Below are 230,686 nucleotides of genomic sequence, written 5' to 3'. Positions count from 1 at the left end.
TATTTCGAAAGAATGGATGCCCAAAAGCAGGATCTCTATCTTAAGAATTTTAAGAAACTCCTCACCGGGCCTCTTGATGCTAAAGTTTTTGAGCTGGAATTTACCGATAACAAATTGGGGCAAAATCCCAACCAAAGGGCGCTCATCGAAACCTTACAACCCCATCATTTCGCTGAGGGAACTGAAGAAATCGCTCATAGAATTATTGAAAACTGCCATTATGAAGGGGATTATATGCTGACCTTTTTACGGGGTGAGGTCTATAAGCCCTCGAAAAGAAGCTCTGCCGGGGATGATTCAGGGCTGGATGACGTGGTGTTTTCCTTTGAATTTTTCATGGGGAGTATTAATCCCGTCATGCTTCCCAAGACCGCTCTTAAATTCGATTTTGAGGACAGGGTGTTCAAAGCCGATATCCCCATGGATGTAACCATCAATCTATCGGCTCCTTTGGATGGGTTTATGTTCCCGGCCTGGCATGATGATGCGGCGGATGTGAATAAAGTGGTTTATTATTCCAGCAAAGCCAATGCCCCCAACCCGGAGTTTCTCTCCCAAGTGTTGGGATGCGATTTTCAGAGGACGGCACAAACGGAAAAGGAGCAATTCCTGGAGATCGTTCAGGAAGTGGCGGGAAAAGAAATCGAAGCGGAGAAGATCGCTGATATCTATGAAAATCTCAACACCCTGATCACCAGGAATGAAGAAGAGGAAAACCCTGAAGCAGCCAGTGTTGGGGTAAAGGATATGGAAAAAATTCTTCAGGCCAGCGGGGTGGGCAACACCCAGGGACTGGAAACCGCTTTCCTGAAGGTTACGGGTACGGAGAAATACGAATTTAAGGCGGCCAATATCGCACCTAACTTTAAGGGAAAATCCCTGAAAATCGAGAACAACACCGTGAGTATTTCTGTAAACCCTCAGGATTTACGCTATATCAAACAGGTCAAGCGGGACGGCAAACGGTATTTGCTGATTGAAATTGATGAGACCGTCAATCTTGAGGGCTTTGAATTAAGCACCGAAACATTTTAAACTGAAAATTTGCTTTATGTAAATTATAAACCGGCCAAAATCTAAGGAGTTGTCAGGCAACAACATCTGCCCGGTTAACGCAAAAAAAGAGAGGGTGGCTTAGCATCCACACTCCTGATTAAAGAAATATTTCTACAGCAAAACAGCCTGGCCGGTTTTGGTTAGGCTGTTTTGCTGTCTGTTACATTCATGGGGTTCTTATTCTTGGCAATGATACTATGTTTTTTTCAGTTATGCCTTTACAAAAGAGGAGATTTCAATCAAATTTCCATCCGGGTCAGCAACATAACTGGTCCTTTGCCCCCACGGTTCATCCGTAGGAGGAAATACCGGCGTAGCCCCGGCGTTTACGATTCTTGCATACTCAGTATCGACTTCGGCAAAATCAGCAACATCAAAGGCCAATTCTACCGTACCGTTTAATCCAGTGGGATAGGTATAGCTTTTTGATGTCATTTCCTCAAAGTCTTTTCTGCTGAACATGATTAACCGGAATTCGCCGGAATACAACTCAGCATTGGCTTCTCCCGCCCAATCTGTTTTCATGCCCATCACATCCCGATAGAAAGAAACCATTGTTTCCATATCCTTTACAAATAGGCCGATTGCATCTAGTTTAAGCATTTTTCATCCCTCCTTCTAAACACAATATAACAGCAGTAACCGGACAGCAGTATGTCTTGTTAGTCATCTTGCCTCAGCATATTTTTGGCATGTTCCTGGATGTTTGCCTTTAATTCGGGGGGCTCGATCACTCTCACCCTATCTCCGAAACTCAAGAGCCATTGCAGCAAATACTCTGGATTAGAAAACGATCGTTGAAACAACAGTTTATCAGGTTCGGAAACAGTAAAACATTCCGGTCCATATTCTTCTATCAATCGGTATTTCGCTCTTGCGTCAAACAGGGCTGTCAGTCTGATTTCTTCTGTTTGAAAATACCGCTCAAATTCCAATTTTCCTTCCGGAATATTTCGTGGGATATAAGTAAGGTTGGTGTTTTTTAGTTTCCATAAACGATTTAATTTAAAAAGCCGATATTCGTTTTTCGTAAGGCAATAACCATAGACATACCAGGCCGCCCATTTGAAGAGGATAAGATAGGGTTCGATCAAACGTTCACTTTCACCTTTATCTGAATAGTACACGAAAAATACCTTTTCCCGATTAAAGATCGCCTGTCTAAGTTGTTCTATTTTATCTGAGAGGCTGTCCTGATACCATGATGCCAAATCAATTAAAATCATGTCCTGTTCAGCTAAAACGGCCGCTTTTCCGTTGGCGAATTTCTCGATAAGGGTTTGTCCATATGTGGTTTTGGAAATGCTGTCAATGCTCCTGATACCTGTTAAGATCGCTTGCAATTCTTTTTTGGTAAGGACGGTTTTATCAAGTTTATAGCCATCCGCGATGGAAAGCCCCCCGCCATATCCTTGCCTGGATACAATAGGAATACCGGCTTGACCTATAGCATCAATATCACGCTGGATAGTCCTGCATGAAACCTCAAATCGCTCCGCCAGCTGTGGAATCGTTGCTCTTTCTTTTTGCAAAAGGATTGTAATGATTCCGATCAGACGGTCTATTTTCATATGCCCACCTCTTTGCCATTATGGCCAAAGCCGCCAAGCCCTTCCTATTCGAACAGTTTGCTTTCCTCTTTTAATCTGCCGACTAATGAAGCATAGCTTATCGCCGGGATAATAAACAAAACGCCAAGGCCGGTCAGGAGCATTCTGAACACCCATGTCATAGTACCAGACATTGACGATACATTGGGGATAAAGGTTATGGCAACCAGCCCAAGCAGCAAAAGAACAGTCCAAGCATAAGCGTACACAACATTCTTGTAAGTATGCAATGTATCACTCACATCGGTATGCAACTCAAAGGGTTGGCCATCCCTCTTTTTTTCCAAAATCAAAAGCTCTTTGTTGTACCCTCCAGGCGCTGTGGCAATCTGCCCCATGCCCTTCCCATAGGGCCGCCACCTTACTTTCCCTAATGAATAATTGAGATTGATGTTTTTGGTAAAGGTACGAAAACCCATGCTTTCAAGATATTCACGATAAGCTTTGGCTTTGGTATAGGCTTTCTCCCCGACAAACTCAACGGCATATTCATATTCATTTGGTTGGCACTGGTCGAAAGTATAGGCTATCCTGCCGCATTTCTTTAACCGGTAGCCGCGCCCGGCCATGCTGTTCAACCATTTCTCCTGTCCGTCTAAAAAATCAAAAAAGTAACGAAAGAAGGTTTTGCTCATTGATCCTCATCCTCCCTTATTATTGTGGATGCCAACCGCAGGACTTCGTCCATACGTCTCAACTCTTCTGCCACTTTCTGTTTTCCGGTGTTGGTGATGATATACGCCTTTTTCTTGCCGTCCGCTTCATCACCATAAGGTGCGATCCATTGCTTCTTTACCAAAGCATTGATAGCGCCATATAAGGTGCCTGCACCCAGAGTGACCCGCCCTTTGGTCGCAGTTTCAATAAACCGCATAATACCGTATCCGTGGTTGGGTTGATAGACAGCCAGTAAGACAAGAAATGTTGTTTCTGTCAGCGCACCGCCTTTGATATTGTCTCTGATAGAAATCGCTCCCCGTCCTTATTACGTTTACTGTAATATGAATTATATCACTAAACGTAATAAAATCAATAGCTAACATATATTTGTAGGAAAAACACCTTAATGAGCTCATACTAAGATGTCCCAAAACACGACAACGTTGTCGCGCTCTGGGACATGCAGCGGGGACTATGGAGTATTTGTTTTTAGAGTAAGATTTGACTACTCTCCTGAATTATTTTGTTTTTCCGATTGCTTGGCATTCTTTTTGGTTTTCTTACTTTTGTCGCTCATCCTAAATCCCTCCCTTTTCAAATTCATCATCAGTATTCCTAAATTCGTTCATTCAACCCTCCAGATTGAGCAAATAAATAACCCTCCCCATGTCTAATTAGATAGAATGGAAAAGGTTTTAAGAAGAGCACGCAATGATCTACCTTGCACCAAGTGAGATAACTTATTACCCAAACATAATCTTGCGACTATGGCTAAGCAGAATCGCCACCCCAAATGATGGTTCGTTCGACCATACTGGATATCTACCCAGCCTGCTTTAACCTTACGGCTAAAGTAGACCGAAAAATTTACATATAGCAATGCACCTTTGGAGTGTATCTCTATATATAAAAAATCTTCCAAAACCCAGCACAATCTTAGCTCGACCCAAGCAGATAAGTTGGAACCCCTAGATAATCAAGGTTAATCGACTAGCTAAAAGCTTTTCCCTACCCACAAGAATCTTCTCTCCGACAATTTATAAACGGACGCCTATAAATCATCTTTGACCGACTCATATATACCCCGATTATGAAGCACATATAAATCTTGGCTCAACCATTACGTACCCTTCGACATTATAATGTGCTTTTAGCGGATGAAATATTCAAGTCCACTTAGCCAATAAAAACCATAATTGGCAAACCTCCATGTCATTGAATGCGTCTTGCATCACGCAGCTTAAGTATTTATTCCTGGTTTTTGTCATCATATCTCTCTTCATTAAAAAATCATAGGATATTTACAAGAAAATCAAATTATTAAGATAAAATTCCATTGTATTTCCTATTATTTTGATCGGAGGAATTAGTTTTGAAGAAAAAAAAGATTCTGATTGGAGGGATAAGCTTAGTGCTGTTGTTTCCATTTGCCTCTGTAGCCATAGCTGATGAAGTGACTTCTGCGGCAAGTCAAAGCACAGTACAAATTGTCGCGCAAACAGCAGCACAAGCTCAATCCCCGACTGAAGCAAATGGCCATATTACCGTGGGAATGGCCGGTATGAAAGGCGGTTCAATGGATAGCAATTCAACGGAGATAGACTTAAATGAAACCTCACATGACATGGATATGGATAAGCCGGATGTGCAGGAAGGCGGGCAAAAAGCTGAGGAAGACGGACATGGCCAGTCGGAAAAGACTCAAGGCAAGGAACACGGTGAAGAGGAGCCGGCAGGGGTTAATTGGCCTGTGGTTTGGGGCTTTTTAGGCATTAACTCACTTGTTATTGTCAGCGCGGGAATTCTCAAGTTTATGAAATAGGTGATAAATTTTCTCGGTAAAGGAGTAAAATTGATGGCAGTCATTAAAAAAGCAGATCCAGTCAGACATCCGGATTCACCCAAAAAGAATTTGCTTGATAATAGGGTGATCAAAGCTATGCTTAAGAGCCGGTGGTTTCCAGGAATCATTCAGTGGCCGGTTTTATTCGTTTTTGCACTTATTGTTTTTGAGCTCATGGCCGGACCAGGTTCAGCCCATGATAATTTCGGCACGGCAGGAACCTGGGTACTCTGGTGGCCGCTGATTCCGATTATTTTCTTGCTTCTGGGACGTTTTTGGTGTGCAATTTGCCCCTTCGCCACTGTAAGCGACTGGATACAAAAGTTTGTCGGCAATAACCGTCCTGTTCCTAAATTTTTAAAGAAATATGGCATATGGCTGATTGATATTTTCTTTATACTAATCACATGGGCGGACCATACCTTTGGGGTCGTTGAGAGCCCCAGGGGTTCGGGTGTACTGTTACTGATCATCACAACGGGTGTGATAATCAGCGGAGCGTTCTTCGAACGCCGTACCTGGTGCAGATATCTGTGTTTTCTCGGGGGCTTATCGGGTAACTATGCGCGGTCGGGTTCCCTTGAGCTTCATGCTACTCCTGAAAAGTGTGCACAATGTACGACTCAATCCTGTTACAAGGGAAATGGCAAAGTTGCCGGCTGCCCCATGTTTGAATTTCCCCGTACCATGGATAGCATGGCAAGATGCAATCTCTGTGCCAATTGTATTAAAACCTGTCCCAATGATTCGATTCAATTAAGTACCCGTGTCCCGACCAAAGGATTATGGTTTATTAAAAAACCCAAATTTGAAGAATCTTTCTTAGCCATTATCATTATGGGAATTGTTTTTGTACAGAATATTACCATGCTGGAAGTCTGGGAAAAGATGCTTGCTTCCCTGGAGAACTTTGTTGGAACAGATAATTACTTTGTAACCTTTACCATCACCTTTATTATTGCTATGGCCATTCCGGTATTTGCATTATTTGCCAGCAGCTACTTTGCTAAACTCTCCAACAAGAAAAGCACTATCCAAAACTTTGCTATCTTTGGCTATTCTCTGATACCATTGGATCTGGCCGGGCACATTGCCCACAATCTGTTTCATCTTCTGGCTGAAGGCAAGTCGATCCTCTTCACCTTCCTGGCCTTATTCGGAGTTGAAACTCACGGTGCTTCAGCTGCTATCTTCAGTAATTCAACCATTCAAATACTTCAGTTTGGTTTAATTGGACTGGGTACCCTGGGATCAATCTATACAGCTTACCGAATCTCGAAATACAATTTTGCAGCAGAAGGAAAAACTTTTGCCAGCTTTATGCCTTTCGCGGTACTAAGTGTTATTCTGGGGATTGTCAATGTCGGTCTGTTTATCCTCCCCATGGCTATGCGCATGTAAATGAAGCTAAGGGGCCAACGACGGACGAAGCACAAGCGAACCGGGGTAAACGAAAGCCCCAGGGATAATGACCCTGGGGCTTTGCGGTGAGCATATTATATTGATATGGAGATATGGAAGTTTGTTTTATAACTTCTTTGTCGGCAAAAGGTACTAAATAAGCTTTACAGTGCAGCCAGCACTGCATCGCCCATCTCTATCGTTCCCACAACCTTATCCCCTGCCTGGGCCAGATCCCCAGTCCGATACCCTTGCTCCAGGACCTTTTCCACAGCGCTCTCAATGCGTAATGCTTCGGCCTCCATACCAAAAGAATAGCGAAGCATCAAAGCTGCGGAAAGAATAGTGGCCAGAGGATTAGCCAGGTTCTTACCGGCGATATCGGGGGCAGAACCATGAGCCGGTTCATACATCCCCTGGGTGCCGCTCAAGCTTGCTGAGGAGAGCATACCGATGGAGCCGCCCAACATGGAGGCCAGATCGGTGAGAATATCCCCGAACATGTTCTCCGTGACGATGACATCGAATTGCTTGGGGTTGCGGACCAATTGCATGGCCGCATTATCCACATACATATGCGTGAGCTCCACTTCAGGATACTCTTTAGCTAATTCATTGGCTATCTCTCTCCAAAGGCGGGAGGTTTCCAGAACATTGGCCTTATCCACGGAGCAAAGCTTTTTGCTGCGGAGCATAGCTGTCTCAAAGCCTTGGATCAGGATGCGCCGAATCTCTTCTTCTGAATAGGTCATCTTATCGTATGCTGAACGAGGGTTATCTGAACGGCCTTTTTCCCCGAAATAAACCCCTCCGGTCAATTCCCGGATAACCACCATATCCACCCCGTCCAGCACGTTCTCTTTAAGGGTAGAAGTGGCCAACAGGCTGGGAATCATGCGCACAGGGCGGATATTGGCATAGAAGTTCAGCCCTTTGCGCAGGCCTAAAAGAGCCGCTGTTTCCGGACGTTCCGAGGCAGGGAGATGATCCCATTGATGTCCCCCTACGGCACCTAACAGAACCGCGTCAGCTTCCCGGCAACCCTGCAAGGTCTCATCCGGCAAGGCTTTCCCCACCAATTCGATGGCCGCTCCCCCTATGGGATAGTCCTGAAACTCAAATTCAGCATCCGTTTCAGCCAAGACTGCTTTCAGCACCCGTACGGCCTGGGGAATAATTTCCTGCCCGATGCCATCGCCGGGCAATACTGCAATTTTAGGCATGTTCTTGTCTCCCCTTCACATATGGAATAAGTCCCCCTGCTTTGATCAGATCCTGCATAAAGGGTGGGAAAGGCCGGGCTTCAAACTCAGTATTTCTGGTCAGATTGACGATCTTTCCGGTCTCCAAATCCACAGAGACCTCATCCCCTGCTTCAATTCCTTGAACTGCCTCGGGGCATTCCAGAATAGGCATACCAATGTTCAGGGAGTTCCGGTAAAAAATCCGGGCATAAGAATCGGCGATGACTGCCTTCACCCCCGCTGCCTTAATGGCTACCGGAGCATGCTCCCGGGAAGAACCGCAGCCAAAGTTTTTGCCGCCGATGATCACATCGCCGGACTTTACTTCTTTAGCAAAATTGGCGTCGGCATCTTCCATGCAATGAGCCGCTAAATGCTCGGGAGTGTTTTGATTTAGATAGCGTGCCGGTATAATGACATCGGTGTCGATATCATCTCCGAATTTCCAGGCTTTGGCCATTATAATACCTCCTCTGGATGTGAGATTTCCCCGGTTACTGCCGATGCTGCCGCCACAGCCGGTCCGGACAGGTAGACCTCACTTTCCGGATGTCCCATCCGTCCGACAAAGTTCCGGTTGGTGGTGGAAAGCGCCCGCTCCCCTTTGGCCAGAATTCCCATATATCCGCCCAAGCAAGGTCCGCAGGTAGGAGTGCTGACCACAGCCCCCGCATCGATAAAGATATCGATCAGTCCTTCCTGCATGGCTTGCTTATAAATATCCTGAGTTCCAGGTATGACAATTAAGCGTACATCCCCATGGACTTTTTGGCCCTTGAGGATCTGTGCCGCCACTTGCATATCTTCCAGACGGCCATTAGTACAGGAACCGATGACCACTTGATCGATTTTAATTCCTTTCCCTTCACTGACGGGTTTGGCGTTCTCCGGCAGATGAGGAAAAGCCACTTGCAAAGGAATATCTGCCACATCCCATTCATAGACTTCCACATACTGAGCATCGGGATCGCTGTGATAGACTTTATAGGGGCGTTTGGCCCGTTCATTCACATAAGCCAGGGTCTTTTCATCGGGCGGGATAATCCCGTTCTTGGCTCCCGCTTCCACAGCCATATTGCACATGGTTAAACGGCCGTCCATGGACAAGGCGGCGATACCTTCCCCAGTGAATTCCATAGACCGATAGCGGGCGCCGTCCACCCCGATTTTGCCGATGGTGTAAAGAATCAAATCTTTACCGCTGACCCAGGGCTGGAAGTTCGTTCCTTTAAATATGAATTTTATGGATTCCGGAATTCTGAACCAGGCTTCCCCGGTAGCCATGCCGGCGGCTAAATCTGTGCTGCCCACTCCTGTTGCAAAAGCACCCAAAGCGCCGTAGGTGCAGGTATGGGAATCGGCACCGATGATCACATCACCGGGCAGGGTCACGCCTTGCTCAGGAAGAAGACAGTGCTCAACACCCACTCTTCCCTGCTCCCAATAATGAACAATCCCTTGTTTTTTTGCAAATTCTCTTAAAGCTTTGCTTAATTCTGCAGAAGCGATGTCTTTGTTGGGGGTAAAGTGGTCGGGAACCAAGGCGACCTTGGTCTTATCCCAAACGGTTTCCACACCGAACTTCTCAAATTCCCGGATGGAGACCGGGCCGGTTATATCATTGGCCAAGGCCAGATCCAGCTGGGCAGTAATCAATTGACCGGGTACCACCTTATCCAGACCGGCATGCTCGGCAAGAATTTTCTCAGTGATGGTCATTGCCATATCTCTCATTTCCTTTCCTCTTATATAGAACCATGCGCTTTGTCATTACAAACAAAGCGCATGTCATTATCTGATAAACAAGTTTGATGCAATGAGCAAATAAATTTCGTAACGCTCCGTGGGTCGGGTCAAACTCTTTCCGGGAGAAAGGTGAGCTGTGGTGGTTGGGGTGGGAGACGGCTAAAGGTCCGGGTCGCTGAAGGAGACTTTCCCCCGAACGAGATTCATGTAGGATTATTCACCGGGCTTCTTAATAAAGGGCATCATGGCACGAAGCTCAGCTCCCACTTTTTCGATAGGATGCTCGGCGTCTTTACGCTCGATAGCATTGAAGGAGGGGCGGTTGATTTGGTTCTCTAAGAGCCAGTTCTTGGCAAAGGTGCCATCCTGGATTTCCGCCAGGACTTTTTTCATTTCTTTGCGGGTTTCATCGGTGATGATGCGTTTACCGATCATCATATCCCCATACTCAGCGGTGTCGGAGATGGAATAACGCATCCGGCTGATGCCGCCTTCATAGATGAGGTCGACAATCAGCTTCAATTCATGCAAGCACTCAAAATAAGCGCTCTCCGGCTGGTAGCCGGCTTCCACTAAGGTATCAAAGCCTGCTCGGATCAATTCGGATACCCCGCCGCAAAGTACGGCCTGCTCACCAAAGAGGTCGGTTTCCGTTTCTTCCTTGAAGGTGGTCTCCAGAACTCCGGCCCGGGTACAGCCGATTCCTTTGGCATAAGCCAAGGCCAGATCATAAGCACGGCCGCTGGCATCCTGGTGAACGGCTATCAATCCGGGTACGCCGGCTCCTTCTTCATAGGTTCTACGCACCAGATGTCCGGGGCTTTTGGGAGCGACCATGAAAACATCCACATCAGCGGGAGGTACAATCTGACCAAAATGAATATTAAAGCCGTGGGAGAACACCAAGCATTTGCCTGCTGTAAGATGGGGTTTGATTTCTTTCTCATAGACGGAGGCCTGGCGCTCATCAGGGAGAAGGATCTGAATCAGATCGGCCTGAGCTGCAGCTTCAGCCACAGTTGCAACTTTCAAACCGGCTGCTTCAGCTTGTTTCCAGCGGCGGGAATCGGCACGAAGACCGATGACCACATTGAGACCGGAATCTTTTAAGTTCTGAGCCTGAGCATGACCTTGGCTCCCATAACCCATCACTGCAATGGTTTTGCCTTGGAGTAATTCCAAGCTTGCATCAGAATCATAATACATTTTTGCCATGATAAAACGCTCCTTTTTGAATCCCCTGAAGATTACCTTTTAACCTGAGGATTACCTTATTAATATAATGTTTTGCCAGCCTAAGCCGCATTTCTAAAATAGTGAAATGTACGGATGTGATGTACTATCTCATGATAGCACAAAGAATCCTGTTGTACAACAGAAAACGGCAACTTAGGCGGTTTTATAACAACTCTGTATATTAGAAATATTTAGATAAAGACAGTCTGATTAGCTTTCCAAACGGGTTATAGCAATCTTCCCAGTCCTCACCAGTTCCATCAGCCCAAAGGGGCGTATGGTTTTCACGAAGGCATCGATTTTTTCTTCGTCCCCGGTGAGTTCTACGGTCAGGTTGCTTCGTCCCATATCCACTACCCGGCCCCGGAAAACGTCCACGATTTGCAGGACTTCCAGGCGGGTATCCGCTTTCACCTTGATGCGGATTAAAGCCAGCTCCCGATCCACCACCGTCTCGTTGGTCAGGTCTGTCACTTTATGGACCACCACCAGCTTATGTAGCTGTTTGGAAACCTGCTCAATCACTGTATCATCCCCATCGACGACGATGGTCATCCGGGAAATGCCGGGATGCTCCGTCTGACACACTGAGAGACTGTTGATATTGTAGGCCCGTCGGGCGAACAATCCGGCCACTCTGGTCAATACACCAGGGTTATTTTCGACAAGAACCGCTAAAGTATGCAGCATTTTCCTCACCACCCCAACATTTCTGTGAGTCCCTTCCCTGGGGGAACCATCGGGGAGACCACTTCATCTTCGGATATAATGAAATCCATGAGAACCGGACCGGGATGATTAATAGCTTCCAAGAGAGCGTTGCGGACTTCGGAAGTCTCCGTAACGCGAATTCCGCGAATGCCGTAAGCTTCGGCAATCTTGATAAAATCAGGGTTGGCGGTAAGCTGAATCTGACTATAACGCTCATCGCAAAAGACCATCTGCAGCTGGCGCACCATACCTAAAACCCCGTTATTCATGAGGATAATCTTTACCGGAAGCTGGTATTGTACTGCGGTAGCCAGCTCCTGAATGCTCATCTGGAAGGAGCCGTCCCCTGTAACCAGAAAAACGGTGCTTTCAGGAGCAGCGACTTGAGCTCCGAGGGCTGCCGGCAATCCAAAACCCATGGTGCCCAGACCGCCGCTGGTGATAAAATGCCGGGGAGCTGGAACCGGATAGCCTTGGGCAGCCCACATCTGATGCTGGCCCACATCGGTGGTGACGATGGTTTCTTCTCCGGCAATTTCGCCCAGGGTCTCAATAATCACCTGAGGATTAAGATTGGGATTATCGGTCTTGAGTTTTTCTTCCTGCCACAAGCGGATTTGCTCCCACCAAGGAGAAATTTCCGGTTTGCTGACTTTAGAGAGAAGCTCTTCCAAAACCAATTTGGCATTGCCGACAATGGGGACCTTGGTTCTTGCAACTTTGCCGATTTCGGCGGGATCAATGTCGATATGAATGATTTTGGCTTTCGTGGCAAAACGATGGCCTAAACCGCTGGTGACCCGGTCGTCGAAGCGGACCCCTATAGCAATCAGCAGATCACAATCATCTACTGCATAATTTGCCGTCACGGTTCCGTGCATCCCTACCATCCCCAAAACATTGGGGTGGTTTGTGGGCAGGCTTCCTATCCCCATCAGGGTAGTGACCACCGGAAGGTTGGCCCTTTCCACGACTTGCTGAAGGATTTCACTGGCTCCGGCCGTGATCACTCCTCCCCCGGCATAGAGAACCGGCCGCTGGGATTGGGCGATGACCCGGGCTGCTTCTTCGATCTGCCCGGCATTCCCCTTGGTAAAGTATTTATAGCTTTTCAGATTCAATTCCGCCGGGGCCGGGCGGACATCCGTTGCGGCCAGAACGTTTTTGGGCAAGTCGATTAAGACGGGGCCGGGACGTCCTGTGCTGGCAATATAAAAAGCTTCCTTGACAATCCGCGGGATCTGCCGCGGGTCCTTGACAAGATAAGAATGTTTGGTGATGGGAAGGGTAATCCCTGTGATATCCACCTCTTGGAAGGAATCCGTCCCCAAAAGGCTGGTGGGGACTTGCCCGGTTAAGATCACAACGGGTATGGAATCCATATAGGCATTGGCAATCCCTGTGACTAAATTCGTTGCTCCCGGCCCGGAAGTGGCCAGGCAAACCCCTACTTTGCCGCTGACCCGGGCAAAGGCGTCGGCGGCATGAATGGCAGTCTGCTCATGCCGGGGCAGCAGATGCCGGATCGGGCTGTTGATCAGGGCATCATAGATGGGCAAAACAGCTCCGCCGGGATACCCAAACATGACCTCTACTCCTTCCTGGACCAAAGAATCCAGCAAAAGAGCCGCCCCTGTGGCATAGGTAGTACTCTCCTTCTCATTCCCCAAATGTTATCACTCCTTTACTCGTCGTAAGGCCGCTCCTTTAGAAGCAGATTGTACGAAATAGGCGTACCGTCCCAGGTAGCCTTGGCGTAGTTCAGGCTTGAGATGATCGGGCTTAACTGCCATGGCTGCAAATTCTTGTCGGCGCTGTTCTCTTTCTTCTTCAGATACGATCCACTCAAGACGGCCTTTACCAATATCAATGCGAATTTTATCCCCATCCTTTAAGAGAGCGATGTCCCCTCCCAAGGCGGCTTCCGGTGAGACATGACCGATGGATAGACCGCGGCTGGCGCCTGAGAATCGTCCGTCTGTAAGCAAAGCCACATCGGAATCCAGGCCCATACCTGCTAAGGTCGCTGTCGGTCCCAGCATCTCCCGCATACCCGGCCCGCCTTTTGGCCCTTCATAGCGAATGACCACTACGTCGCCGGCTTTGATCTCCAGGTTGCGGATAGCCTCGGCAGCGGGAACCTCTCCATTGAAGACCTTGGCTGATCCTTCAAAGACAAAGTCCTGGCTGCTTAAAGCACCTTGTTTAATGACCGCTCCTTCCGGAGCCAGGTTGCCGAAGAGGATGCGCAATCCCCCTCTTTGGGAGAAGGGGTTGGATTGGGGGCGGATAATTTCTGTGTCCACAACTTTGGCATCCTTTAAGCGTTCAGCCATAGTCACGCCGGACACGGTCATGGTCGATCCGTCAATCAATCCGGCATCCAAAAGCTGTTTGAGAACCGCACTGACCCCGCCTGCTTCATGGAGTGCAGCCAAAGGAGTTTCAGAAGCCGGGGCGAGTTTACAGATTTGGGGGGTTTTTTCACTGACTTCATTAACCTTGCCCAGATCCCAGTCGATATCCCCTTCGTTGGCGATGGCAGGTAAGTGAAGGATAGTATTGGTGGAACAGCCTAAGGCCATATCCACGGCCACGCCATTTTTCAGTGTGCTTTGGGTGACAATATCTCTGGGTTTAAGGTCTTGACGATAAAGCTCCATGACCTGATAGCCGGTTTCTTTAGCAAGTACTAAACGCTCGGAATAGACTGCGGGAATGGTACCATTGCCCGGTAAAGCCATGCCGAGAGCCTCGGTCAGACAGTTCATGGAATTGGCGGTAAACATCCCGGCACAAGAACCGCAGGTCGGACAGGCTTTAGCTTCCAGTTCATGAAGCCAGGCTTCGTCCTTTTTGCCGGCGTGGACCTGCCCCACCCCTTCAAAAACTGTACTCAGGGTTACAGGATTGCCTTCGAACCGGCCAGGCAGCATGGGGCCGCCGCTGACCACAATGGCCGGGATATTTAAGCGCATGGCCGCCATCAGCATCCCGGGGACTACTTTGTCACAGCTGGGGATTAAGACCAAAGCATCCAATTGATGTCCCTTCGCCATGACCTCAATGGCATCGGCCACAATTTCACGGCTGGCCAGAGAATAATGCATCCCCTCATGGCCCATGGCAATGCCGTCACAGACCGCTATGGTAGAAAACTCAAAAGGGGTTCCCCCGTTTTCCCGGATCCCTGCTTTCACCGCTTCTGTGACTTGCCGTAGGTGCATATGACCGGGCACCAGCTCAGTAAAGGAATTGACGACCCCGATAAATGGTTTGCTGAGTTCACGATCCGTCAGCCCCAAAGCTTTTAAAAGGGAGCGGTGGGGTGCCCGATCAATTCCTGTTTTTATAGTATTACTGTTCATAGTTTTTTCCTCCACTATTTGCCTGATAAAATTATCCATGTCTATAGTATTTGCTTTTTTTCAAAATTGTCCTTCTTAATCTGTCGTTTGTTCGAAACCTCTCGCCGGTTAATTATGCTTTATTAATCGGCACCCCGTCCACTAAGGTCAAAGCCCGGAAATCCTTCAGGAGATCTTTAAAAATTTCACCAGGCTGGCCCTCTGCGATCACGCGGCCGTCGGCTTTAACCACAGGAATTAATTCGGCTGCCGTACCGGTTAAGAAGCATTCCTCTGCGTTATAGACATCATGGCGGTTAAACAGCTCTTCCCGGACTTCAAGCCCTCTCTTTTTGGCCAGTTCGATGACGGCGTTGCGGGTAACACCCTCTAAACATCCTGATGACAGAGGGGGGGTGAGCAATGCTCCCCGGCGGAGGATGAAAATGTTATCGGCGGTGCCTTCCACCACATAGCCTTCTTGGGTCAGCATAATGGCTTCCACTACACCGGCTTGGGTGGATTCGATTTTGGCCATAATATTATTGAGGTAATTCAAGGATTTCACCCGGGGGCTAAGGGAATCCGGGTTGGTCCGGCGTACGGCCACGGTTTTGACGTCCAATCCCTGCTCATACATTTCCTGGGGGTAGATTTTAATTTGGTCCGCTATACAGATAATGCTGGCGCCGACACAGTTATTGGGGTCGAGCCCCAAGTCCCCCACTCCCCGGCTCACAACCAGACGGATATAGCCGTTATCCAGGTTATTTTTGCGCAGGGTGCTGCACAGGACCTCTTCCATCTCCCCTTTGGAAATGCCGATATTCAGCATGATAGTCTTAGCTGATTCATATAAACGGTCAAGATGTTCTTTACATTTAAATATGCGGCCATGATAGGCCCGAATACCCTCAAAAATGCCATCCCCATATAAAAAACCATGATCAAATACCGAAATTTTGGCCTCAGCTTGGGTTACAAATTCACCATTAAGATAAATCAGTTTTTCCATACAAAATCTCTCCTTTAAATATCTTAAAACTGTTTATAATAGAAGATTCTCTGAATATTATAAAGAAAACCCGGCTTCACCGAGCTTTAAAGCATGCCCGCAAACGAGGCGAAGTCGCTGGTTGCACTTATGCTTAGAAAGTATACAGCGCAAGCTTATACTTTCTGACAGTGTAGAAAACCGAGCGGTGTTCCTACCCTCTCGAGGAACTTTCCGCTCGGGTATTTTCTGCCCACGGTGTAAATCCATGCTCTGGATCTTGTACCGCTCGGACCAGACGGAGCAGCTCCCGGAACCCTAGGTACACTTCCTACTGTTATAATACATTCTTTCATTTATAACTAAGTTTATAATACACAGTTGGCAGTGTCAACCCATTTTGAAAAAGTCTTGTCAAAGAAAAAAAACCATATTATAATGTCCACAACGCAAACACATTTGTTTTCACAAAATGGATTGGAGGAGAATTGATGCAGGTCGTTAAGATTGGACTGCTGGGTCTCGGAACCGTCGGCAGTGGCGTAATTCAGATCCTTGAGCAAAATGCTAATGATATACAGAACCGTTCCCTAAGTCAGATTAAAGTCTCCAAGGTCCTGGTGCGGAACCTTAAGGCTCCCCGCTCAATCGCAGGGGATTTTACTCTAACCGATCAAGCCGCCGATGTTCTCACCGACCCCGACATCAGTATTGTCGTCGAAGTGATGGGCGGCATTGAACCGGCCAAAACCTATATATTAGAAGCTTTTAAACAAGGGAAGAATGTGGTGACCGCCAATAAGGACCTTTTGGCCCTTCATGGGCAAGAGCTTTTGGATGCGGCTAAAGAAGCTGGCAAAGATCTTTATTTTGAAGCCAGTGTAGCCGGCGGCATTCCTATTATCGCCGCCCTGAAGCAGTCTCTGGCCGGGAATAGAATCTCTGAAGTCCTGGGGATTATTAACGGCACCACCAACTATATCCTGACCGCTATGACCGAGCAGGGCCGGGATTATCAGGAAGTCCTGAAGGAAGCTCAAGAGTTAGGTTATGCGGAAGCCGACCCGACCGCAGATGTGGACGGACTGGATGCCGCCCGCAAGCTGGCCATCCTCGCCTCCATCGCCTTTAACTCCCGGGTCACCGTCAATGATGTCTATGTGGAAGGGATCGCCAAGATCACTTCCGAAGACATCGCCTATGCCCGTGAACTCAATTCCACCATCAAACTTCTGGCTGTGGCTAAAGCTCAGGCCGACGGCATCGAGGTTCGTGTCCACCCTGCCTTTGTGCCCGACAACCATCCCCTGGCTGCTGTCAGCGGAGTTTTTAATGCTATCTATGTGGTGGGAGACGCCGTTGGCGAAACCATGTTCTATGGCCGGGGTGCCGGGTCCCTGCCCACTGGAAGTGCCGTTGTCTCCGATATCATTCAAGTGGTCCGGAATATCAATGCGGATTCTACGGCTAACATTAATTGCACTTGTTACAATGAATTAGCCATCAAAAGCGAACAGGATTTTAAAAGCGCTTTCTATATCCGGCTGCGGGTCAAGGATGAACCCCGGGTTCTGGCTACCCTAGCCCTGCTTTTCGCCGAAGCCGGGGTGAGCTTTGCTTCCATCATTCAAAAACAGAAAAAACGCCAGGAAGCGGAAATCGTCCTGGTCACCCACCCCACTCAGGAATCCTGCTTGCGTGAAGCTCTGGATTCGGTCCGGGCCTACAGCAAAGTGCTCTCCATCCACAATGTGATTCGTTTTGAATCAGGTGAGCATTACGACTAGGCTCCAGGAGGAAGTCAATAAGAATTAAGGAGGATCATCATGGTTCGTGTCAGAATACCGGCCACCTCTGCTAACTTAGGGCCAGGCTTTGATTGTCTTGGTATGGCCCTTTCTTTATACAATGTTGTCCAAATAGAAGCTGCTGACTCTTTTCAGATCGCTTTAAAAGGGGATTATACTGCAGGCATCCCTGGGGATGAGACCAATCTCGTTTGGCAAAGTATGTGCAACCTATGGGAGGCCATTGGCTTTGAGATACCAACGGTTTCCTTGGAATTGGAAAACAACATCCCCCCCACCCGCGGCATGGGAAGCAGCTCCGCAGCCATCGTCGGCGGCTTGGTAGCAGCCAATGAATATGCGGGAGGAGTCTTGAGCAAGCAGCAAATCCTTCAGATCGCCAATCGGATCGAAGGGCATCCCGATAATGTGGCTCCGGCACTTTTAGGGGGAGTTACCCTGGCCGTCACCGCAGAGGCCTCCGTCATTGCCAGGACAGTGCATTCCCAGCCTCAATTCATGGCCTTAGCCATCGTTCCGGACTTCTATCTGTCCACCGAAAAAAGCCGCAATGTGCTGCCTGCCTCCATTTCCCGGGCAGATGCCGTCTATAATCTCTCCCGGACAGCCCTGCTGGTGGAAGCCTTGATCCATGAGAACTACGAGCTCCTTAAGGAAGGTATGCAGGATCGGCTGCACCAAAACCAGCGGGCCAGCCTGGTCCCCGGCCTTGGGGAAACCTTGCAGGTGGCACTGGATTCCGGGGCCTACGGTTCCGCTCTCAGCGGTTCCGGCCCTACCATCCTGGCTTTGGTCTCTTCCCACAGGGCTGAGCAGGTTTCCCAAGCCATGGTAGACTCCTTGGCAGCTCATGGCTTGACAGCCAAGGCCTACCTCCTCTCCGTCGACTCGGAGGGGGCGGCGGTTATTTAAAGGGTTATCATCTTTATAGAACAGTTAAAAGGCGTCCTGATTTTGACCAGTGCCTGAGAAGAAAGGCAGTTGCCAGTGAACTTTAAAGTTTCTTGGCAACTGCCTTTTCTTATTGGGCAAATTACCAATCGGTTGGTAATTTAAATTTATTTCGAATATAAGCTTGACGAGGATACTCCTCCGTCAACGGGAAAAGCACCGCCTGTTATATACCCGGCCTCCCCGCTCACAAGAAAAGCCACCATGTTGGCAATATCCTCCGGTTCCCCAATCCGCTTTAAAGGCACACGCTCCGCGCAGCGGGCAGCGGTTGCTTCATCGGGAAAACTCTTTTGAAGGAGAGGGGTATTGATTGGCCCCGGCAATATGCAATTAACCCGCACTCCGCAATCTGCATATTGCTGGGCAAGGCATTTTGTCAACATAATAAGTCCCGCTTTTGTGGTGCAGTACAGAGGAGATGTTAATTCGGGCACAAGTCCCAAACACGAAGCGATGATAATGACCGAGCCTTGTCTTTCTTTGATTTTAGCAAGAGCATTGCGTGTCATCAGATACGTTCCTTTAATATTGATATCCACCATGTTGTCTATTTCTTCATTAGTGGTATCCTCCAAATATCTCTCAAAATAGATCCCGGCATTATTCACTAAAATATCCAGTTGAGAGATATGGGATAGTGCTGACTTAATCTGGCCATCATCACGAATATCAACATGATAGAAGGGAAACTCCTCCGGCGGCTTTTGAATATCAAAGATAATGACCTCTATCCCCGCCTCTTTCAGCCTCCTGGCAATGGCCAATCCCATTCCGGAACTGCCGCCTGTGACAATCGCTACTTTTTCACCTTCCATAACCATCACCTATCATCAAAAAATTTCCTGACTGTGAAGATATATCGGAGCACGTGTTCATCCCCATTTTTACTGCCCTTAGTCAAGGGCCATTCCGGGTTGTTCCGGACAGCATTATTGCCATACTATTTATTGCAGTATGTCTTTAAGCTGCAGCAAATCTGAAATAATATAATCAATCTCAACATCAGAATCCGTGTTCCTATGCTTGGGATTATACCAGCAAGAGTCCATCTTGCTGGTTTGGGCCCCGACCATATCCGCTTCAAGGCTATCGCCGATGAGCAGCACCTCGCTGGGCTTCAACCTGCTTCTTTGCAAGCACTCCTCAAAAAACCGGACACTGGGCTTTTCATGGCCGATATGGTCAGAGACAAATACATCTGTAAAATACGGCAATAAGCCGGCTAACTCCAGACGCTTCAACTGGGTTTTCAAAATACCGTTGGAGGTCACAAAGAGTTGGTAGCGAGCGCTTAAATAGCCCAGGGATTCTGCCGCATGGGGTTCAGTGAAAAACTCTTCCGCCAATCTCTCCTGGAACATCGTCTGCAAAGGGATATGAGAACACCCAAGCTGGAGCTGTTTAAATAATTCTTGAAATCTAAGATTGATGACATCCTGAACGGTAAGTTCGCCTTGCTTTTGCTGAAGCCATAATCGCTGGTCTATGCTGCGGAACAGCTCGTAAACGGTGTCATCGTAGTCCATACTGAAATGACGGAATGTCTTGCCCAGTGCTTCCCTGCTACACTGTTCGAAATTCAGCAGGGTATCATCCACATCAAAGAATAAAGCTTTATACACTGAGCTATCCCCCCTGAGTTATCTATTTTAGCCAATAGCCCCAAGGGCCCTATATTTCATCTTCAGTATAACAGGTATAACCTCTCGGACGAAGCGCTTTTGATCTTCAGTTTTTGGAGCTAAGCACGTTTCCTGACAAGGTAAAAAACAACAGATTTATAGCTAAAAGGCCGCCCCTAATACGAAGGTTTATTCATATTGGGGCGGGCCTTTACTTATGAGAGAGATATTTCGCTCCCGGTCTATCCTTTTTTCATCTCATCCAGATATTTAATGGCACTAAGAGCCGCCGTTCCTCCTTCCCCTACCGCTTTGTTCAGCTGATAGGGTTGTCCGGAGCAGTCTCCGGCGGCGAAGAGTCCCGGAATACCGGTCTCCAGCTCCCGGTTCACCTTGATGGCGCCTTTGTCCATTTCCAAGCCCGGAACGATCTGCTCCGCCGGCAGGCTTTCCCGGAGCACGAAGACACCGTCTACTGAGATCTCTTCGTTATCCAAGACCAGCTTTTCTACCTTTTGAGTGCCGGAAATCTCCTTAACCCTGGCTTTTTTTTGAATGATTCTGGAATCAAGCTGCCCTACCTCTTTGTAGAAAGGCAGATAATAGACTTCAGCGCAGATCTCAGCCATGAAATTGGCTTCGGCTTCTCCTTCGTGGCTGTAGGAAACAATGGCCACCTTTTTCCCTTTGTACAAAGGTCCGTCGCAAGTGGCACAATAGCCCACTCCCCTGCCCAGAAGCTCTGTCTCCCCGGGAAGAAGCTTGGTAGGCGATACCCCTGTGGCCAAAATCACCGCATCGGCTTCAAAGGATTCATTATTGCCCACCAGGGTGAAAGGCGGTCCGGGATAAATATTGAGAACTTTCCAAGGTACAACCTCAATGCCCATGGCTTTTACGTGGTTTAGGAAATTCTGCCGCAAGTCCTCCCCTTTGATTTCATGAAAACCCAGGTAATTATCAATCTGGGGAGCTTTAGCTAATTTGGGACTGCAAAAGTCACTTCCCAAAAGAATAAAGTCTTTATTTCGAATTTTGGCATTTAAGGCGGCAGACATCCCGGCGGGACCGCACCCGACAATAGCCAGTTGATAACGAGATTTTAATTGAAATCCTTCACTCATCTTCTATAACCTCCTTTGTTATCCTTTCATATTCTCCAGAAACTATCGGAATCCCTTTTCTCTCAGCAAGACCAATTTTAAGATTATTTAAAACCAACCTTTGACAATAGTTAGTATCGGCAAAGACGATAAGCACCAACCATAAAAATTTTAATTGTATCGGATTAATCTTTTATGATAAAATTTGTTTTACTGTATTTAACCATTGAAGCTATCACTAAACTTGAGAAAAGGGAGAAACACCATGATTTCTTTTATTCTGACCTTAAAACGATTACTATCCGCTGTTTATCGCATAATGAAGGAAAAAGCCTTTAAATCTTTACTGGTATCCTTGGCATTGATTTTGCTTTCCGGTACTCTTTTCTATAAACAAGTCGAAGGATGGTCCTTGCTGGATTCTTTTTATTTTGCTTTTGTCAGTCTCATTCCCACCAGTGTCTCTACAGGTTTTGTTCCCCAAGCTGATCTGAGCAAGTGGTTCACGATGATTTATCTTGTTGTCGGTGTCGGGGTTATGCTGATGATATTAATCATGATCGGCTTTGCCGTTGTCAATTTTGAAAAATCGGAGCAGGAAGAACTTAAGCAGAAAATAATTGATAAGGTGGATTAGGACTTCTCATCCAGCAAAAAACCACGCTTCATTTGAGGCGTGGTTTTTCACCATAAAGATCCTGATACTTTTCGTAGTTATCCATAACCCGCTGCACATATTCCCTGGTCTCCCGGAAAGGAATATCCTCCGTATTCAAGTCATCCACCTTGAGCTGCTCTGTGCGGATCCACTCATTAACATGACCTCTTCCCCCATTATAGGCGGCCAGGACCAGCTCGATATCCTGGAATTCCTTCTGCAGGCTGGCTATGTACCAGGTTCCGTACTGAATATTCTTTTCCGGCTCTCTCAGCTCGCTTTGGTCGAAGGCTCCATCCCCTAAGGTCTCGGCAATCCAGTCGGCTGTATCCGGCATCAGCTGCATAAGCCCCAGGGCGCCCTTATGGGATTGGGAATAGGGCAGGAATTTACTCTCAGCGCGAATGACCGAGATAACCAGCAAAGGGTCCACATGATATTGCTCCGCATAATGCTCGATAAGAGATTTATACGGATAAGGATAGATTACTTTCTTAATGGGGGGAGACGAGAACAAGAATGTAAAAGCAATCACACATAAGACCAGGGTAAACAAAAAGCCTGATCTTTTTTTCTTGCGCCGCACTGTGAACCCTTTCTTTTTCATGGGTACTCCTTGATTTCATCAGTATTTAAGTCTTAAAGCATTCTAAGGTTTGAACAAGGCTTCAGTCCATGGCTGGACTTAACATAGGACATATTATACTTTGAGAGGCTCATATTACGGAATAGAACGATAGACCTAAGTTAGACCTATTGCAAGACCTATTCTGACCCATTGCTTCATTCTATAGTCCTTGCTCCCTATTTATTCTTTCCATTTCTTTCCTTAATTGTACTACTGTTTCTTCCCATTTTCCAGAATTATCTATAACTACATCTGCTTTATTGCGTTTCTCGCCCAATGAATATTGGGCTTGGATGCGCAATGCCACTTCTTCTGCATTTAAGGCATCCCGTTCCATGACCCGTTGTTTTTGAATATCCAGCGGTACCCAAACCACCCATAACTCGTCCATCTGTGACCCATACCCTGCCTCGAAAAGCAAGGGAACATCCCAGACACAGATCCTCTCCCCTGCCTGTTCCAGTGCCTTTTGTTGTTTTTCCATGGCAACTCTGACCCGGGGGTGAAGAATCTTTTCCAATTGTTTACGGGCTTGATCATCGGCAAAAACAATTCTGCCTAAGGCTTTGCGATCGATTTCTTCTGTATCCGTCAGGATATCCTGACCAAAGGCAGCCGTAATGGCTGCCATCGTCTCCGGTTCATGATAAAGCCCATGAACCGTACGATCCGCATCAATAATCGGAACACCTTGTTGGGAGAGCCACCGGGAGACTGTGGATTTTCCGCTCCCGATCCCCCCGGTTAATCCGATAACCCACATAGTATGACACCTCGAATTCATTATTGTAATCAAATCAGCTTTCCCAAAGCGATGAGAATAAGCATGGTTCCCGGCAAAAGGCCCAATTTCCCTAAATACTCTTCGGGAAGTCTGCCTGCTAAAGCCTGACCACATTTGATCATAAAAATTTGCATCAAGGCCACCCAGGCAATAACCGACAAAGAGTTAAAGATTCCCACAGCAAGACCCAATACCAGACCGGAAGCAAAGGCATCCAGGGATAAGGCCGTGCCCAGCAGCACACTTTCCTTGGCACTGATCACACCGGAGCCATCAAGATCGGCCTGTTCCGGAGTTTTGAGAACCTGCACCACAACGCCCAGGATTTTGAATTCCAGCTTAAGGACCGGCTCCCGAACAGCTATTGTGCTGGCAGGCTCAGCCTTTGGCGTCTCTTTTTTAAACAAGTGGGGAATAGCCTTGATCAGCTGATAGCCCCCTAAGGTGAGTAAAATTCCCGCTGCGATAAGATTAGGCGAGACAACTGTAATAACCCCTATGAGGACATCGCCAAAGAACAGTGCTGTTCCCATGGCTACTACTGTACAAAGAGTTATGATCAACATCGAAAGAAGGGGTATGCGGATTCTCCGTATTCCATAAGATACCCCTACGCCAAATCCGTCAAAACTTAAGGCTATAGCGAAGAGTATTGCAGCTCCCATAATCATCCTCCTGTAAGTACCTTTACTTTGCAGGATAATATATGGGTAAACCCTTCTTATGGTGCCCTTATTCTTCTGTTATTTCTAACCACTCCATCATTGTACTATCCAGTAAAACCTTTTTTTCCTCAAAGAGTTTATGGAGCTCCAGAGCTTTTTCATAATTGGAAGTCACTGCAGCCATCTGCTCTTCTAAGGACTGGATTTCTTCCTCCAGTTCAGCTATCTGTGCCTCTAATTGCTGGGCCTTTCTCTGGCGCCGTCTTGCTTCCCGTTCCGTCTCCTTGGATTGTTCATGAGGGCGGGTTCCGACAGCTGTACCGGAGGAGGCGCTCCCGCCCGTGGAAGCGGCTTCTTCTTCCTGGACTTGCGCCTTATACATGCTGTAATCCCCCTCGTAGATTTTAAGCCCCTCAGGAGTCAAACGGGCGATTTTGTTCACGACCCGATCCAGGAAATACCGATCATGGGAGACAACCAAAAGGGTTCCATCATAATCCTGAAGTGCTTCCTCCAAGACATCCCGCATACGGGTATCCAAGTGATTGGTGGGTTCGTCCAGGAGGAGCAGATTTCCCTGAGAGAGGAAGAGCTTAGCCAGGGCCAGCCGGCTTTTTTCTCCCCCGCTTAATACGGAAACCGGCTTAAAGACCTCCTCACCCACAAACCCGAAACGGGCCAGCAGGCTGCGAATTTCCGGATCAAGCAAATCTGTGTCGCCCCGGATTTCATCCATGATGCTGCCCTTGCCGTGCAATTCCTCATGTTCCTGGGAATAATACCCCAGCTTGACATTGGCCCCCAGGCGAATCTCCCCTTGATAGGGCAGCGAACCTTTGATGGCTTTGAGCAGACTGGTTTTGCCGATTCCATTTTCTCCGAGCAGGGCCACCCGGTCCCCCCGGCGCAATTCCACATCAACTCCATGGAACAACCGGCGCCCGGGAAACTCTACAGAGACATCTTCCAGCATAAGGGTTCGATCCCCGCTGCGCCGTCCTGTGGCCAGGGAAATATGCAAAGACTTGGGGGTTTTATTCACCTCAACAGGCTTAATCTTCTGGAGCTGGGATTCCCGGCCCCGGGCTTGCTTGGATTTGATACCGGCTTTATAACGCCGGATATATTCCTCCAGACGGGCAATTTTTTTGCTTACCCGCTCCGCTTCCCTGACCAAGGTGGTTTCTTCCACCGCCCGTTGTAATTCATACTCGGAATAATTTCCCGGATAGCTCTTCAGTCCCCCTTTTTCCAGATGCAGGACTTTCTGAACCACATGATCAAGGAAGTAGCGATCATGGGAAACCACTAAAATCGCGCCGTCATAGCCTTTCAAAAACCCCTCCAGCCACTCTAAGGCATCCATATCCAAGTGGTTGGTCGGCTCATCCAGAATCAAAAATTCCGGAGAACGGAGCAGGAGTTTGCTCAAAGCCAGCCTGGTTTTTTGACCCCCGCTCAAATGTTGAATAGGGTGCTCAGTTTCTTTAGTGAGTCCAAGACCGGAGAGGATCTTGCGTACCTGGGCTTCCAGGGCATACCCGCCCATGGTCTCAAAGCGCTCCGTGAGAGCACTGTATTGAGCAAAAACCTTCTCGTCCGCGGTATGAGCCATCCGTTCTTCAAGAACATGAAGCTGCTCTTTCATTTCGATGAGATCGGCCCGTTCCGCCAGCATGCTCTCCCAGACGGTTCCCTGATCTTCGACTAAAGGATTCTGGGGAAGGTATCCCCAGGTGCCGGTAAGAAATACCTCGCCGCTTTCCAGAGGGTGCTCCCCTAAGCAGGCCCGCAGCAAGGTCGTCTTCCCCGCCCCATTGGGACCTACCAGTCCCACCTTCTCCCCTTTCTCCACAGCAAAAGTTACTTGTCGGAAAAGGGCTTCTCCGGAAACGTCCACGCCGCAGCTCCGACAGTAAAGAATACTCATATCATAATAACTCCTTTGTAACAACTCTAAGTCGTTTGCTTGGGTCGTTTAGCGTTATGCATGATGAACCTTCGGGTCGCGTAGCTTTACGCACAACGCGTACTCCATAGCTCCAGGGCTGGTCCACTCGCTTTCTTAACAGCTCTGCCAAACCTCCGGGTAATACCTGATGTGAACCGTGGCTCCGCTACGTTAAGAAAGCCTCGTTGACCTGACCGCCCCTCGCTAAATCCGTCCGCTTTTGTACGTAAAGCTACTGCTTACGGGTATCTTCAAGTTCTTCTCTGGAGCCCCGAGGACCTGATGCTCTTTGTGAGGCGTTGTGAGTATTTCTGAGGCCAGCCCAGCCCTTCTTCAAAGCCCTTCTGAGGTCACCGACTTTGCCGCCTCAAGCGGCGTCGGTAAAGACGGAAAAAGCTGCTTGGATAAGATTGCTTGCCTCACAGCTCCCACAACGCCCTGCTTACTCAGACCTGAAAAGCAGCCCAAGGATTTTGATTTACACAAGGGAAGCGACTTTAAGCGAGCGGAAACAAAACTTCGCGAAAAGCACTCTGCGGAGAAAGGTTGGAAACAGGACGTTTCCAACCCGCTATGAGGCAGGAGCCGATTTAGCGGGGAACCTTTCGGAGCAGCGGGCTTTTCGCGTTAGTTTTGTCCGCGCAGCTTATGGAGCGACCGGTGTAAATCAAAATCCTGGAGACCCCGCTTTCAAATCCTTCTCAGAGCAGCGGAATTCAATCTTACACCTGACAGCAAGGGCAAAACACCGTAGACCTGCCGGCCAGACGAATTCTCACCAGAGTATGGCCGCACTCTTTGCAGGGTTCTCCCCCACGTCCATAGACCTTCAATTCCTTCTGAAAGTCCCCTCTTTCCCCATTGGCATCCTGGTAATCCCGGAAAGAAGTGCCATTGGCGGCGATACCCTCCTCAAGAACCTGACAGATGGCAGGGTAAAGCTTCTCAATCTCCTCTTTCGTCAAGGAATTGGCGCACCGCTCCGGGGCAATTCCCGCTCTGAATAAGGCTTCATCCGCATAGATATTGCCGATTCCCGCCACAAGGGTCTGATCCAACAGAGCTGCTTTAATGGCCAGTTTGCGGGGAGCCAGACGCCGTCCCAGTTCTGCGGCGGAAAAACCTTCCTCCAAAGGTTCCGGACCCAGGCGGGCTAAGGAGGGTTGCTGGAGGCGTTCTTCTGTTCTCACCAACTGCAGCCGGCCGAATTTGCGTGTATCGGTAAAGTGAATCTCCCCGGAAGATAGCTTAAGCACCACATGGGTATGCTTCTCCGGTTCCTGGCTTTGAGCATGGTAAACCATGCGCCCTGTCATGCGCATATGGGCGATGAAGGACCAGCCTTCTTCTAAAGTAAACAAAAGATATTTCCCACGTCTTTCGATACTTTGAAACTTCAGCCCTCTGACAGCATCGGCAAAGGTTTTCTCCTCATATCCTTCCACAGCACCTGGCCAGCGAATTAAGATCTCCTCAATCCTTCGCTCAAGAATATGCTGACTCAGGCTTCTGCGTATGGTTTCTACTTCTGGTAGTTCCGGCATAATTACACCTTCATATATAAGAATTAATGGAATGCTCTATTGACTGTACGACAATTGATGGTACTGCTTTACTAATAGCACTGCTCTTCTGATGGTACTACTCCAAGGAATAAGACTCCATATCATACCAATTCGGCCCGGTCTTACAATCTGCGATCAAGGGCACGGAGAGGGGGAAAGCGCTTTCCATTTCTTCACGGACGACTTTCGCCACTTCTTCCAGGTCCTCCGGAGCTACTTCGATCACCAATTCATCGTGGACCTGCAAAAGGAGGTTGGCCCGATAAGGTTTCAACGCTTCAGCCACTCCCAACATAGCCAGCTTCATAATATCCGCCGCCGTTCCTTGGATGGGGGTATTCATGGCAATCCGCTCTCCGAATTGACGCTGCACCCGGTTAGGATGACGCAATTCGGGAATCCGGCGCAAGCGGTTGAGCAATGTGCGGACCTGTCCTTCTTCTTTAGCCTTGACCACAATCTCTTCCAGATAACGTTTGACCCCTTCATAACGATGGAAGTATGTCTCGATATAGGTTTTGGCTTCCTTGCGGGGTACGCCCAAATCCCTGCCCAAACCAAAATCCGTCAACCCATAGATCAACCCGAAGTTAACCGCCTTAGCCTTGCGGCGCATATCCTTCGTGACTTCTGCCATAGGAATTCCAAACACTTCCGAAGCGGTACGGGTATGCACATCCTGATTCAGAGAGAAGGATTCACACAGCACTTCATCCTGAGAATAATGGGCTAAAATCCGCAGCTCAATTTGGGAATAATCCGCTGATAAAAGCACCCAGCCTTCCTGAGTCGGGGTAAAGACTTTCCGCAGTAAGCGCCCCAGTTCAAGACGGATGGGGATATTCTGCAGATTAGGCTCGGTACTGGAGAGACGACCGGTGGCGGTTACCGTCTGCTGGAAGGTTGTATGGACTCTTCCCTCATGAATCTGAGCCAGCAGGCCGTTGACATACGTAGACATGAGTTTGCTTAACTGGCGATAGTCCAGCACCCGCTCTACGATGGAATGCTGATCCCTCAACTCTTCCAAAGTATCGGCATCCGTGGAATAACCGGTCTTGGTTTTTTTCATGGGGGGAAGCCCCAGCTTTTCAAAGAGGATATGACCCAATTGCTGAGGAGAGTTAATATTGAAGGTTTCCCCCGCGTCGGCGTAGATCTCCTGCTCTAAACGCTGAAGTTCCACGGTCAGCTCCCGGCCAAATTCCTGCAGCCTTTGAACATCTACCGCAATTCCCTGCTTCTCCATCTCTGCCAGGATAGGGCTTAAGGGTTCCTCCATTTCATGGAGAAGAGCACTCAGACCAAGCTCTTCAAGGGTTTCCTTATAGGAATCTGCCACCTGAGCCAGAGCAGAAGCCTCTTCAGCCAAATTTGCGAATTCCCCTGCACCGGGGATGTATTCCTTAACCAGCTCCAGGGGCTCAAATTTGTTGCGGGTGGGGTTAATCAAATAAGCCGCCAGTCCGATATCCAAGCTGACTCCCCGCAGAATGATCTCTTCATTGAGGAGCAGGCTGTACAGCACTTTGCTGTCGGCAACCTGCTTAGGCACCTCAGAATCTTCCAGCAATTGGCTGAAAGCCAGCCGCACCTCCGGAGCTGCGTCGGTCCAATTCAGGATAAAGGACTCCCCACCGACAGCTATTCCCCAAGCGGTGATCCTCGCCCAATGGGGATTCCCTCCGGTATTAGCGCAAGTTAAAACAAGGGTTCCTTGATCAGCCTGCCATTGGGGGAACCGCGCCAACCACTCTTCGCCAGTCAGTTCACGAAGGGGCCAGGGCTTGAGGACTTCTTCCCGAGGGGTATCCTTGCCCTCTTCTCCTGCCCCATGATGTTCATGCCAGATCCGGGCCACACTTTTGAGGACATACTTATCCAAGGCCGCGGTAAAGGTCTTCTCATCCGGGCGGCGATAAACTAATCGATCCAGATCAATCTCCAGAGGTATGTCATAAAGCATGGTGGCCAGCTTCTTGCTTAAGAGGGCCTTATCCGTGTTATTGCGCAAATTCTCCTGGAGCTTCTTGCCGGAAATTTTGTCGATATTATCAAGGACATTCTCCACACTGCCGTATTCCCACAAGAGCTTCAGGGCTGTTTTTTCCCCTACTCCGGGTACACCGGGAATATTATCGGAGGCATCTCCCATCAGTCCTTTAAGATCGATGATCTGGGCAGGCCGGAGCTGATACTTTTCGTAGAGAGCTCCTTCGTCATAAGCATCCACCTCAGTGATTCCTTTACGGGTCAGATAGACCGTAGTGCGGGGAGAAATCAGCTGCAGGGCATCCCTGTCCCCGGTATAAATCTGGGTCTCCCATTCCCGTTGCTCGGCCAGGGACGTAACCGTGGCAATAATGTCGTCGGCTTCATAGCCCGGACATTCCAGAATAGGCATGGCAAAAGCAGTCAACAGTTCTTTGAGGAAATCAAACTGGGGTTTCAGCGCATCGGGAGTCTCTTTGCGCTGGGCTTTGTAATCTGCATATTGCTCTATTCTTACCGTAGCCTTGGTCTTATCAAAAGCCACCACCCAATAATCCGGTTTTTGTTCAAGCAGCAATCGCAAGAGCATGGTCATAAAGCCATGGAGAACATTGGTAGGCTTGCCATCGGCGGTCGTCATCATCGGTAAAGCATAAAAGGTCCGGTTGGCCAAACTGTTCCCATCTAATATAAGGATTTTTGACATATAAAAAAACCCCTCACTTTCCGACTTTACTATACCATACCGAAGGATACCCTGCCAAACCCTTTACCGCTTTTTCCGCCGGTCCCCTCAATTCCGTGAGGCAACAGATTATTGCTGACTGAAACTTCTTTGCTTTCTCATGGAGCTTCTATATAATTTTAAAGGACATTGTAACAAAACCCTGTTCATTTGACACTAAGCTTATGAGAGGGGGAAATCTATGGCTGATTCAGTCATGCAAAAGGTCTACGAACAGCATAAAGATGCCGTCTATGCTTATTTGTTAAGCCTTACCCATAGCAAAACCCTTTCAGAGGATTTGACCTCGGAGGTTTTTATCAGCGCCATCAAATCCCTGCCCGGGTTTAAGGGGAATTCCGATCTTAAAACCTGGCTGTTCTCTATAGCCCGCTATACATGGTATGGGCATTTAAGAAAAAGCAAAAAAGAGCTTACCCCGGAAGATTTGCTGGAAGTCTATTTTTCCGATCCGGCCGGTCTGGAATCAACACTCCTCACCCAGGAGCTGCTGGACAGGATTCATGATTTGCTGAACCGGGAGCCTGACAAAAACAGAGACATCGTTTTGATGCGGATTGAAGGCTACTCCTTTTATGAGATAGCCCGGAAGCATCAGATTTCCGAAAGCTCGGCAAGAGTCCTTGATTTTCGCACCAAGCATAAAATCAGAACGATCCTGCTCAAGGAGGGATATAGCTATGAGTAAGATTTCCTGCTCTGTCTGCCTGGACTTAATGCCTCTGGTCAAGGATGGCGTCGCCAGCGAAGACAGCCGCCTGCTGGTGCAGGAGCACCTTGCAGGCTGTGAACACTGTAACCATAGTTGGGGAGAAAAAACAGGGGCGGAGATAGAAGCAACTACTGCAATGGATGACATTGTGGTGTTAGGCAAAATCAAAAAACAAATAATCGTCTTTCTGCTCTGCATTATGTTAGCCGGAACGCTGCTGGGAATGGTCATCTCCAATGGCATGCTTATGTTTTACAATGGGCTGATCATGCCTGCCATCGGCGGCTTTGGCTATATACTGTTCAAAAGGAAAGCCTATTTTGTTCCTCTGGGCCTGTTCGCCTTTTCCTTTATCTGGGTATCCCTACGTGGACTCATCGACGGAATCCTGACTTACACCGGCATCATTGAATTGATTTCCATGTCCGCCTGGTGGTCCGCCATTCTTTCCGCTTTCAGTGCAGTTGGCGTTCTGATCGCCTGGCTTTTGCATTACGCATTTAAGAAAGAGGTGTAGAATACTATGAACATCAAGAAAATATTAGCCGGTATAACCGGCATCGGCTTAATCGTGCTGCTGTTGCTTTTTGTCAACGCCTGGGTGGGCAACCCTGTCTCCAATCTATTGGCCAAGCAAGCCGCTCAGAAATATATTGACGTCAACTACAGCAACTTAGATTTAGAAATCCAGAGCTCCAACTATAACTTCAAATTTGACGCCTACCTGGTATTTGTGCAATCGTCCCTGAGCGAAGATACCGCTTTCAGCATCTATACCGACAGCTATGGCAAGGTACTGCGTGATGACTATGAATACGAAGTGGCCAATAACTTCACCACCTACAGGCGGCTGGATGCCGAGATGCGGGAGATAGCCAAAAAGTTGATCGGCAGCAGGCTGGATTATGATTTTGACTATATTTCTTTCCAGTTTACCAAAGAGGACCATGATCTCATGAAGCTGGAACGTGACATGAAGCTGGATATCAGCCATCCTCCCCTGCCCCTCGTCGCGGACGTTGTCCTCTACAGTGAGGACCTTTCCTACAGCAAAGTCGCCGAAGTAGCAAAAGCTTTGGAAGCGATTCTAAAAGAAGAGAGCATTCCGGTCAGCCAGTACAGCGTCCGCCTCCTCCCTCTTGCCAATAAGCCTGCCAAGGAAGATCAAGCGGCCCCTTGGGTCAACTCTCTTTCCCTTTCCGATTTCCCCGCGGAGCACATGGCTGAAGACAATCTGCCCCAGGTGATGGAACAGTTTGAAGCGGACCGGGTGGCGGAGCTTAACGCCAAAGATAAAAAGTAAAAAACAAAGTGAGACACTCTGCCCATCCATTCCCTGGAGGAAGCAAAGTGTCTCCTTATTCTTAACTCTCTAAATTCAATTCCCCCATAACCTCTTTGAGCCGGGCCAAATGATAGGGTTTGCTGATTTCATCACCATGAAAATAGCAGTCCAGGACATCCGCATCCTTCACGATTTCGTCTAAAGGACTGCCCACCTTGTCCTTTTCGGAGTGGCGGATTACCGCTTGAACGACGGCTTTTTTATCCTCTTCCTTCAAAGAGGAACTCTCTAAAAAGCGCCGTACCGGCTCTTCTCCCCGGAGGGCGTGATCCCCCTGCAGTCCGGTATACCAGCGGCCAATATCATGAAGAGAACAGGCTAAGGCTGCCAGCTCCAGATCGACACCACGCTTTTGCGCCAGCAACCTGCCCACTTGAGCACAGCTCGCGGCATGGGTCCGCTCCCAGGCTATGGGATAATCCCGCTTCATTTCCTCCTGCTCTAAATTCCCCAGAAGTTCATTGATTCTCTCCATATGATTGATGAATGCCCATTTCATCTTGATCCCTCTCTTCCTTTGCCTTCCGTTGTCTTCAATATACCATACCGGGAATAACCTGCCAAACCAATCTCAGCAAGAAAAATATCGCCATGACGGATAGACAGACGGATAGATAAGACGGATACATAATAACGGGACCATTAGGTACAATAAAATCAGAAACTCCCACTAAAAGTTACAACAGGAGGTCAGCCATGTCTCTTAAGGTTTTAAACACTGAGAAAGCACCAGGGGCCATAGGGCCCTACTCCCAAGGAATTCAAGCCGGTAACCTGATCTTTACTTCCGGCCAATTGCCCTTGAATCCGACTACCGGAGAACTGACAAGCGACATTCGTTCAGCCACCAAACAATCTCTGGAGAATGTCAAAAACATCCTGGAAAGTGCCGGTTCTTCTATGGACAAGATCGTTAAGACCCTTATTTTCCTCAAGGATATGAACGATTTTGCCGAGATGAATGAAGTTTACGGCTCCTACTTCCCCACGAACCCTCCGGCCCGTTCTGCCGTACAAGTGGCGCGTCTTCCTAAAGATGCTATCATTGAAATCGAAGCGATTGCTTTAGTTTAGGTTTATGAGGTGTAAACGTTCATACAATGAAAGCTGGATAATGTACTTCGTATGACAAATAGGGATTCAGACTGTAGACAAATAGGGTATCAGAACTTAAGAATAGGTTCTGATACCCTATTTAATTGAACCCTATAATTGAGCACTATAACCCAGGAGCTATACTTTTAAGAAAACAACGAGTTTACATATTTGCCTGAGGCCTTTTATGCAAAACCGGTATTGCCGCTGCAATAAGGAGCATCCCCATAAAAGCGGGTGCGGCATGGCCCAGGGATACATAGATTTGCCCGCCAATGAGCGGCCCCATCATTCTTGCTAAGGACTGAATAGACTGGCTGCCTCCTTGAATCCTGCCTTGTTCACCGGAGGGGACAGATTTGGAGAGCATTCCATTGAAGGAAGGCCCAAAGATCGAATCGCCAAAGCCAAAGATAAACATTCCGGCAATTAGAAGAGGATAGAATACGAACAAAGCCGATGCGGCAATAAAGCTGTAGCCGATAATCTCCGCCGCCATGCCCAGCATGGCGATCTGTTGATCACTAAATTTCAGCAAAAGCTTTGGCATGATGAAACCTTGGGCAATGATGTCTTGGAGGCCCATAATGGAAAACATAAGTCCGATAAGGGCGGGCTGCCAATGGAACGTATCCAGTGTAAATTGTGAAAAAACCGCTTGCAACGATCCGTTGGGCAGCCAAAGCAAGAAGGCTGAGACGAGCAACCTGGTTAAGCTTTTCATAGAAAGAATGTTGGCAAGCTGGATGAATGGATTCAGTCTTATCAAGGAGATCTCTTGCAGCCGTTTATTCTTATCAAGACTTTCAGGCATATAGAAAAGTCCATAGACAACATTCAATAAAGTGATGACTGTTCCAAAATACATGGGTACAGAATACCCGAACTTTGCCAGCAATCCCCCCAGAGTTGGACCAATGACGGTGCCTACACCTACAACCGCACTCACCCAGCCAAAATATTTGGTTCGCTGTTGCGGAGGGATGATATCGGCAAAATAGGCGAAGATCGTGCCGATGCTTCCGCCTGTTATACCTTCGATGATGCGCCCGGCAAAAAGTACCCAAAGAGCTCCGCCGATGCCAAAAACCAAGTACCCGATTGCGGAACCCAACAGGCAGATTAAGAGCAAGGGACGGCGGCCATATCTATCGCTCAAAGCTCCCAGCACGGGGGCGGCCAAAAACACGCAGGCTGCATAAACAGAGGTCAGCAGCGTAACCGCGATCGCTTGCTCTTCCGGATTGCTGATATAAGGCTGCACTAAGAACGGGACGACAGGCGTTATGATACTGAAGCCTATTCCGCAAAGAAACACCGACATAAGGCCGAACAGCAGAGCCTTTTTATCTATAGTTTGCTCTGTATTCTGTTCATGATCTGATCCATTTTTGAACATTTATCTTCTCCCCTCAGAAGTTCCATGTTTAGAAGTTTCTTTTTTGAGTCCTAGGAAACATTGTTATAATATCACTGTTTTGTTTCCTCGTCAACAAAATAATCGCAATAAAAGGCAGCCCTCCTCGCTTGAGTTGGGCTGCCTGTGGCTTTTCCCTATGGAATTTACTCCGACTTCATATCTATCTCCAGTTTCTTTATCTCTGTATCCAAATGCCTGCTATACTTTTCCACGAAGCTCAGCATATTGTCAAATTGTTCCTCGGTCACCTGCTCGAATACGGCTTTATCCCGCTCTTGAAACTCTTTGTGCAGGTGCTCATGGGTTTTATAAACCGCTTTCCCTTGGGAAGTCAAGCGAAAATAGATTTCTTTCTTGTTATCCGGTTTCTGGTAGCTTTCGATCAAGTCTTTTTCCATAAGCTTTTTGGTTATTTTACTAATGGCACTTCTCGTCATATAAAAAGATTCCGCAAGTTTTGTCACGTTGGAATCGGCATGTCTGCCAATATATTCGATACAATGTACTTCCGAAGGCTTATAATCCTTAAGACTTGCTTCCATCTTGACTTTATTAAGCCAAACCAGCTTGTTAAATAAGTCCCTGAAGCTCATTATGACCTGTTCTTCTTTATTCATGCCGTCCCTCCTCCCCTTGGTGCATTAACCATAGTATATTAAACTTTTGTTTCCATTTCAACTATACTAAACATGATTATTGGCAGAATACCTGATAGTCAAACGAACAGATTCATATTGAATTTGACGGAGAATAGACGCAAAGGGGGTTTTGAAACGAAATAATTCATTCCAAAACCCCCTTTGGCCGACAAGACAAGGTTTATATATAGTGAGGTATGCTTGATTTCTAAGGCACCATCGGATTGACATCTTCTCCCGCTTTGGGGTCGAGGCCAATGGGTTTGAGCTTGCAGAGGAAATGGCGTAGGACCTTGGGTTCATAAACAAAATCAAGACCTTTAATCTGCTCACGGCGCTCCGCGATTTTAGCCAATCCATCCACAATAACATCCATATGCCGATCCGTATATACCCTTCTGGGGATGGTCAGGCGCATGAACTCAGCACCGGCAACTTTTTGTTTTCCGGTTTCCGGATCCCGGCCCAAAAGAAGCGAGCCAACTTCAACGGCACGAACGCCGGTTTCGATATAAAGCTCGTTGGTTAAAGCCTGGGCCGGGAATTGGTCACCCGGGATATGGGGTAAAAATTTCTTGGCATCGACGAATACGGCATGGCCGCCCACAGGCCATTGAATGGGGATACCGCGTTTCCGCAGTTCTTCGCCTAAGTATTCTACCTGGCCGATGCGGCTTTCCAGGTATTCTTCATCCAGACCTTCATAAAGCCCCACCGCTAAGGCTTCCATATCCCGGCCTGATAAGCCGCCGTAGGTCACAAAGCCTTCCATAGGCACGCAGGTGGCACTGGCCGCTTGGTAGAGTTCGGTATTGTTTTTAATACCGATAATACCGCCCATGTTGACGATCGCGTCCTTTTTGGCGCTCATGGTGAAGGCATCTCCGTAAGAGTACATTTCGGTGACGATATCCTTAATGCCGGCCCTCTCAAAGCCCTTTTCACGCTGTTTGATAAAGTAGGCGTTTTCGGCAAAACGGGCGGAGTCTATATCAACAAAGATACCGTATTTATCCGCAATCTGCTTCACAGCCCGAATATTCTCCATCGAAACCGGCTGCCCGCCGGCGGAGTTGCAGGTAATGGTGATGATGATAAAAGCAATCTCTTCTTTGCCTTTTTCTTGAATGAACTTCTCCAGCTTTTCCAGGTCGAAATTGCCTTTGAAAGGATGCTCTTTTTGGGTATCAAAGGCATCGTCGATAACCAGGTTAATGGGAACCGCACCGTTGAGCTCGATATGGGCCATGGTCGTATCGAAATGCATATTCCCCAGAACATATTGGCCTTTATGTTTAATCAGGTGAGGAAAAAGAACCTGCTCTGCCCCCCGGCCCTGGTGGGTGGGAATCGTGTATTCATATTTAAAAATATCCGCTACGGCATCTTTAACTTTGTAGAAGGATTTACTTCCGGCATAAGCCTCGTCCCCAAGCAGCATCGCCGACCATTGGCGGTCGCTCATAGCTCCTGTTCCGCTGTCCGTGAGCAAATCAATATAGACATCTTCGGCTTTCAGGGCGAAGGGATTATACCCCGCTTCCTGCAATGCCCTCTCACGCTCTTCTCTGGATATCATGCGCATGGTTTCCACCATTTTTATGCGATAAGGTTCTGCTTTTCTCACCATAACGATCCTCCTTCAGTAGTATTGGAAATTCAAAGTTATCTTCCCCTTGGCTTTCCTATTTATGACCGTCAGTTATTTCCACCCCATAGCCCAGCGGTTACTCTCTGTGGGGCGGCTTTGTTTCAGGATTACGTCTCAGAAACTTATACCCGATGTAGAGAATAATAATCCAAATGGGTCCAATATACAGGGAATAAACCATATCCGGAATATAAGCCATCAGCACCACGACCATAGCCAGAAACGCCAGCGCAATATAGTTGGAAATGGGGTAGAGAGGCATCTTGAATTGCAATTGATCCTCCCGCCCTTTTTCTGCTTCGACTTTTCTGAACCTAAGCTGGGTTACCAGGATCATGGCCCAGTTAAAGATCCCGGCAATGGTGGCGATAGAAATTAAATAGAGGAAAACCTTCCCGGGAACAAGGAAATTAAGGATAACCGCGATTAGGGTGACTGCAGAAGAGGCAAAAACCCCATTAATCGGTATGCCATTGCGGCTTACTTTGGTTAAAAACTTGGGAGCGTTTCCTTGCAGGGCTAACCCGTGCAGCATACGTCCATTACTGTAAATCCCGCTGTTATAAACAGAAAGAGCCGCTGTTAAAACAACAAAGTTTAAGATATGAGCCGCGGCGGGGATTCCGATGGCGGAGAAGATCTCCACGAAAGGGCTTCCTGAGGTTCCGATTTGATCCCAGGGATAAAGAATCATGAGGATGGTCAAGGCACCGATATAGAAGATGAGAATCCGCCAGACGACCTGGTTGATGGCTTTCGGAATGGAGCGCTTAGGATCGTCTGCTTCTGCTGCCGTAATCCCGATCAATTCAACTCCACCAAAGGAAAACATCACAATTACCAGGGATAGGAGCAGCCCCCATACACCATTAGGCAAAAAGCCTCCATGGGTCCAAAGGTTGCTGAATCCTACAGCCCCTTGTTCCCCTAAGCCAAAGAAAATCATGACCAAGCCAAAGGCAATCATCGCCAGAATCGCGACAACCTTAATCAAAGCAAACCAGAATTCGAATTCTCCGAAGGCTTCAACATTGATAAGATTGATTAAGGTGATGATCACCAGGAAAGCCAAGGCCGTTACCCACTGGGGCACATTAGGATACCAAAAGTTGATATACACTCCCACAACGGTTAACTCAGCCATACTGACGGCTATGTAGTTAAACCAATAGTTCCACCCGGAAAAGAATCCGGGGAAGTCACCCAGATATTTATAGGCAAAGTATGAAAAAGCGCCGGCAACGGGCTGATCGACACACATCTCTCCTAATGCCCTGACAATAAAAAAAATGGCCGTGCCGCCCAGGAGGTAGGACACGATAATCGCCGGACCGACCAACTGAATCGTCGTCGCCGAACCATAAAACAATCCGGTTCCAATCGCACCACCGAGGGCGATCATCTGAATATGCCTGTTCTTGAGACCGCGGTGCAGTTCCACATGATGATCTTTTTCTGAACTCATTTTACATCCCCTTTCTTAAACACAGAGTCGAATCCAAACTTATATTAACCTTTATCTTGTTTTTAAATACACCTGAAGCGTTGCCTGCCATTGTTTAGAAATTAAAAAATCACCCCCATGATGAAGATGAGGATGACTTCATTTTTAGATCATTTTTATAATCGCAATCCGGCCTAAATACCGAATTCCTTGGCATAGGTTACAGCGCCTTTGATCGGCTTGGCATTTTCCTGCAATTTAATGGCCATAAAATTCTCATCAGGCATTCCGACAGGAACCTCAATCCCTAATCCTCTGGCAGGACGATAACCTGAACGCGGGTAATATTGCTCACTCCCCAAAACAAGTGAATACTGGTATCCTAATGCTTGGGCGGCCTTGTGACCTTCTGCAATAAGGGCGGTGCCAATTCCTTGTTGCTGATACTCAGGCAATACGGATAAAGGCGCTAAAATAAGCACTGTATCCTGACCAACTTTCCCTTCTGTAAACATGATATGCCCGGCAATTCTGCCATCAATCTCCGCGACTAATGATAAACCCGGTACAAATGCCCCACTGTTTCTTAAAGCGGTCACTAAATTTTGCTCGTTCCCGTCGCTGTGTTCTATTGTTGAAAAAGCTGTTTTTACAAGGTCATATATCTGAGCATAGTCTTCCTTTGTTTCTTGTCTGATTAGCATTAACTTGCCTCCTTATTCTTGCAGGACACCACTCATCCCAACATACAATTCTACCGCCTATAACTATACCAGAAAACATGCATAAAGCCAGCTGCTTTCAATAATGCTATGAGGGTCGTTACCCGGCCATCACTTGAAAACCTGGCTGCTCCCGAAGGCTGTGACTCTGTTTTTCCCTGCGTTCTTTGAAGCGTATAGGTTTTCATCTGCTTCAGCAATAATAGCATCGATAGTCATTCCGGCCATTTTTTTAGTTGAAAACTCTGCGACTCCCACGCTGAATGTAGGTGAAAAGCCGAGTTCGTTCATACAGGCAGTGCGAAATGAGGTTGAAATTCGCTGCAGAGCTTTGATTACAAGCCGGGAAACCATATCAGGAAAGATCAGCATAAACTCTTCACCGCCAAACCTTCCTACAATGTCCTGTTTGCGTGTGTTTGTGAAGGCCACGGAGCAGAACAGGTTGAGAACCCTGTCCCCTGTCAAGTGACCATACCGATCATTTACTAATTTAAAATCGTCAATGTCGATCATGGCCACTGTCAGACCTTCCTTTCCGGTGGTGAGATTCTTTAGTGAGTTAATAAGAGCATATTTATTCATTGCTCCTGTCGCAGCATCCAGCGAAAGCAGGTTTTTGAGCAATTCCTCATATTCCATTTGGGTTGTGATATCTACGAAAGACAGTATGCCAAGCACTTCATCATCTGTTTCAACACGTGATGCGCTTACCTTAAACCACTTCTTCCGATTGGTCCCATCAATTATGAAATCGTGTTCGACAACCGTTTCCAGGATGTTGGCGCCTTCCAGCATGGCCGTACTGAGAACTTTGCGCAGGCCGCAATCATGGCAATGGCCGCCCTCGCCACAGCTTTTCCCGGTCAAATATATATCAGAACATTGGAATGCGTTACCGAGCATGCGCTCATGAAAGTCCTGGGGGTCAATATTGAAGGTTGCAAGCATATAGTTATTAATCCTTTTTAAAGATGTATCTTCGTTCACAACAACCAGCCCGATCGGACTGTTCTCAAACACCACCCGAAACAAATGGGGTGAAATATTACCATTTAACATTTTATGGTTCACTCCTTTTTGAGCTCAAGCTTTCCGATGGTGCTTCCATAATGGCATCCCTTCTATTCAAAAGGAACCGGCGGTGGGATTTTCTGCTTCCCGCCGCCGGTTCCTTTTCGGATTATTTCCGGATTCTCTCTCTGGAGTTTTGCTTACGCAGGAGGAAATCGGCGGTGAAGAGAGCTGCAAATACTACGGAGAAATAGAGTAATCATGATGCTCTGATTTCCATTAACTATATCAGAGCTTGCTGAACATATTCTGAACATGTAATCATAGAGGGGTTTGCTTTCTAGTAAGAAGCAAACCCCTCTATTAGATTACTCAAGAAAGCGCCGGAATGGGTATGATAATTTCCATACGCTGTTGGACAATTCCTGAATAGATGTGACGAGCACCAGAATTATCTTTCCCTTCTTTTTTGCGTATGGGGAGCGTCCACGATTTGCTATCTTTCATAGACTCCATACTTCAGGATATCCACATACTTCGCAAACAGCTCGGCATAGCGTACGATATTCTTATTGATCTCATCCTTGATGATGGTGTTCAGATCCTTGCCCTTCAAATCATTGGTGATTAACTGGCCCACATAATAGGAAACCATATGCAGCAGATCGTCCACCAAGTGAATATCGATGCCCGGCCGGAAACCCTCGTTGTTCATATGCCGGAACAGACTGTCGTGAGCCTGGTTATGCCTGGCGTCGATCTCTTCTTTGAGCTCCGCCGGCGTATTGACAAAGGCCTGCAGCATAAATAAAAAGAGCTCTGGTTTTTTCTGCATCAATTCTTTATAGTACTCACCCAGATTATCGAAGACATTGATATTGATAACCGGGCCGCCCGCGTATTCCTCAAAATAATCCTGTATAAAAAACTCCATGATATACTCGACAAGATAAAGATAGAGATTCTTTTTATTTTTAAAGTAAAGGAACAATACGCCTTTGGAAATTCCCAGCCGTTTGACAATGGTATTGGTGGAAGCGTTTTGATAGCCGTTTTCAATAAATTCTTCGATACAAACCTGGATAATTTGCTCCTTTTTACCGTCCGGCAGCTTCTCGAAGGTTTCATACATGAGGTTCAGCTTTCCTTTCTGTCAGCGATTCATTTCGTCCATTTTATCATAATTTGTGCTTATTGTAATGGACTCAGGATCCGCGTTCCTTCTTCGATGCTGTTATCAGGGGCGGACAATACCGTCTCCCCCTCCTGCAGTCCCTCTGTGATTTCGCACAAGGACTCATTTTGAATTCCCCTTTGCACCGCCCGCAGGGCAGCCTTTCCCTCTTCGACGGTGAAGACGCAGCTTTGGCCCCGGTAGTCGAATACGGCGCCGGCGGGCACGATAACCACGCCGCTCTTTGTTTCGGTAATGACCCTGACATCCACCTCAGACCCCGGCAGCAAAGCAACCTGGGCATCGAGAGGCTTGATGGTTACGGTGACCTTCTTCTGCTTGACGCCAAGAGAGGATACTTCATCCTCAGCAGTGGGTGCGATCTTGACCACAGTTCCCGCCAGCGTCTGCTGCTCTTTCGTGCGGACGGTAAGGGTAGCTTTGTTCCCGACTTGGATGCTGGCGGCATCTTCGGCCAGGATTTTGGCTTGGATCTCCAGGTTTTCCGTATCGCCGATGACAAAGGCCACTGTTCCAGGCACGCCGAAGGCATTGACTTCGACCCTTTTTTGCAGAATGGTGCCCTTGAGCGGCGCCAGAACCTGCTGCTTGCTCAGGGCCAGGGAGCTGGTGGCCACGCTCAGTTCAGCCTGTTCCAGCGCCGCCTGATTGCCGGACCGGACTGCTTCGGCACTCTTTAAGGCAGCTTCCTTCTGGGTTAGTTCCCACTCACTGGCTGCTCCTGCCTCGGCCAGGGACCTGGTGTTGTCATAATCCTTCAGCGCCATGGTATAGGCTTCCTCTCCGGCAGCAGATTGGGCTTTGGCTTGATTCAGCAGTTCTGCCGCATTTTTCAGGGAAATTTCCAACTGCTCCCGATCCATGCTCAGAAGCAGATCTCCTTTTTGGACCTGCTGACCTGTTTCGACGGCAATGCGCTTGATCAGCCCGCTTCCTTCCAGATAAACCGTCGCGGAGTCGCTGCACTTCACTTCGCCGGTCTCTTCTACATATTTTTGGATATCGCCGAGCTTGGCGGGTGCTGTTTCCGCCGGCGTGCCCCGATTGGAGAGGGTCCAGCCCAGGCCTGCCGCCAGCACGAGCAGGATACCGATGACCCAGAGCAGCTTTTTAGTCAATCTCATGTTCCGTTTATCGTTCTTCACTTTCTGCAAATCCGTTGGAATGTTCATCTTTTTCAACCTCCTTACCTCGTTGGCACCTTCATTCGGCGCTTTTCAGGGATTCGACCATATCGATGGCGGTTATTTTGTTTCTGAGCAGCCAATTGGCGATTGCCGTGAAGGCAATAATCAGGGCGGCAGCGAGCAGGTAATTGGCCGGCTCCATCACCATCGGCAGCTGCATGGTCTCCGTGGCCTGGGTATCGATGGCCACCTCGGCAATAAACCTGCCCAGAGGGGCACCGATCAGTATCCCGAAGGCGCTGATAAAGAAATTTTCGTTGAATACCAGGCTCTTCAGTTCTGCGGAAGTGAAGCCGAGTACGGAAAGTGTGGCAATCTCTCTCCGGCGTTCAAAGATATTGATATTCGTAATGTTGTAGATCACGGCGATGGTTAATATACTAGCCCCGAACAGCATGAAAAAGATGATACTGTTCATGGATTGGAGCTGCTTGTTGGTATTGGCGACCACTTCCGCTTTGGACTGGATCGTATTGATCGTCAAAATATCTTCCAGTTTTGCCGTCACTTCTTTTTCATATTGCCCGTCGTCCAGCTTAATATGGGCCCCATTGACCACCGCGCCTTCATCCAACAGATAATCGATATAATCCATACTGCAAACCGCGCTCTGTCCGATAAACTGCGACGTTTCACCCTTCACGACCACCGTTTTTTTATCCCTGTCCGTGTTCTTGCCCGGATAATAAGAGCGAAGTGTCACCCGGTCGCCCGTCTGCAGGCCCAGAGTTTCCATGAGCCGGGCGGGCAGGAGGACCCCGTCCGACGGCAGAATCGCCGCTTTCCCCTTCCGATCATAGACACCGTATAATTGGGCTTCCCGGTCCAGCGCCAGGACGCCAATATCTTTCTTCTTCCAGCCATAGGTAAGTTCCATTCCGGTCTCCAGCACCGGTTCGACAGACTTTACGTGAGCCAGGTTTCTGATAGTGCTGAGCTCATCGACCGCCAGCATTTGCGTAAAATTGATTTTCAGATCAAACTTCTGAATTTCTTCATACTGCATGGCCATCAGGTTGCCCATGGAGCTCCGGAAGGCCAGGGCGATGAGCAATAAGGCCATGGAAAAGATGACCCCGACGGAGGCCAGGGCTGAGCGCCGCTTATACCTGAACAGGTTGCGGAAGATGATCTTCCAGCTGAAATTAAGGCGCTGCCAAAAGAAGCCGAGGTTTTCCAGCAGCGTCTTTCTGCCGGAAGCGGGCGGTTTCGGCCGCATGGACTCCGCCGGTACCAGGCGCAGCTCCTTGCGGCAGGCATTATATCCGGCGAATACGCAGAAGAACAAGGCTGTAAGCGAAGCCGGCACCACCATGGCCAGCTGGACGGACGAATTCTCCGTCGGCAGATTGTAAAAGCTGTTGAATATGCCGAGCAGAGCTTCGCCGATGAAGAATAACCCGATCAGGGAGCCCAGAATGCTCCCCAGGATCCCCACCAGCAGCGGATAGGTCTGGTAATGCAGCATAATGTCCCAATCGCTGTAACCCAGCGCCTTGAATACGCCCATCAATGTCCGCTGGTTTTCAATCATGCGGGTCATAGTAATATAGATGATGACCGCAGAGGCGATAAAGAACAGCATAGGGAAAATCGCCGCCATGGATTGCAGTCCCGTTTCATCCGAGTGAAACATACTGTAGCTGATCTGATCTTTTTTCTCGACGGTGCTTACCAGGCCGTAAGGAGCCAGCATCTTTTCCAGCTCAGCCTTGACCTTTTTGCTGTCGCCGTCTTTGGTCAGGAGAACGCTGATATCGTTTACCGAGCCTTTGTAATCGAGGATGGTCTGCAAATAGGAGGCTTGAACATAAATAACACCGAACTTTTCATGATCGGGGAACACCTCCGTGGCATCGCGGATTTCATACATGTATTCAGGACCTTTAACCGTTCCCACAATGGAAAGCTTTACCCGTTCCCCGTTCACAATGGGCTCGATGGTCTGGCCGATCACCAGGTGATTGGCCTTGAAGAAATCCTCGGATACAAGGCATTGGTTGGCCGCATCGGCCGAAAAATAGCTGCCTGCTTTGAGCATGATGTCGTTGACAACAGCCCGTTTTTGGTCGGGAAGGGAAATCAGTCTGACCACAGCGTTCCTGTCTTCCATAAAAATCCGGACATCCTGCAAGACCCTTCCCTCCGCCATTTTGACTCCGGGAATCGCCCTTACCCGCTCGACTACCCCTTCCGGCGCCCGGTAAACCGTACTCGACAAATCGGCCAGTCTATATTCCGTGAAGTACTTCTGCCCCGCTCCGGAAAAGATGTCCAGTGCCGAATACAGGCCCGTATAGAACATGACTCCGATGATCACCACCGCCAGGACCGATATAAACTGCCCTTTGGCCTCCTTCAGATCCCGCAAGGATTTTTTCAGGAAGATCACCATTACCATTCAATCCTTTCAATGGGCAGAGGATTCCGGTTGATTTCAACGGCTTCCACTCTGCCGTTTTTTATTTTGATCACCTTATCCGCCATCTGGGCAATGGAACTGTTGTGGGTAATGATCATCACCGTTTTCTGAAAGTTGCGGCTCACATCGTGGAGCAGTTTGAGAATCGCTTTGCCGGTGACATAGTCCAACGCGCCCGTCGGTTCGTCGCATAAAAGCAAGGTGGGATTTTTGGCCACCGCTCTGGCGATGGAGACGCGTTGCTGCTCTCCGCCGGAAAGCTGGGCCGGGAAATTTTGCATCCGATCCCCGAGACCGACGCTTTCCAGAATCGCGGCCGCTTGCAGCGGCTCGTCGCTGATCTGTGCCGCGATCTCGACGTTTTCCAGAGCAGTGAGATTGGGCATTAGATTATAGAATTGAAAAATAAAGCCAATGCACTTTCTCCGGTATAAGGTAAGCTCGTTGCGGTTGAACTGCGTAATATCCTGGCCGTTGACCACCACCTCGCCGGAGGTGGCGCTGTCCATACCGCCTAAAATATTGAGCACAGTGCTTTTGCCTGCGCCGCTGGGCCCGAGAACCACCACCAGTTCGCCCTGCCCGACCTCAAAAGAAATTCCGTCTGCAGCCCTGATCCTGATTTCACCCATGATATATTCTTTTACTACTTCCGTAAGCCTGATCATCGGTTCCATTTCCCGCCCTCCTCTATGGAAACATCCTGTTCGGCTGGATTCAGTCCAGCAGGCAAAAGTTAGTTTGTTCGAACTTCCGACCCTATGATTTATTGTAAGAGATCTTTTTCCACTTGTAAATGACCATATGGTCATTATTTAATTATTTTTTAACTGTATATGTTATGGCGCACTTCGGGGCACACCCGGCCGCCGGATCTCCCAACCGATGATCAGGGCTGATCGCGGTAACGGTTTGAGCGTCTTAGCGGCAAACAAAAAAACGGCCTGAACGAAGATCCATCGTTCAAACCGTTGCGATGATTAAACTGATTAGCTTTTGCTTTGACTCCTTCTTCTTGCTTTAAGCGCTGATTCTATGGGCCCGACAACACATATGCAACCATATTTTCTATAATACCAGGTGCAGGCTTTTCGCCGTCAACAATAATTGCGTTAATATATTGCAGCACCTCTTTATGCGATGATGTCTGATAGTGTTATTGTTACCGTAGTTCCTCCTCCTTCTGTGCTCTGTATATCAAGCTGTGCGTCTTGCCAACTTTTTACACGCCTGCTTACATTGAAAAAGCCGACTCCTTCCTTTGACGATTCGCTGTTCTTTAATTTATTGAGCTGCTCCGCCCCCATTCCTATCCCTGTGTCACTGATCTTTATGATAATAGTCCCTTCGCTCTTTTGCGCTGATATAAGGACGGTTCCACCGGCAGCTTTTTTGCACAGCCCGTGCTTTATCGCGTTTTCCACCAAAGGCTGAAGGCAAAACGAAGGTATTTCCATGCTTAGCAGCTCCGGTTCAATCGTATATTCAATACTGATTTGCCCGCCGAAACGGGCTTTTTCTATTGCAACATAAGCCTTAATCAATTCGATTTCTCTCTCTAAGGATACCAGCATTGATTTATGGTCGACGTCAAAAACAAGCCTTAAATATTTACTGAAATTGATAAGCAGACTCGCTGCCCTTTCGCTGTCCGTGTGGCAAAACGATACCATCGTGTTGATAGCGTTATACAAAAAATGAGGCTTGATCTGCGCCTGCAGAAAAGCGAGCTCATTTTTAGCCGCTTCTTCATGGGAACTGGTAATCGCCGCGAAATTATCGTGATAGTGCTGTATCAGCATTTTCGCCATTAAATATGAGCCAACGAACATTAAGCAGGTAATGAATATCTGCATAACCATACGGCTGTCCATGTTCCCGGTGACATACATTTTAACGCCAAACAGCATAAGTGAAAGCATACTCGCCAGAAAAACCCAACGGGTTATCTTTACTTTTGAAAAAATTGCCGAAATAAATATGGAAAGCATGAAGGTGCATAGTAAAACCACTGCAATCTCATGAGCCATAATCAGGTAGAAGGAATAGATTACTAGGATAAAGCTGCACAAATACTCTTTGGCCTGAATCGGAACCCGAGCAGAGCGAACCAATAAATCGGCTAGTAAATTCAGGGCACAAGTACCTATCGTGGGCGCAATGATAAAGTATTTCAAATAAATGTCGGGAGGATTGACAAGGTAATCTCTTGCCCCAAAGTACCAGGCGACATGGGCGAAGGCCATTAGAGCAACGCAAATGTACCCGATATTTACGATATAGCGGCACCATTTAATTGAATCCATGGGTGTTTTGATTTTATATGCGGCGTCTCTGTGCATAACTGCCCTTTTTAACATAGAACATCTCGCCCCTCAAACCTTATTCCTTTGCTCGTCAGAAATAATCTCCAGGATATCGCTAATATTACATTTTAAGATAGTACATAGTTTCCTGTACAAAAAAGATATAACTCCCCTTTGCCGGAAAATTATACCTTTCTGGAAAAATAGTGAACAAAGATTTTTGAGATTAATCCGAGTCCAAGCTATGCAACCATCCAACAGATACTTTGGAAATTTTTGCATTTCCCATGTCGTTACTTAGATCTTTCCCATGCATTTGTTTGGCTGCTTTTTTGCAGCTTCAACTTGTATTCATCATTTCCACTGTAAAAATATATTTCATCGCAATATGGGGATAACTCAACTTGAAATTCATTTTTAGCGCCTATATTACTGTTCAATCCGTATGTTGAATAAAAGGTAATGCGTTTTTTATTGCCGTCTTCACTGGTTTTAAGCGTTCTTACATACCCCATACTACTTGCTACCCCCACTTTTAGGGTTATCATCTTGCCATCTTCGGATAGTGAGTAATCAACCAGCATAACACTTGCCATTTTTCCCCCAGTAGATAAAAACAGCAATCCGATTACTATGATTATTGTAAGTACAGCAATAACTCCTAGTTTCTTTTTCATAGAAACTTCTCCTTAGATTTATCTCGTGAAAATCATATCAAACCCGCGTTTGCGATTCCTGTTCTAAGCATGGGAGCAATAATTTATAATTATTTTAACACTTAGGGAAACAAAAAGAAACCGATAAATTTCCTGCCGAAATTATCGGTTTCTTTGGCATCATGATGAAAAAAGTTTTTAACGATCGTTTGATCTTTAAATTGAATTTATATGTAAATAAGTCATTATCCTAAATTACATCAAGTATCATCTGAATATGAGGAATTCCATCCTCAAGGAATTCTTCCGAAACCTGCTTAAATCCTTGCTGTTCATAGAACTCTTTGGCATATGTCTGTGCTTCTATTTTTATAGCAGCTGCCCCTAACCTATTCTTGGCAAACTTTATTCCTTCTGAGAGGATTCTGCTGCCTATGCCACACCGTCTTTTCACAGCGATCACTCTGCCGATTGATACCTCATTAAAGGAGACGCCCTTATCAACAACTCGTAAATATGCCTGGATTCCGCAATCATCCTTCAGATATATGTGAAATGATTGTTTGTCTTTACCGTCGATCTCCTGATAAGGACAATTCTGTTCAACAACAAACACTGCAACTCTTATTTTAAGAATCTCATACAATTCCTCGGCCGTCAGCTCTTCAAATCTTTTTACTATAAGTTCCATTATTACCCTATCTTTCGTCTTTAAATTCTTGTTTGAATGATTATTTTACTGCATAAAATCATTATTTTTAACACGGTTCAAATAGGTTGCCATGTTCTTGTCGTCCTGCCAGTTGTAGGTGTAACCAAAATAATCGGCAACCTCGGGGGCTATGCTGCGGAAAAGTTCACAAGCTATAAAGATTGCTGCCCAAAAATTTTCATAGCTGCTGTCGGAATAGGTTTGGGCATACATCGTATAAAGCTCCTGCGTTAGGAACTTTTTAAAATGTTTCCCCATTTTACCTACTGAAACTGAAAAGCCAGTGTTAATGCCGATATACCAAGAGATCATGTCCTTGAGGTCATTTCTTACCACACAATTATACATTTCCATTGCATACGGCAGTTCATCCCGTGCTATCCCTTTTGCGACATTGTTCAAGCACCATAAAAAATTGTTACAGCAAGCGCGATACTGAGCTTCATTTGGCTTTTTTAAATGATAGTCCTCATCTGTTGGTCGAGGAATTTCGGGTAAAAACCCGTCTTTGTCAAGTAAAAGAATTGTCAGCTTATCCCCAATAAAATTCTTTTGAGCCTCTTCCTTTATTTCAATTACCAAATCCAGGCGGTTACCGTCCTCAAGCAATATTAGCCAAGCATAGCGACGGGAAAAATCATGCTGTTCCCCCCATGCATTGTCATTTAAATCCGGCTCCTGAACGATTAACGGTTTTCCGAAGCCCCCTATCCAATCTTTATCCGCTAAAAACGAGTCTGTTTCTGTTACGACAAATACAATATCATAATCCTGATAAATATCTTTTGGTACATTGGGATTTGTACGGGAGCCGTTCATATACACTGCCCGTATACGTTCATCTTTTTTAGCTGTACTCAAAATTATTTCCATCATCTCTTTTTCCGAACGCATATAAACACCTCTCCAATATAAGCAGTCCGCAGTTCAAATTGGAATTCTTCGACTTCCCATTATCCACAAAATATATCACATATGCTCATTAATCAGTACCATGTGAACATGATCTTCCCATATATCGTTTATTTTAAGATATTTTTTCGACATTCCTTCATTTACAAAGCCGCATTTTTCCAGAACGCGTAGCGAAGCTTGATTCCTTGGCATAATATTCCCTTCTATTCTGTGCAAATGCAGATCGCTAAACGCAAAATCTGCAACGGCACAAACCGCTTGGGTCATATATCCTTTGTTTATATGCTGACCGTCCAATTTATAACCTAAAAAGCATGATAAGAAGCTTCCCCAAACTATATTATTTAATCCGATGCACCCAATTATTTTTTTGTCGTCATTTTTTTTAAATATATAAAAATGGAAAGAAACTTTTTGATCTGCATCTACTACTTCTTTCTCTAACTGATTATATTGACCTTCATACGTAAAGAACGAGGGGTCCCGTTTGGGTTCAAATTCCTCCAAAAAAGCCTTATTCCTTAAATAATACTCAAGCAGACTTTCTGTTAAATTAACGTCCGAAGACTTAAGCAATAAATCTTTCGTTCCAAGTAAAAATTTCATTTTGCAGCTCCTTGTAATAGTCATAGTCCGCAGTTCAAACCGTCCGACAAATCAAATTTTATTGACATAGTACATTGCCATCGCATCCATAATATCTCATCATTCTACATAAGAAAAGACATACCTTCCCCTTAGCGAAGAAAGCATGTCTTTCTGAAATAATAGCGGAAAAAGATCTTTACCGTTGAGAAATCGCTTTATTTTTTGTTGTTACTATCTAAAACAGAACCAACTACGATACCAATAAGCATTCCCAATCCGGCTCCTAAAGGTATACAGAATATAAAGTTACCCCCATTCATGACTATGCCTATAATAATTCCTATACAAGCGCCAAAGCATAATCCAAGTGGTATACCCATTGCTAAGTATTTATTTTTATCTTCTTTCATATCGTACACCAACTTCCTGTTTATCTGCCTGATATACTTTTGAGTCACATCTTAATAAAAAACGGCTTGAACGAAGAATTCAAATCGTTCAAACCGTCGTTATAATTATACTTGTGAAAACCGTGGAAAAAAAATTTCTCGAACCCCCCGTAAAAATGGCGATCCGTTAAAAAATCAAGCAGCAGTTTTACCTCTGAGGATAAAACTGTAGACCCCAATAAAGACTTTTAATATTATATCAGGAAGATTTAATATAAGCAACTCACGGCCTTATCCAACATTATTGGTAGTTGTTCAGCAGTTATGCCGAAGGAGAACCTGTTGACATTTGTTTGCAAACTATATATGCTTGTGGTGTCGAATGCAGAGAGGCGCTTTGTATTCGGTGAGCCTCGATCCTGGCTCTGCGGATTATGATAATGTGCAAAGACACAAGTTGTTCTGGCACAAAACTGCCCTCGTCAATTCGGCGGGGGTATTTTGTTTTATTGCGCTTATAAAAAGCTCCCGGAGATTTTCCATTTGAGGTCGCACGCTGGGTGGAAGGTTTTGCGGTGGCGGTGGCTTCATCTTGTCGGTTCTAAACCTGAGAGGCGGAGGATATGGCAGCGGCTGATTGAGGACACCGAGCGGAGGCGGATCGTCATCTGCTTTGCGTTTGGCCTGCCGGTTGCTCTCTCTCCATGCGGAGGCCGCGGTAGATAACCTCCCCGCTCTGCTGGGCATATCACCCCCTTGGCGGAGCGGTTCACACGCTGGCACAAACGGCGCACACGCCGTTTCAACGGTTGCTGTAGTGTCTACGCCCGTATTGGACGATATATCGCTTACAGGGGCAATATCGGGTTCAGTGTTTTCAGCAGGACTTTCTTCATTACATAAAATATCAAAGGCATTTTCCTGAATGGCTTTCATGAGGGCCAGCTTGGAAAGGTTCTGTGCTGCCGCAAGTCTGATATAAAAAGAGCGCTGCTCATCGCTTTCGCAGCACTCCAGTATAACGGCGTTTTGCGTCCAGCTCAGAGACTGCGCTTTTTCCATGAGAGCGGGGGCGTTTGCGTAGGTGCGGTAAAAGTCACGCATCCTGCGGAGATTGCGAAGGGAGAAGCCTTTCAGCAATGGGAACCGGATGGCGAGGGTTTCGGCCAAGTGAGCGACAAAGGCTTTTTCCCCCTGGCGGCAGATGCATCGGCCGATCAGGGTATAAAGCTCCATCAGAGATTGGTTGGATGGCTTGTCATTGCTTTCGTAGCAATCGGTTATGGCAGATGCGATCTGCTCCATATAGAGGGAGCTTTCATTTTTCAGTGCTTTCATGGGCTTCTCCTTTCCGGCTCGTTGTGAACCTGTTTTTATGTACCCGGCAGAGTCAGCTCTGCCGGTGATATTTTAAGAGGGTATCAGTAGCTTTGCTCCATTTCAAAGCCGCAGTCCTGCTCCTGGGCATCTTCGACAGAGGTGATGTTGACATATTCTCCGATGATGCAGAGTGCGTTGTCATAGCTGCCGCTGGCGGTGATCCGCTCCCGCATTTCTTTTGCCTGATCCCCAAGTCCGTTTTCCTTCAATGTTCGGGCGGCGATGCCCATCAGATTGAAAATATTGCCGTCCTGCCCGATGAGGGCGCAATCGGGTTTTTCCTTTTGAACAGGCGGCCCGTTCATATCGACACCCAGCCGGTTGGGGAGATAATCACTCAGCCAGGTGCCGCCAAAGGTTGCATGGCTCTGCAGCCGCCACATGGCGAGCTTTCCTATGTCCAGATCCATATTTTCCATTGAAAACAGCAGATTGGTACAGCCGTTATGCTCAAAGACCGAAACATCTTTGAACGTATCGCCGTTTTGCAGGATGCCCTCCTGCGTCAGCAGTTCATTGATGCCGTCTACCCATTCCGAGAGGTCACCGCCACAGCCCTGGATAACAAGCCCCTCACGGTCTGTCATGGTACGGAGTTCATCTGTTGTAATATGCTTCATATCGTTCCTCCATTCGTTTCCTTGCAGTTTGAAAAGTCATAAGTGGGAATAATACGGGGCTAATTCATAGCCGGACCGTTTTGCTGATTTGAATTGGGATCATCCGCCTGCTGGCCGTCCTTTTCCATTTCCGGCTGTTCCGGAGAGCAATGGTTCAGAAGATCCTGCACCCTCCACGGGACATTGTCGAAATCCACATGAATATCCCCCTCGACAGGGACGGTGTACCAGTATTCGTAAGGAATATATACGGTTGACAGGTACTTGGACTCAGCGGCCGTGATATGTTCGCCTCCTTGTTCAATGACGCCCTTGGGCGTCAGAAAGAAGGTTCCCCAATGCTCGCCGGAGGACTCCAGATCAAGGGTTACGATGCCCAGCCCGATATGGCCGGTGTTGCGGCCTCGAATGACGGCGGGAAGATCAACGATTTCATAGGTGTAGTCGTCGAAATAGTCCGTGCCGTATACCTCAATGCAAAGGTCATGCATCCGCTTCAGTATCTCTTTTGCGTAGCCAAAATCGTCCGAATTGCAGGAGTGATCCAGCTTTGCAAACTCCACTGTCGGAAGCATAGCGTTCAGGCGGTCTATATAGACCGCCCGCAAATCTTTTTCTTCCATTTTATTTCACCCTCATTCCATCTTCATGCTGAACCGCTCGGCTTCGCTTTCCTGCAGCTCAGGCTGCTCCGGGCGCGAGATCACGGAAAAGCTGTCCTCGCCTGGAATGACGCCGAGAGTGCGCCCATTGTCAAATGTACAGTGAAGCGTTCCAATGTCATCCACAACATTCACCATTCCCTCCGTACCGGACAGAATGGGGGCATAGGGGTCATCCATTCCAATCAAACGGATGCGGGTTCCCTGCGGGTATTGATCCTTGATACGTTGTACCTGCTTGTGGTCCATAAACATCACGATTCCTCCTATCAGGCCATCTCATGGCCCTGTTTTGATTGGCTGCCGTCCGCAGCCATGACAGCCTCATATTCGGCTATCAGCTTTTCAGGCTCTTTGTATTCATGGGTGAACACGGGCCGGCCCAGCACTTTCACCACCGCTTCCTGATAAAGCTCCAGAGGCATGCACTGCCGATCTTCATATAATTGAAACTCCACAATTTCCTGTGGGGATTTCCCCTCGTACCAGAGGCTTTCAGTCTTGGCAATCGCTTCTCTCGGCGTCATACTCTTTTCCTCCATATGTTTCCTCATTGTATTTCCACCATCTGCTCCCATTGCAGAATGAATCGCCCCTCAATAGTGCGGTTGTCATGGTGGTGCCCGAAAAACCAGTAGTCGAAGCTGCACCGGCGCTTGACCGTTTCCAAGAAGCCGGTCAGACGGTCCGGCTTGTAGGGATGGCATACCTGTGCCGCAATGCTGTCGGGAGCGCAGTGGGTCAGGATGCAGTCCACATGCCAGCCGGCGTTCTCCAGATTCTTCAGGGCCGTTTCGTATTCCTCATCGCAGGGCAGTTCCTCTTTCCACCATGAAATATGGTTGATGCGGTACAGCGCCCTGTGCCTGTTCAGTACCTGCTTGCGATACAGGAAGTCGGGATCGTCCGGCTCCAGTATGCCTGCGCTGATATCGTGGGAAGCAGCGCCGCCCATTGTAAAAAAGGTCATCCCGCCGATCTCAAAGACCTGCCCGCGCATCAGGTGCAGGATATGCTCCCGCACCTGATGGACATCGCCGCCTTTCCATTTCACGGTCGGGAAACGGTTCAGCAGGTCAAAATTTTCATGGTTGCCGTCTATAAACAGCGTGGTGAACGGCTGATTGTTCAGCCAGTCCAGATCCCGGTTCGATTGGGGTGTTTCATCCCATATCCCAAAATCGCCGCAGACAATAATATAATCATCGCGGCACAGGCTCTGCCCTGCGGGAAAGTATTCCTTTTCAAATCTGCGGAAATTACCGTGGGTGTCTCCTGTAATATAAATCATGGTCGGTTCCTCCGTTACATGATCTGCTCGATTTCCGTTCCATCCTTGAAACGGATAAGCAGTTTATCTTCATCCAGCACTTTGATGGCGCCGATGAGCTGCCGCACCGTCAGTTCGTCAAAGCAGGTGATTCCTGTGTCTACTTTGTCCAGCTCGGCGGCGATCTGCTCGGCTCGTTTGTCTGCCTGTGCGATGCCCTGCTGGTTTTTTTCCAGCTCGCTGCGTTTTGAGACCAGTGCGGAAAACTCCATGCTGACTTTGTTCAAATCCTCATCGTATTGGGTAGAGTCTGCGCCCACAGACGCGGCGAATTGGAGGAGCTCATATTGCCGTGCCCGCAGCTCCGACAGTCTGCTGTCGATGGCTGCGATGCTTGTTTCTCCGCTGTTCCCTGAAAGGGCGGACAGGATGCTGTCCTGCAGCAGAGATTTCATGGTTTTCAGGCTGAACATTTCGTTCATGGCGGAGACCACGGCGGCGTGGATGCGGCTTTCCTCCAGCGTGGGGGCATCCTTGCAGAACTTTTTGCCGTTCTCCAGCCGGTTGATGCACCGCCAGACGATTTTCTTGCCCTCCGGCCTCGTCCATGTGACACGGCGGTAGGGGCTTCCGCAGTTCCCGCAGGATAAAAGTTCGGTCAGCACATACTTGCCGCTGTACTTGGCAAGCTCGGTTTTAGCGTTTGCGCTGACCTTTCTCAGGCTGGAACGGCGGGCCATTTCCTCCTGCACCCGCTGGAAAGTCAGCTTGTCGATGATGGCGGGATGGCAGTTCTCGACATAATATTGGGGAAGCTCTCCGTTGTTCTTCTTTGACTGGCGGGTGAAGAGGTCAGCGATGAAGGTTTTTTGTAGCAGGGCGTCCCCGATGTATTTTTCGTTTTTAAGCATGCCGCGGATGACGCCGTCATTCCATTTCTCCTTGCCCCGCACCGTTTTGATGCCGTCCGCCTCAAGGTCAGCGATGATTTTAGATACGCTGTGCCCGACCAGATATCGGGAGAAAACCCTGCGGACGATTTCCGCTTCCTCCGGGTCAATTTCCGGCAGATCGTCCTCGCCCTTGCGGTAGCCGAGGAATCCCGCATAGTGGTAGTAGACCTTGCCGTCCTTGAAGTTCTTGCGGTGACCCCAGCGGATATTGCCGCTCATGGATTCGCTCTCGGCTTGAGCCTGGCTCATCATGAAGGTGAGGATCATCTCATTGTCCATGTAGAGGGTGTTGACATTCTCCTTTTCAAAGAAAACCCCGACGCCCATTCGCTTGAGCTTGCGGACATAGTCGAGGCCGTCCAGCGTATTCCGGCAGAACCGGGATACCGATTTGGTGATGACCAGATCCACCTTGCCTTTTTCACAGGCTTTGATCATCCGCAGGAAATCCTTGCGCTTTTTGGTGGAGGTGGCGGTTTTGCCCTCGTCCGCGAACATATCCACCATGGTCCATTCGGGCTGGGCGGCGATTCTTTCCGTGTAGTATTCAATCTGCGCCTGATAGCTGTCGAGCTGTTCCTCGGAGTTGGTGGAAACCCGGCAGTAAGGCGCCACACGCAGGGTTTTTTTGCGGATATCCTTTTGGGCGTATATCGGATCGGCAGGGATAACCGTTACTTTCCTTGTTGCTGTCGCAGGCATCGTCCAATCTCCTTTCCATTCGCTTCAAGGGTTTCTCCGTTGATGAGTCGCAGCTCCAAGCCAACCTCTGTAAACCGGATTTCCTGTACGGCGGTTTGGAGGATTTCATTGCGGAGCTCATCGTCCATCGGGCGCTCTGTGATTCTCTCCCGCAGTATCTGCATTTGGTGATAAGGAGTATAATCGGGCAGTCCGCTGTACTTTTCGGCGGCGCAGGCCAGTATCAGCATTTTGGTGTATTCTACACCCGGCTCCGCTTTGTTCAGCTCTCGGATCACCTCATTCTGGATGCGGGCTGCATCCAGCGTCAGCTCTCCGGCCTGCTTTGGGAAGGGCCAGACAAAGAGGTCGGGTTTCTGAGCCAGTGCGTTCAGTCGTCCTGTCAGGGCGGTGTGGGTGTCCTCGTCCTCTATGTAGCGGCGGTTGGCACAGCCTTCCGTCTGGCAGTACCAGCGAACCTTGCTGGATGCTCTTGTGTCCCTGGCCATCTTCCCGCCGCACACACCGCAGACCGCCTTTTCACGGATGGGCTTGATGTACTCCGGGCAAGGAGTATAGGTATTTTTATCTCCCCTGATAAGCTGGACACGCATAAAGGTTTCCGATTCGATGATCGGCGGGTATTCTTTTTCTCCGAGGTAGCGTTCATTTTCGAGGATGCGCTTGACCATGTGCTTATTCCACTGGTCGGTGTGCTTGTGATAGGCGATGCCCCGGAGCATCATCTCATCGGCAATCTTGCTGTAGGCCATCCCCTCGGAGTAAAGCCTGAAAATCTCTTTGACGGTTGCCGACTCCGTGGGGCAGCACAGGATTTCACCGTTTTTCATCATATAGCCGAAGGGGATTTTTCTCTGCCATGTCATGCTACCGCACCGTCCTTTCCATGGTTTCCTTCAGGGTGAGCCCGTTGTATAGGGTGAGGTTCATCTCGGTTTCCGAGGAGATTGTGATGTTCTCCACCAGCGTTTCAAACAATTCCTCAGTGAGCTCCCCTAAGTGCTCAGGGCTGGACTCCAGATAATCCAGCATTGTTTCCGTGGCCTTGATCTGCCCATCCTCGCCGGTAGTTTCCATGATGCGGCGGCGCAGACGGCGCAGTTCCCGCAGCTTGAAGTCGATATCGCCGGTTTGGGATAAATAAAGAGCAGAATCTACGTATCCCTTCGACTTGAGTCGAACAAGAACGAGATTCTGCTCGGTTAACTGCGCTATTTCCTTGTCTATGTCGTTTATCTTGCGGTTGGAGCGGAGTTCCTTTTCTCTCAGCTCAGTGAGCTGACTTAGGAGCGGCGACAGGATTTGCTCACGGTGCCGTTTCAGCTTGTGGTACATTCGGAGGATTGCCGTGATAATCTGTTCCTCCGGTACCTGAGAAATCGGGCAAAGGTCTTTATGGCTGTCATGCCTCCGGCAAGCCCAGTAGACCTTTTCATTGACGATTTTCCTTCGGAATAGGGTACCGCAGTTTCCGCAGTGGAGTTTCTTTTTCAGCAGTGCGGAGGAAACCGTGCCCGCTATCTGCAACCTGCGGGTTTCCAGAAGTGCCTGCACCCGCTGGAATTCATCCTGGGAGACAATCGGTTCATGGCAGTTCTCCACGAAGTATTTGGGCTTCTCACCTTTATTCCGCACCTGCCGGAAGGGGATGTCGTTGGTGGCGAAGCTCTTTTGCCAGACCATATCCCCGGTGTAGGAGATATTGGTCAGGATATACCCTATCGTGGTTGAATACCACATCTTTCGGTCTTTCGTGCGTGGGATGCCCATCCGGTTCAGCTCGTTTGCGATATCTTCCTTGCCCTGACCGCTCAGATAGGCGGTGAAAATGCGGCGCACCACCTCGGCCTGCTCAGGGATGATCACCAGGGCGCGTTCCTCCAGCTTATAGCCGTAGGGGGTTGAAGGCGAAATGTAGGTACCCTTTTCCATTCGCATGCGGACACTGATCCGCATATTGTTGGAGTGGTTTTGCGATTCCATCTGCGAAAAGGCGCCGTAGATGGTGGCGATCTGCTCCGACGTCATCTTGCCGGTGTCGATGTTTTCCTTTTCAAAGTGGATGGAGATGCCCAGCCGGAGGAGTTCTCTCACATACTGGATGTACTCCTTGGTGTTCCTCGCAAAGCGGGATATGGATTTAACGAGGACGCGGTCGATTTTTCCGTCCCGGCAGTCCTGTATCATGCGGTTGAAATCGTCCCGTTTGCTTGCCACAAGGCCGGTGATTCCTTCGTCAGCGTAGATGTCCGCCAGCTCCCAGCCCTCATGGGTGGCAATGTTTTTGGTGTAGTAGTCCACCTGTGCGATGTAGGAGTTCTGCTGGTCATCCGAGTCGCTGCTCACACGGGCGTATGCCGCCACGCGAAGCTTTGCGATTTCTTGCGATTTTGCTGATATAACAGTGATTTTCGGCGGTTCCGCCGATGCTAAATTGGTGTTTAACATCTTTTTTCCCTCCTTTCAACGACATACACTACTACACCTCCCTGCACATAGCTACTAAATAATTGAAAACAAACAGAAAACAAGACAGGGGGTTCAGCAGGGGGCAATAATGGTGGGCCGCAGCCTGCGTTCCAGGTCTTTTTTGACCTTTTCGATTTCCGGCTCCGTCATGCCCTTGGCGGCCGCAAGCTGCACGAGCTGCTGCAGGGCGGCAACGAACATGAGGTTATCGACTACCTGAGTGTTTGTCATGGCGTTTCCCTCCCAAATAAAAAAATCGCCGGACTCAGTCCGACGCTGATAGAAAGTGCCTGGTTGATTTCTTCCATCTCCTGCTCGTCCAGCCTGCCGATAAAGCCCCGAAACCGGGATCGGTCAATGGTGCGTATCTGCTCCAGAAGTGCAAAGGACTCCCTGGACAGTCTTCCGGCTCCGGTAATGGCCGCATGGGTGGGCAAGGGCTTTTTCGGCCTGCCGGTAATGGCGCAGACGATGGTGGTGGGGCTGTGGCGGTTTCCTATGTCGTTTTGCAGGATAAGTACGGGGCGGATGCCTCCTTGCTCGCTGCCCACAACGGGGTTTAAATCGGCGTAGAAAATATCGCCGCGGCTGATCTCTTGCTTTATTGTGTCCAAAACTTTGCACCTCCTTGATGTGAAATCCTCTTTTTTCTTAATGATACAAATATAGGGACCGCTCCGCTGTGAAGGCAGAGCGATCCCCATCGCTTCTGACATTAAGTCATTTTACTGTAATCAAGGCGCTTAATTCGACACTACTCCCCAAGCGCACTGTGCAAAGCAATGCCTTGCACAACAAAGGCGACGGCCTGAACTGCGGCTGGCTTCACCGCATCATGGGAATTCCACCCCCGCCAGGATCTCTGCCGGCTGCCCTCATTGCGTGATCCCCCGGTCAAGGGGGGCTGTGACTGGACAGAAGTATCAATATAGGCTGACGGGATCATTGCAAGACAGGCTGCCACAGCCTGTTTTCCGGTCGGATGGGTACCGCTTTGCACCTTATTTGGCCGTCTTTGATAGGAGCAGAAAGAAACGAGCGAACAGAAAAATGAGTGATTTCGTTTTTCTTGCTGCCTGCCTACAGGTGGTCTTGGCGCATCCTCCGGGGTCGCTTTCCCTTTCGGGGTCCGTCAGCTAACGTATTCAGGTCATCGGATATGAAGTTTTCAAAGAGCTGTGAGGGAGAATAGAAAAACCCCCTCACTACTAAGCCGATTTCGTGAGGGGGTTGAGCGGAATTATTTTTAAATTTTCATAAGTTTTTTTAGTTTGACCAGAATTCTGTGCCGCCGGTCATTGATGGTTTTCTGTGGAATGCCGGTTTCCGCAGCGAGTTGACGCTCACTTTTATTCTGAAAAAACAAAGTAAAAATTAGCTCCTGTTCTTCTTTGGTGAGCTGGGCAAGACACCGATGGAGCTTTTCTGCCAACAGCTTGTCCACCGCGGCATCCTCCACACGGGGAGAAACAAGGTCGGGAATTACATCCTCACCATTGGTTCCCTCCGTATCCAGGGCGCTGTAATAAAACACGCCGTTTGTCGTATCCCTTTCCTCCAGATAAATTTCGCGGCGCTTCATGCGGTGATAGGTCAAATAGACTTCTTCGCTGACAGGGACGAGCTGCCCCTGCACCTTGATTCGATATTCTTTTTTCTCTGCCATATGGCTTGTCCTCCGTTTTCTGAAATTTTGATGGTGAATCAAAATGTCAGAAGCGGAGGAGAGCGGCAGCGCGGAATAACTTCTCCTATATAAAAAACAGCGAAAAACATCCCATTATTTGGAATATTTAGTCGCTATATAGATTTTCTTGTCGAAAGAAAAAAGTCAGCACGATGCCCACGGCAAAGTGCTGACTTTTTTAACCTTGCATAATTAAATTGTAGAGGTGAAGGAGGGTATGTACCAGTTGCTCTGTCTCTATTTACACCTCGGAAAGGGACAAAACCTAAATATCTTCATGCGGATACCTCTCTCGCTATAGCACAGCGAAAGCCGGTATCCTGATACCTGAAGCATCCGTTAAAAGCCGCAAAAGTCTGCCCTCCGAGTATAAAGGGCAGACTTTGCTTAACTGTCAGCAGCCAGACTATCATAGCGTCCTAAGACACCTTAGACCCTCGGCTTTGCGTCCCCGGCTTTAACCGGGTTTGCCCATAGCTATATTAATTTGTTGTTTTACTTCTCCGGTACTCTCAGCACCTCGCCGGGGAGAATAAGAGAAAACCGGCTTTTGTTGTTCAGTCGTTCCAGCTCGCTCATGGGGCAGCCCAGCTTGCGGGATATGCTCCAGAAGCTATCGCCCTTTTGCACGGTGTAGGTGGTGTACCGCAAATTCTTCGGCACATCCGCTGTCACACCGTACTGGTCAAAGGTATAGGTCGCCCCGTCGATGTCCTGCTTGCCAGTGAGGGGCTTGCCGTCCTTGAAGTACATCCATTTGCCGGAATCGTTCATGGACCAGCCCTGCGCTGTGTCGCTGGAAATTGCCAGCTCCACAAAGCGGCGCAGAACAGCGGACACCTCGGCTCTTGTGGCCGTACCCTGCGGGTCATAGAGATTGCCGTTTTTGCCGCTGATCACGCCTGCCATTTGCATCTGCTTCACGGCTTCCTTGGCGTAGGTACTGATTTTAGCGTTATCTGTAAAGATATTTTCGATATGAACCTTCGGCAGAGTATAACCGATGGTCTTGGCATAATTGCTCATAATGACCGCCATCTGCTCACGGGTGATGGACTGATCCGGGGCAAACTTTCCATTGCCAACCCCGTTTACAATGTTATTTTTGCTTGCCCACTCAATGTAGCCCATATAGTAGGCGTCGTCTTGCACATCGCTGAAGCTGCTCTTTGCGTAACCGCTCACATCGGCGTTTGCAAGCCTCCCCAGCGCCGTGACGAACATTCCTCTTGTCATGGCGGTGTTCGGGCTGAACTTGGTTTCAGAAGTTCCGCCGAACAGCCCACGGCTTGCCACAAACTCAATATCTTCCTTTGCCCAATGGCCTGCAATGTCAGTAAATGCGGTGTTGGCCTGTTTATAGCCGATGCCGTAGATGGAAAAATGATCGGTGCTGAAGCGCAGTACCTTTTCCACACTGTCATAGACCGAGTTTACCAGCCAATGCACCTTACCCTTGCTGTCCACATACACAGCCTGCACATTCCCTGCCTTTTCATTTGCGCCGAGGGTATAGGGGATGGTTACCGATACGCTGCCTGCGCCGAAGCTGCTGACCGCCTTGCCGTTGCCGTAGTTCACCTTGAGGTCAAATACCGGACGGCTGCCAATTGCCTTTTTCGCCTCGCCTGTTAGTTTGCCGCTGTTCGTGCGGGTGGCGGTGATATTTACATCAGATTTTGCCTGCTTATTGATTTCCTGTACGGTCGCCAAATCCATACCGACTCTGATGTCGGGGTTGTCTACCACCACAATGGTGTTGACGATTTTCTTTGCAATGATGGTATCCTGCACGGCCTTTGGCAGATTGACCGTAACATTGGAGCCGGTTTTGTTGCCGGTATCCACACGGAGAACCACCGTGATGCCATTTTGCTCCGTGCCGTTTTTCTTGGCCTCAGCCAATGCCTTGTTAAAAGCGTCAGTCACAGTTTTGTCAATGATGCTCACTGTGACATTGCCCTTGCCGTCCACTGTGCCGGGAACCTTGATTTCTCCCTGAGTGGGTGAATTCGGCTTATCCGGTGCGGGTGGGGTGACGATGACAGGGCTGCTGTTGTCGTTTGAGGAGCTGCCGCCGCCACTTCCAGAGCCACCGCCGCCGGTGTAAGTCCAATGGGCATAGTAGGTCACATTTGCACTGACGGTTGTGCTTGCGGAGATTTGAGTTCCACCGCTTGCCGCCGTATACCAGCCGTCAAAGCTGTAACTGCCGGAGCGTGTCGGTGTCGGGAGTGCCCCTACCGCCGTACCAGATGCAACCGAGCGTGAAGCTTCACTGACCGTGCCGCCGTTCGGGTTGAAGGTGACGGTGTAGGGAACCGCCGTCACTTCAAAACTCAATTCCACCGTAGCGTTGGTGCCATGATCGGTGCTTACGGTCAGCGTTTCATTATAATTACCCACTGCAAGTCCAGCTTTCGGTGCAACGGTAAAGGTAGCCGTGCCGTTTGCCGCCAGTGTGGTGGTACTGAGTGTGCCGATGGTGTAATTGGTGCTGGTCGGCTGGGTCAGCATCACGCTGGAGTTTCCGGTATTTGTGATGGTCACGGTCTGCGCTGCCGGGGCACTGTAGCCGATTGTCAGAGAACCAAAATCCTTGGTTACCGGGTCAGCGGTGATGGTATAAGTAGGAGCCGTCGTAACTTCAAAACTCAATCCCACCGTAGCGTTGGTGCCATGATCGGTGCTTACGGTCAGGGTTTCATCGTGATTCCCTATTGCAAGACCAGTTTTCGGCGTAATGGTAAAGGTGGCTGTGCCGTTTGCCGCCAGTGTGGTGGTACTGAGTGCACCGATGGTATAGTTGGTGCTGGTCGGCTGGGTCAGCATCACGCTGGAGTTTCCGGTATTTGTGATGGTCACGGTCTGCGCTGCCGGGGCACTGTAGCCGATTGTCAGAGAACCAAAATCCTTGGTTACCGGGTCAGCGATGATGGTATAAGTAGGAGCCGTCGTAACTTCAAAACTCAATCCCACCGTAGCGTTGGTGCCATGATCGGTGCTTACGGTCAGGGTTTCATCGTGATTCCCTATTGCAAGACCAGTTTTCGGCGTAATGGTAAAGGTGGCTGTGCCGTTTGCCGCCAGTGTGGTGGTACTGAGTGCACCGATGGTATAGTTGGTGCTGGTCGGCTGGGTCAGCGTCACGCTGGAGTTTCCGGTATTTGTGATGGTCACGGTCTGCGCTGCCGGGGCAGTATAGCCGATTGTCAGCGATCCAAAATCCTTGCTGGTCGGACTGGCTGTGATGGTGTAGGTAGGCGCGGCGTTTACCGTTAGCGTGGCCCAATTTGAGGTAGCAGCAGGCAAGTATGTACCTTCTACAACGGCGCGGTATTGATAGCCGTTCATCCCTGCTGTTGCCCCGGTGATGGTCAATGTCGACGTTCCAGCTCCGCTGTATACTCCACCGTTTGAAATGTTGGAAACGCCGCTGCCGGTGTTAACCTGCCACCGGTAGGATAAACCCACTCCGGTTGCCGTAACCGAGAAGGTAGCCGTCTGACCCTCATCCACCGTTTGAGGGGATGGCTGGCTGGTGATAGAAGGAGCCGGGGGATTCACCAGTACGCCGCCCGTGCTGCCCACGCTGTTCAGCGCCAAATTTGCATTGTTTCCTGCGGCATCCCGGATGGTGCCGCCGCTGGCGTTTAACGACACGCCGACGGTGATGCCGTCGCTGTCGCTGTCGTCCGCCTGTACCGTATAACGAAAGACCAGCGCCGTTGTGCCGCTGCCGCTTTGATAAATTGCATTTCTGGAATTTGAACCAATCGTCAGCGAGATGTACGGTGAGCCGGTGACAGCCACACTCTCACTGAAATTTACTGTGAAGTCCAAATAAGTTCCGGGCAAATAAGTTCCGTTGGTAGGCACCGTTACCGAAGTAACCGTGGGGGCCGTGGTGTCTGGCGCGACATACGCCGCCACCGATATTTTTAACGGGGTGCTGATATTACCCGCCGAATCCTCCACGACCACATAAATATCTTTTGCCCCCGCCGTCAGCGTAGCGGCTTTGTCCGTCACTGTTCCGCTTACGGAATCGAGAGAAGTACCCGCTTTTACCGCCATGCTCGTTGGAGCGGACACGCCGCTGTTCACAACAAGGTAATACGCTGTACCCGCCTTGTCGGTGGTAAAGTCGATTGTAGCCGCTGTGTCGCTTGTGCGGTTTACGCTCCCTGATGAAAGCACAGGCGATATGACGTCAAGCCCAAACTTTAAGTATTTGTAGGTTGCGATATTCGCCGCGTTGTAGGCGACCGAACCGCTCCCATCGTAATTAGTGCTTGCCCCGTCCTGCACGCCGCCGACCAGCGTCGGCGGCGATGTCATTGCTCTGCTGGAGCCTTGGATAATAATATTGGTTGTTCCGGTTTGAATAGTAGTGTTTTGGTGGTCAATCGCAATACCGCCAGTCCACGTCGCGCTCACCGTTCCCCCTGATATGTTCAATTGGCCGGCGGAACCGGTTTCACCACAAATCGCTTTCCCATTAATCCCTGTCGCGCTCACCGTTCCACCAGAAATATTTACGGTTCCGTTTTTGCTGTATATAGCATAATTGGCATACCCAATCCCAATCACCGTTCCGCTGGTAATATTTAAGGTTTTATTACCGCCGACCCAAATCGCAACACTTTCAGTACTCCCTGCCGTTCGCACTGTGCCGCCGGAAAGGTTCACGGTGCCGGCACCGTTGGCATAAATCGTCCCCATTGCGTTGCTGGTCACCATTCCGCCGCCCGCGCTGTCGGTAATGGTCAGCGTACCGCTGCCCAAATATTCAATGGCAGAAACAGAAGCGCCGGCAAGCGTTCTGCCGTTTAGGTCAATGGTGATGTTGTAGCTACAAGTGCCGGGAATAGTGAGTTTTCCAACAGTGTCGATGTAACTGTCGGAAAGCTTCAAATCCAAATCGACTGTCGCACCGGTTATGGCAGACTGGAGAGCTGTGCGGTCGCCAACTTCCGTAAGCACAGGCGGTGTGGAGGCAGACTCCACCTTGATATATTTATAGGTTGCGAGGTTCGCAGCATTATACGTACCCGCACCATCTCCGTTTTTATTGGCTCCCGCAGTAACGATGCATCCCTCATAACCCGAAGTCGTTAAGCTGCCGTTCAGCGCCTTCGCATCACTTTTGACTGTCACCGTGCCGCCTGTGACAGTTACCGCACCGGCTATGCCTACCTCAGAGCCATTTGCAGTTACCATGCCGTCGGAGATTGTGACGGAGCCTGCTGCTGCATTTGTGTGCAAGCCTGTTTTTCCGCTTGCAGTTACCTCGCCATCGTTAATCGTGATAGCGTTGGTTGCCATCATTCCCCAAGATATGCTTGCACCAGTGTTCGCTAACGCTTCTACTTCTCCATCGTGAATCGTTATATTGCCATTAGAGGCTATGCCGATGGAGGTCTGGGTTGCTGCTGCGCCGACAGCCGTAACCCTTCCGCCTTCAATTGTGATACTTCCCCCGCTGTATATGCCGACGCTAAATTTTCCTGTGCCGCCGCTGACGTACAAGCTGCCGCTACCGGAGAGGTTCAGCGTGCTACCGGTATAGATGCCGATGCTGGCGATATTGGCCAGATTTTTGCCCATGATGGTGCTGTCTCCCACCATCTCAATCTTCAAAGCGGTGTCGGCGTAAATGCCGTAATAGGCGGATGTAGTACTGTCAATCCATGTCCCTTCATAGGCCCCGTTGATAGTAGCGCCGTTTAGTGTGAGGGTATTTGTGTCACTGTCATAGATGACGGTTCCAGTAATACCTGCGCCGGTGATACCATCTTTGTTATCGCTGGTAACCCGCACGCCGCCCACCCATAGGTCATAGTTGACAACAGGGGCAGGCTCAAATTTTAAGTATTTGTAGCTTGCGATGCTCCCCGCGTCATAAGCGACTGCACTGCCCCCATCGTAGTCGGTGCTTGCCGTGGCTATTACGCCGTTCAGCGTCGGCGTCACACCATGCATAGCATAGCTTTTGCCTTTGATGACGGAGGGACTTCCGGAAACATTCACTGTGCCGCCGTTTGTATTTCTAATGCCGTATAGACCGGAGCCGTTTCCTTCTCCCGATATTGTGCTGCCGGAAATATTTATAGTGCATTTTTGTATGCTATAAATGCCATAAGCGTTACCGGAAGATGATGTTCCCGTTATTGTACTGTTGGAAATAGTCACTGTACCGGAACTGTTTTCAATACCGGTACCTCCGCTTACCTTGCTGCGAGAAACGACGAGGGTTCCAGCGACGTTGACAATTCCACGTCCATCTCCGCTGGTGGTTATTATCTCGGTATCAGATACGATGATGGTTCCGTAGTTCAGGTTACTAATGGCTTGCCAGATGGAGCCATGCTCTATCTTGCCGCCACCTTTGCTATCGGTAACGGTTAGTGTGCCGCTGCCACGGTGCAGGAGGTTCAACTTGTCTGAGGACCTCAGCGTCTTGCCGTTGAGGTCAAGGGTGAAGCTCTTAGTCGAAGAAGAAAGGGTTTCGACAGTAGCTGTGAGGTTGATGTCATCCAGCAGCTTAATAGTCTGCCCCTCTGCAACGGCATTCACAGCCTCTTGCAGGGTGGCATAGCCTGTGTCGTCGATTGCGGCAACATCGGTGTCTTCAATCGACAACAGCCCGATTCCCCGCATATCAAGTACGGGTTCACCCACCGCCACGGTAAGCTCCGGCAGCGGGGCGCTGACCGTATAGCCCACGATCACCGGCGTAAAGGCATATTCGCCCTCGATGTTCGGATCGTAGTCAGACGAATTCCATTCCACTGGAATATCCCCGGTGGTTTCTTTCCATTTAGGCTCGGTGGTCGTTGTGGGAGTTGCCGTTTCCGGGCTGCCGGAATCCTGTGTGGAATTTTCATCGGCAGGCATGGCCGTCCGCACCGTGGCGGTCAGCGTTTCGGGCAACTCCAAATCTTCAATGGATGTTCCGAGTGATACCGCTTTTTTTGTTTCTGTCAGCGGTGCAAAGCTGATAATTTCTCCGCTCCCGCCAATGGTCGTATGGATTTCTTCCGCCATTGCCGAAACCGGCAGCATGGACACTATCATGCACAGCGTCAGAAACATACTTAGTAGTCGTTTGTTCATAAGGTCTGTCCCTCCTTGATCTCTAAACTTGTTTTTCCTTGTTCCAAAAGTTTTTCCAGCATCCCGATTTCTTCCTCGGTTGCGGGGCGAATATGGGGTTTCTCACAGGAAGGGCATTCCTTTACCGCTCCCACCCGGCGGAATAAAAAGCCGCAGTCCTCACAGGCATAGGTCATGTCATGCCCCCTTCCGCATAGGCGGTTGATTTTCTTCAAATCCCAAGGAGCTGCTTTTTCTTTGCCTCAAACTCCTGCTGGGAAATCACGCCGTCTTCCATGAGCGCCTTGTATCTTTTGATTTCTTCGATGGCGTCGGCAGGAGGAGCCATGCTGGCATGTAACGCCCCCATTCCCATCATACCGGGGCCAACAGACTGCTCGGCCACGCCGGAAAAGGCTACCGTCCTAAGTGCAGCCACCAGCTTTTCAATTTCTTCTATACTTTGCTGATAGGAGCGGAGGTAGTTGTTCACATCCGGGAGGGTGTTATTAAACCGGGGACCGTCCATATCACATTTGAGCACCGTCCAGTAGGGGTGGTCGAAATGCAGCTCCACGTGAAACGCCTGAAAGGGTTCAGGAATATCAAAATACTGCACCGGTGCGGAGTTGTTTACCTTGCCGTCGTCCAGCCTGTCAAGGGTTCGTGCCATCCGCTTGTTCGCTGCAATCTGTGCGATTTGCGGTGCCATCGCCATAGCTCGTTCGGTTACGGTGCTGGTATAACGGCGTATGCCTGCCGCTGAACCCTCAAACAGAGGGGTACTGTCCTCCCTGATGGTAAAGGATTTCAATTGCCTTCCTTCGAACACGGTTTTATCCGGGTTTTTGCTCATGCAGAACAGCTTGTTCTGGTAATCAAAGATGATTTTGGTATCCCAAAGGCCGAAATCAATCCGCTCAGAAACCACGAACTGGCCTTTCAGTATTTGGTTTTGATCGTAGAATGTCAGATACTCCCGAAAGCCCTGCATGGTCAGATTGCTTTCCTTGTCGGCACCCATATCAATCTTGCTATAACAGTCGTTGCAAATATATTCGCCCTCGATTTTCGATGGCAGAATCAGTGGAATCTTGCCGCCGCAGATGGGGCAAGGGGGTTTTTTAGAAAATAAGCCCATATCCCGTTCCTCCTTTTGTTCGCATTATCTTGTTCCGCCGCCTGAACCGCCGCCAATAGAGCCGCCGCCCCCGCCAAGGGAAGCAAATCCGCCGCCTCCGCCGCTGCGTTTTTCCTGCTCACGCCGCTGTTCGGCTTGCTTCATATTGCTGTAAAGCAAGTAGTGGTAGGAATAGGCGGCCGCCATGCTCCCGCTGTAATCGGTCAGCTCGGCAGAAATTTGGGGGTACAGCTCTTTCATCTGCTCCGCCACCTGATCGGCGATGCCAAACAGCATGGCATAGGTCAGCAGTTCCCTCCAAATCGGCATTTCCTTGACGCCGCGCTCGGCAATGAGTGAAAAATCCGTCAGATACCGTTTCAGCCCCATCAGCTCGCCCAGCTCCTGTTCACCGGTTGGCGTCAGATCCGTCAGCTTTGCAGGCATATCCCATCGCTTCAGGCAGATTTTTTGATTCAGCCAAGCTCTGCCTGCGCTTTCGCATTTCTGTATGTAGGCACGCAGCAGTTTGTCGTTTTGACTTGCAAAGTGTTCCAGTTCCTTTGCCTGCAAAGTGGAATCCGAACCGGCTGCGCTTTCGAGCACCGTATAAAGGTACTCGTCATATTCGTTCATGCTGCTATGATTGCTGCCCACCAGCCGCAGGCTCACTGTTTCGCGGGTTTGTCCCATCAAGCCGACCTGCTGCGTTTCCACGGGTGACAGGCAGCCAAGCTGAATCAGTCGTAGCATTCCTGTGGAAAGAATTGCACCGTCCTCACACACATCAAACAGCCGTCCCAGCGCATAGGTGGCACTCAGATTGCCGTCGTTGGGAATGTCCCTGAAATACCCGAACCGCTCTGCAAATCGTTGCCTTTTTTTCTCCGCACGTTTCTTTTTCATTCTGAAAAACCAAATCATCAGCCCGATGGGGAGTCCGATGGACAAAAGCATCGTGACAATCGCTTCAAATGTGGATACTTCTTCGCCGGTATCATCGTAATCGCTGCCTGAAAAGGCAGTTTCTTTTACTTCCTCAAAGCTGCCCTGCTCTTGCCGTGAGGGGGACAGGATTCCTTTCTCCAGAGAAAACAGTACCGTCACATGGTTTTCGGGAGCAATGGGGCTTTCCGTGTAGGCCAGAATAGCGCCGTCTGAAAATTCCACCTGTCCGTCATAGCCAAAACCCCATATGTCGGCGGTTTCATCGGTGATGGGTGTGCCGTCCGCCAGCCGGATTTCAACCTTCACATCGGTGGGGGTGGTGTTCATCCCATCGTTTACAAATCGGAAGTTTACGCCGTCCCTGTCGCTGTAACCGCCCACCGCATTGTCCAGCTTATATTCAATCGCATAGCGGTTTTGTCCATACCGGCTGATGCCAAAGCAGATTTCATACCCGCTGTCCGTATCATGGATGCCGCATTTTCTCGCCTTTTCTTCAAAGCTCCAGTCAATATTCCAATCCGAAACCGTCTCATAACTCCCGTTTTGGTCGGAGACTGTAAGCTGGCTGGCGGTCAGATAGTCGGGTGCGTTCATGGGAATGTAGCTTTCGGTTCCCTCGTCAAAATCTCCCTCCCACACCTGTGTCACATACATGGAGCCGTCCTCGTAAATGACCGCCTGAATATCCATGGTATTGACCTGATTTGCCGCAAAAGCCGGGAGAGGGAGGGCAAATAATAAGGCAAAGCATAGAATCAGGCCGCTCACTTTTTTGCGCATCGGGCACCTCATTTCATGCTGGGCATATCCGCCTTGTCAGCCTGTTCCACAAGATAGTCTCTTTGCCCAAAACCCAGCATTCCGGCGACCATGGAGACCGGAAACATTCGGATTTCACGGTTCAGCTTTGTTACACTGTCGTTGTAGATCAGACGGCTGGTGCGAACCATGTTTTCAAAGGTCTGCACCGCGTCCATGGTTTTGATGTAATTTTGATTGGCCTTCAGGTCGGGGTACTGCTCCGTCACCATGGAAATCCTGCCAAGGGCTTCGGAAATAACCCCTTCCTGACGCATCACCTCGTCCGGCGTGGATTTTGCTGTGATGACGCTTCTTCTTGATTTGATTGTTTCAATCAGAGTTTCGCTTTCGTGCCTGGCATAACCCTTCGTCAAATCCAAAAGGGCCGTCAGCGCATCAAAGCGACTGGAAAGCTGCACCCCGATCTGGCTCATGGCATTACTGATATTCTCATCCAGCACTACCAGTCTGCGCTGCGTGGAGATAATCCATAGAACAATAACCGCAATAATTACGGCGATTGTGATGAAAGTTGGCAGCATAGTCATTTCCTCCTTTTTGCAAAAGCGGATGCGGGTGTTCCGCATCCGCTTTTGCCATGAGATTATTTTTTATGTTTTATCCATTTGATAAAACGCAGTGATTAGTTGCCGTAGGGTTCGCTGTACTTGGCGATTATGTTGGGCATTTCGTCCAGCATAGCCTGATACTGTCCTATAACGGTGTCAATATCCTCTGTGCTGGTGTCTCCGTATCCGTCAAGTTCTCCAAGTCCAACCCTTGCGGAATCCATAATGGCATATACTGCGTTCAGTTCCTGCACCGCCAACTCGTCCTGATCCCAGCCGTTTGCCGTGGCCGCTGCCGCCGCCTCTTCGTACAGCGGGCCCATCTTCGCCATGATGTCTACAATGGCCGCTGCCTGCTCGGGGGTTACATTGTCTTTCCGTTCCGCAGTGGCGGGGGTGGATTCCGGCGTGGATGCAGGGGGTTCGGCATTGCCGCCACAGGCTGCAAGGCTCAGTGTCATGGCAAGCGCCATCATAAGTACCAGTAACTTTTTCATTTCTAAATCCTCCGTTTTCTGTTGGGTTGTATAGGGCAAAGTCCCATGCGTTCACTCTATCAAAACCCTGCCGCAGAAAACCGTCCGCCGCACGAAACATGATTTTTTCGACATGAAACATAATTATAGAGGTTAGTTTGTACCGTGGGGGCGGCGCGGTTAGTCCTCCGTGTACGGCGACACGTCAGGCTCGATCCACGCTTTGCCGTCGCGCCAGTCAAGCCAGTCAACATCGAAGTCAAACAGCTTTGCGATGTCCCGCAGCTTGATATAGTTGTTGCCGCCGATGGTGTAGGCGGCCAGCCCCGTCACCGCCGCTCCAGTGTCGCCCCAGACAAAGGCCGTGGTACTCGGTGTAGCATTTTTACTGTTTTTGTCGATTGCAGCAAGCTCGCCGCTCGTCTTGGTGTACGCCGCATGGTTATACAGCTTTGCCTTGCCGTCCTCAAAACGCACATCAAAGCGTGTTTTCAGTAGCGCACCCACATCACGCAGCTTGACGTAGTTGTTGCCGCCGATGCTGTAAGCGGGCAGTGCGACTTCCGCACCGTTTAACATAAACTTGGTGTTGGTGGGCGTTGCGGTTATGCCTGTGGGTACGGTGGGAGTGGAGGGTGCAGGCGACGGTGTTTTAGTTCTGGTTTTGCCATCCGGATAAGGAAAAGGGAACGGCAAACCTTGCGTTTTGTTACTGTTTATTGCTTGCATCCAGCGAACAGTCGCATCAGAGAGCATTTGGCCATGCCATATCGTCATTATTGCATTCGGGTCGGTATTTTGACCAAAGTTCTCAAGTGCGAACTTTTTAATGGTGTCTTTGGTTAAAACAAACGGTTTGGCCACGCCCGGACCAAGGCTATTGTTGTAATAGTCCATCAGCTTAATAAGGTACGTCGTAAACTCCCCATAGGTTATTTCCACATCTTCGTCAAATTTTTCAACAGGGAAAACGCCCCAATAGCGAAGGTAGCCCACGGCCCACCTACGCATAGGCGCAGTGTTTTCCGGTATACCCTGAAACATAGTTCCTTGATTGCCCCCCGGACCGGGCGGATAGTACTTTATATTTGATTCGCCGCCGCCGTTTGACATAATCCTTGCAAGCAGCTCCGCCATATACCCTCGTGTAATGGTCTTAGTCCAGTCCTCGGCGACTAACACCTGTAACATAAGCCAAGCATTATCAGGCGTATCGCTGTGCTCCCACAGAATGATCGGAGTACCCACCGCTGTGCCGGACCCTGAAACATTGACCGCCATCTTGGTATTTGCAGGCGGACGTAAGCTGAACTCGGAGCTGTCGGGATGAGAGTACACAATCCAAGGATAGGGGTCTTTTACCGCTGTCAACTGTACTCCGTTTTTGATTTCGCCGGAAATTCCCAAATATGTCCCGTCCAACATTCTCAGGGTTATCTGACCGTTGCCCACATTTTTCAGATAGAAGTTTCTGTTTACAACAATAGTTCCGTTCATATAATTTACCAATACTGCGCCGCCGTCAAAGTCCACCCCTAAACCGCCGCCAAATATTGATATAGGGTACCAGCCATCTTGGTATGTTTGGGCGGGCGCTACCTTTATCAGTCTGGCTGCCCACATATAATACTCTTTGCCTTCGTACCTCACCTTTGCCCAATCGCCCTTTATCTCAATAACCTCAAGAATTGTCCCTGCTGGAATTTTCCCGATAGTGTCACCGTCCGGGCTTGATCTGTAGACTGGGTTACTGCCGACTTGGTACAGATTCTGCTTGGGCGGGGCGGTGTCCGCCGCAAACGCCGTTGCTGGCATCAGGGTAATCACCATACAGAAGGTGAGCAGAATGCTCGTCAATCGTTTCTTCATAATCTTAGTCCTCCGTGTACGGCGACACGTCAGGCTCGATCCACGCTTTGCCGTCGCGCCAGTCCACATCGAAGTCAAACAGCTTTGCGATGTCCCGCAGCTTGATATAGTTGTTGCCGCCGATGGTATAGGCGGTCAGTCCCGTCACCGCCGCACCGGTGTCACCCCATACAAAGGCTGTGGAACTCAGTGTAGCATTTTTACTGTCTTTGCCGATTGCGGCAAGCTCGCCGCTCGTTTTGGTGTACGCCGCATGGTTATACAGCTTTGCCTTGCCATCCTCAAAACGCACATCAAAGCGTGTTTTCAGCAACGCGCCCACATCCCGCAGTTTGACGTAGTTGTTGCCGCTGATGCTGTAAGCGGGCAGCGCGACTTCCGCACCGTTTAACATAAACTTGGTGTTGGTGGGCGTTGCCGTAACGGTGTTGGTGGGTGTCGGCGCCGGTGCCGGTGTCGCGGCTTGCGACGATTGGTTCACAATAGACGCATACTTATAGGGGAAGGGCAAATCCCCCTTTTTATAGGGTACATATGCGTCATTGCCGTCTACCTCCGCACTGGCGTACCACCACTGCACTGTGGCGTCGCAGATAAGCATTGCCTGCAAAAATGTAATTTTGCTTTCCGCCCTGCTGTCGCCGAAGCCGAATTTCTTGATGATGTCATCCGTGAATGTCTCTCGTGGATTATAGAACTTCTCCACCTTGCCCCAATTTATTGCGTTTTGCCTGCCGTAAGCCATCAGCTTTTTCAGATAGCCGGTGAACTGGCCATAGGTAATCTCGGTGGTGCCGTTGTAATCTCCGCCGGGAAGGACGCCCCACATGCGAAGCCTGCCGACCCAGTTGGGAACATCGGCATAGTCGTAGTTGAGATTGCCGGCAGCATCCTTCAGCCCCTCGTAGGGGTCAGGGCCGCTGCCGTCCCAATAGTAGTTTTTGTATGGCGTGTCAGAAGCGGGCGGGAAAATGCCCTGAGAAGGGCTGAGGGAAAAATCGCCATACAGCCTTTCCATAACATGAGTGTTGAGTATTTCGACCAAATCCCGCATTGTGAGGGTTTTCGCCGGGTCTTCGACCTCGCCCCAAGAGAGCTTGGCGTTGCCGTCAACCGTGCCAAGCTTGCTTGACCACAGGATGATGTGCGCACCCTCCTCATTTAATTTCCATCCGGAGACGTTGACAATCATATTGGTGTTCTGCGGCGGCCTGAAACTAATAAAAGCCGACGAGGGATTGGCTTGCGCGCTCTCAAGCTTTGTTGTGGTGTAGGCGTTCCACACATAAGGGCTGTCCACCGCCCTTACCCTTGTGCCGTCTTTGATTGGGTCGCTGATCCCCAGATATTTGCCATCCAGTGTTTTCAGCGTCACTTGGTCGTTGCCGATGTTGTCAACATAGATATAGCGCTGCCAATAATACTCAAATCCGGCGCTTGCCAAGTCTACCACCGCACCGCCGTTGCCGATGATAATATGCCCGCTGGTGGATTTGCCGTTAGGGTTCGGGGTTTCGATGGTGTACCAGCCGTCCGGCGGTGCGAAGGGCTTTTCCGCAAGGTTGGAGCTGGTTGTGCCTGCGCCGACTTTGGTGAGCCTGGGCGCCCACATATAATACTCTTGCCCTTCATACCGCACCCTTGCCCAGTCGCCTTTTATCTCGATCACTTCCACAATTGTGCCGGACGGGAACTCCCCGATAATCTCACCGTTCGGGCTTAATCTGTATACCGGGTTTGAACCGACCTGGTATAGATTCTGACTTGATGCATCCGCCGCAAACGCCGTTGTCGGCAGTAAGGTAAGCGCCATACACAGAGTGAGCAGTATGCCCATAAATTGCTTTTTCATAGTTTTTCCTCCTTTTTGATTGAACGAAATAACATTTATTTCTCCACGTTCAATCTATCAGAAATCTTTCTGCAAAACCGTCCGCTGCATGAAACATAATTTTTTCGACATGAAACATGATTTTGGAGGAAAGCACACTCCTGCCTTTTTTGCTTTTAGATGTGAAAAACACAATATTGCACGAAAATAGATGAGTTCTCACGAATTTTATCTTGTATTTGTCATAATTTGATGATATACTGTAATCTAATATTTACATAAACGATTTTCGTTTTTCAGAAAGAAGTGAGGCGTGTTATGGGTGTCAGTTATAACAAATTATTCAAACTGATGATCGACAGAAAAATAAGAAAAGGCGAGCTATGCAAGGCGGCGGGCATCAGCAGCGGCTCGCTTCTGAAAATATCAAAAGATGAAAACATATATGTCGATATTTTGGTTCGGATTTGCAGTGTTTTGGGCTGCGACTTCGGCGACATCATGGAGTATGTTCCTGATGAAAATGCCGTTATACAATCTGAACCTGGTAATCGGCAACTACCCGATTTGCAGGAGAGAGAGCCTGCGAGAGTTTCCGAAGAAGTCTAATAGAACATGGAGGGTTGCTTATGCTGCATATTGCGGTCTGTGACGATAATATTGACGAGCTATCCAATATGGTACAGCTCATCGACCTGTACCGAACATCAAGACATCTAAACTGCGAACACGCCGTATTTCCAAACGGGTTTGAATTGATTTCAGCCTTGGAAAAAGGAAAGCGGTTTGATATATACTGTCTGGATATTATGATGCCGGGATTTACCGGCATTGATGCGGCAAAGGAAATTCGCACCTTTGACAAAACCGCACCGATTTTATTCTTTACCTCATCGCCTGAGTTTGCTTTGGAAAGCTATTCGGTGAAGGCTATCAACTATGTACTCAAACCAATCTCAAAAGAAAAACTATTCTTCACCTTTGACGAGCTGATGGAGCAGATTAAATTGAAAAAGGATGAGGATGCAGTTATTATAAAGGGCAATGAGGGTATTCAAAAAATATTGATTTCCAATTTGATCTTTGCCGAGGTCATCGGCAGAAACGTGCTCTATCATCTGCGCTCCGGCAAGGTCATCGAATGTACGGAAGCCTTTTCCCCTGTCTGTGATAATCTGATGAAATATGGGTGCTTTATGAAGCCCCACCGCTCCTATCTTGTGAATATGCAGTATGTGGATACTATCGAAAACCATCAGATCACCTTGCAGACCCTTTCCTCTGTTCCTGTTGCACAGGGCAAGGCAAAGGAGATGAAGCAGCAATATCTGAATTATCAAATGGAGGGGGGCGCTTAAAATGGCAGTAATCGTGATTGGACTCTTACGATTTGGTGTTTCTTTGGTCTTTGGCCTCACGGTGTCCGTTCTCTTTGCTGGAATAGAGCCCACAAAGAAAAACAGGCTTGTCACCGGCCTGCTCTGTGTCATTTTTCTTTTTGTCCAGACCGCCAGCTATTGGCTTTTGGGCTTGGATTTGACATCAAAGCTGTATCCGCTGATTATCCACCTGCCGCTGATTGTGATATTCACCCTATACTATAAGCGCCCGTGGCTCATATCCGCCGTCAGCGTGCTTTCCGGTTATCTTTGCTGTCAAGCGCCGCGCTGGTTTGGTTTCCTTGCAGGAGCCGCTTTAGACAGCAGGCTTGCAGACCATCTTTTTTACATAGCATTCGTGTTTTTGGCCTATTATTTCTTGAAAAGATATGTAGCCGGATCTGTTCGGCAGTTGATGGAGAAGTCCACGAAATCCTGCTTGTTTTTAGGCGGAGTCCCGCTTTTTTACTATCTGTTTGACTATGTGACCGCCATCTACACCGATGTACTTTACAGCGGAACCGAATGGGCGGTACAGTTCATGCCCTCAACAATATCTGTTTTCTATTTTGTGTTTGTGATCCTTTACTACGCTGAGACACAAAAACAGGCAAGCCTTCAAAGAGAAAAGGATATGCTGGATGCACAGTTTAGACTGGCGCAGACAGAGTTTGCTTCTCTGCGGCAGTTACAGCAGAACGCCGCATCCTATCGGCATGATATGCGCCACCATTTTTCACTTTTACAGGGACTTGCATCCAGGGAACACATCGAGGGGATCAAAGAGTACCTACAAACTGCCCAGTCCGACATGGATGCCATCACGCCCACACGCTTTTGTGGAAACGAAACCGTCAACCTGATTTTGTCCGCTTTCGCTACAAAAGCGAAACAAGGGTCAATCATGCTGACGGTAGATGCGAAACTGCCTGATTTGCTTCCCTTTAGCGATACTGAGCTTTGCTCGCTCTTGTCAAACGCTTTGGAAAATGCTATCCATGCCTGTGAACAGATACCTGACAGCAACAAACGCATCATCCGGCTGCGTATGTATTCCAAAAATAATAAGCTGTGCATTGATCTGCACAATAGCTTTCAGGCAGAGCCAATATTTCAACAAGGGTTTCCAGTATCAAAAGAACAGGGGCATGGCTTTGGCACAAAAAGCATCGCTCATATCGTGGAAAAGCATGGCGGTGTATTTCAGTTTTCGGTTAAGGATGGCTGGTTTATATTTCAGGCTACCGCATAGGAGATTATCTATCAAATCCTCACATTGAGTTTTTTCGCCATCTCTCATAGCGCCCACCCACCCAACACAACCGATAATAGTTGTAAAATTGCGCAAAAGTCTGCCCTCCGAGTATAAAGGGCAGACTTTGCTTAACTGTCAGCAGCCAGACTATCATAGCGTCCTAAGACACCTTAGACCCTCGGCTTTGCGTCCCCGGCTTTAGCCGGGTTTGCCCATAGCTTTATTTATTTGTTGTGCTTACTTCGTCTTTTTCACGCCGTTTTCATCAACCTCATCTACCGTCATCCCATCCTCCGATAGCAGGATTCCGTAATCGGTGTTCACCGCACCTTGCGATTCCATCAGCTTTTGACCGTAGTTGTAGAGGTTCCTGTTGTTGATTAGCTCGTCCTTCAGTGGGATATCATGTTTGAGAAGTTCTGCTTGGGCATATTCCAGAGGAGATGGGATTTCCCGGAGAAGCCGAAAATTGGGAACCTGCTCCGCAAGGTCTATCGCTTCCTCCAGTGAGAGGTCTTGCGGGGCGGTTTCCAGCATTGCTTTGTAGGTCGGAAGGCTGTTTTCCTCTGCGATACCACGGAGCTTCTGCGCCAGTTCATTTACTGCGCCGTAGCGGTCGCCCTCCGATGCATATAATTCATCGCTGATTTTTTCTGTCAGATAGGGCACGATGCAGTCTGTAGCGGAGAAGGCGCATTCTTCCGGTGATGCTGCCTCTACCGCTTCCACGGCTCGGTAGATGTCCTTATCGTTAGCCGGGAGTTTCAGCAAAGCAACTAAATCATTATCGTATTCAGGGTCATTGAAATGACCCTTGGTTATCCGGAGAAGCACGGTGTAATCCGGTTTTTCCAAAGGGATGGCTTCACCGTTCTGATAGGTCTTTGCGATCTCTCCATTCTGAACCACATAGCCATGGGGAGTAAAGACGCCGCCCTCACCCTCGCGCATCTCTTTGCCGATTTTACCGAAGTCCAAGCATGCGTAGACTTCATCCGACAAATTTTCCAGCTTAGGTACAAAGTCATTGTCAGCATAAAACTTGCCGAGGGACTGATCGTTATGGGCTTCGTAAGCAATCTGACAATGTTCCATACTGTGGGTCATGTTGATGAGACGGTCTATGTCGATGGGTGCGTATTGGGTCTGGAGGGTGTCCATCATTACCATTCCCTCAAAGCAGTCCAGCTCCCATTGGCTTAGGGAGGATAAACGCCCGGCCAGATGATTCAACTCGTAGAGATTGACGCTGGGGCTGATAAACTGCGGCAGATAGTCCAGTTCGCAGCTCAGAATCTCCATCGAATAGATGACGCGGTCATCGGTAATGCGGGCCTTGTCCAGCGCGTCCAGTATTTCATATGGTATGGCAGGGAGGGCAAGTGTTGTGGCCGTTTCTGCACCGAGCGAACCGGGGCGGCTGATTTCCACTTCAAAAATATGGCCGTTTTTCATACTGGATTCCAGCCTTTGCGAAGGATGGGAGGCATAAAGAGTATCCCATCCAAGTAACGCTCCGGTATGCATCATCTTTACTTGCTCGGAAGTAATACCATGTTTTTCATTGTAATCCTTGACGATTATATGATTTGCTTTCCGGTTTTCCGTGTTGAGATCGGAACGGATAAACCCTTTATTCCCATACTCAATGATCCTGATTTCGCCGTCTCCGTTCACAAACATACATCTTTGAGGAAGTCCGTTTCTTAATTTCTCATCCAAGCTGCATTCCTCCCATCTGAGAACCCTGTTCGGGCTGTTCTCCCATATTCATTTCCTGTACCCGCAGGTCAAAGGCGGTCAGGTAGGCATGATAGTCACCCTGCCCAGGGCTGCACCGCAGGCAGTATCGGTATCGCTCCGTTTCAATGATATAGCCGTAGTTCTGCCGCCAGCCGCCGCCGATTTCGCCGCGGTGTCCGGCGCAGTAGCTGTGCATGGCGCTGAGATCCTTCAACGGTCCGGTTTCCCGCAGCTCGTTTACCAGCTCGGTCAGTTCAGCCTTGAATTCAGGGCTGTTCAGAGACTCATCACCTCTCGGCCACCATGTGGACCAGAACTCATTGCCGGATGCCCCAAAGTCCATACGGACATGACCGATGGCGCCCAGCTCGGCATCTTGCTCCGGCGTCAGGGCATAAAAAATCCCCGCTTCTTCGGGAGAGGCGGGGCGTGGAGCATATTTGCGGTGATCGGCAGGAAAGTCAAGACCGTGTACGTCGCAAAATTTTGAGAGGGTCATGCATTCTCCGAAGAAGTTCAGTTTGCTGTCCATTCGCCGGAAAGCGGTATCAGGCTTTTTCAAAGCTGTGGGGGACAGGATTGTTCCGGCGTGATTGGCAGATGCACTATCTTGCAATCTCACAGGTATGCCGGGATTACGGGCGGAGCTGCTCAGGTCGTAGCAGTACCAGCCGGGGGGCACAGTGCCACGGTCGATGAGCCAATTCGTAAAAAGAGCCGGCCTTTCAAATATCTCGACATATTGCATTTCGTCTTCTCTGGCGTTAACGCTCATTTTGCACCTCCATGATAATGACTCGCAGGGCTACATGCCCAAGTCCATTTCCATACTGTCTTGCTTATCAAAATATGCCTCCGCTTCCTCATCCGTGGCGCAGGGAAACTCCTGCGGCTCCGCTTCGCCCAATTGCATGGGGATAAGGTGCGGCAGAAGCTGCTGTAAAAATGCCTGGTCCGGGCAGCGGTCGATAAATTCGCCAATCGTGTTTAGGATAAGGCGATCCATAGTGTCGGTGAGAGTAATTTCCCGCGCATCCCTGTGCTGCATGATGAAGTTGGCGATGTTGGAGAGGGAGTTTTCAAACCAGTATTCGCTCCGATATCCCTCATAGGGGTAGACATAGCCCCTGACTAAATTGTGACGTTCAAACATTTCTGCGATTTCCTTGTCTTTCATGACCTGATCTCCTTTCGGTGTAGTGGGCGCTGTTCCTCGTCAAACACACACAATACCATCCGTTGTGCAGAATAGCTATCCTATAAATCAACAAATCGGCGCTCCGCTTTCAAGGGAGGCTATACAAAGACCGCCCCGTCACACCATTTTTTCATGGCGTTGTAGAGCAGATGCACCTTGGTTGGGTCTGTTACCTCGCGCCATCCTGATGGTTTGAGCTGCCTGAGACCATACTGGCGCTCACCCTCAAAATATACGAGGATTCCGATATCGTCCGGTATTTCAGAGGCGATTTTCGGAGCGAGCGCTTTCGGAACGCAATAGTAATTCTCATTTCCGTGAAAGTTGTGCCCATTTGCACTTCTGAAATCCGAGTAGGTGATTTTGACCTCAAAGCAGGTGACCATCATGCCCACTTTCCAGTTATGGCACCGCAGGACACAGCCATGGCATTTCTGCTCGTTTTTATCTGTGCTGCCATCACGGAAGCATTTTCCGGGCTGGTGCATAAAGGCTGACGTGAGCCGCTCATTCTCAGAAAACCGCTCCCCATCCAGAAGCCTGCAGAGGTATTCCTCATCCTCGTAGTAGTCCTCAAAGCGGATGCTGTCCACGATTCCCGTGGGCGTCCAGACCTCGTCCGCCCATCGGATGGTTCTTTTTTCAGTGTTCAGCTTTGGCCGGTAGTGATGGGTGAGGGCTTTGATCCGTTTTGTTAAATCCGTTTCCATGATTTATCCCATCTCCATGCCGCCGGGCGTCTGCCTGTTTTGGGAAGAATCAGCGATATCCAGTAGTGCCTGCTCTGCGCTTTCCCGCCTGAGTACATAGCCTCCGGTCGCATAAGCGCCGCCATGATTGGAGTAATACTCGATACCGATTTTCGCATAGTCCAAATAGGGCTGGACGCTATCTTCAAAGGGCATCACACCCGTTTCCACGAGGTAGGCTCCCAGCTCGCGGTCGGTATTCACCCCGGAGAGCAATAGGTATTGCTCCAGCCGTTCTCCGATGGCGATAACATCATCCAGGCTATTCACGGACTCGGCATTCAAGGCTCCTTCAAAGATATGGCATTGGTGGCGGTCTAAGCTGCCGGTGAGTTCAGCGATCCGATTCAGCTTTTCAAATTGTCCGGAAGTGTTTACGTCTGCATTCTTCAGATATTGCCCGATGCCCCATACGTTGCTGATAGCCCCTACAATTCGGGTAGATGCGACGTCCCCGCTGATATGATCCAATTCGGCCCACGCCTCGCCAATTTCTGCGGGTGTGGCCGGCAGGGGCAGATACACGCCTGCATAGTCATCGGCACGAGTCAAATGAAGTGTAATCATAGCTGCATTCCTCCAATTCCCATGCTCTGCGAATCCTCTTGGCGGAGCAGTTCCTCCACGGCGGGGGTGCATCCCCAATAGGCAATATAGCCGTATTCTGTGAAGCTGCCATTTTCTATTTGGATGCGGTGTTCCCCGTACCTTTTGAAATCAATGTATTCCTCCAGATTCGCATCAAATTCGTAGCGGCCGGAGTCGATGATCATGTATCTGCCATATTCCATTGGGGTTTTAATCCCAGGCACAACCGTGAACTCATAGAAATTGTCCGCAATCAAAACTGCTTCCTTCGGGGTTTTGGGCTGTATCATCTCAAGGACAGCGTGAAAAGCATTCCGAGTCTGCTCGTCAAACCCTGTATAGCACCTTGCAAGGCTGTTCAGTGTATGCAGATGCGCGGACAATGGATGTTCCTCTGTGAAGAGCTGGTATAGCTCTCCGCTCATTCCCTCAAAGCTCAGATCAGTGCGGCAATCACAAGGGGTATACGCACCCAACCGATTTACTGCTTTCTCTATCTCTATCTCCCAGCAGGGGAAATAGAGATATTCGTGTTTGGCGTTGCTGTGGGATTCGCCGTATTCCAGGGTAACGGTCGCCACAGCATCATCCCGCCAGTGGTATTCCGGAAACTGCTCCCCGTTATATGCCTGTTCAGGAGTGTTTCCGGTAGGATATAACACACCATAGGAAGTGACAGCGCCTTTGTAATGGCCAATGAGCCTTCTTCCGATGGAGGCATAGGTCGTGCTCTCCAGCTCATTTAATGAGAGCGCCGTTTGACGGCAGAGTTCATACCTCCGCCCGATGGCGGAAACATCGGAAAACTCAGAGATGAGCGCATAGCAGTGAAGGTTGAAGGTGAGGTTGATGAGGTCTTTAACCTCGGACAGCTTCTCATGCTCCGCAACAGCATAGAAGGTATGCAGTTCATTTTTATCAAAGCTGTCCATTCTTTTGGCAAGATACTGAACCTCATCGGCATTGACCAGTGTCCCCGCCAATGCCTGCAAGCTGCCATTGTCACCCTGCACGGAATCAACCAAACACAGCTTTTCGGTTGTAATGCCGACTCCGATTTTCTCCATCTCTTTCTGTAAATCCGGTTCAACGGCAGGAAATTCAACGACGGTGGTCCGGTAGGAGGGGGCATCGTGCTTTCGCAGTTGCAGCTTTAACATTTGCTTTCCTCCCGTCTGTTTTTTCGATGGAGTTTCTCCATATCGGTTCTGAGGCAATCTCCTTCGGAGCTGTAGCACATAAATCCATGGGAGGGATAAGGGCAGTTACCACAGCTTTTGAACGGACCGCAGGGCCGCTCGGCTGGCGGTATCCTGCCGCCTATCACGAGAGTGTCTGAATCGTAACAGGCACTTCGCTTATTTTTCTTGTATCGTATGAGCATAGTTCTCCTTTCCAAAACGCAAAAAGAGCCGGAGAATGGAGACGTTTTTACGCCCCGGTTCTCCGGCCCTTGAGTGTAGTTTTTCTCTGTTATTGACTGATATAAAAAAGGGCGCTGCTTACATTGATTGTTCTTGAGCAGCCTCCATATTGACCCGCTGGAGTGATGCGATCTGCTCTCGGATATCCGGCAGTAAGCCCTCGATCTGGCTCTGAATGCCAATCAGGTTCTTCTGATCCGTCGGTGTCAGGTCGTACCCGGCATCGAAGGTATCGTTGATGCCCTGGTAAATATCAAGAAGCTGGGCATCGGAAAAAAGGCGCTGTTTTTCAACCAAGCCGGAGCGGATGGCAAAGTCCGCTTTTGCGGCCGCATAACCGTCCAGATAATATTCTCCGTCCTCTACGCCAGTGCCTTTATAATCCCGCTGCCATGTGACAAACATATATCCGTATTCAGTTTCTCGGCCAGCCAAGACAGTACCGTTGAACTCTGCCAGCAGCCGAAAATCTTCGTCCAACGCCTCAGCCTCCAAAAGCGGTGCCCTTTCTATCGCAGTCAGGTATTCACGAACCTCCATGGAAAAGGGCGCCACCTTATGATATAACTCGCTTGCTTCGGGAGAGCGAATGTCACCAGGGAAGATGCACATATACCCGCTGGGTTCCACATGGCAGGCGGAACGGCCATTTATCAGGATTGGCAGTGCGTTTCTTTCTGGCGGAGCAGTTTCAATATCATGTTTGGAAAGGACGCGGGAGAGCTCTTTGAAAAAGTCTTTGACCATATGAATTTCCTCCTTGTTCTGATGTTGAAATGCAAAAAGGGCGCTGACTTCATTGGCTCTTAATCAAGCCGTTAAAATCAGCGCCCTTTTGCAGTTTCGGTTTGTTGGGTTGTGCGGGTTTTGGGTAGCGCCCTTTTATCTTTGACAGCCCTCTCAAAAAGGGCGCTACGATTTATTGTTCTACTTGTGAGTTTGAGTCCTGTCAGGGTGAAGCATTACCCCTCATAAATCTACGGAAAAAGGGCTTCCACTTTTTATAGTGGAAGCCCTCGAAAGGCACGGATTTACTGGCTTTACAGCCAATAAATCATTTTCGCCTTGTCTTTTTGGTGCGAGTGGTCGGAGTCGAACCGACACATCCGTAAAGATAACGGTTTTTGAAACCTATCCAATGCGTTTGGTATAGTTAAGTTTATCAGTGAAACGCAGTGATTACAAGGGTTTTATAATTTCAGTGTTGGGGATGTAAACGTTAATTTAGGGATACCTTTGAATCGATTGTTTCACTTTTTCATAATGATGCCTCAATAGGGTCATGCTCTTTATTACCGACATATGTAACCATTTGTCGAAAAGCAGGGATTATCTTCTTGCCAGAAGAAATTCCTTTTATATTTAAATAGGAGGTGGCCGCAATAGGAATTCACATAATCCTATAAGGACCGATAAAAACAGCCCCGGGAATTATTGTCCCCGGGGGTTTCACATCCTATAAAGAAACCATTTACAGGTTTGTAGTTCAAACTTCAAATCATACCGCCTTAGCTTTCCGTCAATGTCGCTCTGACACGAGTAGATTTTCATCGGGTTCCCGGCCAGCTTCTCCTCGCTAACCCTGAGGATTTGCTCCACGTTGATGACCTTGTCCTTATGTTGAAACCTCGCCGGAGCAGGGTAAATCACTCATATTGTATTCCGCCTATTTCATTATTTTTAATGAAATCAGCAAAAGCGATAATCAAAGCTTATGAAGCCTCAATCATGAATTATCTGTAACAATAGCCTTATGATTTGAGTATAATTTTGGTAAAAGTAATACAGATCGGAGGGATTGAATTGCCTGTATTTGGAAGCAGGGATTGGTATGGGAACCTTGCCTGTAACTTCATGTATGTTCAGGGAATCAGCGACTTTGATGATAATAGCAGTGTTAGACTTACACAAGATGATGCAGAACAAAGGCTTTCTATCACTTTACGAATAGGGAAAGATAAAACTCCCAAATACCTCTTTTACGATCAGATAGTTTCCATCGAAATTAAGAAGAAGCATGGAACAAGAAATCGCGATTTCTCTATCAGTTATCATCCGGCAAATAACCCTGACGATGTAAAGATTCTTCTATTCGAGATTGTCGATGCTTCTCTCCATTGGAGAAAATTCATAGGGGCACTCAAGAGTAAAATTCCTCAGCCACCTGAACCTGAACAACTTGATTCTCAGCCTGAGCCAGAAGTTTCTCAATATCTCTAGGAAATCATCTTCAAAGACGGTAAAAATGCCAGATCATAAAGAACTGGCATTTGCTTTGTAAGAGAGGCTAGAGGCGCTGTGACGTTAGCCTTAGAAATTGGCGCCAGAGCCGGCGAGATCCAAGCCCTAAAATGGATAATGGCGAAAAAGCAAAGCGAAGCCAAAAGCGAAGTAAACTAAAAAAGGCCAACCCCAAAGGGCTGACCTCAGCTTAAATCAAATGTTCCACTTTTGTTCCACCTAATTTTTATTATTTCGAATATCGAAGAAATAAAAAATCCCTGCAATGTCTGCAGGGATTGGCTTTTCGATTGGTGCGAGTGGTCGGAGTCGAACCGACACATCCGTAAAGATAACGGTTTTTGAGACCGTCGCGTCTGCCTGTTCCGCCACACTCGCATACTGCCTGAGCAGGTCACCTCGGCAACAGGTGACTTAGATATAATAGCATAGAATTTGAAAATGTGTCAAGCCTTCTCTTCAAATTCTCCGTAGTTCATAAGTTTTTCATAACGCATAGTTCGCAGCTCATCCGGTGGGAGTTCTCGAAGTTCCGCCAGGGCTTCGGCAATGGTTTTCTTCATTTCCTCGGCGGTCCGCTCCACACTCCGGTGGGCTCCTCCCAGGGGTTCCTTGATAATGCCGTCGGCGATTCCCAGCTCCAGGAGATCCTGGGCGGTGAATTTTAAAGCGGAAGCCGCTTCCTTCGCTTTGCCCGGATCCTTCCAGAGAATTGACGCACAGCTTTCCGGAGCAATGACCGAGTAGAAGGAATTCTCCAGCAGCAAGACCTTGTTCCCCACACCTAAGGCCAAGGCGCCGCCGCTGCCTCCCTCCCCGATCACGGTGCAAATAATCGGAACGCTGTACCCAGCCATGGCCTGTAAGCAGCGGGCAATGGCTTCCCCCTGCCCCCGTTCCTCCGCTTCAAGATCACAAGCCGCACCGGGAGTATCGATAAAGGTGAGGATGGGGCGGTGGAATTTTTCCGCCTGATCCATCAGGCGGAGAGCCTTCCGGTATCCTTCCGGATGGGGCATGCCAAAGTTTCGCTGAATATTCTCCTTAGTCCCTCTCCCTTTGATATGGGAAACCACCGTGACGGGAATCCCTTGAAAGATGGCGATACCGCCGACGATAGCCTTGTCGTCGGCAAAGAGACGATCCCCTTTGAACTCCATAAAATCCTCAAAAAGCAGAGGGGCATAATCGTAAAAATTCGGTCGTTCCATATGGCGGGCAATCTGAACCTTTTGCCAAGGTTCCAGGTTGCCGTAAATTTCTTTTCTTAATCGTACCAGTCTGCGCATGAGCTTGGAGATTTCCGGCGAAAGATTGATATCCTTCTCTTTGGAGAATTCCTGCAGCTCCGCGATCTTCTGTTCAAGCTCAAGAATTGGCTTTTCAAAATCAAAATGTTGAGCCATTAAACTGCCCCTTCCTGATGATAACGCAGCAAACGTCCTAGAACCTTTCTCATCTCTGCTCGTTCCACTACACAATCAATCTGTCCGTGGCTCTGATTGAATTCAGCAGTCTGGGCACCTTCCGGAAGTTCTTTACGCATGGTTTGCTTGATGACACGGGGACCTGTAAAGCCGATCAGTGCACCCGGTTCAGCGATATGTATATCTCCTAAGGAGGCATAGCTGGCTGTGACTCCTCCGAAAGTAGGATCGGTCAATACGGAAATATAGAGCAGCCCTTCCTCGGCCAAACGCCCTAAGGCCGCGCTGGTCTTAGCCATTTGGTACAAGGAGAGGATTCCCTCCTGCATGCGTGCTCCGCCGGAGGTGGAAAAAATAATCACCGGACAGCGCAGTTCGATAGCCCGCTCAATAGCGCGGGTAATCTTCTCTCCGGTCACAGAGCCCATACTGCCCATCATGAAGTTCCCCTCATTAAAAGCCAGAACCACCGGCATTCCTTCGATGCTGGCCTGGCCTGTAAGTACGGATTCCGAAACATCGGATTTCTGATAGGCTTCCGCCAGCTTTTCCTCATAATCGGGAAAGCTCAGCGGATTCGTGGTCTGAAGCTCCCGATCCCATTCTGCGAAACTCCCCGGATCAACCAGATGTTCAAGTCTCTCCCGGGCCGGGATGCGGAAATGATAACTGCAGGTCAGACAGACTCTTTGGTTCTCCACCAAATCCTTATTAAACAGCGCTTCGCCGCATTTAGGACATTTCACCCAGAGACCGTCAGGGAGCTCTTTGCGGGTGGATTCCTGTTCCGGAGAGGGCTCGTCGAAATAAGCCAGCCCCCCTTCCGAATTTTTCGGAGGCAGCGAACTGAGAGTTGCGTATTTGCGTTTTTTACGAAATATATCTTTTAACATACCTAGCTCCCCATATAGCTAGTAATAATTTCATGAGCTTCTTCCGCCTCTGACTCAGGGACCAGGATCTCCACCGATGCGTGATCCCCCAGATGAGCTGAGCCAATGGGTCGAAGCTGAACCAGCATTCCTTCTTCAGAAAGGGCTTTTTTATACTTCTCGGCAATTGCTTTATTGGGCGCAATATAAATAACGGTCCACATGGCAAATCCTCCTTGTTCAAAAAGAGAAACATACCCTTTATTCTGTAGATTAAGTACCATAGGTACTAATTTAAAGACCAGATAATATTTTTCATAATAACACAGGGAAAAGCATCTTGCAAGAAAGCCTGTCCGTGCTTTAGTCATCAATCTCTGGGTGATATTTCCTGTAAATAGCCCTTTCCACATGGGGCGGGACGAATTCACTGATGTTGCCCTTTAAGCTGGCGGCCCATTTAATCGAGCTGGAACTGATAAACGAGAATTCGCTCTGAGTCATTAAGAAAATCGTTTCAATATCCGCAGCCAGCTTTTTGTTCATCAGGGCTAATTGGAATTCATATTCAAAATCCTGCATAGCTCTTAGGCCCCGGATGATGGCATTGGCTCCGCATTGTCTGGCAAACTCCACAGTCAGCCCCTCGAAGCCTCTGATTTTGACCTGGGACAGCTCCTCGGCAGCGGTCTCCAGGAGCTGAATACGTTCTTCCAGGGAAAAAAGGGTGGTTTTATTGCTGTCTACAGCTACGGCAACGATCACTTCATCGAAAAATTCCGTCGCCCTTTTCAGTATATCCAAATGCCCATTGGTCACGGGATCGAAAGTTCCGGGATAAATTGCTATTCGCACTTGTCCTGCTCCTTTTCGCATCGTTTTTACATGGCATTGACCTTCCATACCACATTGCTTTCCCCTAGTATGTTTGACAAGGCCTGAACCAATTCCTCCAAATCATTCACCCAAAGTTCCCGGTTTCCTTGAATCAGTTTTTTATCCTGCTCAAAATAGAAGAGCACCGGATGGGTTCCCGAATAATGACGCAGGATCGGCAGGGCCTCTTCGAGAAGAGGCGTCCCTTCGTAAGGAAATCTTAAGTAAAGCTTCCGGGCAGGTACTGCACCGGGCTTCGCGGAAGGTACTGCACTAAGCTTCGGGGGAGACTGGGTTGAGGGCTGAGTTGGCGGCTGGGTTCGAGTCTGAGCTTTCTCCCGGGTCTGAGTTTTCTCGTAGTCCTTGTACCCTATCGGTTTAGTTCGCTCTGCCCCATTCTCCAGATCCGTGATACGCTCCGCAAAAATCTTGCGTTCATCATCCCGGATGTTGTATCTTCCTTCCACCACCACGACCTGATCCTCCGTCAAACGGGCACTTTGGGCAAAAATCCGCGGGAACACCAAAACATCTATAGTTCCGGTTAAATCCTCCAGCACAAAGCTGGCCATCATTTCCCCCCGTTTGGTCACGGTGGTGCGGTATCCGGTGACGATTCCCCCCAGGATGACCTTCTTTTCCTCATCGCCTTCGAGACAGGTCAGAATATCCTCAGAGACAGCATTCTTTAGCTTGGGAAGAACACTTTCCAGAGGATGGCCGCTGAGATAAAGACCCAGATATTCCTTTTCCATCGTCAGGAGTTCTCGAGGAGAATATTCTTCGACATCAGGGAGTTCAATCCCTTCATCCAAGTCGTCCCCAAAATCGAACAGGGAAATTTGTCCGCTCTCTTTATCCCTTTGGCGCTGCTGGGCTATCTCCAGGATAGAATCCAAGGCTAAGAGTCCTTGGGCCCTTTTACACAGCAAGCTGAAAGCTCCGGCTTTGAGGAGGCTTTCCAGGACCCGCTTATTGAGGACCTTGGCATCCACACGAATGCAGAAATCATAGAGGGAGTCAAAAAGGCCTTCCTGACGGGCCTCAATGATTTTCTCCACCACATTGACCCCCACATTGCGGATAGCCCCTAAGCCAAAGCGAATGCCCCGGCCTTCAATGCTGAAGCCCACCTGACTGTACTGAACATCCGGAGGGAGAATTTCAATCCCGCTTTGCCGGGCTTCATGAATATAAAAGGACACCTTATCCGCCGAGCTCATCACGGTGCTGATTAAAGCCGCATTAAACTCCAGCGGATAGTTGGCTTTAAGGTAAGCTGTCTGATAAGAAATCACGGCATAGGCTGTGGCATGCCCTTTATTAAAGCCATATTCGGCAAACTTGGCCATCAAGTCAAAGATTTCCGCAGCTTCCTTTTCCGTGAGGCCGAGTTTTAGGGCACCGGGAATAATCTCCTCGCCGCTGGGGCTCTGCAAACCATAGATAAAGCTTTGCCGCTCTTCTTCCATGATCTCCTTTTTCTTTTTCCCCATAGCCCGCCTCAACAGATCGGCGCGTCCCAGGGAATAACCTGCTAAATCCCGGGCAATCTGCATGACCTGCTCCTGGTAGACGATCACCCCATAGGTGCTTCTGAGAATGGGCTCCAGCAGGGGATGCAGGTAAGAGACGTTTCCCCCATGCTTGCGGCGGATAAACTCTGGAATCTGCTCCATGGGGCCGGGACGGAACAGGGCGACCACCGCGATAATATCTTCAAAACAGGATGGTTTCAATTCTTTAAGTACATTGCGCATCCCCCCGCTTTCCAGTTGGAAAACACCGGTGCTGTTGCCCAGGGAAAGCATGTCAAAAGTGGCCTTGTCATCCAGGGGCAGGCTTTGCAGATCCAGCACTTCCCCCCGATTCCCCTCAATTTGCTTTAAGGTTTCCTGGATGATGGTCAGGTTGCGCAGCCCCAGGAAGTCCATTTTAAGGAGGCCCACTTCTTCCACCGTCTTCATGGGGAATTGGGTCATGGTGAAGCCTCCGTCGGAAGTCCTTTGCAAGGGGATATAGGTATCCAGAGCATCCTTGGCGATCACCACACCGGCGGCATGGGTGGAAGCATGACGAGGCATTCCTTCGAGGGAGCGGGCGATTTCATAGAGCTTCTTAATCTCCCCGTCCTCTTCCAGGAGCTTCACCAAATCGGGGGATACAGCCAGGGCTTTCTCCAAGGTCATACCTAAGTCACTGGGGATCGCTTTGGCCACTTTATCCACCCGGGCCAGAGGAATTCCCAGCACTCTGCCCACATCACGAATGGCCGCTTTGGCGCCCATGGTTCCAAAGGTAATGATCTGACAGACCTTATCGGCGCCGTATTTTTCCATAACATAGTTGATCACCCGCTCCCGGCCGTCCGGGTCAAAGTCTATATCAATATCCGGCATGCTGATCCGCTCCGGATTTAAAAACCGCTCAAAAAGCAGATCGTGCTGCATCGGTTCTACAGTGGTAATCCCCATCAGATAAGCTACCATACTGGCGGCGGCAGATCCCCTGCCCGGCCCCACGGCAATACCATTTTGACGGGCATACTGACAAAAGTCCGCCACGATCAGAAAATAGCCGGAGAACCCGGTTTGGGCGATGACTCCTAATTCATAATCCAGCCGCTCTTTTTCTTCGGTCCTTTGGTTGGGGTAAAAAAGCGGAAAAGCTTCATAGCATTTTTTTCTCAGATAGGTATCCAGGGTATAGCCTTCCGGAACCTCAAAGACCGGCAAATAATTGTCCCCGAATTTAAAGTCTACCTGACAGCGCTCCGCGATCCGGGCCGTGTTCTCCAGAATCTCCGGATGCTCGCCAAACAGCAGATTCATCTCCGCTTCCGATTTCAAGAAAAACTCCTCGCTGGAAAAGCTCATACGGCTGGCATCGGTAAGGTTCTTTCCAGTCTGAATGCAGATGAGCACATCCTGGATAAAGGCATCCTCTTTGTTGACGTAATGGACATCGTTGGTGGCTACCATGGGAATCCCTGTTCGGCGCTGCACCTCAAACATTCCCGTATTAACCCGCTGCTGCTCCTCCAGGCCATGGTCCTGGACTTCCAAAAAGAAATTCCCTTTGCCGAAGATCTCTTCATACTCCAACGCACTCTCTACCGCTGTCTCCAGCTGATTATTGAGGAGATACTCCGAGACTTCTCCCGCTAAGCAGGCACTTAAGGCAATCAGTCCCCGGCTGTGCCTTCTCAGGATATCCTTGTCCACCCGGGGTTTATAATAAAAGCCCTCGATATGAGCCATGGAGACAAGTTTAATGAGGTTTTTGTACCCTTCTTCATTTTCAGCCAGCAGCACAAGATGGCGGTTGTTGTCATCCCGTCCCGGCACCTTCTCCGTCCGCCGGTGCGGGGCCACATAAACTTCACAGCCAATAATGGGCTTAATGCCGGCCTTTTTGCAGGCTTTATAAAAATCAATAATACCATACATGACACCGTGATCGGTAATGGCCACCGAGGGCATACCCAGCTCGACGGCTTTTTTCACCAGTTTCTCAATCCGGGCCGCCCCATCAAGAAGGCTGTATTCCGTATGGACATGGAGGTGAACAAATCCCATAATCAGACCTCCTTTTTGTACTAGTGTCATGACACGTTCACTTTCAGACAAGTCATTTGGCGAAATGTGAGCGGGTCATTACACTATCCCCATTATGAAAGAAAGACCCTGATAACTCAAGGCCTTTTCCCCTATTTAATTCAACTATTAACTAAGAAACCTTTTTATCGCCCATTCTGGCGGTCATCAGGGCTTTGGCCAAAAGCTGGTTATTGGAATAGACATCAATCTCAATATTGCAGTGCTTTTTCGCCACCAGCAGCAATTTGACCGTAATGCGGACTTCCGTCCCTACGGGGATGGGCTGCAATTGATAGAAGGTAAAATTCTCTGTAATCGCATCCAGCCGGTATTGCTTGCGCAGGGCAATGTATCCGGCCATATTCATTAAGGTCACTAAAACTCCGGGACTGGCGGAACCAAATTCATTGATCATAAACCGGGTAATCTCGCCCTCGATAGTCAGGTACTCGGGGTCCTCCACATAACGGAAACCGCTTAAAATCAGATTATCCACGGTTTCACCAAACTGAGGCTGCTTCTGGATCTGCTGATAGGCTTCCAAGACGTCCTGCAAGCTGATAATGCCGATCAGCACTCCTTGGTCAACCACTGCGGCGATCTCCCAGCCTTCCCAAAGCATAATGCGGGAAATATGGGTTACGGAGTCTTCCCTGCCCACCACATAAGGGTTGGGATTCATCACTTCCACCACGGAAGTATTCATCTCGGCGCCGGCTACATCGATGGCCGTAATCATGCCGACCACGATATTCTCCTCGTCCACAACGGGAAAGCGGCTGTGGGTGGTTTGCTGTGAAAGCTCGTGCCAATCTCCTACGGTGGCACGGGTGGTCAAATAATTCACATCCTTGACCATAATGTCCTCAACTAAAATAAGCTCTTTTTCAATCAAACGATCATAAAGGGCCCGGTTGATCATGGTGGTCACGGCAAAGGTATCATAAGGGGTCTGAATAATAGCCAGATGATTGGCTTTAGCCAGTTGGATGATATCCTCCTGGGGTTCAAATCCTCCGGTAATCAGCAGAGGGGAGCCTTTCTGCAAAGCAAGCAATTGGGCATCGTGACGATTCCCTACGATACACAAAGAATTGTCTTCTAAGTATCTCTCCATGGCGTCCAATTCCATCGCCGCAATCAAAAACTTGTTGGGCGAGTTATCCAGACTTTCAAAACCGCAGAGCACAATCCCTTCAGCAATTTGCGAGACTTCACGCAAGGTTAAATCTTCAATGCGCCGTTCCTTAGCTCCTTCAATACGGATGGTCCCCACTTTGGGGATGGAACGGACATATCCTTTATTCTCTGCTTCTTTAATGGCCCGGTAAGCGGTTCCTTCGCTGACATCAAGCTCTTTGGCAATAAAGCGGACAGAGACCTTGCTGCCTACGGCAAGGCCTTCAATGAAACTTAAAATTTGTTGATGTTTCGTCTGACTCAATCGTAACGCTCCCTACTTTATCAAGCGATTTTCAGACTCAATTATACCACATCCGGTGGTCTGAAAGGCATATTCCCGGTTTTATTTTGAAAAATATTTTGTCGAATCAGCAACTGTTATATAATTCAAAGCCAAGCTAATCCAGGGAATTCTCGTTCTCCTGCTGGCTTCTGCTTTTGATGCGCTGGGTCATTAAGCCCCCGATTTTTCCGGCCTCTTTTGCTGAAAGTGAATGCCAGCCCTTTAAGCGAACCTGATCGATAAGGCCTAATTCTGCGGCAATCTCCATTTTCAACGCTTCCAGCGGATCTGTTCTTTTCAGCTTAATATGTTTACCTTTCATCAAATCATCCCCCTGCTCATCCCTTGTCCCTCGAAATACGGACAAAGGTGCCTTTTCTCAATGGGTTGTTGTTTTAGGCGACAGCGACCCTCAACATAGTAATAGCAATTAGCTGCACAAGGTCTTCGTGTCATTGTGAATCAACTCCTTATCCAAAACTTGCCAGGCGCAGAGTGTTTACCGGCAACAGCGTCCGATGAGCCGCGTTATCTATCCATCGCTTATTTAAAGCATAGATAGGTATAAAGAGAGTTTCTCCGAAACACCCATAAAAAATACCCACCTAAACGGCAGGTATTAAAACAATAACTCTATCAATTATTAATTAAATGATAAGATTAAATGATCAGAGATTGGCCAGGGGCTAAAATCTCCCCTTTGCTGGCCGGGAACTTTCTCTTTAAAAGCTCGATGAACTCCTGAGGGTCCTGCTGGATAACCGGAAAGGTATTATAATGCATGGGAATCAAATAACTGGGCCTTAAGAGGGTAGCGGCATAGACCGCTTCCTCCTGCCCCATGGTGTAGTTGTCCCCAATGGGCAGCATGGCGGCTGCCAAGGGGTGCCGCCGTCCGATCAGCTCCATATCCCCGAAAAGCCCCGTATCCCCCGCATGATAAATCCACTTGCCATCCATCTGGATCAAAAATCCGCAGGCCATACCGGCATAAGTAAAGGATTCTTCTTCTCCCGGCGGTTCAAAGACCGAGCCGTGCAGGGCTTGGGTCAAACGCACCGTGCCAAAGTTAAAGGTATGCTTGCCGCCGATATGCATGGCATGGGTCTTCGCCCCATACCTGGCACAGAGACGGGCCAGCTCAAAGACACAAATAAGAGGGGCTCCGGTCTTTTGTGAGAGTTCGATGGCATCCCCTAAATGATCGGAATGCCCGTGGGAAACCAGAATCCCGTCCAGGTGAGTGAAATGTTCCGGCCCCACATCGGCTGCCGGGTTCCCCTTCAGGAAAGGATCAATCAGTATTCTGCCCTTTTCCCCAATGATTTCGAAGCAAGCATGACCGTGAAAGCGAATTTCCATTTTTACCACTCCTTAAGTGCAACTCATCAACACTCATTATTCTTATTTGCTGTGCTTCCGGCTCATGACACTGAGCAAGGCGGTACGACGCATTAAAATGATCACCAAGAGAGCAAAATCGGCGCTCAAAAGGGCGGCCGCCCAAACCCAGGAGCCCAGGGCGCCTAATACGGCCGCCATGCCAAAGCATCCGCTCATGGCGTAAAGGAGCAGCACAGCCTGAGGCTGGCTAAAGCCGGCATCCAACAAGCGGTGATGAAGATGTCCCCGATCCGCCGTGGCGATGGAATGGCCCCGCAATTTTCTGCGGATGATGGCAAAGGTCATATCTGTCAAGGGCATACCTAAGACAAGGAGAGGAAACACCAGGCCCAGGACCGTGGCTGTTTTCAGCAACCCCATAATCGAGATTCCGCCGATAATATAGCCCAGAAACATACTCCCGGAATCCCCCATAAACACCCGGGCCGGATGAAAATTAAAGAATAAAAAGCCTAAGGCCGCACCGGCTAAAGCCAAGGTCAGATGGGCTTCTGTTACTTCATTGATGCGGATGGCCGACCAACAGAGCAACAGGGCAGCTTCAAAGCAGATCCCTGCGGCAAGACCGTCCAAACCATCGGAAATATTCACTGTATTCACCAGTCCGACAATCCAAAAAACTGCTAAGACTAAGCCAAGCCATCCTAAACCAATGGACGCAAAATCCAATTTCATCCCGATGATGGGAAGAGAAATCTGACTCATGGAAAAACCGAAGAAAAGCAAAAGGGCAGCCGCAATAATCTGCCATACCAATTTCACCATGGGGCGCAGGTCAAATATATCGTCCACCACCCCGACGATAACAATAATCGTACTGCCGAAAAACAATCCCCAAATCTGCCTATCCCATATACCCATAATGATCACGGCAATCCAGAAGGCTGCATAGATAGCAATGCCGCCGATCCGGGGAATAGGGGTCTTATGTACGCGGCGGCCTCCCGGGTAATCGATGGCTCCCCAACGTCTCCCCAGTTTCATGGACAAGGGAGTGGCGATAACGGCAATGATTAAGGCAATAACAAAGGTTAAAACAAAGGTCATGTCTTTTCCTCCAGAAGTCAAACAATACTACATCTTAAGTGAAACAGTCCTACATTCTATATGAGTCCCGGGTTTCCCCACTGGCGCAAGGCCTCATAGACCACCACAGCTACAGAATTGGAAAGATTTAAGGAGCGGGCATCGGCACGCATGGGCAGGCGCAGAGTCGTCTCCGGATAGCGTGCCAGAATTTCCGGAGAGAGCCCCTTTGTTTCTTTGCCAAAGAGAATATACCCTCCCTGTTGGTAGTGAATATCTGTATGGAGGCGTTGTGCCTTGGTGGTTGCCAGGTAGCGGGGGCCTTGGGGATTCTTGGCTTCGAATTCAGCATAGTTTTCGTAAATGTGAATATCCAGCATATCCCAATAATCCAAGCCGGCTCGTTTTAAGTGCTTATCGCTTATTTCAAAGCCTAAGGGTTTGACCAAATGCAAGGCGGCTCCTGTAGCGGCGCAGAGCCTTGCTACATTGCCTGTATTGGGGGGAATCTCAGGTTCGACTAATACTATGTTAAGATGTGCCATTAATCTACATATCCTTTCGCAATGCGCAATAAATCATCACTCTATTATACCCTAAATCTTGAAAATGCCCAAGAATGTCTCACTAATTTGTCCAAAAAAGGGTTGGATTCTGCTTAAAGTAGATTAACAATCAAGTTTTTTCGTGATATGATATTTTTTAGAATCTTCTTCCTTTCTCCCTATCCTATATAATAATTTGCATTATTCTCTCTTGTTGTATTACAGAACAGTGTGATATGATGTTTTAAAACTTAATTGAAAGGAGTTTGTTCATGCTCACACATGATGAACGTAAGCTTCTCGAACTCATTGCCAATGATTTCCGCTTATCCCTTGAAGAGCTTTCGATTCAGACCGGTTTGTCGGAAGAATTTATAGAAGAGCGCCTTAAGCAATGGGAAGAAGAAAAAATTATTGCTCAATACTGTCCACTGATCAATTGGGAACGGACCGGCGAACCCATCGTAACCGCCTTAATCGATGTTAAGGTTCTTCCTCAGAGAGGTTATGGGTTCGATAAAATAGCCCGCCGTCTGCAGAAATTCCCTGAGATCAAAGCGGTTTACCTGATGTCGGGGGGGTATGACCTTTCCCTTTTAATTGAAGGGAAAACCATGCAGGAAGTGGCCTTATTTGTGGCCGAAAAACTTGCTCCCCTGGAGCATGTCACCGACACAACCACCCATTTTATCCTCAGACGCTATAAGCAAAACGGCGTGGAACTCCTTGGGGAAGACGATAATCCCGAGAGGCTGGTGATTTCACCGTGAATCAGTACCTTTCACCGATCGCGGCCAATTTACCCCCCTCAGGGATTCGCAAATTCTTTGATCTGGTCTCAACGATGAAAAATGTAATCTCTCTCGGGGTCGGAGAACCGGATTTTGTCACGCCATGGACCGTGAGAGAGAGCGGCATCTTTTCCCTTGAGCAAGGACAAACCATGTACACCAGCAACTCAGGACTTCTGGAGCTGCGGCAGGCCCTCTCCTGGAATATGGAAAAAAAGCTGGGCCTGGAATACAATCCTAATGATGAAATCCTGATCACCGTAGGCGCCAGCGAAGCCGTCGATCTGGCGATGCGCGCCCTGCTCGGCCCGGGAGACGCCCTCTTGCTTACAGACCCTGCCTATGTCTCTTACGGCCCTTGTGCAACCCTGGCCGGTGCGGAAGTTCATTATGTTCCCACCCGGGAAGAAGAAGATTTCCGGGTGCGGGTAGAGGATCTGGAGCGGGTCTATACCCCCAACGCCAAGGTTCTGGTGCTCTCCTATCCTAATAACCCTACCGGAGCCATCATGACCTGGGAAGACTACCAACCCATTGCCAAGTTCGTCCAGGATCATGATTTGATCGTTGTGGCTGACGAGATCTATTCGGATTTGAGCTACGGCGGCAGCCATACAGCCTTCGCCAGCTTGCCCAATATGAGAAACCGCACCTTGCATATCAGCGGTTTTTCCAAATCTTATGCCATGACCGGCTGGAGAATCGGCTATGTAGCCGGGCATCATGACTTTATCCAAGCCATGACCCGGATTCACCAATACACAATGCTCTGTGCTCCCATCACCGCCCAGCTGGCCGCTTTGGAAGCGGTCCGCTCCGCTGAACAGGCTATGCAGGATATGGTGGCCACCTATGACCGCCGCCGCCGACTGATGGTACATGGCTTCCGCAAAATGGGCTTATCCTGTTTCGAGCCACTGGGCGCCTTCTATACCTTCCCCAGCATCAAAGCTACCGGGTTGACCTCGGAGGAATTTGCCAATGAGCTTCTCCAGGAAGAAAAAGTAGCCGTGGTTCCCGGCACAGCTTTCGGCCCCTCAGGAGAAGGACATATCCGCTGCTCCTATGCTTATTCCACGGAACAGATTCAGGAAGCCTTAACCCGGATGGAGCGATTCGTCAGCAAGCGCATCAAGTAAGAAGCCTTTCCTTTTACTGTATAAAGCAAACTACGCTGGAATATACCCAGGAACATCGCGTTCTTGGTACATTCCAGCGTAGTTTTATTGAGGAGCTGCTTTATGCCTTTTACTAAGCCTTATTTTTCATAAGAAATTAGGTCAAAAGACACCGTAAATTCTGCCGGATTACTTCGGATCAATGAACCAATCCGCTTTAATGTGAAAGGGATTCTCTCCTTATACAATTTCTCAAGTTCATCCAGCAATATCCTGTCTTCTCTTCGCTGCGCTACCTCATAATAAGCATAAACGGTTTCCATTTTCTCAATAAGGCTCAGCATTTCAATGTCATTGAAATATTTCATTCCTGATTTAAGGGCGGACCAGATATCCAGCCTATCCGCCAAATAAGAAATCTGTGCAAAAAATTGAGGAATCCCATTATTGGCATGACCATATAGAACTTGAAACAGGAACAATGCTCGTTGCCCGTTAGTCAACTGCATAATGATCTGCGACTTTGTTGCCGGGGCTTTCCCGCGTACTTTTCGAATAATCAGTTCGACATATATCCATATGAGTTTTTCATCATCAAGCATATGGAATTCTTGCTGGTTCATGAGTATCACCTTCAATTAAATCATATATGAAAACTATTTTGCACAGGTTCTATATAAAAATCGCCCATAACCTATTTCTGCTGCATTTTTCATTAATTCGCCATTTAACCATAATGCAGTATCTGAAAAGTTCCTATCGGATAATGGCCATTTGGCATATTGCTTTGACAAATAATCTGCGTCCGACAAATCGATTAAATATGAAACCCATTTATCGTGCAGGAAGTTTATTGTTGCTTTTGCTTTTTCAACACTTCCTGGCCAAGGAATATCCTCTTTTTTTAAGGTGCCCTTATCAAAATTATAATCCAATGCAGTGCTCCACCAATATATAATATGCCACAAAGTCCAGGCAATGCTGGGTGGACCAGACTCGTAACTCTCGGTTTCAGGCCAGTCTATACACCAGCCTTCTTCCTGCTTGTATACCTGTAGTCCCGAGGAATTGAATACCCATAACGCCTCTGCTTCCTTAAGATCGTTCATATGATAAAGATAAAGCTGCCAGCACATGTCCAGCTGAAATAATATATTCTCTTTCATGATTATACCTCTCTGTTTATACCTGCGCATTATAAAAAAATTGTGATTAGATTTGCCTTCTACTTTATTTTCTGAGCGGGAAAACGGTCTGATACAAGATTTAAAATAATATTATGCTCAAGCAAGGCCTTTAATCATGAGAGGACTAACGCAAATCCTTCTGTACAGCCAATCACTTGATCTACAATCTCATCACCATCTCCCTTAAACCCGGTATTCGAAATGCTAACGAAAGTAGCGTTATCTGGCCTTCCCGTTCCAATACCTTATCACTTTACATATAGATAAAAGAACCCGAGATTAACTCGGGTTTGTGTTTCATATGGTGGAGATGATGGGACTCGAACCCACGACTTCCTACATGCGAAGCAGGCGCTCTCCCAGCTGAGCTACACCCCCACATTTTAGAGAACTGAACATTATTATAGATCTATTTTGCCTTATACTCAAGATCCCATCTTCACCAAACCGTTGTTTAAGAGCTAATGATTTCTGCAATTCGCGGGCGGACATGGTTTCCACCTTGCTGACTAAACAAAAGGACTTAAATCGCAGTGATTCAAGTCCTGCCAAAAGGCACAGTCCAATCGTCAGATAAAGTACTCTATTGTGCTTTCCGCCGTTTTTTGCGTGATTTTATTGTATAAGATAATCGCTTCCCGGGCATCTTTAGGTCCCAGCGCATAAATTTCCGAACTTTCCTGATTAAAATAGCTAAATGGAACCTTGCGATTCATTTGCATGGGGGCATCGGCAATGAGTTCAATACCCTCTTCTTCAAAAGGCTGTTCACGATAGTATGGATCAAACAGATAAATCCATTCATTCTCGTTATCTATACCCGTCAAAAGGACATAGTGCTCTTCTCCGTAATAAAGGCGTACGACGACAACGCCTCCTTGCTGAAGCGCCATAACGATTTTACTTGTCTGGCCAATAAAAACATTTTCCTTGGTCAGATAAGCGATTTCAATGGGAAAATCTTTAGCCTTGCCGAATTGACCCAGCCAATTGCTGATAAACATCATGGCCATGGTGGAGGTTCCTTTTTTGCCGATCTCTCCCTTGTCATTGTAGACATCCAGACAATAAAGCATAATATATTTAATGACATCGGGCGGTATTTCTTCCCGTTCAAAAAGAAAGCTGATGGCATTCATCATCGTTGTTGGCCCGCAGTCGTATTCGGTCGCTTGATAACTTAACGGAACTTTCATTGGCCTCAGCTCAATTCCAGGTAATCATTATTAACTTATTATACAAATATCAAGCCATTGGAACAACCAAGCAACGATAGATCAATCAACAAATCAAAAAGCTCAGCATATAGCCAAGCTTTCCCCCCTATCTTTCATAACCAAAAGATTTATACTCAATTTTCTCCCATTTTCGTATTCGGCTTATCTGCTTTCACAGTATTTTTTATAGGCTGCTAAACGCTCACTAAGGTCAGCTGTTTTATCGTCGGTGAACCCCTCTTCGTCATCTAACCACCACAAAGCATCCTGCAAATGGGATTCATCTGCAAACTTCAGATTGCCATCCGTATTGAGCAAAACCACACTGTTTTCGAGATAAGCGTTTACCTTATGCATAAAGGCAGCAATTTCAGCGGGGTTGAAGGAAAGGTGAACCGGGCTGCCAAAATTTATATCAAAATATACAGCGTTACTGTCGACTATGACTTCGTTGCCGGATGAATCAAGAAAAAACAAATCGTAGCGATAGTGGCACATTCCCTGAGACATATAAGGGGAATAGCGCAAAAGATAGTCTGCCCCATCCCATTGGCATAGAAAAAGGGCAAGCCAGCCCATATGAGCCGTAGCAGCCTCCGTTTTCCATAGGATAGGATCTTCAGAATTGCCGATCTGCAATTCAAAATACTGTCCATTATCAAAAGCTATCACTTTTACCGTTTCCTTGATGCCATCGTGATTAAAATCAGCAATGGCTGAGAGTTCTTCCGCGATTTCTCCTCTACCGCTGGGCAATTCATTCTGTTGAGCATTGCTGTTTACTGTTGTTTCGCTTTGATTATCCCAGGCAGTGAGAGTCACTATTATTGCCACTACAATAATGGATGCAATCCACCGTTTCATATGCGCACCCCTTTGCTTTATATCGGTTTAGACGCAGAACAATACGGGCCATCGAAAACCCTTGCTTTTGATTATGAATATTTTACCATAAAAAAGGAAGAGGGTGTCGCAAAACGTTTGTGAGAAAACGTAATGCGGCCCCCTCTTTTTCTTGAGGAAAAGGCCGAACAAGAGGAAGAGAGCCTCATTTAAGCACTCTTTTGAACACAGCAAAGCAAGGGAAGACCCTTTCCCCTGTAGACCCTCTTCTGTTTTAGATCACGCTGCTTTAAGACGATGTAAATGGCTTCCACAACGCCCCGATTGAATCTTGTTGTGGAGTTTATTTATGTTAAACGCTGTAGCCAACAGCCACAGCTCAATCTGTACTTTCACCTGCCCGCGTAAGAGGAAACGTCGAAAATTCATGTCCTGCTTCAACACACCGAACGCTCCTTCAACTTGGATGGAACGATTGACCCTCAACACAATCCCTTCATCACTCTGGATTCGGGTTTCCATCGCTTGACGCTGTCTCTGAAAGGTCTTGGAGACATAGAGGTTCTTGCTGCGCTCTTCCAGGGGTTTGGGGCTTGAGCCTTTGATGCATTTGGCTTTATGAGGGCAACCCTCACATTGAGTACACGAATAGACGGTGGTCACGATAGGATAGTCGTTTTTGGACTTGGTTTTCTTTTCATAAGCCGCTTGTAGTCTGTGGCCCGCATGACAGATATAGGCATCGCTGTCTGCATCATAGGGCATATTCTCCCGTTTACCGATATCGCTTTTATACTTGCGGGTTTTGGCCCGATCATGGTTGGCGGGCTTGATGAAGGCCATCTGACCGTTGTCTTCGCACCAGGTATAGTTCTCTTCGCTCTCAAACCCTGCATCCGCCACCGGTTTAGTGTAGCCAAGGCTCTTAAGGGTTTTCATCATAGGAATAAAGGTATTCACATCACTGCGCTCCTGAGAGATGAGGGCACTGACGATGTATTCGGCATCGACGGCTAAGACGGCATTGTAGGCCGGTTTGAGCTGGCCATTTTTCATGTGGTCCTCTTTCATCCGCATGAAGGTTGCATCCCGGTCGGTCTTGGAAAAACTGTTTCGCTCTCCGAAGCTGTGGTTGTAGTCATCATAGTTTTTCTGACGAGCCAGATACCCTTCAACCGTTTCAATGGCTCTCTGCAAGGGAGATTTTCTCTTGCCTTTACCATGAACGAATGTCTGCTCACCTTTGAGAGCGTAGAGGTGTTTGCGTAGCTTCTTTAAGTCCTTGGTCCGGATCTTTTCTCTGACATCAAAGCGCAGGCCTAGTTCAGCGGCCAGTTTGGGTAACTCACGTTTCATCTTGGCCTGCATCTTGGTTTCATGGTTTTGAGTGGATTTCTTCCATACGAAACTATACCGGTTGACATCAGCTTCTAGTTTGGTACCGTCGATAAACACGCTGCAAAGGGACAGTTCACCTAATTCGGACAAGAGCTGGACCAGTTGTAAAAATAAATCCTCCATAGCATCCGTCAGGCGTTCACTACGAAAACGGGCAATGGTAGCATGGTTGGGGGCGGGAGCTCGGCCCCACAGGTACATAAAATTGATATCGCGCTGACAAGCCTGTTTCAGCTTGCGAGTGGAATAGGTCCCGTTCATATAGCCGTAGACCACAATTTTGAATAGATTCTCCGGGGAGGTTTCGATTCTCCCAAGGCGGGAGTAAGCAGCGCGCAATTTACTGTAATTCATCCTTTCCAAGACACTGCCCAGAAGCCTTACCGAATCATCGGCCGGGATTAATTCTCCAATATCCATAGGAAGAACCAGTTGATATACACTCCCGTTTGATGTATAATCTGGCCGTAAAGTATGGGCGTTCATCAACTTATATTTTACGGCAAAAGAGGGCTTCTGGCATCTGCCAGTCGCCCTCTTTTCTTATTTTTTTCTGACTGTCTTACTGCGACAGCCCCTTCAAGATAATTCCGGTGGACCTGAAGGGCATCACCACGCCGCCCGGATAATCACCGCTGGTTCACTTCCGGCACGCCATGTACTTTCTACTATTTATCCGCCTTACTATAATAAGGTTGAATCAGCTTCGGAATATCCTGCCCGGTTCGTTCTTCTTCCCAGCTTGGCAGACGGGGATCCCGGAGATTCTTTAAGGCAAGATAAGCATTCCTTTGCAGGATCCCTTTACCCCTCCAGCCGGCTGCTGTGCCTCTCCACTGTTGATTGAATTGTCTTTTCGTCAGGTTCAGGATATCCCAGAGGTCCACTCCTCTGGGGAGAGCTTTCTCCCCGCTTACATCAGGTTCCTTTCCCTCCTGCCCTGCCTTTCTCAATTCTCCTTGACGATCCTCTTTAATCTTATTCAGGATACTCCGTTTCCCTTCTTCGTCACATCTTAATCCGTTATGAGGACAGACTTCCTGGCAAGTATCACAACCAAAGATCCGCTTGCCTAAGGCTGTTCTTTGCCGCTCTGTCAGGGGTTCTTTGCTTTGAGTCAGGTAAGAAAGACATTCGTTGGCTTGAAAGTGCCTTGTTCCTAAGATTTGAGCAGGGCAGGCCCTGATACAGCGTGTACAATTTCCGCATTGCCCGGCAAGGGGCTCATCCGGTGGCAACGCTTTATCCAGGAGCATCAGCCCTAAAGCCACAAAGGAACCCTTCCCGGGAATAATCAGCTGCTGATTTTTCCCCAGCCAGCCCAGCCCGGCCCTGGTGGCCAAAGCCCGTTCATTGAGGGGGCCTGTATCCACCTGGATTTGAGGTGCTTCCCCCCTCCACCCTGCTTCCCCGAGGGAATTGACCAATTGGTGCAAAGCCCGTTTAACTTGGCTATGATAATCTTCCCCCACCGCTGAGCGGGCCAGAACTCCTTCCCCCTTTTGGGGAGGAGCCGAATAAACCAGGGGATACGCTAAAACTACCACGGTCTCACAGGCCGGCCAAATTGCTTTAGGATCCACCCTTTTACGCAGTTCTTTCTCCTCAAAGGAGGTATAATACCCCTGAGCGCTGCGCTCCGCCAAAAACTCGTACAACCCGGCAACAGGTTCGGCATGAGTAAATCCCACCGCTGCAAAGCCTGACTCCAAAGCCAGGTGTCTAAGGCGCTCTTTCCACAGCATCCCTTCTTTTTGATCCACCGAAATCCCCCCTTTCTTCTGCACGCTAATAAACAAAGGACTCTGAATCCAGCTATTCAAAGTCCTCACTTCTCTCTTTTAATACCTTTATTCTATTTCATTTCAGGAAAAATCTCAAACCAATAGAGTCACGCGCTTGGGCCGAAATGAGCATTATTGTCTTCTGTAATCAAAAACATCATGGCGAACGTCAAGCTCAACTTCATTAATCATTACCGTGACATCATCCACCCAGGCGACGGCGGCAGTTTGACAAGGAGAATTCCAGTAGATATTTTTGGATTTGCTTGTTTGATTATTAGTCACCGTACATAAAACAGCATAATCCGTTGTCGCCCCGCCATTGTTTAGGTAAGCTGTAACAGTATAGGTGTTGTTAGGGGAAGCCAATTCTGTTAGTATGTCCTGCCCATTAATACGCTGTACGTCGAAAAATGCCCAATAGATACCATAGCCGGCTATCCCCATCAGCGCTATGAACATTATCGACACTGTTATTAGTTTATTTTTCATTCTGACTCCCCCCATAATCCAAGCGCATTTACTTGGTCGCCCTAAAATAGGCATAAGTCATTGGTTCAGCCTTTTGCCGAACTTCGGCACTTTTGACTTCTCCCAGGAACAGGGTATGAGTCCCCGCATCCAGCTGGCCAATCACTTCCGCTTCCAAGGTAGCCACAGCATTGTCCAGCAGGAGAACTCCGGATTGACCCCGGTGAACATCGGGTAAATCCTCAAACTTACTCCCCTCCCGTCCGGAGCGGTAACCAAAACGCCGGACATAATCATGGCCTTGCTGATTCAGAACAGACACCCCGAAGCGGCCGCTTTGGCTGATCAGTTCATGGGTATAGTTATCTTTATTGATGCCGATGGCTATCCGGGGCGGTTCGGCTGTGATTTGGAAACAGGTGTTGGCGCATTGTCCATTATCCAAACCATCAAAATGAGCCGTAATGATAAATAATCCATAAGAAATACTGTAGAGGGCCTGAATAATAGCCTGTTCATCGTCCAGAGCCGGTGCCGCCCCAGGCTGGTTCACCTTCCCGCTTACGCGGACTTCAGGCTGTTCAGTTTCTTCAAGTCTTTCAAATTGATCCGGGCCCGCCCCGCAAAGGGGACAACTTTCAGGGGGAGCTTCCCCTTCATGAATATAACCGCAGACGATACATCTCCATTTTGTACTCATACCCTTCACTCTCTTTCTCTCTTCGCATAATTTCTTCCTTTAAAATGCTTATATTCCTTCTCCAGAAATCCCGTGGTCAGAGGAATCCAATCGACACTGACAACACGGGTCTTTCTTAAGCTCTCTTTAAAATCCCCCCATTCTCTTCCCTTGATCTTATGCTCTTGGGCAAATTTCTCCAATTCACCCCACTCCAGTTCCTGGTGACGCTTTTGCACGGCCTTATTGGTCTGATGAAGCTTTTCCAGAAGCTCCTCAAAGATTTGCTCCTCCTTAGGCTCCCGCTTCTTCCCCCCATAAAAATCAGCCCGCCATAGTTCTAAAAGCTGATCAACTCTTGTCAAACGATAGGAGCGGCCGTCCCACCCTTTCTCCCAGACGAATTGCCTCACCTTCTGGTTCAGCTGCAGGGCACTGCCCTCGCCGCGGAGTTCCGCTATAAAGCTCAAGGTTCCACTCATATGATTTTCGATCAGCCAGAGCAGCTCCTTTTCACCCCCCTCTCCTTCTTTACCTAAAACCATGGCCAAGCGAAAACGGGCTAAAATCTGACGGGTAAGGCGCCCGCTTTCTTTCTCATGGCCAAGAAAATGGCGTTTGCCATCCCGGACCCATTCGAATCCTCTGCGGCAGGAAGGGTCTTTGCGAATACGCTTTACCTGAATAACCTGAGGATAATGATCCAGACGGGTTCCATGTACTTCCACATAGTCTCCATGGTAGCGATGGAGCTGGCGCCCAAGAATCCGATACTCACCGATGTAATAGCCTTTATCTTCTGCCCAGCATTTCCCCCAGACATAGCACTCCCGACTGGCCACTTCCCATTTCCCCAGATCATGAAACAGTCCGGCCAAGCGCAGAATCGGCTGGGGCGGGGTATTGGCCAGCACCTGCAACGTATGCTCCCAGGCATCTTTAGTATGGTAACGGTTCTGGGCTAAGCCCTGCAGCCTCACCAGCTCCGGCAAGTATAGAGTCAAATACCCCAGTTCATTCAGCAGGCGGATACCTGCTGCCGGGTCAGCCAAGGTTAAGATCCGGCCCAATTCCTCAGAAGTCCGCTCACTGGCCACATGCTTTAACTCAGGCAGAAGACTTTGGGCAGACCTAAAGGTGTCCTCCTCGATGTCCATCCCGTATTGAACACTGAAACGCACCATGCGGAGAATCCGGACCGGATCCTCCCTGAATCGCTCCCAGGGATTGCCGCAAGCCCGCAGAAGCTTATTTTCCAGATCCTCTCTTCCTTGAAGAGGATCAATCAATTCTCCTGTCCGAGCGTCTTGAAAGACAGCATTGATAGTAAAATCCCTTCTTAAAGCATCCGCCTCAAGATCGCCGTCAAAGAAGTTAATATCCATGCGCTGCCCTTGCTGAAACACACTAAGGGTTTGATGCTTTGCCCCTATTTTCAGGGGATGATAGCCCCACTCCCGCAAATGCTTTTCCAGCTCCTCCAAAGGGATGGGGATGATTCCATCCACATCCTTGCCGGGGCGGTTGAGCAAGTGATCCCGGACGGTCCCTCCCACGATGTAAAAGGGGGTTATTGCGGATATCTTTTTAATTAGCTCTTCCTGGTATAAGTCCATATCCATCCCCCTTTTCTGATAGTGCAAAGGGACCCCGGCGGGTCCCTTAACAAAGCACAGTAAGCTTGGGCCCCATCTTGATCTCCCAGGGACTTTCCGGTCCCCACTCCCCATCCAGATCCGAAAAAACAGGCCTTTCCGTAAATACTTTGAGTTCCGAAGTCTGGAATTGAAGGATTTGATCACTGCTTACTTTACCGCCGCCTACCAGATGCAGAAGCATACGCATGGTATCCGGCCAGCCACTATGACGAACGATGACAAAATCCAGTTTCCCGTCATTCAAGGAAGCTTTGGGAATCAATTGTCTGAACCCACCTACGGAAACTCCGTTGACCGCCAAAATAAGCATGGCTTCTTCGCTGATCATGGTTCCTTCCCATTCATATTCCACCTTGAAGGGGCGATAAGTGGGCAGGGTTTCAATACCTTTCAAGTAATAGGCCAATTGACCTAAACGGTTTTTGACATGAACATCCACCTTGGGTGAGACGTCGGTCAGCAAACCGGCACTAAACACATTGACAAAATAACGCCCATTGACCTGTCCCAGATCCATGGCAAAGGGGGAACCCTGTACAATCACTTGGCAGGCTTCGGAAATTTTCTGCGGCAGGCGCAGTCCGAAGGCTAAATCGTTAGCCGTTCCTACAGGCAGGATGCCCAAAGCCGGGCGCTGGGAGGAAGGTATCTTCATCAAACCATTGACCGCCTGATGAATACTGCCGTCTCCTCCGGCAATAACCAAGCGTTCCACATCTGTGCTCAGGGAAGAAGTGTGCTCAATATCTGTGGGGGATTCCGTCCGATGAAGAGTGACTTCATACCCCCCTTCCTGAAACACGCGAATGACCGTGTCCATCTCCTGGATTAAGCGACGGCGACCGGCATAAGGATTATAGATTAGACGAAGTCTCTTCCTATTCATTGAACATATCTCCTTTGGCAACGGGGTAGCTCTATTTCAGATTTTCCGGGTTAAGTCCCTGCAGTTCGGGGATCACGAAGCGGCCATCCTGGCGGATGAGGACATCGTCAAAATAGATTGCCCCGCCCCCGTACTCCGGCCGCTGAATGCAGACCAAATCCCAATGGATGGCCGATTTATTGCCATTATAGCAATCATCATAGCAATTTCCCGGAGTGAAATGGAAGCTCCCGTCGATTTTCTCATCGAAAAGAGTATCCTTCATGGGATGAAGGATATACGGGTTAACCCCAATAGCAAACTCCCCAATATAGCGGGCCCCTTCATCCGTATTGAAAATTTCCTCGATGCGCTGGGTATCATTGGCTGTGGCCTTAACGATTTGGCCATCCTTAAATTCCAGTACGATATTCTCATAAGTAAACCCTTGATATAGGGCCGCTGTATTGTAAGAGATCCGCCCGTTCACAGATTCCCGGAGGGGTGCTGTATAGACCTCTCCATCGGGAATATTCATATGACCATCGCATTTAATCCCTTTCATTCCCTTAATGGAGAAGGTCAAATCCGTTCCCGGACCTGTAATCCGTACTTTGTCCGTCCGCTCCATTAATTGCACCAAAGGGTCCATAGCCAAGGACATTTTAGCATAATCCAGGTTGCAGACATCAAAGTAGAAGTCTTCAAAGGCTTCCACGCTGGTATTGGCCAGTTGGGACATGGAGGCGTTGGGATAACGCATAACCACCCATTTGGTATGAGATACCCGCTGCTCCATTACCGTTCTTAGATACTCTTTCTGATAGATGGTCATCTTGTCACCGGGGACATCGGAGAGCTCATTGGCATTTTCCCCTGCTCTGATGCCTACAAAGGCATCCATCTCTTTCATGCGGGCCAAATCCCAACGAGCCATGGCCTGAGCCTGCTCCTCGGTCATTCCTTTTAAAAGCTCCCGCAATAGGGTATGATTATTGACAGATAAAAAAGGATGGCCACCTGCCTCATAAGCATACTTTACCAGAGCCTGAGCCAGGGGAATCTCCAAGCCATTGACTTCAATCAGGACTTTTTCCTCCGGTTTCAGTTCAATAGCATAGTTGATAATGGTTTGTGCTAATTTTTCCATCCGCGGATCTTTCAATGATCTTGCCTTCTTTCTCTTGGTATTTATTATGTGCGCCACCTATTTGGCATATCTCTGTAATAATTCTATAGTCCTGCCGGAAATTCCTTTCTAAGGACGCCTACCACAAGACACCTACCACACGACAAGGAGCAGCATGCAGCATGAATCATGAGCAAGACCTTTGGACCTATACCCTCCAGCCCCAGGATGACGGAGTGAAATACCAGGACATCCTTTACCGCCGCTTCCATTTCTCCCGTAAATTAATCCAGCATCTGAAACAAGGAGAACGGGTCTGGGTCAATGGAGCGTTCACCTTTTTGACAACCCGGGGAAAAGCCGGTGAGACTCTGTCCGTCCAACTTCAACCCCCGGAAATCAATAGTATCCCCGGCGAAAACCTGCCCCTGGAGATTCTTTACGAAGACGACTATTTTATCGCCATCAATAAACCGGCCGGGCAGGTCGTTCATCCTACACCCCGCTATCCCAGGGGAACCATCGGCAACGCCGTTGTCGGCTATTGGCTGGCCAAAGGAGAAGCGCGCCCCTTTCGCCCCATCCACCGCATCGACCGCAACACCTCAGGAGTGGTCGTGATCGGCAAAAATCAGTTCGCCCACCAGCAGATGGCTTGGCAGCACGCCCATGGCCGCATTCACAAATGCTACCGGGGAATCGTAGAAGGCCAGGTGATGGAAGATCAGGGCACCATCAAGGCCCCTATTGCCCTTGCCCCGGACAGCTTTATCCAAAGACAGATTTCCCCGGAGGGCTCACCTGCAGTCACCCTTTACAAAGTTCTGGAGCGTTATCAAGACGCCTCCCTGCTGGAGTTTATCCTGGAGACAGGCCGCACCCACCAGATTCGGGTCCATTGCCAACATCTGGGGCATCCTCTTTTAGGAGACGACCTCTATGGGGGCAATCTGGCAAGAATAAACCGCCAAGCCCTCCACTCCTCCATCTACGAGTTCAACCATCCTCTGACCGGTGAACTCACCACCATCCAAGCTCCTCTGCCCGAGGATTTGCAGAGGCTTTTGCGGGAACTGGCCCGGGTCGAGTAGCTTTACCCACAACGCGTACTCCATAGCTTCAGGGCCGGGACTTGGGAGGCCCGAGGACCTGAGGCTCTTTGCAAGGCATCACTGAGCTCAACCCAAGCCCCTCCAGAGCCCCCCACTAAGCATCGCCGACCCTGCCGCCTCAAGCGGCGTCGGTAAAGACAGAAAAAGCAGCTCGGATAAGATTAGCTTACCCCACAGCTCCCACAACGCCCCGCCCATTTAAGCCCAAGAAGCGGCCCAAGGATTTTGTTTTACAGGAAGGAAGCGAATTTAAGCGAGCGGAAACAAAACTTCGCGAAAAGCACGCAGTGGAGTCGGGTTGGAAACAGGACGTTTCCAACCGGCCATTGAGCAGGAGCGATTTGGCCGGGCACCCGACGGAGCGGCGGGCTTTTCGCGTTAGTTTTGTCCGCGCAGCTTATTGAGCGACCGGTGTAAAACAAAATCCTGGAGACCTGCTTTCAAGGGCTCTCCAAAACCGAAGTACAATGAGGGCACCGTGTCGCCTCCTTATGGATTTCCACATAGCAATAAGGACAGGGCTTGGTAGCCTTTTCCTCTGCCACCTCTTCCTTAACTTCCTTCTTTCTGTTAAACCGGTTGATCTGCTTGATTACAATGAAAATAGTAAAGGCGATGATCAGAAAATCCACGACATTATTAATGAATAATCCATAATTCAAGGTAGGGACCTTGGCCGCCTGAGCCTCGGCAATGGTAGCAAAATCTCCCTTTCCCAGAGTAATAAAGGCATTGGAAAAATCCATCTGACCCAGGAGAAGCCCTACCAAAGGCATAATCACATCATTGACCAAGGAAGTGACGATTTTGCCGAAAGCGCCTCCGATAATAACGCCCACAGCCAGATCAATGACATTCCCTTTCATGGCAAATTCTTTAAACTCTTTCCACATTTTCTATTCTCCCTTACTTACCTTTTCTTAATCCACATTTCTTCATACATTCTGCCAGCATTTCCGGAAAGGCGTAAATTTGCTCAGGTTCATATTCCCCCATTAAGCAGATTTGGACCCAGTTGCGCTGAAAAAGATAGGCGCTGCGATAGCTGAGAACATAGCCCTCTTCCTCCAATAGCTCACCGCACTCCAGGGATGGCACTTCCCGGGGCAGTACCAGAGTAAGTATATTGGGGGCGGCGTCTTCCGGTAAGGCTAATACTTGAAATCCAAGCTCCTGCAGCTTCGCTCTGAGCCACTCCCCCTGTCTTTGGTTAATGCACAGCTCTCTTTCTGCCGCATAGTGCAAAGCCTGCTCCAAGGCATAGATGAGATTGGAGGATTGGGTAAAAGGAACCCCCTCCGACTGTTGATATAATCCCAGATCCATATAGCGGGGCAGTCTTCCGCCCTCCAGGGCCTGATTATAAAAGACGAAACTCAGCCCGGGATAGGAACAGAGGGCTTTGCCGCTGACTCCGGTGGCTAAATAGACCCCACTTAAGTCCACTGGTACCGCACCGATGGAACTCACGCAATCCACAGCCAGAGGAATGCGCTGGCGGTGACAGAGGGCCTTCAGTCTTGGCAAATCATTGAGCACTCCGGTGGAGGTTTCCAAATGGACCGCCCAGAGCCACTGAATCGAACCCTCCCCCTTGCTCAGGTGTTTTTCAATGTCTTCATAATCGAACCCTTTTCCCCAAGGAATACTATAGTCTTCAAAATTGAGACCTGCCCGTCGCGCCTGATCCAGCAAACGGTTCCCGAACTCACCGTTGCTGAGAACCAGGCCTTTTTTCTGCCCCAGAGCCGTGCGGAGATAAGCCCCCACCACATCATTGGCCAAAGTCCCTGATCCCAGCAGGATCTGAACATAGTGAACCTTCAGCCATTGGGCCAGTTGCTCTTTGATTCGGGCCATTACTGCCAGGAATTCCTCCGACCGGTGAGAACGGGGAGGTCTCCCTAAGGCCTCTTGCACTTCCCGGCGAAGTTTGACCGGCCCGGGAAGAAAATTCACACTATCTCTCCGGCCATCCTTGCTTTGGAAAGCCTTAAACAATTCGATAAGCTTTTGACTCATCTGCTCCCGTGTCATGTACATGGGCTGATAAGAAGCCGCCGCTGTCCCTACCAGAGGACCAAAAGGCTTAAAGCCCAGGTGATTATATAATTTCAGCTGCCTTACTGTACCAGAGATTACGGCCAGATCATAACCTTTTTTCTGACAATGCTCAAAAAGCAGGCTCATCAGCCCCAGCAGCACCCGCGTCCCCCGCACCTCCTTCTCCACGGCCAAGAGACGAATTTCGCAGATTGAGCTATAAGGAGGCAGATAGGAATCTAAATCCGCCAATTTCCGATCGATGGAAAAAGGCCGTTTGTCCCGGCAGGCCAACATCCCCATGAGTTTTCCCCGGTGCAAAGCGATGCAATAGGTATTTTCCTGGTGGAATGGATCAACCAGCCGTTCCTGGCTGTTCACTTCATGTTGAGGAATTTCTTTGACAAAGGTTTTGTAGTTTAAGCGGTGGATTTGTTCAAACTCCTCTTCAGCAGCGGCAATTTTAAAGCTTAAATCCGTACTTGCCATTACCTTCTCCTTTGCGATGATTTATTCAGCATCTCCCGGATATTCTTCCGGTGAGCCAAGAGTATGAAGATAGCCAGAACAGCCAAACCTGCCGACTGCTCAAAGGGTCTCGCCATGATCAAGGACAGAATGGGTGCGCCCAGAATCGCCGCCAGACCGCTTAAAGTGAATTGGCGGGTCAAAGCTAAAACAAACAGGAACACCCCTGCCGCAGCCGAAGCCAGCATGGGATCGACGACCAGAATTCCGCCCAGTGCCGGTGCGACTCCCTTCCCCCCGCGCAGGCCCAGCTGCAAGGGCCAGATATGCCCGGCCACACCTGCGATCAAACAAAGAATAAGGGTAGTCAGCGATAGGTTGAAATGCATGGACAAGGCCGGCGCCAAGGCTCCCTTGAGGGCATCACCCATTAAGGTAAGCAAAAATCCCTTCTTGCCCAGAACTCTTCCCGCATTGGTGGCCCCCGTTGCCCCGGACCCCTGGTTGCGAACATCTTCCTGCCGCCACAGTTTGACAAGATAGTACCCGGTGCTCATCCCTCCCAGGAGATAAGCACCCAAGATCATGAACAGATCGATCATCCCAGCCTCCTTTGATGCAAGCTTCATTTCTTCCCCTCTAGGAATATACTACCATATGTATGGAATATCTTTCCATATCCTTGACAGTTTATTATTCTGCTAAGAGAAAGGAAGGGTAGCATGGAAGCTGTTCAACTTGATTCGATAGAAAAAAACAAATCCATTGAAACCATGAATTACTTTGAGCTCTTAGCCTGGCTGGGCATTGGGAGCTCCCATCCGGGAGGATTTCCCGCCACCGTCAAAAACCTGGAAGTTATGGATGTCAACGACGGGGATTTCATTCTTGACGCAGGCTGCGGCAGCGGTCTTACCGCCTGCTATTTGGCCAAAAACAAGGGCTGCAAAATTATCGGTGTCGATATCAATTCCCAAATGATCGAAAAAGCCCGGCAGAGAGCCGAGCATGAAGGAGTAGCTCATCTGGTGGAATTCAGGGTAGCCGATGTCAACCGCCTGCCCTTTCCCGACGATCATTTTGATTGGATCATGTGCGAATCGATCACCGTCTTCTTAGATAAAGGCAAAGTCTATCAGGAGTTCTTTCGCGTCTTAAAACCTGAAGGCCGGATTGCCGATCTGGAGATGGCTCTGCTCTATGAGCTGCCCCCCCAGCTCCGCGCTCAGATGGAGCTCTGCTATGGCCAAGGCACTGATCCCCTGTCTTTTGAGGAGTGGAACAAAACCTTGACCGCAGCAGGGTTTGTGGACGTAGAAATCAAAAATCCCCAGGCCCTGCAGAACACCAACAGCAACCTCGTCTTAAACGAACTGAAAAATGACTGGATGCTGGTTAAGGATCTGGTGCAAAAGGTCTCCAGCCAACCGGGCCTCTACAGACGCTTGCAGCAAAATGCCAATTTTATGAAATACTATAAAGGGTATTTCGGCTTCGGCCTGGTGAGCGGCCGCAAGCCCACACCCCCGGAACCGCCTAAGCCGCCGACCTTTAAAGAGAGATGTGTGAATAAATTTAAAACCATCTTTAAGGGCAACTTTTTTCAGCGCAAATCATGTTCTGTATAATAAACGATCCCAATAGCGCCGGGGCCGACATGAAGTCCGATCACCGGACCGATAGGCATCACCTTAATATTGGCAGTGACCTTATCTTTAATTTTCTTCACCAAGGCCTGGGCTTCATCGAGGCAATTAATATGGTGAACCGCAATCTCCCCTAACCCATAGGCGCCGATGTCCTCAAGCATCTTATCAATCATGGCCAACACGGCTTTCTCCTTATGCCGCACCTTGGTCAGAACCAGAACCTTACCCTCTTCCACCGTGAGAATGGGAATAATTTTAAACAGATTACCGATTAAGGCACCGGCTCCGCCGATCCGGCCCCCCTTTTTCAAATAGTCCAGATTATCCGGTATAAACAAAAAACGACTGCGCTTAATCGTCTGCAGCACAACCTCTTTGACCTCAGCCAGGCTCTTCCTGGCTTGGGCAGCCCGGGCTCCCTGCATCACGGCAAATCCTAATTGCATAGAATTGGAGCGGGAATCAATGATCTCGATCTGGGCATCGGGATAGTTTTCCAGAACCATCTCTTTCGCTAATTGAGCGGTGGAAAAGGTCCCGCTCATATCGGAGGATAGGAAAATCCCGCACAAGCTTTCACCTGCCGAGACCACTTTTTCCATCTCCTGATAAAATTCACCGATGGAAGGCTGAGAAGAGGTGGGTATCCCCTTGGCTTCCATCATCTTGTAAAACTCTTCATTGGCTAAGTCGCTTTCCCGCAGTGATTGATCACCAAAAGAGACATTCAAAGACACCCGTCTTATCTCCAATTCTTGTCTTGCTTCATCATCTATGTAGCTTGTGCTATCGGTTAACACACGGACGGCCATTTGTTCATCTCCTTTTTTTATAATTACTTTCAATTCTACAATAAAAGAAGATAAAAGGGAATTAAGCCCGCTGCTAAAGCGGGCTTAATTTCACTATCTGGGAGTATAAACCTGCGTTATATACTCCTTAAGCATAAGGGCAACCAACGGGTTCTCCTTTTGTGAGGCGGGAAACTACCCTGACCCAAATCATTTTTATAATCTTTTTGTGTTCACTTCTTCATGGTATAATATGGGTAACACACTCCATAGGGTGTTTGCTAAGAGAGGCAGGTGAAAGTTTGAAAGAGTTCATCAGTCTGAAAATTGATTACGCCTTCAAACTTATTTTCGGCAAGGAGGGCAACGAAGCCATCCTCATTGCCTTTCTCAATGCCGCTCTCAAGCTGCCCCAAGAGCGCCGGATCGAAGAAATCACGATTATAAATCCGGAGTTGAACAAAGAATATCCAGAGGATAAGAAATCCATCCTGGATGTGCGGGCCATAACCAGCCAAGGGATGCAGATCAATATTGAAATTCAATTAAGCAACCAATATGACATGGAGAAGCGTTCCCTTTACTACTGGGCCCAGATGTACTCCCGCCAGATCAGAGAAGGTATGGCCTATAAGGAATTAACCAAGACCGTATCCATCAACATAGTGGATTTTAATTACTTGAAACAGACTTCAAGCTACCACAATGTATTTCATCTTTATGAAGATGAAGAAAAATTTCAGCTGACCGATGTTCTGGAAATACACTTCATGGAGCTGCCCAAGCTGCTGGCTAAGTGGCGAAAGCGAGAAATCAGTCTCTGGGAAAATGAATTGGTCCGCTGGCTGTTGCTCCTGGAAGGAGCGGATAATCAGGAAATCTTGCAGATATTGGAGGAGATTGCCATGAAAGATCCCGTACTGTATCAGGCCATGAACGCCTGGGAGGAAACCAGCGAGGATCCGCGCATCCGAGAAGCTTACTTTGATAGACGCAAGGCCATCCTGGATGAGAAGGCTGCCATCCGCGAGGCCGAGCTCCGGCTGCAGGAAGCCCTTGAGGAAGGGATGGCAAAAGGAATAGCGGAAGGCAGAGCAAAGGGAATAGCAGAAGGCAAAGCTGAAGGTAAAGCTGAGGGTAGAGCTGAGGGTAGAGCTGAGGGTAGAGCTGAGGGTAGAGCTGAAGTGGCGAAAAAGCTCTTGGTTCTGGGCTTTGAAATAACCAAGATCGCCGAAGCGACAGGATTGTCTGAGGAAGAAATATCAGGCTTAAAAGATTGATCCTCAAACCAAGCAACTCCAAATCCTCCCTTAAAAGCCAAAAGAACAGAAATTGTGGTTAATCACAATCCTGTTCTTTTTTGTTTACAGAAAAGAACCCCGCTGCTAAAGCAGGGCTGATTCAGTCGAAAGCAAGCCCAAGATAAGCCCCTTCTCCAGGTAGGCTGTCCTCTTGATTAGTAGGTCCGGATTCCCGGGAACTTGTTCTTTTCAACATGCCAAAGGAGCGGATCTGACCGCCTATCCCCTGACCCCAAGGGGCAGGTGTCCGGATGATGAATTCCTGAGCCGGGATGGTTTGGGCCAAGGCCTTCAATCCCTGAGCAATCAGCGCCTCGGGAATTAAAAGCTCCTTAACCAAAACCTTATCCTCAGTCAAACATTCCACAGCCGCGCACCCCTGAACTTCCCCGCTGCTTAGTTCGTAAAGGTCTGCCCCGGAAAGCCGGGAAACCTGTTTTTGATAGGCAACCTCTTCTTCCCCATAGGCGATATAAGGGGTTCCGCGGAGAAGCTGATTGCGGATGCTGTTATAAGTTTGAGGAAGGGCAGCCGCAACCGCAAGGTCCGGCGTTTCCTTACCCATAACCCTAATCTCATCACGGTTCAGTACCGCTTCACGAAGGGTAAATCCTGCCTGGTACCCTTGCCTCTCATAAAAGCCGAACAGCTTCTCTTCAGCAGGTACCAGGACACACAACTCTATCTGCCGGCTTCCCAGATAAGCCAAGGCCCACTCCATCAGCTCCGAGGCCATCCCCCGGCGCTGAAAATCCGGATGAGTGGCAATGGCATAAAGCATAGCGCCTTGCCTGGTCTTCTCCCCCTCAGGACCGTCCACATATTGGATCGGAATCATGGTCAGCATCGCCGTAATGACCTGATCGACAAGATAGACAGCAACCTGTTCCGGCTGAAAACGCCGGGCAAAATAAAAATCAATAAAGGAATCCTCATCCCCAAAGCAAAGCTTCCAGATAGCTTTCAGTCGCTCCATATCGGACCAAAGAGCCGGCCGCATTTCTTTCATAGCTGTCTCCTTATCGCCTAGGCAAAATACCGGGCCAGGAACTTCTCTTCCATTTTATCCGGATGATAGGATAGTTTTGCTTTGCGCAACCCCTCATACCCCATGTCCTCTTCCCGGTTCACATAGATCATATCCGGATAGGTTTCCCTGATCCATCGCACAAATTCCCGGTTAATCATTTGGTAAGCCCCTTGAATCTCCCCAAAGGCCTTCTCCACATGGACCACATAAGTATCGGAATTGAGCCGTTCTCCCATGGTAAAGGCCACTATCCTGCCATCCGCCCGCAGTAATCCCCCTTCCAGCTCCAGGTCTGTGAAGTAATCAAAATCCCGTTTTACAGCACAGTATTCAGCCCTTAGCTGCTCATCGTCTTTACAGTCATTCCTCCGACACCATTCCAAATTCATTTCCCAGCATTCAGCCAGGTTTTCCGGAGTGAGCAGCTCGAAAGCCCAGATATGATTGGCCTCGAAGCGATTGATATGGTTTCGCTTGGCCTGGAGCTTTCTTCCGGCCAGTGTAGCCAGCTTCTCCGCCTGATAGACATAATCAAAGCTATCCCGCATTTCTTCATATTCAAAATGCTCAGGATACAACTCCTTCAAAGTCGCCATATTTTCCGGGGAAATTCCCAGTACTATAAATTCATGCCCATTTTCCTGAGCATCTTTTTTCATTGCTTCCAGAACCGGCTGCACATCACCGGTGCCTGCCGGATAAAAATAATAATAGGTTTCTCCCAGCCGTCCTTTGATCACAAGATAATCCTCCACTTGAGCCACCTGGTAGTGATACGTCCCCGACCATGAAAATAAATTCGTAAAATTTTGATGACAACCACCAAGATCCGCAGCTTCCAGCAGCGGTTTTACCCACTCTTTATCTCTCATCTCTATCTTCTTAAAGTCAATCATATTCTATCCACCTTATGTTCTGCTATTTTTGTAATTGTCCTAGGCATGATATTATTATATTATAGGAATAACTTACCAATGTCTAGAATCCCCCCCTGCTCTCCTTAGAGCACTTCTATTATAATACCTTATTTTTTCTTCGAATCAAAGTGACAAATCTTTGGGATGCTATTCATTGAAGTATCCGCTTAGGAAGGGGTAAACCATTGATCAAATTTATCATTCGCCGCTTTATTCCCCACCATGAAAACATCTCAGATAAGCGGGTCCGCGAACAGTATGGAGTTCTAGCGGGAGCATTAGGTATCATCTGCAACCTGATTTTATTTATACTTAAGCTTTTGCTGGGGCTTTTTATGAACAGTATTGCCGTTATTTCCGACGCTTTTAATAACCTCTCCGACTGCGGCTCCTCCGTCATCGCCATCATCGCCGCCAAAATGAGCAACCGGCCTCCGGATATAGAGCACCCCTTTGGTCACGGCCGGATCGAATACATCTCTTCCCTGGTCGTCTCCTTTATCATCTTTATGGTCGGCATCGAACTTCTCAAAAATTCCTTCACTAAGATCCTTCACCCGGAAGAGGTCCTTTTCAGCTGGATTTCTCTGGTTATCCTGCTTTTTTCCGTTGTCCTGAAAATCTGGATGTTTTCCTATAACCGCTACATCGGGCATACCATTAATTCAGGAATCAATAAAGCCACTGCTTATGACAGTCTTAACGATGCCTTAGCCACCAGTGCCGTCATCCTTTCCACATTGATCGGTCACGCTTTTGATCTTGCCATTGACGGGTACGTCGGTCTGCTCATCTCCCTTTTCATCCTTTATACAGGATATAATGTGGCCAAGGAAACAGTCAATATTCTATTGGGCTCCTCCCCTAACCCCGAGTTGTGCAATCAGGTCAAAGACTTCGTCAATGAAGGAATGTACATTATCGGCACTCACGATCTAAAAGTTCACGATTACGGCCCAGGCCGCACCATCGCCTCCATTCATGCCGAGATTCAGGATACGGTAAACATCGTCGACGCCCATTTGATTATTGATGACTTGGAAAAACGCATCTCCGAAGAACTGAACATCAATATTGTCATTCATATCGATCCCATTACCACCGACAAAGAAAAAATTAAAGGTATGGAGGAGATCGTTAAATCCGCCGTGAAGGAAGTAAATAACTCCTTTGTCGCACATAATATCCGTATGACCATCGGCTATCGCTGTATGAATGTCATCTTTGAATTATCCGTCCCCTCTCCCCAGGTCCCAGCTGCCGATACTATCCGCAAGGATATTATTCATAAACTAAAAGAAAAAGACCCCCAGCTCAATGTGATTGTCAATTCCGTCACCGCCTTGACCTAAAAACTATTGACTATACACAAATGGAAATTGGAGTGTGATCCAACGATGTGGTTTGCCAAATCTCAGGAAGAAACGCTTAAAGAGCTCAATGTAAACCCTGCCACCGGGCTCACCAGCCAGGAAGTCCAAGCCCGCCTGGAGCAATACGGAACCAATAAGCTTAAGGGAAAACCCAAGAAAAGCTTAATCGCCTTGTTCTTTGCCCAATTGAAAGATATGCTGATTTATGTCCTGATCGGTGCTGCATTAATCACTTTCTTTATCGGGGAATATGTGGACTCCATCATCATTCTCCTGGTGGTGGTCCTCAACGCCGCCATTGGCGTTTTTCAGGAATTCAAAGCCGAAAAAGCCATTGAAGCCTTGCAGCAAATGACTACTCCTAAAACACTGGTCCGCCGGAACGGCGAGGTCCTGGAAATCCAATCGGAGGAACTGGTGCCCGGAGACATTGTCCTCATCGATGCCGGCCGCTTTATCCCAGCCGATCTGCGCCTCATCGAGAGTGCCAATCTCCAGATTGAAGAGTCGGCTCTCACCGGTGAATCCGTTCCCACGGAAAAAGTGGCCCAGGAAGTCCTTCAGGACCCTAAAACTCCCCTTGGCGATCAAGTGAACATGGCCTTCATGTCCACCTTAGCTACTTATGGCCGGGGTGAAGGGGTGGTGGTGGGCACCGCCATGGAAACAGAGATCGGGAAAATCGCCAAGATTCTCGATGAGGAGATCGATGAGATGACCCCCCTGCAGAAGCGAATGGAAGAGCTGGGGAAGGTCTTGGGCTATCTGGCCATCGGCATCTGTGTCCTCATCTTTGTCATCTCCTTTTTCCAGAAGCGGGACCTCTTTGAGATGTTCCTGACCGCCATCAGCTTAGCTGTGGCCGCCATCCCTGAGGGTCTTCCCGCTATTGTCGCCATTGTCCTGGCTCTGGGGGTCACCCGGATGTCCAAAATCAATGCCATTGTCAAAAAACTGCCTGCTGTGGAAACTTTGGGCTCTGTAAATATTATCTGTTCGGATAAAACCGGAACCCTGACGCAAAACCAAATGACAGTGGTCAAGTATTACACACTGAATAATTTGCAGGAGGTGCCCCGGGAGGGCTCAGATTTTGACGCAAGCATTCAGGCCAAAGAGCTGATGAAGACCTTTGTCCTTTGCTCAGATGCTACTTATGAACAGGGCCAGGGCACAGGAGATCCTACGGAGATTGCCCTGGTGGTCTTAGGGGAGCGCTTTAACCTGGGAAGAAAAACCTTGCATGCCGAATATAAGCGGGTAGGAGAAAATCCCTTCGATTCCGACCGCAAACTCATGTCCACCCTCAATGAAGAAAACACAGGCTACCGGGTCCATACCAAAGGAGCGATTGACAATCTTCTCAAGCTTTCAACCACCGCCTTAGTTGACGGCAAGGTGGTCCTCCTTACAGAAGAGATGAAGCAGGAGTATCTCCGTGTGGCTGACGAAATGTCCGACGCTGCTCTACGGGTGCTGGGGGCCGCTTACAAAGATGTGGACAGAGTGATCAGCCCCCAGGAGATGGAGCAGGCTCTGACCCTCATCGGCATGGTGGGCATGATCGATCCTCCCCGCCTGGAAGTCAGGGATTCCATCCGGGATGCCAAGCTGGCCGGGATCACACCGGTCATGATTACCGGAGACCATAAAAACACCGCTGTGGCCATCGCCAAAGAATTAGGCATCGCTGAGTCCATCGAGGAAAGCATGACCGGCGCTGAGATCGATCAATTGTCCGACGAAGAATTTTCCCGGCGCATCGGCAGTTTGCGGGTCTTTGCCCGGGTATCTCCGGAGCATAAGGTTAAAATCGTCAAAGCTTTCAAATCCCATGGCAATATCGTCTCCATGACGGGGGATGGGGTCAACGATGCTCCTTCCTTGAAGAACGCCGATATCGGTGTGGCCATGGGAATCACCGGTACGGATGTCTCCAAAGGCGCCGCCGATATGATCTTAACCGATGATAATTTCACCACCATCGTCCATGCTATCGAGGAAGGCCGCAATATCTATAACAACATCAAGAAATCGGTGATTTTCCTTCTCTCCTGCAACCTGGGGGAGATTGTCGCCATCTTCTTCTCCGTCCTCTTTTTCTGGCCCGTTCCCCTGCTCGCCACCCAGCTTTTATGGATTAACTTAATCACCGATACCCTGCCGGCCATTGCCCTGGGTGTAGATCCCGGTGATAAAGAAGTGATGCGGCAAAAACCCCGCAACCCTAAAGAAAGCTTCTTTGCCCACGGTTCAGGCATCAGGGCCATCATCGGCGGTGTCTTGATCGGTGCTTTAACCCTGGTAGCCTTCTACATAGGGCTTCGTGAATACGGCTATACCTTAGGATCGACGGATATCCCCGCTGATATCCTCACCTATGCCCGCACCATGGCCTTTGTGGTTCTGGCGGCTTCCCAGCTTTTCTACTCCCTGTCCATGAGACATGCCACCAAATCCATTTTTGCTGTAGGCATCTTTTCCAACCGCTACCTGATTGCGGCTATTATCGTCGGTTTATTGCTGCAGCTGATGGTGATCTCCGTCCCCTTCCTCTCCAGCGCCTTCAAGCTGCAGATGCTCTCTTTAAGAGATTGGGGAATTGTCCTTTGCCTGGCGGTTATCCCCCTCGTTCTTAAGGAGATCTATAAACTCTTTCTGCGCAGTAAGTAATAAACCCGCACTACGCCGGTTCTTTCCCCGCTAAGTTCTTTGCCGCAGCAAGCACCCTATATAAAAAATAAACGCTATAAACCGCAGAGCCTCCCGGTACAAGATATTTCTTTTCTTGTGCCGGGAGGCTCCTACTTATTACTATTATTTTTTATGGTTTACCGTAGAATCACTACGTTTCAGGCTGAATTTCTCCCGCGGCCGACGGAAACACAGGAGGGAGTTTGCGCTGGCAAACCGGACAATATTTCGCATCGGCGGGAGGCTCGGTACCGCAGGCCAAGCATAACCTTTTTTGGCCCGGCATGGCCGTGGACTTTCCGCATCGATTGCAGCCAATACATATATTTCCATATCCGCACATCATGACCTCCGCATCAGAGCTGCGCAGGCGCCCGCCCCCGCAGCTCCGTCTTTCCTAATGCCTCCGGGGCAGTCTACTTGATTGACCAGAGTACCTGCTTAGGTTTCCTGGCCAGTTCTGCACTGAGCTCTTCGAGGGTTCCAAAACGCATCACATCAGCCAGGCAGTGGTGCACACAGGTGGGCTTCCGGCCTGCGGCCACCCTGTCCTGGCATCCGTCGCATAAATCCGTAGGAATAGGAACTTTGTTCCAATTAAAATGACTTCCTTCATCATTGGCATCGTCTTTCTGCCAGGGCCCATCTTCAAAAACCCGGATTCCCCATTTTCCTACCGGAAAATCATGTTCGGTCTTGCAAGCAATCTCGCAGCTCTGACAACCGGTACAATATTCATAGTCGATTAAAAGTCCGTATCCCTCCATTCAGCCCGCCACCTTTCTGAATTTCTCCTGGAATCGGTTCATATCCACATCGTAGCTTTCCTTGAGGGGCGTGATTTTGCAGATCATGCATTTATAAGGGGCTCCAAATCCCAGGGAGCCATTGTAATGATTAGGAATCAAAGTATTGACATTGGAATGCCATACCCCGGAGAGGTTAGGCTCATCGGCTTCCTGTTCCGGGAACCACCAACCATGCTGTGCCATGACCGTACCTTGGCGTACTGTAGGGGTTACCTTGGCCTTAAACTTGGCTTCCCCGAACTGGTTGGAGATTTCCACCCACTGCCCTTCCAGCAAACCCAAAGCAGCAGCATCTTCCGGGTTAACCTCGAGCAGGGGGTTCGGATTTAATTCACGTAACAGCGGAACCTGACGGTGTTCGCTGTGGAAGTAGGCGTAAGTCCGGGCGCCGGTGGTCAGGATGAAAGGATATTCTTTGGCTAATTCAGGAGTGGAATAGGGGCTGAAGGGAGGCTCCTGGTAATAAGGCAGGGGATCTGAGCCCACCCCTTCAAACATGTAGGAATAAAGCTCCACCCGCCCGGTTGTGGTCAGGAACCCGGTTTGACGATCAGGGCGGAGATGACCTGTCTTATATTTGTAATATTTGCGTCCCTGCTGGATGTGCACTTTTTCCCGGATTGTATCGAAATCTTCCTTGCCGCCGCCCATCAGATTTCTTTGGGCACGCCGGTTGTTGAGCCACGCTTTTTCATCCGTGTGTCTTGTCACATACTGCTCCCGGCCCAGGTATTTGCCAAGTTCGACCGCAATCTCCACATCACTCTTGCACTGGCCCACTTCAATGGCCTTATTGGTGATCCCAAAATGAATCTGGGAGCCGGAATAATGGGTATAGTTAATGCTGTCGTGCTCCGGGGCACATTTCAAGGGCAGGAACAAATCGGCACAGGCCTGAATGGTGGGTGTCATAAACACATCGGTGGCAAATATGAAATCCAGTCTCTTCAGGGCTTGATGCCACTTTTTGCTTTCCGCAGAGTTGGTTGGGGCAATAATATTGGTGGACTGAATCATGGCCATGACGATCCGATAAGGTTTATCCGTCATGAGGCAGTCCAGCATCAGGTCGGCATGGGCATTGCGGATGGAATTGACGTACAGGGGATACTCCTGCATGCCGATGGTTTTATTTCTCAGTTCTTCCCCCAGGGCGACCCAGCCGTCCAATTGATGTCCGGTAGCCGCGTAGGTGGAGGTCATACCATCCTCGGCTTCCGGCACTGCCGGTTTGGCTTCTCCCACCAGCTGGCCCCCGGGTTTGTCCAGATTGCCCGTAATGGCGATCAGACTTAAGATACACTGGGCAGCCTGGGTGCCGTTCTGGTTCTGGTCAATGGCCAGCCCCCAGGCAATTCCCGCCTGGGCGGCAACGGCGTACATTCTGGCGGCCTTCCTGATGATCTCCCCATCCACCTGGCAGATCTCTGCCGCCTTTTCCGGAGTCATGTCCGCCACCCGCTCTTTCAGTTCGTCAAAGCCGTAACACCAGTTTTCCACGAAATCCCGATCATACAGCTCTTCATTGATAATCACATTAAGCCAGGCCATCCCCATAGCCGCATCCGTACCCGGGCGCAGACGCAGATGGACAGCGGATCGTGTCGCCAGCCAATTGACACGGGGATCCACGGAAATTATTTGGGTGCCCCGCTTCATCAAATCGATCAAGGCGTGGCCAAAGAGACCGTCGCCGTTGGAAGGCAACGGCTCCTTCCCCCAAAGCACAATCACTTCCGGAATCTTGTAGTCGGGGTTATCATAGGTCCCTTCCACACCGCCCCCATAGTCGATCTCCGGGTAATAACAGCCCGTGATCGCCGCCGTGGCGGCGGCACGGGGAGTGTAACAGGCATAGCCGGACTGAGTATAGCAGGCATTGGGTGTGCCCAGCACCTCATGGGCAAATTCCTGTACCATAATACCGCCGTTGCGGCCGGTACCGCTGTAAGCGGCAATCGCCTCCACACCGTAATTTTTGATGACAAAATCCCGCTTCTGCTTAATCATTGCATAGGCTTCTTCCCAGGTGGTGCGTTCCCATTTGTCAGCCTTGCCCCGATCCTGAGGATGGCGCTTCATGGGATAGAGAATACGGCTGGGATTATAGATCACTTCTTTAAGATCCAGGCATCTGACGCAAAGCCGGCCTTTGGTGATGGGATCGTTCTCGTCCCCTTCGATTTTCTCGAGAATACCCGCTTGATTCACATAGAGCTTCAGTCCGCAGCCCACCGGATGACAACCCGGGGGAGACCATACGGAAGTCCGGATGACCGTGAAACCGTCTTCCTCGTACTTCCAGGGCTTGCCTAAGTCGTTTTTAAATTCCATGGTGTTCTCCTTTCTTGTTCCGCATCAGCCTTAGCACCTTCCGGCTGATGCGTTTTCCTTGTATCCGAACACCTTTATGCCATTGCATTTTTTATGCCAACTTCCTCACAAGGATTAAGAAAAGCTTGATTGCTTAGGTTAAGGTCTTATTCTCCTGAATTTTCTCAGCCTGAGCTTTTTCCAATCTGTTTCGATCCGGCCTAAATCTGTTCTTTTTGTTTCAGAATGTAAATCCCTAAACCCCTAAAACTTGTTTTCCGGCCCTATGTGGTTTTTCTGAGACCTCACCTCATCTAAAAGGACAATAATGGCTAAGAAAATTCAATAGTGTGGTACGGTATTTGCAAGTAAATAGAGGCGACGGCTTAATACAGCCCTTACTATTCAGTGCTGGAGGTGAATTAAACTAATCACGCATCCAGCAAGGTGAAGCCATTGGTTGCACTTATGCTGGAAGAAAGTAGGCAAGGTCATTATACTTTCTGAAAGTGCAGGAAAGGAGGAGGATGCCCCGATGTGTTTCAGACCCGCTGCCGTATCTAAAGTTGTCATTTGTTCCGGCTGCCAAAAAAAATTAACCCTGCAACAAGGTCATATGGCTGCAAAATGCCCTTTTTGCGGCACGGAAATAGCTAAAGAAGAGGTCAAGAACCCCCAACCCCCTAATCATTCTGAACGCTGATAATGTAAGGAGAGGATGAAGCAAATGGCTGTAAAGTATAAGAAAGGCACAGAAAAGGATTACACTGTGAGAACCTGTGCCTGGTCTGCCCCAGGTTGTCATCCTACGGGCTGCGGGCTGCTTATGCACGTCAAGGATGGCAGGCTGGTGGAAGTGGAAGGCGATCCCGAGCACCCCGTTTCTCAGGGACGTGTCTGTGTAAGATGTCTGTCACTCCCGGAGGCTGTTTACCATCCGGACAGAATTCTTTATCCCATGAAGCGTGCCGGCAAAAAAGGCGGGGATAAATGGGAACGCATCACCTGGGATGAAGCCTATGACCTGATTGAAGAGAAGGTCAGATATTATCAAAAGCAATACGGGCCGGAATCCATTGCCATGATGGGCGGCACCGGCCGTGAAGCCACCTTTTACTTCCCTGCCTTATCCTACGCGGTGTTGCAGACACCCAACAATGTGGGGGTTTTAAGCGGCCTTTCCTGTTATGGCCCCCGCTGTGCCGTTACCGAATATGTCTTAGGAGCAGGTTATCCGGAAATTGACTATGCCGCTTACTTTGCCGATCGCTACGACAACCCTGAATTCCAGCTTCCCGAATATATCATCATTTGGGGCAAAAGCCCCCTTGAGTCCAATTCCGACGGATTCTTCGGCCATGCTATTGTGGATATGATGAAGCGGGGTACGAAAATTATCGCCGTGGACCCCAGGGTTACCTGGCTGACCTCCCGTGCGGAATATCACCTCCAGCTTCGTCCCGGTACGGACGCGGCCTTGGCTTTAGGCATGCTGAACGTTATTATCAACGAGGATCTCTATGATCACGAATTTGTGGAAAAGTGGACTTTTGGGCTGGATGCTCTGAGAGAGCGTGTTCAGGAATATTCCCCCCGCCGGGTAGCGGATATCTGCTGGATTAAGGAAGAAACCATTGTCCAGGCCGCCCGTGCTTTTGCCCAGGCCGGCAATTCCAGCATTCAGTGGGGCGTAGCCCTGGATATGAACTGGAACGGTATTCAGGCCATTCAAGGGGTTCTTTACCTCATGACCCTGACCGGCAATCTTGACGTCCCGGGGGGCAATACCCTGGCCGAACCTGCCAGCTTCATGGGTAAATGGCGCTATGATACCCACAAGCAGATTCCTGAGGAAATTTATGAGAACCGCATCGGCAATAAAGAGTTCCCCTTCTTCAATTATGGCCTGATGGCCTGCAGCCCGGACAATACCTTGGAATACTTTGAACAGCAGCAGCCTTACCCCATTAAGATGGTGTGGTCCAACAGCCAAAACCCCCTTGCCAATGCGGCACCGGTGCCCAAGCGCTGGTATGAGGCCTTTAAGAAAATAGAGTTTTGGGTCTGCCAGGAGCTCTTTATGACCCCCACGGTGGCTGCTTATGCCGATATTGTCCTGCCGATCGCCACCTTTGCCGAGCATGACGGTGTGGTCATTCCTCATTTTGGACGCAATTCCGCTTTCCTGGGGGCGGTTAACCAGTGCATTGAACGGGTGGGAGAATGTAAATCCGACCTGGAAATCTGCTTTGAATTAGGCAAGCGTTTAAACCCCCAAGCCTGGCCCTGGCAAACCGTGTCCGACTTCTTTACCGAGCAGATTGAGGAGAAAACCGGACTGGATTATCCTGGCCTTAAGGATAAGGTTGTTCAACAGCAGCACTATGTCTACAGGAAATACGAGCAAGGCTTATTGCGCAGTGACGGTGAACCGGGTTTTGAGACCTTGACCGGCCTCATCGAATTAAAAGCCACCATCTTTGAAAGCTGGGGAGAAGATCCCCTGCCTTATTTCCAGGAACCTCCCTTCAGCCCTTACCGCACCCCTGAACTCTTTGCCCAATACCCCTTGGTCCTGACCACCGGGGGCAGAAAATTCACCTCCTTCCATTCGGAGCACAGGCAGATTCCTTCTTTAAGGCAAATCACCCCCTGGCCTACGGTTGAAATCCATCCTGATACCGCCGCCGGCCTGGGCATTCAAGACGGGGACTGGGTGGCCATTGAGAATCATCTTGGCCAATGCCGCATGAAAGCTCTGGTTCAGCCCACGGTTCACCCGAAAGTCGTTCATGCCCTCCACGGCTGGTGGTACCCGGAACAAGCCGGTACCGAACCCAACCTGTTCGGTACCTTTAAATCCAATATCAACATGCTGATGCCCCACAAAAAAATCGGCAAGCTTGGGTTAGGCGCCAACTACAAAAGCAATCTCTGCAAAGTATACAAAGTAAGCGGTTTAGACGACTGATTGAACCATCTCATCCGCAATTCAGACAGGAGGAACGAACATGTCTCGTAATGGTCTACTCATCAATTACGGCTGGTGTTCTGGCTGCCATAGCTGCGAACTCGCCTGCCGGAACGCCCACGGCATCCCCCTGGAGCAATGGGGGATCAAACTGACTCAGGTGGGACCCTTCAAACTCAGCGGGGAGCGAACGGAATGGGACTATATCCCCGTTCCCACCTCCCTTTGCGATCTCTGCGCCGACCGTGTGGCTGAAGGCCGCAAACCGGCCTGTGTCCATAACTGCTTGACCCAGTGCATTGAATACGGCCCCCTGGATGAACTGATGAAGAGCATGACCGCCAAGGGTAAAAAAGTTACCCTCTATCTTCCTTAAACTCCTTATCACCCCTTACCTAAGTGCCGCCTATCATTAAGCTTCTCTGCTTATGCTAAAGCGGCACTGGGTCCTTCCTTAGCCTATAGGCCCATCCCTTTTGGCTCTTGGTTTATTAATAGTGAATATTATGTTCTTTTAATTTTCTATACAGAGTGGTTTTACTGATTCCCAACAAATCCGAAGCGATGGCCACACTATTGCCGGCTCTCTCCAAGGCCTTTTTTATGGTCACTTTCTCCAGATCCTTCATGGAGAACAGTTCCTCCGGCTTATCACACTCCTTTTCACTGACCATAGGCAAGGCCGTTCTTTTTTCGCTCAACTCCTTGGGCAAGTGACTGAGCATAATCTGACCCTCTTCGGACAAGTTCACGGCATAGATCATGGCATTTTCCAATTGGCGGACATTGCCCGGCCAATTATATTCCAAAATCCTTCGTTTGGCCTCCGGGCTGATCACCGCAGCCGGCAGTCCCACCCGCTTGGCATAATTTTCAATAAAATGCTCCGCAAGTATGGCAATATCGAAGCCTCTGCTGCGCAGAGGGGGTATCTCTATATTAAGAACAGAAATTCTGAAATAGAGATCCTCACGAAACTTCCTTTCTTGGGCTGAGAGTTTCAGATCCTGATTGGTTGCCGTTATCAGACGGAAATCAACCTGCCGGTAATTTCTTCCTCCTATCCTCATGACCATTTTATCCTGCAGAACCCGCAGCAACACCGCCTGCAACTCAATAGGCATATCGCCGATTTCATCCAGAAAAAGGGTTCCCCCGTTGGCCAATTCTATCTTGCCCGGCCGGCCATTTTTCTCCGCCCCGGTGAAAGAGCCGCTTTCATAGCCAAAAAGCTCGCTTTCGATCAAATTCCGGGGCATGGCGGCACAGTTCACAGCAATAAAAGGCCCTCCCGGGCGGTGACTGTTATGAATGGCTTGAGCGAAAAGTTCCTTGCCTGTCCCGCTCTCCCCCAGCAAAAGAACATTTTCACGGGTTCTGGCAAAACGCCTGGCTAAAGCCTTCGCTTTTAACATAGCTTCGCTTTGCCCCACAATATCTTCAAACCGGAATTTTGCTACAGCCCCGCTCCTGGTGTTAACCAGAGCGTTGATCTTGTCCGAATGATTAAAACGGAGAATGGCAAAATCCAGCTCGTCATTGCCTTGCTTATACACCGGCCGCAAGCTCACCAGATACTGCTTCTCTTCCCGGCCATTGACCACATATTCCTCCATGTAATCTACTGTTTTCTTATCGGCCACATAATCCATTAACGCCGACCTGGGCAGCAGAAACTCCCCAATGTTTCGCCCTCTTATCTCGCCATGATTCACATTCAATATTCTGCTGCCCTCATGATTAGAACTGAGAATCCGCCCATTAGGCTCAATGGTGATCACCCCTTCGTCAATAAATTCCAGGATAATTTTCAAGGTTTCCGTAGCCTTTCTTAAATCGTTATTCACCTGATTGAGAACATCATAACTATTTTGAATTTTGATCTGGTTGCCAATAGCTTCTGCCAGAGAGCTGACCCAGCCCAGGGAATGAATATGCAGGTTAGACCGGTTCTTTTCCCAGGGTTTTTCCCCCATATCCTGAACCAAAGCCAGAGTACCCAGAACTTCACCCATCTCATCCAAAATAGGGGCTGCAGAACAGATCATATTCTGCCAGACATCAAGGTAGTTCTCCGGTCCGATTAACTGGAAGGGTTTCTTGTGATAAGTCGCCAAACCATGAGCGGTGGTACCTGTGGTACTTTCATTAAACACAATGGAGAGAACGGGAGTTGAAGAAATATTGATATGAATCCCCAGCAAAAAGGCACCGCTGGGGTCAAACAGTTCCAGGGAATGTCCATTGGTGGAGGCCAGCCCCAAATAATTGCTGATCAGAGGTTGGGCTATATGAATAAGCCGCTCATTCTGCTCCTTCAGCACCCCCCACTCTTCCTCTGTCAGGTAGTATTTACTATAGGATGTCCAGGGAAAAACTCCATTGTTTTTTGATCTGATCCAGGATTCTGCCACTTCCTTGCGCAGATAGGGATTGAGCAAAGGGTCTTCTCCATTATTCACAAATTGAGTTTTACATCGTGCTATCTCTTCCCAGTATGTTTGCTCAGAAAAACTCTTTTCGGTAACGATCATAAAAAAACCCTCCAAACTTTCTGTACTTCTTACCCATATTAGGACTTCCCGGGAAGTTCTTGTGAAAAAATACTCTAACTTTATTCTAGCACAAAAGGTTTATCTTAAAAATTTCAAATATTCTGCAATTACAAAAAGAGGACACTATTTCTGCCCTCTTTAATCTTTTCCATTCTAAATCCTTCACAATTCTCTTCCCGTCACGATCTTCTTTGGTTCAACTCCGCAATGATTGCCGGATACTCCCTGTCCAGTTTGTAAAAATACATGATGGCAATAATTGCGGCATAGATACACAAAGGAAGCTGAATAAACATAAAACTGATCACACAAAGGGCCTCCGGTGATTGAGTGGCGGCATTGCCTACATAATTGCCCCAGGCCAGCAGCCACCCTATAATTGCCAGCCCGATGCCTGTGCCCACCTTCTGGCCGAAGCTTGCCGCACTCATGATCAGCCCTTCCATTCTCAGCCCCGTCTTCCATTCGCCATATTCGATCGTATCGGCTATAAAGGCATACAAAGTACCCGCCAAGGGAGCAAAACCAAGACCTTTAATGAAAACTCCCGTCAAAACATAGTTAATATTCATGGGTTCCACCAGCAAAGCCCCTGTTCCTATGGCATAGAAAAGAAATCCGATGAAAACCAGCATGCGCTTGCTGAAAATCTTCAAGGCCAGAGGAATGGCCGCAAAACAAAGCAGATTGGGGACAAAGGTGCAGGTCATAATGGAGCCCAGGTACATGGGGTTGCCCAATACATAACGGGCATAGTAAATATTCACCCCTGGAAGAGCAAACAAAATATAGACCAAAACACCTACCACCAGAATCATCAGCCAGTATTTATTGGCAGCAAGAGCTTTCAGCCCTTCCCTAACCGGTGTTTTCTTGGCACTGACCCCTCTGATCCTTTCTTTCGTAAACAAGAAAACTAAAATGATGATCACTGCCGCTATGGCACCATAAACAGCCATGGTTTTTTGCCAGCCCCCAGCACCGCCCCCAAAATGCTCAACCAGAGGAAGAGTCGCATTGTTAATGACAATGGCGGTACAAACACCGGCAAACATCCTCATCACCGTAAGCAGTGACCGTTGATACTGATCCCGTGTCATCAACGCCATCAGGGTATGATAAGGCTGGGCAAAAACAGTGTATAATACCGTAGACATCAGGTTATAGGTAAGAAATGCATAAATTATTTTTCCGGTCATACCAAAGTCGGGAACACTGAACAGCAAAACCGCCCCGATCCCATAGGGTATCGCCACCCACAAAAGCCAGGGCCGGGCTTTGTCGTACTTATGGTTGGTTCTGTCTACTAAGACTCCCATGCCCACATCGCTGAAAGCATCCAGAATCCGCGATATCAGGAAAATGCTGCCGACAGCTGCGGCACCGATTCCCGCCACATCAGTGAAAAAGAAGGTCATGAAGGACGTCAGGGTAGCCCATACTACGTTTGCCCCTACATCTCCCATGGCATAGGCAGCTTTTTCCCGCCAGGCCACTCTTTCATCGAAAAAGCTCTGAGGACTTACAGTCTCTGCATTCTTTAGAATTTCCACGTTTTCACCCCTTAATTATTCTCCACACCAGACCCTATACTGACCATTGCCAGTTTAAAGAAGGGGCTCATGAAATCTTTTTTATTTTCACAGCCCCTCCTTTAATTCCTGTATTTAACTGTCCAGCGGACTCTCCATGGTCTGATCTGCCTTACCCACAGCTTTGACATTCCCTTCATAGGGGAATTTCCTGTTGGTAATTTTGACAACCCAAATAAAACTACAGATGGAAATAGCAATGAGCATGGGACCTGCCATAACCCAGGGAGCCAGTTCACCCCAAGGTTCGTTAAGCCCAAAAACTCCCGTAAGCAGCATAAAGTAAGGTTGGATAAACTGTCCCAGCCCTTGCCCGGCAACGAAGAAAGCAATGGCTGCGGTAGCTGCCAGAGCGCTCCCCTGACGGGATACGGCCAGAACCAGACTGGGGTTGTAGGCGCCAAAAGCCCAGCCAAAGATCAAAGCACAGATCATATAGACCGGCAAGGTGACGAAACGGGGCAGGATCACCAGGACGATACCATAAACCAGGATGGTGAAGGGTATGTCAAATCGCTTCAATAGTTTAGTGGTCCAGCCGTAGGTGAAGCTGCCCAGGAAAATTCCCACAGTAAAAAGATTCATAACTAAAGCAATGGTATTCGGAGTCCCCAGTCCTTCGGTCATAATCACGATGGGCATATTGATCATAAACGAAGAGAAGATCATCACATTCAGAGCGGCCAGAACAATGACGAACCAATGGCCCTTTTCCACCTTTGCTTTGGGCCGGCCGGCTTCTTTTGCCGGGTTAAATTCCTCCAGCCCGGAGGGGTCCGGGCATTTCCATAAAATCAATAAGATAAAGGGCAGCGCCACGAGAAAGCCCAGGAAAGCATATTTCCAGTACATCGCCGCCAAAAAGCCGCCCACGGTCTGAAAGATAATACCGCCAATCGAACCGGCAGCCGTCTTCCAGCCCATCATTTGTTTTTGTTCAGGGCCGTCAAAAAGATCAACAATAAATGAAGAGGCTAAAGCATAAATCATACCATAACCACAGCCAAAAACCACCCGGCAAGCATAGATGAACATCATGCTGTCCGGTCCGATCCCTGGTGCGATTCCACCAAAAAAAATCAAGGCCATGGCAATTTTAAGAATTGTTTTCTTGCGCAGCTTATTGGCCATAGGGATAATTGCCATACAGGCAAAGATCATGACCAAAGTCGGGATGGTCTGAATTTGTTTAATGTCCAGTGAAGTGTACCCAAATTGCTCGAAATGCTTCAAAATAGCACCGGCAGCCGGTGAGGTCAAAGCCTGTAAGTACTGCAGCAGCATGATGGATAACACGGCGGCTTTAACTGCACCGCCATAGTGGGGCTTTTGGCCTGGTTTGGGTTCAGACATTTAACATTCCCCTTTCCTAATCATTTTTAAGTTTTAGAACAGCTTCATTTATGAATAGCTTCACATTAAATTAAAAAACACTGCCCTCCCTTGCCCTGATTTTTCTAAAGATAATGCTGTCATATCTGCAGAAATAGTGCAGATTGCTTCAACCCTATTGCCTGTCAATGCTTACCCCATGATTAAGAACGCGATAAATTGAGTGAAGGTTTCAACTTGTTCCGGTGTCTTTGCCTTAAATAGCTCTTCCGCCGCCTTTTGGACCATTTCATAATTTGTCATTTCCACAACCTCCTAAAAAATCAGGATCAGCTATACAGTCCATAATGATGAACAAAGTCATTGACTGCTTTAAAATTTGCCAATTTTCCGTCTGTTTTGGACAGCATGGGGACATCCGGGCCCAGGATGAAGCCCCCGTCGACGGCTACCGTATCCAGGACATTTCTTACATGGGCAATGCACTCTTCCGGCGTTTGATAATAAAGCATCCGCGTCGGCATTCCGCCCACGATACACATCATATGTCCCAGGTTCTTCTTGACCAGCTTGAGATCGTCATGTTCGAACAGCCCGGATACCCTGTTCTTCGGCAGCTCCTGGAGATAGTCATGAAGGTGCTCATAGTTTCCTTCAAATAGATAATAAATTTGATAGCCCCGCTCCGCCAAAGCGTAAGCAAATTTCTTATAAGAGGGCCAGTAAACCGTTTCGAACTCCTTTGGCCTCAAGAAGGTAGGCAGATGCATGGGAATGGTAATCCGTTTATTCTCATCCGGCGGGTTCATGGTTGCCATGGCCAGCAGCCAGTCCATAATAGCCAGTCCGGCATCCCTCACGGCTTCCGGACGGCGTTTAATATCGCCGGAAATCCCCTGGAAATCCCTGAGGAAGTCCAGAATAATATCCACCGGATTATACATGCCCCCCTGCTGGAGTTCCACAAGACCCAGCTCATGTTTCAACATATCGGTAACCGGCTGGGTGGCGCTGCGGCCTGCTAAAAGACTTCTGAGGGCCTCAACAAAGGTTTCATATTTTTCGGCACTGTAGTCTTCAGCCAGCAGCTTAAACCGTCTGGGCATAACCTTTTCGATAAAAAACCGGGCCGGATCAGCGATCAAGTCGTCATACTCACTGGGTTCCATAACATTGATGGAGCCGGGTTTAGTCTGAAAGGAGCCGTCGGGCAAGTATTGAGACGTCCCTCCCCCTAACAGCCGCAGAGTATCCAGTTTGTTCCTGCCGATCACCGGAATCAGAAACCCGTCGAAGTAGACTTCAGAGAAGAAATTGCGGTAGGCCTTTTCCATAACCCCTATATCCTGGTAGGCATCAATGGGCCTGATATCCTGAATCCGATAGACATATTCGGCTGCCATGCTCAAAATCGGCACGCAGTCGGGTTTGCCATTGGCAAAGGCTGTATTAAGTCTGGTCAGGCGCTCTTGATAAAGCTCTTGGGCACGTTCCAATTTTCATCCCCCTTTTCCTTCTACTGAGCTACCCAGCTCTTGCAGATCTTTACTCCTTCAGCCGCATTGATCGTAAAGGCATCGGCGCCAATGTTCCTGCAGGCATCTTCCGTCACCGGATTGCCCCCGATAATCACTTTCAGATCCTTGCGCAAGCCGGCTTCCTCAAGGGCAACGACGATGCTCTTCATGGAGTCTAAGGCCAGAGTCAAAACACCGCTCATACCGACAATGGCCGGCTTCACTTCCTTGATTTTAGCCACAAAGGCACCGGCGGACTGATCGATACCCAGGTCATAAACTTCAAAGCCCGCCGCTTCCGCCATCCCTTTAAAGATGTTCTTGCCAATATCGTGCAAATCCCCTTCAACAGTACCGAGGACGATTGAACCGGCTTTAGCCGCATCCTTGGCGCCTAAAACGGGTTTCAGCACCTCCAGGGCATTGGCTAAAATCTCGCCGGAAAAGATCAGATCCCCTACATAATACTCATTCTTCTCAAACAGCTCACCCACCATGGCCATCCCCCGCTGACATGCGTTTACCACCTCCTGAGCCTCTTCTTGGCTGGGATTGGCGGCAACAAAGTCATGCAGCGCATCCATGACCGCATCTTCATCCAAATCACTGATCCACTGGGCTAACTTTCTTAAATCAATCATGAGCTTTCCTCCCTCGTTCCATAGGGTTTCCTTCAACCGGCAGCTGCTTTTACCGGCCCGATTCTTTGCTTCCGATAAGCATTGGCAAAATTGCGGCAGTGCCGGTCTTGCCCCAGCAGGGCTTCAACAGCCAGGAGCGTGGCCATCAGCTCTCTGTTTAAGGGGTCCAGGATGGCTGAGTTTATTCCTGCAAACATGGCTAAAGCCAGGAAGTTCTGATTAATGATCTTTCGGAGAGGCATCCCAAAAGAAATATTGCTCAGACCTGAAGTCACCTTGATATCAGGATAAAGTGCCTTGATCTTCCGGGTCCCTTCCGCAAAATTTAAAAGGGACTGATTGTCCGCCGACAAGGCGATCACCAGGGGGTCCATATGGATTCTGTCCGGGGTTATACCATAAGCCTGTGCTTTTTCCACCAGCTTTTGAGCAATCCTTACCCGGCTCTGAGCATCTTTAGGAATGCCCCCATTATCACATGTTAAGGCCACCGCTTGCCATGAGGTCCCCTGGATCAAGGGAAAAACAACCTCGCATTTATCCCCTTCCAAAGACACGGAGTTGATCAGCCCCGGACGTTTCACATCGTTAAACACCGCTTCAATGGCCTTTGGATTGGGACTGTCCAGGCAAATCGGGGTATCCGTAGCCTTCTGAACACTGTGGATGAGCCATTCCAGGGTTTCCACTTCCTGTTCGGGAGGGGTGCCGGCACAGACATCGATATAATGCGCACCCGCCTCCCCCTGCTTCAGGGCCAGCTCAGAGATAAAGCGTTCATCTTTGGTTGCAATAGCCTCCTTGACGCGGGGAATGGTTCCGTTGATTTTTTCACCGATAATAATCAAATTTCTTTTCTACTCCTTCCTTAATCCAGCAAACAACCTTTCAGTCGGGGAAACTATAACCCGGAACACGCCGGGCACCGGCAACACGGTAAAGCCCTCACGGGAACTCATCAAGAACCCATCGGGAGCCTGACTCCCGCCGGATTGATGCCGGCGAAAGTCCAGGCTTGCTTATTGCCGGGGGGCAATCAGGGACATTCTTGATTTCCCCTGCATCTTTTTAACCAGCTCTTCCACCGGTCCGTGATACATGCACCAGGCCTGACAATGCTGGACACAGCTGGGCATTTTCCCTGCGGCCACACGCTCCTCACATAGATTGCATTGCTTAGTAATCACCGGCATGTAGACCCATTCCCAGCGATCCTCCCCGATGGGCCAGGGACCAACTTCCGTCAGTTTGATGCCAAATTGATTGGCGGGCAAATTCAATTCTTTCTTACAGGCCACTTCACAGCTATGGCAGCCCGTGCAAAACTCATAATCAATTAAAATACCATAGACTTTCTCATCCTTATCAGCCATGTTTGAACCCTCCCAGCTTGACCACTTGTTCTGTCGGCGAAATCAAATCATTGACTCCTTCTTCGACTTTATAGATTTTGCACAGCATGCTCTTGATCGGTGAACCAATCCCACCTTGCCCGGTTACCTCGGCCCGGGTCAGGTTGTTGGGATTGCTGTCGAATACGCCGAACCAATTTTCCGGACCTTGTTCCGGGAACCACCAGCCGTGCTCCGCGTTAATAACCTGGGGATTGATGCCCGGTGTCAGATAGGCTTTTTGTTTAAAGCGGCCCCGGGGGCTTTCGATCCAGACCCACTCCCCTTCTTTGATGCCATTGGCTGCAGCCACCTCGGGGTGCATGGTCACCAGGGGATCGGGATGGAATTCCCGCATGGTGGGCAGCTGGCGGTGTTCAGAATGGAAGAACTCATAGGAGCGGGCCCCTGTGGTCAGAATCAAGGGATACTCTGCGTAGAGCTCAGGGGTGGTCACCGGTCCTTCCGGGGGCTCGATGTGGAAAGGAAGGGGGTCCAGCTCCCACTGCATATACATCAGAGGGGCCAGCTCCAACTTGCCGGTGGGGGTATTGAAGCCCATCTCACCGTCTTCACGGAGCATGCCTTTTTCATACTTGCGGTAGGCCGCATCCCAATCCCAATACTCCCAGGTCTTCTCACGCAGGTCGCTCCAATTCCCCGGATAATCCCCGTCCATGGTCAGATACCAGTTGAGGAGATCCACATCATTCTCAAAGGGGAAGGCTTCCGGGTTCAGCCTTTTGCCGAATTCCACCACGATTTCCTCGTCCCCTTTGGCTTCATAGTATTGGCAGACTTTGCTCTGGGCCCGCATGGGTGTCCACCAGTTGCGGACACTGTTGCGCTCAGGTCCCATTCCCACCGGCAGAACGATATCGGCCACGGCTACGGCCGTCGGGGTCAGGAAGGGATCGGCTACGAGAATAAACTCCATTTTCTTCATGGCCTCCAGAGCCCGGGGAGCATCCATGGCGGGACAGGCCAGTGAATTGCTGCTTTGCACCCAAAGCATCTTTAGGGGATAAGGTTTGCCCGTTTCCATAGCCCGCAGGATGACATCCGAATCAGCATGGGGAACAATACTGTTCTCGGCAACCCCCTTGGCTGCCCCATTCAGTTTCTTGGCGGCTACTTCCGGAGGGGTGAACTCGCTGCCGCAATTATAATGACGGTGGGCGTTAAAGGCATGTCTGACCAGCAGCATTCCGCCGGGAACATCGATATTCCCGGTGATGCCGATGAGATCGGCCACCGCTAAAACCAAGGACATACAGGATATCTGCTGTTCAAAAGCCAGACCCCATTGAATCGCCGCCGGTTTGGCCTGGGCGAAGAGGCGGGCGGCCTTTTGGATCTTTTCCGCCGGTAACCCGGTGATTTCCGCAACTTTAGCCACGGGATATTCTTTTACCCTTGCGGCCAGCTCTTCAAAACCATAGGTCCAGTTTTCCACAAAGTCGTGATCATAAAGATCCTCTTCAATAATGATATTGAGCATGCCAATGGCCAGGGCCGCATCGGTTCCCGGACGGATGGGCAGCCAGACTTCCGCTCTGGCCGACCACCAGGTCAGGCGGGGGTCCACGGAGATTATTTTGGTGCCCATCTGCATGCACTGAACCAGCCAATGGCCCAGAAATCCGTCGGCATTGCTCTTTAAGGGGTCGTTGCCCCACACGATCACACATTCGGGGGCCTGCCACTCAGCATTGGCATAACGGTCAGGATGCTGCACCGAAGCATCCACGATCATGAAATCCCCATTGACGGCGGTACTGCCCACGATACGGGGCAGATAGCAGGCGAATCCGGAAAAGAACAAAGTGGAAATATTAGGGGTCTGGATTCCCGCATTAAACAGCATGGGCAGCTGCCAGTTAATATTCCGGCCGGTACCGTGAACCCCTACGATGGATTCCGGTCCAAAATTCTTTTTATAATAATTTACCTTTTCACAAATCATTGCATAGGCCTCATCCCAGGAAATGCGCTGCCATTTGTTTTCACCCCGTTCGCCGACCCGTTTCATGGGGTATTTTAAGCGGTCGGGATGGTCCACCGCTTCCACTAAGTTCAAACATCTCATGCATAACTTGCCATTGTTAAAAGGATTGAGAGGGTCTCCCTCCACTTTTTCCAGTTTACCGTCTTTGGTATATAACAATACTCCGCAGGAATTGTGGCAGCCCGGCGCTGTGTACTGGTGGGAGCGGGTTACGGTGTATTCTCCCTCTTGCCATTGCCACTCACCCTCATGGTAAAGTTCACGGTTTATACCGGATAAGTACTCTTTGTAATCAGCCATGGAACGCTTCTCCTTTTTTATTATTTTTTCAAAAAGCAAAAACCTATTATTGTGAGCTGTCTTCTGCTTTTTCTTCCGTTTTGACTGCGGATAAATCAGCCTTGCATTTGACACAATTTTTAACGACACTGGGATTCAGTGCGCCACAGTCAGGGCATTTTTTGGGTTTTCCCGCACTTGGGGGCCGAAAGCACATGATTACACACCTCCATCGCTAAGCATGACAACAAGTAATGCAAAAACCGTACCAAATATAATAAAGAAAAGGGATGAGCCTCAACTCACCCTTTTTACAGCCTTTTTATTAAGATGTCCCTGAATAAGAAGTAAATTTTGAAAGTTTCATTATAAAAAGATCTTTTACAGGAATGGTGATATTTTTCATAATTGTTAAACGCCGGAGGCACTACACTTTGGCTGTTCCTTTTTGGTTTCTGACAAGCTAAAATAGTGATAAAATTACTTTTATACACACATGGGCACCTATGTCATAAGCACAACCTGAAAATCGGGAGGTAACCTAGAAATGCAACTGACTTTCCAACAATGCAGGCCGGACGATGTTCATGCCCTGCGGGACTTTTCTTACCGAACATTTAATGATACTTTCGCTCCTATGAACACACCGGCAACTATGCAAGCCTATCTGGAACAGTCTTTTAATACTAACAAACTCCATGGTGAATTATCAGATAGCAATTCGTCATTCTATTTTCTTTATGCCGGCAGGGAATTAGCCGGCTATTTAAAACTGAATGAATCCCCGGCACAAACTGATATAAACGATCCACATTCTTTAGAAATCGAAAGAATCTATGTGGCGAAAGAATTCCAAGGCAAGGGTTTTGGGTACGTATTGATCAACAAGGCTGTCGAAATAGCGAAGATGAGAAAAAAGTTCTATCTATGGCTTGGCGTCTGGGAGAAAAACCACAAGGCTATCTTTTTCTATAAAAAGAATGGATTTTATGAAGCTGGTGCACATTCCTTTTTCATGGGAGAAGAAGAACAAACGGATTTTATAATGCGTAAAGACCTCTAAGACACAGAGCCGGTCACCCTAAGAGAATATCTTGTGGTGACCGGCTCTTTTTCATAACCGCAAAAATCAGGATGACCAGCGAGCAAAAGGGCAGGGACTGGAGCCATACGGTCCCCGGTCCGGTCAACGTCCCCAAAGCCAGCCCCTCACCTCCGAACAGGGCATTCTTTATATCCCCCGCAAACCGGATGTCGTGATTGACCGTTTTGGTCATGGCCACCAGGCAGCCTGTATCCAGCTGAATGGTTTCCCCCGGCTGCAACTCTTTCTGAATGATGGTTCCGCCGGCATGCATGAAAGCCGGCATGGTCGTCTCTGAAACTTCACTTTCCGCCTTCGGTGCGATCACCAGGGAAGCGGGAGATTTTCAGCTGGCAGAGCGTTCCCTGCTCTCGGCTGTCCGTTCGGCCAAAGCGCAAAAGGCCTATCAGGTATTATGCGGCGCCTGTTTCCATCTTGCCAGGCTGTATTTCCATAGCGGCGACCGGGGAAAAGGACGCCGTTATCTGAAGCAGGCTATGGAGCTGGCATCGCGAATCAAATATTATATGTTCTGGGATATTCATATCCCCACCCTGACTGAAATGGCCCTCTTAAGCATCCGTCACAGCTATCATGCCGGCTTCGCTGCAGAACTTTTGAGCAGGTTTTACGACCCGGCAACAGTCAACTACCTGGCGGAAAAGCAAAAGCCCTCGACGAAAGCCGGATTGCGGTATTTGTCGAAGACTTTATATCCCACTACAAAGCCGATCAGGGGGAAGGGCTTTATCTCGTCAAAGCGGACCTTTTCGGCAAACCGGAAATTGCCGTCAACGGCGTCAAAATCCCGAATTCCGAATGGAAGACCAAAAAAATCAAAAACCTGCTCGAATACCTCCTCCTGCACAGCGGAAGGACGGTATCCAAAGATATCCTGCTGGATATCTTCTGGCCCGAGTCGGATCCCAAATCGGCCATGGTTTCCCTGCGCACGGCTTTGTACCAGCTCAGAAAGTCTTTGAGGATGCCTGCCTGAAGCTGGGTGTTCTCTATGCCGGGCAGGGCGAGACGGTCCAGGCCGAAGAAATCTTAAGACGCGCCTTGGCCATGGATCCGTACAGCGAAAGCATCTGCCTGGAATTGCTCCGCCTGCTCATGGCCCAGGGGATGCGCAGCAAGGCGCTCTGTCTCTATAACCGCTTCCAAAAGAACTTTGAACAGGAATTGGGGATTAAAATCGACGGCAGGCTGACCGAGGCTGTCCATCCCCAATCAGCCGGTTGAGTCTTCAAGGAGCAGAGCCAGAATCAGTCCTCAACTTTTGATTGCTTTTGAAGAACTGGCTTTCTTTGCGCTCACTGTTCCCCGCCAATACAATAGCAATAGACATCAGCCTATCGATGGAAAATGGAGCTTAATTTTTTCAATTCCTCTTGACTAGAAAATATAAATAGTATATATTATTAACACAGTTAGTTATCATATTTCTTGGACATATTTTAAAAAAGCCCCCCTTCCTAATGTACTGTAATAAGACTTGGATTGGAAGTGTACGGATATGCCATGGGAAGAGAATCAGAACAGCTTGAGCTATGTTGACAAAGCCTTGGCCGCCTTTAATGAAATCATGGCCAACAGCCGGAAAGATATGATGGAAAACCTCAATCGGGCCCATAAAGGAGAACTTTTTGTTTTGCATTACCTGGCGGTATGCAATAGAGAAGTTCTCCCTTCTGAACTAAGCGCGGCGCTGCAGGCCAGTACAGCGCGCATCTCCGCCTTGCTTGGCGCCTTGGAAAAAAAGGGCCAGATTGTCCGCGACATCGACAAGAGCAACCGCCGCAATATTCTTGTGACCATCACCGAGGAGGGGCGCAACCGCGCCGAAGCCGAGATGAAGGAGATGAAAAACAGAATGGTGCGGATATTTACCGACATGGGTGAAGCGGATACGATAGAGTTCATTCGGCTGACCCGCCTCTTTTCCGAGCTTATGCAAAAGTATTCTCCCCAAGAAGAAGGCGGCATGCCGAGCGGTTAAACGGGCATCCCTCATCAAAGTACAGATTGATTTATGCGGGCCATACAGTCCGCATTACTATAGTCCCATTACTAACAGAGTTCGTTACTAATACAGATGATGCCGAACCCTATACAAACGACTGGAGGAACAAACATCTATGGTAAGAATCTTCAAGTATCTCAAGGCGGAGGAATGGCTGATGGCAGGCATCAGCCTGATCTTCATCGTCGCCCAGGTTTGGCTTGATCTTAAACTCCCCGATTATATGGCGGAAATAACAACGCTGACCCAGACGCCCAACAGCGCCATCAGTGACATCTGGCTCAACGGCGGTTATATGCTGTTGTGTGCCTTGGGAAGTCTGGCTGCTGCAGTTGTCGTCGGTTTTTTTGCGGCCAAAATAGCCGCCTCCTTTTCCCAGCGGCTGCGCAGTTTATTATTCAATAAGGTTGAATCCTTTTCCATGGAAGAAATCAACCGTTTTTCAACCTCAAGTCTGATTACTCGTTCCACAAACGACATCACCCAAATTCAAATGCTGGTGGTCATGGGCCTGCAATTGGTGATTAAAGCTCCCATTACAGCGGTATGGGCCATCACCAAAATCTCGGGCAAAGGCTTCGAATGGACCATGGTCACAGGGGTTGCCGTTTTGATTATGATCATAATGGTTACCTTTCTGCTCATCGTTGCCCTGCCCAAATTCAAAAAGATGCAGACCCTTACCGATAACATCACCCGGGTAACAAGAGAAAATCTCACCGGCCTGCGTGTTGTCCGCGCCTACAATGCTGAGAATTATCAGGAAGAGAAATTTGAAACGGCCAACGAAGAGCTTACCAGCACCCAGATGTTCACCAACCGCGCCATGGCAGTCATGATGCCGGTGATGAGTATGCTGATGAGCGGGCTGTCCCTGGCGATTTACTGGATAGGCGCCTATTTGATTGATGCGGCAGGGGCGCTGGATAAATTAGGCCTGTTTTCCAACATGGTCGTCTTTTCCAGCTATGCCATGCAGGTCATCATGTCCTTTATGATGCTGGTCATGATCTTCATTATGCTGCCCCGCGCCAGCGTTTCGGCCAAACGCATCAATGAAGTGCTGGATACGGAACCCCGGATTTTAGACGGAACAAAAACCGAGGGCCAGCCGGGCCTGCGAGGTGAAGTCGTGTTTAAGTCTGTCAGCTTCCAATATCCCGATGCAGCGGAACCTGTCCTTGAAGATATCAGTTTTACGGCCTCCCCCGGTGAAACCGTTGCTTTTATCGGCTCGACCGGAAGCGGCAAATCAACTCTTGTCAACCTTGCCCTCCGCTTCTTTGATGCAACCCAGGGGGAAATATTGATTGACGGCGTCAATGTGCAAGAATATAAGCTGGAAGCCCTTTTCAATAAAATCGGCTATGTACCCCAAAAGGCTGTGCTGTTCAAAGGCACGGTAGAATCCAATGTGGCTTACGGCGATAACGGCGGCGAAGGCTATCCTCTGGATGAAGTGAAGAAGGCCGTACAAATTGCCCAGGGCGCAGACTTTGTGGAGAAAATGGACGGTCAATACCAAGCCGCTATTGCCCAGGGCGGAGCCAATGTATCGGGCGGTCAAAAGCAGCGGCTGGCCATCGCCCGGGCGGTGTGCCGCAAGCCGGAAATCTATATTTTTGACGATTCTTTCTCAGCCCTTGATTACAAGACCGACCGGGTTCTGCGCAGTGTGCTTAAACAAGAAACCGCAGGTGTCACCAGCCTGATCGTAGCCCAGCGCATCGGCACCATCATGGACGCCGACCAGATTATTGTGCTTGATGAAGGCAAAATCGTCGGCAAAGGAACCCACAAAGACTTACTCCGGGACTGCACTGTCTATAGAGAAATTGCCATGTCGCAATTGAGCGAGGAGGAATTGGCATCATGAGTGAGCATCAAACCAGAACACAAAATGGCGGCCCCATGGGTGGGCCGGCAAGTGGCCCACCCATGGGCGGCGGCGAAAAAGCCAAGGATTTCCAAGGAACATGGGGCAAGCTGATCCGCTACTGTAAAGGCTACATGCCCGTCATTATCACCGCCCTTGTCATCGCGGCTTTGGGGACACTCCTGCAAATCATCGGTCCGGACCAACTGAAGAACATGACCAATGAGATCACCAAGGGGCTGCCGGCCCTGATCAACGGAGTACCGGTGTCTGGGGCCATCGATTTTAACGCGGTCTTCAATATTGGTATGCTGCTTGTCTGTTTCTATGCAGCCTCAGGTATCTTCAGCTTTGCCGAGAATTTTATCATGGCTACGGTAACTGCTAAAATATCTAAAAGCATGCGCACTGACATCGCCAAGAAGATCAACAAACTGCCCCTCAAATACTTTGACAAAACAAGTTACGGCGATGTCATCAGCCGCGTGACCAACGATGTTGACGCCATTGGCCAAACCCTCAATCAGAGCCTCGATAATTTGGTGAGGGCAGTTACCATGTTTGTCGGTTCCCTGATCATGATGTTCTACAACAGTTGGATTCTGGCCTTGGTTGCCATCGGCTCCACTTTGATCGGGTTTGTTCTGATGGCGCTCATCATGTCCAAATCTCAAAAGTATTTTACCGTGCAGCAGCAGGGACTCGGCGATATCAATGGCCATATTGAAGAAATCTATTCGGGCCACAATGTTGTCAAGGCCTATAACGGCGGCAGCAAGGCGAAAAAGACCTTTGAGGAGATCAACACGTCCCTGTATGACAGCGGTTGGAAATCTCAATTTATGTCGGGGATGATGATGCCGATTATGGGCTTCATCGGCAACTTCGGCTATGTGGCGGTGTGCGTGGTCGGCGCGGCCTTGGCTATGAAAGGCACGATCTCCTTCGGCGTCATCGTTGCCTTTATGATCTATATCCGCCTCTTTACCCAGCCTTTGTCCCAGTTGGCTCAATCTATGCAGCAGCTGCAAAGAACAGCCGCCGCCAGTGAGCGTGTCTTTGAATTCTTCGCCGAAGAAGAGTTGGCCGGGGAAAGCCAGCAGCTCAAAAAGCTGGAGAATGTCAAAGGCCACGTGGAGTTTCAGAATGTTCACTTTGGCTATGAGAAGGACAAAACCATTATCAATAATTTTTCCGCTCAGATCAGAGCCGGCCAGAAGGTCGCCATTGTGGGGCCTACCGGTGCGGGAAAAACGACCATGGTCAATCTGCTGATGCGCTTTTACGAAATCGACAGCGGCGAGATTCGCATAGACGGTATCCCCATCAGCCATGTGAGCAGAGAAAACGTCCATGACCAATTCTGTATGGTATTGCAGGACACCTGGCTCTTTGAGGGAACTATCAAAGAAAACATCATCTACAACAAGCAGGGCGTTACCGATGAAGAAGTGATCGCCGCCTGCAAGTCTGTGGGCATCCACCACTTTATCCGCACCCTGCCCCAGGGCTATGACACCATCCTCAATGATAAAGCCAACCTGTCGGCAGGCCAAAAGCAGCTTGTGACCATTGCCCGCGCGATCATTCAAAATTCACCCCTTCTGATCCTGGATGAAGCGACCAGCTCGGTAGACACCCGTACGGAAAGGCTCGTACAGGATGCCATGAATAAGCTGACCCAGGACCGAACCTCATTTGTGATCGCCCATCGCCTCTCCACCATCAAAGATGCCGATCTGATTTTGGTGATGAAAGACGGCGACATCATCGAAAGCGGCGATCACGAGGAACTCCTCGGCAAAGGCGGCTTCTACGCCGAGCTTTATAACAGCCAATTTGAACAGGCTTCATAAAAAAACTCATAAAAGCAAAGGAGCAGCCGATGATCATTGAACGCAAATCCAAAGTCAATCTTCCCGATCTCACAGAACAGGATGGGCATCTCTTTCAAAGCTCCCGGGAGGATGCCAGAACCTCCTTGATCAAGCTCGCCCAAACCATGCAGATCTATAACGGCGCCATGAAAGTCGTCAGCGCCAAACTGGAATTACTCGATGATGAATTTCAATTCAGCAACAAGCATAATCCCATTCATCATCTGGAATACCGGATTAAAAGTCCCCTCAGCATTGGCAAAAAACTGCAAAAGTACGGCTTGCCGCTTACGGTCGAAGCCGCTCGGGAGAGAGTTCTTGACATCGCCGGCATTCGCGTGATTTGCAATTTCTTGGATGATGTCTATGCGGTGGAGAAAATGCTCCTGCAACAAGCCGATGTTACCTTGGTTAAACGGAAGGACTATATTGAGCAAGCCAAAGCAAACGGGTACCGGAGTTTGCATCTTGTCGTCAAAGTGCCGATTTTCCTGTCCGGCAGCACCGAAGAGATTCCGGTGGAAATCCAGCTGCGCACAGTTGCCATGGACTATTGGGCCAGCCTGGAACACATGTTGCGCTATAAAAATAAGGACAGCGATACCCAACAGTACGCCGCCATGTTGCTGGATTGCGCAGCTACACTGGCCGACACGGAAAAAAAGATGCTGTTTATCCGTCAGCATATTGAAGAATAACGGAAAGTATGACCCTCTGGGGTAAAGCCTAAAACGACCTCCTTACTGTTTTGAGTAAAGAGGTCGTTTCACGTCTTAATGAGCTATTGATTTCCAAACTATTCAATCCCCCACCTTTTCATCCAGGCATTTCAGGAGGAACTTTCGCAGATTTTTTTGATACTCCCCATGCACATTCTTATCGATCTTAACCAGCAGGCCCAGTTCATACACCACTTCTTTGAAGGCCCTTTCCAGGGCTTCCATTTTAAAGGCGGCTTTATGGGTAGCATTCTTGATTTGGGCGGCAGTAAGCTGATTCCGCAGCTTTTCATTGTTTTTGAAGAGCTGCTTATCTTTGAGCCTGCTGTTCTCAGCCTTCCTTTCAGCTACTTCCTGTTTCAATCCCTGCTTTTCCTTTTCCAGCTCCCCTGCCTTGAGCTTCAGCCCATCCCGCTCTTTTTCCAGTTGGCTGTTTTTCTCCTTTTCACCCTCCAGAGCTTTCTGGAGTTCCCTGCTCTCCTGCTCAGCCTCCTTTTTTTCCTGCCTGGCCTGCTCCCGCTCCTTAATGGCCCTCTGCAGCTGACGTACGGACATATTTTCGATATCCAGCTCGGCGATGAACTCTGCCCGCTCTTCTTCCGGTATATCCAAAAGGGTCAGTGCCTGGGAGTAAGATAAAATCGGAAACGTCTCAGATTTTGCTTTTTCCCCCTCCGGGGAGTCTCCTCCTGCCTGCCCGTACTCCCGGGCAACTCTCATATAATTTTCCGCCGTAGCCTGAGAATACTCTACATACTCTTCCAGCCATTTTCCCCACTCCCCGTGAGGAAGAAGGGCTTTCGCCTCGATCAGCCTCCGGCCGATCTCCACGGCACAGGTTAATTGGATTCTCCCACTGGACACTTTATAGCTGTTGATCTCCGCCGCGATGACCTGCGGGGTGCGTTCCCTTACTTGTTCACTCATGCCCATCCCTTCCCGGGTTTTTAATACAGTATATGGACCTGACATGACAGGTGTGACAACCCGTAACAGCAGCCGAAAAAAATTCTCTGTGTGACAACCTGTAACAACCGCCGGGGAAACTTCATAGGATGTAAGGACAGCCCGGGTCTGTCGATTCATCAGGAATCCATCAAATAAAGGTGGTGATTAAGATGGCAATAGAAGGAATTCCTTATTCTGCAGCGTTGGTGGTGGTCTACCAAACGGGGCTTTCCCCTCTTGGTGCCCCCATCACAAGGCAGAAAACGTTTAACTCAATCCGCTTTGATGCGCCTGAAGAAGCTGTATATGACGCAGCACATGCGTTGTTTGGTTTGACAAAGCATCCGGTTCTCGATGTGTTTTTTAGAAAAACCTGGGAACTGGCAGAGGAATAAGGAGGCACGAAGAATAATGAACGGAAGCAATTCCGATAAAAGGAGGTGCGGGAATGGCTTTATCAACCACTAAAGTCGCAAGGCTGATCTTTTCCACCGCCGGTGGCGGAACGTTCACCCTTACTCTTGCCGATCCACGGGAAGATGTGCAGGTGACTGAGATCGTGGCCGCTATGGAGTCGCTTATCGCAAGTGATATCTATCTGACGGCCACCGGGGCTTTAACCGGGATCAAGGATGTGAAGATTGTTGACACGACAGTCAACGATCTTTACGATCCGGCGACCGGCTGATCGATAGGCTGAGAAAAAACCCTATAGCCTATAAGGAAAACCGAGGCTGCGGCCTCGGTCCTTTTTTTCTCCTCAAATATTTGAAATCTTATCTTCATTACCGTGAAATCCTTTGTAATACTCCGGATACATCTCTCCTTCACATTTCCCGCAAGCTGCGTTGGCGCGGTTGAGTCTCCATCATCTCAAGGAGGAAGGCCATGTGGCTCAAAAATTAAGCTTTTGTGGATTTAGGCAGAAGCACCTCAATATGATGCAGCCCTTCAAGCTATAGCGATGCTCATCTACCTGCTATAACCAGGGCTCAATGCCGCGAACACCTGATCCAGAACCTCATAGACAGCTGCGGGCTGGGCCGGTTTGTTCAGAACCCGGAGCGGGGATACGGCTTCAAAATCCCCCGGCCCCTCCGAGGCAGTGACAAAAACGATGGCACAATCCTTATTGCGCTGCCGGATGGACGAGGCAGTCTCCAGACCGGTGATATTTTTCATCCGCTGATCCAGAAAGTACAGGTCAAACCGGGTGGGGTTTTCCTGGAATTGCTCCAGAAGGTCCTCCCCGCTGCTGAATTCAGACAGGTTAAACCGGACTCCGGACCGGCTTTCATACTCCTGGATGATCAGCTTTAGGTAGGCTCGCTGAAGGGCACCATCATCACACAGGCAAATATTCAACACGACGCCCCCCTTTCAGCAAACCCGGAAAAACCGAGAAAACCGGGCGTAGACTCATAAACCCGGCTCCTTATCCGGGCCGGGCTTATGCTCTGCGGGAAAGTCCAAATCCATTCTTGGACCCTGGATTGCCGTGACGGTTCAACTGCGGCGGTCAGCATGGCCTCCGCCGGTCCCTCCTCCTGCTGAGCTTGGCCGGTTCCTGCTCTACGATTCATAATTATATACTTCCCCCTTTTCCGCCCGGCACCGGACCGGACCCTCTATAAGAGTCCGACTCCGGCCGCCCGGCGGTGATCAGGGGAAATTAAAAGACGCATGCAAGGGTTTATCCCTACACATGCGCCTGAATTCATACTGTCTCATGTTTACTGCTCTCAAGTCGCACACAATCAGCACACCCCCGGACCGGCAGCCGATTATACCCCCAGGCCCGCGTACTGTTGTACTGGAGCGAGGAGCATTGTATAATGGATCTGTCGTCGTGGACAGCTTGCTGTTACGTGTAGGTGCTTGGACACCTTGCGCGTGCCTGTAAGTGCTGCTACACTTGCGGGCCGCGGCGGCCTTTTAATTTCCACCTGAATCCATTATAGGGGTATCGGGAGGGAATTTCAAGCCAAGTGGATAGTGAAGATCAGGATTTTATCCCAGGATGGCCTCTTATCTTCGTTTGCATTCTATGCACATCGTTCCGGAATAGGAATTTTCGAGGATTTTCTATACACCAACTTATTGTGCGCTTACAAAGTATGATCCTCTGCGGTAAAGCCTAAAAACGACCTCCTTACTGTTTTGAGTAAGAGGTCGTTTTACGTCTTAATCCGCTATTGATTTCCAAACTATTCTTTTATTCCTATGTAAGGAATTAAAGGCCGCTCTCGTTCTATAACTAAAGAGTATATTTATACAATTGCCAAATTCTCTGTAACCCTCTATCTCAAATTTCCGAACACTTGGCTATTTGAAATAGAGGGTTACAAGCAGCGCTTAGCCAGTATGAAAGGTTAGTTTTTCATTTCCTTCTCTATTCGCAGGATTTCCTCCTGGGAGAGCTTGGTCGCCTTGGCTATCACTTCCGGACTCATTCCCATACTCAGCATGGTTCGGGCCGTCTCCCTTTTCTCTTCTTGTCTGCCTTTCAGTTCTCCTTCTTGCCTGCCTTCTTCTCTGCCCTCTTCCCGGATCCACTGTTCAATCTGGGTCATTTTCAACACCTCCAACAATTTCCTTTTATTACTTTCGGACATAATCTTGTCGGTGATCACGATCAACGCAGCAATGGCGAATACTTTCGTCTTTTCATCGGTAGCCTTAGCTAGTTCGGCCGCTTGTATCGCCAGATCTTCTTCTTGTTGCCTGCTTTTCATGAGTGGCAGAAAGATCAGTTTCAGGGTATCCGTCTCATTTAAGAGCTGACCGCTTTCGATCTTGGCTTTCAGTCTGTTGTATTCCTGATCTCCATTATAGTCCTTCATGTAGATATTCTCGACCTGATAGAGGATGGAACCGCAGTCCAACCGCTCCTTGGCTTGTTCGATATGACCGGAATAGACGACGAAGGTGCGGATCTGACGCTCCTGCCGGCTCGCCAGCCGGGCGTCATAGTACAAGAAACGCTTTAAGTCCCGTTCACAGGCTGTGGTCTGGAATTCAGGTGCAGTAAGGTGTCATCCTCCAACAGAAAGATGATATCACTGCGAGTTTCCTTGGCATCAATCGTCGGATGGGCGGAAGGGAGCAACGCTTTGATTTTAGCCGTTTTAATCCCGAAGACGTCCAGAGTTTTATTTCTAAACTGTTCGGCTAAAACTTTCATAAGCACATCATTGTTATGATAGGATATCTCGGTGTTCAATTCTATTCTCCTCTCTTTATTTTATTACAGAAGGTTGCTCTTGACAATGAGGGACAATTCCAATTTATAGGATATCAGAACATACGTTCCCGTTCAAGAAAATTATGGATATAATTTCTCTGGAAGTTTCCCTATACACGTAATAAGGAGGAGGGTGTTGTACCCTCCTCCCGGACTGTGGACAAAAAATCTTTATTACAAAAGCTCATCCTTCTTCTCAAGAATCGCTTCCGCTGCTGCGCAAGCGGGGCAATCGCAATATTTTACCCCGGCCTCCTTGAGTTCCTTGGCATGGGCTTCCATTTTCTTTACCCTTTCTTCACCAAATATCCGCACACCGGTTGCTGACTTTGTAAAGGCAATCAGTCCGTCGATGGGCATGATGTCCATTTCCAGTTCCGCGATTAGCTTTTTGGTCTGCTCCGCTTCCCTGTCCGTCCCCATAGCATCCAGCCAATTCTGGGCAGCAGCTTTGGCCTCTGGGCAGCTGGGGCGCACACTTAGCAATTCCTTTGCTTTCTGGGCAACATAGTCTTTTACATCCTGGTTCATGGTTTTCATCCTTTCTTTTATATCATATATTGTCACTCTGCTTAAGAAAATATCTCCGCTTCGGCCGGGTTGGATAAAAGAGAATCGAAGGCTTCGTCAGACGAATATCGGTAAACCCCGGGATCACCCGCACCGTTTCCGGCAGCTGGGGATCATTGAGGTCCAGGGTTGTCAAGGCCCCTGTGGTGCAAGCCTCCACACAGGCCGGCGGCAGCCCGTGATCCTGACGGGGATAGCACATCTGGCAGCGGGTCACCTTATTGGTATTAATGTTGTACTGGGGTGCATCATAAGGGCAGGCCTTGACGCAGAGACGGCAGCCGTTGCAAAGGGAAGAATCGATCTCCACAATGCCGTCTTTTCGCTTATTAAAGGCATGCTGGGGGCAGACGCGGAAACATTCCGGGCTGTCGCAGTGGTTGCAGGCCATGGACAGATAGGTCCCCAGATCTATTTCCTTGACATGCCGCCAGTGGATATTGGCCGGTGTATGATTTTCATTGCGGCAGGCCATCTCACAAGCCCGGCACCCTATACAGAGATTAGCATTGAACAGAAAGCCCTTTCTCTTAAACATCGCTGCGCACCCTCCTGAGGTTAACCCGGCAATCAAAATAAGGGATACTTTCCCCAGCCTTCCCCTGACCGCTGATCAGATGATTGATGGGATAACGGTCACTTTGCTCCACCAGAATAATTTTCTCCGGGAGATAGGGGTTGATTTTAGCCCGGCCGCTTATCGAACCATGCTCATTATAGATTTCAACCAAAGAATCTTCCCGGATAGTATGCTTGCAGGCGATTTCCTCCGCCAGCTCAATGATGGGTTCCTCTCTATTCTCCCCATTAAGCCAGGAAAGGGTCTCATACTGGGTATGGAATTTAAGCAGGGATTGAGGAGTAAGCAGGTGGTAAGGAAACAGCAGGGATGACTCCGTTTCTCTCATATCCTTAAAAAGATGCGGCTGAACTCTTGAGAAACAATAGTTCCAACCGGAGAGCAAGCTCTCCTTCTTCCTTCTATAGGAATGCCGCTTAAGATCAGCAGGCTCCTCCAAACCATAAAGCTCCCTAATCTCCGGAGACAACTCCCCTGCTATCCAATCCCAAGGTTCCTTTTCCGCGGGAAAATTAGAAAACCCCGGCTGAAGTTCATTGAGCTTGCGGGTTAACTCCCGGGCAATCTGTAGATCGCTCTTGGCTTCATAGAAAGCCGGCAGGACTTTTTGATTATAGGAAAGCCAGTGGTGCCAAAAGCTCACATGCAAATCTTCCTCCTCAAAGAAGGACGCAGCAGGCAGGACAAGGTCGGACTGCCGGGCGGTGCTGTTCAGGTAGAGATCCACGGTGACGATGAACTCCATCTGTTGAAACAAATCACGCCAAGCCCGTAGATTGTAATCCTGGGCCAGCGGATTGCCGCAGGAAACCCACAGCATTTTAAGAGGCGGCTCCTGAAGCTTCATCGCCCTGCCCGGGAAATCATTGGCCGGCACCTCCCGGGAGGAGGTGAGCAAAGGCTGCTTTACTCCCTGATGCTTGGCTATATGCAGTGGAAATTCCTCCTGAGGCCGGTGGCGGAAATAGACTCCCCCGCCGACCGAACCAAAACTCCCGGTCAGAGCGGCCAGAGCACTCACGGCCTTTACCGATTCTCCGCCAGTGGGATAACGCTGCATGCCGAAACCCAGCCAATTAGCGGCTGGATGAAAGCGGGCATACAGATCGGCTAATTCTTCAACGACCCTTAAATGGACACCGGTGTGGGAACAAACTTCCTCCAGAGTAATCCCCTCAAGCCCTTGCTTATATCGATGAAACTCTCTGGTTTTTTGCCGAATGAACTCTTTATCGATCTTGTCACTTTCGATCAATAGTTTAGCGATCCCCCATGCCAGCCAGGCATCGGTCCCCGGATTGATCTGAACATATAAATCAGCTCTGTTGGCCGTATGGGTAAGGAGCGGATCGATAACCACCAATGGAGTTCCCTTTTGGCGTGCTTCATAGATAAACTTCATTTGATTGATATTGGTATTGGCCGGATTGGCTCCCCAGATCACGATCAAGCCGGCGTCGCTCATCTTCTCCGGATCAGGATTTCTTAGTTCATTTACGGTCTCCCTCAGTGCGGTTTCCCCGGTAGCGGAACAAATATCCCCGATGGGCCGGGTATGAGGACCCAGGCCTGCGAACATTCCTTCCACGGCCTGATGCAGCAAGCCGGCATTGCCATTCCCTTTATAATATCCTAAGCCCAGATTGGAGCCATAGCGGGTATTCAGTTCGATCATTTTAGAGGCGATAATTTCGTAAGCCTGATCCCAGGAAATCCGCCGCCACTCCCCTGACCCCCGTCGCACTTGACGCAAAGGGTACTTCAAGCGATACTCGTCCAAGGCATATTGAATTAAGGAATATCCTTTAGCACAGAGCCTTCCCCGGGTATAGCCATGCTCGGAGTCTCCCACAACCCGGGTCAGCTTCCCCCCGCTCATATGCGAAATCATGCTGCAGGAACCATAACAATGCCGCGGACATGTATTGCGAAACGTTGGCATACCCAACACCAGCCTTTATTAATGTTTAAGGTCCTTTTCAGGACAGCAGGTGAATCTTGTGCAGCCGCCGGATTTTAAAAGCCGCAGCCAGATCCAGGCGTGTATTAATATCTGCTAAGGAACGTCCGAGGATTCCCTCAATTTTATTTAAACGGTAACGAAGGGTGTTGCGATGTAAAAAAGTGGCCTGAGCTGTTTTATTCATATCAAATTGGTTATCCACGAGACTCTCCAATAGCCAAACCAGATTATCCTCACCCTCATCCTCTTCAGGCAAATCTCCCAGAACATGATGATAGTATTCTTTCAGATCTTCCAGGTCATGTTTGTACAGGATTCTTTCCAGACCCATATCGCTGAAAAATGGTACCTCAACTTCCAGCAGGCTTCCCATCTCACAAGCGACTTTGGCCTCCTGGTAACTGCGAAAGAGGTCATTGGGCTGGGCGTAGGTTTTCCCTACTCCGCAGATGATCCGGTAATCGGACACTGTGGTCTTAAACTGATTGGAAAGGCCCTCTATTAAGGAAGTGATTTCCGGTTTCCGCTCAGCCGCCTTTTCACTCTCCGCCGGCAGAATGACCACGACTTCGTTTCGATTCACTGTCGTTGCCGGATTTTTATAGTATCTATTGATCAAGGTTCGATCCACAGTCTTTTGCAGCACCTCCATAAGGTGCCAGTCAGGGGAATGAGACTCCAGATCAGGGACCCGTAAAAGCAACACCGTATGGGGTCGGTGGAAGTCCCAGCCCCATACTTCTCCCATCGTCATAATATCTTCGTTGCATTTAAGGTTGCCATAGAGTAAATCGTAAAAGAAAGCATTTTTTGTTTTATGTTTTTCCTGCTTCAGCTCCAACTTATTCTGAAGGTGGATGGAGTATAGAGAGAGGGCCGTTTCTATAATGGCTTGAAACTCCTCAAAGTCCGGCTTGACTTCATCATACAGCACAAAAAGATACCCCAATATCCGGCCATTGGGGGCGATGGCCCAGCCTGCCCCTTTCAGATGCAACGCTTCAGTGGATAGGGTGCAAAAAAATAAGGTCTCGTTATCCCCCCGCTCCCCTTCTATCACCATCTGAAAGGAGTCCAGATCCGGGTGAAGAAGTGTTGTGGATAGGGTCTCATAAGTCGGAGTAGAAACCAGGATAGGTTGATTCAACACCTCGGCAATGGCGCAAGTAAGAGCATCCAGCCCTTGGCCGGATGTTTTAAGAAGCTTCCGCATGTAATTCGGCATTGAACTGACGTTTCCCATAATGCTTCATATCCTCCTTCTTCTCCCTTGGTTCCCTCATCGGATTTCAATCACTCGTAGTTTAGCTTATCTGACCCTAAAATTTCAACCCAAAGATTTATCTCTGGCTTATCCATTAGTTACGGTGCACAGTAACCGCACTCAGACTTTGTGCATGTGAACATTTGATTCATCTTAGTCCATTATATAATGGAATCAGGCTTAGGAAAAGTCATTGGCCTTTCACAATTTACTTGCCAAGACTGATGGTAATATTTGAATTTGAGGCACTGCAACTTCGAATGTTATCATTAGTACAAACAGTGTCCGTAAATCGTGACTGCTGCGGCCAATACCGACAGAATAAGTCTATGGATATTTCGTAATTAAGAGGAGGTTAAAGGTGTGGCAAATCTTTTCCAAAAAATTAGCGAAAAACAAATAAGCCGTAGAACATTCTTAGCGGCAACTGCGGCCGGAACGGCCAGCCTGGCGCTGGCCGGCTGCGGCACTGCGCTCGCTCCGGTGGGAGCGAATTATGACGCAGCCGCAATTAACGGAGAAGGACAATGGATACCTGCCGCCTGTTGGTTTAACTGCGGCTATAAATGTTATAATGCCGCCCTTGTCGTGGATAATGTGGTTGTCCGCCAGAAAACCGATGATACCCACCCGGACAGCTTCAATAATCCGCAGCTGAGAGGATGTCTGCGTGGGCGTGCCCAGCAGCAACAGGCATTCGGTGTCGATCGGATCAAATATCCTATGAAACGCAAGCATTGGGAACCTCTTACCGGCGGAGATAAATCTTTGCGCGGCAAAGATGAATGGGTTCGGATTTCCTGGGATGAGGCCCTGGATTACGTAGCTGCCGAGTTAAAAAGTGCCAAAGAGAAGTACGGGAACAGCTCCATCCTGATGCCTACATGGGGAGATAATTTTTGTGATTTTTATAATGCCATTAATGGGTTTGGCGGTTATACCACCGTGCAGGATACTTCATCGGTAGGCACATACCTGCATGTATCCGGCATATTGGGCATTCTGCCTGCCGGTATGAACGATGCCAATGACCGCTTGGATCTGTTAAAGAGCGAGACCATTGTCCTTTATGGCTGCAACCCTGCCTGGGCTTCAGCAGGATTGCCCAGTTATAATCTGGTGCATGCCAAAGAGGCCGGAGCGAAGTTCATTTATGTCGGCCCCAGCTATAATGAAACAGCTAACTTGGTCGATGCCAAATGGATACAAGTTCGCCCCGGTACAGACACAGCCTTCCTGCTTTCGATAGCCTATGTGATGGTCACTGAAGACGACCCCCTCAGCAATCCAATTATTGATTGGGATTTTCTTAATCGTTGCACCGTCGGTTTTGATGCCGAACATATGCCGGCTGATGCTGCTCTTAACGAAAACTTTAAGGACTATATACTGGGCAAATACGACAACCAGCCCAAAACTCCCGAATGGGCTTCGGAAATCTGCGGTACCCCTGTACAAGATATTGTTTGGTATGCCAAGGAAATGCGCAAGGACAAGAAGGTTACCGTTTTACATGCCAGTGCGCCGGCCCGCTGTAATAATGCCGATGATTTTCCTCAAATCTTAATGACAGTGGCAGCTATGGGTGGTCATTTCGGTAAACCCGGTCACGCCTGTGGCTCTGGTCAATACTATCAATCCACCAACTGTGGCCCGAACTTGGTTATGATGGGCGCTTCAGGCGCTCCCGTGATTCCCAATCCTTGTACCGATATTATTACAGGTCCCGAGCTATGGGATGCCGTACTCAGCGGAAAATATAACCGCACCGGGCCAGCCCTCTGGGGGGATCTTGCCAGTGTTGGCCCTAAGGATATTGATATCCATGTGATCATTCATTCTTGGCGAAACAGCCTACAGACTACCCAAGGTATCAAAAAAGGCATAGAAGCCCATCGCAAAGTAGACTTTGTGGTAAGCTGTGCTTATTCCTTAAACGCCAGTGCCCAATACTCTGATATCGTATTGCCTATTGTTACTCAGTGGGAAAGACAAAGCTCTTATTTTTATCTTGGGTTTTATAACCGGGATGTACAATTCTTCCCATCCAAGGTCGTGGAGCCCCTTTATGAAGCGAAGAGCGATCAATGGATTGGGATCGAGCTCGGCAAACGCTTAGGCATTGATGTGAGCCAAGCCTATCCTTTGACTGAAGAGCAACAGTACCTCAATATAATTGCCGGAACTACGGTTATCAATAAAGAAGGTACCGATTATGAGACCTTAGTAACGATTACTGAGGAAGACCTTGCGTGGTGGGCATCAAAGTATGGAAAAACAGATGGCAAACCGCAACAAGGCAGAATCGGCCTGAAAGAACTCATGGAACAAGGGAAGTACCAGATTGAACGCCATGAGGGAGATAACTTTGGCAATATTACCTATGAAGCCTTTGTCAAAGATCCGAAGAACAACCCCCTCGGTTCAAAAAGCGGGAAGTTTGAAATCTATTGCCAAACCAAAGCCGATCGAATTAACGCCATGGGACGCAGCACCCTCAAACCCTATCCAAGTTATATACAGCCTTTAAACGGCTATGAGCAAAGCTTCAAAGACTGGGGCAAAAAGATCAAGGGGGATTACCCATATCAGGTAACCAATCCTCACTATTTAAGGCGGGCACATACTGGTTTTGACTATTTGCCCTGGTTGAGAGAGGCAATGCCCAATCCCGTATTCATCAGCGCACTGGATGCCGAAGAAAAAGGCATCAAAGATGGTGATACTGTACTTCTGACCAATCCCCATGGTAAGGTTCTGCGTCAAGCCAGCGTCAGCCAGCGGCTTATGCCTGGTTATATTGAGCTGCCACACGGTACCTGGTTAGAGCTGGATGAAGCTACCGGTATCGACAAGTCCGGGTCTGATAACTACCTTTGCGCCCCTATTACCAGCGGCCAAGGCGTTTCCGGCTATAACACTCAATTGGTCAATATGGAAAAGTATGACGGAGCGCCCCTTACACCCGACCACTTATGGCCAATGAGAGTTGTTAAACTCTAAACGAAGGAGGAAAACAAAAATGGCCTTAGGATTTTACTTTGATGTCAATAAATGCATCGGCTGCCGCACCTGTCAGGTAGCCTGCAAGGATAGAAACCGCTTGGATGTGGGCATTTTGTTCCGCAGAGTCAAAAGCTACGAAACGGGTGCCTATCCCGCTGCCAGAGTGTACCATTATTCCGGTGCCTGTAACCATTGCCAGGAAGCCAAATGCGTTCAGGGCTGTCCCACCGGCGCCTTGCATTTCGCTGATGACGGGACCGTCCAGCACGATCGCAAAAAATGCGTAGGCTGTAAATACTGCACCTGGAATTGTCCTTACAGTGTCCCGCAGTTTATTGAAGAAGCCGGCGTTATCGGCAAATGCGACAGCTGTAAAGACCTGCGCGACGCCGGAGAAAATCCGGTGTGTGTCGACGCCTGCCTTATGCGCTGCCTGGAGTTCGGCGATCTTGACCAACTGGCCGCCAAACATGGCGCTCACCTGGTCAAGGAATTGCCTGTTTTACCCTCCGCTCAGGTGACAAACCCCTCTTTACTGATTAACCCCAGGAAATTCTCTCTGGATCCTCAGTATAAAGAAGTGGAGGTGTAGACAGTGGAAGAGCTCGCCTTGATTATATTCACCATCTGTGTTCAAGCGGCTGTCGGCCTGATGTTATTTACAGCGGTTGCCAAGCAGTTGAACAAGGACGGTATCTTTAAAACCGCTGTAGCTCCTGCCGCAGGTTTAGCCATCGTGGGGCTTCTCGCTTCCTTCCTGCACCTTGGCCACCCCATTGCCGCTGTCAATACGCTCATGGGGTTCGCCACTTCCTGGCTAAGCCGCGAGATTTGGTTTACCAGCGCCTTTACCGGCCTGACAGTGCTCGCCGTCTTGCTCATTTACTTTAAACCTGCCGCTAAAAAGGCAATTAACATTTTCATTATCCTGGCTGCCGTAATCGGCCTGATTGACGTATTGGCTATGGCTTCGGTCTATACATCCTCCAGTGTTGCCGCCTGGCAGTCCAATTCAATTGTTGTGGAATTCTATGCTGCCGCAATTTCCATGGGAGCACTGCTTTTCCTCGCCTTAAGCGCCAAGGAGGATACCGGCAGGATGCGAAAAATTGTCGCCATTGCCGTAGCCGCAGCCTTCGTGATCCAAGCTGTCGCCATGATTCCCTATTACAATGGTTTCGGAGCCAGCGATAATCTTGCCCTTCAACAGAGTCATGCGATTCTCAGCAGCATGACACCGGCTATGGTTCTGAAATGGGCTGCCATTCTTGTGGGAGCCGGTCTGCTCTTCCTCCCTGCCAGGGAAAAGAGCAAGGACGCGCCTGTTATTCTAGGGGCTACTGCCCTGGTCGTGCTTGGTCAGGCCGTGGGACGCTATCTCTTCTTTGCCATCATGATTGTATCCTAGCAAACCTTTCTTCCGCTTTATTTTCCTCTTCCCGCTTTTTACGGGCGGGAAGAGGATTTCGCTACCCAAAATAGAAGGATGGTGAAACTATGGTTCAGGACGTTAAGTTGGTTATCTTCTCCCTAGGCCTGCAAGCTGCTATTGGCATCATGATTGCCATGATGATCGCCGGGAAAATGAATGGCAGAAATGAATATAAGCGGGCTTCGGTTGCTTCTGCTTTATTGGGTACGATCAGCTTGCTGGCTTTTGTTTTCTATTTAGGCAGGCCGGCGTTTATTTTTAATGCCATATCCCAATTCAGCCATTCCTGGCTGTCGCGGGTACTGGTCTTTTCCCTTCTATTCATTGGATTTGCCATCATTCATGCCGTAGTGCAATATGTCAATCCCGCCATCAAGCGTTTTGGCTGGACTGCCGGTGCTGTTGGTTTGATTGATGTTATCTTTATGGCTAATGTCTATATGAGCACCAGCCGCCCTGGTTGGCAAAGCATCGTTCCCCTTATTGACTTTTTAGCGGTCACAATGGTCTTGGGAATTGCCCTCTTCTGGACCATCCAATTGAGTGGGACAGATATAAAAAACCAAAAAATGTACGGCCTGATCGGGCTGTCTAGCGCAGTTATTCTAGGGGTAGTAACCTTTCTCAATTATAATGGTTTTGATACCCAAACTACTGGTCTGCTCCTTGGCATTCACCTTCTCCTGTTTCTGACAGGCGCTGTTTTATTGTTTATTCCCTCGCTGAAACCCGCCAAGGAACAGACGGGTTCAGGAAGAATGGCAATGGTCTATATAGGCACGGCAGCTTTAGGCGGCAGCTTAATGGTGAGCAGATATTTGTTTTATGCTGTTCTTATTACCGGCAGCGGACTTTAGACTTTAAAGGAACACAGCAATGAATCATGAGCGTTTTTCCATTCGGCATATCACCATAATCATCCCAGTTGTTCTTATCTTGGCCGCTATCGTCTATCAGCAGTTTGTAAACAAGCAAGAGACAGTTGCTTTCATTCAGCATCTGGAACCTGCCGCCTCCAGGTGCGAACCGATTGCCGGGGTCAGCGGATACCCTGCCTATAAGTTATGGGATAAGGATGACACTATCCTGGGTTATGCTGTGGCAGCCGGTGCCTCCGGATATGGCGGACCTCTCGGCGTCTTAGTCTATCTCGGAATAGATGGCATCCTTAAGAATGTGATCATTACCGAAAATTGCGAAACCCCCGCTTATTTCAATCGCGTGCTGAATGAAGGCTATCTGGACAAATTTATCGGTAAACAAGCCCATGATCCCTTTGAGCCCGGGCAGGATATTGACGCAGTAAGCGGAGCAACCTATACTGTTAAAGGAATCGCCCAAGCTGTTCGCAAGGGCTCCTGGCAGGTAGGCAAACATGAGCTGGGCCTCCAGGTTCCTGCCGGGACCCGCTTCTCGCTGGGTTGGCAGGAGCTTGGGCTGATTATCTTATATGGCCTGGTATTCATCGCTGTATCATGCCGTTGCCATACATTGCGCCCTTGGGTCTTAGCCATCTCCCTTCTCTTTCTGGGCTTTTTCCTCAACTCTGCCTTGAGCCTGGCAAATCTCACCAGTCTCATCAGCGGCAATTTACCGGATCCCTTGGAACGTCCCTTCTGGTATTTCTTGACGCTGGGAGTTCTTATCCTTACCTTACTCTGGGGAAGAAATTTCTACTGCGCCTGGCTTTGCCCTTTTGGCGGGCTTCAGGAGGGCATCTACAAAGTCCTGGGGTTTATGAAGTTCAATCCTTCCTCCCCAATGATGGCTCTGGCTCGCAAAATTCGCTGGGGCATCCTCTGGGCCGCGGTGATGGCGGCGCTTATCTTCAACAATCCCAGTATCGCCAGCTATGAACCTTTTGCGGTAAGCTTTGGCGGTCAAGGGAATCTCGGCCACTGGCTCACTCTATGTCTGGTCTTGATAACCGGGACCTTCATCTACCGTGTTTGGTGCCGTTTGGTTTGCCCGGTTGGGACTGTGCTTAATTTCCTTGCTTCTGTAAAGAGAAGAACCAGGATGCTTTTTCGCCCCAATGGACCAGTAAGCCGGCCTGTTGATTCGGTTTTCGAACATCCTTTAACCTGTGCGGAAGTAATTTGTTCAGAATGTGGGGCCGGTCAAGCTCGCGTACGCTGGGCCGATTTACCCGGCAAAGAAAAAGTGTTTCTTGGTATTCTGGTTGTGTATGTTCTCTCGATTATCATAACCTTATCTCTGAATATCCTATCCATTTGATAAGGGGATTCTGGTGCCTTCCGCAATTTCCTCTGAAGAGATCTCTACAGCGAAGGAAGGTGAATAGGAATGGCTTTAGGGTTTTATTTCGATATCAATAAATGCATTGGCTGCCGAACTTGTCAAGTAGCCTGCAAAGATAGAAACCGGTTGGATGTGGGCATTTTATTCCGCAGAGTCAAAAGTTATGAAACAGGGTTGTATCCCGACGCCAGGCTGTATCATTATTCCAGTGCTTGCAACCACTGTTCCAATGCCAAATGTGTTAAGGGATGTCCTGCCGATGCATTGTACTACGCCGATGATGGCACAGTTCAACATGAAAAAAATAAATGCATCGGCTGTCGATACTGTACCTGGAACTGTCCCTATGGTGTTCCTCAATTTATTGAAGAAACCGGCACCATCGGCAAATGCGACAGTTGCAAGGGGTTGCGTGACAAGGGCAAAAATCCGGTTTGTGTGGATGCCTGTCTTATGCGCTGCCTGGAATTTGGCGATTTAGATGAGCTTGCGGCAAAACATGGTGCAGATGTCATTCAGGATTTGCCTATTCTACCTTCCTCAACGTTGACAAATCCATCCGTATTAATTAAGCCTAAAAAATGCGCTTTGTCTCCCCATTATAGTGAAAAGTACTTCTAGCCCATGGAAAAATCTTAACCCAAAAATCCGTAAAGGCGGTGCTTGCTATGGCAACACAAGATGATGGAATTGCTATAATTTTAGCCAACCGACACTATATTTACCAGCTGCTTCAGCATATTTTCGGAATCGAGCCGAACCGGGAACTGCTTGACATCGCCACCAACCAACACACCCAAGAAGCCTTGGAATTGATGCTCGATGAGGAAAATTGCGACCTTAATACTTACCTGGCTTTACTCACAAAATTAAGGCTGGCGCTGTCCGCTGATCCCGACCTCACCCTGGATAAGCTGACCAGTGAATATACCAGCTTAATGATCGGTCCCCATAAGCTGCCTGCTCCCCCCTGGGAATCTGTCTATGTGACCAAGGAGCGGGCACTTTTCCAGGAAAGCACTCTAAAGGTACGGCGCACCTATCTGAACTATCAGTTTTTACCGGCCAATTATCCTCACGAAGCCGATGATCATCTGGCCTTCGAGCTGGACTTTATGGCCCATTTAGCGAAATTGACCCTGGAAAGGTTCGACCAGCAAAAGATAGATGAGGTCAAAAAGCTGCTCGACGATCAGAAAGCCTTTTTACAGGATCACCTACTGGTTTGGATCGGGGATTTTGCTGAGGATATGCAAAAATCAAAAACTCACCATTTTTATCCGCAAATGGCTGCCTTAACGAAACAGTTCTTAGAAGCGGATGATTTAGCTCTCGATGAGCTTATGGATTTATTTTAGAATTACGGCCTTAATATAACCCATTCTTAAGCTTACCGCCCCGGTGGTAGGCTTTTTCTATAGGTACCTGCTATGCTAATGGCAACAAAAAACGGTATCAATAAGCTCCATTACCTTCTGAACGTTACTTGCTATGTGTCAGCACCACCTTTCAGAATCTTGTTAACACTGGACTTGATAGTTATTCAACAGGGTAACTTCCCTTAAAATAAGGTCTTATTAATATTATACATAAATTGTTAGTAATAGAGACAGGAAACTATTCCCCCCTCCAGCCTACCGAATGGGACTTTTATAATATAAAACCCTATTACTCCGATTCCAGATCAAGCCCATGAAGCTGCTCAATTTTCAGCACAGCTGTCAGATCAAGACGGGTACTCATATCATCCAAGGGGCGATCAAGGATCGCTTCAATTTTACTAAGACGAGTACGCAAGGTGTTGCGATGTATAAAGAGATCCTGAGCCGTCTTATTCACGTCAAACTGATTCATAGTGAAGGTTTTTAAGATTTCCAGCAGGCTCTCTCCCGACTCGTCCTTGCGTAAATCACCAAGGACTTGGTCGCGATATTCTTTTAAATCCTGGATATCATGCTTATAGAGAACCCGTTCTAAGCCCATATCGCTGAAGAATGGGACTTTCACCCCCAGCAGGCCCCCCATATCGATAACAACTTTGGCCTCTTGGTAGCTGCGAAAAAGATCAATCGGCTCATCATAGGTTTGTCCCACGCCAAAAGCAATGCGCTTATTTAATTCGGTATCGGCAGTTTGATTAAGGATATTTCCAGCCAAAGCTTTTATATCCTGCTTCTGTTCCGACCGTTTTCGGCTCGCTGAATGCACAAGAGCAATCACCTCATTGCGATGAACAGTCACCGCCGGATTTTTGCCATATCTATTAATTAACCCTCGCTCGACAATCCTCTGCAGAGCATCAATAAGATGCCGGTCCGGAGAAAAAAGCTCTACATCCCGAACCTTTAAAAGCAGGACAGCGTGGGGATGACGGAAATCCCACCCCCATACCTCTCCCCTGTTCATAATATCTTCATTGCGTTTAAGGTTTCCATAAAGCAGATCGTAGAAAAAAGCATCTTTGGATTTGTTTTTCTTCTGTTTCAGCTCCAATTGGTTCTTGAGACTGTTGGCATATAAGGATTCGACATTGTCCAGCAAGGTTTCATAAAAATCCAAGTCGGAGCCTTCCGCTTTGTCAGTGACTAAAAACAAATAGCCAAGCACCCGGCCCGCGGGTGCGATAGCCCGCCCCAAACCTCTTAGCCCCAACGTATCTGTTTTTATCGTACAGAAATACAGTTTTTTATGGCTCACTCCCTGTTCATCATTCTCTACCTGAAAGCTGTCAAGATCCGGATGAAGATGGGTGGTAGCAATGGTTTCATAAGCAGTGTTGGCGACAATGATCGGGAGCTTTAACAGTTTCGACAGAGTATAGGTTAAGGCATCCAAACCCTGACCATAAGCTTCGAGCAGTTCCCGCAAATAGTTATAAATGATCGCTTCTTTATTCAAAGTCTTTGTACTCCCTTCCATCTTATATTCTAAAAATGTTTTCATGCACAAAATTCGGGGTAATTAATGTACTTGTGATTATTTAAGCAAGATCGATTTCCTTTTATAATTGTCTTACGAAGAGCAGCACTTGGAGTTGAGGCACTGGAACTGCAATGTTGCTCTTCGTTAAAAACAGTGCCAACTACAATCTAATTTTAGGAGGTTGGAAGGTGTATGGCAAGTCTCCTCAAGAAAATAGCCGACAAACAAATAAGCCGCAGAACGTTCCTGGCCGCTACCGCAGCCGGAACTGCCGGCTTGGCGCTTGCGGGCTGCAGTGGTAATATCCTCACCCCCGCAGGAGCCAATCTTGATACAGCAAAAGAAGGCAAATGGGTCTCAGCCACTTGCTGGCATAACTGCGGCGGCCGTTGTGTCAATAAAGCTTATGTGGTGGATGGGGTCATTGTCCGGCAGAAAACCGATGATACCCGCCCAGACACACCAGATGCTCCCCAGCAAAGAGGATGTCTGAGAGGGCGCTCACAAAAGCATCAGGCCCAAGGTGTGGACCGTTTGAAATACCCTATGAAGAGAAAAAACTGGGAACCAGGCGGCGGTAAAAAGGAACTGCGCGGCCAGGACGAGTGGGTGCGGATTTCCTGGGATGAAGCTCTGGATATTCTTACCAGCGAACTGCAACGCATCAAAGGTGCTTATGGCAATGCTTCCATTCTTGTTCCGGGAGAAGCGAACAGTGAAGTTATGAATTTAATGAGTATCTACGGTGGTTTTGTTCCCTCTTGGGGGACGATGTCCTTTGGCTCCTGGTTCATAACCCCTCATATTATTGGTTTCGCTGATAATTTATTCGATCCCAAAGCCCTTAACGACCGTTTTGATATGCGAAAAACCGATCTTGTCGTTGCCTTCGGCATCAATCCGGCCTGGAGTTCCCTGGGTAATCCTATGTATCATTTCCTGCAAATGAAAGAAGCCGGTACAAAATTCATTATTATTGACCCCTTTTATACTGATACTGCTGCCACTTTAGAAGCCGAATGGATTCCGATCAAACCGGCCACAGACATGACCTTGCTCCTGGCTATGGCCTATACCCTAATCGTCGAGGACGATCCGGTCAATAAACCTTTAATCGATTGGGATTTCCTCAATCGCTGTACTGTAGGGTTTGATGTTGAGCATATGCCGGCAGATGCCGAAACCAATGAAAACTTCAAGGATTATGTCTTGGGCAAGTATGACAATATCCCCAAAACCCCGGAATGGGCTTCGGAAATCTGCGGAATAGACCCTCACACCATTAAGTACCTGGCCCGGGCCATCGGCATGCAGAATAAGGTCAGTATCCTGGCCAGCTGGGCATCCGGGCGAGCTCAGAATTCCGACAATCTCCCCCAGATGTTTATGACTCTGGGGGCCATGACCGGACATTTCGGCAAATCCGGCCATATGACCGGTGCCTCCTGCTGGAACTATGCAGGCAACCCCGGTCCCGCCCTTGTCAACCCTGGCGGCAGCGGCGAACCATTTCTGGGCAGCCCCTTGAAAGAAGTCCTCTGTGAAGCAGACATGTGGACCGGCCTTCTCCGCAAAAAATATCTTCCCAATAGTATCATGAAAACCATCAAATATTCCCCGCCGACTTGGCAGGACACCGTCAAAGGAGTGGATCTGAAGACTCGTGTGCAAGAGGAGGATATTAATATCCAAATGATTTGGCATACTTCTGAAGCCACCCTGCAAACCCGGGATGGGATGAACAAAGGAATCGAGGCTCATCGGGCCGTGGAGTTCGTCGTCAGCCAATCCCATTTCCTAACCACCAACTCGAAATATGCCGATCTGGTCCTGCCCGTTACCACCTTGTGGGAAAGAGCCGGCGATATCGATGGCTTGTTCAGCAACCGCGATGTGCTCATTGTCTCTTCCCAAGTCATTGAACCCATTTTCGAGGCCAAAGATGATAACTGGATTGCTGTGGAGGTAGGCAAGCGCTTAGGATTGGATGTTTCCCAAATAGTTGTCAGCGACCGCAAGCAGCAGCTCTTTAATAAACTGGCTGGCTCCACGGTGGTAAAAGAAGACGGCAAAACCTTTGAACCTTTAGTAGACATCACTGCTGAGGATATTTCTGAATGGGGAGTTTCGGGACAGCCTCAAACAGGACGCATTCCCCTGACGAAGCTCCTTGAAGATGGTGTCTATCAGGTAGAACGTCATGAGGGAGACAATTATGGCTTTATTGCTTATGAAGATTTCCGCAAGGATCCCGAAAAGAACCCTGTCAATTCAGTCAGCGGCAAGCTGGAAATCTACAGCCAAACCCTTGCCGATATCATAAATAACCTTGGTTACACGAAAATTTCTCCCTACCCCAAATATGTCCCGCCCATCCAAGGGTACGAAGCTACCTTCTCTGATTGGCAAAGCAAGGCCAAAGGGGCTTATCCCTATCAGTTGATTACGCCCCATTACCTTCGCCGCTCTCACTCCATCTTTGATAATATTCTCCAGCTAAGAGAGGCCTGCCCCAACCCGGTATTCCTGTCAGCTCAGGATGCCGCAGCAAAGGGGATCAAGGACAAAGATACCGTTCTCATCACCAGCGAATTCGGCCAAGTCCTGCGCAACGCCTGTGTCACCGAACGTCTGGTTCCCGGCGTTGTCGCCCTCCCCCATGGTTCTTGGTGTGATGTGGATGAAAAAACGGGCATCGATCATGGCGGAGCAGACAATATCCTTTCCGGTAACGTCCCCACCGGTCAAGGATTGTCCGGCTGGAATACCTGCAATGTGAATTTAGAAAAATGGACCGGTGCGCCGCTTATTCCAGATGTAGAAAAACCGCAGAGAATCTTTTCCTAGAAAGGAGTGAATCATTATGGCAAATATGGGGTTTTATTTTAATATGAGCATCTGCATCGGCTGTCGCACTTGCCAAGTCGCCTGCAAGGATAAAAATAATCTTCAGCCCGGGACAATTTTCCGTCAAGTCAGGACCTTTGAAACCGGAAGTTTCCCTAAAGTTGGACTCTATCATTACAGCGCCACCTGCAATCACTGTGCCGAGGCCAAATGTGTCAAGGGCTGCCCTACAGGGGCCTTGCATTTCGCCGATGACGGAACCGTACAGCATGATAAAAATAAATGCATCGGCTGTCAATACTGTACCTGGAACTGTCCCTATAGTGTTCCCCAGTTTATTGAAGCGGCCGGTATTATCGGCAAATGCGACAGCTGCAAGGATTTGCGTGATAAGGGCGAAAATCCGGCTTGTGTCGATGCCTGTCTTATGCGCTGCCTGGAATTCGGTGACTTAGATGAACTCACCGCTGACCACGGACCAAAACTAGTTCGGGATCTGCCTATTCTCCCCACCTCTTCGATGACTAATCCCTCGCTTCTGATCACACCAAGGAGCCATGCCTTGGATCCTAATGTTCAGGAAAAGGAGGTCTAAGCCATGGAGGAATTAGCATTAATCCTATTCTCGATCTGCCTTCAGGCGGCCATTGGCCTGATGATATTCGCCACCCTGGCGAAATACCTGTACAAGGACGCTTCCTATAAAGTTGCCGTCGTCAGCGCCGCAGCTTTAGCTGTTATCGGTCTACTCGCCTCCTTCCTGCACTTGGGGCAGCCCTTCCGCGCTGTCAATTCCCTGGCTCACTTTGCCACCTCCTGGTTAAGCCGGGAAATTTGGCTGACCAGCATCTTCACCGGACTGACTGTCGTCACCGCGCTGCTTCTCCTCTTCAAGCCCGCTTCCCAAGGGTTAGTCCGGACCTTCATGGCTCTGGCCGCTGTATTCGGCTTATTAGACGTTTATGCTATGGCTTCTGTCTACACTTCCACCAGTGTTTCCGCCTGGAATTACAGTGCTGTCACCGTTGAATTCTATGCTGCTGCCATCTCCATGGGAGCTTTACTCTTCCTGACCTTAAGCGGCTCGGAAGGTTCTAAAGTTCGCCAGCCGGCGGTGATCATTACCGGAATTGCCGTTGCCTTGCAGGTCGCAGCCATGGTAGGATATTATATCCAACTGGGTGCAAGCTCCAGTTCAGCTGCTCAGCAAAGCCTTGCTCTTCTTAGCGGGATGAGCGGAGCAATGGCTGTTAAATGGTTATTTATCCTCTTAGGTACGGGATTGCTTCTCTTCCCTATTCAGAAACAACAATTATCCGTAAACAGCTCCGGTCAGGCTGCCGCAGAAGTGGCAGCGGCAGGACTATCCGGCACTACCATTTATATAGCCGCCGCCCTTCTCGTCATTGGTCAGATTGTTGGCCGCTACCTTTTCTATGCGATGATGATCGCCAGCCGGGTCGGCTTAAGCTAATCCTTTGTCATTCATTTTTCTTATTTTCCCTTTCCCCTCCCTCCTCTACCATAAATCTAAGTCCCCTCCTGCTTGAACCTGCAGGAAGGGACTTAGATTCCTAAATAACGTAAAGGCGGTGTCTGAAGCCGGTTATATATCATGCTTCTATTAAAATAAATTGAAGAAATCAGGAGCTGCCACCTAAATTAAAATATAAGATATGTAAACTGAGAGCCGCCACCATCAGGTGAAGCGGCTCTCTCTCTATATAATGTGTTTACATTTAACTCAAGCCAACTGTATTTACAATCATCACTGCATAGAAAATGTAGCGTCCCAGGATCTGACCGATAACCACCAGGGCAGCTGCAAGATAAACTGTTGTGCCTGCCGTACCTTCTGTGGGTGCCGCCATTTGGGCGGCGGCTTGACCGACAGATATCTTCATGCTTCCTTTACCCATGGGGAACATCAGCAATCCCGCTCCAAGGAGAATAAAAAGCCATTTCGTGGCCATGACTCCGCTCATGCTGTTCAAGAGAGCCAAGCTCTGTCCGGCAGCTAAATTCTCACTGGTTCCCAGTTGGATATAGTAGGCTACCATGGCCGCGACCTGCACTACGACGGCAATTCCCACAGCCAAGGAAGCTGCTTTCTTTACTTTATCAGCTTCCTTCCCGCTTAAAGCAAGGAAAATGACTGCTCCCAGGGAAATGGCGGCAGCGTAGAATTCCACAAAAATTGAACCATGCTGCCAAGCTGGAACTGAGGCGTAATTATAGATAGAAGACATAATGTAGACATCGATTAGGCCTATGACTGCGGCCAGAGGAGCCAAAGCATTGACCGCACCTTTGGCCGCAGGCTTGATGAGGACTAATAAAGCACACAAAACCGTTAGCCCGGTAAAGACAGCGGTAAACCAAATTTCCCGGCTCAGCCAAGAGGTGCCAAAGTGGGCCAGTGAATTCAATGCAGCCAGCGGTCTGCCTAAGTGCAGAAGTGAGGCGAGAAGTCCGACAATCGCCAGGCCGGCTGCCGTGACCATAGCGGGTTTAAACTGTCCTTCCTTGTTAAAGGACTTGCCCAAAGCCACAAAGGCCATAGTACCAATAGCCCCTTGCAGGCAGATCGAAAATAGGATTAAGGATAGATTTTCCACTGCTTACACCTCTTTCTCTTTGGGATTGGCATCCATCGCGCAGCTCCTGGGCTTAATCAGAACCGATGGGTTGGTTACTTTGGCATCCGGCAGGATCGATAGTTCTTGAACCAAATCAGCGCCGTGTTTTGCTTTGAGCTCATCTAAATCGCCAAACTCCAGACACCTCATAATGCAGGCGTCCACACAGGCAGGATTTCCCCCCTGGTGGCGCAGCTCCTTGCAGCTGTCGCATTTCCCGACTATGCCGCTTTCTTCAAGGAACTGCGGTGCACCATAGGGGCAGTTCCAGATACAGTATTTACAGCCGATACACTTATTCTTATCGTGTTGTACCGTTCCATCCTCGGCATAGTGCATGGCACCGGTGGGGCAGCCCTTGACACATTTGGCCTCAGCACAGTGATTGCAAGCAGAAGAGTAATTGAAACCATCAGGTCTTGGATAAACACCGGTTTCAAAATTTCTTACCCGACGATATAAAACGCCGATCTTGTTATTATTTTTATCTTTACAAGCGATTTGACAGGTTCGGCAGCCAACGCAGGCTTCCATATCAAAGTAAAAACCTAATTTGCCCACTTTTACTTACACCCCTTTCCTAAAATACAATTCTTGCTGGTTTTTCCACATCGAGAATTAACTTAGATGGCGTGTATTTCTCAATCCTGGCAACTCCCGTATTGAATCCGGAAACACCTTGACCGGTGGGAACCTGGCCACTGAGGATATTGTCAGCACCACCTCTGTCGATGCCGGTTTGTTCATCGATATCCACCCAAGCTCCATGGGGTAGAGCGACGACGCCCGGTCTTACTCTTTCCGTCAGACAAGCGTTCCTTAAAATCTGTCCATAGGGACTGGTGATCAGAACTGTATCTCCATTGCTGATACCCTTGGCTTGTGCGTCTTTGGTATTCAGGAAGACTGGATTGGACCAAGCTTCTTGCAGCCATTTCACATTGTCAAAGACGGTGTGAGAGCGGCGCAAATAATGTGGGTTAATCACCTGATAAGGATACTCGCCTTTGGCTTTGCTTTCCCAATCCTGGAAGGTATCCTCATAACCATTAACAGGCGGAATATAGGAAGGAATGGGGTGAATCCTGCTGAAGCCCATATCATTGACGGTTTTTGCTAACTGACGGCTATAGATCTCCAGCTTGCCGCTTTCCGAAGTTAAGGGGTTTTTCCCGGGATCCTTAACAAAATCTTCATAAGCTATATAGCCATAGTTATCCCCTGGGGACCGTTTGACTTGATATACCCCTTTTTCCTTAAGCTCGCGGTAGGTGATCTTGCCTGTCTGGGGTTTGCCGGCAACACCCATTTCGTCAATATCTTTTTGGGTGATGGTTACTAAAGGGCCATAGGTTTTGCCATCTTCATTGACTACGGTGGCGCTGGCTAAAGCATTAAAAAATTGCTGCTTTTCATCAAAGGGGAAGGCTTCTTTTTCATCAATTCCTAACTTTTTGGCAAGCTCAATAGCGATCCACTGATCGCTCCTGGCTTCATAGAGAGGCTCGGTGATCTGGGAATACATAATGAGCATTTCCCGGTTACCGCTATGAACCAAGGTTCCTCCGGAAAATCCGCCGAATTTCTCCCACTCGGTGGTCACCGGCAGGACAATATCAGCATACTTGGAATTGGTGGTTACGAATTGGGAATGGGAAACAACGAGATCCACCTTGCGGTGAGCTTCGATCCCTTTGGTCATGCCATCACTGGTTTGCAAGGTTGCCCCACCGGAATGGTAAATGATATGAATATCAATATCCCTTTCTTGCCCCGGTTTGAATTGATCGGGAGAAACAAAGTCCCCACTGCCTGTGAAATTGTATTTACCGTTGAGGATGGCGTCCCAGACCTGACCGGCATTGATGCTGTCATCTACAGGGTTGGCAATGCCAGGCAATCCGTTGGAACCGGCACAGACTAAAGCCGGACCGCCGTTGCCGGAGGTAGCGTGCATGGTGCTGCCTGTCATGTGGCCGGACTTGCCCATATGGCCCGTCATGGCGCCGATGGTCATAATCAGTTGAGGGAGATTATCCGAGTTGGTGGTTCTGGCCGAAGCCATGCCGCATAAGAAGGCTACTTTTTTATCCTTCCGGAACTCCATGGCCAGTTTTTCAATCTGAATCTTATCAACCCCGCAGATCTCACTGGCCCAGGCCGGTGTTTTAGGAACGCCATCATAGGTGCCCAGAACATAGTCTTTGAAATTACCTTGGGGATCTTCCCCTTCCGGCATATGCTCAGCATCAAAACCAAGACAGTATTTATTTAAGAACTCCCAATCAATCAAGGGATTCATAGCCGGGTGATCTTTGGTGATGAGCACATAGGCAATGGCCAGTAATAAAGCGGAATCAGTGCTTGGACGTACCGGTACCCACTCCGCCCCCAACATAGAATAGGACTCATTGTAAAAGGGGTCAATACCGATGAATTTTGCCCCGGCTTTCTTAGCCTGCAGATAATGCCAGCTGGAGCTTCCCATAGCACTCCAGGCCGGATTCATACTGAGCATGATAATCGTCTCACAGTTGCGCAGATCGAAACGGTCGTTGACGGTTTGATCCCATACTCCTAATTGCAGGAAGCCTACGGTTTTGGGGGTCATGGCCCAACTGCCGAAGGAATTGGTATTCCAGTATTCGCAATACCCTCCGAACAATCCCAGGGTTCTGGAGATATCGGTAATTCTACTGCTCCAGCCACCGATGTGCAAAATGGAGCGGTTGCCATAATCTTTCTTCACCCGCTGCAATTCATCGGCAATATAAGTTAACGCTTCATCCCAGCTGATCCGCTCCCATTCGTCCTTACCGCGCAGAGATTTGTCGCCGCCTCCTGGCTGCCAATGTTTACGTTTCATAGGATACTTCAAGCGATCCGCACCAAAGACCTGCTGGCGCTGAGAACGTCCTCTGAGGCAGCCCCTTTGTTGTGGATAATCCGGGGAATCTTCATGGGTATCATCGGTTTTTTGGCGAACGACGACTCCATCCACCACTAAAGCCTTGTTTAAACATCTTCCACCGCAGTTATGCCAACATGCGGCGGGAATCCATTCTCCTTGCTCTTCGCCCAGAGCATTCACCTTTTCTCCTGCTGATGTTAAGCCGCTTCTGCAACCAGCCAGAGCCAGGCTGGCCGTGCCGGCCGCTGTCGCTTTTAGAAAATTTCTGCGGCTTATTTTTTGGTCATTAATTTTATCCAGCAATCTTGACATAGATCCTACCTCCTTTTAATCTGTTGAACCGAACCATTACGGTCAAAGGAAGATCCTGGCATCCAGCATCCAGGCATTCTTTGCTGTGGGCCATCATTTGACTGGATGTCCTCCTGAATCTATAATCAGTATATATCAGCCCTATTTTAGGCCATATGTTCACAAGTACAAAATACCCTTGTGATTTTTAGACTCTGCTCCAAAGTTTTTGGCAAGAGTTGTATTATAATTATTCTATATCATCAAACCTCTGGAAGTATAGGACAAGACTCCTAACACTTATTGGAAAGGATGAGGCAACATGGGCATGGATTTCAAGGTTCCTGATTACATGCAGGAATTGGCCTTGGCTTCGGGACAAGGACTTGATCAACTCAGTGCTGTCTTAGCCAGGATATTGGATCACCCGGTCTTAATTTCTTCATCTGCCTATAAGCTCTTTTCTTCCTCTTCTCATTATGATTTCGAGTCATTTCATATTTATTCTAACCAGCCCAGGACCGGCAGTGACGCACTTTTTACCTGCCATATTTTGACCGACACTATGCAATCCCTTGCCCTGGGCAGAGTCGTTGCGCCCTTCGGCCGCACCCTGGGCTATATTTTTATGCTTACTGATGACGACTCTCCAGACCCAACTCACTTTAAACCCCTCCTGGATTATGCAGCATCCCTCTGTGCCGTCCATCTCCAGAACCGCCTCGAGCTTAAACAAGAACAAAGCAAGTTCAAAAATGCCTTTCTCTATGATTTGATCTATGGCAATCTAAAACGCAATGACGAAATCATCGCCACCGGTGAACTATGGGGTTGGAATTTTCGCCGTCCTCACACAATTATGGTTTTTCTCCTGCCGGAACCAGATTTTTATACCACGGAATGGCATCTCATGGATGTTCTTTCGAGGATTGTTGAGCAAAATTTCATCGAGATTTACTATAAAAACCCGGCTGTTATCCTTCGCCAAAATGAACTCATCCTCTTTGTTCCTATGCAAACCGATAAGCCTGCAGTGCAGACAGAAGAGCTCCTTGTTTTCGCCGACAAAATCCTCTCCCAGGTCCAGAATACTGAATTAAAGGGTCTTGCTGCATGTGGCGTAGGTCAGGCCTATTCTGAGGCTACTGTGCTTTTTCGCAGCTACCAAGAGGCAAAAGTCGCTTTAGAAATGGGAAAACTTTTAGGTATCCCTATCCCCTTCTTTAGGGATCTCGGCCTGGAACGGATTCTCTATAAACATGATCTCCAGGATTTAAAAGAGTATTATCTCCATGTCCTTGGGGAGCTGCATAAGCAAGACGACCAGGACAGCTCCCTGGTGACGATTCTGGAAAGCTTTGCCGAGAATCAATTTGATGTGGGCAAGACGGCCAAGGCACTCTTTATGCACCCCAATACCTTGCGTTACCGCTTAAATAAAATTGAAAACATCTTAGGGAAGCCTTTGACGGATAACCACGCCCGCCTGGATATCATGGCGGCTTTTAAAATCAAGCGGCTTCACACCATTGAAACGTTATTGGCTTGACAGGACGTTATGCAAGGGCAGGATTAATTTACCTTTCATTTTACCACTTTCATAGAATCCTCGATTGATTCCATAGCACAAAAGAAGTATAATTTAGTTAGAATATTGCTATAAGGAGTTGACACCATGCAGATTAAACCGTCCGCAAGCATCAGGCAGAATTATAATGAGATTGCAGCTTTGTGTAAAGAATCTGGTGAGCCTGTATACCTTACCAAAAACGGCGAGGGTGATCTCGTGGTGATGGATATAGAGGCGTTTACCCGCCGTGAGAAAATGCTTAAATTGCGCGAAGAACTGCTGGCCGTTGAGGAGGACCGTCTGGCCGGACGCATTGGGGTTACGCCGGACGAACTTGACAGCTATCTGGACAGCATCATTGATGAGGTGGACCATGGATAAGGGGCCTCAATATAAGGTAATTGTCTCCGAACGTGCCCGTCAGATGCTGGCGGGCCATGTTCGGTTTCTGGCACAAAAAAGCCCTGATGCTGCCCGCAGAACAAAAAACGAATTGATGAACGCTATCCGCTCCCTTTCCACCATGCCGGAACGCTTTCCTTTTCTCAATGCTGAATTTATACCGCTGAACAAATATCACAAGATATTCGTCGAGAAATGGTGTCTGATTCTCTATCAGATCAAGGATCAGACTGTATATGTTGACTACATCGTGGATTGCAGGCAGGATTATGGATGGCTAATCAGATAATCCCAATGTATCTCCTCAGTCAAGACTGCACGATATCATGGCAGCTCTTAAAATTGAACGGCTTCACACTATTGAAACGTTATTGACTTGACCTGTTTACAGAAAAGACGGCTTCTGGCATTTTAAACCAGCCGCCGTCTTTTGTTATCTTCCCAAATTCTTTCATCCTAAATATCTTGAAATGCTTTTCTTAGATCGATCTCAAGCTCCGGAAAACTATGGACCACTTCTAATATTATAATCGATTTTCCCTACCCCAAACCCAAATAGTACTCTTTACACTGTTTTTCCTACCTGAGCCTGATGCCCCTGCTTCAGAAAGCTTTTCTGCATCCCCTGCTGCAAGTTGTCGCTGGGTTTCAGCCGCCCGATTAGCAAAGGAGATTCCGGGTCATGCAGCAGATAGTTTTCGCGAGGCAGCTGGGCATTTTTGTTTGCGTAACAATATTTACAGCCATTGGGACAGCTGTTAAGGGCTCCAATGTCACGGCTTTCCATACAGTGACAGCCTTCGCGAAAGCCTCGATGCTTAAGCTCCCGAAACTGGATATCGTTTGCCCGGCCTAATATATCCAAAGTAACACATCCCGAGGTTTCAATGCCGTACTGGGCATAGTTTTCCTCCGGGCCGCAGGTCTGTAGAGGTATACCGTACTTTGCTGCAATCGCTCCAAGCCCTCGAGCAATGTTATCCTTATCCTCATCCTGCAAAGCAATCAATTCCGGAAAGTTGACTTCATGTTTCCTATACATTTCCACAAAACTGAAGATGCAGCGGTCAATATGCCCCGCCAAGCGATCGGCAATATACTCAAAGGTTTCGAGATGCAGGGCCCCTGTGTAGTTGCTGGTCAGCAGCACCGGATCATACCGCCAGGCAACGCGCCGGGCACCGACAATTTCCGAAAGCTTTATCAACGTGGCGATACTTGTGTCGATATCCGGCACCCCTGGTTCAACATCCCTCCCATAAGCCGTAATGGTATAGTAAAAATAGGTGTGGAACCTCTCCGTGATCTCATGGATGCGCTGGAGAACGGGAGCATAGTTTTTTGACCCGAAGATAAGGCAATCGACTTTATCCGGGGTTAATTCATAACGCCGCACCGAATTGGCAAACAGGGAATTTCGGGAGAGGACGTAACCCTCCTCAAACCGCCTGAAAAGCCAGTCTGCATAATGGTTGACAATATCCGTCCGCCCGCTGATATTAAGAATCATGTGTTTACCACTCCTTTCCTCACGCTGCTGCTATAAAAAGGCAAGCTTCCATGCATAAATGGAAGCCAGCGAGCCATGAGGCAAATATCTTTATTCTTATGGGGTTAAGTGTACCTTATTTTTAGGATCATGTCTTCCGATTTTGCATCATTTAATTTCCAGCACTGGAGCCCACACTTCCTTCAAAAGGCGGAGCCCCTCTTGTATCTGCCTCTCATTCAACAGGCTGTATCCTGCAAAAAGCAGATTGGGAGGGCAGGCTTCTGAGGCACTCCAGAACGGGGTCACCGGGTATACCCTGACTCCTGCTTCTTCAGCCATCTGGATTAAACCCTCAGCCTCCACTTCCTCCGCAAACTCCACCAGAAAATGCAATCCTGCCCCTTGCCCATGCAGCACGATGTTTGGTCCGAAGTGTTGCGAAAGCTGCTGGACAAAAACATCATGCCGTTTTCGATAGGCTGCACACATCCGGCGCACATGCCGGGTATAATCTCCGGAGCGCAGAAAGCTGGCCAGCACTTCCTGGGTCAGCCAGGTAACAGGGCTGCTGTAAGTAGAAAACATCTGATGGTAGGCTGGAAGCAATGACTTGGGAAGTACCATGTAATTAATGCGCAATGAGGGAGAAAGAGATTTGGAAAAGGTGCCGATATAGATAACCCGATCATGGCCATCGATGGACTGCAGGGATGGTATCGGATTGGCATCATACCTGTATTCACTGTCATAATCGTCCTCAATGATATAAGCGTTTTCTTCCGCCGCCCATTCCAGCAATTCCCGCCGTTTGGAAATCGGAAGGACGGTTCCATAAGGAAACTGATGGGAGGGTGTTACATAAACAATAGGGACAGCCAATGTTTTTAGCTGTGAAAGATCAAGTCCGTATGGTGTCGAGGGAATATGGCGTATCGTAAACCCGTTGTTTTGAAAGACCTCTTTGGCTCCATTATATCCCGGCTCCTCCATAGCAATCCTCTTATGACCTGCAAACAGCTTGCATAAGGTATCCAGGGAATAATGCAGGCCACAGCCGATGAGGATCTGATCTTCTGTACACACCACCCCCCGGGTCTGGTACAAATAGTTTTGGAGTTCACAGCGCAGGGAGAGGTTCCCCTGTTTATCCTGATACTGAGTCATCTGAGCCGACAAATGGGGCAACGCCAGCACCTCCAGCATATGCTTTTTCCAGGCAGTCTTGGGAAAGTACTCCTCAGGAAAGCTTCCGTATTGAAAATCATAGGGAAGCTTTTTCTCTGCTTTCTCGTGGCCGGGATGAGCAGACACCCCAGAAGATAACGGTTGCAATTCAGCGCTCTTTTTAGAATCCCTAATGCTCTCTACGGCAAAGCCTGCACCTTTGCGAGGAATAATATACCCCTCCACCGCCAGTTGTGTATAGGCTTTGTCCACAGTATTGCGCGCAACGCCTAATGTCTTGGCTAAAGTCCGGATTCCGGGCAGCAGCGTTCCCGGCGAAAGATTTCCGGAAATAATATCCCCTTGTATTTGCCTGTAAATCTGATCATATAAAGGTGTGTTGATTTCTTTACTAATATAAATCATTTATTCATACACCTCTCACTCAGTGTACCCATAATTATATGCTAAGAGTGTACCTTTTAACGGGTACACTCTTAGCATATAATAAAAACACCCAGCTGGCAATTGGCAAAGCCCGGGCCATCCCTGGGTATGAAGCGCACAACCTGCGCACATTACACATTAGGAGGAATGATCTATGCAAAACAGGATGAAACACTTTCAATTAACCAAAGAGGAGATTGACGCACTCCTGGAAAGAGCGGCTATTGGACGCTTCGGAACAGTTCGCGGGGACGGATATCCTTATGTCACTGCCATGCATTTTGTCTACTATAACGAAACTATTTATATGCACGGACTGCCTAAGGGATTAAAGATCGACAATGTGAAGGCTAATCCAAAGGTTTGCTTTGAAGTGGATGAGCTGTTGGGATTGCAGCCGGGTGAAGGGGCGGCCTGCGATACAGAGGCCATTTACAACAGCGTGGTGGTGATAGGAACAGCGCATATTCTGGAAGATATCTCCTCTAAACGTGAGGTTTTGAACAGATTGGTTGAAAAATACACACCCCAGTTTGCTGGAAAAGAGCTTCCGGAGAATATGGTGAAAGGTACGGCAGTGATTGAACTACAAATTAAGGAATGTACCGGGAAATATCACAAATAAGTCTTTCAAGGAGGCTGACTAAACACCCGTGTAAAGGGGCTCTACTGCCAAACCAGACCATTCGCTCCCTTTGTCTCTATCCTGGGTTACGTATTCCTGAGCATCAACATCTTTCCATAACTCTTTTCCGACCCCTTTAATACCTGAAAAATCTTTGTTTTTTCCTTCCACAACCTTCAATATTAGTACACCATCGACTTCGTCTGAAATAACCCTAAGTTCCATTCCTTCTTTCAATTTCAGCTTCTCTGAAACTTCCTTTGGAAGCTTGATTGAATTCCTATTTATAACATAATAATGTTATTTGAGATGCAAATTCTGCTTGTTCAAAAACAGGGGCATTATCATGAGCTAGTGAAACTCCGCTCGGTACCTTAGCAGGCGCATTTTCTGACTCTTTACGGCAGTTTGACTTGCGCTTTCCTAAACAGGTCAATGATGGCCTGACCTGTATCCGAAGATACAAAAACAGCAACAACACATCCCTAAAAAATCATATATATTCCAACCTATACCTAAGGAAGGAGCCGCAAAACGTTTATGCCTAAACGTTTGCGGCTCCCTCTTCTTTGCCGGGTTTATTTAAACTCTTTCAAGGTAACGGATATAGGCTTGAACTCCTTGACTTATTCCCTGTGCGGCTTTCTCTCTAAAAGCGTTGTCACTGAGCTGTTTCTCCTCGGTTGGGTGAGAGATAAAAGCTACTTCCACCAGAACTGCCGGCATGGTATTGTTCCTCAGCACATAAAGCCGCGAATCCTTAACACCAAGATTTTTGGTGCCAATCTCCTGGGTTAACCCGCTTTGAATATATTGGGCCAGTTTGTAGCTGGGAGAACCACTGGGGTTTTCCGAGGAGTAGAAGGTCGTCGTGCCCTGAGCCGTTTGCCAGGAGTCATTATGAATACTGATGAAGAGATCCGCATTGTTTTCATTGGCGATATCCACACGTTTTTGCAGGTCCCCTCTTTGCGTGTAGGGTGTTCCCGGAGCATAAGCCGGAGAGTTGTCATCGTTGCGGGTCAAGACCACCTTGGCTCCGGCCGCTTCCAGCTCCACGGCCAGATACCGGGCAATAGCCAAATTATTATCCTTCTCTTTGGAGCCGCCGGGTCCGATGGCTCCCGGGTCCGGAGACCCATGACCGGGATCCACAACCACAGTTTTGCCAATCAGCAGGTTCTTAATAAAATCTTTGCCTTCCAGTTCAGCCTGAATTTTCCCCGAAACCACACCTGTGCCACCCAGAATAAAGACCTCCATAGCGGCAAGCTTATCCGGGCTAAAAATCGGAGCGATGGACTCAGGCAAAGTATAACTTTTCGTAATCAGCAGGGCCGAGTTATTCTTGGCAGCAAGAACGGTTCCTACCATGGCGTCGGGATAGTGCTGACCTGAAGCCAGATAAAGCTGCTTTGCATCATAGACGTTTTGAGTTTGAGCATACTCATAGAGCTTAGCCGCTGATTCGTAGCGGTCCTGCCCTCCCAAACGCTGACTTACAGGGATATTCTGTTCCTCAAGCAGTTGATCAGGAACCACGCCATCTCCCCCCACCACAATGACCTGGGAGGGTCTATGCTGCTGATAATAGTCGGATACGCTTTGGGGAAACTCAGGGTTTGACATCAAAAGAATAGGGATCTGTTGGCTTCCGGCATAGGACGCCGCGGAAAGAGCGTCCGGGAAGTCGTCTCCGTTGACCAGAATCATGGTATCACTGGGAACCTTTGCCGCGATGAGGGTTGATGTCTCATAGCGATCCTGTCCGCCAATTCTTTCCCACTGATAATTGAGTTCAGTGAGTTCTTTTTCCAGATAAGTGGATAGCCGCCCATTGCCGCCCAGCAGAATCACCTTTTTGGCCTCCAGGCGCTTTAATTCCTCTTTGACCCGGGGATCAAGATGAGCGCCATAGGTCAGAAGAACCGGCGCATCCAGCCCAACCGCCAGGGGAGTAGCGGCGATAGCATCGGCATAATTATTCAATTCATTGAGAATGACGGTTTCCGAGGTCGTCCACCCTTGCTGGGATGCGGCGATAGAAGTGGCTGTGCGGTCTTTACCATATAATCTTATCGTAGCGGCTCCGGTTGCAGAGGATTCTGCAGTTGCTTCGGCACCAAAAACTGTGAAGGGAAAAAGATTCAAAAGGAGAATTACTGTTAAAGACAAAAAAGAAATCCGTTTCCACTGCATAATAGACCCCCTACAATTCAATCATATCGACAGAAACTGACACTTTTTGATTATAACATGATGTGAATTGCAGAATCACTGGAATTATTAGGCTCAAAAACAAACTACACAATGCGGCACAAACTATCGGGCGAATCGATTTCCCAAAAGATAGAATTGAACAGGGAGTGAGAAAATGGATTGGGTTAAACAGCTGAATGAAGCAATACATTACATAGAGGAAAATCTTACAACGGAGATCTCCTATGAAACTATTTCAAAAATCGCCGGCTGCTCTGTTTATAATTTTCAAAGAATGTTTTCCTATATTGCCGATAAGCCCTTGTCCGAGTATATAAGAAGCAGACGCTTAACCATGGCGGCCTTCGATTTGTTAAACAGTACGGACAGAATCATTGATATTGCCCTAAAGTATGGCTATGAATCCCCGGATTCCTTTTCACGTGCCTTTAAAAGCTTTCATGGGGTTTTACCTTCCAGCGTCAGAAATGAAACAGTTCAGCTAAAATCCTGCCCCAAGCTCTCCTTTCAAATTACAATTAAAGGAGCATATCATATGAATTATCAAATTGAACACTGGCCTGCCTTTAAAGTTATGGGTATCTCACACAAAGTTAAAACAGCGGCAGCATTTGAAGTTATTCCAGGCCTATGGGAAAAGGCCTGGCAAGACGGAACAATGGGAAGGTTTATGGAGAATTTTCCTGATTACAGGCCTGCAGGATTTTTAGGAATTGCAGCCGGCGGCCAATGGGGAGATTCCGAAGGAATGAATTATATAATAGCCGTAACCAACCATGTTGATGTGTCTGAATGTCAACCTATTCCTGTACTTGAAGGGATGGAGGAATTTGCTTTCCCTGCTGCGGCCTGGGCAATTTTTGAAGCGAACGGAGAGCTCCCTGATGCAACACAGAAAGTCTACAAGCAATTTTACACCGAATGGCTTCCCAACTCAGGATATGCACTGGCAGACCTGCCGGTTATTGAATGCTACATGCAGGAAAACCGTCAGGAAGTATGGATTGCTCTGGTTAAGAAATAATGAAAAGGAATGATGTTATGCATTATTTATTCAGGTCAGGCTGCTACAAAGAAGGCAATCGAGTTTTCATAAAAATACCCTTCAATGTTTGGGACACTTGTGGTAAGAAAGGGAATATACCCGTTAAAGCCACTATTGATGATATAGCTTTTGAATGCAAACTTATCCCCAAAGGCAATGGAGACTATCTGCTTCCACTTAACAAGGATATCTTTAGCAAACTGGGGTCAAGCGGCGAATACGATGTTAGATTTACTCTATTGGAACAATTGACCAGAATAACCAATGACAGTCCGTATGATAAAGACAATCCCATACGGCAGATTGAAAGTATCTCCTATTTGAAGCAACCCCATAATGGCTATTGCGGGCAAACATGCCTTGCCATGCTGGCCGGAATTTCTGTTGACGAAGTTATAAAAATAATGAAAAGTACAAAATGGCAGGCAAGCATTAGTAAAGTGCTTGAAACCCTTGACTATTTCGGCTTTTCATACAAAAAGCCTGTTTATACTCATGGGGAAAAGGTGATGTTCCCCAAGTGCTGCATCATAAACTCAAGGGGTTGCGAAAAAAGCCATCTGCTGGTTTACTTTGACGGCGTTTTTTATGACCCGGCGACTGGAGTTTCAAAGGATTATCCACACAAAACTATTATTAGTTATATTGAGGTCAGTACCCTAAACAGAACCTAATCCCTTGGTCTTGCCTTTAGGCTCCCGTTCCCGCAGAGTGACCCTGATGGTATCCCCCGGCTGTTTGCCGATTTTAGTGCGTATATCTTTACGAATCCCCAGGATGTGGCAGGGAGTTCCCATTCTGACCAAGCTGCCTGCATAGACCTCACCGTCAAAAGTCGCGGTTACCGGAACCCGGCCTTTGCCAAATTCAGCCTTCACATCAAAAGGTATTTCGATATAAGCCCCGTCCATATCCGGCACCTTCTTAATCTCCGCATCAAATTCATAGAATTTACTCATGAGAACTCTCCTTAGTGTACCGCTTCATCTCTCTCAAATTAAAAATCGGGAGCAGCGAGATTAATCTTCATGAATTGAGGTCAAATTCTTTATCCTGATAATCCTTAACATAATAAGTGTTGCCCTTTTGGATCACCGTATGCCCTTCCCTCTCCAGAAAGGTTTTATGCCCTTGAATTCCCTCCGGATATTTTTCGTTCAGCCGGCCATCCTTCTTTAAGGTCCGCCAATAAGGTGTTGGATCCTCTCCCCGTTCTGCCGAAGCATGGGCCGCAATGTTGATGAATATTCCGGCTGTGAGAGGACAAGTAAAATCTGCTTCATGCTTTTGGGCCAGATAACTTCTCAGATAGTCTGCTGTAATCACTTTACCCTCAGGAACTCTCCTCATCTGCTCGTCATAAGCCAAGGGCGGTGCCACCAGCATTTTATCACCGCCATAGCGCATAACCGATTTAGGGTCCGTCACCTGAACCACTTTGGGTAGATCCTTATTTTGTTTGAGCTTTTCGTTAAAGGATTTCCTGGCCATAATTATCCCCCTTTTTCTTCTCTTCTTCATTAATTCTCTTGAGATTAATCCGCTTGAGCATATCCTCAACGAACGCCCCTTGCTTCAGCGCTTTTTGGGTAATGGGAATAGAGATAACCCGGTCTTTGCGGAGATAGGAATCAAGGATTTGAGCCTCGTCCACTTCCTGCTGTGTCAGCTGTCGGGAACAGCCTGGCTGGTCCGCCAGGGCTTGAGTGATTTCCCTGAGAAATTGCTTTAAATCCTCATCAAGCCAAGTGAGCACTCTGCTCGTCACTACTCTATTTCCTTTGATCAGGAAGACCTTGACAGTCTTTTTTTCAGTGTCCAACTGTTCAAGGGCCAGCAGGCTTTTATTGCGATATGTACCCTTGAGGAATTTTTGTCTTCCTTGTATATAGCGTAACCCCAGCAGATACTCCCGATAACGGGCAGCCATTTCAAAATTTAGCCCCTCGACCGCTCTTGCCATCCGGCTGCTAAGCTCCTTCATGGCTCCCTTGTCCCCGGCTTCAATCGCTTGGCAAACTCCATCCAGCCTCTCCCTGTATTCCTCAGAACTGACCTTCCCGGTACACACCCCGACACAGGTGCCCAGCTGCCGGTACAAGCAGCCATTCCCTCCCTTGCTCCGGCCGGGGGCGGAACATTTACGGATTAAGAAGATATCACTGAGACCTTCCACAGCGGTTTCCACCCGATGGCGGCTGCTGAAAGGGCCGTAATATATCCCTCCGCCCGCTTCCCTCTCCTGAACAATGTCTAGCCTGGGAAAGCTTTCATCAGGTATCTTGATGTAGACATACTTCTGATGATTTTTCATCTGCCTGTTGTAATGAGGCTTGATTTCCTTAATCAGGCGGCACTCTTCCAGGAGGGCATCCAGCTCTGTATCCACTATCCGGTACTCCCAATCCGCAATACGCAGGATCATTTCCTCCACTTTAGGGTCCCGGTCCTTTTGCTTATAAAAATATTGGGAGACCCGGTTCTTGAGGTTCTTGGCTTTGCCCACATAGATAATATTCCCCAAGGAATCCTGCATTAAATAAACTCCCGGCTGCTCCGGCAGATCCTTTAATTTCTCTTTTAAGCAGTTCTTATCCTCCATAAACTTTCAACATCCCTACTTCGACTAGGCAGTTCTCAGCATTTGGGGCTCCACATCGGGTCTGTAACTGCTAATCTCTTTGCTAATGACTTCCATTAAAGATATAATCTATACATATCAATTCCAAAATATATGATTATAAAGTTATCATCCATTAATACTCTCCGAAGAAAGTAGGTTCATGCTATGTTCGATTCATCCTCTTGGCAGCCCCGCTTCCTCGCCACAGGCGTAGGCAGTCTCCCCTATGCTCAAGCTGAAACAGCTTTAAGCCAGATATGGAAAGCCCTCCCCCAGGCACCTCATTGGCCCCAGCTCCCTCAACTGGGAGCAGAAAGCTCCTTTGTGGGGCAGTATCTAAAAGTGCTGATTGAAACAGGCTGTATTGGCGGATTTGAGCAGCCCCGTTTCCAAGTGGATGCCCCGGATTGGACGGAGCGGATGGCTCATTTTTACGAGTATTATCTTCATGCTGAAGCAGGGGATCCCAATGCCTTGGCCGAATTCGGCTTCACTCCGGAGGGAGGATTGGGATTCAATGAGTTTTGCGACGTACTTGACCAGCAAGGTACCCAGGAAGCCCTGCTCTTGAAGGGACAGTTAAGCGGCCCGGTAACCCTGGGCATGCAAATTACAGACCCCAACCGCAAAGCAGCCTACTATGACGACTTCCAACGGGATATCCTGGTTAAATCCCTGCGCTGTCACGCCCGCTGGCAGACGAAACGGCTGGCTCAGTACGGGCTGCCCGTCCTGATGTCCATCGATGACCCCGGCCTGTATGCTTATGGCGCCTCGACCCACCTGACTTTAGATCGAACTGTCTTGATCGAGAATATTAATGAAGTGGCCGAAGGAATTCTCGCCGAAGGCGGAATACCCGGGGCTCACGTTTGTGCCGGAATGGATTGGACCCTCCTCTTCGACTCCAAGATCAGGGTCGTCAACTTTGACGCCTATGAGTATATGACAAGTATGGCTGTCCTTGCCGAACCTCTGGAAAGATTTCTCCAGAAAGGCGGCATTCTCTCCTGGGGCATCGTTCCCACTTCAGCCAAAGCCTGGGGAGAATCGGCGGCGAGCCTCCGCGAGCGTCTGGAAACGAACATTAAAGAGCTAACCAAAAGAGGAGTCAGCGAAGACCGGCTGCGGTCACAAAGCATGCTTACCCCAAGCTGCGGTACCGGTACCTTGGACATTGAGCTGGCGGAAAGAATTTATGCTCTCCTCCAGGAGCTAAGTACATCCTATCGGGATTAAGAAGAATTCGCTAGGAAAAATACCTGTCATGCCAACACCTTGAATCGATCTTATTTCCCCTGTAAAGAATGAGCTACACCCAGATTGGCCTTGCGGAAAACAACTATCCTGGAAACCGAATAGACAGCTAAAGCCAACCAAATAAAGCCGAAACTCAAGGCATGAGTCGACGTAAATTCCTCATGATAGACGAACACGCCAAGCACCAGGCTTAACGTAGGGGATAGATATTGAATAAAGCCTATCGTTGTAAAGGGCACATTCTTGGCGGCATGGGCGAACCATAACAAGGGAATGGCCGTCACGATTCCCGCTCCCATGAGCAACAGCAGGGTTGGAACACCAAAATGACTGATTGTTCCCCCACTGTTTGCCCCTGCGGTCCAAAGATAAATTATGGCAATAGGTGTAACTACGGCGGTTTCTAAAGTCAAGCCCAGCAAGGAGTCCACAGCCACCAGCCGTTTCGCCAAACCATATAAAGCGAAGGTTGTCGCCAGACCCAAGGAAATCCAGGGAATTTTTCCATACTCCAAAGCAAGGATAAGTACCCCAAGGCATGCCAAAACGATGGACGCAATCTGCCAGCGATCGATCCGTTCACCCAGCACCATAATCCCCATCAAAACAACGATCAGGGGATTAAAATAATAGCCAAGACTTGCTTCCACAACTCTATTGCTGTTTACCGCCCAAATATAGATATACCAGTTGGATGTGACCAGCAAGGCGCTTAACAGCAGTCCCAACACTTTTGAGCGATCCCGGAGTACACTTCTGATCTTACCCCATTGCTTTTTATACAGAACCAACAAGGCGACGAAAACAAAGGACCAGGTAATCCGATGAGCTAAAATTTCCTGTGCCGGCACACTTTGCAACGTCTTCCAATAGATAGGCAGCAATCCCCAGGCTGTGTAAGCAGCCAAGGCAGACAACACTCCGGTTTTTGACGATTTTTCTTCCATTTTGACCTCACTAAATCGGTTATATCAACGATAAGGCATCACCTTAAAAACCTGACACTACATTATACACCCTTTTCTTATGAATAAAAACACCTGTGGTGCCAGCCGGATCTCTCCGTTTAACAACACAGGTGTTTTAAATTTATTTTCTAACAGGACGAGCATTACAACTCCCCTATCTACTTCATTGAGACAAACCCCTGATTAGCTCTTCTATGAAGCTGACCGTCTTTTGATAAGCCCCTTCAATTCCTGCAGCTGTAGAAGATACTCCATTAACTAATGGCTGCATTTTTCGCCAGAATCATCTTTTTTTCCCCGCCGGTCATAATTTCACACCCTCTCGTTCAATATTCTTTTGCAAGGTTTCCTGTGCATATTCCACTTGCACAAGATCGACTGAAATAGGTGCCCCAATTTCCTCAGCTATCTTGAGTGCTTTGAAGTAATCTTCTTCTCGGAGCCCTTTAATAGCAAGATCAATATCTGAAGTCAATTCATAAAACTCCGTCGTCAACGAACCAAAAAGATAAACTTCTACACCAGGAAAGACTCTGGGTAATTCCCCAGCGATTTGCTTAGCCTTATATATAGCCTCAGCAAGAAACTTCTCTCGTTTTTGGTCCTCATTCTTAACTCTTTCTCTATGTCCAAGCACATAGTGCGAAATATCCACGGGCATCACCATCCCATAATTTTCCTATTTAAAGAATACCATAACAAGAGCAGATTAACAATACAAAGAGGCTGTTGCTCAATGAACTTCGCAGTTCTTGCATCAGCCCCTTCTCATCCAGAAGTTAATTTCTTAAAGGTTAATTCCTTAAGAGTTGATTCTTCAAGGCAGCCAGTCCATGGACCTCATTAATCAGCAGATTGTCTTTCATGCGGCCCTTTTCCAGGAAGAACATGGATAAGGCCCCCAGACCGACATGTGTCCCTACCGCTACTCCCATTTGCATAATAAAGATATCGCCCTTGTAGGCGGTATCTCTTTCGATTTTATGCTTTAAATTTTCTGCATAAGTTATATCAGAGGTATAGCCGATAATAATAAAATCGGTCAGCTCATCATTAACCCGCCGGGAAAACTCGGAAACATAATGCTCCAGGACTTTCTTCCGGCCTCTCTCCTTGGCCACAATGGCCCCTTTGCCTTTTTTCATGGTCATAATCGGCTTCAGCTTTAACAGTTTACCTACAAAAGCACTGGCGTTGGTCAGCCTGCCGCTGCGAATCAAATGGTCCAGATCATCAACAGAAAGGTAATGCTTCACACTGGTCTTATGGGCCTCATTAAACTCCACAAGCTCAGCAAAAGCGGCCCCATTCTCCCTCATTCTGGCACTTTTTAAAATTAACCAGCCGCTGCCATGGCTCATGGATTTAGAATCCACCACATGAACCCGATCCGTCATCTCAGGGTGTTCCTCAAAAAAATAGTCCCGTGCGATAACGGCCGATTGATAAGAGCCGCTGGTGCCACTGGACATACAGATACAGAGAATAGAGCTATGACCTTCTTGAATAGCTCGCTTAAAAATCTTCAGATACTCCGCGGGACTCGGCATTGATGTAGTTGGGGGAGCGTCCAGGTCCTCGATAAAACCATAGAACTCATCGGGTGTAATATCGATCCGATCCCGATAATCCTTATCCTTAATACAAATAGTAAGTGGTGCAATGTCGATCTTGTACTTCTCCAATACCTCCTGCGACAAATCACATGTCGAGTCCGCTAAGATTTTTATCATTTCAATCCCCCAAAAAAATTAGTAGCACTTAACCTAATACTCTTTCGTCAAATTATTCAAATTTCCTCCAAAAATAAAAATAATAGCGCAAAATAATACAATTTTAGACAATAAAACAGCCATAGACAATAACTGTCTACAGCTGCGCTTTCGAGCTTAGTTCAAGTTAACTGGTTGTATAAAACTCTTTTCATAAAAGATTCTTATTCAGGACTTTAATGAGCTCTTCTTCCGGCAGAGGCTTGCTGGCTAAATAGCCTTGGATTGCATCACAATCGTATTTGATCAGATACTCTCTTTGTTCGGGTTTCTCCACCCCTTCAGCCACCACTTTTAAGCCCAGCTGATGAGCCATGATAACGATTAAACCGGTGATATTCTTGCTTTCCGGAGTGGATTGTATGTCATCAATAAATGACTTATCCACTTTTAAGGTGGAAATAGGCAATTGTTTAATATAGTTAAGGGAGGAATACCCCAAGCCAAAATCGTCCAGAGAGATTTTGATATCATTTTCAATCAGCCGGGCCAGGACATTGCTTATTTTAGCATCTAAAAATTCAATCAGCATCGTCTCCGTAATCTCCAGCTCAAGCTTGCTTGGATCAAGATCATTATCCCGGAGGACTTTTAAGACCTTTTCCACGAATCGATCTTCCTGGAGTTGGCGTGCCGATATATTGACGGACATAGTTAACTCCCGGTAACCCAAATCATGCAGCTTTTTCAGAAATGCGCAGGCTGTTGCAACGACCCAGTCCCCAATGGGTACGATTAGTCCGGTTTCTTCGGCAACTCCGATAAACTTATTGGGGGGAATAAGCTTATGCTCTTTTTCCCAGCGTATCAGGGCCTCTAAACCAAGCACCTTTCCTGTATGGGGTTCCACTTGGGGTTGATAGTGGAGAACGAATTCTTCAAATTCTATGGCTTTCCGTAAATTGTTTTGAATCTCCGCTTTTTCCACCACAGCTCTTTTCATTTCCATATTAAATACGACATAGTTTCTCTTGCCTAATTCTTTGGCTTTATGCATTGCGGTATCCGCGTTGATCAAAAGGCTTTCATAGCTCTCCCCATCCTGAGGGTAGAAAGTAATCCCGATACTGGTTGAGATATAGCAATATTGCTTATAAATAACGAGGGCTGTCTCGAAGAGCTTCATAATTCTTTCTGCGTAATCTATGGCCTGCTCTTTTTCCTGAATATCCCGGATAAGAATAAGGAATTCATCCCCAGCCAAACGGGCTACCACATGATTGTCTAAGATTTGGGTCAGATGACGGCTGATTGTGATTAAAAGCTGATCCCCTGTAGGATGGCCAAATGAATCGTTGATCGCTTTAAAATTATCGATATCGAGGAATAAAACACCAAGAAGGGTGCCCTGTTCCTCCGCTTTGAGGATTTCACTTTTAATAATTTCCTGGATCTGAGCCCTGTTGGGCAGCCCCGTAAGAAAGTCATGATAAGCTAAATACTTGATATGCATTTCTTTTTCTTTGATGTCTGTAATATCCCGGTGAGACCCCACCATCCGGTAAGGATTGCCACTCTGGTCATACAAGGCCTTGCCAAAGGCGCGGATCCATTTATACTCTCCATCTTTATCCTTAATCCGATAATCGCAGCTGTAACGGGCAGTCTTCTCAAACAGGTGCTGATTCAGCTTCTTTTGAAATTCTGCTTTGTCGTCGGGATGCATCAGGGCATTCCAATGCTCAACACTGCGGATTTCGTCCCCTTTATATCCCAAAAGGGAGGAGTTTTTGGAGTGGTAAACCCGAATATCCCGAATCATATCCCAGTCCCAAATAGCATCTATAGCCGCTTCAAGGACCAATTCCTGGAGTTCCTGAGTCTCCTTCAATTGCCGTTGATTGCTCAGCAGTTCGTCAAATTGCTGTCTAAGCTCTTCCTCCGTGGCTGTAAGCTCCTCATGCATGGCTGATATTTCTTCGTTTTTGATTCTCAGGTTAGTTTCTACCTTAATTCGTCTTCTGATATTGAATAATAAGCCTGTCACCAAAAGGATGAGGAGCAAAAGGACCCCGGTTGTTATATAGACCAGGGAACGGTAAGTATCCACAAAGGAAAAAGGCTTATTAATGACCATACTGTCCTGAGGGATTAATTTTTCCGGGATATTGAAACGCATCAATTCATTGTAATTAAAGCCCGCAACAAAGGTGTGCTCCCTGATGATGGGCACTGTATCGACATTCTGACCTGCTAGGATCTTGAGAGCCTGGTCTGCCGCATGTTCACCTTGAACACGCCCGCTCAATAAGCTGCCGCCGGTCACCCCGCTATCCAGCAGAAACTCATAGAGAGAATAAATGGGTACACTGCTGCTCCGGCTGACTTCGCTGGCTACATCTTCTGTGGATAATATCAGCCCGGTGCTATCCATATTGTAGGAGCCAAGCAACACGATACTGTCATTATCCAGTGCCGAAACTTTATGAAGGATCTCATTGATGGTCGAATAAGCGAGGCTGTGAGCAACCAGTCCGCGGGCTTCTTCCCCATTGATTTTACGGACAGCAGCAAACACATCGTCACCACAGGCCAGACCGCTTTCCGATAGATCGTTCAAAACATAAATATGCTTCACTTGGGGATTAATGGCCAAAGCCAGCCTGATGGTCCCTTCTGAATCAAGAATCTCATAAACCCCGGTGACCCGCTCCTGACCCTGCAATAATTCTTGGGCACTGTTTTCTAAGATACCGCTGAAAACAATGGGAGCATTGGCGAAAATTTCCCCGCGATGAGCCAAGGCAAATTTCAAAGCCATATCGTCCGTGGTTATAATTAGATCCAGCTGCTGGCCGGTATATTTAGCCTGTAAATAGTCAAACTGGTTGTTCAGATTGTCTAAGGTAGGGTACCTTTTCCAATCCAGATATTCCACATAAATCTGCTGCTCTCCGTGACTTTGCAATTTTTGCAGGATTCCATCGGTCTGATCATGAGTCCATTCCAACCCTTGGTGGTAGGAGTTAAGAATCAGGATATGGACCGGCTCCTGGGAGGCATAACCAAACTTAGGTATGATGGAGACACCAAGTAAAAACAGCATAAGAAAGATCGCCTTCAGCCAACCTCTCCCTCTCAATAATGAATGAAACATCATCTCACCCCCAGCAACCGCCCCAAGACACCCCCTGTTATTTGGTGCAACTCTAACGGTCATTGCCGCTTTCTCTGAGTTATGTCTAAATATTCTACTATATTCTCCATTAAATGTCTTAGTTCCTTCTTCTAAGGCATACTTCCGCCGGTATCCGGAAGATTGCCGCCCCTGAACGGGAAGGACGGCTGATGAAAAAACTCCAGATAAAGAACCCGAAGAGATGGTCTTCGGGTTACGGTCTGTCTATCTGTTAGTGTTTAAAAATTTCATCTGCAACTACCCCGGCTCCCCCAAAAATGGTCGCTTTTTTAAGCGAAAGGGGATTTAAATAGTCCAGAACTGTGCTCTTGGCGCGGTCTCCCGTTACCAAAATAAGCGGCGTGTTGTTCTTGGCCGAGAGAACAGCCCCGGTCAGGGCATCGGGGTAATTTTCTCCGGTAGCCACTGCAATGGCGGAATAAGGGCTCCCCGCTCCAAAATGTCTGGCTATCTCCAAAGCAGTGTCATAGCGGTCTTCTCCTCCCAGCCGGGTAACCGTCAGGCCGAGAGCATCCAGTTCAAGATCCACATCAAGGGAAACCACACCGGTGCCGCCTATAATTATAGCGTTCTTAATCCCCCACCCTGCCAAAGCTTTCTTAGTATCCGGCCTTAGCCTGTCTTTTTCCGTGAACAGAATCGGGATCGTTTCCTTCGCCGAATAAGGAGCAATGGCCAAAGCATCGGGGAAATTGCTCTGAGTAGCGATAATAACCGTGTCAAAGGGTTTAACCTTTCGGATCTCCTCCCCAATCTTAACTGCAGTGTCCAGCACTTCCGCACCACTGATCCGGGTCACTTTATATCTTTCTTTTAACTGATTCTCAATCGTTGGCGAGACTGAAGCACTATTCCCCAGGATAGTAATTGTTTTAGCGCCCAAGCGCTTAATTTCCGCACTTACCCGATCATCCAGCCTGTCGGCAGGGGTTATGAGGATAGGGGCATTCTGGAGGTAGGCAAAGCTTGAACCGACCAGTGCATCAGGGAAATTATTACCGTTGACCAGAACAAGATGCTCTGCTTTTTCCCATCCTTTCTTGCTGATGGCAATAGCCGTTTCATAACGGTCATTGCCCGCAAGTCGCTCTGTCTCACCGACTTCCAGCTGTGTCGTTGTCTCGGCAGGATGGCTCCCTGTGTTGGGGGCCATCACCAGCTTGCTGCCCTCTTCTTCAAAACGGCCAATATATAAAAGGCCCTCTTCACTTTTGCCTTGGATATACTTGGACCCTACGGCCACGAATTGATCTCCTTTGGGCACAAGGCTCAATAAATAACGATTGCGGCTTCCTTCATCTTCTTTATCCCAAAGCCGTACCCCATGAGAGTCATAGCGCAGAGCAATGATCTTTTTCGCTCCCGGCATATAGCTGTCCCCCACCACCGTGTAAGCGCCGGCCTGATCCTGGGCCACACCGAAGAAACGGGTATAGGCTTGGTTTGTATAGGTGTCATGCCATTCTTCCCGGCCCAGGGCATCAAATTTGTAAATCCTGCCATCTTCATTCATATTGCTGCTGCCATCAGCTTTTCGCTCAAGATATATCCCTTTGCCCACGACGATGAAGCCTTGATCATGGGTGACCTTGATATCCTGGAGCCCATTGCCGGCAGAATGCACCAAGCGCTGATAGCTGGGATCGGTTAAATCCACGGAAGTCGCCCAGGATATACTCATATTCTTATGGATCTTAACCACGATCCCTTTAAGCAGACAGGGTCCTGTGTCCTTCATATCCTTGTCGTTGCTGCCGCTGTAGCCCACAGCCACCGCACTGCCATCGGCGAGCAGAACCAGATCATTGAAGCCGTCGCTGAGGGAGCCGCCATAACTGTAAGCTCCCATAAATTTTCCGTCACGTTGATAACGGGCATAGATAGCATCACTATTTCCCTGAGCAAGACCGGAAAGATCCCCATCCTTTGATTCAGACTCTCCTACGACAATGAAATCCCCTTCCGGAGTTTCCACCACCCCATTAAAGCTGTCACCCAGGCTGCCGCCAAAATCCCTGAACCATTCCACCTCCCCCAAGGAGTTAAACTTGACAATAATGGCGTCATTATTAGAAGTATCCTGTCCCTCTTCCCGAACCTTTTTGCGGGAATTCTTCATATCCATATCTGTGGAAGAGCTTGAGCCGACCGCTATGTATCCGCCATCCTTGGTTTGTTTCACACTTTGAAAACTATCAACGGAGCGGCCGCCGAAAGTTTTAACCCACTGAACCTCAGCATTGGCTGAAAACTTCACAATCACCGCATCAGAATACCTTTTGTTCAATCCCGCCATATCTCCATTGTTAGAGCTGCTATGGCCTACTACCACATAACCTCCGTCATGAGTGTTATCCACCCCATTGAATACTTCCCAGTCCGATCCCCCGAAGTATTGAATCGTCGGGCCGGCTGACGCCAAAGTAACCGAAGGAGCCAACAATGCGATAGCTACTGCTAAAAAGAGCATGGTCACACAGGTTTTCAGACTCATAGGCCTCAGTTGACAATCGTTCATCATTATCGTTCCCCCTCTGGTACTCTGTCTGTCTTATATAAAATTTACCATAGTTTGGGCTTTTTGTTTCTTAAATAAAAATAAACAAAAACTTACTCTTTTCTTACGTTTTAGAGTAAGTCTTTGTTTTATAATGACGTTTCAGCTTGTTTAAATCTGACATTATTTTTTAAAGTTTTTTTACAGGGCTATGCTGAGGCCCAGCTCACTTCATTAATCAACGCTTCGAATCCCGGCAGAGCCCTCTCAATGGTTTCATAAGCCACACAATAAGCAATCCGGGCATATCCCGGGCAGGCAAAGGAAGTGCCCGGAACGATGAGAATATTTTTACTCTTGGCCAGGGTGCAAAACTCAAGATCATTCTCTAGGGGAGTTTTAATGAATAAGTAAAAGGCCCCCTCGGGTTTAATGCACTGATAGCCGTAGGATACCAGGGCATTATAGAGCAGCTCCCGGTTCCGGTTGTAGCTGTCAAGGTTAACCTGGGCATCAAGGCATTTGGCGATAACCCTCTGGAAAAGGGAAGGAGCATTGACAAACCCGAGAATGCGATTGGCTATATTGGCGGCGGCGATCAAATTCTCATAATCCGCAGCCTCCCGCGGAATCACCAGATAACCGATTCTCTCTCCCGGTAAGGAGAGGGATTTGCTGTAGGAATAGCCGACGATGGTGTTCTCATAATACTTGGTCAGATAGGGCACTTCCACCTGATCATAGGCCAGCTCCCGATAGGGCTCATCTCCGATCAGATAGATCACTGTGCCATACTCCTCCTGCTTTGCTCGGAGAATATCCACCAAAGCAGCTATGGTTTCCGCTGAATAAACCACACCCGTGGGGTTGTTGGGAGAATTAATCAGAACAGCTTTGGTCCTTGGACTAATCTTCTCCTTAAGCTCCTCCAGATTAGGTTGGAAATCCTTGGTATTGGGCGAAACCACGATCAGCTGGCCCTGATAGTTTTGAACATAGTTGCGGTACTCGCCAAAAAAAGGAGCAAAGGTAAGCACCTCATCCTCCGGGTTGAGCAGGGTTTTGAAGATAACATTTAAGCCTCCGGCTGCGCCTACCGTCATGAGAATATTATCAGCTGCAAACCCTGTGGCGAATCGTTGGTTAAGGGAAGCGGCGATGGCTCCCCGCACATCTTCAAAGCCGGAATTATTCATATAGCCGTGAACGGTTGTGGAATTCTCTTCATTTAAAATGTCCATAATGGCTTGCTTTACTTCAGCAGGCGGCTCCACATTAGGATTGCCCAAACTAAAATCATAGACATTGTCAGCTCCGTATAGAGCTGACAAGCGTTTTCCTTCTTCAAACATCGCCCGAATAATCGAGGAACTGTTAACCTGCTGTTGCATGGTCCTGGAAATCATGCCATCCCCTCTTCCTTCATCTTTGCTTATTATGCTTTATCATAGCACTAACTGCAAACTCTCTGCAATGATAACCCTTAATGCTTTTGCTCATCACTTTTTCATATGTTTAAATCTCGTGTGCTAAAAAGAATATAAAAAAGAAAACTTGTATAGGCTAACAAATGCATCAGGATATTGAAGCAGTTTCCTCAATCCGCAAGGATCCTTAAGCTCACGCCTGCCAAAGCTGGCTTAGTAAGGATTATGCGGCCTCAACCGTTTTGACTTCTGTCAGCAAAGTCTATAGAATAGTCAAAGTGACAACTTAAATATATTCTAAAGGTTGTCATTCGAAATATTTATTGTTCATGAGAGGAGGTTGGTTATGAGTGTAAAAATTGAAGTCAATAACCTCATCAAAGTTTTTAACCCTCAACCACAAAAAGCCTTGGATCTTTTGGCCAAAGGCTTGAGCAAGGAGCAGATTCTAAGCGAGACCGGCCTCACCGTCGGTGTAAATAATGTCAGCTTTACCGTCAACGAAGGAGAAATATTCGTGATCATGGGCCTTTCCGGCAGCGGTAAGTCCACCATTCTCCGCTGTCTCAACCGTTTAATCGAACCCAGCGCCGGAGCTATCCTTATTGATGGAGTGGATATTACTCAACTAAAACCCCAAGAGCTGAGGCAAACAAGACAGAAAAAGCTGGGCATGGTCTTCCAGCAATTTGCCCTCCTTCCCCATCGCACAGTTCTGCAAAACACTGTCTTCGGTCTGGAAATTCAAGGGGCCGACAGGGCCGCTCGTGAGCAAAAGGCCCGGGATTGTCTGGCGATGGTCGGCTTGGCAGGTTGGGAAAACTCCTATCCTGATGAATTGAGCGGCGGCATGAAGCAACGGGTCGGATTGGCCCGGGCTTTAGCCAATGATCCGGATATTTTGCTCATGGACGAAGCTTTCAGCGCTTTGGATCCCTTGATTCGGGAAGAAATGCAGGATGAGCTGCTTAATCTTCAGCAAAAGATGAATAAGACCATCGTCTTTATTACCCATGACCTGAACGAAGCTCTGAAAATCGGCGACCAAATCGCCTTTGTCCGCGACGGTTCTCTGGTCCAAGTGGGTACAGCTGAAGAAATCGTCGGCAGCCCTGCTGATGATTATGTGGCCAAATTCGCCCGTGGTGTGGATCTCAGCCGGATTCTCACCTTAAAGGATATTATGAAGCGCCCTCAGCCTGTAGTACAGCTTAAAGACGGCCCTAATGTTGCCCTTAAGGTTATGAAAGAGCATGGCCTGTCCAGCGTTTTTGTCGTGGACAGAAGCAAGCGTTTGCATGGACTTATCAATGCGGACTTGGCCATTGAAGCCCGTCAGAAAGGTGTCCACAGCCTTCAGGAAGTCGAGCTGATTGAAGTTCTGGCTCTGCAGGGCAATGTCCTCGTTCAGGATATTCTTCCGGTCATCGCCAATACAAAGGTTCCACTGGCTGTGGTCGATGAAGAAGAGCATTTGATCGGAATCATTGTTCGCGGTGTCGTGCTTGCCGCCTTAGCAGAAGCGGGAAGTTCGGCAGGAAAAACAGGAGGTGAAACCTGATGACGAAAATTCCTTTGGGGGAGTGGGTTAATCAGGGTGTCGATACCCTGCTCTTCTATTTTGGAAGTGCCTTCGATGCCTTTACCGATTCGGTAACCTCAATGACCGATGCAATGAGGGAGGGGCTTGACGTCGTCCCCTGGTTTATCCTCGTCCTTCTCTTCGCAGCGTTGGCATGGCGGGCCAAAGGCTGGCGCCTGGCTCTGGGCACCACCGTAGGCCTCTGTCTGATCTATAATTTAGAGTTATGGCCGGCTTTTCTCGATACTCTCATCCTGGTCCTGCTCGCCTCCCTTGTCTCCTTAGTGATCGGAATTCCCTTAGGGATACTGGGAGCACGGCATAATGGTTTTCATAGAGTCCTTTCCCCTATTCTGGATTTCATGCAAACCATGCCTTCCTTCGTTTACCTCATTCCTGCTTTGATGTTCTTCAGCTTAGGAACGGTATCGGCGATTTTTGCCACCGTTATCTTTGCCATGCCGCCTGTCATTCGCTTAACGGCTCTGGGAATTCGTCAGGTTCCCGCCGATCTGGTGGAAGTGGGAGAGGCCTTTGGCTCCAATTCCCGGCAAATGCTGTGGAAGATTCAATTACCCCTAGCTTTGCCGACCATCATGGCCGGAATCAATCAAACCATGATGCTCTCCTTATCCATGGTGGTTATCTCCGCCATGATCGGAGCTCAGGGCCTGGGAGCCGGGGTACTGGCAGGGATTTCCGGGATGGATATCGGCAAAGGGTTCGAATATGGCTTAGCGGTGGTTATCCTGGCCATGATCCTTGACCGTCTCAGCCAGGGAGCCTTACGAAACTCCCGGGTAGCTAAAAAGATCTAGAAAATCATAAAAATATAAAGGATGATTCAATGAAAATACAAAAATCTTGGCCCAAAGCCCTCTTCTGGGCGCTGACAGCTCTGCTCGCCATTGGGCTGACCGGCTGTGGAGCAGCCCCCGGCAGCCCATCCGGCAATAAAAAGACCAACGGCAGCGACAAAACGGTCAATATCGGCTATGTTAACTGGGCGGAAGCCGTAGCCGTCAGCAACCTCTGGAAAGTTATCCTGGAAGAACAAGGTTATAAAGTAAAGATGACAAGCCTTGATGCCGCTCCCCTCTTTGTGGGACTCTCCGCAGGAAATTTAGATATCTTCATGGACAGCTGGCTCCCCACTACTCATCAAATTTTCTGGGATAAATATAAAAACAAGCTGGATGATTATGGCGTGTGGTATACTGCTGAAGCAAAAATCGGCCTTGTGGTTCCTGAGTATGCGGAGATCAGCTCCATCGAAGAATTGAACGCCCACAAAGACAGGCTCAGCGGCAGAATTACGGGGATTGATCCCGGTGCCGGAATTATGAAAGCTACTGAAACTGCTATTGACAGCTATAACCTGGATTTTAACCTGATTCAAAGTTCTGAAGCCGCTATGCTGGCCGCTTTAGACAAAGCCTATCGCAACCAGGAATGGATTGCCGTTACCGGTTGGAGCCCCCATTGGAAATTCGCCAAATACGATTTAAAATACCTTGAAGATCCAAAGGGCAGCTATGGCCAGTCTGAACAGATTCACACTTTGGCCAACAAGGAGTTTACCCAAGCTCATCCCGAAGTCGCGGCAATGCTCAAGAAATTTGAGCTCAATGATCAACAGATCGGTACCTTGGAGGGTTATATTAACGAGGGTATGAAACCTGAAGAAGCGGCCCAAAAATGGATGGCTGAGAATCGGGACTTAGTGGACAGCTGGCTCAAATAGGAAGTTAAAAACCCCCTGCGGCATCCCCTCCAGTGCAATGCACCGGGATAGCCCAGGGGGTTTTAACTAGCTAATATTCATGGTTTTCCACTGTAGTTTAACCTCGTTCAATTGGGACGGTCCGGTTTTGCACCCGGTTGGGGAGGCTGGCCCTTCATATCGCCAAAGTTGCCACCTTTGCCGCCGCCTCCCATGCCGTCCATGCCGCTGCCCATGCCCCCGCCATTAGAGGTGGCCACTGAAGATAGAGTCACCGTTTCTTCAAGGGGGCCGGCAGTTAAAGTATAGGTCCCCCCTTGGACCAGATCCGGAGAGCTGAGGTGAACTGAGGTAAATTCCTTATTTGCCGTCCACTTCAGGATGACCTTATCATTGACATCGGTTAAGGTTACCTCACTTCCTGCCGCCACAGAGGTTGAAAGATTATGAAGCAAGGAATATTGGCCGGACTCTTCAGAAAACCCTTGAGCCATCCCGCTGCTCCCCGTGACCATCAGGACTCCGCCGCTAATCGTGGCCGTTCCGTCATAATCCAGGGCAGCGTTGCCATTATTGATAGGACCGCTTACGGTAATCGTTCCCCCCTCGACGAACAGGTTGCCGTTGGAATCCAGGCCGTCCCCGGCGGCATCGACTTTAATCTCACCGCCGCTGATCCGCAAATAGTGATCTGTGCTTACCTGAGTGAAGCTGTTCTGCCCGGGCCGGCCAAAAGCTGAGCCGTCGTTGCCCCCGGCTACGTTCAGGCCGTCGTCACGGGCTGTGACTTCTATGATCCCGCCTGTGATGGTTATGGTATTTCCTTCTATGCCCTCATAGCTTTTAGCCACCAGGAGAATTCCCCCGGTGATGGTCAAATCACCATCGGCATGAAGCCCATCATCTCCGGAACTGACAGCGTAAGTGCCTCCGGTAATGACCAGCTTGCCATTGCTGTGCAGGGCATCGTCGGAAGAATCGATATCAAAACTTCCTTCATTAAGAATCATCTCTTTACCGGCTTTAAATCCTTTGGCGCTGGGAGTGTCCTCGACCGTTGCAGCTTCAGTTGCTGTTTCAGGCGGGGCGCCATTGACGTTCTCAGGATTTCCCGGAGGCCCGCCCCACATGCCCCAGCCGGCCTGTTCATTGCCCTGGGAATCCGTGCTGGCGTTTTCACTGCCCCCCCCGGTCATGATCTTGAACGTACCGCCGTCGGCCTGGAGAAGGGTTTCGGCCTGGAAGGCATCCCCTTGGGTCTCGATGGCAAAGGTGCCGCCGGCAATATAGACAAACCCTCTGGTCTCATCCTCGGTGTTATCTGATTGAACAGCATCTCCCTGAGTCTTCAAGGCAAAGATGCCATCTTTGATTTTGACACAATCCTTGCCATGCAATCCCTGGCCTTGAGCGGTCACGGAGAGCTTGCCGCCGGTGATGACCAGATCATCCTTGGAAACAATCCCATGTTTATAATTACCGATGACATTGAGGGAACCGCCTCCATTAATGGTGAGATCAGCCTTGCTGTAAATCGCCCCATCCACATTGACCTCATCCCTTTGCACATACTCCGTGCCATCGCTCAGGGTATTTTGGCTGTCTGTGGCCAGGGTTATGAACACTTTGTCCGCTTCCTTAATATACAAAGCCGCATGATCCTCGTTATGGATACTCACTCCCCTCAGGACCAGCTGAATCTTATCCGTGTCCGGTGCATCGACGATGATTTGCCCATCAGGCAAGGATCCGGATAAAACATACGTCCCCTCCTGTGTAATGCTCACCGTCTCCCCCTCGGCCTCGGCACCTGAACCCACCACCTCAATGCCGCTATCGCTTAAAGTAATTTGGGTGGCCGTCCCCTCGTCAAAACCTACGTCCAAATCACGAGCCGAAAAACTAAGGTCAAATTCCGCTGACGAAGTTACCGGGGAGGAGATGGCCACAGAGGCATCACTCATTTCCTGTTGGCTTCCGGCCTTGCCGCAGCCTGTGAGCCCTAAGGTCAAGACCAGGAAAAGGGAGACTAATGTGTATCCCTTTGACCTTATTTTCTTCATTATAGTTCCTCCTTACGCACGCTGACCCTGCCGCAGAGTATCTCCAGATTGCCGTTGCGGCAGCGAAGTTCGTTAATCAGTTCTCGTTCTTTGTTCATATCTTTCAACAGGATTCGGTAATCCAATTTAAAGAGACTTCCCATATTAGTGGTTTTAACCTGGACTAAATCCCATTTGCTCAGATACCGCTCAAAAAGATCATCAAAAACTCCAGAGTAATCCAACCCTTCAGGAATCGTAATCCGCAAGGTTTTCTCAGCATTTTTCTGTTCGCCGAACCCCACCCAATCCAGCAAAAGATTGGTCAAGCCAAGGATCAGTGTAAACATAACGGCAATGCCCAAGAATCCCATACCTGTGGCCAAACCGATGGCCATAGCCAGGAAAATACTGCTGATTTCCTTAGCAGAACCGGGAATGGAACGGAAACGGACCAGGCTGAACGCCCCCATAACGGCAAGACCGGCTCCCAGGTTGCCGTTGACCAGCATGATCACCAGCTGAACGATTGCCGGCAAGGTGGCTAAAGTAGCTACGAAACTTTTGCTATAAGAATAAGCGTTGCGATACATATAGAAACAAGCAATAATAATCCCCAGTAAGAGGGAGACCCCTGTGCAAAGCAAAAAAGATTGCCAGGGAAAAGCCGTTCCGGCAGCCTCTATATTCAATATACTTTGAAAAATACTGTCAAGCAATGATTTTTCCCCCTTTATTTAATATTTGACCTGCTGAGGAAGTCAGATAAGCCTTGCCGTATTTGGAGAAGGAGCTCGGGTAGATTGCCAGTTCGTCCAAAATGTGTGCAAGCCACAAGGGCATGGCGCCGGCAATTTTGATCTCCATAAGCCGCTGTCCCGGAGCCAGCAACGAGCGCCCCCAAGGTGCCATGCTTAAATCAAGCTCATCCTGACGCCAGAGAATATCTTGATCGAAGGTAATTCTTAGTCCGGGATCCTCAATACCGGAAAGAGCCAGGCGCTCATAGGAGATATACATGGCGGGACCAATCTCTCCATAGAACTTGAGGAACCAGTCGATTTCTTGCGTGATCTGACTGGCGTTGCGGGCCGGTTTTCTATGGTAGAGATACTCCACCGCCTCTTCCAGAGACATTACTGTTCGTCGCTTATAGACCACACCCTGGAACTTTTTCTTAAGCTCTACAAAAACCTGATCATGACCATGGGGAGTACCATAACTTCTTAGTCTTAATTTTTCTTTATAGAGCGGTTTTTCCAGGGACGCGGAAATCAAGTGATAATCCGGGGTATCGAAATAGATCGTGTTAATCCTGCTTTGCTTGAACTTATCCTCTTTTACTTTTCCTGCCGCTCTTTTGAGCAGGTGCCGATACTGTTCTTCATTCAGCATATATTTCTTTTCATAGCGTTTAAAAACAGATTGATAGGTGCTCATCCAGTTGCCCTCCCGATTTCTTATTTAACCTTACTTTACAATGTCTTAACGATGACTTAACAATCGCTATGATTAAAGTTTATCTGCTGAACCTTAAACTCACTTTAAAGCTTCCGCACTTCATAGAAGTTCAGCAAAACTTTGCCTTTATATAAAAAGAACCACGAATCTGTCCTGAGCACAGCCTCGTGGTTCTTTTTATACACTTATCTTCCGATTATAAACTTATCTTAATAGTCTTCCCGGAGGCCAAACTCGGCATCTTCCACCCACTCCTCCGAGCGGCTGAGCAAAGCGGTTAATTGTTCCAGAATGGCATAGTGCTCCTTTTCCTGGAGAATCAGATAGTCAAACAAAGCTTTGGTCTCCCCATCCGCTGCTTCAGAAGAGCATTTTTGATAGAGAAGGATGCTTTCTTTTTCATTGTCCAGGGCGGCCCGATAGACATCGATCTGACTGGGAATTTCCTTAATCTCGTTTTTAATCCTGTCTTTATCACTGAAAACGTTTTTGGCCGTGGCCAGGGTCTCATTCGGTTCCAGGGTATAGTTCAGGTTCTTGGTCTTCTTCTCTAAGATCTGAGCATGCATTTTTTCATCATCGGCCAGCATTAAGAAAATCGCCCTCAAGCTGTTGGCTTGATTGATCACTGCTTGCTCCCGGTAATAGCGTTCTCCATCCAGTTCCATTTTAATCGCAAATTCTAAAGCATTCACTGCCATCCCTCCTGTTCATGTTCAATGAGTTAGCTTAGGTTAGCTTATTCTTGTCCACCCAAATGACATAAGACTCCATAAATTTCTGTAAAAACCCGCGGGTCCGCTCATTGGTAAGGTTACCGTTTTCATCAAAAACAGTGGCGATATTGCCCAGATAAGCTTCCGGAGCCTGCATCGTCGGCACATTTAAGCAGGAGAGGGTTTGGCGAAGGTGATGGTTCGCCCCAAAGCCGCCGATTGAACCCGGCGAAGCCGTCAGGACCGCCCCGGGTTTCCCTCCCCACACGCTCTTACTGGGCGGTCTGGACCCTACATCAAGTGCATTCTTAAGCACCCCAGGCACCGACCGGTTATACTCGGGACTTACAAAGAGAAAGGCATCGCAGCTTTTCATCTTTTCACGAAAAACAGTCCAGGCTTCCGGAAGGTTACCCGGCTCGTCAAGATCCTCGTTATAGAGAGCCAGCTCACCGATCTCCACGTTTTCCAGTTCAAGGGATTGCGGGGCCACTTCCTTAAGGGCCTTGCTCAGCTTCCGGCAAAAAGAATCCTTGCGTAAGCTTCCCACCAGGACGCCAACCTTTATTCGGCTCATAAATCATCACCTCAATTTAAGTATTTTGGCCAAGGGAATACTATATATTTGGCTAATTATAACATATAATTTACCCTTTAGCTTCCTTAACTAAATATATCTGATGTTTTCCTTGAGCAATTCCACACCTCTCGCTCCTCTGCCGGTAACCCAGCAGAAGGAGAGCTTGACATGAAATTCGACACTGGTGTCGAATTTCAACTCTTCTTACCTGTTTCAGAACCCATGGGCAGATAGTTCTGATCGATAGTTTAAATGACTACCATAAAACTTATGCCCTGCTCCCGCCGTTCGACAGTGATCCTGCCCTGGTGAGCGGTCACAATAGCCTGAGCTACGGAGAGCCCGATTCCGTAACCGCCGCTTTCCCGGGAACGGGATGTCTCACCGCGGGCAAAGCGATCAAAAAGACGGTTAAGATCCCCTTCAGGCAACGGATCACAGGTATTATAAACTTCTAAGCAGGTGGTTTTACCCCGTTTCTTCAAAGAAACTTTTAATTGTCCATGTTCAGCGGCATATTTTACCCCATTATCCACCAGGATGGTCACTAAATAACGCAGGCTGCTCTCTTCTCCTTTAATCAGCAGACCCGGCTGAATATCCAGCACAAATTCCAGTCCCTTTTTCTCCCCAAGAGCCGTGAAACTTCCGGCCGTCTCCTCGACGAGATCGCTGAAGGACAAATTTTCGAAGATTAACTCCACTTTCCCTTCATCCATTTTGGCCAGGGTGAGAAGATTCTTCACCAGTTCGTCCAGCCGTTTCACCTGATGCTGAATGCTTTGTGTCCACTCATTTTTGCCGTTGGTCAGCTCTAAAACCTCACTATTGGCGGCAATAATGGCCAAGGGCGTCTTGATTTCATGACCGGCATCGGTGATGAACTGCTTTTGCCTCTCCATATTTTCAATAACCGGCCGTATGGCCCGTCTCGATAAGGCGGAGACCAGAATAAAGAGGATCAAGAGGCTAATCAGCGCAATACCTATAGAATTCCAGAGAAAATCTTTGCTGGTATTGATCTGCCTGCTGCAATCCATAAGGATCAACAAATTGCCATAATCTTTTTCGGCAATCAAGTAGCGGTACTGCCCTAAATAACCGTTAACCCGTCCCTCCTTCAACAGCTTTTGGGCATAGTCCATGGCCTCAGTGGAGGAAACACCGGCAATATGGCTGGTGTCGATCTCGGTAATGGACTGGTCCTTATTGGTCCGAATCAGGAAATAACGGGTTTCAAAGGGAGTTTCCACCGTCATCCGAAAACCGCTGCGGGGTTCCCGGCGGGGCGGCTCCCCATGACCCAAGGGAGGAAACCGCCCCTCGTTCTCGGCTAGGGTTGCCAATAGATTATCGGCATTTTGCGTAACATGCCCGACATTAACCAGATTAAGGGAGCCGAGGACAACCACCATGACCACCAATAAGGAAAGCATAGCAATGGCGATAAAGCGCTTTTGCAGATTTTTAACCATGACTGTCCTCCAAGGTATACCCTAAACCGCGGGAGGCTTTAATCGTTACAGTGGATCCTAAGGCAGTCAGTTTTTTGCGCAGATAGGATATATAGACCCATACCACATTGATTTCCGCTTCCGCATCATAGCCCCAGATTCGTTCCATAAACTGTTCCGTGGAGATCAGCCGGTTGGGGCTGCTCATCATCATCTCCATCATCTGATACTCTTTGTTGCCTAACCGTATGGAACCTTTCTCACCGGATAATTCATAGTTTGCCCGATCCAACTGCAAATTGCCTACGGTGAGAAGATTGGGGGCAAATTCCGTCTTGCGCCGGGTGATGGCCCGAATCCGCGCTAAAAGTTCCCCCATGGCAAAAGGCTTGGTCAGGTAATCATCTGCCCCATGATCCAAACCTTCAATCCGGTCCTCGATCTCCCCTTTAGCTGTGAGCATTAAGATTGGGGTGGAAATTCCTTTTTCCCGCAGCTTGGCGAGAACCTCCAGACCATTCATCTTCGGCATCATGATATCCAGAAGGATGCCGTCATAGTTCCCGGCCAAAGCCCAATCCAGAGCATCAGCCCCATTATCTACCGCATCCACAGAATAATTGTTGTGTTTGAGAATGGCTGTTAAAGCATTGGCCAGTTCCAGTTCATCCTCTGCTAATAATAATCTCATCATACCCCTCCCTTTTTCCATGGGATCGGCCAGAGTCTTTTTCTAATGATTCTATCCTATTCAACTTAAATATACTTTAAAAAACAGCAACTAACCAAGGAAACCCAGATGCTCCAAAAGGATCTTAAGCCCCATCAGAATCAGAATCACCCCGCCGGCCAGCTCCGCTCTGGCCTTATAACATTCTCCAAAAACATTGCCGATCTTAACCCCCAGGAAGGAAAAAAGGAAAGTGGTCACCCCAATCATAGACACCGCAGGCACGATATCCACATGCAAAAAAGCAAAGGTAATGCCAACCGCCAGAGCGTCAATGCTGGTGGCTAAGGATAGAATGATCATGTCCTTAAGATTAAAGCGATCTTCGATAATTTCACAAGGGCCTCTGGATTCCTTAATCATGTTCAGGCCAATGAGAGAAAGCAGAATAAAAGCAATCCAATGGTCGATTGCCGTAATATAAGACTCAAACCGTGTTCCCAGCAAAAAGCCGATCAGAGGCATTAAAGCCTGAAATCCCCCGAAAAAAAGCCCGGTGATCAATGCTGTCTTGTAGCTCATCCGCCTCATGGACAAACCTTTGCTGATCGCCACGGCGAAAGCATCCATAGAAAGCCCCACAGCGATTAAGAATAACTCCAGATTTCCCATTATCATACTCCTTACTTCAACTTAATTTTATAGTTCCCCGGATCGCCGCGAATTTTACTTAAAAAATCCACCGAAATTAAAACAAGACCCACGGGTAGCTTTAAGAACTACCCATGAGTCTTGTCTTTTAAGACAAGCCAGACCTAAGCGGTCATTATGTTGACTTGCCACATAGCCATAACTATGCTGACTACTCCCCCATGGAAACCTTATATCGTCAATATTATACCATCAATCCGTCAATATTCAATCTGTTTTTCCCCTCTGCTCCATAATATTCCCTTTTAAGTCAAAGTGACAGCCACATAATAATACCCTATAATGGTAATTACACAAGGAGGAGGATTTCATGCGGTATGGCAGGCCCCAGGTGCGAAGCACCCGCTCTCCGCTAACTGAAGAAGAAAAACAAAATAAGCCCAAGGTCACCAAAGCCTTTCTGCGGCGGATTTTAAGCTACCTCCTGCCCTACTGGCCGCGACTCGCCCTGGTATTCGCGGCGATCATTCTTTCATCTCTTCTTGGGCTCCTTCCCCCTTTATTGTCCGGACGTATTATTGACGACGGGCTGCTCGGCAGAGACTTCCCCCTTCTGGTCCAGTTGATCCTGCTTTCTTTTATCGTTTTGATCATCGCCAACCTGATTAATGTCCTGGAGAACTACCTGACCACCTGGGTCGCTCAGCATATCATCTACGATATGAAAAATCAGATGTATGACCATTTACAGCAAATGTCTCACCGTTTTTTCACGAACAATCATCAAGGAGATATCATTACCCGCATGACCACGGATATTAACGGCGTGCAAAGCGTCGTTGTGGGTACTTTAACCAGACTTGTCAGCAATACCATTATCCTCGTGACAACTTTTGCTGCCCTTGTCCAAAAGAACTGGCTTCTGGCTTTGATTAGCATGATCATCGTCCCTTTGTTCATTCTCCCCACTAATCAAGTGGGCAATCGCCGCTGGTCCCTGACCATGGCTAAGCAGGAGCAAACAGATGCCTCCAATCAACTGTTTAATGAAACCTTAAGTGTCAGCGGTCAACTGTTGGTTAAATTATTTACCCGTGAGAGCAAGGAGTATGCGAAATTTGAGAAGATCAACCGGGAGATCACCCGTTTAAGCATCCGGGAAATTCTCGTGGGCCGCTGGTTCCGGGTCATTTTTGATACCTTCACCAATATGGGCCCCATGATCATTTACTTAGCCGGCGGCTTCCTCATGATCAAGATGGGCTCGGGCCTGACTGTAGGGGATATTACCGTGGTCGTCGCCTTGCTGGGACGTCTCTATCTTCCTGTGAATGTCCTTTTAACCATTCAGGTGGATATCATCCGTTCCCTGGCTCTCTTTTCCAGAATCTTTGAGTATTTTGATATCCCTGTTGAAATTAAAAACTCTCCCCAGGCTATTGTCCCCAAGGAGTGTGCCGGAACAATCGTCTTTGAGCATGTTTCTTTTCATTATGAGGGAAAACCCGTCCTGAAGAATATCAATCTGACCATCGAAAAAGGGAAATCCGTGGCTATTGTGGGACCTTCAGGTACAGGAAAAACCACCTTGATCAACCTCATCCCCCGTTTATATGATGTGACCGGGGGCAGGGTCCTTCTGGATGGGCAGGATGTTCGGGACCTTGACCTGAACTTTCTGCGCCAAAATATCGGCATGGTTGCTCAGGACACCTATCTCTTCAACGGAACCATTCGCGAGAACCTCCACTATGCCAATGAGCATGCCCAAGAAGAGGATTTGATCAGGGTGTGTCGGGAAGCCAATATCTATGATTTTATCCGTACCCTGCCTGACGGTTTTGACACGTTGGTCGGCAACCGGGGGTTAAAACTGTCCGGCGGTGAAAAGCAGCGCCTTGCCATCGCCCGGGTTCTCCTCAAAGACCCTAAAGTGCTGATCATGGATGAAGCCACCTCTTCTTTGGATTCCCTCAGCGAATCCCTGATCCAGGAAGCTATCGAACCCATACTTAAAGGCAGAACCAGCGTTATTATCGCCCATCGGCTCTCCACGATTATGGCCGTGAATGACATTATCGTCTTACAAGAAGGGGAAATCGTCCAACAAGGGACCCATTGGGAGCTGCTCAAAGAAGACGGACTCTACAAATTGCTCTATGAGACCCAGTTTAAAATAGCCCTGGAGGATCTGGAGCACCGTTAGGGCAAAAAACACCCTCAAGCTTTGGCAGTAAAGTCTTGAGGGTGCTTTCATATCTAGTCTTAAACTTGGGGAGTCAAGGTCCGTTTTAAGAACTCCCGGGTCCGCTCCTGTGTGGGGTTATTAAAGATCTCCTCCGGAGGACCCTCCTCGGCGATCACCCCTTTATCCATAAAGACCACCCGATCGGAAACCTCTTTGGCAAAGCCCATTTCATGGGTAACTACCAACATGGTCAGTCCCGATTCAGCTAATTCTTTCATAACCTTCAGCACTTCTCCCACCATCTCCGGATCCAGGGCGGAGGTAGGCTCGTCAAAGAGCATCACATCCGGTTCCATGGACAGAGCCCGGGCAATGGCTACCCGTTGTTTTTGCCCTCCCGACAATTGCTTGGGCTTGGCATTGATGTATTGCTCCATCCCTACAACTTTCAGGTATTTCATAGCCACTTCCTCAGCTTCGGCCTTGGAACGCTTCAATAATTTGATTTGCCCTACCATGCAATTGTTCAGGACATTATGGTTATTGAACAGATTGAACTGCTGAAAGACCATCCCCAGCTTTTGGCGGTATTGATAGACATCATGCTGATCATCGAGAATGTTTTCCCCTTTATAGATGATCTGGCCGCCGCTGGGTTTCTCCAAAAGGTTAATGCAACGGAGCAGGGTGGATTTACCGGATCCGGACGAGCCGATAATACAGACCACTTCTCCTTTGCGCACGGAAAAATCGATATCCTTTAAGACTTCATTAGGGCCAAAGGATTTGCTTAAATGTTGAACTTCAATGACTTTTGCCAAGTGTGTTCCTCCTTCCTCAATCGGATCTTGTCCATCAGGTCTTGGTTCTGCGCAGCATACTTTCGGCAGTCTGCACCTGCATTTGATTCATAGTGTAGCTTTCCGGTCCATCCATCCTTCTTTCAATATAACGAAGAATGCGCGTTACCGTAAAGGTCATAATGAAGTAGAGGATACAGGCCACAAAGAAGGCTTCAAAGTAGCGGAAGTTATTCCCGGCGATGGACTTGGTTTGGAAATACAGTTCCGTAACGGAGATCACATTGAGAACAGAGGTATCTTTAATATTGATCACAAATTCATTGCCTGTAGCCGGGAGAATATTGCGGATAACCTGAGGCAATACCACATTGAACATAGTCTGGATATGGTTCATGCCGATGGCATGGGCTGCTTCAAATTGTCCTTTGTCAATGGATATAATGCCGCCGCGGACGATCTCGGCCATATAGGCCCCGGTATTAATAGAAACGATAAAAATTCCCGCAAAGATATGATTCATATGGATGTCAAAAGCTAAGGCGGACCCATAATAAATAACCATAGCCTGAACGATCATGGGGGTTCCCCGGAAAAACTCAATATAGCTTGCCAAAAGAGCATTGACCACTTTCAGTAAAATGCGTTTAATTCCCCGTTCCGGCATGGGGATAGTGCGTATAACACCGATAATAAGTCCGATGAGAGAGCCAATGATGGTACCGATGATGGAGATTAAAAGGGTGAACCCTGCTCCGCGCAGAAACATGGGCCAGTTTTCAGTCAAAATGCGTATGATCCAATCTAAGCTCATCATTTTCCTCCTTACAAAAATATTTATAACCCCATAGTTGATGAGGCATTTTCAAAAACAGGACAAAACCGACTGCATTGAATGTAGCCGGTTTTATAAAACATTATTCCCTGCGGAGCAAAATGTCCTTTAATTCGTCTTAGTTAGCTGCCGGTTGGTTCTTAATCGCATTATCCATGATTTGGATACGCTCTGCTTCAGGAATCCCTTTTAAGATCTCATTGATTTTGGCGGTAAGTTCGCTGCCTTTTTTCACCCCTACGGCAATGGCCGTATCTTCAGGAGAAGTTTTGAATCCATCGGTTAATTCAACCATTTTAAAATCACTGTTGGCCGCCTGGGCACTGACCCCTTCCGGACGTTCGGAAACATAACCGTCAATCATGCCTGATTGTAATGCGACCCGCATAGCCGGGAAGTTATCCATAGCGGTCTGTTTGGCAACTCCTGGGATTTGGTCAATAACACCATAGTGGAAGGTGTTTAACTGAGCCGTAATTTTAGCCCCATTAAAGTCTTTAAGAGAGGTGGAGTTTTCATACTTGCTGCCGCTCTTGACCACGATCACCAGATCGGATTGGTAATAAATATCGGAGAAGTCAATGGTGGCTTTCCGTTCTTCAGTGGGGGACATACCGGCGATAATCGCATCGATTTTCCCGGAAGTTAAAGCAGGAACAAGACCATCCCATTCGGTTTTAACAATGACCAGTTCTTTGCCTAATCCTGCGGCAATTTTCTTGGCAATCTCCACATCGTAGCCACCAGCATATTCAGCACCGCCATCAATTTTGACACCACCGTTGGAATCATTCATTTGCGTCCAGTTAAAGGGGGCATAACCTGCCTCTAAGCCGACTTTAAAGGTATTGATTTCATTCCCTGCGTCCGGTGTTTGGGTATTGCCCTGGCCGCTTGAACCGCAGCCTGTGGCCAGCAGCATGACAGAAAGCAACCCTGCCATCACTATTGATAATTTTCTTTTCATTGGAACCTCTCCTTCTTCTCTTTACCTTTTTCATAATATTTAAAAATTGTGAAAAATAAATGAGACCTGAGTTGGTACTCAGGCCGCAAAAGTCATATTGCTCCTAAACCCCTCTTTTCCCCCGCCGAGATAGCACAACTCAATAAACCGGGACGTCTATTGAGACAGTTCTGCAGTTGTTCACTGCAGACCCAGCCCATAATACTGAGCGTATTAAAAGCTTCGGCGATATTTCCTTCTCCTTGTTTTCCTCGCTGCTCATGCTCCAAAAAGGACTGTTAAATATCGCACCTCTACCTCACCTGCAAAGTGAGGTTCACTATGAATTTATCTTCAGTCTACAATAACATTAGACAGCTTGTCAACCCGAACCGATTTGTATTATGTACTCATCAACTATTTCTTTAGAGGAAATTTAATGAAATTGTAGAATCTAGTTTATACTAGAGAAAATCAAGCACTCTCTAAATTATATTAAGAATTGGAGGATCAACAATGAGTGAACAAAAAACATTACAGCATCTTATGGATGCCTTTGCCGGTGAATCACAAGCCAATCGTAAGTACCTGGCTTATGCCAAAAAGGCCGAAAAAGAGGGTAAACTCAACGCCGCCAAACTCTTTCAGGCAGCTGCCGACGCTGAGACCCTGCATGCCCACAGAGAGTTGGAGCTCGCCGGTAAAGTAGGCTCCACCGTGGATAATCTGAAAGATGGCATCGCCGGTGAAACCTATGAGTTTGAAAGCATGTACCCTGATTTTATTAAAGTTGCCGAAGCAGAAGGCAATAAAGCTGCTGTAACCACCTTTACTTTTGCTATGAAAGCAGAAGAAGTCCATGCCAAGCTCTATAAAGAAGCTTTGGAGAATTTAGACTCAACGGAAGAGGTATTCTATTATCTCTGTCCCGTCTGCGGCAACATCGAAAAATACATCCCCGAAAAATGTTCCATCTGCAATGTTCCCGGGGATAAATTTATTAAATACTAAACCGGATCCGGCTTTACCAATAAGCACGGGCCGCCCGCCAGGGGGGACTCGTGCTTTATTATTATCCATGACTTTTATCCATGGTTTGTATCTGTCTTTCAAGGCTTGAAAAGTCTCGGTCACCCCGCCTATAATTAGATTATACTGAACAGGTGATCGCTTAAAGGAGTTGTGCTTCATTGACGTCAAAAAAGACTTCGGCCATTTTCTTTGCCATCCTTGCCGCCTTGCTTTTCGGGATCAGTTCTCCTGTATCCAAGCTCCTGCTGACGAAAATCCCCCCCACCATGATGGCTGCTCTTCTCTATCTGGGAGCGGGGCTGGGGATGTGTGTTGTTCGCTTATTTAACCATCGCCAAGGAACGGAGGTTAAGGAGGCCCGCATCACCCAGAAAGATTTTCCTTATGTCTTAGCCATGATCATCCTGGATATTGCCGCGCCCGTATTTTTAATGGTGGGCTTAACTTTGAGCTCGGCGGCTCATGCCTCTCTTTTAGGAAATTTCGAAATTGTGGCCACTTCCCTCATTGCCCTGCTTATTTTTCAGGAGTCCATAGGCAAACGCTTATGGGCCGCACTGGCTTTAATCACCTTGGCCAGCATTATCCTTTCTGTGGAGGACCTCAGCAGCTTTACTTTCTCCTTAGGCTCACTCTTCGTTTTGTTATCATGCATTTGCTGGGGTTTCGAAAACAATTGCACAAGAAAACTCGCCATCAAAGACCCCATGGATATTGTCATTCTCAAAGGCTTCGGCTCGGGCTTGGGGGCATTATTCCTGGCACTGTTCCTTAAAGAGACCTTAAGCGGTATCGGGTATATCCTGGGGGCACTTATGCTGGGTTTTGTAGCCTATGGCTTAAGTATCTTCTTTTATGTGCGGGCCCAGCGGGAATTGGGTGCAGCAAGAACCAGCGCCTATTATGCCCTGGCTCCTTTCATCGGGGTGGGCTTATCTTTTGCGATTTTCAGGGAAATGCCCAATGCCTCTTTTCTCGTCGCCTTAGGCATTATGATCGCCGGAGCTTATTTGGCCTCCAGTGAGGATCATGCCCATCTCCACGAGCACCCCGCCATCACTCATGAGCATCGCCACTCCCATAAGGATCCTCATCACAGTCATTCCCACTCCGATTCCTTTGCCGGAGAGCACAGCCATGTCCACACTCATATGCCACTGGCTCATAGCCATCATCACACCCCGGATATACATCACGGGCACATCCATTGAGGCAAATAGTGTGCTATGGGCACATCGGCGGGAAGCAGCTCATAATTCAGCAATTGAGTCACACCGACCCATTCATATCGATCGTGGACCCGCAGCTGAATCTCCCCCTGACGGATCTTGACCTGATAGGCCAACAGACGAATTGAGCCCTGGGGATACTCATAAAGGCTTGAACTGATATACTCCTGAACTTCAGCCTCTATCCCAAACTCTTCCCCAAGCTCACGTTTTAAACAGGCTTCAGGGGTCTCCCCCGGTTCCACTTTGCCGCCAGGGAATTCCCAACTTCCCCCATGCTGTTCACCGGGAGCTCTGCGGGCAATCAGGATGTTTTGACCTTTAATGATGATTGCAGCTGTGACATCTTTCATTGACTAACCTCATGCAATGCCTTCGTTAACAATGGCAAAGCTATATGGAGTGCTTTGAGATTATTACTAAGCATCGTATGCTGCCAAGTGCCTTGAGCTAATTTTACCCGTGCTTTCTCAGATTTGCTAATCAGAGAAGTGATTGGTGCAAGGGCATTTTTCAAATCTTCTTCGGTATAACACTCCACAGCGTCACTCTTTGTTAATCCTTTTGATATTAATGATGAAGCTATATGAAGTGCTTTAAGCCTATTCATTTGTAACGTATGCTGAGAAATACCTTGGGCAAATTTCTCTTTTGCTTTCTCAGTCCTGTTAATCATTGAGGCTATGGCTCGGAGTGCTTCTTCCCTATCCTCTCTTGTGAAATCATCCATAAACTCAACCTCCACAAATATGAATAATCCTCAGTTTAACTACCCGGCAAATTCTAATTTAAATCCTGGAGAATCCGCTTAGGGAATTACTAAGAAATGCCCCAGCCCCTTTGTATCAACTCAAAGGTCTCTGGGGCTAATCCCATCTTATTGAAGATTTACAGATAAGCTTTCAATTCCTGAACATTGTTTTCTTCAAAGCGCAAGAGCCGTTCCATAAGCTTGAGGATATGGGGTTCAGCTCCCTGATAGTTTTTGATCTTCTTTATGGCATTGATTACGCCCATAGTGCTGCCGATAACCAGCATTTCAGCCATATGTGAGGGGCTTTTATCCGTTAGGGTCTCATAGCTGATCATCAGGTAGGTACGTATTTTCTCCAAGGTGCCGATACCCTTTTCATCAAAGCCCTTCTCATTCAGCATCGCTTCGGCTGCCCTATGGATTTCCTGATATTCCTTATATTGAGATTTCAGATGGTTCTTAAACTCACCATCTTCCACAATTTCAATCAACTGATTAAGGGTTGCCACACCCATCTGGGAGTTCTGATAGACGAAATTTAACAGCTCGGCATTTCCATTCATGCAGGTCACACTCCTTTTCGCTAGTATAGCCGGAAAAGGAGTGAGTATGCGGAATTATGGCTTAAAACGAATCCAGAAAGTTTTTCTCATAGATTTTTTCTGCTTCTTCCGCTACTAATGGTTTGCTGAACAAATACCCTTGGATGCTGTTACAGCCGCTTAACTTTAATTGCTCATACTGCCATTGCTCTTCAATCCCTTCAGCAGTGATCACCAGGTTAAGGCTGTGGGCCAGGGAAATGATGCTCTCGATGACCTTGATATTGTCAGGGCTTAAAAACTTATCACAGAGAGACTTATCCAATTTCACTTTATCCACCGGTATATAGGTCAGGTAGTTAAGTGAGGAGAACCCTGTGCCAAAGTCGTCCAAGGCTATTTTTATGCCTAATTCCTTGATCTTTTCCAGCAGCTCCAGGGTAAGATGAGTTTCTTCCAGTAAAATACTCTCCGTAATTTCAATTTCTAAACACTGAGGATCCATCTCATACTCCGCCAAGGTATCCACGAGGAATTGCAAATAATCCCTGTCCCGGATCTGCTTGCTGGAAAAATTGATGGAAATAGACTTACGGGGATATCCTTTGTCCCGCCAGGCTGCTGCCTGACGAATGGCCTCTTTGGTCACAACTCTGCCGATTTGATAGATTAGATCCGATTCCTCGGCAATACGAATAAACACATCAGGAGAAATAGGGTGATGCTTCAGGCGCACCAAAGCCTCAAAGCTCTCTATTTCGCCTGTTTTTACGTTGACTTGGGGCTGATAAACCAGATAGAATCCGTCTTCCTGTACCGCTTTCCGAATAATTCCTTCCGTAACCGCCTTATTGCGGAGTTCCTGCTGCATCTCTTTATTGTAGAGAAGGTGATGGTTTTTGCCGCTGCGCTTGACTTGATATAAAGCAGTATCCGCATTCATAATCAACTGGTCGATATCTGTACTGTCCTCGGGATAACGGGTGATCCCCATGCTGAACTTAAGGGTAAACTCATTGCGTTCAATGGAAATGGGCTGGGAGAACATGATCCGAATCTGTTTGATGCATTCCTCTATATCACAGCTATCCCGATCCGTCATCAGGATAAGAAATTCATCGCCGCCGAACCGGGAGATGAACATATTGGGGCAGGCATGATCCAACAGCTTTTGAGCCACTGCTTTCAGGACCTTATCTCCCCAAACATGGCCCAGGGTATCATTAATTTCCTTGAAATTATCAATATCCATCAAGAGAATATATAAAGGCAGTGCTTTTTCAATCTCTTCCTGAAGTTTTTCCATAAAGGAGATGCGGTTAGGCAGATTGGTTAAATAATCATAATGAGCAAGGTGATCAATATACTCCTCTTGCAGCTTCTGGTCCGTCACATCCGTCATAATTCCGTAAAGAAAGATCTCTTCTTCGCTGCTTCCCCGGATGGCTTTCCCCTGTGCTTTGATCCACCGGGATGGCTTGGCACTGGACTTCACCGGAAACTCAACCTTGATCTCACTCTTTTCCCCGTTCAAATAAGCGGCAATTTCTTCATTAAGCAATTGGACAATCTTTTCATTAAGGTATTTGTCCATAAGCTGATCAACCGGCTCATGCCACGGAAATGGACGGGAAAGCCAGTTTTCAAAGTTCCGGGAGAAATAGATGCTCCGATTGCTCAGATTAAGCTCCCAGACGACGCTATTGGTACTGTTAATAGCATGCTCATATTTTTGATTGAGAAGTTCAATTCTCCGGACGTTCTCTTCAATAAGCCGGTATTGATGGCGAAGTTCTTCTTCAGTAGCTGCCAATTCTTCATAAGTGGCTGAGAGTTCTTCATTGCTCTCCCTTAATTTCCGCTGCATGGTACGGTGTTTAAGACTATCCATCCCCATCAAGGTGCTGATGATTAACATAATAAACAAAGCTGCAAATACACCCAAAAGCAGCTTCATGTTCTGTTCAAAATAGCTGCTCTTTTTATTGAGCAAAAGGGCGTCATGAGGGAGCAGACTTTCCGGAATATCAAAATGCTGGACCATTTGATAATCAAAGATCGTATAATAAGGGCTCTCGTTCATCATGGGCAGGTCCTGGACAGGAGTTCCCTGCAGCAGCTGAAAAACCATTCCTCCGGCTCTCTTCCCGGTCTCCCGGTAGGATACCTGAACCCCTCCCAAAAACCCTTGACCCACCCCGCCGCTGGTCGCCCGATACACCGGAACCTGGGTATTGGCACTGATAAAGGCTGCCGCTTCATCAATGGTAAGATCAAGCCCTGCCTGGTCTTTATACATACTGCCTAAAAATAAGATAATAGTATCATCCTGGATCTCCTGCAGGATATCGGCCATTTCCTCAGTGGTATGTTCAGAAATACTAATATCTTCAAAACGCAGACTGGGATAAAACCCTACCGCTCCATAAAATTGATCCTTCTCTCCCCTGCCGGTGATGCTGCCTTCCACCAGGCCGACAACCCGCTGGACATTGGAATTGAATTTCAGAGCCAGCTCTATGTTCTCCTTAATGGGGACACTTTCCACAATACCGGTCATGTAAGGATTGCAGGCTGCCTCTTCCGCCCGGTTCACATCATTAATACCTAAAAAAACAATAGGGAGCTCGTCAAAAAGCTCCTTCTGATAGGCCATAGCAAAATCAAGAGCTCGATCATCCCCTACAATGATAGCATCATAAGGTTGAAGGTTATCCAGTTTGTAGCGCAGAGCAGTAAAGAAATTATCGATATTTTCCTGAGTATCAAACCGTTTGGTATCCATGTATTCGATATCCAGCAGAATATTATGCGGATCCAAAGCCTGGTGAATCCCGGCGATTTGCTCCGGTACGGTTGCAAAGCTTTCCGAGTAGGAACTAATGAATAAGACCCGCTGGTTCGTTTGTGCTTGAATTAATAATGGCTTTTGCCCAATAAATAAAATTATCAAGGCAATCAGGATGATAAGGAGCTTTTTCATTAAGTTATGAGTGCTAATAATTCCCATCCGCATGCCTCCTCTTAGTTATTTATCAGTAGCGTTGCATTAAATTAAGATGGTTACTGTCAAGGGAAAATTCGCCTCAGGTCTCCTTCAATTATTTATCATAATTGGTGTATACAACCATCCGAGTTTACTCCCCTCAGTCCAAAGAAAGACCAGGCAACAGATAGCCCTTTTCCACATTTTTACACATATTATCTCACAGAATCACAGGGTCATATATCAAGTCATTTAACCATCCTGTGTCTTCCTCAGTGATGATGTAATGCTCTGTCATTTGGTAGATCTTTTCATGGTTAATCCTTTTGGCAGCTTTCCTTCTTCGTCGTCGGAGTTTTTCTAAAAACTCCTCATAGCTCTCAAAGAGACAGGTAATCAGTAGTCTTTGCAAGGTGAGCAAGTCTCTTGGATATTCCACTTCAAGTTTAAGCAGCATTAAAGAACAATAAGTCATCAGTGCTAATAGAATTTGGTTGGTTACTGCGGTTTCGCTTGTACCGTAAAAGTGTTTAATTTGAGCGTGCTGCTTGAGCCATTTAAAGAACAATTCAATCTGCCAGCGATAACGATAGATCTCACCCAGTTCTTCGGCACTTAGTTCAAAATCATTGGTCAAGATCGTAAAGGGTTCGTTGATGGTATCATCTATGGTCACTTCCCGGAGGGTATGCTTCATTTTTCGGGAACCTGTTCCTAGGATGATATCCACGTCTTCCTCGATAATCCCATCTTCTTCTACGGGACGCTCAACGCCTGTAAACTCCATGATTGCGTTGTTTTTGAGACGAGTAACAAAGCGTATCCCTTTTTCGCAGTAATCATCAAATAGCTCGTAGTCCACATAACCTCGATCAAAAATATTGAGGGCATCCTTATCTTCAACAATAAGTTCATCCAGCTTCTTGCGATCGGCTATTTTGGCTGGGGTAATGACCACTTCATCGGGTAGAGCTATTCCATCAAAGCTTAAGCGTAGATGTATTTTTACACCGGCTTTGCTCTTTCTGAACACGGCCCAGGGATAACGGGAAAGGCATAGGCTGATAGTCGATGCGTCAATCATGTACAATTTACCGAGTTGCTGCCGAATCTTCCCATACCCTTGCTTTTGAGCTACTTTGTGTAAAGTGCGCCTAAAGAGCATTTCCGAAACCTTAGTAGGCAAAGTCTTTAACCTTCGAGAAATCTGACTGTGACTAATGCTCTTTAAACCGATGGCTTGACCAAGATTGTCACTTAGAACGCTCGTACTGATCTTTCGTAAAGCTCTGTATTCTTGAAGTTGTGCGTTACTAATGAGGAGAGTGAGTTGATTTGTCTTTAGTTTTTGGGTCCTGCGATCGAGGTCTGGGACCTGCTGATGGATATCTTTCCATAAATCTTTTGAAAAAAGCGGCTGAAAGGCTTGCATAAATGTGGAATGCGTAGTATCCTTGTCCTGCATTTTAAATCTCCTTATAATTTGAGATTTGGGCAAGGACTACCCTATCTCTTATTATAAGGATTTTTTATGTGTATTTACAGTGATAATCAGGAATATACGCTGATTTCGGGTCTATTTGCTTAAATTTAGCTAAATTTGAGCTTTGACATTTTTGTTGTTAGCTTTATGCAACGCTACTGGTTATTTATACACTATTTTCAGACTATACTCAATTAGCTTTTCGAACAAATTTAACAAAAAACCATAAAACAATCGTATCCTAGGCTATGGTATAATAAACAAGGGTGATAAAGATGCAAATATTAAAAAATGATTGGCATGAATTATTAAAGGATGAGTTTGAACAGGAATATTATCAACAACTGAGAAAGCATTTAATACAAGAATACCGGACACGAACCATCTATCCTGATATGTATGATATTTTTAACGCACTACATTTTACTTCTTATCAAGATGTCAAAGTGGTCATTCTTGGGCAAGACCCCTACCATGGCCCGAACCAAGCCCATGGCCTGAGCTTTTCTGTCAAACCCGGTGTACCTGCTCCACCTTCTTTACAGAATATCTTTAAAGAATTGCAGAGTGACCTGGGCTGCCGAATCCCCAACCATGGCTACCTCAAGAAATGGGCAGAGCAGGGTGTTTTGCTCCTGAACACCTCTCTGACGGTTCGCGCCGGTCAAGCCAACTCCCATGCTCAGATCGGCTGGCATCAATTTACAGATAAAGTGATCGCGGCCCTGAGTCAGCGCCAGGACCCTGTGGTGTTTATCCTTTGGGGGAAAAATGCCCAGGCTAAACAAAGTATCATCGGCTCTCAGCATTTCATCATAAAATCTGTACATCCCAGCCCACTTTCCGCCCATGCCGGATTTTTTGGCAGCAAGCCTTTCTCCAAAGCCAATAATTTTTTAGTGTCCCAGGGTAAAGAACCTATTGATTGGCAGATTGAAGATATCTGATCCGCTCCTGGGCTCGGCAAATGTTACATTAAATTAAAGCAGGCTGTAAGGACCTATGCCCTTACAGCCTGCCTGTATAATGTGCCTTCCCGAAATGACTAGCGGGCTTGATTGTAGCCAAAGCCGCCGCAGCCGCCTTGACCACGGCCAAGCATACCGCCATTGCCGGCTCCCATCATTCCCCGTCCCCGGCCATAGCCATCCCCATAGCAATAAGCCTGATTCTCTTCCATGGCTGTGATCATCTGATCGGCTTGCTGCTGCGTCAAATTCCCGGATTCAACTCTTTGCGCCAAAGCATCTTTTCTCATTTCCAGAAGCTCTTTTTGGAATTCATCCAGTTTTCCGGCCTCATTGGCCATGACGCCTAAGCTTTTGCCTGTTTCATATTGTTCAGTCAGGACACTTTCCACTGTTTTTCCAGTGATTCCGGCTAAAGCCTCCACAGGGTTGTTATAGGCAGAGGCAGCCAGGACCGTTGAGGAAGATGCCCCTACTCCGAGCACAATGGCTCCAATCAAGATTGCTTTTTTGAACTTTTTCATAGTCATACCTCCTGTTTTTTTAATACTGAACCTTTGCTTATAGAGTAATCAAAAAGTATGACAGAACTATGTCTTTTCCGAGTTAAAACCATTGTATTTTTGTCACACGAGTTTTTGCAATACTATGGTAAAATAGGCTAAAGAATACTAGGGAGAGAATGTTATGTTAACTCTATTGATTGCCGATGATAATAAACAAATTACATCGATCTTAGAAGAATATGCGAAAAAAGAAGGCTATCAGCCTCATATAGCCTGGGATGGCTGCGCAGCTCTGGAACTTTTTCAGCAGCTTCAACCCGATCTGGTCTTATTGGATGTAATGATGCCTAAAGTTGATGGTTTTGAAGTCTGCCGGGAAATTCGTAAAACTTCCAACGTCCCCATCATCATGATTACTGCTCGGGGGGAGGATTTTGAAAGGATCATGGGGCTGGATATCGGGGCGGATGATTATATCGTCAAGCCCTTTTCCCCCGGCGAAGTGATGGCGAGAATCCGCGCCATTCTGCGCAGAATCAGTCAAAACGACGAGGAGAAAAAACAAATCCTGTCTTATGCTAACCTGATGATCAATCTGGATGACTATCTTGTGACCATTGATCAATGCCCGGTCTCCTTAACCAAGAAAGAGATCGAAATCCTCTGGACTCTGGCAACGAATCACAACAGAGTGTTCTCCCGGGATAATCTGCTCAACAGCGTATGGGGCTATGATTACTTTGGCGATATCCGTACCGTGGATTCCCATATTAAACGTTTGCGTTCCAAACTGGATTCCTTCCCCCATGAACAATGGGAGATTAAGACCATTTGGGGTGTAGGCTATAAATTCGGGGAGAAAACCAATGAAGAATAAAATCGCCCTTAAACTCACCCTGTATTTTTCCCTGAGTCTGCTCTTGTTCTCCCTTATTATCGGCAGTGTGTTTATGACCCTGTTCAAGAATCAGACGGTTCAGCTGCACAAGGTTGACATGGAAAAACGGGCAACCTCTATTGCCGGAACACTCTCAACCTTAATCAGCAACTCCAATGCCGCCGCTACCCAAGGCAACGAAGCCGGAGGAACAAACGGCATGAACAGCGCAAACCGTATGGGGGGCATGATGCACGGTATGGGCATGGGTGGTATGGGCGGCATGATGTACGGCATGGGAGGATACAGCTCTTACCTCCAATTCCTTGACGAAATCGCTATGGCCGATGTCTGGCTCGTGGATGAAACCCTCCAACTGATGACCATTGGCCATATGACCAACCGCCAGATCAACTATGCCGATTTACCGGCGGACGCCGACCAGGTCGTCAAAGAAGTGTTTCAGGGCAACACCACATTCAGCGAAGGCTTCAGTTCCCTTCTCAATACCCCGACCTTGACTGTGGGAGCCCCCATCAAAGCCGGGGAAAAAGTGGTCGGTGCCTTGCTTCTCCATTCCCCTATCCAGGGAACCAAGGAAGCGCTGCAGCAGGGGGCAGGGATTCTGGCCATGAGTATCACCGTCGCTCTCCTCTTATCCCTTCTCCTTTCCATTGTCCTGGCATATACTTTTACCAAACCTTTGAACCGCATGAAAAACTCCACCCTCCAACTGGCTAAGGGAGATTACCTGGCCAAGACCGGGGTTCAGCAAGAAGATGAAATCGGAGAACTGGCTTCGGCCATCGATATTCTCAGTGAACGCCTGGAGTCAGCCAGTCATGAAAGTGACCGTTTGGAACAGCAGCGCCGCGATTTCATCGCCAATATCTCCCACGAGCTCCGGACCCCTGTAACCGTCATTCGGGGTTCTTTGGAAGCCCTCTGTGACGAAGTCATCAGCGAGCCGGATCAGATCAAGGCCTACCATCGGCAGATGCTCAAGGAAAGCATCTTTTTGCAGCACTTGGTCAACGATCTTATGGATTTAACCCGTTTGCAAAATCCCGATTTTAAGATAGAAATGGAAAACACCAGCCTTGGGGATTTGCTCAGGGATGTCCTCCGCAGTGCTCAGAATATCGCCTGCGGCAAAGGGATCCTGTTAAAAACAGACATCGAGCCGGAAGCTCCTCTCTGTTCTATCCAGGGCGATTATGTGCGCCTCCGGCAAATGTTCCTGATTATCCTGGATAACGCCATCAAGTTCTCTCCAGCTGAAGAGGAGGTATGGATCACTTTTGCCAATAATACGGTAGCCATCCGGGACAAAGGACCCGGTATCCCTCCCGAGAATTTACCCCATATCTTTGACCGTTTTTATAAATCCTCAGCTGTGGAAAACAAAACGGGAACCGGCCTGGGATTGGCTATTGCCAAACAAATCGCCCACCGGCACAGGATTCAGATCACTGTGGACAGCCAACCCGGTCAAGGAACTCAATTCAGTTTTCACTTTTAGATACCTTTGGGTCTTGACTATGCTTTTAGAGCTGAACCCATACTTTTAAGTCTTGAAATATTATTTTTGGAAAGGATGATCACGTGCAGTATCTTTTGTTGTTCCTGGAGGGAGTCATTACCTTTATCTCTCCTTGCCTGCTTCCCATGTTGCCCATTTATATTTCCTATTTTGCCGGACAGGGGGCCAATGATAAAAAAATAAGAACCCTGACCAATGCTCTTGGCTTTGTCCTCGGATTCACTCTGGTTTTTGTTGCTTTGGGAGCTTTTGCCGGTACTGTGGGCAGTTTTTTGCGCGACTACAATCAAGTGATAAATCTTGTTACAGGGCTTATCGTGGTGTTATTTGGCCTGAATTTTATGGGAGTGATCCGCATTCCCTTCCTCAATACCAACCGGCAAGTCAATATGAAGGTAGTAAACTTAGGCTTTTTCTCCTCTTTGCTGTTCGGCATCATTTTCTCCATTGGCTGGACTCCCTGTGTGGGAGCATTTTTAGGCTCCGCCTTAATGCTCGCTGCCAGCGAAGGGGAAAGCCTCAAGGGGATATTCATGCTGCTGTGTTTTTCCTTAGGATTAGGAATTCCCTTCGTGGCCAGCGCTCTGCTCATTGAACGCCTGAAATCAACCTTAGACTTTATTAAGAGGAACTACCGAATTATTAATCTTATCTCAGGAGGACTTTTAGTCCTGGTGGGAGTATTAATGGCTACAGGGATGATGGGGTATTTCTTAACCCTGCTCACCTTTTAAAAATTAAACGAAAGATAACTATCAAACTAATCCTGGGAGGGTAATTATGAATAGTAAAACCAAATTAATTCTGGGCATCATTGCCTTTGTCCTGTTCCTGGGGATCGCCTATACGGCCTACTCCTCTTTGTCTGAAAACTATGGCCCCACTCAGGAGCCGATGACTCAGGGCCAGGATAAGCCGGATGCCCAGTCCGCAGATCCTGCTGCACAGGAAGAAAAGAAAACAGAAGCGCCCAATTTCACTGTCTATGGGACCGACGGTACCGAACATAGATTATCCGACTTTCGCGGGAAGCCTGTGGTCTTGAATTTCTGGGCCTCCTGGTGCCCTCCCTGCCGTGAGGAAATGCCCCATTTTAACGAAGTTTATGCCCAATATAAGGATGATGTAGCCTTTCTGATGGTGGATCTGGTAGACGGCCAGCGGGAAACCGAAGAATCCGGCCAAGCCTTTGTGGATAAAGAGGGGTATGATTTCCCTATTTATCTGGATAAAAACCATCAAGCCGCCTCTGTCTATGGGGTTTCCACCATTCCCACCACCCTGTTCATCGATGGGGAAGGATATATTGTAACCGGGTACCGGGGACCCTTGAAGAAGAGTACCTTGGAAACCATACTGAAAGATATGCTCAAACAATAGACTCTTCAGGGCGCACCCCTGTGAGATATGAATAAAGGAGCTGCAACAACTGCTGTCGCGGCTCCTTTTGCATGCATATGGCGATATTGATAACAACTCAACGATTCATTAACCCAGGGAATAATCCGCGAGCTTTGTATAGATTCTTTTGAACTGAACTTGCTCACTTTTAAAGAGGTGAATCCTTTCTACATGAGTTGGAGTGAACTCAAAACCTCCGACCTTTGCCTGGATTTCCTCAAAACCGCCTGCAAACACAATATCCTGTCCCAGAGTAATATGTGGACTAAAGGGCCTTCTTTCGGGAGGAAAGCCCAGAGGGGTCAGAACCTGATCCACTTTTTTATGGAGGGATCTCAAATCCTGCATATCACCGGCTAAGCCCAGCCATAGCACCCGGCAGGATTCTTTGCCGCCGAATACTCCCAGACCCTTCAACTCTAAATTAAAGGGTTTTTCCTTGCGGCATAAGCTCTGCAGGGATTCATCTATCTGAGCTTTTTGAGCAAAAGAGATTTGAGCCAAAAACTTTAAGGTAAGATGAAAATTATCCCGCCCCTTCCATCGCCCTTTTAAGGCATAACCTTTCAAGTTCTGCTGCAATTCATGGATTTCATCTTTCACTTCCTCGGTAAAGTCAATTCCCAGAAAGGCTCTGATGTTTTGATCCACCATACCTTACCCACCCCGGCTCTATTCACTTCAGATTACTGACTGTCTTTGACGCCGGCACAAGGAATATCGGACTTCATGAAGGCGTACCAAGCCAGTATGGAAATCCCTGAACCCACGGCAATCAGTGCTCCCAGGCCCGCTACGATATTTCCCCAGGAGATGGAGGCGATGGCCATACCCAAACTGCCGAATAAAGTAAAGGACATATTGAGAATAGAGGACATGGAGCCAGCATCTCCTTTTTGCTGTTCCATGAGAATATTTGTGCTGAAAGGACGCATGACGGTTCCTGCCAGGGACATCAAAACAATTCCCATTAAAAAGATATAGGGAGACAACTGCCCCAGGGTCATAATCAGAATTCCACTTAAGGCAGATAAACCAAAGCAGAGAACGGCTAACCTCTTCTTATTAAAATTAAGAAAGAAACGAATATAGATGGCCGGCCCTAAAATGGAGATAAAGGCATTGGCTGCAAAAAAATAACTGTACATTTGCTCGCTGAGACCGAAGTAATCGATATAAACATAGGAGGACACAGCGATATAGCCCATAAAGTGGATAGAGCCTAAAGCGAAAATAAGGGTGGGGATGATAAAGCTTTTATTGCCGGCCACCACCGCTAAACGGCTCCAGGAGCCGATCAGGCTGCCCCGGTAGCGCTCCTCTTCCCTTAATGTTTCCTGATAGAGGATCGTCAATACTAAATTGATGACACTAATGAAAGCCAATAGCCAGAAGGACCCCCGCCAGTCGGTAAAATACAAAATCCAGGCGCCGACTATAGGGGCAAGCATAGGCGCCAGTCCTGAAATCGCTTGGGTCACGGCCAGAATGGTTTCTCTGCTTTTCCCTGTAAAGCAATCTTTGATGATCGCCATGGAGGCGGAGGTAATCCCTCCTGAACCAATTCCCTGACAAGCCCGGGAAATAATCAAGAGGGTGATGTTAGTGGATAGGGCACAGGCAATGCTGCTGACAATATAAATAGCGCTCCCCACCATGATGATCGGCTTCCGGCCGTATCGATCGCTTAACGGTCCCCAGACGAGAATGGCTATAGCATAAAACAAAAAAAACAGGCTTAGGGTTAAATTGGTGATGGCGGCACTGCTGCCGAAATACTCATTCATCTTCGGCAAGGCCGGCAGATAGAGGTCCATAGATAAAGGGATAAACATGTTCATCAATACGATAAAGGCAATAAGGCCCTTCCGGCCCAGATGTTTCTGCCCCATTTTGTCTTGGCGGCTTTCTGTAACTCCTTGCATAGCGTTCCTCTTTCTCCTCTGCATCTTGTTTTAAAAATCAATCTCTTCTATTGTATAATTTTTCGCTGTAAATTTCCATGTCGAAAGAAGGAGAAACCGTCTTGACCCTTGCCTGATCGTTTTAAAAATCAAACCCAGTGTTGGATGTACCGAAAGCCTTAATTTCCGCATCTACTTCCACTTCAATTTCAGCATCTCTAAAATAACTGCGCCATTCAGGAGCAATGGTCTTCCATTCTTTGAGGTGATATCGATGCAGGTGTTCGTTAAAGCCGAAAATATCAGCATCACATTCTCTCGCCTTAGCGACAGTTTTCCAGACCACATCTATAATCTTTTCCTCAATAGCTTTTTCCAAGACCGGCCGATCCTCTTCATTCAGCATAGGTACGCTTGCCTCGTGGACTACACCGTCGGCTTTGATATGGATGGTAAACTTGGGTTTTCCCTCCACCAGCCCTGAGGAGATCTGCCCCTTGGTATTGGTCATATAAAAACTGAAGAGAACATCTCCCACCGTCACTGCCAGAGGGATTTCCGGATTCGTCGGACGTCCCACGCTGAGAACATACCCTAAAGCTTCTTCGTCCTCCAGCCACCCAACCAGCTCTGAGTCACGAATCACTCCAAATCCCTGAATCTCTACAGAGGTTTCGACGCTTTCCTCTCCCTCCTGCTTGGAATAAATTCTGATGCGGGGCAATACTGTATCCCGGTCCTTGCGAATAAGCTGCTTACTGAAATCCAATGCGGTCATTTTAAGAGCAGCTCCGCTTTCTTCCATGGTTTTATCAGCAATCTTGCGCACCTCTTTTGACAAAGTTGAACTCAATTCCGGTTCTGCCTGCAATATTTTATAAGCCTCCCCTTCACAAACAAACATATCAACACTGATACGGGAGAAGGGCAAGCGCAGGTCCGCACTCATGATATTGGGAAGTTCTTCCCGGGCCACTCTTTCCCCAATAATAATCGCCACATTATGCTCAACAAAATCCGTAGCCGGCAAGCGCTTGACCAGATTATTAAAAGCATCTTGGATCGTAATTCCGGTCCCTTTCAGCAGGAGCTCCCGCGCACTTGAATCTTTTTTTCCCCCACTGCCCTGAGGTACTCTCAAATCCAGGATGCGGGTGGAAATCTGCCATAGATCCTTCCCCTCGACGGTAACTCGATCCCAGGCAACAAGAGTTGATACAGCTAAGTCCTCCACTTCCCTGCTGTCCCAACATCCGTTCATCAGGAGGACGCTTGCCAACAGGCTGATCACTAATAAACCATGAGCCTTCTTCTTCACTGTGCCTTTCTTCCTTTCTTAAGGAGTACAGCCGCCGCCAATAACAGACCTGGTATCACCAGTTCAAAAACATAGGCAAAAGGCGGCCAATAGTTGCTTAAGAATGAATTTAACTCCATCGAATTGTTCAAAAGAAAATTGGAAGCTGCGGCGAGAACTAACCCAAAAGGAATTACAATCCGTTGATAGGATTTCCAGCCAAATACTTCGGCGGTCGTGACACACCCTAAATAATAAATGAGGGTAAACTTCACGACAACTGCGGAAATCCAGAGAAAAACGATGACCGTCTCAATGCGCAGAAAAGTGCTTCCAACTTCAATAAAACGAATGACCAGCCAAAAGGGTAAATCGTAGTTGGCCGTTAATTCCGGACCCAAAATAAGCACGGTTAAGAGTATATTCCCGGTAAAGAAAACTGCGGCGGCCAGGATAGCCCAAAAGCCTTGTCGAAAAATCTCTTTTTGCTTATGG

At 48.3% G+C, this 230,686-nt stretch carries 208 protein-coding genes, 2 tRNA genes, 3 pseudogenes and 3 riboswitches (2 of these 216 cut by a window edge); of the genes and pseudogenes, 61 read left to right on the top strand and 152 right to left on the bottom strand.

Going from position 1 to position 230,686, the window contains the following annotated elements:
• Positions 1–1,035, top strand: the 3' portion of a protein-coding gene (locus DHAF_RS12370) for a DUF4317 domain-containing protein (protein WP_005816708.1). 129 nt of this gene lie to the left of the window's left edge; only the last 1,035 of its 1,164 coding nucleotides appear in the window; its start codon lies beyond the left edge, outside the window; the stop codon is at positions 1,033–1,035.
• Positions 1,036–1,266: 231 nt separating this feature from the next.
• Here DHAF_RS12370 and DHAF_RS12365 read toward each other — a convergent pair whose 3' ends face one another.
• From DHAF_RS12365 to DHAF_RS12350, 4 genes are read right to left on the bottom strand one after another with little or no spacing between them, the layout of a single operon-like run.
• Positions 1,267–1,659, bottom strand: a complete 393-nt coding sequence (locus tag DHAF_RS12365; RefSeq protein ID WP_005816710.1) for a VOC family protein — start codon at positions 1,657–1,659, stop codon at positions 1,267–1,269.
• 59 nt (positions 1,660–1,718) lie between these two features.
• Positions 1,719–2,627, bottom strand: a complete 909-nt coding sequence (locus DHAF_RS12360) for a helix-turn-helix transcriptional regulator (protein WP_015944061.1) — start codon at positions 2,625–2,627, stop codon at positions 1,719–1,721.
• Between the two features lie 44 nt (positions 2,628–2,671).
• Entirely contained in the window at positions 2,672–3,301 is a 630-nt protein-coding gene (locus DHAF_RS12355) for a DUF2812 domain-containing protein (RefSeq protein ID WP_011459652.1), read from the bottom strand.
• Positions 3,298–3,576, bottom strand: coding sequence for a PadR family transcriptional regulator (locus DHAF_RS12350; RefSeq protein ID WP_338009698.1), 279 nt, complete (start codon positions 3,574–3,576; stop codon positions 3,298–3,300). The genes DHAF_RS12355 and DHAF_RS12350 overlap by 4 nt, the downstream gene beginning before the upstream one ends.
• A gap of 1,122 nt (positions 3,577–4,698) precedes the next feature.
• Here DHAF_RS12350 and DHAF_RS12345 point away from each other — a divergent pair.
• Complete coding sequence (locus DHAF_RS12345; protein WP_015944059.1) at positions 4,699–5,148, top strand: hypothetical protein; 450 nt, start codon at positions 4,699–4,701, stop codon at positions 5,146–5,148.
• 33 nt (positions 5,149–5,181) lie between these two features.
• Positions 5,182–6,570 carry a 4Fe-4S binding protein gene (locus DHAF_RS12340; protein ID WP_015944058.1) on the top strand — a complete coding sequence of 463 codons (1,389 nt, stop codon included), beginning with the start codon at positions 5,182–5,184 and terminating at the stop codon, positions 6,568–6,570.
• Positions 6,571–6,734: 164 nt separating this feature from the next.
• On the opposite strand, the gene leuB is transcribed toward DHAF_RS12340, so the two are convergent.
• The 8 genes from leuB to ilvE all read right to left on the bottom strand — a co-directional run bounded on the left by leuB (position 6,735) and on the right by ilvE (position 15,869).
• Positions 6,735–7,793, bottom strand: coding sequence for a 3-isopropylmalate dehydrogenase (gene leuB / locus DHAF_RS12335; RefSeq protein WP_005816724.1), 1,059 nt, complete (start codon positions 7,791–7,793; stop codon positions 6,735–6,737).
• Positions 7,786–8,274 (bottom strand): 3-isopropylmalate dehydratase small subunit, encoded by a 489-nt coding sequence (gene leuD / locus DHAF_RS12330; RefSeq protein ID WP_005816726.1) that lies wholly within the window; start codon positions 8,272–8,274, stop codon positions 7,786–7,788. The genes leuB and leuD overlap by 8 nt, the downstream gene beginning before the upstream one ends.
• Positions 8,274–9,539 carry a 3-isopropylmalate dehydratase large subunit gene (leuC, locus tag DHAF_RS12325; RefSeq protein ID WP_026198993.1) on the bottom strand — a complete coding sequence of 422 codons (1,266 nt, stop codon included), beginning with the start codon at positions 9,537–9,539 and terminating at the stop codon, positions 8,274–8,276. Before leuC ends, leuD begins: the two co-directional genes overlap by 1 nt.
• A gap of 234 nt (positions 9,540–9,773) precedes the next feature.
• A complete protein-coding gene (ilvC, locus tag DHAF_RS12320; protein ID WP_005816729.1) occupies positions 9,774–10,775 on the bottom strand; it encodes a ketol-acid reductoisomerase in 1,002 nt (333 codons plus the stop codon).
• 231 nt (positions 10,776–11,006) lie between these two features.
• Complete coding sequence (gene ilvN / locus DHAF_RS12315; protein WP_005816731.1) at positions 11,007–11,486, bottom strand: acetolactate synthase small subunit; 480 nt, start codon at positions 11,484–11,486, stop codon at positions 11,007–11,009.
• Positions 11,487–11,491: 5 nt separating this feature from the next.
• Complete coding sequence (gene ilvB, locus DHAF_RS12310) at positions 11,492–13,177, bottom strand: biosynthetic-type acetolactate synthase large subunit (protein ID WP_005816732.1); 1,686 nt, start codon at positions 13,175–13,177, stop codon at positions 11,492–11,494.
• Between the two features lie 6 nt (positions 13,178–13,183).
• Positions 13,184–14,875: a dihydroxy-acid dehydratase gene (ilvD, locus tag DHAF_RS12305; RefSeq protein WP_015944057.1), complete on the bottom strand. Its 1,692-nt coding sequence runs from the start codon at positions 14,873–14,875 to the stop codon at positions 13,184–13,186.
• A gap of 112 nt (positions 14,876–14,987) precedes the next feature.
• Positions 14,988–15,869 (bottom strand): branched-chain-amino-acid transaminase, encoded by an 882-nt coding sequence (gene ilvE / locus DHAF_RS12300; protein ID WP_005816735.1) that lies wholly within the window; start codon positions 15,867–15,869, stop codon positions 14,988–14,990.
• Positions 15,870–16,339: 470 nt separating this feature from the next.
• Between ilvE and DHAF_RS12295 the strand changes: the two genes are divergently transcribed.
• Together DHAF_RS12295 and thrB are read left to right on the top strand one after the other, a co-directional pair.
• Entirely contained in the window at positions 16,340–17,635 is a 1,296-nt protein-coding gene (locus DHAF_RS12295; protein ID WP_005816736.1) for a homoserine dehydrogenase, read from the top strand.
• A 39-nt stretch (positions 17,636–17,674) separates the two neighbouring features.
• Positions 17,675–18,568 carry a homoserine kinase gene (gene thrB, locus DHAF_RS12290; protein WP_015944056.1) on the top strand — a complete coding sequence of 298 codons (894 nt, stop codon included), beginning with the start codon at positions 17,675–17,677 and terminating at the stop codon, positions 18,566–18,568.
• Between the two features lie 146 nt (positions 18,569–18,714).
• Here thrB and DHAF_RS12285 read toward each other — a convergent pair whose 3' ends face one another.
• The 3 genes from DHAF_RS12285 to DHAF_RS12275 all read right to left on the bottom strand — a co-directional run bounded on the left by DHAF_RS12285 (position 18,715) and on the right by DHAF_RS12275 (position 21,356).
• Entirely contained in the window at positions 18,715–19,425 is a 711-nt protein-coding gene (locus DHAF_RS12285; protein WP_015944055.1) for an SDR family NAD(P)-dependent oxidoreductase, read from the bottom strand.
• A gap of 129 nt (positions 19,426–19,554) precedes the next feature.
• Positions 19,555–20,232 (bottom strand): YjjG family noncanonical pyrimidine nucleotidase, encoded by a 678-nt coding sequence (locus tag DHAF_RS12280; RefSeq protein WP_015944054.1) that lies wholly within the window; start codon positions 20,230–20,232, stop codon positions 19,555–19,557.
• Positions 20,233–20,474: 242 nt separating this feature from the next.
• Entirely contained in the window at positions 20,475–21,356 is an 882-nt protein-coding gene (locus DHAF_RS12275; RefSeq protein ID WP_005816742.1) for an NAD(P)/FAD-dependent oxidoreductase, read from the bottom strand.
• Positions 21,357–21,600: 244 nt separating this feature from the next.
• On the opposite strand from DHAF_RS12275, the gene DHAF_RS12270 reads away from it, so the two are divergent.
• Positions 21,601–21,972 carry a potassium channel family protein gene (locus DHAF_RS12270; RefSeq protein ID WP_015944053.1) on the top strand — a complete coding sequence of 124 codons (372 nt, stop codon included), beginning with the start codon at positions 21,601–21,603 and terminating at the stop codon, positions 21,970–21,972.
• A 28-nt stretch (positions 21,973–22,000) separates the two neighbouring features.
• Here the strand turns inward: DHAF_RS12270 and DHAF_RS12265 are convergent, their stop codons facing one another.
• From DHAF_RS12265 to polA, 6 genes are all read right to left on the bottom strand, one after another.
• Entirely contained in the window at positions 22,001–22,600 is a 600-nt protein-coding gene (locus DHAF_RS12265; RefSeq protein ID WP_005816766.1) for a lytic transglycosylase domain-containing protein, read from the bottom strand.
• A gap of 181 nt (positions 22,601–22,781) precedes the next feature.
• Positions 22,782–23,384, bottom strand: a complete 603-nt coding sequence (gene coaE / locus DHAF_RS12260; protein WP_005816768.1) for a dephospho-CoA kinase — start codon at positions 23,382–23,384, stop codon at positions 22,782–22,784.
• Between the two features lie 29 nt (positions 23,385–23,413).
• A complete protein-coding gene (ytaF, locus tag DHAF_RS12255; protein ID WP_015944052.1) occupies positions 23,414–24,070 on the bottom strand; it encodes a sporulation membrane protein YtaF in 657 nt (218 codons plus the stop codon).
• 67 nt (positions 24,071–24,137) lie between these two features.
• On the bottom strand, positions 24,138–26,000 hold the full coding sequence (locus tag DHAF_RS12250; protein ID WP_015944051.1) for an ABC-F family ATP-binding cassette domain-containing protein: 1,863 nt from the start codon (positions 25,998–26,000) through the stop codon (positions 24,138–24,140).
• Between the two features lie 743 nt (positions 26,001–26,743).
• Positions 26,744–27,565 carry a bifunctional DNA-formamidopyrimidine glycosylase/DNA-(apurinic or apyrimidinic site) lyase gene (mutM, locus tag DHAF_RS12240; RefSeq protein WP_005816814.1) on the bottom strand — a complete coding sequence of 274 codons (822 nt, stop codon included), beginning with the start codon at positions 27,563–27,565 and terminating at the stop codon, positions 26,744–26,746.
• A 97-nt stretch (positions 27,566–27,662) separates the two neighbouring features.
• Entirely contained in the window at positions 27,663–30,284 is a 2,622-nt protein-coding gene (polA, locus tag DHAF_RS12235) for a DNA polymerase I (RefSeq protein WP_005816816.1), read from the bottom strand.
• A 220-nt stretch (positions 30,285–30,504) separates the two neighbouring features.
• Between polA and DHAF_RS12230 the strand changes: the two genes are divergently transcribed.
• The 3 genes from DHAF_RS12230 to DHAF_RS12220 are packed head-to-tail and all read left to right on the top strand — an operon-like array spanning position 30,505 to position 32,338.
• The gene (locus tag DHAF_RS12230) at positions 30,505–31,011 is read left to right on the top strand and encodes an RNA polymerase sigma factor (protein WP_005816820.1); all 507 of its coding nucleotides are present in this window, start codon (positions 30,505–30,507) and stop codon (positions 31,009–31,011) included.
• On the top strand, positions 31,004–31,552 hold the full coding sequence (locus tag DHAF_RS12225) for a zf-HC2 domain-containing protein (RefSeq protein ID WP_015944050.1): 549 nt from the start codon (positions 31,004–31,006) through the stop codon (positions 31,550–31,552). Before DHAF_RS12230 ends, DHAF_RS12225 begins: the two co-directional genes overlap by 8 nt.
• A 6-nt stretch (positions 31,553–31,558) precedes the next feature.
• A complete protein-coding gene (locus tag DHAF_RS12220) occupies positions 31,559–32,338 on the top strand; it encodes a YfjL-like protein (RefSeq protein WP_005816824.1) in 780 nt (259 codons plus the stop codon).
• 61 nt (positions 32,339–32,399) lie between these two features.
• Here the strand turns inward: DHAF_RS12220 and DHAF_RS12215 are convergent, their stop codons facing one another.
• Positions 32,400–32,879 (bottom strand): HD domain-containing protein, encoded by a 480-nt coding sequence (locus tag DHAF_RS12215; protein WP_005816826.1) that lies wholly within the window; start codon positions 32,877–32,879, stop codon positions 32,400–32,402.
• Positions 32,880–33,076: 197 nt separating this feature from the next.
• On the opposite strand from DHAF_RS12215, the gene DHAF_RS12210 reads away from it, so the two are divergent.
• Positions 33,077–33,454, top strand: a complete 378-nt coding sequence (locus tag DHAF_RS12210; RefSeq protein WP_005816830.1) for a RidA family protein — start codon at positions 33,077–33,079, stop codon at positions 33,452–33,454.
• A gap of 184 nt (positions 33,455–33,638) precedes the next feature.
• Here the strand turns inward: DHAF_RS12210 and DHAF_RS12205 are convergent, their stop codons facing one another.
• The 37 genes from DHAF_RS12205 to DHAF_RS12030 all read right to left on the bottom strand — a co-directional run bounded on the left by DHAF_RS12205 (position 33,639) and on the right by DHAF_RS12030 (position 75,213).
• Positions 33,639–34,874: an MFS transporter gene (locus tag DHAF_RS12205; RefSeq protein ID WP_005816831.1), complete on the bottom strand. Its 1,236-nt coding sequence runs from the start codon at positions 34,872–34,874 to the stop codon at positions 33,639–33,641.
• A gap of 164 nt (positions 34,875–35,038) precedes the next feature.
• Positions 35,039–35,512, bottom strand: coding sequence for a MarR family transcriptional regulator (locus tag DHAF_RS12200; RefSeq protein WP_005816833.1), 474 nt, complete (start codon positions 35,510–35,512; stop codon positions 35,039–35,041).
• A 229-nt stretch (positions 35,513–35,741) separates the two neighbouring features.
• Positions 35,742–37,163 carry a tryptophanase gene (locus tag DHAF_RS12195; protein ID WP_005816836.1) on the bottom strand — a complete coding sequence of 474 codons (1,422 nt, stop codon included), beginning with the start codon at positions 37,161–37,163 and terminating at the stop codon, positions 35,742–35,744.
• A 97-nt stretch (positions 37,164–37,260) separates the two neighbouring features.
• Positions 37,261–38,649, bottom strand: a complete 1,389-nt coding sequence (locus DHAF_RS12190; RefSeq protein WP_005816838.1) for an amino acid permease — start codon at positions 38,647–38,649, stop codon at positions 37,261–37,263.
• 173 nt (positions 38,650–38,822) lie between these two features.
• The gene (locus tag DHAF_RS12185; protein ID WP_015944049.1) at positions 38,823–39,332 is read right to left on the bottom strand and encodes a GNAT family N-acetyltransferase; all 510 of its coding nucleotides are present in this window, start codon (positions 39,330–39,332) and stop codon (positions 38,823–38,825) included.
• A gap of 129 nt (positions 39,333–39,461) precedes the next feature.
• On the bottom strand, positions 39,462–40,412 hold the full coding sequence (locus tag DHAF_RS12180; RefSeq protein WP_005816842.1) for a sensor domain-containing diguanylate cyclase: 951 nt from the start codon (positions 40,410–40,412) through the stop codon (positions 39,462–39,464).
• Positions 40,413–40,860: 448 nt separating this feature from the next.
• Positions 40,861–41,496, bottom strand: a complete 636-nt coding sequence (locus DHAF_RS12175; protein WP_005816849.1) for a TetR/AcrR family transcriptional regulator — start codon at positions 41,494–41,496, stop codon at positions 40,861–40,863.
• Between the two features lie 59 nt (positions 41,497–41,555).
• The gene (locus DHAF_RS12170; protein ID WP_015944048.1) at positions 41,556–42,731 is read right to left on the bottom strand and encodes an efflux RND transporter periplasmic adaptor subunit; all 1,176 of its coding nucleotides are present in this window, start codon (positions 42,729–42,731) and stop codon (positions 41,556–41,558) included.
• A gap of 31 nt (positions 42,732–42,762) precedes the next feature.
• Entirely contained in the window at positions 42,763–45,141 is a 2,379-nt protein-coding gene (locus DHAF_RS12165) for an ABC transporter permease (protein ID WP_015944047.1), read from the bottom strand.
• Positions 45,141–45,845 carry an ABC transporter ATP-binding protein gene (locus DHAF_RS12160; RefSeq protein ID WP_005816854.1) on the bottom strand — a complete coding sequence of 235 codons (705 nt, stop codon included), beginning with the start codon at positions 45,843–45,845 and terminating at the stop codon, positions 45,141–45,143. The genes DHAF_RS12165 and DHAF_RS12160 overlap by 1 nt, the downstream gene beginning before the upstream one ends.
• A gap of 456 nt (positions 45,846–46,301) precedes the next feature.
• Positions 46,302–47,528 carry a sensor histidine kinase gene (locus DHAF_RS12155; protein WP_005816856.1) on the bottom strand — a complete coding sequence of 409 codons (1,227 nt, stop codon included), beginning with the start codon at positions 47,526–47,528 and terminating at the stop codon, positions 46,302–46,304.
• A 239-nt stretch (positions 47,529–47,767) separates the two neighbouring features.
• On the bottom strand, positions 47,768–48,151 hold the full coding sequence (locus tag DHAF_RS12150) for a YxeA family protein (RefSeq protein WP_005816859.1): 384 nt from the start codon (positions 48,149–48,151) through the stop codon (positions 47,768–47,770).
• A 229-nt stretch (positions 48,152–48,380) separates the two neighbouring features.
• Positions 48,381–48,821, bottom strand: coding sequence for a GNAT family N-acetyltransferase (locus DHAF_RS12145; RefSeq protein WP_015944046.1), 441 nt, complete (start codon positions 48,819–48,821; stop codon positions 48,381–48,383).
• Between the two features lie 45 nt (positions 48,822–48,866).
• Complete coding sequence (locus DHAF_RS12140; protein WP_005816862.1) at positions 48,867–49,736, bottom strand: aminoglycoside 6-adenylyltransferase; 870 nt, start codon at positions 49,734–49,736, stop codon at positions 48,867–48,869.
• A 75-nt stretch (positions 49,737–49,811) separates the two neighbouring features.
• A complete protein-coding gene (locus DHAF_RS12135; protein WP_011459628.1) occupies positions 49,812–50,363 on the bottom strand; it encodes a GNAT family N-acetyltransferase in 552 nt (183 codons plus the stop codon).
• Between the two features lie 197 nt (positions 50,364–50,560).
• Entirely contained in the window at positions 50,561–50,755 is a 195-nt protein-coding gene (locus DHAF_RS12130) for a glycine zipper domain-containing protein (RefSeq protein ID WP_018307274.1), read from the bottom strand.
• 411 nt (positions 50,756–51,166) lie between these two features.
• On the bottom strand, positions 51,167–52,072 hold the full coding sequence (locus DHAF_RS12125) for a DUF1016 N-terminal domain-containing protein (protein ID WP_015944044.1): 906 nt from the start codon (positions 52,070–52,072) through the stop codon (positions 51,167–51,169).
• An 83-nt stretch (positions 52,073–52,155) separates the two neighbouring features.
• Positions 52,156–52,734: a hypothetical protein gene (locus tag DHAF_RS12120; protein ID WP_015944043.1), complete on the bottom strand. Its 579-nt coding sequence runs from the start codon at positions 52,732–52,734 to the stop codon at positions 52,156–52,158.
• A gap of 59 nt (positions 52,735–52,793) precedes the next feature.
• Positions 52,794–53,357 carry a hypothetical protein gene (locus DHAF_RS12115; protein ID WP_015944042.1) on the bottom strand — a complete coding sequence of 188 codons (564 nt, stop codon included), beginning with the start codon at positions 53,355–53,357 and terminating at the stop codon, positions 52,794–52,796.
• A 12-nt stretch (positions 53,358–53,369) separates the two neighbouring features.
• Positions 53,370–53,651, bottom strand: a complete 282-nt coding sequence (locus DHAF_RS12110; RefSeq protein ID WP_015944041.1) for a DUF4314 domain-containing protein — start codon at positions 53,649–53,651, stop codon at positions 53,370–53,372.
• 14 nt (positions 53,652–53,665) lie between these two features.
• A complete protein-coding gene (locus DHAF_RS12105) occupies positions 53,666–53,923 on the bottom strand; it encodes a DUF7736 domain-containing protein (RefSeq protein ID WP_015944040.1) in 258 nt (85 codons plus the stop codon).
• A gap of 23 nt (positions 53,924–53,946) precedes the next feature.
• A complete protein-coding gene (locus DHAF_RS12100) occupies positions 53,947–54,687 on the bottom strand; it encodes a metallophosphoesterase family protein (protein WP_015944039.1) in 741 nt (246 codons plus the stop codon).
• Positions 54,688–54,701: 14 nt separating this feature from the next.
• Complete coding sequence (locus DHAF_RS12095; RefSeq protein WP_015944038.1) at positions 54,702–56,321, bottom strand: recombinase family protein; 1,620 nt, start codon at positions 56,319–56,321, stop codon at positions 54,702–54,704.
• Positions 56,294–57,187: a recombinase family protein gene (locus DHAF_RS12090; protein WP_015944037.1), complete on the bottom strand. Its 894-nt coding sequence runs from the start codon at positions 57,185–57,187 to the stop codon at positions 56,294–56,296. The genes DHAF_RS12095 and DHAF_RS12090 overlap by 28 nt, the downstream gene beginning before the upstream one ends.
• 1 nt (position 57,188) lies before the next feature.
• Positions 57,189–58,769, bottom strand: coding sequence for a recombinase family protein (locus tag DHAF_RS12085; protein WP_015944036.1), 1,581 nt, complete (start codon positions 58,767–58,769; stop codon positions 57,189–57,191).
• Positions 58,770–58,862: 93 nt separating this feature from the next.
• Positions 58,863–59,021, bottom strand: coding sequence for a hypothetical protein (locus tag DHAF_RS26075; protein WP_015944035.1), 159 nt, complete (start codon positions 59,019–59,021; stop codon positions 58,863–58,865).
• On the bottom strand, positions 59,018–59,404 hold the full coding sequence (locus DHAF_RS12080; RefSeq protein ID WP_015944034.1) for a type II toxin-antitoxin system PemK/MazF family toxin: 387 nt from the start codon (positions 59,402–59,404) through the stop codon (positions 59,018–59,020). Before DHAF_RS12080 ends, DHAF_RS26075 begins: the two co-directional genes overlap by 4 nt.
• Positions 59,405–59,544: 140 nt before the next feature.
• Positions 59,545–59,790, bottom strand: a complete 246-nt coding sequence (locus DHAF_RS12075; RefSeq protein ID WP_041271963.1) for a hypothetical protein — start codon at positions 59,788–59,790, stop codon at positions 59,545–59,547.
• A gap of 246 nt (positions 59,791–60,036) precedes the next feature.
• Positions 60,037–60,456 (bottom strand): sigma-70 family RNA polymerase sigma factor, encoded by a 420-nt coding sequence (locus DHAF_RS12070; protein WP_015944033.1) that lies wholly within the window; start codon positions 60,454–60,456, stop codon positions 60,037–60,039.
• A gap of 414 nt (positions 60,457–60,870) precedes the next feature.
• Positions 60,871–60,959: riboswitch (cyclic di-GMP riboswitch) on the bottom strand.
• A gap of 13 nt (positions 60,960–60,972) precedes the next feature.
• Positions 60,973–67,596 carry an S-layer homology domain-containing protein gene (locus tag DHAF_RS24750; RefSeq protein ID WP_015944032.1) on the bottom strand — a complete coding sequence of 2,208 codons (6,624 nt, stop codon included), beginning with the start codon at positions 67,594–67,596 and terminating at the stop codon, positions 60,973–60,975.
• A complete protein-coding gene (locus DHAF_RS12060) occupies positions 67,593–67,772 on the bottom strand; it encodes a hypothetical protein (RefSeq protein WP_015944031.1) in 180 nt (59 codons plus the stop codon). The genes DHAF_RS24750 and DHAF_RS12060 overlap by 4 nt, the downstream gene beginning before the upstream one ends.
• Before the next feature lie 35 nt (positions 67,773–67,807).
• Complete coding sequence (locus tag DHAF_RS12055; protein WP_015944030.1) at positions 67,808–68,716, bottom strand: DUF4428 domain-containing protein; 909 nt, start codon at positions 68,714–68,716, stop codon at positions 67,808–67,810.
• Positions 68,717–68,740: 24 nt separating this feature from the next.
• Complete coding sequence (locus tag DHAF_RS12050; RefSeq protein ID WP_015944029.1) at positions 68,741–70,426, bottom strand: DUF2207 family protein; 1,686 nt, start codon at positions 70,424–70,426, stop codon at positions 68,741–68,743.
• A gap of 8 nt (positions 70,427–70,434) precedes the next feature.
• The gene (locus DHAF_RS12045) at positions 70,435–70,989 is read right to left on the bottom strand and encodes a LemA family protein (RefSeq protein WP_015944028.1); all 555 of its coding nucleotides are present in this window, start codon (positions 70,987–70,989) and stop codon (positions 70,435–70,437) included.
• Between the two features lie 101 nt (positions 70,990–71,090).
• Positions 71,091–71,477, bottom strand: coding sequence for a hypothetical protein (locus tag DHAF_RS12040; RefSeq protein ID WP_242659975.1), 387 nt, complete (start codon positions 71,475–71,477; stop codon positions 71,091–71,093).
• 195 nt (positions 71,478–71,672) lie between these two features.
• Positions 71,673–73,361 carry an SH3 domain-containing protein gene (locus DHAF_RS12035; RefSeq protein WP_015944026.1) on the bottom strand — a complete coding sequence of 563 codons (1,689 nt, stop codon included), beginning with the start codon at positions 73,359–73,361 and terminating at the stop codon, positions 71,673–71,675.
• Positions 73,362–73,365: 4 nt separating this feature from the next.
• Complete coding sequence (locus tag DHAF_RS12030) at positions 73,366–75,213, bottom strand: SH3 domain-containing protein (RefSeq protein WP_015944025.1); 1,848 nt, start codon at positions 75,211–75,213, stop codon at positions 73,366–73,368.
• Positions 75,214–75,510: 297 nt separating this feature from the next.
• Between DHAF_RS12030 and DHAF_RS12025 the strand changes: the two are divergent.
• The 3 genes and pseudogenes from DHAF_RS12025 to DHAF_RS12015 all read left to right on the top strand — a co-directional run.
• Positions 75,511–75,711: pseudogene (locus DHAF_RS12025) on the top strand (helix-turn-helix domain-containing protein); the annotation flags it as partial.
• A gap of 110 nt (positions 75,712–75,821) precedes the next feature.
• Complete coding sequence (locus DHAF_RS12020) at positions 75,822–76,550, top strand: LytR/AlgR family response regulator transcription factor (protein WP_015944023.1); 729 nt, start codon at positions 75,822–75,824, stop codon at positions 76,548–76,550.
• 1 nt (position 76,551) lies between these two features.
• Positions 76,552–77,823 carry a sensor histidine kinase gene (locus DHAF_RS12015; protein ID WP_015944022.1) on the top strand — a complete coding sequence of 424 codons (1,272 nt, stop codon included), beginning with the start codon at positions 76,552–76,554 and terminating at the stop codon, positions 77,821–77,823.
• Positions 77,824–77,960: 137 nt separating this feature from the next.
• Positions 77,961–78,049, bottom strand: a riboswitch (cyclic di-GMP riboswitch).
• A gap of 14 nt (positions 78,050–78,063) precedes the next feature.
• Here DHAF_RS12015 and DHAF_RS12010 read toward each other — a convergent pair.
• The 7 genes from DHAF_RS12010 to DHAF_RS11980 all read right to left on the bottom strand — a co-directional run bounded on the left by DHAF_RS12010 (position 78,064) and on the right by DHAF_RS11980 (position 84,275).
• On the bottom strand, positions 78,064–79,548 hold the full coding sequence (locus DHAF_RS12010) for a hypothetical protein (protein WP_015944021.1): 1,485 nt from the start codon (positions 79,546–79,548) through the stop codon (positions 78,064–78,066).
• On the bottom strand, positions 79,541–80,344 hold the full coding sequence (locus DHAF_RS12005; protein WP_015944020.1) for an LPD28 domain-containing protein: 804 nt from the start codon (positions 80,342–80,344) through the stop codon (positions 79,541–79,543). The genes DHAF_RS12010 and DHAF_RS12005 overlap by 8 nt, the downstream gene beginning before the upstream one ends.
• Positions 80,345–80,374: 30 nt before the next feature.
• The gene (locus DHAF_RS12000; RefSeq protein WP_015944019.1) at positions 80,375–80,746 is read right to left on the bottom strand and encodes a hypothetical protein; all 372 of its coding nucleotides are present in this window, start codon (positions 80,744–80,746) and stop codon (positions 80,375–80,377) included.
• A 119-nt stretch (positions 80,747–80,865) separates the two neighbouring features.
• A complete protein-coding gene (locus DHAF_RS11995) occupies positions 80,866–81,477 on the bottom strand; it encodes a hypothetical protein (RefSeq protein ID WP_015944018.1) in 612 nt (203 codons plus the stop codon).
• 3 nt (positions 81,478–81,480) lie between these two features.
• Positions 81,481–82,083 carry a hypothetical protein gene (locus DHAF_RS11990; protein WP_015944017.1) on the bottom strand — a complete coding sequence of 201 codons (603 nt, stop codon included), beginning with the start codon at positions 82,081–82,083 and terminating at the stop codon, positions 81,481–81,483.
• Complete coding sequence (locus DHAF_RS11985; protein ID WP_015944016.1) at positions 82,080–83,264, bottom strand: antirestriction protein ArdA; 1,185 nt, start codon at positions 83,262–83,264, stop codon at positions 82,080–82,082. The genes DHAF_RS11990 and DHAF_RS11985 overlap by 4 nt, the downstream gene beginning before the upstream one ends.
• A 342-nt stretch (positions 83,265–83,606) precedes the next feature.
• Complete coding sequence (locus tag DHAF_RS11980) at positions 83,607–84,275, bottom strand: hypothetical protein (protein ID WP_015944015.1); 669 nt, start codon at positions 84,273–84,275, stop codon at positions 83,607–83,609.
• Positions 84,276–85,331: 1,056 nt separating this feature from the next.
• Between DHAF_RS11980 and DHAF_RS11970 the strand changes: the two genes are divergently transcribed.
• Positions 85,332–85,748: a hypothetical protein gene (locus DHAF_RS11970; RefSeq protein WP_015944014.1), complete on the top strand. Its 417-nt coding sequence runs from the start codon at positions 85,332–85,334 to the stop codon at positions 85,746–85,748.
• Between the two features lie 312 nt (positions 85,749–86,060).
• Here the strand turns inward: DHAF_RS11970 and DHAF_RS11965 are convergent.
• The 11 genes from DHAF_RS11965 to DHAF_RS11915 form a co-directional block, all read right to left on the bottom strand.
• Positions 86,061–86,147 (bottom strand) — tRNA-Leu (locus tag DHAF_RS11965).
• 68 nt (positions 86,148–86,215) lie between these two features.
• Positions 86,216–87,175 carry an acetyl-CoA carboxylase carboxyltransferase subunit alpha gene (locus tag DHAF_RS11960; RefSeq protein ID WP_005814659.1) on the bottom strand — a complete coding sequence of 320 codons (960 nt, stop codon included), beginning with the start codon at positions 87,173–87,175 and terminating at the stop codon, positions 86,216–86,218.
• Complete coding sequence (gene accD / locus DHAF_RS11955; protein ID WP_005814657.1) at positions 87,175–88,089, bottom strand: acetyl-CoA carboxylase, carboxyltransferase subunit beta; 915 nt, start codon at positions 88,087–88,089, stop codon at positions 87,175–87,177. Before accD ends, DHAF_RS11960 begins: the two co-directional genes overlap by 1 nt.
• Positions 88,090–88,091: 2 nt before the next feature.
• A complete protein-coding gene (locus tag DHAF_RS11950) occupies positions 88,092–88,292 on the bottom strand; it encodes a putative signal transducing protein (protein ID WP_011459626.1) in 201 nt (66 codons plus the stop codon).
• 139 nt (positions 88,293–88,431) lie between these two features.
• Entirely contained in the window at positions 88,432–88,923 is a 492-nt protein-coding gene (gene coaD / locus DHAF_RS11945) for a pantetheine-phosphate adenylyltransferase (RefSeq protein ID WP_015944013.1), read from the bottom strand.
• Positions 88,924–88,949: 26 nt separating this feature from the next.
• The gene (locus DHAF_RS11940; RefSeq protein ID WP_015944012.1) at positions 88,950–92,522 is read right to left on the bottom strand and encodes a DNA polymerase III subunit alpha; all 3,573 of its coding nucleotides are present in this window, start codon (positions 92,520–92,522) and stop codon (positions 88,950–88,952) included.
• A gap of 151 nt (positions 92,523–92,673) precedes the next feature.
• Positions 92,674–93,987 (bottom strand): DRTGG domain-containing protein, encoded by a 1,314-nt coding sequence (locus DHAF_RS11935; protein WP_005814651.1) that lies wholly within the window; start codon positions 93,985–93,987, stop codon positions 92,674–92,676.
• Positions 93,988–94,123: 136 nt separating this feature from the next.
• A complete protein-coding gene (locus DHAF_RS11930) occupies positions 94,124–94,330 on the bottom strand; it encodes an alpha/beta-type small acid-soluble spore protein (protein WP_015944011.1) in 207 nt (68 codons plus the stop codon).
• A gap of 338 nt (positions 94,331–94,668) precedes the next feature.
• Complete coding sequence (locus tag DHAF_RS11925) at positions 94,669–95,370, bottom strand: metal-dependent hydrolase (protein WP_015944010.1); 702 nt, start codon at positions 95,368–95,370, stop codon at positions 94,669–94,671.
• Positions 95,371–95,412: 42 nt separating this feature from the next.
• Complete coding sequence (locus DHAF_RS11920; RefSeq protein ID WP_005814645.1) at positions 95,413–96,459, bottom strand: glycosyltransferase family 4 protein; 1,047 nt, start codon at positions 96,457–96,459, stop codon at positions 95,413–95,415.
• Between the two features lie 56 nt (positions 96,460–96,515).
• Entirely contained in the window at positions 96,516–96,983 is a 468-nt protein-coding gene (locus DHAF_RS11915) for a tRNA (cytidine(34)-2'-O)-methyltransferase (protein ID WP_015944009.1), read from the bottom strand.
• Positions 96,984–97,255: 272 nt separating this feature from the next.
• Between DHAF_RS11915 and DHAF_RS11910 the strand changes: the two genes are divergently transcribed.
• Positions 97,256–97,753, top strand: coding sequence for an Lrp/AsnC family transcriptional regulator (locus DHAF_RS11910; protein ID WP_005814642.1), 498 nt, complete (start codon positions 97,256–97,258; stop codon positions 97,751–97,753).
• Positions 97,750–98,913 carry an aminotransferase class I/II-fold pyridoxal phosphate-dependent enzyme gene (locus tag DHAF_RS11905; protein WP_011459619.1) on the top strand — a complete coding sequence of 388 codons (1,164 nt, stop codon included), beginning with the start codon at positions 97,750–97,752 and terminating at the stop codon, positions 98,911–98,913. The genes DHAF_RS11910 and DHAF_RS11905 overlap by 4 nt, the downstream gene beginning before the upstream one ends.
• Positions 98,914–99,032: 119 nt before the next feature.
• Here DHAF_RS11905 and DHAF_RS11900 read toward each other — a convergent pair whose 3' ends face one another.
• The 12 genes from DHAF_RS11900 to DHAF_RS11845 all read right to left on the bottom strand — a co-directional run bounded on the left by DHAF_RS11900 (position 99,033) and on the right by DHAF_RS11845 (position 110,159).
• Positions 99,033–99,515, bottom strand: a complete 483-nt coding sequence (locus tag DHAF_RS11900) for a hypothetical protein (RefSeq protein ID WP_015944008.1) — start codon at positions 99,513–99,515, stop codon at positions 99,033–99,035.
• Positions 99,516–99,548: 33 nt separating this feature from the next.
• On the bottom strand, positions 99,549–100,058 hold the full coding sequence (locus tag DHAF_RS11895; protein ID WP_015944007.1) for a DinB family protein: 510 nt from the start codon (positions 100,056–100,058) through the stop codon (positions 99,549–99,551).
• Between the two features lie 323 nt (positions 100,059–100,381).
• A tRNA-Ala gene (locus tag DHAF_RS11890) sits at positions 100,382–100,457 on the bottom strand.
• A 191-nt stretch (positions 100,458–100,648) separates the two neighbouring features.
• Positions 100,649–101,275 (bottom strand): C39 family peptidase, encoded by a 627-nt coding sequence (locus DHAF_RS11885; RefSeq protein ID WP_011459616.1) that lies wholly within the window; start codon positions 101,273–101,275, stop codon positions 100,649–100,651.
• A gap of 183 nt (positions 101,276–101,458) precedes the next feature.
• Positions 101,459–102,160 carry a hypothetical protein gene (locus DHAF_RS11880; RefSeq protein WP_011459615.1) on the bottom strand — a complete coding sequence of 234 codons (702 nt, stop codon included), beginning with the start codon at positions 102,158–102,160 and terminating at the stop codon, positions 101,459–101,461.
• A gap of 258 nt (positions 102,161–102,418) precedes the next feature.
• Positions 102,419–104,023: an IS1182 family transposase gene (locus DHAF_RS11875; protein WP_015944006.1), complete on the bottom strand. Its 1,605-nt coding sequence runs from the start codon at positions 104,021–104,023 to the stop codon at positions 102,419–102,421.
• Positions 104,024–104,205: 182 nt separating this feature from the next.
• A complete protein-coding gene (gene queG / locus DHAF_RS11870; protein WP_015944005.1) occupies positions 104,206–105,300 on the bottom strand; it encodes a tRNA epoxyqueuosine(34) reductase QueG in 1,095 nt (364 codons plus the stop codon).
• A gap of 153 nt (positions 105,301–105,453) precedes the next feature.
• Entirely contained in the window at positions 105,454–105,813 is a 360-nt protein-coding gene (locus DHAF_RS11865) for a DUF5412 domain-containing protein (protein ID WP_015944004.1), read from the bottom strand.
• Positions 105,814–105,841: 28 nt separating this feature from the next.
• Complete coding sequence (locus DHAF_RS11860) at positions 105,842–106,492, bottom strand: flavin reductase (protein ID WP_015944003.1); 651 nt, start codon at positions 106,490–106,492, stop codon at positions 105,842–105,844.
• Between the two features lie 5 nt (positions 106,493–106,497).
• Positions 106,498–108,093, bottom strand: a complete 1,596-nt coding sequence (locus DHAF_RS11855) for a tRNA nucleotidyltransferase/poly(A) polymerase-related protein (RefSeq protein ID WP_049769573.1) — start codon at positions 108,091–108,093, stop codon at positions 106,498–106,500.
• 40 nt (positions 108,094–108,133) lie between these two features.
• Entirely contained in the window at positions 108,134–109,015 is an 882-nt protein-coding gene (locus tag DHAF_RS11850) for a diacylglycerol/lipid kinase family protein (RefSeq protein ID WP_005814621.1), read from the bottom strand.
• A gap of 31 nt (positions 109,016–109,046) precedes the next feature.
• A complete protein-coding gene (locus DHAF_RS11845) occupies positions 109,047–110,159 on the bottom strand; it encodes an aminopeptidase (RefSeq protein ID WP_011459608.1) in 1,113 nt (370 codons plus the stop codon).
• Positions 110,160–110,305: 146 nt separating this feature from the next.
• Here DHAF_RS11845 and DHAF_RS11840 point away from each other — a divergent pair, with 146 nt between their 5' ends.
• On the top strand, positions 110,306–111,214 hold the full coding sequence (locus tag DHAF_RS11840) for an RluA family pseudouridine synthase (RefSeq protein ID WP_005814617.1): 909 nt from the start codon (positions 110,306–110,308) through the stop codon (positions 111,212–111,214).
• Positions 111,215–111,675: 461 nt separating this feature from the next.
• Here DHAF_RS11840 and mscL read toward each other — a convergent pair whose 3' ends face one another.
• From mscL to plsY, 3 genes are read right to left on the bottom strand one after another with little or no spacing between them, the layout of a single operon-like run.
• On the bottom strand, positions 111,676–112,128 hold the full coding sequence (gene mscL / locus DHAF_RS11835) for a large conductance mechanosensitive channel protein MscL (protein ID WP_005814614.1): 453 nt from the start codon (positions 112,126–112,128) through the stop codon (positions 111,676–111,678).
• Between the two features lie 13 nt (positions 112,129–112,141).
• Positions 112,142–113,767 (bottom strand): aminotransferase class V-fold PLP-dependent enzyme, encoded by a 1,626-nt coding sequence (locus DHAF_RS11830; RefSeq protein WP_015944001.1) that lies wholly within the window; start codon positions 113,765–113,767, stop codon positions 112,142–112,144.
• On the bottom strand, positions 113,767–114,375 hold the full coding sequence (plsY, locus tag DHAF_RS11825) for a glycerol-3-phosphate 1-O-acyltransferase PlsY (protein WP_005814612.1): 609 nt from the start codon (positions 114,373–114,375) through the stop codon (positions 113,767–113,769). Before plsY ends, DHAF_RS11830 begins: the two co-directional genes overlap by 1 nt.
• Positions 114,376–114,468: 93 nt before the next feature.
• Between plsY and DHAF_RS11820 the strand changes: the two genes are divergently transcribed.
• A complete protein-coding gene (locus tag DHAF_RS11820) occupies positions 114,469–115,374 on the top strand; it encodes a class I SAM-dependent methyltransferase (protein ID WP_005814611.1) in 906 nt (301 codons plus the stop codon).
• On the opposite strand, the gene DHAF_RS11815 is transcribed toward DHAF_RS11820, so the two are convergent.
• The gene (locus tag DHAF_RS11815; RefSeq protein WP_005814610.1) at positions 115,350–116,207 is read right to left on the bottom strand and encodes a DegV family protein; all 858 of its coding nucleotides are present in this window, start codon (positions 116,205–116,207) and stop codon (positions 115,350–115,352) included. The two genes, DHAF_RS11820 and DHAF_RS11815, sit on opposite strands and share 25 nt — an antisense overlap.
• Before the next feature lie 281 nt (positions 116,208–116,488).
• Between DHAF_RS11815 and DHAF_RS11810 the strand changes: the two genes are divergently transcribed.
• Positions 116,489–117,466 (top strand): Rpn family recombination-promoting nuclease/putative transposase, encoded by a 978-nt coding sequence (locus DHAF_RS11810; protein WP_015943999.1) that lies wholly within the window; start codon positions 116,489–116,491, stop codon positions 117,464–117,466.
• 121 nt (positions 117,467–117,587) lie between these two features.
• Here the strand turns inward: DHAF_RS11810 and DHAF_RS11805 are convergent, their stop codons facing one another.
• On the bottom strand, positions 117,588–118,496 hold the full coding sequence (locus DHAF_RS11805) for a GNAT family N-acetyltransferase (RefSeq protein ID WP_015943998.1): 909 nt from the start codon (positions 118,494–118,496) through the stop codon (positions 117,588–117,590).
• A 17-nt stretch (positions 118,497–118,513) separates the two neighbouring features.
• Positions 118,514–119,413 carry a DUF2156 domain-containing protein gene (locus tag DHAF_RS11800; protein WP_005814607.1) on the bottom strand — a complete coding sequence of 300 codons (900 nt, stop codon included), beginning with the start codon at positions 119,411–119,413 and terminating at the stop codon, positions 118,514–118,516.
• A gap of 206 nt (positions 119,414–119,619) precedes the next feature.
• On the opposite strand from DHAF_RS11800, the gene DHAF_RS11795 reads away from it, so the two are divergent.
• Complete coding sequence (locus tag DHAF_RS11795) at positions 119,620–120,786, top strand: cation diffusion facilitator family transporter (protein WP_015943997.1); 1,167 nt, start codon at positions 119,620–119,622, stop codon at positions 120,784–120,786.
• Positions 120,787–120,831: 45 nt separating this feature from the next.
• Positions 120,832–123,480, top strand: coding sequence for a cation-translocating P-type ATPase (locus DHAF_RS11790; RefSeq protein WP_005814604.1), 2,649 nt, complete (start codon positions 120,832–120,834; stop codon positions 123,478–123,480).
• A 437-nt stretch (positions 123,481–123,917) separates the two neighbouring features.
• Here DHAF_RS11790 and DHAF_RS11785 read toward each other — a convergent pair whose 3' ends face one another.
• Positions 123,918–124,268: a 4Fe-4S dicluster domain-containing protein gene (locus DHAF_RS11785; protein WP_005814602.1), complete on the bottom strand. Its 351-nt coding sequence runs from the start codon at positions 124,266–124,268 to the stop codon at positions 123,918–123,920.
• On the bottom strand, positions 124,269–126,644 hold the full coding sequence (locus tag DHAF_RS11780; RefSeq protein ID WP_015943995.1) for a molybdopterin-dependent oxidoreductase: 2,376 nt from the start codon (positions 126,642–126,644) through the stop codon (positions 124,269–124,271).
• Between the two features lie 514 nt (positions 126,645–127,158).
• On the opposite strand from DHAF_RS11780, the gene DHAF_RS26070 reads away from it, so the two are divergent.
• Genes DHAF_RS26070 through DHAF_RS11770 form a run of 3 tightly spaced genes read left to right on the top strand, consistent with a single transcriptional unit; the run spans position 127,159 to position 129,970 of the window.
• Complete coding sequence (locus DHAF_RS26070; RefSeq protein ID WP_005814600.1) at positions 127,159–127,326, top strand: zinc finger domain-containing protein; 168 nt, start codon at positions 127,159–127,161, stop codon at positions 127,324–127,326.
• A gap of 24 nt (positions 127,327–127,350) precedes the next feature.
• On the top strand, positions 127,351–129,594 hold the full coding sequence (locus DHAF_RS11775; protein WP_015943994.1) for a molybdopterin-dependent oxidoreductase: 2,244 nt from the start codon (positions 127,351–127,353) through the stop codon (positions 129,592–129,594).
• A 40-nt stretch (positions 129,595–129,634) separates the two neighbouring features.
• A complete protein-coding gene (locus DHAF_RS11770) occupies positions 129,635–129,970 on the top strand; it encodes a 4Fe-4S dicluster domain-containing protein (RefSeq protein WP_015943993.1) in 336 nt (111 codons plus the stop codon).
• A gap of 115 nt (positions 129,971–130,085) precedes the next feature.
• On the opposite strand, the gene DHAF_RS11765 is transcribed toward DHAF_RS11770, so the two are convergent.
• From DHAF_RS11765 to DHAF_RS11730, 8 genes are all read right to left on the bottom strand, one after another.
• Positions 130,086–132,128 carry a sigma-54 interaction domain-containing protein gene (locus tag DHAF_RS11765; RefSeq protein ID WP_015943992.1) on the bottom strand — a complete coding sequence of 681 codons (2,043 nt, stop codon included), beginning with the start codon at positions 132,126–132,128 and terminating at the stop codon, positions 130,086–130,088.
• A 200-nt stretch (positions 132,129–132,328) separates the two neighbouring features.
• Positions 132,329–133,702 carry an MFS transporter gene (locus tag DHAF_RS11760; protein WP_015943991.1) on the bottom strand — a complete coding sequence of 458 codons (1,374 nt, stop codon included), beginning with the start codon at positions 133,700–133,702 and terminating at the stop codon, positions 132,329–132,331.
• Positions 133,703–133,816: 114 nt separating this feature from the next.
• Positions 133,817–135,094: an MFS transporter gene (locus DHAF_RS11755; protein ID WP_005814595.1), complete on the bottom strand. Its 1,278-nt coding sequence runs from the start codon at positions 135,092–135,094 to the stop codon at positions 133,817–133,819.
• A 308-nt stretch (positions 135,095–135,402) separates the two neighbouring features.
• Positions 135,403–136,569 (bottom strand): uroporphyrinogen decarboxylase family protein, encoded by a 1,167-nt coding sequence (locus DHAF_RS11750; RefSeq protein WP_005814594.1) that lies wholly within the window; start codon positions 136,567–136,569, stop codon positions 135,403–135,405.
• A gap of 20 nt (positions 136,570–136,589) precedes the next feature.
• The gene (locus tag DHAF_RS11745; RefSeq protein WP_015943989.1) at positions 136,590–137,231 is read right to left on the bottom strand and encodes a cobalamin B12-binding domain-containing protein; all 642 of its coding nucleotides are present in this window, start codon (positions 137,229–137,231) and stop codon (positions 136,590–136,592) included.
• A 32-nt stretch (positions 137,232–137,263) separates the two neighbouring features.
• Positions 137,264–138,079 carry a methyltetrahydrofolate cobalamin methyltransferase gene (locus DHAF_RS11740; RefSeq protein WP_005814592.1) on the bottom strand — a complete coding sequence of 272 codons (816 nt, stop codon included), beginning with the start codon at positions 138,077–138,079 and terminating at the stop codon, positions 137,264–137,266.
• A 171-nt stretch (positions 138,080–138,250) separates the two neighbouring features.
• On the bottom strand, positions 138,251–138,604 hold the full coding sequence (locus DHAF_RS11735) for a 4Fe-4S dicluster domain-containing protein (RefSeq protein ID WP_005814591.1): 354 nt from the start codon (positions 138,602–138,604) through the stop codon (positions 138,251–138,253).
• Positions 138,597–140,930, bottom strand: coding sequence for a molybdopterin-dependent oxidoreductase (locus DHAF_RS11730; protein ID WP_011459597.1), 2,334 nt, complete (start codon positions 140,928–140,930; stop codon positions 138,597–138,599). The genes DHAF_RS11735 and DHAF_RS11730 overlap by 8 nt, the downstream gene beginning before the upstream one ends.
• A gap of 526 nt (positions 140,931–141,456) precedes the next feature.
• On the opposite strand from DHAF_RS11730, the gene DHAF_RS11725 reads away from it, so the two are divergent.
• Positions 141,457–141,972, top strand: coding sequence for a GNAT family N-acetyltransferase (locus DHAF_RS11725; protein ID WP_005814588.1), 516 nt, complete (start codon positions 141,457–141,459; stop codon positions 141,970–141,972).
• Positions 141,973–141,985: 13 nt separating this feature from the next.
• Here the strand turns inward: DHAF_RS11725 and DHAF_RS11720 are convergent, their stop codons facing one another.
• Positions 141,986–142,279 carry an AIM24 family protein gene (locus DHAF_RS11720; protein ID WP_080518272.1) on the bottom strand — a complete coding sequence of 98 codons (294 nt, stop codon included), beginning with the start codon at positions 142,277–142,279 and terminating at the stop codon, positions 141,986–141,988.
• 402 nt (positions 142,280–142,681) lie between these two features.
• On the opposite strand from DHAF_RS11720, the pseudogene DHAF_RS26765 reads away from it, so the two are divergent.
• From DHAF_RS26765 to DHAF_RS11690, 6 genes and pseudogenes are all read left to right on the top strand, one after another.
• Positions 142,682–142,921 (top strand): annotated as a pseudogene (locus DHAF_RS26765) (hypothetical protein); the annotation flags it as partial.
• Positions 142,813–143,238 (top strand): AfsR/SARP family transcriptional regulator, encoded by a 426-nt coding sequence (locus DHAF_RS11710; RefSeq protein ID WP_011459595.1) that lies wholly within the window; start codon positions 142,813–142,815, stop codon positions 143,236–143,238. The pseudogene DHAF_RS26765 and the gene DHAF_RS11710, both read left to right, overlap by 109 nt.
• A 274-nt stretch (positions 143,239–143,512) precedes the next feature.
• Positions 143,513–143,995, top strand: a complete 483-nt coding sequence (locus tag DHAF_RS11705) for a winged helix-turn-helix domain-containing protein (protein WP_005814584.1) — start codon at positions 143,513–143,515, stop codon at positions 143,993–143,995.
• A gap of 139 nt (positions 143,996–144,134) precedes the next feature.
• Positions 144,135–145,895 carry an ABC transporter ATP-binding protein gene (locus DHAF_RS11700; RefSeq protein WP_005814583.1) on the top strand — a complete coding sequence of 587 codons (1,761 nt, stop codon included), beginning with the start codon at positions 144,135–144,137 and terminating at the stop codon, positions 145,893–145,895.
• Entirely contained in the window at positions 145,892–147,751 is a 1,860-nt protein-coding gene (locus tag DHAF_RS11695) for an ABC transporter ATP-binding protein (RefSeq protein WP_005814582.1), read from the top strand. The genes DHAF_RS11700 and DHAF_RS11695 overlap by 4 nt, the downstream gene beginning before the upstream one ends.
• Before the next feature lie 29 nt (positions 147,752–147,780).
• Positions 147,781–148,470 carry a GTP pyrophosphokinase gene (locus DHAF_RS11690; RefSeq protein ID WP_005814581.1) on the top strand — a complete coding sequence of 230 codons (690 nt, stop codon included), beginning with the start codon at positions 147,781–147,783 and terminating at the stop codon, positions 148,468–148,470.
• Between the two features lie 102 nt (positions 148,471–148,572).
• Here the strand turns inward: DHAF_RS11690 and DHAF_RS11685 are convergent, their stop codons facing one another.
• The gene (locus DHAF_RS11685) at positions 148,573–149,418 is read right to left on the bottom strand and encodes a DUF3102 domain-containing protein (protein WP_041272085.1); all 846 of its coding nucleotides are present in this window, start codon (positions 149,416–149,418) and stop codon (positions 148,573–148,575) included.
• 191 nt (positions 149,419–149,609) lie between these two features.
• Between DHAF_RS11685 and DHAF_RS11680 the strand changes: the two genes are divergently transcribed.
• Together DHAF_RS11680 and DHAF_RS11675 are read left to right on the top strand one after the other, a co-directional pair.
• Complete coding sequence (locus DHAF_RS11680; protein ID WP_005814579.1) at positions 149,610–149,834, top strand: DUF1659 domain-containing protein; 225 nt, start codon at positions 149,610–149,612, stop codon at positions 149,832–149,834.
• Between the two features lie 53 nt (positions 149,835–149,887).
• Positions 149,888–150,127, top strand: coding sequence for a DUF2922 domain-containing protein (locus DHAF_RS11675; protein WP_005814578.1), 240 nt, complete (start codon positions 149,888–149,890; stop codon positions 150,125–150,127).
• Between the two features lie 284 nt (positions 150,128–150,411).
• Here the strand turns inward: DHAF_RS11675 and DHAF_RS11670 are convergent, their stop codons facing one another.
• The 7 genes and pseudogenes from DHAF_RS11670 to DHAF_RS11640 form a co-directional block, all read right to left on the bottom strand.
• Positions 150,412–150,807, bottom strand: coding sequence for a response regulator (locus DHAF_RS11670; protein ID WP_005814577.1), 396 nt, complete (start codon positions 150,805–150,807; stop codon positions 150,412–150,414).
• Positions 150,801–151,022, bottom strand: a complete 222-nt coding sequence (locus DHAF_RS11665) for a hypothetical protein (RefSeq protein WP_005814576.1) — start codon at positions 151,020–151,022, stop codon at positions 150,801–150,803. The genes DHAF_RS11670 and DHAF_RS11665 overlap by 7 nt, the downstream gene beginning before the upstream one ends.
• Positions 151,023–151,811: 789 nt before the next feature.
• Positions 151,812–152,662, bottom strand: a pseudogene (locus tag DHAF_RS11660) (Rpn family recombination-promoting nuclease/putative transposase).
• 195 nt (positions 152,663–152,857) lie between these two features.
• Positions 152,858–153,214 carry a hypothetical protein gene (locus DHAF_RS11655; RefSeq protein WP_015943987.1) on the bottom strand — a complete coding sequence of 119 codons (357 nt, stop codon included), beginning with the start codon at positions 153,212–153,214 and terminating at the stop codon, positions 152,858–152,860.
• 22 nt (positions 153,215–153,236) lie between these two features.
• The gene (locus DHAF_RS11650; protein WP_015943986.1) at positions 153,237–153,791 is read right to left on the bottom strand and encodes a 4Fe-4S dicluster domain-containing protein; all 555 of its coding nucleotides are present in this window, start codon (positions 153,789–153,791) and stop codon (positions 153,237–153,239) included.
• Entirely contained in the window at positions 153,784–155,775 is a 1,992-nt protein-coding gene (locus DHAF_RS11645) for a molybdopterin-dependent oxidoreductase (RefSeq protein ID WP_015943985.1), read from the bottom strand. Before DHAF_RS11645 ends, DHAF_RS11650 begins: the two co-directional genes overlap by 8 nt.
• A 37-nt stretch (positions 155,776–155,812) precedes the next feature.
• The gene (locus tag DHAF_RS11640) at positions 155,813–157,039 is read right to left on the bottom strand and encodes a PucR family transcriptional regulator (protein ID WP_011459589.1); all 1,227 of its coding nucleotides are present in this window, start codon (positions 157,037–157,039) and stop codon (positions 155,813–155,815) included.
• A 384-nt stretch (positions 157,040–157,423) separates the two neighbouring features.
• On the opposite strand from DHAF_RS11640, the gene DHAF_RS11635 reads away from it, so the two are divergent.
• The 7 genes from DHAF_RS11635 to DHAF_RS11605 all read left to right on the top strand — a co-directional run bounded on the left by DHAF_RS11635 (position 157,424) and on the right by DHAF_RS11605 (position 165,118).
• The gene (locus tag DHAF_RS11635; protein ID WP_005814569.1) at positions 157,424–160,063 is read left to right on the top strand and encodes a molybdopterin-dependent oxidoreductase; all 2,640 of its coding nucleotides are present in this window, start codon (positions 157,424–157,426) and stop codon (positions 160,061–160,063) included.
• A 19-nt stretch (positions 160,064–160,082) separates the two neighbouring features.
• Positions 160,083–160,658, top strand: a complete 576-nt coding sequence (locus tag DHAF_RS11630; protein WP_005814568.1) for a 4Fe-4S dicluster domain-containing protein — start codon at positions 160,083–160,085, stop codon at positions 160,656–160,658.
• 3 nt (positions 160,659–160,661) lie between these two features.
• Positions 160,662–161,474, top strand: a complete 813-nt coding sequence (locus DHAF_RS11625) for a dimethyl sulfoxide reductase anchor subunit family protein (protein ID WP_015943984.1) — start codon at positions 160,662–160,664, stop codon at positions 161,472–161,474.
• A gap of 89 nt (positions 161,475–161,563) precedes the next feature.
• Positions 161,564–162,355 (top strand): dimethyl sulfoxide reductase anchor subunit family protein, encoded by a 792-nt coding sequence (locus tag DHAF_RS11620; RefSeq protein WP_005814566.1) that lies wholly within the window; start codon positions 161,564–161,566, stop codon positions 162,353–162,355.
• A 19-nt stretch (positions 162,356–162,374) separates the two neighbouring features.
• Positions 162,375–163,736: a 4Fe-4S binding protein gene (locus tag DHAF_RS11615; protein ID WP_005814565.1), complete on the top strand. Its 1,362-nt coding sequence runs from the start codon at positions 162,375–162,377 to the stop codon at positions 163,734–163,736.
• A gap of 69 nt (positions 163,737–163,805) precedes the next feature.
• Positions 163,806–164,381 (top strand): 4Fe-4S dicluster domain-containing protein, encoded by a 576-nt coding sequence (locus DHAF_RS11610; RefSeq protein WP_005814564.1) that lies wholly within the window; start codon positions 163,806–163,808, stop codon positions 164,379–164,381.
• 47 nt (positions 164,382–164,428) lie between these two features.
• Positions 164,429–165,118: a TorD/DmsD family molecular chaperone gene (locus DHAF_RS11605; protein ID WP_015943983.1), complete on the top strand. Its 690-nt coding sequence runs from the start codon at positions 164,429–164,431 to the stop codon at positions 165,116–165,118.
• Positions 165,119–165,428: 310 nt separating this feature from the next.
• Here DHAF_RS11605 and DHAF_RS11600 read toward each other — a convergent pair whose 3' ends face one another.
• Complete coding sequence (locus tag DHAF_RS11600; RefSeq protein ID WP_015943982.1) at positions 165,429–166,658, bottom strand: PucR family transcriptional regulator; 1,230 nt, start codon at positions 166,656–166,658, stop codon at positions 165,429–165,431.
• Between the two features lie 216 nt (positions 166,659–166,874).
• Between DHAF_RS11600 and DHAF_RS11595 the strand changes: the two genes are divergently transcribed.
• The 3 genes from DHAF_RS11595 to DHAF_RS11585 are packed head-to-tail and all read left to right on the top strand — an operon-like array spanning position 166,875 to position 171,003.
• Positions 166,875–169,529 (top strand): molybdopterin-dependent oxidoreductase, encoded by a 2,655-nt coding sequence (locus tag DHAF_RS11595; protein ID WP_015943981.1) that lies wholly within the window; start codon positions 166,875–166,877, stop codon positions 169,527–169,529.
• Between the two features lie 16 nt (positions 169,530–169,545).
• Positions 169,546–170,124 carry a 4Fe-4S dicluster domain-containing protein gene (locus DHAF_RS11590; protein WP_015943980.1) on the top strand — a complete coding sequence of 193 codons (579 nt, stop codon included), beginning with the start codon at positions 169,546–169,548 and terminating at the stop codon, positions 170,122–170,124.
• A gap of 3 nt (positions 170,125–170,127) precedes the next feature.
• Positions 170,128–171,003 carry a dimethyl sulfoxide reductase anchor subunit family protein gene (locus tag DHAF_RS11585; RefSeq protein ID WP_015943979.1) on the top strand — a complete coding sequence of 292 codons (876 nt, stop codon included), beginning with the start codon at positions 170,128–170,130 and terminating at the stop codon, positions 171,001–171,003.
• A 265-nt stretch (positions 171,004–171,268) separates the two neighbouring features.
• Here DHAF_RS11585 and DHAF_RS11580 read toward each other — a convergent pair whose 3' ends face one another.
• From DHAF_RS11580 to DHAF_RS11570, 3 genes are read right to left on the bottom strand one after another with little or no spacing between them, the layout of a single operon-like run.
• Positions 171,269–172,147, bottom strand: a complete 879-nt coding sequence (locus tag DHAF_RS11580) for a dimethyl sulfoxide reductase anchor subunit family protein (RefSeq protein ID WP_015943978.1) — start codon at positions 172,145–172,147, stop codon at positions 171,269–171,271.
• A gap of 3 nt (positions 172,148–172,150) precedes the next feature.
• Entirely contained in the window at positions 172,151–172,729 is a 579-nt protein-coding gene (locus tag DHAF_RS11575) for a 4Fe-4S dicluster domain-containing protein (protein WP_015943977.1), read from the bottom strand.
• A gap of 19 nt (positions 172,730–172,748) precedes the next feature.
• On the bottom strand, positions 172,749–175,391 hold the full coding sequence (locus DHAF_RS11570) for a molybdopterin-dependent oxidoreductase (RefSeq protein WP_015943976.1): 2,643 nt from the start codon (positions 175,389–175,391) through the stop codon (positions 172,749–172,751).
• Between the two features lie 301 nt (positions 175,392–175,692).
• Here DHAF_RS11570 and DHAF_RS11565 point away from each other — a divergent pair, with 301 nt between their 5' ends.
• From DHAF_RS11565 to DHAF_RS11555, 3 genes are all read left to right on the top strand, one after another.
• Positions 175,693–176,919: a PucR family transcriptional regulator gene (locus DHAF_RS11565; RefSeq protein WP_018213036.1), complete on the top strand. Its 1,227-nt coding sequence runs from the start codon at positions 175,693–175,695 to the stop codon at positions 176,917–176,919.
• Between the two features lie 126 nt (positions 176,920–177,045).
• Positions 177,046–177,321 carry a type II toxin-antitoxin system Phd/YefM family antitoxin gene (locus DHAF_RS11560; protein ID WP_005814556.1) on the top strand — a complete coding sequence of 92 codons (276 nt, stop codon included), beginning with the start codon at positions 177,046–177,048 and terminating at the stop codon, positions 177,319–177,321.
• Positions 177,314–177,631, top strand: a complete 318-nt coding sequence (locus DHAF_RS11555) for a type II toxin-antitoxin system RelE/ParE family toxin (protein ID WP_005814555.1) — start codon at positions 177,314–177,316, stop codon at positions 177,629–177,631. Before DHAF_RS11560 ends, DHAF_RS11555 begins: the two co-directional genes overlap by 8 nt.
• Positions 177,632–177,907: 276 nt before the next feature.
• Here DHAF_RS11555 and DHAF_RS11550 read toward each other — a convergent pair whose 3' ends face one another.
• A complete protein-coding gene (locus DHAF_RS11550) occupies positions 177,908–178,852 on the bottom strand; it encodes a DUF1848 domain-containing protein (protein WP_005814554.1) in 945 nt (314 codons plus the stop codon).
• Positions 178,853–178,999: 147 nt separating this feature from the next.
• A complete protein-coding gene (gene pdxR / locus DHAF_RS11545) occupies positions 179,000–180,424 on the bottom strand; it encodes a MocR-like pyridoxine biosynthesis transcription factor PdxR (RefSeq protein ID WP_005814553.1) in 1,425 nt (474 codons plus the stop codon).
• Between the two features lie 175 nt (positions 180,425–180,599).
• Here pdxR and DHAF_RS11540 point away from each other — a divergent pair, with 175 nt between their 5' ends.
• On the top strand, positions 180,600–181,070 hold the full coding sequence (locus DHAF_RS11540) for a pyridoxamine 5'-phosphate oxidase family protein (protein WP_005814552.1): 471 nt from the start codon (positions 180,600–180,602) through the stop codon (positions 181,068–181,070).
• Positions 181,071–181,088: 18 nt separating this feature from the next.
• Here DHAF_RS11540 and DHAF_RS11535 read toward each other — a convergent pair whose 3' ends face one another.
• Positions 181,089–181,307 carry a hypothetical protein gene (locus tag DHAF_RS11535; RefSeq protein ID WP_015943973.1) on the bottom strand — a complete coding sequence of 73 codons (219 nt, stop codon included), beginning with the start codon at positions 181,305–181,307 and terminating at the stop codon, positions 181,089–181,091.
• A gap of 345 nt (positions 181,308–181,652) precedes the next feature.
• Positions 181,653–183,269, bottom strand: a complete 1,617-nt coding sequence (locus tag DHAF_RS11530; RefSeq protein ID WP_005814549.1) for an N-acetylmuramoyl-L-alanine amidase — start codon at positions 183,267–183,269, stop codon at positions 181,653–181,655.
• Between the two features lie 175 nt (positions 183,270–183,444).
• Here DHAF_RS11530 and DHAF_RS11525 point away from each other — a divergent pair, with 175 nt between their 5' ends.
• Positions 183,445–184,314 carry an AraC family transcriptional regulator gene (locus tag DHAF_RS11525; protein ID WP_015943972.1) on the top strand — a complete coding sequence of 290 codons (870 nt, stop codon included), beginning with the start codon at positions 183,445–183,447 and terminating at the stop codon, positions 184,312–184,314.
• 17 nt (positions 184,315–184,331) lie between these two features.
• Positions 184,332–185,009, top strand: a complete 678-nt coding sequence (locus DHAF_RS11520) for a DUF1905 domain-containing protein (RefSeq protein WP_242659974.1) — start codon at positions 184,332–184,334, stop codon at positions 185,007–185,009.
• Here the strand turns inward: DHAF_RS11520 and DHAF_RS11515 are convergent.
• From DHAF_RS11515 to DHAF_RS11505, 3 genes are all read right to left on the bottom strand, one after another.
• A complete protein-coding gene (locus tag DHAF_RS11515) occupies positions 184,995–185,294 on the bottom strand; it encodes a DUF1905 domain-containing protein (protein WP_005814546.1) in 300 nt (99 codons plus the stop codon). The two genes, DHAF_RS11520 and DHAF_RS11515, sit on opposite strands and share 15 nt — an antisense overlap.
• Before the next feature lie 67 nt (positions 185,295–185,361).
• The gene (locus DHAF_RS11510; RefSeq protein WP_005814545.1) at positions 185,362–185,826 is read right to left on the bottom strand and encodes an MGMT family protein; all 465 of its coding nucleotides are present in this window, start codon (positions 185,824–185,826) and stop codon (positions 185,362–185,364) included.
• Entirely contained in the window at positions 185,807–186,937 is a 1,131-nt protein-coding gene (locus tag DHAF_RS11505; protein WP_005814544.1) for a GIY-YIG nuclease family protein, read from the bottom strand. The genes DHAF_RS11510 and DHAF_RS11505 overlap by 20 nt, the downstream gene beginning before the upstream one ends.
• Positions 186,938–187,123: 186 nt before the next feature.
• On the opposite strand from DHAF_RS11505, the gene DHAF_RS11500 reads away from it, so the two are divergent.
• Positions 187,124–188,197: a methionine synthase gene (locus DHAF_RS11500; protein WP_005814543.1), complete on the top strand. Its 1,074-nt coding sequence runs from the start codon at positions 187,124–187,126 to the stop codon at positions 188,195–188,197.
• A 50-nt stretch (positions 188,198–188,247) separates the two neighbouring features.
• Here DHAF_RS11500 and rarD read toward each other — a convergent pair whose 3' ends face one another.
• From rarD to DHAF_RS11470, 6 genes are all read right to left on the bottom strand, one after another.
• Positions 188,248–189,165, bottom strand: coding sequence for an EamA family transporter RarD (gene rarD / locus DHAF_RS11495; RefSeq protein WP_005814542.1), 918 nt, complete (start codon positions 189,163–189,165; stop codon positions 188,248–188,250).
• A 325-nt stretch (positions 189,166–189,490) separates the two neighbouring features.
• On the bottom strand, positions 189,491–189,853 hold the full coding sequence (locus tag DHAF_RS11490; protein WP_005814540.1) for a nucleotidyltransferase family protein: 363 nt from the start codon (positions 189,851–189,853) through the stop codon (positions 189,491–189,493).
• Between the two features lie 127 nt (positions 189,854–189,980).
• Complete coding sequence (locus tag DHAF_RS11485) at positions 189,981–190,919, bottom strand: DegV family protein (protein WP_005814538.1); 939 nt, start codon at positions 190,917–190,919, stop codon at positions 189,981–189,983.
• 190 nt (positions 190,920–191,109) lie between these two features.
• Entirely contained in the window at positions 191,110–194,004 is a 2,895-nt protein-coding gene (locus tag DHAF_RS11480) for an EAL domain-containing protein (RefSeq protein WP_242659973.1), read from the bottom strand.
• Between the two features lie 304 nt (positions 194,005–194,308).
• Positions 194,309–196,618 carry a cell wall-binding repeat-containing protein gene (locus DHAF_RS11475; RefSeq protein WP_005814535.1) on the bottom strand — a complete coding sequence of 770 codons (2,310 nt, stop codon included), beginning with the start codon at positions 196,616–196,618 and terminating at the stop codon, positions 194,309–194,311.
• 185 nt (positions 196,619–196,803) lie between these two features.
• On the bottom strand, positions 196,804–198,000 hold the full coding sequence (locus tag DHAF_RS11470; protein ID WP_011459580.1) for a pyridoxal phosphate-dependent aminotransferase: 1,197 nt from the start codon (positions 197,998–198,000) through the stop codon (positions 196,804–196,806).
• 367 nt (positions 198,001–198,367) lie between these two features.
• Here DHAF_RS11470 and DHAF_RS11465 point away from each other — a divergent pair, with 367 nt between their 5' ends.
• The 3 genes from DHAF_RS11465 to DHAF_RS11455 are packed head-to-tail and all read left to right on the top strand — an operon-like array spanning position 198,368 to position 201,347.
• The gene (locus tag DHAF_RS11465) at positions 198,368–199,582 is read left to right on the top strand and encodes a quaternary amine ABC transporter ATP-binding protein (protein WP_005814530.1); all 1,215 of its coding nucleotides are present in this window, start codon (positions 198,368–198,370) and stop codon (positions 199,580–199,582) included.
• Positions 199,582–200,421: an ABC transporter permease gene (locus tag DHAF_RS11460; protein ID WP_005814528.1), complete on the top strand. Its 840-nt coding sequence runs from the start codon at positions 199,582–199,584 to the stop codon at positions 200,419–200,421. Before DHAF_RS11465 ends, DHAF_RS11460 begins: the two co-directional genes overlap by 1 nt.
• Before the next feature lie 29 nt (positions 200,422–200,450).
• A complete protein-coding gene (locus tag DHAF_RS11455) occupies positions 200,451–201,347 on the top strand; it encodes a glycine betaine ABC transporter substrate-binding protein (protein ID WP_005814526.1) in 897 nt (298 codons plus the stop codon).
• Positions 201,348–201,454: 107 nt separating this feature from the next.
• Here DHAF_RS11455 and DHAF_RS11450 read toward each other — a convergent pair whose 3' ends face one another.
• From DHAF_RS11450 to DHAF_RS11415, 8 genes are all read right to left on the bottom strand, one after another.
• Positions 201,455–203,389, bottom strand: a complete 1,935-nt coding sequence (locus DHAF_RS11450; protein WP_005814523.1) for a carbohydrate-binding domain-containing protein — start codon at positions 203,387–203,389, stop codon at positions 201,455–201,457.
• On the bottom strand, positions 203,389–204,087 hold the full coding sequence (locus DHAF_RS11445; protein WP_005814522.1) for a DUF4956 domain-containing protein: 699 nt from the start codon (positions 204,085–204,087) through the stop codon (positions 203,389–203,391). Before DHAF_RS11445 ends, DHAF_RS11450 begins: the two co-directional genes overlap by 1 nt.
• On the bottom strand, positions 204,080–204,808 hold the full coding sequence (locus DHAF_RS11440) for a polyphosphate polymerase domain-containing protein (RefSeq protein ID WP_005814520.1): 729 nt from the start codon (positions 204,806–204,808) through the stop codon (positions 204,080–204,082). Before DHAF_RS11440 ends, DHAF_RS11445 begins: the two co-directional genes overlap by 8 nt.
• Positions 204,809–205,038: 230 nt before the next feature.
• Complete coding sequence (locus tag DHAF_RS11435) at positions 205,039–205,524, bottom strand: ferritin-like domain-containing protein (RefSeq protein ID WP_011459578.1); 486 nt, start codon at positions 205,522–205,524, stop codon at positions 205,039–205,041.
• Between the two features lie 34 nt (positions 205,525–205,558).
• Positions 205,559–206,122 carry an NADPH-dependent FMN reductase gene (locus DHAF_RS11430; protein WP_005814516.1) on the bottom strand — a complete coding sequence of 188 codons (564 nt, stop codon included), beginning with the start codon at positions 206,120–206,122 and terminating at the stop codon, positions 205,559–205,561.
• A gap of 251 nt (positions 206,123–206,373) precedes the next feature.
• The gene (locus DHAF_RS11425) at positions 206,374–207,600 is read right to left on the bottom strand and encodes a sensor histidine kinase (protein WP_005814514.1); all 1,227 of its coding nucleotides are present in this window, start codon (positions 207,598–207,600) and stop codon (positions 206,374–206,376) included.
• Entirely contained in the window at positions 207,593–208,270 is a 678-nt protein-coding gene (locus tag DHAF_RS11420) for a response regulator transcription factor (protein ID WP_015943969.1), read from the bottom strand. The genes DHAF_RS11425 and DHAF_RS11420 overlap by 8 nt, the downstream gene beginning before the upstream one ends.
• Positions 208,271–208,360: 90 nt before the next feature.
• Positions 208,361–208,927 carry a manganese efflux pump MntP gene (locus DHAF_RS11415; RefSeq protein ID WP_005814509.1) on the bottom strand — a complete coding sequence of 189 codons (567 nt, stop codon included), beginning with the start codon at positions 208,925–208,927 and terminating at the stop codon, positions 208,361–208,363.
• 343 nt (positions 208,928–209,270) lie between these two features.
• On the opposite strand from DHAF_RS11415, the gene DHAF_RS11410 reads away from it, so the two are divergent.
• Positions 209,271–211,106, top strand: coding sequence for an ABC transporter ATP-binding protein (locus tag DHAF_RS11410; RefSeq protein WP_005814508.1), 1,836 nt, complete (start codon positions 209,271–209,273; stop codon positions 211,104–211,106).
• A gap of 59 nt (positions 211,107–211,165) precedes the next feature.
• On the opposite strand, the gene DHAF_RS11405 is transcribed toward DHAF_RS11410, so the two are convergent.
• The 3 genes from DHAF_RS11405 to DHAF_RS11395 all read right to left on the bottom strand — a co-directional run bounded on the left by DHAF_RS11405 (position 211,166) and on the right by DHAF_RS11395 (position 213,690).
• Positions 211,166–211,909 (bottom strand): amino acid ABC transporter ATP-binding protein, encoded by a 744-nt coding sequence (locus DHAF_RS11405; RefSeq protein ID WP_011459577.1) that lies wholly within the window; start codon positions 211,907–211,909, stop codon positions 211,166–211,168.
• Positions 211,910–211,943: 34 nt separating this feature from the next.
• The gene (locus DHAF_RS11400; RefSeq protein WP_011459576.1) at positions 211,944–212,705 is read right to left on the bottom strand and encodes an amino acid ABC transporter permease; all 762 of its coding nucleotides are present in this window, start codon (positions 212,703–212,705) and stop codon (positions 211,944–211,946) included.
• Between the two features lie 136 nt (positions 212,706–212,841).
• Positions 212,842–213,690, bottom strand: coding sequence for a transporter substrate-binding domain-containing protein (locus DHAF_RS11395; protein WP_005814503.1), 849 nt, complete (start codon positions 213,688–213,690; stop codon positions 212,842–212,844).
• A gap of 122 nt (positions 213,691–213,812) precedes the next feature.
• Positions 213,813–213,994, bottom strand: a riboswitch (Lysine riboswitch).
• Between the two features lie 191 nt (positions 213,995–214,185).
• On the opposite strand from DHAF_RS11395, the gene DHAF_RS11390 reads away from it, so the two are divergent.
• Complete coding sequence (locus tag DHAF_RS11390; RefSeq protein WP_011459575.1) at positions 214,186–214,680, top strand: rubrerythrin family protein; 495 nt, start codon at positions 214,186–214,188, stop codon at positions 214,678–214,680.
• Positions 214,681–214,859: 179 nt separating this feature from the next.
• Positions 214,860–215,912 carry a DMT family transporter gene (locus DHAF_RS11385; protein WP_011459574.1) on the top strand — a complete coding sequence of 351 codons (1,053 nt, stop codon included), beginning with the start codon at positions 214,860–214,862 and terminating at the stop codon, positions 215,910–215,912.
• Here DHAF_RS11385 and mutT read toward each other — a convergent pair.
• The 5 genes from mutT to DHAF_RS11360 form a co-directional block, all read right to left on the bottom strand.
• Positions 215,894–216,283 (bottom strand): 8-oxo-dGTP diphosphatase MutT, encoded by a 390-nt coding sequence (gene mutT / locus DHAF_RS11380; RefSeq protein WP_011459573.1) that lies wholly within the window; start codon positions 216,281–216,283, stop codon positions 215,894–215,896. The two genes, DHAF_RS11385 and mutT, sit on opposite strands and share 19 nt — an antisense overlap.
• Entirely contained in the window at positions 216,280–216,660 is a 381-nt protein-coding gene (locus DHAF_RS11375; RefSeq protein WP_015943966.1) for a hypothetical protein, read from the bottom strand. The genes mutT and DHAF_RS11375 overlap by 4 nt, the downstream gene beginning before the upstream one ends.
• A gap of 158 nt (positions 216,661–216,818) precedes the next feature.
• On the bottom strand, positions 216,819–217,247 hold the full coding sequence (locus DHAF_RS11370; protein WP_015943965.1) for a hypothetical protein: 429 nt from the start codon (positions 217,245–217,247) through the stop codon (positions 216,819–216,821).
• Between the two features lie 61 nt (positions 217,248–217,308).
• On the bottom strand, positions 217,309–220,242 hold the full coding sequence (locus tag DHAF_RS11365; protein ID WP_011459570.1) for an ABC transporter substrate binding protein: 2,934 nt from the start codon (positions 220,240–220,242) through the stop codon (positions 217,309–217,311).
• Between the two features lie 190 nt (positions 220,243–220,432).
• Positions 220,433–221,677 (bottom strand): IS4-like element ISDha2 family transposase, encoded by a 1,245-nt coding sequence (locus DHAF_RS11360; RefSeq protein WP_015943229.1) that lies wholly within the window; start codon positions 221,675–221,677, stop codon positions 220,433–220,435.
• 293 nt (positions 221,678–221,970) lie between these two features.
• On the opposite strand from DHAF_RS11360, the gene DHAF_RS11355 reads away from it, so the two are divergent.
• Positions 221,971–222,642, top strand: a complete 672-nt coding sequence (locus tag DHAF_RS11355; RefSeq protein WP_005814489.1) for a uracil-DNA glycosylase — start codon at positions 221,971–221,973, stop codon at positions 222,640–222,642.
• 98 nt (positions 222,643–222,740) lie between these two features.
• Here DHAF_RS11355 and DHAF_RS11350 read toward each other — a convergent pair whose 3' ends face one another.
• A complete protein-coding gene (locus DHAF_RS11350) occupies positions 222,741–223,193 on the bottom strand; it encodes a DUF2680 domain-containing protein (RefSeq protein WP_005814486.1) in 453 nt (150 codons plus the stop codon).
• A gap of 157 nt (positions 223,194–223,350) precedes the next feature.
• Here DHAF_RS11350 and DHAF_RS11345 point away from each other — a divergent pair, with 157 nt between their 5' ends.
• The 4 genes from DHAF_RS11345 (at position 223,351) to DHAF_RS11330 (ending at position 226,969) form a co-directional block, all read left to right on the top strand.
• Positions 223,351–224,046, top strand: coding sequence for a response regulator transcription factor (locus DHAF_RS11345; protein ID WP_011459569.1), 696 nt, complete (start codon positions 223,351–223,353; stop codon positions 224,044–224,046).
• Positions 224,036–225,568 (top strand): HAMP domain-containing sensor histidine kinase, encoded by a 1,533-nt coding sequence (locus DHAF_RS11340; protein WP_015943962.1) that lies wholly within the window; start codon positions 224,036–224,038, stop codon positions 225,566–225,568. The genes DHAF_RS11345 and DHAF_RS11340 overlap by 11 nt, the downstream gene beginning before the upstream one ends.
• An 83-nt stretch (positions 225,569–225,651) precedes the next feature.
• On the top strand, positions 225,652–226,323 hold the full coding sequence (locus DHAF_RS11335; RefSeq protein WP_011459567.1) for a cytochrome c biogenesis CcdA family protein: 672 nt from the start codon (positions 225,652–225,654) through the stop codon (positions 226,321–226,323).
• Positions 226,324–226,369: 46 nt separating this feature from the next.
• Entirely contained in the window at positions 226,370–226,969 is a 600-nt protein-coding gene (locus DHAF_RS11330) for a TlpA family protein disulfide reductase (protein ID WP_011459566.1), read from the top strand.
• 108 nt (positions 226,970–227,077) lie between these two features.
• Here DHAF_RS11330 and thpR read toward each other — a convergent pair whose 3' ends face one another.
• From thpR to DHAF_RS11310, 4 genes are all read right to left on the bottom strand, one after another.
• On the bottom strand, positions 227,078–227,644 hold the full coding sequence (thpR, locus tag DHAF_RS11325) for an RNA 2',3'-cyclic phosphodiesterase (RefSeq protein WP_015943961.1): 567 nt from the start codon (positions 227,642–227,644) through the stop codon (positions 227,078–227,080).
• A gap of 32 nt (positions 227,645–227,676) precedes the next feature.
• On the bottom strand, positions 227,677–228,915 hold the full coding sequence (locus tag DHAF_RS11320; protein ID WP_015943960.1) for a multidrug effflux MFS transporter: 1,239 nt from the start codon (positions 228,913–228,915) through the stop codon (positions 227,677–227,679).
• 121 nt (positions 228,916–229,036) lie between these two features.
• On the bottom strand, positions 229,037–230,212 hold the full coding sequence (locus DHAF_RS11315) for a Ger(x)C family spore germination protein (protein ID WP_011459563.1): 1,176 nt from the start codon (positions 230,210–230,212) through the stop codon (positions 229,037–229,039).
• A protein-coding gene (locus tag DHAF_RS11310; protein WP_015943959.1) for a GerAB/ArcD/ProY family transporter crosses the window boundary here: on the bottom strand, positions 230,209–230,686 show its 3' portion. The gene runs 608 nt beyond the window's last position; only the last 478 of its 1,086 coding nucleotides appear in the window; its start codon lies beyond the right edge, outside the window; it ends in the stop codon at positions 230,209–230,211. Before DHAF_RS11310 ends, DHAF_RS11315 begins: the two co-directional genes overlap by 4 nt.

The organism is Desulfitobacterium hafniense DCB-2, from assembly GCF_000021925.1.
In the GTDB taxonomy this organism is placed as follows: domain Bacteria; phylum Bacillota; class Desulfitobacteriia; order Desulfitobacteriales; family Desulfitobacteriaceae; genus Desulfitobacterium; species Desulfitobacterium hafniense.
This window is presented reverse-complemented; position numbering and strand designations above follow the sequence as displayed.

Excerpts from the sequence above, each read along its gene's own strand:
- DHAF_RS12365 (WP_005816710.1), bottom strand. The coding sequence starts at position 1,659 with ATGCTTAAACTAGATGCAATCGGCCTATTTGTAAAGGATATGGAAACA.
- DHAF_RS12360 (WP_015944061.1), bottom strand. The coding sequence starts at position 2,627 with ATGAAAATAGACCGTCTGATCGGAATCATTACAATCCTTTTGCAAAAA.
- DHAF_RS12355 (WP_011459652.1), bottom strand. The coding sequence starts at position 3,301 with ATGAGCAAAACCTTCTTTCGTTACTTTTTTGATTTTTTAGACGGACAG.
- DHAF_RS12340 (WP_015944058.1), top strand. The coding sequence starts at position 5,182 with ATGGCAGTCATTAAAAAAGCAGATCCAGTCAGACATCCGGATTCACCC.
- leuB (WP_005816724.1), bottom strand. The coding sequence starts at position 7,793 with ATGCCTAAAATTGCAGTATTGCCCGGCGATGGCATCGGGCAGGAAATT.
- leuD (WP_005816726.1), bottom strand. The coding sequence starts at position 8,274 with ATGGCCAAAGCCTGGAAATTCGGAGATGATATCGACACCGATGTCATT.
- leuC (WP_026198993.1), bottom strand. The coding sequence starts at position 9,539 with ATGGCAATGACCATCACTGAGAAAATTCTTGCCGAGCATGCCGGTCTG.
- ilvC (WP_005816729.1), bottom strand. The coding sequence starts at position 10,775 with ATGGCAAAAATGTATTATGATTCTGATGCAAGCTTGGAATTACTCCAA.
- ilvN (WP_005816731.1), bottom strand. The coding sequence starts at position 11,486 with ATGCTGCATACTTTAGCGGTTCTTGTCGAAAATAACCCTGGTGTATTG.
- ilvD (WP_015944057.1), bottom strand. The coding sequence starts at position 14,875 with ATGAACAGTAATACTATAAAAACAGGAATTGATCGGGCACCCCACCGC.
- ilvE (WP_005816735.1), bottom strand. The coding sequence starts at position 15,869 with ATGGAAAAACTGATTTATCTTAATGGTGAATTTGTAACCCAAGCTGAG.
- DHAF_RS12295 (WP_005816736.1), top strand. The coding sequence starts at position 16,340 with ATGCAGGTCGTTAAGATTGGACTGCTGGGTCTCGGAACCGTCGGCAGT.
- thrB (WP_015944056.1), top strand. The coding sequence starts at position 17,675 with ATGGTTCGTGTCAGAATACCGGCCACCTCTGCTAACTTAGGGCCAGGC.
- DHAF_RS12285 (WP_015944055.1), bottom strand. The coding sequence starts at position 19,425 with ATGGAAGGTGAAAAAGTAGCGATTGTCACAGGCGGCAGTTCCGGAATG.
- DHAF_RS12275 (WP_005816742.1), bottom strand. The coding sequence starts at position 21,356 with ATGAGTGAAGGATTTCAATTAAAATCTCGTTATCAACTGGCTATTGTC.
- DHAF_RS12270 (WP_015944053.1), top strand. The coding sequence starts at position 21,601 with ATGATTTCTTTTATTCTGACCTTAAAACGATTACTATCCGCTGTTTAT.
- DHAF_RS12265 (WP_005816766.1), bottom strand. The coding sequence starts at position 22,600 with ATGAAAAAGAAAGGGTTCACAGTGCGGCGCAAGAAAAAAAGATCAGGC.
- coaE (WP_005816768.1), bottom strand. The coding sequence starts at position 23,384 with ATGTGGGTTATCGGATTAACCGGGGGGATCGGGAGCGGAAAATCCACA.
- ytaF (WP_015944052.1), bottom strand. The coding sequence starts at position 24,070 with ATGGGAGCTGCAATACTCTTCGCTATAGCCTTAAGTTTTGACGGATTT.
- DHAF_RS12250 (WP_015944051.1), bottom strand. The coding sequence starts at position 26,000 with ATGAGTATTCTTTACTGTCGGAGCTGCGGCGTGGACGTTTCCGGAGAA.
- mutM (WP_005816814.1), bottom strand. The coding sequence starts at position 27,565 with ATGCCGGAACTACCAGAAGTAGAAACCATACGCAGAAGCCTGAGTCAG.
- polA (WP_005816816.1), bottom strand. The coding sequence starts at position 30,284 with ATGTCAAAAATCCTTATATTAGATGGGAACAGTTTGGCCAACCGGACC.
- DHAF_RS12230 (WP_005816820.1), top strand. The coding sequence starts at position 30,505 with ATGGCTGATTCAGTCATGCAAAAGGTCTACGAACAGCATAAAGATGCC.
- DHAF_RS12225 (WP_015944050.1), top strand. The coding sequence starts at position 31,004 with ATGAGTAAGATTTCCTGCTCTGTCTGCCTGGACTTAATGCCTCTGGTC.
- DHAF_RS12220 (WP_005816824.1), top strand. The coding sequence starts at position 31,559 with ATGAACATCAAGAAAATATTAGCCGGTATAACCGGCATCGGCTTAATC.
- DHAF_RS12215 (WP_005816826.1), bottom strand. The coding sequence starts at position 32,879 with ATGAAATGGGCATTCATCAATCATATGGAGAGAATCAATGAACTTCTG.
- DHAF_RS12210 (WP_005816830.1), top strand. The coding sequence starts at position 33,077 with ATGTCTCTTAAGGTTTTAAACACTGAGAAAGCACCAGGGGCCATAGGG.
- DHAF_RS12205 (WP_005816831.1), bottom strand. The coding sequence starts at position 34,874 with ATGTTCAAAAATGGATCAGATCATGAACAGAATACAGAGCAAACTATA.
- DHAF_RS12200 (WP_005816833.1), bottom strand. The coding sequence starts at position 35,512 with ATGAATAAAGAAGAACAGGTCATAATGAGCTTCAGGGACTTATTTAAC.
- DHAF_RS12195 (WP_005816836.1), bottom strand. The coding sequence starts at position 37,163 with ATGGTGAGAAAAGCAGAACCTTATCGCATAAAAATGGTGGAAACCATG.
- DHAF_RS12190 (WP_005816838.1), bottom strand. The coding sequence starts at position 38,649 with ATGAGTTCAGAAAAAGATCATCATGTGGAACTGCACCGCGGTCTCAAG.
- DHAF_RS12185 (WP_015944049.1), bottom strand. The coding sequence starts at position 39,332 with ATGCTAATCAGACAAGAAACAAAGGAAGACTATGCTCAGATATATGAC.
- DHAF_RS12180 (WP_005816842.1), bottom strand. The coding sequence starts at position 40,412 with ATGTTAAATGGTAATATTTCACCCCATTTGTTTCGGGTGGTGTTTGAG.
- DHAF_RS12175 (WP_005816849.1), bottom strand. The coding sequence starts at position 41,496 with ATGTATGAAACCTTCGAGAAGCTGCCGGACGGTAAAAAGGAGCAAATT.
- DHAF_RS12170 (WP_015944048.1), bottom strand. The coding sequence starts at position 42,731 with ATGAACATTCCAACGGATTTGCAGAAAGTGAAGAACGATAAACGGAAC.
- DHAF_RS12165 (WP_015944047.1), bottom strand. The coding sequence starts at position 45,141 with ATGGTGATCTTCCTGAAAAAATCCTTGCGGGATCTGAAGGAGGCCAAA.
- DHAF_RS12160 (WP_005816854.1), bottom strand. The coding sequence starts at position 45,845 with ATGGAACCGATGATCAGGCTTACGGAAGTAGTAAAAGAATATATCATG.
- DHAF_RS12155 (WP_005816856.1), bottom strand. The coding sequence starts at position 47,528 with ATGTTAAAAAGGGCAGTTATGCACAGAGACGCCGCATATAAAATCAAA.
- DHAF_RS12150 (WP_005816859.1), bottom strand. The coding sequence starts at position 48,151 with ATGAAAAAGAAACTAGGAGTTATTGCTGTACTTACAATAATCATAGTA.
- DHAF_RS12145 (WP_015944046.1), bottom strand. The coding sequence starts at position 48,821 with ATGGAACTTATAGTAAAAAGATTTGAAGAGCTGACGGCCGAGGAATTG.
- DHAF_RS12140 (WP_005816862.1), bottom strand. The coding sequence starts at position 49,736 with ATGCGTTCGGAAAAAGAGATGATGGAAATAATTTTGAGTACAGCTAAA.
- DHAF_RS12135 (WP_011459628.1), bottom strand. The coding sequence starts at position 50,363 with ATGAAATTTTTACTTGGAACGAAAGATTTATTGCTTAAGTCTTCGGAC.
- DHAF_RS12130 (WP_018307274.1), bottom strand. The coding sequence starts at position 50,755 with ATGAAAGAAGATAAAAATAAATACTTAGCAATGGGTATACCACTTGGA.
- DHAF_RS12125 (WP_015944044.1), bottom strand. The coding sequence starts at position 52,072 with ATGAAAGCACTGAAAAATGAAAGCTCCCTCTATATGGAGCAGATCGCA.
- DHAF_RS12120 (WP_015944043.1), bottom strand. The coding sequence starts at position 52,734 with ATGAAGCATATTACAACAGATGAACTCCGTACCATGACAGACCGTGAG.
- DHAF_RS12115 (WP_015944042.1), bottom strand. The coding sequence starts at position 53,357 with ATGGAAGAAAAAGATTTGCGGGCGGTCTATATAGACCGCCTGAACGCT.
- DHAF_RS12110 (WP_015944041.1), bottom strand. The coding sequence starts at position 53,651 with ATGTTTATGGACCACAAGCAGGTACAACGTATCAAGGATCAATACCCG.
- DHAF_RS12105 (WP_015944040.1), bottom strand. The coding sequence starts at position 53,923 with ATGACGCCGAGAGAAGCGATTGCCAAGACTGAAAGCCTCTGGTACGAG.
- DHAF_RS12100 (WP_015944039.1), bottom strand. The coding sequence starts at position 54,687 with ATGATTTATATTACAGGAGACACCCACGGTAATTTCCGCAGATTTGAA.
- DHAF_RS12095 (WP_015944038.1), bottom strand. The coding sequence starts at position 56,321 with ATGCCTGCGACAGCAACAAGGAAAGTAACGGTTATCCCTGCCGATCCG.
- DHAF_RS12090 (WP_015944037.1), bottom strand. The coding sequence starts at position 57,187 with ATGACATGGCAGAGAAAAATCCCCTTCGGCTATATGATGAAAAACGGT.
- DHAF_RS12085 (WP_015944036.1), bottom strand. The coding sequence starts at position 58,769 with ATGTTAAACACCAATTTAGCATCGGCGGAACCGCCGAAAATCACTGTT.
- DHAF_RS26075 (WP_015944035.1), bottom strand. The coding sequence starts at position 59,021 with ATGACAAACACTCAGGTAGTCGATAACCTCATGTTCGTTGCCGCCCTG.
- DHAF_RS12070 (WP_015944033.1), bottom strand. The coding sequence starts at position 60,456 with ATGGCAGAGAAAAAAGAATATCGAATCAAGGTGCAGGGGCAGCTCGTC.
- DHAF_RS24750 (WP_015944032.1), bottom strand. The coding sequence starts at position 67,596 with ATGAACAAACGACTACTAAGTATGTTTCTGACGCTGTGCATGATAGTG.
- DHAF_RS12060 (WP_015944031.1), bottom strand. The coding sequence starts at position 67,772 with ATGACCTATGCCTGTGAGGACTGCGGCTTTTTATTCCGCCGGGTGGGA.
- DHAF_RS12055 (WP_015944030.1), bottom strand. The coding sequence starts at position 68,716 with ATGGGCTTATTTTCTAAAAAACCCCCTTGCCCCATCTGCGGCGGCAAG.
- DHAF_RS12050 (WP_015944029.1), bottom strand. The coding sequence starts at position 70,426 with ATGCGCAAAAAAGTGAGCGGCCTGATTCTATGCTTTGCCTTATTATTT.
- DHAF_RS12045 (WP_015944028.1), bottom strand. The coding sequence starts at position 70,989 with ATGCTGCCAACTTTCATCACAATCGCCGTAATTATTGCGGTTATTGTT.
- DHAF_RS12040 (WP_242659975.1), bottom strand. The coding sequence starts at position 71,477 with ATGACACTGAGCCTTGCAGCCTGTGGCGGCAATGCCGAACCCCCTGCA.
- DHAF_RS12035 (WP_015944026.1), bottom strand. The coding sequence starts at position 73,361 with ATGAAGAAACGATTGACGAGCATTCTGCTCACCTTCTGTATGGTGATT.
- DHAF_RS12030 (WP_015944025.1), bottom strand. The coding sequence starts at position 75,213 with ATGAAAAAGCAATTTATGGGCATACTGCTCACTCTGTGTATGGCGCTT.
- DHAF_RS12020 (WP_015944023.1), top strand. The coding sequence starts at position 75,822 with ATGCTGCATATTGCGGTCTGTGACGATAATATTGACGAGCTATCCAAT.
- DHAF_RS12015 (WP_015944022.1), top strand. The coding sequence starts at position 76,552 with ATGGCAGTAATCGTGATTGGACTCTTACGATTTGGTGTTTCTTTGGTC.
- DHAF_RS12005 (WP_015944020.1), bottom strand. The coding sequence starts at position 80,344 with ATGAGCGTTAACGCCAGAGAAGACGAAATGCAATATGTCGAGATATTT.
- DHAF_RS12000 (WP_015944019.1), bottom strand. The coding sequence starts at position 80,746 with ATGAAAGACAAGGAAATCGCAGAAATGTTTGAACGTCACAATTTAGTC.
- DHAF_RS11995 (WP_015944018.1), bottom strand. The coding sequence starts at position 81,477 with ATGGAAACGGATTTAACAAAACGGATCAAAGCCCTCACCCATCACTAC.
- DHAF_RS11990 (WP_015944017.1), bottom strand. The coding sequence starts at position 82,083 with ATGATTACACTTCATTTGACTCGTGCCGATGACTATGCAGGCGTGTAT.
- DHAF_RS11985 (WP_015944016.1), bottom strand. The coding sequence starts at position 83,264 with ATGTTAAAGCTGCAACTGCGAAAGCACGATGCCCCCTCCTACCGGACC.
- DHAF_RS11980 (WP_015944015.1), bottom strand. The coding sequence starts at position 84,275 with ATGGTCAAAGACTTTTTCAAAGAGCTCTCCCGCGTCCTTTCCAAACAT.
- DHAF_RS11960 (WP_005814659.1), bottom strand. The coding sequence starts at position 87,175 with ATGGCTCAACATTTTGATTTTGAAAAGCCAATTCTTGAGCTTGAACAG.
- accD (WP_005814657.1), bottom strand. The coding sequence starts at position 88,089 with ATGTTAAAAGATATATTTCGTAAAAAACGCAAATACGCAACTCTCAGT.
- DHAF_RS11950 (WP_011459626.1), bottom strand. The coding sequence starts at position 88,292 with ATGTGGACCGTTATTTATATTGCGCCCAATAAAGCAATTGCCGAGAAG.
- DHAF_RS11940 (WP_015944012.1), bottom strand. The coding sequence starts at position 92,522 with ATGGGATTTGTTCACCTCCATGTCCATACGGAATACAGCCTTCTTGAT.
- DHAF_RS11930 (WP_015944011.1), bottom strand. The coding sequence starts at position 94,330 with ATGAAAGGTAAACATATTAAGCTGAAAAGAACAGATCCGCTGGAAGCG.
- DHAF_RS11925 (WP_015944010.1), bottom strand. The coding sequence starts at position 95,370 with ATGGAAATTCGCTTTCACGGTCATGCTTGCTTCGAAATCATTGGGGAA.
- DHAF_RS11920 (WP_005814645.1), bottom strand. The coding sequence starts at position 96,459 with ATGACCTTTGTTTTAACCTTTGTTATTGCCTTAATCATTGCCGTTATC.
- DHAF_RS11915 (WP_015944009.1), bottom strand. The coding sequence starts at position 96,983 with ATGGCACATCTTAACATAGTATTAGTCGAACCTGAGATTCCCCCCAAT.
- DHAF_RS11910 (WP_005814642.1), top strand. The coding sequence starts at position 97,256 with ATGCTCACACATGATGAACGTAAGCTTCTCGAACTCATTGCCAATGAT.
- DHAF_RS11900 (WP_015944008.1), bottom strand. The coding sequence starts at position 99,515 with ATGAACCAGCAAGAATTCCATATGCTTGATGATGAAAAACTCATATGG.
- DHAF_RS11895 (WP_015944007.1), bottom strand. The coding sequence starts at position 100,058 with ATGAAAGAGAATATATTATTTCAGCTGGACATGTGCTGGCAGCTTTAT.
- DHAF_RS11885 (WP_011459616.1), bottom strand. The coding sequence starts at position 101,275 with ATGAAAGTTCCGTTAAGTTATCAAGCGACCGAATACGACTGCGGGCCA.
- DHAF_RS11880 (WP_011459615.1), bottom strand. The coding sequence starts at position 102,160 with ATGAAACGGTGGATTGCATCCATTATTGTAGTGGCAATAATAGTGACT.
- DHAF_RS11875 (WP_015944006.1), bottom strand. The coding sequence starts at position 104,023 with ATGAACGCCCATACTTTACGGCCAGATTATACATCAAACGGGAGTGTA.
- DHAF_RS11865 (WP_015944004.1), bottom strand. The coding sequence starts at position 105,813 with ATGAAAAATAAACTAATAACAGTGTCGATAATGTTCATAGCGCTGATG.
- DHAF_RS11860 (WP_015944003.1), bottom strand. The coding sequence starts at position 106,492 with ATGAGTACAAAATGGAGATGTATCGTCTGCGGTTATATTCATGAAGGG.
- DHAF_RS11855 (WP_049769573.1), bottom strand. The coding sequence starts at position 108,093 with ATGGATATGGACTTATACCAGGAAGAGCTAATTAAAAAGATATCCGCA.
- DHAF_RS11850 (WP_005814621.1), bottom strand. The coding sequence starts at position 109,015 with ATGAATAGGAAGAGACTTCGTCTAATCTATAATCCTTATGCCGGTCGC.
- DHAF_RS11840 (WP_005814617.1), top strand. The coding sequence starts at position 110,306 with ATGAATCATGAGCAAGACCTTTGGACCTATACCCTCCAGCCCCAGGAT.
- mscL (WP_005814614.1), bottom strand. The coding sequence starts at position 112,128 with ATGTGGAAAGAGTTTAAAGAATTTGCCATGAAAGGGAATGTCATTGAT.
- DHAF_RS11830 (WP_015944001.1), bottom strand. The coding sequence starts at position 113,767 with ATGGCAAGTACGGATTTAAGCTTTAAAATTGCCGCTGCTGAAGAGGAG.
- plsY (WP_005814612.1), bottom strand. The coding sequence starts at position 114,375 with ATGAAGCTTGCATCAAAGGAGGCTGGGATGATCGATCTGTTCATGATC.
- DHAF_RS11820 (WP_005814611.1), top strand. The coding sequence starts at position 114,469 with ATGGAAGCTGTTCAACTTGATTCGATAGAAAAAAACAAATCCATTGAA.
- DHAF_RS11815 (WP_005814610.1), bottom strand. The coding sequence starts at position 116,207 with ATGGCCGTCCGTGTGTTAACCGATAGCACAAGCTACATAGATGATGAA.
- DHAF_RS11805 (WP_015943998.1), bottom strand. The coding sequence starts at position 118,496 with ATGAAAGAAATGCGGCCGGCTCTTTGGTCCGATATGGAGCGACTGAAA.
- DHAF_RS11800 (WP_005814607.1), bottom strand. The coding sequence starts at position 119,413 with ATGATTGACTTTAAGAAGATAGAGATGAGAGATAAAGAGTGGGTAAAA.
- DHAF_RS11790 (WP_005814604.1), top strand. The coding sequence starts at position 120,832 with ATGTGGTTTGCCAAATCTCAGGAAGAAACGCTTAAAGAGCTCAATGTA.
- DHAF_RS11785 (WP_005814602.1), bottom strand. The coding sequence starts at position 124,268 with ATGGAGGGATACGGACTTTTAATCGACTATGAATATTGTACCGGTTGT.
- DHAF_RS11780 (WP_015943995.1), bottom strand. The coding sequence starts at position 126,644 with ATGGAATTTAAAAACGACTTAGGCAAGCCCTGGAAGTACGAGGAAGAC.
- DHAF_RS26070 (WP_005814600.1), top strand. The coding sequence starts at position 127,159 with ATGTGTTTCAGACCCGCTGCCGTATCTAAAGTTGTCATTTGTTCCGGC.
- DHAF_RS11775 (WP_015943994.1), top strand. The coding sequence starts at position 127,351 with ATGGCTGTAAAGTATAAGAAAGGCACAGAAAAGGATTACACTGTGAGA.
- DHAF_RS11770 (WP_015943993.1), top strand. The coding sequence starts at position 129,635 with ATGTCTCGTAATGGTCTACTCATCAATTACGGCTGGTGTTCTGGCTGC.
- DHAF_RS11765 (WP_015943992.1), bottom strand. The coding sequence starts at position 132,128 with ATGATCGTTACCGAAAAGAGTTTTTCTGAGCAAACATACTGGGAAGAG.
- DHAF_RS11755 (WP_005814595.1), bottom strand. The coding sequence starts at position 135,094 with ATGTCTGAACCCAAACCAGGCCAAAAGCCCCACTATGGCGGTGCAGTT.
- DHAF_RS11745 (WP_015943989.1), bottom strand. The coding sequence starts at position 137,231 with ATGATTGATTTAAGAAAGTTAGCCCAGTGGATCAGTGATTTGGATGAA.
- DHAF_RS11735 (WP_005814591.1), bottom strand. The coding sequence starts at position 138,604 with ATGGCTGATAAGGATGAGAAAGTCTATGGTATTTTAATTGATTATGAG.
- DHAF_RS11730 (WP_011459597.1), bottom strand. The coding sequence starts at position 140,930 with ATGGCTGATTACAAAGAGTACTTATCCGGTATAAACCGTGAACTTTAC.
- DHAF_RS11725 (WP_005814588.1), top strand. The coding sequence starts at position 141,457 with ATGCAACTGACTTTCCAACAATGCAGGCCGGACGATGTTCATGCCCTG.
- DHAF_RS11720 (WP_080518272.1), bottom strand. The coding sequence starts at position 142,279 with ATGCCGGCTTTCATGCATGCCGGCGGAACCATCATTCAGAAAGAGTTG.
- DHAF_RS11710 (WP_011459595.1), top strand. The coding sequence starts at position 142,813 with ATGGAAGACCAAAAAAATCAAAAACCTGCTCGAATACCTCCTCCTGCA.
- DHAF_RS11705 (WP_005814584.1), top strand. The coding sequence starts at position 143,513 with ATGCCATGGGAAGAGAATCAGAACAGCTTGAGCTATGTTGACAAAGCC.
- DHAF_RS11700 (WP_005814583.1), top strand. The coding sequence starts at position 144,135 with ATGGTAAGAATCTTCAAGTATCTCAAGGCGGAGGAATGGCTGATGGCA.
- DHAF_RS11695 (WP_005814582.1), top strand. The coding sequence starts at position 145,892 with ATGAGTGAGCATCAAACCAGAACACAAAATGGCGGCCCCATGGGTGGG.
- DHAF_RS11690 (WP_005814581.1), top strand. The coding sequence starts at position 147,781 with ATGATCATTGAACGCAAATCCAAAGTCAATCTTCCCGATCTCACAGAA.
- DHAF_RS11685 (WP_041272085.1), bottom strand. The coding sequence starts at position 149,418 with ATGAGTGAACAAGTAAGGGAACGCACCCCGCAGGTCATCGCGGCGGAG.
- DHAF_RS11680 (WP_005814579.1), top strand. The coding sequence starts at position 149,610 with ATGGCAATAGAAGGAATTCCTTATTCTGCAGCGTTGGTGGTGGTCTAC.
- DHAF_RS11675 (WP_005814578.1), top strand. The coding sequence starts at position 149,888 with ATGGCTTTATCAACCACTAAAGTCGCAAGGCTGATCTTTTCCACCGCC.
- DHAF_RS11665 (WP_005814576.1), bottom strand. The coding sequence starts at position 151,022 with ATGAATCGTAGAGCAGGAACCGGCCAAGCTCAGCAGGAGGAGGGACCG.
- DHAF_RS11655 (WP_015943987.1), bottom strand. The coding sequence starts at position 153,214 with ATGAACCAGGATGTAAAAGACTATGTTGCCCAGAAAGCAAAGGAATTG.
- DHAF_RS11650 (WP_015943986.1), bottom strand. The coding sequence starts at position 153,791 with ATGTTTAAGAGAAAGGGCTTTCTGTTCAATGCTAATCTCTGTATAGGG.
- DHAF_RS11645 (WP_015943985.1), bottom strand. The coding sequence starts at position 155,775 with ATGCCAACGTTTCGCAATACATGTCCGCGGCATTGTTATGGTTCCTGC.
- DHAF_RS11640 (WP_011459589.1), bottom strand. The coding sequence starts at position 157,039 with ATGGGAAACGTCAGTTCAATGCCGAATTACATGCGGAAGCTTCTTAAA.
- DHAF_RS11630 (WP_005814568.1), top strand. The coding sequence starts at position 160,083 with ATGGCCTTAGGATTTTACTTTGATGTCAATAAATGCATCGGCTGCCGC.
- DHAF_RS11620 (WP_005814566.1), top strand. The coding sequence starts at position 161,564 with ATGGTTCAGGACGTTAAGTTGGTTATCTTCTCCCTAGGCCTGCAAGCT.
- DHAF_RS11615 (WP_005814565.1), top strand. The coding sequence starts at position 162,375 with ATGAATCATGAGCGTTTTTCCATTCGGCATATCACCATAATCATCCCA.
- DHAF_RS11610 (WP_005814564.1), top strand. The coding sequence starts at position 163,806 with ATGGCTTTAGGGTTTTATTTCGATATCAATAAATGCATTGGCTGCCGA.
- DHAF_RS11605 (WP_015943983.1), top strand. The coding sequence starts at position 164,429 with ATGGCAACACAAGATGATGGAATTGCTATAATTTTAGCCAACCGACAC.
- DHAF_RS11595 (WP_015943981.1), top strand. The coding sequence starts at position 166,875 with ATGGCAAGTCTCCTCAAGAAAATAGCCGACAAACAAATAAGCCGCAGA.
- DHAF_RS11590 (WP_015943980.1), top strand. The coding sequence starts at position 169,546 with ATGGCAAATATGGGGTTTTATTTTAATATGAGCATCTGCATCGGCTGT.
- DHAF_RS11585 (WP_015943979.1), top strand. The coding sequence starts at position 170,128 with ATGGAGGAATTAGCATTAATCCTATTCTCGATCTGCCTTCAGGCGGCC.
- DHAF_RS11570 (WP_015943976.1), bottom strand. The coding sequence starts at position 175,391 with ATGTCAAGATTGCTGGATAAAATTAATGACCAAAAAATAAGCCGCAGA.
- DHAF_RS11565 (WP_018213036.1), top strand. The coding sequence starts at position 175,693 with ATGGGCATGGATTTCAAGGTTCCTGATTACATGCAGGAATTGGCCTTG.
- DHAF_RS11560 (WP_005814556.1), top strand. The coding sequence starts at position 177,046 with ATGCAGATTAAACCGTCCGCAAGCATCAGGCAGAATTATAATGAGATT.
- DHAF_RS11555 (WP_005814555.1), top strand. The coding sequence starts at position 177,314 with ATGGATAAGGGGCCTCAATATAAGGTAATTGTCTCCGAACGTGCCCGT.
- DHAF_RS11550 (WP_005814554.1), bottom strand. The coding sequence starts at position 178,852 with ATGATTCTTAATATCAGCGGGCGGACGGATATTGTCAACCATTATGCA.
- pdxR (WP_005814553.1), bottom strand. The coding sequence starts at position 180,424 with ATGATTTATATTAGTAAAGAAATCAACACACCTTTATATGATCAGATT.
- DHAF_RS11540 (WP_005814552.1), top strand. The coding sequence starts at position 180,600 with ATGCAAAACAGGATGAAACACTTTCAATTAACCAAAGAGGAGATTGAC.
- DHAF_RS11530 (WP_005814549.1), bottom strand. The coding sequence starts at position 183,269 with ATGCAGTGGAAACGGATTTCTTTTTTGTCTTTAACAGTAATTCTCCTT.
- DHAF_RS11525 (WP_015943972.1), top strand. The coding sequence starts at position 183,445 with ATGGATTGGGTTAAACAGCTGAATGAAGCAATACATTACATAGAGGAA.
- DHAF_RS11520 (WP_242659974.1), top strand. The coding sequence starts at position 184,332 with ATGCATTATTTATTCAGGTCAGGCTGCTACAAAGAAGGCAATCGAGTT.
- DHAF_RS11515 (WP_005814546.1), bottom strand. The coding sequence starts at position 185,294 with ATGAGTAAATTCTATGAATTTGATGCGGAGATTAAGAAGGTGCCGGAT.
- DHAF_RS11510 (WP_005814545.1), bottom strand. The coding sequence starts at position 185,826 with ATGGCCAGGAAATCCTTTAACGAAAAGCTCAAACAAAATAAGGATCTA.
- DHAF_RS11505 (WP_005814544.1), bottom strand. The coding sequence starts at position 186,937 with ATGGAGGATAAGAACTGCTTAAAAGAGAAATTAAAGGATCTGCCGGAG.
- DHAF_RS11500 (WP_005814543.1), top strand. The coding sequence starts at position 187,124 with ATGTTCGATTCATCCTCTTGGCAGCCCCGCTTCCTCGCCACAGGCGTA.
- rarD (WP_005814542.1), bottom strand. The coding sequence starts at position 189,165 with ATGGAAGAAAAATCGTCAAAAACCGGAGTGTTGTCTGCCTTGGCTGCT.
- DHAF_RS11490 (WP_005814540.1), bottom strand. The coding sequence starts at position 189,853 with ATGGTGATGCCCGTGGATATTTCGCACTATGTGCTTGGACATAGAGAA.
- DHAF_RS11485 (WP_005814538.1), bottom strand. The coding sequence starts at position 190,919 with ATGATAAAAATCTTAGCGGACTCGACATGTGATTTGTCGCAGGAGGTA.
- DHAF_RS11480 (WP_242659973.1), bottom strand. The coding sequence starts at position 194,004 with ATGCTGTTTTTACTTGGTGTCTCCATCATACCTAAGTTTGGTTATGCC.
- DHAF_RS11475 (WP_005814535.1), bottom strand. The coding sequence starts at position 196,618 with ATGATGAACGATTGTCAACTGAGGCCTATGAGTCTGAAAACCTGTGTG.
- DHAF_RS11470 (WP_011459580.1), bottom strand. The coding sequence starts at position 198,000 with ATGATTTCCAGGACCATGCAACAGCAGGTTAACAGTTCCTCGATTATT.
- DHAF_RS11465 (WP_005814530.1), top strand. The coding sequence starts at position 198,368 with ATGAGTGTAAAAATTGAAGTCAATAACCTCATCAAAGTTTTTAACCCT.
- DHAF_RS11460 (WP_005814528.1), top strand. The coding sequence starts at position 199,582 with ATGACGAAAATTCCTTTGGGGGAGTGGGTTAATCAGGGTGTCGATACC.
- DHAF_RS11455 (WP_005814526.1), top strand. The coding sequence starts at position 200,451 with ATGAAAATACAAAAATCTTGGCCCAAAGCCCTCTTCTGGGCGCTGACA.
- DHAF_RS11450 (WP_005814523.1), bottom strand. The coding sequence starts at position 203,389 with ATGAAGAAAATAAGGTCAAAGGGATACACATTAGTCTCCCTTTTCCTG.
- DHAF_RS11440 (WP_005814520.1), bottom strand. The coding sequence starts at position 204,808 with ATGAGCACCTATCAATCTGTTTTTAAACGCTATGAAAAGAAATATATG.
- DHAF_RS11430 (WP_005814516.1), bottom strand. The coding sequence starts at position 206,122 with ATGAGCCGAATAAAGGTTGGCGTCCTGGTGGGAAGCTTACGCAAGGAT.
- DHAF_RS11425 (WP_005814514.1), bottom strand. The coding sequence starts at position 207,600 with ATGGTTAAAAATCTGCAAAAGCGCTTTATCGCCATTGCTATGCTTTCC.
- DHAF_RS11420 (WP_015943969.1), bottom strand. The coding sequence starts at position 208,270 with ATGAGATTATTATTAGCAGAGGATGAACTGGAACTGGCCAATGCTTTA.
- DHAF_RS11415 (WP_005814509.1), bottom strand. The coding sequence starts at position 208,927 with ATGATAATGGGAAATCTGGAGTTATTCTTAATCGCTGTGGGGCTTTCT.
- DHAF_RS11410 (WP_005814508.1), top strand. The coding sequence starts at position 209,271 with ATGCGGTATGGCAGGCCCCAGGTGCGAAGCACCCGCTCTCCGCTAACT.
- DHAF_RS11400 (WP_011459576.1), bottom strand. The coding sequence starts at position 212,705 with ATGATGAGCTTAGATTGGATCATACGCATTTTGACTGAAAACTGGCCC.
- DHAF_RS11395 (WP_005814503.1), bottom strand. The coding sequence starts at position 213,690 with ATGAAAAGAAAATTATCAATAGTGATGGCAGGGTTGCTTTCTGTCATG.
- DHAF_RS11390 (WP_011459575.1), top strand. The coding sequence starts at position 214,186 with ATGAGTGAACAAAAAACATTACAGCATCTTATGGATGCCTTTGCCGGT.
- mutT (WP_011459573.1), bottom strand. The coding sequence starts at position 216,283 with ATGAAAGATGTCACAGCTGCAATCATCATTAAAGGTCAAAACATCCTG.
- DHAF_RS11375 (WP_015943966.1), bottom strand. The coding sequence starts at position 216,660 with ATGGATGATTTCACAAGAGAGGATAGGGAAGAAGCACTCCGAGCCATA.
- DHAF_RS11370 (WP_015943965.1), bottom strand. The coding sequence starts at position 217,247 with ATGAATGGAAATGCCGAGCTGTTAAATTTCGTCTATCAGAACTCCCAG.
- DHAF_RS11365 (WP_011459570.1), bottom strand. The coding sequence starts at position 220,242 with ATGCGGATGGGAATTATTAGCACTCATAACTTAATGAAAAAGCTCCTT.
- DHAF_RS11360 (WP_015943229.1), bottom strand. The coding sequence starts at position 221,677 with ATGCAGGACAAGGATACTACGCATTCCACATTTATGCAAGCCTTTCAG.
- DHAF_RS11355 (WP_005814489.1), top strand. The coding sequence starts at position 221,971 with ATGCAAATATTAAAAAATGATTGGCATGAATTATTAAAGGATGAGTTT.
- DHAF_RS11350 (WP_005814486.1), bottom strand. The coding sequence starts at position 223,193 with ATGACTATGAAAAAGTTCAAAAAAGCAATCTTGATTGGAGCCATTGTG.
- DHAF_RS11345 (WP_011459569.1), top strand. The coding sequence starts at position 223,351 with ATGTTAACTCTATTGATTGCCGATGATAATAAACAAATTACATCGATC.
- DHAF_RS11340 (WP_015943962.1), top strand. The coding sequence starts at position 224,036 with ATGAAGAATAAAATCGCCCTTAAACTCACCCTGTATTTTTCCCTGAGT.
- DHAF_RS11330 (WP_011459566.1), top strand. The coding sequence starts at position 226,370 with ATGAATAGTAAAACCAAATTAATTCTGGGCATCATTGCCTTTGTCCTG.
- thpR (WP_015943961.1), bottom strand. The coding sequence starts at position 227,644 with ATGGTGGATCAAAACATCAGAGCCTTTCTGGGAATTGACTTTACCGAG.
- DHAF_RS11320 (WP_015943960.1), bottom strand. The coding sequence starts at position 228,915 with ATGCAAGGAGTTACAGAAAGCCGCCAAGACAAAATGGGGCAGAAACAT.